The sequence below is a fragment of the Acuticoccus kalidii genome (assembly GCF_021556395.1).
GTDB classification, from domain to species: domain Bacteria; phylum Pseudomonadota; class Alphaproteobacteria; order Rhizobiales; family Amorphaceae; genus Acuticoccus; species Acuticoccus kalidii.
This window is the reverse complement of the sequence record NZ_JAKGCS010000017.1, coordinates 56,235-286,920: the sequence shown is the minus strand read 5'-3', so window position 1 is coordinate 286,920 and position 230,686 is coordinate 56,235. Positions and strand designations below refer to the sequence as shown.

Annotated in this window: 192 protein-coding genes, 1 tRNA gene and 1 pseudogene (2 of these 194 only partly in view); 120 read left to right on the top strand and 74 right to left on the bottom strand. The window is 66.6% G+C overall.

What is annotated here, in order from left to right; translation table 11 throughout:
- Positions 1-122: the 3' portion of a mechanosensitive ion channel domain-containing protein gene (locus L1787_RS26030; RefSeq protein ID WP_235708976.1), read on the top strand. 1,879 nt of this gene lie to the left of the window's left edge; 122 of the gene's 2,001 nt are visible here — the last part of the coding sequence; its start codon lies off the left edge, out of view; the stop codon is at positions 120-122.
- A gap of 34 nt (positions 123-156) precedes the next feature.
- Here L1787_RS26030 and L1787_RS11470 read toward each other — a convergent pair whose 3' ends face one another.
- A complete protein-coding gene (locus tag L1787_RS11470; protein WP_235708975.1) occupies positions 157-1,032 on the bottom strand; it encodes a LysR family transcriptional regulator in 876 nt (291 codons plus the stop codon).
- A gap of 169 nt (positions 1,033-1,201) precedes the next feature.
- Between L1787_RS11470 and L1787_RS11465 the strand changes: the two genes are divergently transcribed.
- The 3 genes from L1787_RS11465 (at position 1,202) to L1787_RS11455 (ending at position 3,368) form a co-directional block, all read left to right on the top strand.
- A complete protein-coding gene (locus L1787_RS11465; RefSeq protein ID WP_235708974.1) occupies positions 1,202-1,993 on the top strand; it encodes an alpha/beta fold hydrolase in 792 nt (263 codons plus the stop codon).
- A gap of 182 nt (positions 1,994-2,175) precedes the next feature.
- Complete coding sequence (locus L1787_RS11460; RefSeq protein WP_235708973.1) at positions 2,176-2,556, top strand: MarR family winged helix-turn-helix transcriptional regulator; 381 nt, start codon at positions 2,176-2,178, stop codon at positions 2,554-2,556.
- Positions 2,553-3,368 carry an NAD-dependent epimerase/dehydratase family protein gene (locus tag L1787_RS11455; RefSeq protein WP_235708972.1) on the top strand — a complete coding sequence of 272 codons (816 nt, stop codon included), beginning with the start codon at positions 2,553-2,555 and terminating at the stop codon, positions 3,366-3,368. The genes L1787_RS11460 and L1787_RS11455 overlap by 4 nt, the downstream gene beginning before the upstream one ends.
- A 90-nt stretch (positions 3,369-3,458) precedes the next feature.
- Here the strand turns inward: L1787_RS11455 and L1787_RS11450 are convergent, their stop codons facing one another.
- The 5 genes from L1787_RS11450 to L1787_RS11430 form a co-directional block, all read right to left on the bottom strand.
- On the bottom strand, positions 3,459-5,609 hold the full coding sequence (locus tag L1787_RS11450) for a xanthine dehydrogenase family protein molybdopterin-binding subunit (protein WP_235708971.1): 2,151 nt from the start codon (positions 5,607-5,609) through the stop codon (positions 3,459-3,461).
- Positions 5,606-6,610: an FAD binding domain-containing protein gene (locus L1787_RS11445; protein WP_235708970.1), complete on the bottom strand. Its 1,005-nt coding sequence runs from the start codon at positions 6,608-6,610 to the stop codon at positions 5,606-5,608. Before L1787_RS11445 ends, L1787_RS11450 begins: the two co-directional genes overlap by 4 nt.
- Positions 6,610-7,269, bottom strand: coding sequence for a (2Fe-2S)-binding protein (locus L1787_RS11440; RefSeq protein ID WP_439648278.1), 660 nt, complete (start codon positions 7,267-7,269; stop codon positions 6,610-6,612). The genes L1787_RS11445 and L1787_RS11440 overlap by 1 nt, the downstream gene beginning before the upstream one ends.
- A gap of 93 nt (positions 7,270-7,362) precedes the next feature.
- Entirely contained in the window at positions 7,363-8,328 is a 966-nt protein-coding gene (locus tag L1787_RS11435) for an AraC family transcriptional regulator (protein WP_235708969.1), read from the bottom strand.
- A 174-nt stretch (positions 8,329-8,502) separates the two neighbouring features.
- A complete protein-coding gene (locus L1787_RS11430; protein ID WP_235708968.1) occupies positions 8,503-9,504 on the bottom strand; it encodes an AraC family transcriptional regulator in 1,002 nt (333 codons plus the stop codon).
- An 824-nt stretch (positions 9,505-10,328) separates the two neighbouring features.
- Between L1787_RS11430 and L1787_RS11425 the strand changes: the two genes are divergently transcribed.
- From L1787_RS11425 to L1787_RS11415, 3 genes are all read left to right on the top strand, one after another.
- Complete coding sequence (locus L1787_RS11425; protein ID WP_235708967.1) at positions 10,329-11,255, top strand: SDR family oxidoreductase; 927 nt, start codon at positions 10,329-10,331, stop codon at positions 11,253-11,255.
- A 104-nt stretch (positions 11,256-11,359) separates the two neighbouring features.
- Positions 11,360-12,001, top strand: coding sequence for a DedA family protein (locus L1787_RS11420; protein WP_235708966.1), 642 nt, complete (start codon positions 11,360-11,362; stop codon positions 11,999-12,001).
- 26 nt (positions 12,002-12,027) lie between these two features.
- Positions 12,028-12,900: an NAD(P)H-binding protein gene (locus L1787_RS11415; RefSeq protein WP_235708965.1), complete on the top strand. Its 873-nt coding sequence runs from the start codon at positions 12,028-12,030 to the stop codon at positions 12,898-12,900.
- Positions 12,901-12,987: 87 nt separating this feature from the next.
- Here L1787_RS11415 and L1787_RS11410 read toward each other — a convergent pair whose 3' ends face one another.
- Positions 12,988-13,710 carry an SDR family oxidoreductase gene (locus L1787_RS11410; protein ID WP_235709107.1) on the bottom strand — a complete coding sequence of 241 codons (723 nt, stop codon included), beginning with the start codon at positions 13,708-13,710 and terminating at the stop codon, positions 12,988-12,990.
- A gap of 400 nt (positions 13,711-14,110) precedes the next feature.
- Here L1787_RS11410 and L1787_RS11405 point away from each other — a divergent pair, with 400 nt between their 5' ends.
- Positions 14,111-15,523 (top strand): adenylate/guanylate cyclase domain-containing protein, encoded by a 1,413-nt coding sequence (locus L1787_RS11405; protein WP_235708964.1) that lies wholly within the window; start codon positions 14,111-14,113, stop codon positions 15,521-15,523.
- A 46-nt stretch (positions 15,524-15,569) separates the two neighbouring features.
- Here L1787_RS11405 and L1787_RS11400 read toward each other — a convergent pair whose 3' ends face one another.
- The 5 genes from L1787_RS11400 to L1787_RS11380 form a co-directional block, all read right to left on the bottom strand.
- Positions 15,570-16,091, bottom strand: coding sequence for a DoxX family protein (locus tag L1787_RS11400; protein ID WP_235708963.1), 522 nt, complete (start codon positions 16,089-16,091; stop codon positions 15,570-15,572).
- Positions 16,092-16,118: 27 nt separating this feature from the next.
- On the bottom strand, positions 16,119-16,700 hold the full coding sequence (locus L1787_RS11395; protein ID WP_235708962.1) for a dioxygenase family protein: 582 nt from the start codon (positions 16,698-16,700) through the stop codon (positions 16,119-16,121).
- Positions 16,701-16,848: 148 nt separating this feature from the next.
- Positions 16,849-19,023 carry a xanthine dehydrogenase family protein molybdopterin-binding subunit gene (locus L1787_RS11390; protein WP_235708959.1) on the bottom strand — a complete coding sequence of 725 codons (2,175 nt, stop codon included), beginning with the start codon at positions 19,021-19,023 and terminating at the stop codon, positions 16,849-16,851.
- Positions 19,020-20,021, bottom strand: coding sequence for an FAD binding domain-containing protein (locus tag L1787_RS11385; RefSeq protein WP_235708957.1), 1,002 nt, complete (start codon positions 20,019-20,021; stop codon positions 19,020-19,022). Before L1787_RS11385 ends, L1787_RS11390 begins: the two co-directional genes overlap by 4 nt.
- Positions 20,021-20,638: a (2Fe-2S)-binding protein gene (locus L1787_RS11380; RefSeq protein ID WP_235708955.1), complete on the bottom strand. Its 618-nt coding sequence runs from the start codon at positions 20,636-20,638 to the stop codon at positions 20,021-20,023. The genes L1787_RS11385 and L1787_RS11380 overlap by 1 nt, the downstream gene beginning before the upstream one ends.
- Positions 20,639-20,804: 166 nt before the next feature.
- Between L1787_RS11380 and L1787_RS11375 the strand changes: the two genes are divergently transcribed.
- The 3 genes from L1787_RS11375 (at position 20,805) to L1787_RS11365 (ending at position 23,778) form a co-directional block, all read left to right on the top strand.
- Positions 20,805-21,737, top strand: a complete 933-nt coding sequence (locus tag L1787_RS11375; RefSeq protein WP_235708953.1) for a LysR family transcriptional regulator — start codon at positions 20,805-20,807, stop codon at positions 21,735-21,737.
- 193 nt (positions 21,738-21,930) lie between these two features.
- Positions 21,931-22,686, top strand: a complete 756-nt coding sequence (locus L1787_RS11370) for an SDR family NAD(P)-dependent oxidoreductase (RefSeq protein ID WP_235708952.1) — start codon at positions 21,931-21,933, stop codon at positions 22,684-22,686.
- Positions 22,687-22,830: 144 nt separating this feature from the next.
- The gene (locus L1787_RS11365; protein WP_235709106.1) at positions 22,831-23,778 is read left to right on the top strand and encodes an AraC family transcriptional regulator; all 948 of its coding nucleotides are present in this window, start codon (positions 22,831-22,833) and stop codon (positions 23,776-23,778) included.
- 100 nt (positions 23,779-23,878) lie between these two features.
- On the opposite strand, the gene L1787_RS11360 is transcribed toward L1787_RS11365, so the two are convergent.
- The 7 genes from L1787_RS11360 to L1787_RS11330 all read right to left on the bottom strand — a co-directional run bounded on the left by L1787_RS11360 (position 23,879) and on the right by L1787_RS11330 (position 31,033).
- Positions 23,879-24,799: a LysR substrate-binding domain-containing protein gene (locus L1787_RS11360; RefSeq protein WP_235708951.1), complete on the bottom strand. Its 921-nt coding sequence runs from the start codon at positions 24,797-24,799 to the stop codon at positions 23,879-23,881.
- A gap of 198 nt (positions 24,800-24,997) precedes the next feature.
- Positions 24,998-25,561 carry an FMN reductase gene (msuE, locus tag L1787_RS11355; protein WP_235708950.1) on the bottom strand — a complete coding sequence of 188 codons (564 nt, stop codon included), beginning with the start codon at positions 25,559-25,561 and terminating at the stop codon, positions 24,998-25,000.
- 5 nt (positions 25,562-25,566) lie between these two features.
- A complete protein-coding gene (locus tag L1787_RS11350) occupies positions 25,567-26,985 on the bottom strand; it encodes an FAD/NAD(P)-binding protein (protein ID WP_235708949.1) in 1,419 nt (472 codons plus the stop codon).
- Positions 26,982-27,806: an ABC transporter permease gene (locus tag L1787_RS11345; RefSeq protein ID WP_235708947.1), complete on the bottom strand. Its 825-nt coding sequence runs from the start codon at positions 27,804-27,806 to the stop codon at positions 26,982-26,984. The genes L1787_RS11350 and L1787_RS11345 overlap by 4 nt, the downstream gene beginning before the upstream one ends.
- A complete protein-coding gene (locus L1787_RS11340) occupies positions 27,803-28,606 on the bottom strand; it encodes an ABC transporter ATP-binding protein (RefSeq protein ID WP_235708945.1) in 804 nt (267 codons plus the stop codon). The genes L1787_RS11345 and L1787_RS11340 overlap by 4 nt, the downstream gene beginning before the upstream one ends.
- A gap of 3 nt (positions 28,607-28,609) precedes the next feature.
- Positions 28,610-29,623 carry an ABC transporter substrate-binding protein gene (locus L1787_RS11335; RefSeq protein WP_235708944.1) on the bottom strand — a complete coding sequence of 338 codons (1,014 nt, stop codon included), beginning with the start codon at positions 29,621-29,623 and terminating at the stop codon, positions 28,610-28,612.
- A 39-nt stretch (positions 29,624-29,662) separates the two neighbouring features.
- A complete protein-coding gene (locus L1787_RS11330; RefSeq protein ID WP_235708942.1) occupies positions 29,663-31,033 on the bottom strand; it encodes an LLM class flavin-dependent oxidoreductase in 1,371 nt (456 codons plus the stop codon).
- 566 nt (positions 31,034-31,599) lie between these two features.
- On the opposite strand from L1787_RS11330, the gene L1787_RS11325 reads away from it, so the two are divergent.
- Genes L1787_RS11325 through L1787_RS11300 form a run of 6 tightly spaced genes read left to right on the top strand, consistent with a single transcriptional unit; the run spans position 31,600 to position 38,515 of the window.
- Positions 31,600-33,846 (top strand): TonB-dependent receptor, encoded by a 2,247-nt coding sequence (locus tag L1787_RS11325; protein WP_235708940.1) that lies wholly within the window; start codon positions 31,600-31,602, stop codon positions 33,844-33,846.
- Between the two features lie 26 nt (positions 33,847-33,872).
- Positions 33,873-34,778 (top strand): ferric iron reductase, encoded by a 906-nt coding sequence (locus L1787_RS11320; protein WP_235708938.1) that lies wholly within the window; start codon positions 33,873-33,875, stop codon positions 34,776-34,778.
- A 24-nt stretch (positions 34,779-34,802) separates the two neighbouring features.
- A complete protein-coding gene (locus L1787_RS11315; RefSeq protein WP_439648277.1) occupies positions 34,803-35,744 on the top strand; it encodes an ABC transporter substrate-binding protein in 942 nt (313 codons plus the stop codon).
- The gene (locus tag L1787_RS11310; RefSeq protein WP_235708937.1) at positions 35,744-36,748 is read left to right on the top strand and encodes a FecCD family ABC transporter permease; all 1,005 of its coding nucleotides are present in this window, start codon (positions 35,744-35,746) and stop codon (positions 36,746-36,748) included. The genes L1787_RS11315 and L1787_RS11310 overlap by 1 nt, the downstream gene beginning before the upstream one ends.
- Positions 36,745-37,719, top strand: a complete 975-nt coding sequence (locus tag L1787_RS11305; RefSeq protein ID WP_235708936.1) for a FecCD family ABC transporter permease — start codon at positions 36,745-36,747, stop codon at positions 37,717-37,719. Before L1787_RS11310 ends, L1787_RS11305 begins: the two co-directional genes overlap by 4 nt.
- Complete coding sequence (locus L1787_RS11300) at positions 37,709-38,515, top strand: ABC transporter ATP-binding protein (RefSeq protein ID WP_235708935.1); 807 nt, start codon at positions 37,709-37,711, stop codon at positions 38,513-38,515. The genes L1787_RS11305 and L1787_RS11300 overlap by 11 nt, the downstream gene beginning before the upstream one ends.
- 57 nt (positions 38,516-38,572) lie before the next feature.
- On the opposite strand, the gene L1787_RS11295 is transcribed toward L1787_RS11300, so the two are convergent.
- Positions 38,573-39,553, bottom strand: coding sequence for a nucleoside recognition domain-containing protein (locus L1787_RS11295; protein WP_235708934.1), 981 nt, complete (start codon positions 39,551-39,553; stop codon positions 38,573-38,575).
- A 163-nt stretch (positions 39,554-39,716) separates the two neighbouring features.
- Here L1787_RS11295 and L1787_RS11290 point away from each other — a divergent pair, with 163 nt between their 5' ends.
- Positions 39,717-40,169: an Lrp/AsnC family transcriptional regulator gene (locus tag L1787_RS11290; protein WP_235708933.1), complete on the top strand. Its 453-nt coding sequence runs from the start codon at positions 39,717-39,719 to the stop codon at positions 40,167-40,169.
- Here L1787_RS11290 and L1787_RS11285 read toward each other — a convergent pair.
- Positions 40,166-42,502: an ATP-dependent helicase gene (locus L1787_RS11285; RefSeq protein WP_235708932.1), complete on the bottom strand. Its 2,337-nt coding sequence runs from the start codon at positions 42,500-42,502 to the stop codon at positions 40,166-40,168. The two genes, L1787_RS11290 and L1787_RS11285, sit on opposite strands and share 4 nt — an antisense overlap.
- Positions 42,503-42,554: 52 nt before the next feature.
- The gene (locus tag L1787_RS11280) at positions 42,555-43,451 is read right to left on the bottom strand and encodes a histone deacetylase family protein (RefSeq protein WP_235708930.1); all 897 of its coding nucleotides are present in this window, start codon (positions 43,449-43,451) and stop codon (positions 42,555-42,557) included.
- A gap of 185 nt (positions 43,452-43,636) precedes the next feature.
- On the opposite strand from L1787_RS11280, the gene L1787_RS11275 reads away from it, so the two are divergent.
- Positions 43,637-44,983 carry an MATE family efflux transporter gene (locus tag L1787_RS11275; protein ID WP_235708929.1) on the top strand — a complete coding sequence of 449 codons (1,347 nt, stop codon included), beginning with the start codon at positions 43,637-43,639 and terminating at the stop codon, positions 44,981-44,983.
- Positions 44,984-45,064: 81 nt separating this feature from the next.
- On the opposite strand, the gene L1787_RS11270 is transcribed toward L1787_RS11275, so the two are convergent.
- Positions 45,065-45,149, bottom strand: a tRNA-Leu gene (locus L1787_RS11270).
- 207 nt (positions 45,150-45,356) lie between these two features.
- Here L1787_RS11270 and L1787_RS11265 point away from each other — a divergent pair.
- Positions 45,357-46,139 (top strand): hypothetical protein, encoded by a 783-nt coding sequence (locus tag L1787_RS11265; RefSeq protein WP_235708927.1) that lies wholly within the window; start codon positions 45,357-45,359, stop codon positions 46,137-46,139.
- A gap of 25 nt (positions 46,140-46,164) precedes the next feature.
- On the opposite strand, the gene L1787_RS11260 is transcribed toward L1787_RS11265, so the two are convergent.
- A complete protein-coding gene (locus tag L1787_RS11260) occupies positions 46,165-46,851 on the bottom strand; it encodes a YggS family pyridoxal phosphate-dependent enzyme (protein WP_235708926.1) in 687 nt (228 codons plus the stop codon).
- Between the two features lie 65 nt (positions 46,852-46,916).
- Between L1787_RS11260 and leuS the strand changes: the two genes are divergently transcribed.
- From leuS to holA, 3 genes are read left to right on the top strand one after another with little or no spacing between them, the layout of a single operon-like run.
- A complete protein-coding gene (leuS, locus tag L1787_RS11255; RefSeq protein ID WP_235708925.1) occupies positions 46,917-49,490 on the top strand; it encodes a leucine--tRNA ligase in 2,574 nt (857 codons plus the stop codon).
- Complete coding sequence (locus L1787_RS11250) at positions 49,477-50,001, top strand: hypothetical protein (protein WP_235708924.1); 525 nt, start codon at positions 49,477-49,479, stop codon at positions 49,999-50,001. The genes leuS and L1787_RS11250 overlap by 14 nt, the downstream gene beginning before the upstream one ends.
- Positions 49,998-51,026, top strand: a complete 1,029-nt coding sequence (holA, locus tag L1787_RS11245; RefSeq protein WP_235708923.1) for a DNA polymerase III subunit delta — start codon at positions 49,998-50,000, stop codon at positions 51,024-51,026. The genes L1787_RS11250 and holA overlap by 4 nt, the downstream gene beginning before the upstream one ends.
- A 21-nt stretch (positions 51,027-51,047) precedes the next feature.
- On the opposite strand, the gene L1787_RS11240 is transcribed toward holA, so the two are convergent.
- From L1787_RS11240 to L1787_RS11230, 3 genes are read right to left on the bottom strand one after another with little or no spacing between them, the layout of a single operon-like run.
- Positions 51,048-52,946 carry a TRAP transporter permease gene (locus L1787_RS11240; RefSeq protein WP_235708922.1) on the bottom strand — a complete coding sequence of 633 codons (1,899 nt, stop codon included), beginning with the start codon at positions 52,944-52,946 and terminating at the stop codon, positions 51,048-51,050.
- A gap of 51 nt (positions 52,947-52,997) precedes the next feature.
- On the bottom strand, positions 52,998-53,960 hold the full coding sequence (locus L1787_RS11235; RefSeq protein WP_235708921.1) for a TAXI family TRAP transporter solute-binding subunit: 963 nt from the start codon (positions 53,958-53,960) through the stop codon (positions 52,998-53,000).
- Positions 53,960-54,418 (bottom strand): AtuA-related protein, encoded by a 459-nt coding sequence (locus L1787_RS11230; protein ID WP_369415088.1) that lies wholly within the window; start codon positions 54,416-54,418, stop codon positions 53,960-53,962. Before L1787_RS11230 ends, L1787_RS11235 begins: the two co-directional genes overlap by 1 nt.
- 89 nt (positions 54,419-54,507) lie before the next feature.
- Here L1787_RS11230 and L1787_RS11225 point away from each other — a divergent pair, with 89 nt between their 5' ends.
- Together L1787_RS11225 and L1787_RS11220 are read left to right on the top strand one after the other, a co-directional pair.
- Positions 54,508-55,239: a GntR family transcriptional regulator gene (locus L1787_RS11225; protein ID WP_235708920.1), complete on the top strand. Its 732-nt coding sequence runs from the start codon at positions 54,508-54,510 to the stop codon at positions 55,237-55,239.
- Positions 55,236-56,609, top strand: coding sequence for an acyclic terpene utilization AtuA family protein (locus L1787_RS11220; RefSeq protein ID WP_235708919.1), 1,374 nt, complete (start codon positions 55,236-55,238; stop codon positions 56,607-56,609). The genes L1787_RS11225 and L1787_RS11220 overlap by 4 nt, the downstream gene beginning before the upstream one ends.
- An 817-nt stretch (positions 56,610-57,426) precedes the next feature.
- Here the strand turns inward: L1787_RS11220 and L1787_RS11215 are convergent.
- From L1787_RS11215 to mnmE, 5 genes are read right to left on the bottom strand one after another with little or no spacing between them, the layout of a single operon-like run.
- A complete protein-coding gene (locus L1787_RS11215; protein ID WP_235708918.1) occupies positions 57,427-58,311 on the bottom strand; it encodes a ParB/RepB/Spo0J family partition protein in 885 nt (294 codons plus the stop codon).
- The gene (locus L1787_RS11210; protein ID WP_235708917.1) at positions 58,311-59,111 is read right to left on the bottom strand and encodes a ParA family protein; all 801 of its coding nucleotides are present in this window, start codon (positions 59,109-59,111) and stop codon (positions 58,311-58,313) included. Before L1787_RS11210 ends, L1787_RS11215 begins: the two co-directional genes overlap by 1 nt.
- 3 nt (positions 59,112-59,114) lie before the next feature.
- A complete protein-coding gene (gene rsmG / locus L1787_RS11205; RefSeq protein ID WP_235709103.1) occupies positions 59,115-59,705 on the bottom strand; it encodes a 16S rRNA (guanine(527)-N(7))-methyltransferase RsmG in 591 nt (196 codons plus the stop codon).
- Positions 59,706-59,739: 34 nt separating this feature from the next.
- A complete protein-coding gene (mnmG, locus tag L1787_RS11200) occupies positions 59,740-61,584 on the bottom strand; it encodes a tRNA uridine-5-carboxymethylaminomethyl(34) synthesis enzyme MnmG (protein WP_235708916.1) in 1,845 nt (614 codons plus the stop codon).
- A 9-nt stretch (positions 61,585-61,593) separates the two neighbouring features.
- Positions 61,594-62,886 (bottom strand): tRNA uridine-5-carboxymethylaminomethyl(34) synthesis GTPase MnmE, encoded by a 1,293-nt coding sequence (gene mnmE, locus L1787_RS11195; RefSeq protein WP_235708915.1) that lies wholly within the window; start codon positions 62,884-62,886, stop codon positions 61,594-61,596.
- Here mnmE and L1787_RS11190 point away from each other — a divergent pair.
- Complete coding sequence (locus L1787_RS11190) at positions 62,885-64,879, top strand: thioredoxin domain-containing protein (protein WP_369415087.1); 1,995 nt, start codon at positions 62,885-62,887, stop codon at positions 64,877-64,879. The two genes, mnmE and L1787_RS11190, sit on opposite strands and share 2 nt — an antisense overlap.
- An 86-nt stretch (positions 64,880-64,965) precedes the next feature.
- Here L1787_RS11190 and rho read toward each other — a convergent pair whose 3' ends face one another.
- The 3 genes from rho to hemE all read right to left on the bottom strand — a co-directional run bounded on the left by rho (position 64,966) and on the right by hemE (position 67,927).
- The gene (rho, locus tag L1787_RS11185) at positions 64,966-66,231 is read right to left on the bottom strand and encodes a transcription termination factor Rho (RefSeq protein WP_235708912.1); all 1,266 of its coding nucleotides are present in this window, start codon (positions 66,229-66,231) and stop codon (positions 64,966-64,968) included.
- A gap of 227 nt (positions 66,232-66,458) precedes the next feature.
- Positions 66,459-66,887, bottom strand: a complete 429-nt coding sequence (hemJ, locus tag L1787_RS11180) for a protoporphyrinogen oxidase HemJ (RefSeq protein ID WP_235708911.1) — start codon at positions 66,885-66,887, stop codon at positions 66,459-66,461.
- A complete protein-coding gene (hemE, locus tag L1787_RS11175; RefSeq protein ID WP_235709102.1) occupies positions 66,884-67,927 on the bottom strand; it encodes a uroporphyrinogen decarboxylase in 1,044 nt (347 codons plus the stop codon). The genes hemJ and hemE overlap by 4 nt, the downstream gene beginning before the upstream one ends.
- A gap of 394 nt (positions 67,928-68,321) precedes the next feature.
- Here hemE and L1787_RS11170 point away from each other — a divergent pair, with 394 nt between their 5' ends.
- The 4 genes from L1787_RS11170 to dnaQ all read left to right on the top strand — a co-directional run bounded on the left by L1787_RS11170 (position 68,322) and on the right by dnaQ (position 71,390).
- Positions 68,322-69,170: a pyruvate, water dikinase regulatory protein gene (locus L1787_RS11170; RefSeq protein WP_235709101.1), complete on the top strand. Its 849-nt coding sequence runs from the start codon at positions 68,322-68,324 to the stop codon at positions 69,168-69,170.
- On the top strand, positions 69,170-69,985 hold the full coding sequence (locus tag L1787_RS11165; protein ID WP_235708909.1) for a shikimate dehydrogenase: 816 nt from the start codon (positions 69,170-69,172) through the stop codon (positions 69,983-69,985). The genes L1787_RS11170 and L1787_RS11165 overlap by 1 nt, the downstream gene beginning before the upstream one ends.
- Before the next feature lie 4 nt (positions 69,986-69,989).
- Positions 69,990-70,577, top strand: a complete 588-nt coding sequence (gene coaE / locus L1787_RS11160; protein ID WP_235708907.1) for a dephospho-CoA kinase — start codon at positions 69,990-69,992, stop codon at positions 70,575-70,577.
- Between the two features lie 99 nt (positions 70,578-70,676).
- Entirely contained in the window at positions 70,677-71,390 is a 714-nt protein-coding gene (gene dnaQ, locus L1787_RS11155) for a DNA polymerase III subunit epsilon (protein WP_235708906.1), read from the top strand.
- A 9-nt stretch (positions 71,391-71,399) separates the two neighbouring features.
- Here the strand turns inward: dnaQ and L1787_RS11150 are convergent, their stop codons facing one another.
- The 7 genes from L1787_RS11150 to pyrF form a co-directional block, all read right to left on the bottom strand.
- The gene (locus tag L1787_RS11150) at positions 71,400-72,362 is read right to left on the bottom strand and encodes a DMT family transporter (protein WP_235708905.1); all 963 of its coding nucleotides are present in this window, start codon (positions 72,360-72,362) and stop codon (positions 71,400-71,402) included.
- A gap of 317 nt (positions 72,363-72,679) precedes the next feature.
- Positions 72,680-73,777, bottom strand: a complete 1,098-nt coding sequence (gene leuB / locus L1787_RS11145; protein WP_235708903.1) for a 3-isopropylmalate dehydrogenase — start codon at positions 73,775-73,777, stop codon at positions 72,680-72,682.
- 101 nt (positions 73,778-73,878) lie between these two features.
- Positions 73,879-74,823 carry a threonine/serine dehydratase gene (locus L1787_RS11140; protein WP_369415086.1) on the bottom strand — a complete coding sequence of 315 codons (945 nt, stop codon included), beginning with the start codon at positions 74,821-74,823 and terminating at the stop codon, positions 73,879-73,881.
- Positions 74,824-74,860: 37 nt separating this feature from the next.
- Entirely contained in the window at positions 74,861-75,616 is a 756-nt protein-coding gene (locus L1787_RS11135) for a sulfite exporter TauE/SafE family protein (protein ID WP_235708902.1), read from the bottom strand.
- On the bottom strand, positions 75,613-76,662 hold the full coding sequence (locus tag L1787_RS11130) for an aldo/keto reductase (protein WP_235708900.1): 1,050 nt from the start codon (positions 76,660-76,662) through the stop codon (positions 75,613-75,615). The genes L1787_RS11135 and L1787_RS11130 overlap by 4 nt, the downstream gene beginning before the upstream one ends.
- A 103-nt stretch (positions 76,663-76,765) precedes the next feature.
- The gene (locus tag L1787_RS11125) at positions 76,766-77,398 is read right to left on the bottom strand and encodes an arylesterase (protein ID WP_235708899.1); all 633 of its coding nucleotides are present in this window, start codon (positions 77,396-77,398) and stop codon (positions 76,766-76,768) included.
- 65 nt (positions 77,399-77,463) lie between these two features.
- On the bottom strand, positions 77,464-78,165 hold the full coding sequence (gene pyrF, locus L1787_RS11120; RefSeq protein ID WP_235708897.1) for an orotidine-5'-phosphate decarboxylase: 702 nt from the start codon (positions 78,163-78,165) through the stop codon (positions 77,464-77,466).
- An 83-nt stretch (positions 78,166-78,248) separates the two neighbouring features.
- On the opposite strand from pyrF, the gene hisB reads away from it, so the two are divergent.
- From hisB to coaA, 7 genes are read left to right on the top strand one after another with little or no spacing between them, the layout of a single operon-like run.
- On the top strand, positions 78,249-78,851 hold the full coding sequence (hisB, locus tag L1787_RS11115; protein WP_235708896.1) for an imidazoleglycerol-phosphate dehydratase HisB: 603 nt from the start codon (positions 78,249-78,251) through the stop codon (positions 78,849-78,851).
- Between the two features lie 50 nt (positions 78,852-78,901).
- Positions 78,902-79,402 (top strand): DUF2628 domain-containing protein, encoded by a 501-nt coding sequence (locus L1787_RS11110; RefSeq protein WP_235708895.1) that lies wholly within the window; start codon positions 78,902-78,904, stop codon positions 79,400-79,402.
- On the top strand, positions 79,399-80,049 hold the full coding sequence (gene hisH, locus L1787_RS11105; RefSeq protein ID WP_235708894.1) for an imidazole glycerol phosphate synthase subunit HisH: 651 nt from the start codon (positions 79,399-79,401) through the stop codon (positions 80,047-80,049). Before L1787_RS11110 ends, hisH begins: the two co-directional genes overlap by 4 nt.
- Positions 80,046-80,780, top strand: coding sequence for a 1-(5-phosphoribosyl)-5-[(5-phosphoribosylamino)methylideneamino]imidazole-4-carboxamide isomerase (gene hisA, locus L1787_RS11100; RefSeq protein ID WP_235708893.1), 735 nt, complete (start codon positions 80,046-80,048; stop codon positions 80,778-80,780). The genes hisH and hisA overlap by 4 nt, the downstream gene beginning before the upstream one ends.
- Positions 80,780-81,550, top strand: a complete 771-nt coding sequence (gene hisF / locus L1787_RS11095; protein WP_235708891.1) for an imidazole glycerol phosphate synthase subunit HisF — start codon at positions 80,780-80,782, stop codon at positions 81,548-81,550. The genes hisA and hisF overlap by 1 nt, the downstream gene beginning before the upstream one ends.
- A 5-nt stretch (positions 81,551-81,555) precedes the next feature.
- Positions 81,556-81,876 carry a phosphoribosyl-ATP diphosphatase gene (locus tag L1787_RS11090; RefSeq protein WP_235708889.1) on the top strand — a complete coding sequence of 107 codons (321 nt, stop codon included), beginning with the start codon at positions 81,556-81,558 and terminating at the stop codon, positions 81,874-81,876.
- Positions 81,877-81,905: 29 nt separating this feature from the next.
- Positions 81,906-82,880, top strand: a complete 975-nt coding sequence (coaA, locus tag L1787_RS11085; protein WP_235708888.1) for a type I pantothenate kinase — start codon at positions 81,906-81,908, stop codon at positions 82,878-82,880.
- A gap of 9 nt (positions 82,881-82,889) precedes the next feature.
- Here coaA and murJ read toward each other — a convergent pair whose 3' ends face one another.
- The 5 genes from murJ to rph form a co-directional block, all read right to left on the bottom strand.
- On the bottom strand, positions 82,890-84,455 hold the full coding sequence (gene murJ, locus L1787_RS11080) for a murein biosynthesis integral membrane protein MurJ (RefSeq protein ID WP_235708887.1): 1,566 nt from the start codon (positions 84,453-84,455) through the stop codon (positions 82,890-82,892).
- A gap of 13 nt (positions 84,456-84,468) precedes the next feature.
- Positions 84,469-87,222 (bottom strand): [protein-PII] uridylyltransferase, encoded by a 2,754-nt coding sequence (locus L1787_RS11075; protein WP_235708885.1) that lies wholly within the window; start codon positions 87,220-87,222, stop codon positions 84,469-84,471.
- Positions 87,219-88,403, bottom strand: a complete 1,185-nt coding sequence (hemW, locus tag L1787_RS11070; RefSeq protein ID WP_235708883.1) for a radical SAM family heme chaperone HemW — start codon at positions 88,401-88,403, stop codon at positions 87,219-87,221. The genes L1787_RS11075 and hemW overlap by 4 nt, the downstream gene beginning before the upstream one ends.
- Positions 88,404-88,480: 77 nt before the next feature.
- Positions 88,481-89,113, bottom strand: a complete 633-nt coding sequence (rdgB, locus tag L1787_RS11065) for an RdgB/HAM1 family non-canonical purine NTP pyrophosphatase (RefSeq protein ID WP_235708881.1) — start codon at positions 89,111-89,113, stop codon at positions 88,481-88,483.
- On the bottom strand, positions 89,110-89,823 hold the full coding sequence (rph, locus tag L1787_RS11060; protein ID WP_235708880.1) for a ribonuclease PH: 714 nt from the start codon (positions 89,821-89,823) through the stop codon (positions 89,110-89,112). Before rph ends, rdgB begins: the two co-directional genes overlap by 4 nt.
- Positions 89,824-89,921: 98 nt before the next feature.
- On the opposite strand from rph, the gene hrcA reads away from it, so the two are divergent.
- The 4 genes from hrcA to L1787_RS11040 all read left to right on the top strand — a co-directional run bounded on the left by hrcA (position 89,922) and on the right by L1787_RS11040 (position 93,480).
- The gene (hrcA, locus tag L1787_RS11055) at positions 89,922-90,989 is read left to right on the top strand and encodes a heat-inducible transcriptional repressor HrcA (RefSeq protein WP_235708879.1); all 1,068 of its coding nucleotides are present in this window, start codon (positions 89,922-89,924) and stop codon (positions 90,987-90,989) included.
- A 155-nt stretch (positions 90,990-91,144) separates the two neighbouring features.
- Positions 91,145-91,459, top strand: a complete 315-nt coding sequence (locus L1787_RS11050) for a hypothetical protein (protein WP_235708878.1) — start codon at positions 91,145-91,147, stop codon at positions 91,457-91,459.
- 277 nt (positions 91,460-91,736) lie between these two features.
- Complete coding sequence (locus L1787_RS11045) at positions 91,737-92,939, top strand: pyridoxal phosphate-dependent aminotransferase (RefSeq protein WP_235708877.1); 1,203 nt, start codon at positions 91,737-91,739, stop codon at positions 92,937-92,939.
- 34 nt (positions 92,940-92,973) lie between these two features.
- Positions 92,974-93,480 carry a DUF992 domain-containing protein gene (locus L1787_RS11040; protein WP_235708876.1) on the top strand — a complete coding sequence of 169 codons (507 nt, stop codon included), beginning with the start codon at positions 92,974-92,976 and terminating at the stop codon, positions 93,478-93,480.
- A 75-nt stretch (positions 93,481-93,555) separates the two neighbouring features.
- Here the strand turns inward: L1787_RS11040 and L1787_RS11035 are convergent, their stop codons facing one another.
- The 3 genes from L1787_RS11035 to L1787_RS11025 all read right to left on the bottom strand — a co-directional run bounded on the left by L1787_RS11035 (position 93,556) and on the right by L1787_RS11025 (position 96,379).
- Positions 93,556-94,374, bottom strand: a complete 819-nt coding sequence (locus tag L1787_RS11035; RefSeq protein WP_235708875.1) for a WecB/TagA/CpsF family glycosyltransferase — start codon at positions 94,372-94,374, stop codon at positions 93,556-93,558.
- Between the two features lie 123 nt (positions 94,375-94,497).
- Entirely contained in the window at positions 94,498-96,012 is a 1,515-nt protein-coding gene (locus L1787_RS11030) for an ammonium transporter (protein WP_235708874.1), read from the bottom strand.
- A gap of 28 nt (positions 96,013-96,040) precedes the next feature.
- Positions 96,041-96,379, bottom strand: a complete 339-nt coding sequence (locus L1787_RS11025) for a P-II family nitrogen regulator (RefSeq protein ID WP_235708873.1) — start codon at positions 96,377-96,379, stop codon at positions 96,041-96,043.
- A gap of 235 nt (positions 96,380-96,614) precedes the next feature.
- On the opposite strand from L1787_RS11025, the gene L1787_RS11020 reads away from it, so the two are divergent.
- Genes L1787_RS11020 through mepA form a run of 3 tightly spaced genes read left to right on the top strand, consistent with a single transcriptional unit; the run spans position 96,615 to position 98,608 of the window.
- On the top strand, positions 96,615-97,028 hold the full coding sequence (locus L1787_RS11020) for an EVE domain-containing protein (RefSeq protein WP_235708872.1): 414 nt from the start codon (positions 96,615-96,617) through the stop codon (positions 97,026-97,028).
- 6 nt (positions 97,029-97,034) lie between these two features.
- Positions 97,035-97,673: a class I SAM-dependent methyltransferase gene (locus L1787_RS11015; protein WP_235708871.1), complete on the top strand. Its 639-nt coding sequence runs from the start codon at positions 97,035-97,037 to the stop codon at positions 97,671-97,673.
- A complete protein-coding gene (gene mepA, locus L1787_RS11010; protein WP_235708870.1) occupies positions 97,670-98,608 on the top strand; it encodes a penicillin-insensitive murein endopeptidase in 939 nt (312 codons plus the stop codon). Before L1787_RS11015 ends, mepA begins: the two co-directional genes overlap by 4 nt.
- Positions 98,609-98,647: 39 nt before the next feature.
- On the opposite strand, the gene L1787_RS11005 is transcribed toward mepA, so the two are convergent.
- Positions 98,648-99,643, bottom strand: a complete 996-nt coding sequence (locus L1787_RS11005) for a glycosyltransferase (protein WP_235708869.1) — start codon at positions 99,641-99,643, stop codon at positions 98,648-98,650.
- Between the two features lie 66 nt (positions 99,644-99,709).
- A pseudogene (locus L1787_RS26025) lies at positions 99,710-99,922 on the bottom strand (glycosyltransferase); the annotation flags it as partial.
- Positions 99,923-100,369: 447 nt separating this feature from the next.
- Here L1787_RS26025 and L1787_RS10995 point away from each other — a divergent pair.
- From L1787_RS10995 to L1787_RS10930, 14 genes are all read left to right on the top strand, one after another.
- On the top strand, positions 100,370-102,364 hold the full coding sequence (locus L1787_RS10995) for a putative bifunctional diguanylate cyclase/phosphodiesterase (RefSeq protein WP_235708867.1): 1,995 nt from the start codon (positions 100,370-100,372) through the stop codon (positions 102,362-102,364).
- Between the two features lie 199 nt (positions 102,365-102,563).
- On the top strand, positions 102,564-103,853 hold the full coding sequence (gene murA, locus L1787_RS10990; protein WP_235708866.1) for a UDP-N-acetylglucosamine 1-carboxyvinyltransferase: 1,290 nt from the start codon (positions 102,564-102,566) through the stop codon (positions 103,851-103,853).
- A gap of 71 nt (positions 103,854-103,924) precedes the next feature.
- Positions 103,925-104,389, top strand: coding sequence for a DUF2948 family protein (locus L1787_RS10985; protein WP_255720436.1), 465 nt, complete (start codon positions 103,925-103,927; stop codon positions 104,387-104,389).
- Positions 104,389-105,678, top strand: coding sequence for a histidinol dehydrogenase (gene hisD, locus L1787_RS10980; RefSeq protein WP_235708865.1), 1,290 nt, complete (start codon positions 104,389-104,391; stop codon positions 105,676-105,678). The genes L1787_RS10985 and hisD overlap by 1 nt, the downstream gene beginning before the upstream one ends.
- 12 nt (positions 105,679-105,690) lie before the next feature.
- Positions 105,691-106,191, top strand: a complete 501-nt coding sequence (locus tag L1787_RS10975) for a UPF0262 family protein (RefSeq protein WP_235708864.1) — start codon at positions 105,691-105,693, stop codon at positions 106,189-106,191.
- A 2-nt stretch (positions 106,192-106,193) separates the two neighbouring features.
- Positions 106,194-106,616, top strand: a complete 423-nt coding sequence (locus L1787_RS10970) for an arsenate-mycothiol transferase ArsC (RefSeq protein ID WP_235708863.1) — start codon at positions 106,194-106,196, stop codon at positions 106,614-106,616.
- A 96-nt stretch (positions 106,617-106,712) separates the two neighbouring features.
- Entirely contained in the window at positions 106,713-106,931 is a 219-nt protein-coding gene (gene infA, locus L1787_RS10965; RefSeq protein WP_108662039.1) for a translation initiation factor IF-1, read from the top strand.
- A gap of 4 nt (positions 106,932-106,935) precedes the next feature.
- Complete coding sequence (locus L1787_RS10960) at positions 106,936-107,586, top strand: Maf family nucleotide pyrophosphatase (protein WP_235708862.1); 651 nt, start codon at positions 106,936-106,938, stop codon at positions 107,584-107,586.
- A complete protein-coding gene (gene yacG, locus L1787_RS10955; protein WP_235708861.1) occupies positions 107,583-107,792 on the top strand; it encodes a DNA gyrase inhibitor YacG in 210 nt (69 codons plus the stop codon). The genes L1787_RS10960 and yacG overlap by 4 nt, the downstream gene beginning before the upstream one ends.
- A 331-nt stretch (positions 107,793-108,123) precedes the next feature.
- Positions 108,124-108,933 carry a septum site-determining protein MinC gene (gene minC / locus L1787_RS10950; RefSeq protein ID WP_439648276.1) on the top strand — a complete coding sequence of 270 codons (810 nt, stop codon included), beginning with the start codon at positions 108,124-108,126 and terminating at the stop codon, positions 108,931-108,933.
- A 4-nt stretch (positions 108,934-108,937) separates the two neighbouring features.
- Positions 108,938-109,753, top strand: a complete 816-nt coding sequence (gene minD / locus L1787_RS10945; RefSeq protein ID WP_235708859.1) for a septum site-determining protein MinD — start codon at positions 108,938-108,940, stop codon at positions 109,751-109,753.
- Positions 109,750-110,034, top strand: a complete 285-nt coding sequence (minE, locus tag L1787_RS10940; RefSeq protein WP_235708858.1) for a cell division topological specificity factor MinE — start codon at positions 109,750-109,752, stop codon at positions 110,032-110,034. Before minD ends, minE begins: the two co-directional genes overlap by 4 nt.
- Positions 110,035-110,132: 98 nt before the next feature.
- Positions 110,133-110,258, top strand: a complete 126-nt coding sequence (ykgO, locus tag L1787_RS10935) for a type B 50S ribosomal protein L36 (protein WP_108662046.1) — start codon at positions 110,133-110,135, stop codon at positions 110,256-110,258.
- A 98-nt stretch (positions 110,259-110,356) separates the two neighbouring features.
- Positions 110,357-111,001, top strand: coding sequence for a tetratricopeptide repeat protein (locus L1787_RS10930; RefSeq protein ID WP_235708857.1), 645 nt, complete (start codon positions 110,357-110,359; stop codon positions 110,999-111,001).
- 128 nt (positions 111,002-111,129) lie between these two features.
- Here the strand turns inward: L1787_RS10930 and L1787_RS10925 are convergent, their stop codons facing one another.
- From L1787_RS10925 to L1787_RS10900, 6 genes are all read right to left on the bottom strand, one after another.
- On the bottom strand, positions 111,130-114,495 hold the full coding sequence (locus L1787_RS10925; RefSeq protein WP_235708856.1) for an efflux RND transporter permease subunit: 3,366 nt from the start codon (positions 114,493-114,495) through the stop codon (positions 111,130-111,132).
- The gene (locus L1787_RS10920) at positions 114,495-115,880 is read right to left on the bottom strand and encodes an efflux RND transporter periplasmic adaptor subunit (RefSeq protein WP_235708855.1); all 1,386 of its coding nucleotides are present in this window, start codon (positions 115,878-115,880) and stop codon (positions 114,495-114,497) included. Before L1787_RS10920 ends, L1787_RS10925 begins: the two co-directional genes overlap by 1 nt.
- Before the next feature lie 34 nt (positions 115,881-115,914).
- The gene (locus L1787_RS10915; RefSeq protein WP_235708854.1) at positions 115,915-116,889 is read right to left on the bottom strand and encodes an Hsp33 family molecular chaperone; all 975 of its coding nucleotides are present in this window, start codon (positions 116,887-116,889) and stop codon (positions 115,915-115,917) included.
- 173 nt (positions 116,890-117,062) lie between these two features.
- The gene (locus L1787_RS10910; RefSeq protein ID WP_235708853.1) at positions 117,063-117,587 is read right to left on the bottom strand and encodes an MgtC/SapB family protein; all 525 of its coding nucleotides are present in this window, start codon (positions 117,585-117,587) and stop codon (positions 117,063-117,065) included.
- Positions 117,588-117,663: 76 nt separating this feature from the next.
- On the bottom strand, positions 117,664-118,575 hold the full coding sequence (gene argF / locus L1787_RS10905) for an ornithine carbamoyltransferase (protein ID WP_235708852.1): 912 nt from the start codon (positions 118,573-118,575) through the stop codon (positions 117,664-117,666).
- Complete coding sequence (locus L1787_RS10900; RefSeq protein WP_235708851.1) at positions 118,572-119,768, bottom strand: aspartate aminotransferase family protein; 1,197 nt, start codon at positions 119,766-119,768, stop codon at positions 118,572-118,574. Before L1787_RS10900 ends, argF begins: the two co-directional genes overlap by 4 nt.
- Before the next feature lie 275 nt (positions 119,769-120,043).
- Between L1787_RS10900 and L1787_RS10895 the strand changes: the two genes are divergently transcribed.
- A complete protein-coding gene (locus L1787_RS10895; protein ID WP_235708850.1) occupies positions 120,044-120,601 on the top strand; it encodes a GcrA family cell cycle regulator in 558 nt (185 codons plus the stop codon).
- Positions 120,602-120,668: 67 nt separating this feature from the next.
- On the opposite strand, the gene phoB is transcribed toward L1787_RS10895, so the two are convergent.
- From phoB to L1787_RS10860, 7 genes are all read right to left on the bottom strand, one after another.
- The gene (gene phoB, locus L1787_RS10890) at positions 120,669-121,361 is read right to left on the bottom strand and encodes a phosphate regulon transcriptional regulator PhoB (protein WP_235708849.1); all 693 of its coding nucleotides are present in this window, start codon (positions 121,359-121,361) and stop codon (positions 120,669-120,671) included.
- A gap of 2 nt (positions 121,362-121,363) precedes the next feature.
- On the bottom strand, positions 121,364-122,092 hold the full coding sequence (gene phoU, locus L1787_RS10885) for a phosphate signaling complex protein PhoU (protein ID WP_235708848.1): 729 nt from the start codon (positions 122,090-122,092) through the stop codon (positions 121,364-121,366).
- Between the two features lie 45 nt (positions 122,093-122,137).
- Positions 122,138-122,971 carry a phosphate ABC transporter ATP-binding protein PstB gene (gene pstB, locus L1787_RS10880; protein ID WP_235708847.1) on the bottom strand — a complete coding sequence of 278 codons (834 nt, stop codon included), beginning with the start codon at positions 122,969-122,971 and terminating at the stop codon, positions 122,138-122,140.
- Positions 122,972-122,997: 26 nt separating this feature from the next.
- Entirely contained in the window at positions 122,998-124,368 is a 1,371-nt protein-coding gene (pstA, locus tag L1787_RS10875; RefSeq protein ID WP_235708846.1) for a phosphate ABC transporter permease PstA, read from the bottom strand.
- Between the two features lie 4 nt (positions 124,369-124,372).
- Positions 124,373-125,746: a phosphate ABC transporter permease subunit PstC gene (gene pstC / locus L1787_RS10870; RefSeq protein ID WP_235708845.1), complete on the bottom strand. Its 1,374-nt coding sequence runs from the start codon at positions 125,744-125,746 to the stop codon at positions 124,373-124,375.
- 146 nt (positions 125,747-125,892) lie between these two features.
- Positions 125,893-126,933 (bottom strand): PstS family phosphate ABC transporter substrate-binding protein, encoded by a 1,041-nt coding sequence (locus L1787_RS10865; protein WP_235708844.1) that lies wholly within the window; start codon positions 126,931-126,933, stop codon positions 125,893-125,895.
- Between the two features lie 145 nt (positions 126,934-127,078).
- On the bottom strand, positions 127,079-128,305 hold the full coding sequence (locus L1787_RS10860; protein WP_235708843.1) for an ATP-binding protein: 1,227 nt from the start codon (positions 128,303-128,305) through the stop codon (positions 127,079-127,081).
- Positions 128,306-128,443: 138 nt separating this feature from the next.
- On the opposite strand from L1787_RS10860, the gene msrP reads away from it, so the two are divergent.
- The 10 genes from msrP (at position 128,444) to L1787_RS10810 (ending at position 143,489) form a co-directional block, all read left to right on the top strand.
- Positions 128,444-129,445, top strand: coding sequence for a protein-methionine-sulfoxide reductase catalytic subunit MsrP (gene msrP / locus L1787_RS10855; protein ID WP_235708842.1), 1,002 nt, complete (start codon positions 128,444-128,446; stop codon positions 129,443-129,445).
- 120 nt (positions 129,446-129,565) lie between these two features.
- A complete protein-coding gene (locus L1787_RS10850) occupies positions 129,566-131,842 on the top strand; it encodes a sensor histidine kinase (protein WP_235708841.1) in 2,277 nt (758 codons plus the stop codon).
- Positions 131,839-133,272, top strand: coding sequence for a tRNA (adenosine(37)-N6)-threonylcarbamoyltransferase complex ATPase subunit type 1 TsaE (gene tsaE, locus L1787_RS10845; protein ID WP_235708840.1), 1,434 nt, complete (start codon positions 131,839-131,841; stop codon positions 133,270-133,272). Before L1787_RS10850 ends, tsaE begins: the two co-directional genes overlap by 4 nt.
- Positions 133,273-133,292: 20 nt before the next feature.
- Positions 133,293-133,991 carry a nucleotidyltransferase family protein gene (locus L1787_RS10840; RefSeq protein WP_235709098.1) on the top strand — a complete coding sequence of 233 codons (699 nt, stop codon included), beginning with the start codon at positions 133,293-133,295 and terminating at the stop codon, positions 133,989-133,991.
- A complete protein-coding gene (gene addB, locus L1787_RS10835; protein WP_235708839.1) occupies positions 133,988-136,903 on the top strand; it encodes a double-strand break repair protein AddB in 2,916 nt (971 codons plus the stop codon). The genes L1787_RS10840 and addB overlap by 4 nt, the downstream gene beginning before the upstream one ends.
- Positions 136,888-140,322: a double-strand break repair helicase AddA gene (gene addA, locus L1787_RS10830; protein WP_235708838.1), complete on the top strand. Its 3,435-nt coding sequence runs from the start codon at positions 136,888-136,890 to the stop codon at positions 140,320-140,322. Before addB ends, addA begins: the two co-directional genes overlap by 16 nt.
- Before the next feature lie 63 nt (positions 140,323-140,385).
- Positions 140,386-140,706, top strand: a complete 321-nt coding sequence (trxA, locus tag L1787_RS10825) for a thioredoxin (RefSeq protein ID WP_235708837.1) — start codon at positions 140,386-140,388, stop codon at positions 140,704-140,706.
- Positions 140,707-140,720: 14 nt separating this feature from the next.
- The gene (gene grpE, locus L1787_RS10820; protein ID WP_235708836.1) at positions 140,721-141,389 is read left to right on the top strand and encodes a nucleotide exchange factor GrpE; all 669 of its coding nucleotides are present in this window, start codon (positions 140,721-140,723) and stop codon (positions 141,387-141,389) included.
- Positions 141,390-141,586: 197 nt separating this feature from the next.
- A complete protein-coding gene (locus tag L1787_RS10815) occupies positions 141,587-142,654 on the top strand; it encodes a capsular biosynthesis protein (RefSeq protein WP_235708835.1) in 1,068 nt (355 codons plus the stop codon).
- Between the two features lie 61 nt (positions 142,655-142,715).
- Entirely contained in the window at positions 142,716-143,489 is a 774-nt protein-coding gene (locus L1787_RS10810; protein ID WP_235708834.1) for an SDR family oxidoreductase, read from the top strand.
- A 21-nt stretch (positions 143,490-143,510) separates the two neighbouring features.
- Here L1787_RS10810 and L1787_RS10805 read toward each other — a convergent pair whose 3' ends face one another.
- The gene (locus L1787_RS10805) at positions 143,511-145,538 is read right to left on the bottom strand and encodes a methyl-accepting chemotaxis protein (protein WP_235708833.1); all 2,028 of its coding nucleotides are present in this window, start codon (positions 145,536-145,538) and stop codon (positions 143,511-143,513) included.
- Positions 145,539-145,833: 295 nt separating this feature from the next.
- Between L1787_RS10805 and L1787_RS10800 the strand changes: the two genes are divergently transcribed.
- From L1787_RS10800 to L1787_RS10765, 8 genes are all read left to right on the top strand, one after another.
- Complete coding sequence (locus L1787_RS10800) at positions 145,834-146,772, top strand: sugar ABC transporter substrate-binding protein (protein ID WP_235708832.1); 939 nt, start codon at positions 145,834-145,836, stop codon at positions 146,770-146,772.
- A gap of 153 nt (positions 146,773-146,925) precedes the next feature.
- Complete coding sequence (locus tag L1787_RS10795) at positions 146,926-147,936, top strand: ABC transporter permease (protein WP_235708831.1); 1,011 nt, start codon at positions 146,926-146,928, stop codon at positions 147,934-147,936.
- A gap of 10 nt (positions 147,937-147,946) precedes the next feature.
- Positions 147,947-148,918, top strand: a complete 972-nt coding sequence (locus L1787_RS10790) for an ABC transporter permease (RefSeq protein WP_235708830.1) — start codon at positions 147,947-147,949, stop codon at positions 148,916-148,918.
- Positions 148,915-150,468, top strand: a complete 1,554-nt coding sequence (locus L1787_RS10785) for a sugar ABC transporter ATP-binding protein (protein ID WP_235708829.1) — start codon at positions 148,915-148,917, stop codon at positions 150,466-150,468. Before L1787_RS10790 ends, L1787_RS10785 begins: the two co-directional genes overlap by 4 nt.
- Positions 150,469-152,247 carry an ABC transporter substrate-binding protein gene (locus L1787_RS10780; RefSeq protein WP_235708828.1) on the top strand — a complete coding sequence of 593 codons (1,779 nt, stop codon included), beginning with the start codon at positions 150,469-150,471 and terminating at the stop codon, positions 152,245-152,247.
- 11 nt (positions 152,248-152,258) lie between these two features.
- Entirely contained in the window at positions 152,259-153,065 is an 807-nt protein-coding gene (locus tag L1787_RS10775) for an SDR family oxidoreductase (RefSeq protein ID WP_235708827.1), read from the top strand.
- A 244-nt stretch (positions 153,066-153,309) separates the two neighbouring features.
- Entirely contained in the window at positions 153,310-154,950 is a 1,641-nt protein-coding gene (locus tag L1787_RS10770) for a thiamine pyrophosphate-binding protein (RefSeq protein WP_235708826.1), read from the top strand.
- A 1,020-nt stretch (positions 154,951-155,970) separates the two neighbouring features.
- A complete protein-coding gene (locus tag L1787_RS10765; RefSeq protein WP_255720430.1) occupies positions 155,971-164,703 on the top strand; it encodes a type I polyketide synthase in 8,733 nt (2,910 codons plus the stop codon).
- Between the two features lie 100 nt (positions 164,704-164,803).
- Here L1787_RS10765 and L1787_RS10760 read toward each other — a convergent pair whose 3' ends face one another.
- Positions 164,804-165,874: a sulfotransferase family protein gene (locus L1787_RS10760; RefSeq protein WP_235708824.1), complete on the bottom strand. Its 1,071-nt coding sequence runs from the start codon at positions 165,872-165,874 to the stop codon at positions 164,804-164,806.
- Positions 165,875-166,369: 495 nt separating this feature from the next.
- Here L1787_RS10760 and L1787_RS10755 point away from each other — a divergent pair, with 495 nt between their 5' ends.
- The 4 genes from L1787_RS10755 (at position 166,370) to L1787_RS10740 (ending at position 175,442) form a co-directional block, all read left to right on the top strand.
- Complete coding sequence (locus tag L1787_RS10755; protein WP_255720458.1) at positions 166,370-168,925, top strand: calcium-binding protein; 2,556 nt, start codon at positions 166,370-166,372, stop codon at positions 168,923-168,925.
- 277 nt (positions 168,926-169,202) lie between these two features.
- A complete protein-coding gene (locus L1787_RS10750) occupies positions 169,203-170,597 on the top strand; it encodes a cytochrome P450 (RefSeq protein WP_235708822.1) in 1,395 nt (464 codons plus the stop codon).
- Between the two features lie 265 nt (positions 170,598-170,862).
- Positions 170,863-172,233, top strand: a complete 1,371-nt coding sequence (locus L1787_RS10745; RefSeq protein WP_235708821.1) for an efflux RND transporter periplasmic adaptor subunit — start codon at positions 170,863-170,865, stop codon at positions 172,231-172,233.
- 71 nt (positions 172,234-172,304) lie between these two features.
- Entirely contained in the window at positions 172,305-175,442 is a 3,138-nt protein-coding gene (locus L1787_RS10740) for an efflux RND transporter permease subunit (RefSeq protein ID WP_235708820.1), read from the top strand.
- Positions 175,443-175,552: 110 nt separating this feature from the next.
- Here L1787_RS10740 and L1787_RS10735 read toward each other — a convergent pair whose 3' ends face one another.
- From L1787_RS10735 to L1787_RS10715, 5 genes are all read right to left on the bottom strand, one after another.
- Entirely contained in the window at positions 175,553-176,089 is a 537-nt protein-coding gene (locus L1787_RS10735) for a hypothetical protein (protein WP_235708819.1), read from the bottom strand.
- Between the two features lie 1,568 nt (positions 176,090-177,657).
- Positions 177,658-178,311, bottom strand: coding sequence for a nickel pincer cofactor biosynthesis protein LarB (gene larB, locus L1787_RS10730; RefSeq protein WP_235708818.1), 654 nt, complete (start codon positions 178,309-178,311; stop codon positions 177,658-177,660).
- The gene (gene larE / locus L1787_RS10725) at positions 178,308-179,102 is read right to left on the bottom strand and encodes an ATP-dependent sacrificial sulfur transferase LarE (RefSeq protein WP_235708817.1); all 795 of its coding nucleotides are present in this window, start codon (positions 179,100-179,102) and stop codon (positions 178,308-178,310) included. Before larE ends, larB begins: the two co-directional genes overlap by 4 nt.
- A complete protein-coding gene (gene larC, locus L1787_RS10720; RefSeq protein ID WP_235708816.1) occupies positions 179,099-180,331 on the bottom strand; it encodes a nickel pincer cofactor biosynthesis protein LarC in 1,233 nt (410 codons plus the stop codon). Before larC ends, larE begins: the two co-directional genes overlap by 4 nt.
- Positions 180,332-180,359: 28 nt before the next feature.
- A complete protein-coding gene (locus L1787_RS10715; protein WP_235708815.1) occupies positions 180,360-181,649 on the bottom strand; it encodes a nickel pincer cofactor-dependent isomerase, group 22 in 1,290 nt (429 codons plus the stop codon).
- Positions 181,650-181,992: 343 nt separating this feature from the next.
- On the opposite strand from L1787_RS10715, the gene L1787_RS10710 reads away from it, so the two are divergent.
- From L1787_RS10710 to L1787_RS10690, 5 genes are all read left to right on the top strand, one after another.
- Positions 181,993-184,248 carry a putative bifunctional diguanylate cyclase/phosphodiesterase gene (locus L1787_RS10710; protein ID WP_235708814.1) on the top strand — a complete coding sequence of 752 codons (2,256 nt, stop codon included), beginning with the start codon at positions 181,993-181,995 and terminating at the stop codon, positions 184,246-184,248.
- Between the two features lie 221 nt (positions 184,249-184,469).
- Positions 184,470-185,591 carry a sugar ABC transporter substrate-binding protein gene (locus L1787_RS10705; protein WP_235708813.1) on the top strand — a complete coding sequence of 374 codons (1,122 nt, stop codon included), beginning with the start codon at positions 184,470-184,472 and terminating at the stop codon, positions 185,589-185,591.
- A gap of 76 nt (positions 185,592-185,667) precedes the next feature.
- Positions 185,668-187,230: a sugar ABC transporter ATP-binding protein gene (locus L1787_RS10700; protein ID WP_235708812.1), complete on the top strand. Its 1,563-nt coding sequence runs from the start codon at positions 185,668-185,670 to the stop codon at positions 187,228-187,230.
- Positions 187,227-188,273 (top strand): ABC transporter permease, encoded by a 1,047-nt coding sequence (locus L1787_RS10695; protein WP_235708811.1) that lies wholly within the window; start codon positions 187,227-187,229, stop codon positions 188,271-188,273. The genes L1787_RS10700 and L1787_RS10695 overlap by 4 nt, the downstream gene beginning before the upstream one ends.
- 9 nt (positions 188,274-188,282) lie before the next feature.
- On the top strand, positions 188,283-189,230 hold the full coding sequence (locus L1787_RS10690; RefSeq protein ID WP_235708810.1) for an ABC transporter permease: 948 nt from the start codon (positions 188,283-188,285) through the stop codon (positions 189,228-189,230).
- Here the strand turns inward: L1787_RS10690 and L1787_RS10685 are convergent, their stop codons facing one another.
- Positions 189,231-190,577, bottom strand: coding sequence for a nucleotide sugar dehydrogenase (locus tag L1787_RS10685; protein WP_235708809.1), 1,347 nt, complete (start codon positions 190,575-190,577; stop codon positions 189,231-189,233).
- A 394-nt stretch (positions 190,578-190,971) separates the two neighbouring features.
- Here L1787_RS10685 and L1787_RS10680 point away from each other — a divergent pair, with 394 nt between their 5' ends.
- The 17 genes from L1787_RS10680 (at position 190,972) to L1787_RS10600 (ending at position 209,284) form a co-directional block, all read left to right on the top strand.
- On the top strand, positions 190,972-192,282 hold the full coding sequence (locus L1787_RS10680; protein WP_235708808.1) for an ABC transporter substrate-binding protein: 1,311 nt from the start codon (positions 190,972-190,974) through the stop codon (positions 192,280-192,282).
- A 92-nt stretch (positions 192,283-192,374) separates the two neighbouring features.
- Entirely contained in the window at positions 192,375-193,247 is an 873-nt protein-coding gene (locus L1787_RS10675) for a carbohydrate ABC transporter permease (protein ID WP_235708807.1), read from the top strand.
- A 3-nt stretch (positions 193,248-193,250) separates the two neighbouring features.
- Positions 193,251-194,081, top strand: coding sequence for a carbohydrate ABC transporter permease (locus L1787_RS10670; RefSeq protein WP_235708806.1), 831 nt, complete (start codon positions 193,251-193,253; stop codon positions 194,079-194,081).
- Positions 194,082-194,087: 6 nt separating this feature from the next.
- Entirely contained in the window at positions 194,088-195,086 is a 999-nt protein-coding gene (locus L1787_RS10665; protein WP_235708805.1) for an ABC transporter ATP-binding protein, read from the top strand.
- Positions 195,087-195,860: an L-iditol 2-dehydrogenase gene (locus tag L1787_RS10660; protein WP_235708804.1), complete on the top strand. Its 774-nt coding sequence runs from the start codon at positions 195,087-195,089 to the stop codon at positions 195,858-195,860. It abuts the gene before it with no gap.
- Positions 195,857-197,332: a mannitol dehydrogenase family protein gene (locus tag L1787_RS10655; protein ID WP_235709097.1), complete on the top strand. Its 1,476-nt coding sequence runs from the start codon at positions 195,857-195,859 to the stop codon at positions 197,330-197,332. The genes L1787_RS10660 and L1787_RS10655 overlap by 4 nt, the downstream gene beginning before the upstream one ends.
- A gap of 108 nt (positions 197,333-197,440) precedes the next feature.
- Positions 197,441-198,361: a LysR family transcriptional regulator gene (locus L1787_RS10650; RefSeq protein ID WP_235708803.1), complete on the top strand. Its 921-nt coding sequence runs from the start codon at positions 197,441-197,443 to the stop codon at positions 198,359-198,361.
- Between the two features lie 72 nt (positions 198,362-198,433).
- Positions 198,434-199,645 carry an amino acid ABC transporter substrate-binding protein gene (locus L1787_RS10645; protein ID WP_235708802.1) on the top strand — a complete coding sequence of 404 codons (1,212 nt, stop codon included), beginning with the start codon at positions 198,434-198,436 and terminating at the stop codon, positions 199,643-199,645.
- 52 nt (positions 199,646-199,697) lie between these two features.
- Positions 199,698-200,564: a branched-chain amino acid ABC transporter permease gene (locus tag L1787_RS10640; RefSeq protein WP_235708801.1), complete on the top strand. Its 867-nt coding sequence runs from the start codon at positions 199,698-199,700 to the stop codon at positions 200,562-200,564.
- Positions 200,561-201,511: a branched-chain amino acid ABC transporter permease gene (locus tag L1787_RS10635; protein WP_235708800.1), complete on the top strand. Its 951-nt coding sequence runs from the start codon at positions 200,561-200,563 to the stop codon at positions 201,509-201,511. The genes L1787_RS10640 and L1787_RS10635 overlap by 4 nt, the downstream gene beginning before the upstream one ends.
- Positions 201,508-202,272, top strand: coding sequence for an ABC transporter ATP-binding protein (locus L1787_RS10630; RefSeq protein WP_235708799.1), 765 nt, complete (start codon positions 201,508-201,510; stop codon positions 202,270-202,272). The genes L1787_RS10635 and L1787_RS10630 overlap by 4 nt, the downstream gene beginning before the upstream one ends.
- On the top strand, positions 202,265-202,987 hold the full coding sequence (locus L1787_RS10625) for an ABC transporter ATP-binding protein (RefSeq protein WP_235708798.1): 723 nt from the start codon (positions 202,265-202,267) through the stop codon (positions 202,985-202,987). Before L1787_RS10630 ends, L1787_RS10625 begins: the two co-directional genes overlap by 8 nt.
- Before the next feature lie 38 nt (positions 202,988-203,025).
- Positions 203,026-203,778, top strand: a complete 753-nt coding sequence (gene cnbZ / locus L1787_RS10620; protein ID WP_235708797.1) for a 2-amino-5-chloromuconate deaminase CnbZ — start codon at positions 203,026-203,028, stop codon at positions 203,776-203,778.
- A 34-nt stretch (positions 203,779-203,812) separates the two neighbouring features.
- Positions 203,813-205,030 carry a hydantoinase/carbamoylase family amidase gene (locus tag L1787_RS10615; RefSeq protein WP_235708796.1) on the top strand — a complete coding sequence of 406 codons (1,218 nt, stop codon included), beginning with the start codon at positions 203,813-203,815 and terminating at the stop codon, positions 205,028-205,030.
- A 318-nt stretch (positions 205,031-205,348) separates the two neighbouring features.
- Entirely contained in the window at positions 205,349-207,823 is a 2,475-nt protein-coding gene (locus L1787_RS26020) for a calcium-binding protein (protein WP_235708795.1), read from the top strand.
- A 195-nt stretch (positions 207,824-208,018) separates the two neighbouring features.
- A complete protein-coding gene (locus tag L1787_RS10605) occupies positions 208,019-208,942 on the top strand; it encodes a glycosyltransferase family 2 protein (RefSeq protein WP_235708794.1) in 924 nt (307 codons plus the stop codon).
- 78 nt (positions 208,943-209,020) lie between these two features.
- On the top strand, positions 209,021-209,284 hold the full coding sequence (locus L1787_RS10600; protein WP_235708793.1) for a GlsB/YeaQ/YmgE family stress response membrane protein: 264 nt from the start codon (positions 209,021-209,023) through the stop codon (positions 209,282-209,284).
- Positions 209,285-209,311: 27 nt separating this feature from the next.
- Here the strand turns inward: L1787_RS10600 and L1787_RS10595 are convergent, their stop codons facing one another.
- Entirely contained in the window at positions 209,312-209,509 is a 198-nt protein-coding gene (locus L1787_RS10595; protein WP_235708792.1) for a DUF1289 domain-containing protein, read from the bottom strand.
- Positions 209,510-209,756: 247 nt separating this feature from the next.
- Here L1787_RS10595 and L1787_RS10590 point away from each other — a divergent pair, with 247 nt between their 5' ends.
- The 17 genes from L1787_RS10590 to L1787_RS10510 all read left to right on the top strand — a co-directional run.
- On the top strand, positions 209,757-212,318 hold the full coding sequence (locus L1787_RS10590) for an SH3 domain-containing protein (RefSeq protein ID WP_235708791.1): 2,562 nt from the start codon (positions 209,757-209,759) through the stop codon (positions 212,316-212,318).
- A gap of 219 nt (positions 212,319-212,537) precedes the next feature.
- On the top strand, positions 212,538-213,302 hold the full coding sequence (locus L1787_RS10585) for an IclR family transcriptional regulator (RefSeq protein WP_235708790.1): 765 nt from the start codon (positions 212,538-212,540) through the stop codon (positions 213,300-213,302).
- Positions 213,299-214,408 carry an ABC transporter substrate-binding protein gene (locus tag L1787_RS10580; RefSeq protein WP_235708789.1) on the top strand — a complete coding sequence of 370 codons (1,110 nt, stop codon included), beginning with the start codon at positions 213,299-213,301 and terminating at the stop codon, positions 214,406-214,408. Before L1787_RS10585 ends, L1787_RS10580 begins: the two co-directional genes overlap by 4 nt.
- A gap of 60 nt (positions 214,409-214,468) precedes the next feature.
- Positions 214,469-216,184, top strand: a complete 1,716-nt coding sequence (locus L1787_RS10575) for an ABC transporter permease (RefSeq protein ID WP_235708788.1) — start codon at positions 214,469-214,471, stop codon at positions 216,182-216,184.
- The gene (locus L1787_RS10570; protein ID WP_235708787.1) at positions 216,177-217,274 is read left to right on the top strand and encodes an ABC transporter ATP-binding protein; all 1,098 of its coding nucleotides are present in this window, start codon (positions 216,177-216,179) and stop codon (positions 217,272-217,274) included. Before L1787_RS10575 ends, L1787_RS10570 begins: the two co-directional genes overlap by 8 nt.
- The gene (locus L1787_RS10565; protein WP_235708786.1) at positions 217,271-218,509 is read left to right on the top strand and encodes a CaiB/BaiF CoA transferase family protein; all 1,239 of its coding nucleotides are present in this window, start codon (positions 217,271-217,273) and stop codon (positions 218,507-218,509) included. The genes L1787_RS10570 and L1787_RS10565 overlap by 4 nt, the downstream gene beginning before the upstream one ends.
- Entirely contained in the window at positions 218,506-219,387 is an 882-nt protein-coding gene (locus L1787_RS10560) for an HpcH/HpaI aldolase/citrate lyase family protein (protein ID WP_235708785.1), read from the top strand. Before L1787_RS10565 ends, L1787_RS10560 begins: the two co-directional genes overlap by 4 nt.
- Positions 219,388-219,854: 467 nt before the next feature.
- Positions 219,855-220,850 (top strand): TAXI family TRAP transporter solute-binding subunit, encoded by a 996-nt coding sequence (locus L1787_RS10555; protein WP_235708784.1) that lies wholly within the window; start codon positions 219,855-219,857, stop codon positions 220,848-220,850.
- The gene (locus tag L1787_RS10550) at positions 220,851-222,812 is read left to right on the top strand and encodes a TRAP transporter permease (RefSeq protein WP_235708783.1); all 1,962 of its coding nucleotides are present in this window, start codon (positions 220,851-220,853) and stop codon (positions 222,810-222,812) included.
- Positions 222,809-224,464: an FAD-binding protein gene (locus L1787_RS10545; protein WP_235708782.1), complete on the top strand. Its 1,656-nt coding sequence runs from the start codon at positions 222,809-222,811 to the stop codon at positions 224,462-224,464. The genes L1787_RS10550 and L1787_RS10545 overlap by 4 nt, the downstream gene beginning before the upstream one ends.
- A gap of 25 nt (positions 224,465-224,489) precedes the next feature.
- Positions 224,490-225,665, top strand: a complete 1,176-nt coding sequence (locus tag L1787_RS10540; protein ID WP_235708781.1) for a CaiB/BaiF CoA transferase family protein — start codon at positions 224,490-224,492, stop codon at positions 225,663-225,665.
- Positions 225,662-226,081 carry a MaoC family dehydratase gene (locus L1787_RS10535; RefSeq protein ID WP_235708780.1) on the top strand — a complete coding sequence of 140 codons (420 nt, stop codon included), beginning with the start codon at positions 225,662-225,664 and terminating at the stop codon, positions 226,079-226,081. Before L1787_RS10540 ends, L1787_RS10535 begins: the two co-directional genes overlap by 4 nt.
- Positions 226,081-226,869, top strand: coding sequence for an enoyl-CoA hydratase/isomerase family protein (locus tag L1787_RS10530; RefSeq protein ID WP_235708779.1), 789 nt, complete (start codon positions 226,081-226,083; stop codon positions 226,867-226,869). Before L1787_RS10535 ends, L1787_RS10530 begins: the two co-directional genes overlap by 1 nt.
- An 11-nt stretch (positions 226,870-226,880) precedes the next feature.
- Positions 226,881-228,026, top strand: coding sequence for an acyl-CoA dehydrogenase family protein (locus tag L1787_RS10525; RefSeq protein WP_235708778.1), 1,146 nt, complete (start codon positions 226,881-226,883; stop codon positions 228,024-228,026).
- Positions 228,027-228,127: 101 nt separating this feature from the next.
- Positions 228,128-228,865 (top strand): FadR/GntR family transcriptional regulator, encoded by a 738-nt coding sequence (locus L1787_RS10520; protein ID WP_235708777.1) that lies wholly within the window; start codon positions 228,128-228,130, stop codon positions 228,863-228,865.
- Between the two features lie 304 nt (positions 228,866-229,169).
- The gene (gene dctP / locus L1787_RS10515; protein ID WP_235708776.1) at positions 229,170-230,258 is read left to right on the top strand and encodes a TRAP transporter substrate-binding protein DctP; all 1,089 of its coding nucleotides are present in this window, start codon (positions 229,170-229,172) and stop codon (positions 230,256-230,258) included.
- A gap of 65 nt (positions 230,259-230,323) precedes the next feature.
- Positions 230,324-230,686 carry the 5' portion of a TRAP transporter small permease subunit gene (locus L1787_RS10510; protein ID WP_235708775.1) on the top strand. 147 nt of this gene lie beyond the right edge of the window, so 363 of the gene's 510 nt are visible here — the first part of the coding sequence; it begins with the start codon at positions 230,324-230,326; the stop codon falls past the right edge of the window.

The window sequence follows — 230,686 nt, the reverse complement described above, 5'->3', positions numbered from 1 at the left end:
CGTTTGACGCGAACGGCATCAAGTTCGCCTTCCCGACGGTCCAGGTGGCCGGTGGCGGCGAGGCCAACCCCGCGGTCGCGCAACAGGCGCTCGAACTCGTCAAGCCGGCCGTCGCGTCCTGACGGCAAACACGGCCGGTCCCGCCGCTCCTGAAGCCTATGCCGCCTCGGGCATACGGAGATGCGCGATGCCGCCCGCGATCTCCTTCACCAGAGAACGGACCGCCTCGGAGCGCGCTTGCGGGGCAGCGCGAACCACGGTCGCGATCGCCGGCGGCACCGGAAACAAATCCGTGACGACCTCGATCTCGGCGGTGAGATGAGACGCGGCCAAGAGGCCGACCCCGAGCCCCGACTCGATCGCCGACACCAATCCGGCCGTGTCGCCGCAGGTGAAGACGGTCTCGAACCCTGGAGGCTGTGCGTGGTTGGTCTCGATGGCCCAGCGCTGAAAGAAGCAGTCGTCGTGAAAGGCGACGAACGGCACGGGACGGCTGAGGTCGAGCCGGTGGTCCGGCGCTTTGACCCAGTGCAGCTCGTCGCGGAAAAGGACGATGTCGGACGGCCGGCAACGGCTCTCGAAGAGCTGCATGATGCCGATCTCCGCCTCCCCCAGATCGAGCGCGTTTTCGATCGATAGGCTCTGCGTCACGGTCGTCCGCACCGCGACATCCGGGTGCAATCGCGCGAACCGGCCCAGAATTCGCGAAATGTCGCGGCCCGTCATGTCGGCGGTCATCCCGAGCCGGATCTTCCCCGTCAAAGGCTGCCGTCCGAGGCTCATCGCAGCTTCGTCGTGCAGCGCCAGGATACGGCGCGCGTAGCCCAGAAGCCGTTCCCCCTCCGAGGTGAGGAGCGAGGCTCCGGGCCGCCGCCGGAGGAGCGTGCACCCGAGCGACTCTTCGAGCCGCCTCAATTTGTGCGAGACGGCCGATTGCGACAGGGCCAACCGCTCGGCCGCTCGGGTGACGCCGCCGAGGTCCGCGACGGCCGCGAGTGCCTCCAAAGCGCCGATGTCGAGACGGGACACCATCACGGCCTCCATGAATAATATCGATCAAATCTCGATAATCATTCATTCGCGTCATGGAAAGGGGGCTGCCACCTATCGGGAGACGAACGATTGGAGACCCAGCATGACCCCCCTCGTGACACAACACGCCCTCGTCGACGGAGCCCGCATCGCATACGGCGTCCACGGAGTGGGCGAACCCCTCGTCCTCGTCCACGGCACGCCGTCCTCGTCGCTGATCTGGCGCAACGTCCTGCCGCGACTGACGGCGGCCGGCTATATGGTCCACGTGTATGACCTGCTCGGCTACGGCCTCTCGGAACGCCCATGGGACCCGGACACCGACACCTCGATCAGTGGCCAGGTGCGGATCCTGGAGGGCATGCTGGCGCACTGGGGGCTCGAGACGACCCACCTCGTCGCGCATGATATTGGGGGCGCGATCGCCCAGCGTTTCGGCGTCTTTTCTCCCGACCGGCTGCGCTCGCTCACGCTGATCGACGCGGTGTGCTTCGACAGCTCGCCGTCGCCGCGAACCCGGGCGCAGATGGCGGCCGGTCTCGAAACCCTGATCAAGGCACGCGACGCGGACCACCGGGCGCATTTCCGCGATTGGCTGCTCTCGACATTCGCGGACCCCGCCCGCGCGTCGGAGGACATCATCGAGACCTATCTCGAATACATCGCCGGGCCTGTCGGTCAGGCGAGCTTCTTCCAGCACCAGGTCCGTCACTACGACCCGAGCCACACGATGGAGATCGCGGACCGATTGCCGGCGCTCGGCCGGCTGCCGGTGAAGATCATCTGGGGCGCCGCCGACGCGTGGCTCGCCGCCGAATGGGCGGAACGACTGCATCGCGCGATCCCGGGCTCCGACCTCAGCATCATCGACGACTGCGGCCACTTTGCGCCGGAAGAGCAACCGGACCAGGTTGCCGAACAGATCGTCACGTTTCTGACGACGGCCGGCGGAAGGCCCTGACGCGGGATCACCGATGGCGCGCGCGACGACGATCCGCATCAACGGCGGTCACCGAGTGTTCCTGGCCTCTTGACATTTAGTTAGGAGCCTAGCAATCTTGTTAGGTGCCTAGCAATATGAACTCCGAACATGCCTCCGTCGCAGCTTGGGCGAAGCGATGTTATTTCGCCGGCCGGGCCGCGATGGAGGTTGCCCTGCGGCCGTACGATCTCGGCGCCACGCAGTGGTACGTCCTGCATCAGCTGGCGACGGTCGGACCGACCATGCAACGCGACCTTCTGCGGATGCTCCAGGTCGAACGTGCGACGCTGAGCGGCACCCTCGGGACGCTGGTTCGCAAGGGGCTCGTCGAGCAGGTGCCCGATCGCTCCGATCAGCGGCAAAAACGCCTGCAATTGACCGACGCCGGATCGACGCTCTGGGATGCGCTCCCCGACCTTACCTTTATCCGAGAGACCGCATTTGGCGGGATCGACCCGGCCGACATCGCCGTTGCCGTCACCGTCCTGGAAACCGCGACGAGACGTCTCGAAGAGATGCTCAGCAAAGGAAGAGAATCGTGACCGTTCTCGTAACTGGCGCAACCGGACTCGTGGGATCGCGGCTTCTGCCGCGTTTGGTGGCGGCGGGCCTCGAATGCCGGGCGATCGTGCGCGGCGGAAAGGCTTCGATCCCCGGCGTCACCGTGGTGGACGCCGATCTTCTCCAACCGGACACGTTGGTGCAGGCGGTAACGGGCGCGTCGGCGATCGTCCACCTCGCCGCCGTTTTCCGCACTCCCGACCCCGATCTCATCTGGAGGGCGAACGTCGACGGAACGCGCAATCTGATCGAGACAGCATCACGATACGCGCCGACGCTGCGATTCATCATGGCGAGCACCTCGAACGTCTACGGTATGGACGGAGCCCATCCCGGCCGGGAGGACGATGCCGTCGATCCGATGCATCCCTATCCAGCGAGCAAGCTGGCCGCCGAGAGCCTCTTGCGCGCGAGCGGATTGACGTGGTCGATCCTGCGGTTCGGGTTCGTCTATGGCGACGGCGACGGCCATCTGGAGTCGCTGCCGGGCCATGTCAGACAGGGCGGGTGGCATCCTGCGAAGCGGATGAGCCTCCTTCACCATCGCGATATTGCGACGGCGGCGCGGCTCGCCCTCAGCGGCGCGACGGACGGGCGGATCGTCAACATCGCCGACGACGCACCAACCTCGATCTACGAGCTGGTCGGCCTCGTCGGGGAGAAGATGGACATGTGCGCCGAACCCCTGTCCCATCCCTGGCACCTTCTGGTGGACACCCGTTCCGCCCGCACGCTCGGTTTCGAGCCGAGCGTGCGAAGCGTCCATCAGGCGATGCATGAAGGGCTGATGTAAGCATCGCCCGAGGCCGCACGGGTCCCGCTTACCTGGGGCACAGGGCAGGCGGGTCGTGCAGGGGACACGAGGCCCACCGCACCGGCTGTCTCAGAGGAGGTGCTCGATGCGGATCGGCAGCTCGCGAATGCGGCGGCCGGTGGCATGGAACACTGCGTTGCCGACGGCGGCCGAAACGCCGACCATCGCGACCTCGCCGAGTCCCTTGGCGCCGAGCGCGTTGGCGAGCGGATCGGGCCGGTCGATGAAGCCGACCTCGATCTCGCCGATATCGGCATTCACCGCGACGACATAATCCGCGATGTCGCAGTTGAGATAGCCGCCATAGCGCGGGTCCGTCTCGGTCGCCTCGCGCAATGCGTGGCCGATACCCCAGATGACGCCGCCGCGCACCTGGCTCTGCGCCGTGCGGGGACTGAGGACGCGCCCACAATCGGCGATGCTCACCACCCGAGGAACCCGCACCCGCCGGGTCCGCGGCTCCACCCGCACCTCCACGAAGTGGGCGATGTAGCTCATCGCGGTGAAGCCGGGATAGGCCGGTCCCGTCACGGCGAAATTGTAGTTCTGCCATTGCTCGAGGGTCGCGGCGTCCTGGCCGGGGCCCAATTGGGTGACTTCGACCTCCAGGAACGGCCGTTTGATCGTCGCGAGCTGCTGATGGATCGTCCCGCCGATCTCCCGGCCGTCGAGCAGCTCTGCGAGGGCTGCGCGCATCCGCTCCGCCGCCGCGAGGGCCGCCGGCGCGGCGCTGAAGCTGCCCCACGAGCCGGCCGTCAGATGCTGGCGCGCGGCGGTGGTGTCACCGATCGGGATGTCCAGCCGGTCCTCGCGGATGTCGAGTTCGCGCAGGAGCACATTGGCGAGGACGGTACGGATGCCCTGGCCGAACTCGTGGCCGGCGACGGCGAAGCGCGTGCGACCGTCCGCAGTGATGCGCAGCGTCGCGATGGCAGGGTGGACGAGGGCGGGGTAGACGCCGGCCGAAACGCCCCAGCCGATCTGAGTCCCGTCCGCCGCGGTCATCGAGCCGGGGGCTGGGGTGCGCCGCTCCCAGCCGAAACGGGCCGCCCCCTCCGTGAAGCACTCGTTGAGGAAGCGGGACGAGTAAGGCTGCCCGGTGTACGGATCGACGGTGCCGTCATGCGCCATGCGGAACGCGACGGGATCGCGATCCAGCGCCACGGCGAGCTCGTCGATCGCGCTTTCCATGGCGAAGATGGCCGGGTGCTCGTAAGGCGCGCGCATGTGGGCCGGATTGGAGACGTCCGTGCGCACGTCCATGGCGGTCCCGTTATAATTGGGGATGTCGTAGAGCCGCATCGCGGCCTCGTGATAGTGCGGCGGGAAGGGCCCTTGGCGGGAGTTCTGCTGCGCCGCGTCATGGTCGATCGCCACCATGCGGCCGGACGCGTCGGCGCCGAGGCGGATCCGGTGGACGATGTGCGGCCGGTGCGTCGCCACATGGAACACCTGCGCCCGCGGCATGACGAGCTTCACCGGCCGGCCGATGAGCATCGCGGCATGGGCGACGATCGCCGTCTGCCGCTGCGCCCATCCCTTCTGGCCGAACGCGCCGCCCGCGGTCGGGCTCTTCGCGTCGACGATCGCCGGATCGAGCCCGAGCAGACTGGCGACGGCCGACCGCATCGCCGCCGAGTTCTGCGAGCCCTCGTAGATCGTCAACTGGCCGTCCGCCCAGACGGCGGTCGTCGACGTCAGCTCCATCGGATTGTGATGCTGCGTCGGCGAGACATATTCGGCCTCGATGACGGTCTCCGCCTCGGCGAAGGCCGCTTCGGTATCACCCACATGGCTCGCCTCCGCCGGCTCGCGAACCGCGCCCGGCGAGGAGAACAGCGCCGAGAACGGCTCTTCCTCGATAACGGGACGGACCGCTTCCGCCGCCTCGATGGCGATCTCCAGCGTTTCGGCGACGACGAGGGCGAGCGGCTGGCCGCGATAGGCGATCGCGGTTTCGAGCGTGGGCGGCGGAGCGCCCATGTGCGTGCCGTTCGGCACCGCATGGGCGAAATCCTCGGCGGTGAGGATGCGCACGACGCCGGGGATCGCCGCCGCGTCCTCGGTGTCGAGCGCGGTCAGCGTGCCCTTCGTGACCGGCGACGGCACGGTCATCGCGTAGAGGAGGCCGGGGAAGGGCGCGTCGGCGGCATATGTCGTGGCGCCGCGGACCTTGGCGTGGGCGTCGATGCGGTCGCGATCAGGGAAGGGCGTGTTCATGCGCGGCTCCGTTCGGCGGCAATGAGAAGCGCGTCGGCGACCGTGCGCGCGCCGAGCTCGATCTTGAAGGCGTTGTGGCGGCCAGGCGTTGCGCCCTCCAGCGCCGCGTGACCGGCGGCGAGCGCCGTCTCCGGCGTCAGGTCGGCGCCGGCGAGGGCCGCCTCGGCCCCGGTGGCGCGCCATGGCCGCGTCGCGACGCCGCCGAGCGCGATACGGGCGCGCGTCACCCGCTCACCGTCCATCTCGAGCGCCACCGCCGCCGAGGCGAGGGCGAAGGCGTAGGATTCGCGGTCGCGGATCTTGTGGTAGGTCGACGCCGCGCCGGCGGGCGTCTTCGGCACCATGACGGCGGTGACCATCTCGCCCGGCTCCAGCGCGAACTCGTCATGCGGCGTCGATCCCGGCAGACGGTAGAGATCGGCCACCGCGAGCGTGCGCGTTCCGCCGGGACCGAGCAGCTCGACCTCGGCGTCCATCGCCGTCAGCGCGACCGGCCAGTCACCCGGCGAGACGGCCGTGCAGGCATCGCTGACGCCGAGCACCGCCTGCCCCCGATCGAGCCCGTCGATCGCTGCGCAACCGCTGCCTGGCTCGCGTTTGTTGCAGGGGAAGTTCGCCGCGCCGGGGTCGCGGAAATAAAGGCAGCGCGTGCGCTGCAGGAGGTTGCCGCCGATCGTCGCCATGTTGCGCAGATTCTGCGACGCCGCCTTGAGAAGCGCCTCCGCCAGGACCGGATAGTCGCCCGCGACCACCGGATCGGCCGCGACGTCGCTCATCGCGGCGAGCGCGCCGAAGCGCAGGACATCGCCCGACGTGTCGATCGCGTCGAGACCGGCGATGGCGGTCACGTCGATAAGGTGGCGAGGGCGCTCGACCCTCAGCTTCATCAGATCGTAGAGCGTGGTGCCGCCGGCGATATAACGCGCGCCGTCCCCGGCATCGGCGAAGGCGCGGACCGCGTCGGCGGTGGTCTCCGGCCGCACATAGGTAAAGGGCTGCATCAGCCTTCTCCCATCTTGCCGGCGGCGTCCGTGATCGCCGCGACGATGTTCACATAGGCGCCGCAGCGGCACAGGTTGCCGCTCATGGATTCGCGGATCTGCTCGGGCGAGGTCGCATTGCCTTCGTTGACGCAGGCGACCGCCCCCATGATCTGGCCCGGCGTGCAGTAGCCGCACTGGAGGGCGTCGTGGTCGATGAAGGCCTGCTGCATCGGGTGCAGCGCGTCGCCGTCCGCCAGTCCCTCGATGGTGGTGACGGACCGGCCGTCCACCTTCGCCGCGAGGGTGAGGCAGGATGCGACGCGGCGGCCGTCGACATGCACGGTGCACGCGCCGCACTGGCCGTGATCGCAGCCCTTTTTGGTGCCCGCGAGGCCCAACGTCTCGCGCAGCATGTCGAGCAGCGAGGTGCGCGGGTCGACGGTGAGCGCGACCGCTTCGCCGTTGATCATGGCGTTTACCGAAAGCGCCCCCTCCGGCAGCGGCGCGGCCCTGCCGCTCTGCGCCATGGCGGGGTCGATGTGGAGGAAGGGAGCGGCCGCGGCGGCTGCGACGCCGCTCGCGACGGCCGTGCGCCGGGTGACGGAGAGCGGGCCTCCGGCGCCGGGCCCTTGCGTCGTCTCGGGCTCGTCGCGGTGGTCCATATCGGGGATGGTCATGCTCGAACTCCTTTGGAATAAGAAGTAGAGCAATGATGACTTCACCGCGCCGGGCCGGGCGTCCAAGTCATCGTTCCGATCGTCCAGCCGAAGTCAGTCCGCGGGGGCTCCGTGCGAGCAGTCGGCATGGTGCAGCCGGCGATAGGCCGCGGGCGAGCGTCCGCACCAGCGCTTGAACGCCTTGCTGAACGAGGCGTCCGAAGTGTAGCCCACCGCCGCGGCGATCGACTTCACCGGCACACGGGGGTCGGCGAGCTGGACCGTCGCCGTGTACATCCGCCACTCGGTCAGATAGTCGAGCGGCGACTGACCGACGACCGCCTTGAACCGCGCGGCGAACAGCGACCGCGACATCCCGACGGCCACCGCCAGCCTCGCCACGGACCAGGCCTCTTGCGGGGCGTTCTGCATGAGGACGAGGGCGGGAGCGATCTGCGAATCGGCGATACCCCGCAGCCATCCCGCCGGCAGGTCGGTGCTGCCGAGATGGTTTCGCAGCACCTGAAGGAAAATGAGGTCGGCGATCCGCGCGCTCACCTCCTCGGCGCCCGGGCTATCCGGCACGAGTTCGGTTTCCAGCAACGACACGAGAGACGCGGCGGACGCGGAGACCTCACCTTCGGACCGTAGGTGCATGACGGGGGGAAGCGCGGCGAGCAGCGGGTTGCGCCGCCGGTCCTCGAACGCGAAGACGCCCGAGATCAAGCGCGTCTGCGGCCCACCGGCGCCGAACATCAATTCGAGCGCCTTGAAGCGCGTGCCCGGCCGCCATGGGGCAAGACCCATCTCGTCCGCGATATGGCTCCAGGGGACCACCGCGGCGCCGGGCCGCACGAGCAGACGATGCGGCTCCCCGCTCGGCAGGACCACGACGTCGCCGGCCGCCAGCGCGATGCCGCGCTCGGCAATCTCGACCCACGCCTCACCCGACAGGATGATGTGGAACGGCGCGCCGTGGAGCCCCTCTTTCGCGAAGCCCCATTCGCCCGCGAGGGTCATGCGGCAGAACACGGTGCTTTCGAGCCGCAATTTGGCGAGAAGATCGTCGACGTGTTGCAAATCCTCACCCCTCACCCAAGCCGGGTGCCGGTCCCGGACTCACAAAACGCGTGCGGCGGCGCGGGCCATCCGCACAATATGTGACGGGCGGCATGCAACCGGAACGGTGCCTCACGGAGCGGCCGCCGTCACGCCATGCCGTGAGCGCCAAAGCGTCGCGTCGTTCCACGCGCCTCACCCCGGCCAGCCGGAGGGCCGATAGGATTGCGGCGTGCGGGTGCGCGCCTCTGTTGGCGGGGTGGCCTCGGGCGCATCGTCGAACGGCGCGATGGCCGGCGCCCAGCGCGGCAGGTCGAGCGCCCGCAGCGCCATCGCATCCCGCTTGGGCGGCGTCCCGAACTGGCGGCTATACTCGCGGCTGAACTGGGAGACGCTCTCATAGCCGACCTGCATCGCCGCACTCGTCACGCTGACGGATTCCGCCACCATCAGCCGGCGGGCCTCGAGCAGGCGGAGCTGTTTCTGGAACTGCAACGGCGTCAGCCGGGTGATGCCCTTGAAGTGATGGTGCAAGGACGACACCCCCATGCACGCCGCCTCCGCGACCTCCTCGACCCGGATCGTCCGCCGATAGTTTCGGCGCAGGAAATGGATGGCGTCGGCGATCCGCCGGGAATGAACGTCGGTGCGAACGATCTTGCTGACCTCACCGCCGTTCGGCCCGGTGAGTAGCCAGAAATAGATCTCCTTGAGAATCGCCGGGTGGAGGATGGGAACGGCGTCCGGCGTGGCCAGCAAGCGCACGAGCCGGACGACACAGTCCCCGAGCGGCTCCGACAGCGTCTCGACGAAGGCACCGAGTTGGGTCTCGGTCGCCCGCGGCGGTGCCGGAAGCTGCGCGATCACCTCGCGCAACAGGCCGACATCGAAGTCGATCGAAAGGCCGAGAAAGGGTTCCGCGGCGCTCGCCTTGGTGACGGCCCCGTCGCCGGGCACCTCGACGCTGACGGCGACCGCGCTTCCCGCCGCATAATCGAGCACCTGATCGCCGACACGAAGCTGCTTCGCGCCCTGGGCGACCACGCAGAATGACGGCCTGTAGAGCTTGCGGAACGGCAGAACGGGCCGGCTGCTCCGCATGATGAAAGTGTCCTGCATCGGCGTCGCGTAGAGGCCGTCGCCGCCGCCTGTTGTGGCGATGTAATTTTCGAGGGCCGTGGTCAGCGTCGACGCCATCGCTCATCCCTGCCGCAGTGTCTCATGCATTGGGTAGCTACGCAGCCGGCCGGCCGCCTTCCAGATCTGTTGGACGAATAGGCAAGTTTTTCGGGCGGATGGGCAAGTTGGCCCGCGTCCGCCCCACCATCTTGCCGTGAGCCGTCGGCCCGCATCGCTCCGATGCCGACCATCGGCGACCCCTCCGAGCACGCAACCCATGCCCGAAAGGTTGGCCATGATCAGAACAGCCGAACGCGAGATTGGACCGTTCCTCGACCAGCACGATGGTGATCGGAGCCACGGCGCGACCGATCGCGCCACCCGCGGAATGGCCGCGCTGTCGGCCGAACCCGGCCCGGCTCGGGAGGGCGTGACGCCGGTCCGGGCTCCAGCCGCGTACAGGCGCGCCACGACGGCGCGAGACCGCGCCCATCGCCGGAAATCGCCCTCTGCAATGGCCGCCCACCAGCCCGCGAACGCCTTCGGCTGAGAGCGATGTGTTTCGCTCGGGCCGCACCGATGGCGGACAGCCTCGACGTCGGACCGGCGCCCCACACCTGCGACCCTCCCCACCCAACCGCCGAACGTCCCACCGCCTTCGCCGCGCGGGACGGCGGCGCGGCGCGAAGCGCGCCCGGATCGCACTCCGGTCGCCCCATACCGGATGCGCCGCCCCCTCCCATGAAAGGTTCAACCATGTCGCACGCCGCAAGACGCCTCGCTCCGACGCCGAGCCGGCCGACACCGACATCGAGGCGCGACCCGAGCGCCTCCGACAGACGGCACGATCGACCGGCACGGGCCGCAGCGTCATGCGTCGCCACCGACCACGGGAGGGGATAATGGCGCAAAACCCGCAAGCGCATTGGACCGCCGCCGATATCCCATCCCAACAGGGGCGGACCGCCATCGTGACGGGGGCCGACGGGCTCGGCCACGAAGTCGCACTGGCGCTCGCGCGCGCCGGCGCTGCCGTGATCGTCGCCGGTCGGAACCCGGCGAAGGGTGAGGCGGCGGTCGCTCGTATCGGCGCGGCCGTCCCCGGCGCCGTCGCCGCCTTCGAGACGCTGGACCTTGCGAGCCTCGCCTCGGTCGCCGCCTTCGCCTCGCGTATGACAGACCGGGTCGGACGGATCGACCTTCTGGTCAACAATGCCGGGGTCATGACGCCGCCGCGACGGCTCGAGACCGAGGACGGCTTCGAGCTCCAGTTCGGCACCAACTTTCTCGGCCACTTCGCTCTGACGGGCCGTCTTCTGCCGCTCCTGCGGCAAGGGGCGGAGCCGCGCATCGTCACGGTGTCGAGCATCGCGGCGCGCGACGGCATGATCGACGACGACCTCGCCGCGAACCGCACCTACAAGCCGATGCCGGTCTACAGCCGATCGAAGCTCGCCTGTCTGATATTCGCGCGGGAGCTTCAGCGCCGCAGCGAAGCCGGCGCATGGGGGGTCGCATCGTTCGCCGCCCACCCGGGCGTCGCCCGGACCGACCTCCTCCACAACGCGCCGGGCCGGCGGAGCGTCGCCGGCCTCACCCGATCCGCGCTGTGGTTCCTGTTCCAGCCGGTGGCGCAGGGCGCGCTGCCGACGCTCTATGCCGCGACCGCCGCCGAGGCGATACCCGGCTTCTATTATGGCCCGGATCGCCTGATGGAGACCCGTGGCCACCCGGCGCCGGCCAAGGTGCCGCCTCGGGCGCAGGATCCGGCCAGCGCGGTCCGTCTGTGGGAGGACGCCGAGGCGATGACCGGCGCGCGCTTCCCTTGATCGACCGATCACCGGGCCGCCCGGCCGACACTCCCGTCAACCGCGAAAAGGTTCGCCCATGGATCTTGACCCGCTCGGCGCCGCCCTGTCGTTTGTCGGCGCCTATGGGCTGGCGGGCGTTCTCGGCCTTGCCCTCGCCGAGCGCCTCGTTCCCATCATCCCACTATGGGCTGCTGCTGGCGGTCGGCTTTCTCGCCGAGGACGGTGCGTTCGGCGTCCCCGCCGCCATCGCGGCGACGACGCTCGGCAGCGTCGCGGGATGCGCCGGGATCTTCCTGGCGGTCAGCAGGCTCGGGGAAACCCGCTCGAGGCGGCTCGTCGCGGCATGCGGGCGCTGGTGCGGCCTCTCCCCCGAGCGGATCGACAGCGGGATCGACGCGCTCCGAAGGCGGCAGACGATGCTGTCCTTCGCGCTTCAGCTCGTGCCGACGGTTCGCCTGTTCGCGCCTGCCTTCACCGCCTTGCTCGGCGCACGACCGCTGAACGTCCTTGCCGCGTCCGCCGTCGGCATCGCGATCTGGAACGCGCTCTTCATCGTGATCGGCTTCGCCACCGCGCGATGGATCGGCCCCACGAACATAACGAGCCTCACGCTCATGACGCTCGGGGCGCTCCTCACCGTCGAGGTCGCGCTCCTCTGGTGCCTCGGCAAGGTTCGCGCCGCGCGCAACCGCGCGCCCGACCCCGGATCACCACCTCGCCCGCGCAACAGGTTTCGCCGGGATGAACCGCCCCGCGCCATCTAGATGCGCCTCACAATGGAGAACCAACCATGATTGTGGTCACCACACCCGCGGGCAATATCGGCCGCCAAGTCCTCGCCGGCTTGCTCGATGCCGGCGAACCCGTCCGGGTCATCGCACGCGATCCGTCCCGTCTGCCGCAGGCGCTTCGCGCACGTGTCGAGATCGTCGAGGGCTCGCACAGCGAGTTTGACACCGTGGCGCGCGCATTCGAAGGCGCCGATGCCGTATTCTGGCTGACCCCCGGCGACCCGGCCGCTCCGACCGCGACGGCCGCCTATGTCGACTTCTCCCGCCCGGCTTGCGAGGCGTTGCGGGGGTCCGGCGTGCGGCATGTCGTTGCCGTCTCCGCCCTCGGCCGGGATTGGCCGCACCCGGCCGGCTACGTCACGGCGACGCTGGACGCCGACGACATGATGGCGGCGACGGGGGTCGCGTTCCGCGCGCTCGCCTGCGCGTCACTGATGGAAAATATCCTGCGCCAGCTTCCCGCCATCCGCGGCGGAGACTTCTACGCACCGACACCGCGGGACACCCGGCTCCCGCATGTGGCGACGCGCGATGTCGCCTCGGTCGCGGTGCGCCTTTTGCGGGACAGGTCGTGGACGGGCAACGGTTCGGTGCCGCTCACGGGCCCCGCCACGCTCTCGTTCGACGAGATGGCGGCCATCATGAGCGAGACGATCGCGCGCCCGGTGCGCTACACGCCGATCACGATGGAAGACATGCGGTCGATCATGATCGCGAACGGCGCGTCGGAGGGAATGGCCGAGGCGATGGTCGCCATGCTGACGGCGAAGAATGACGGAATGGATGCGATGGTGCCGCTGTCGCCCGCGTCCGATACTCCGACCGATTTCCGCCAGTGGTGCGCGGACATCCTGCGGCCCGCCATGGGCTGACGCCACGCCTGCCCGGCGACGACCGATCGCGGGTGAAGGCTGGCCGCCACCTCGCAGCGGCCAGCCTCCTGCGACACCGCCCCCGGCTCAGTACGCCGAAGACGTGAGGCGGATGGTGATCTCGTTGGTGTCGACGTCCGCCGGCGCTTCGATGACGTGGCGCACCGCCTTCGCGATGGCCTCCGGCTGCAACGCGATCGCGCGCCATGTCTTCATCAGCGCCGCCGCCGCATCGTCGGTGATCGTATCGGCGAGCTCAGACTCCACGACGCCCGGATTGACGCAGGTGACGCGGATCTTGTCGCTCTCCTGACGCAGGCCGTCGGAGATCGCGCGCACGGCGAATTTCGTCGCACAATAGACGGCCGCCGTCGGCGAGACGGCGAGGCCCCCGATCGAGGCGATATTCACGATCTGGCCGAAGCCCTGACGCTCCATCGCGGGCAGCACCGCCGCGATACCCCACAGGACGCCCTTCACGTTCACGTCGACCATCCGTTCCCACTCGTCGAGCTTCAGCGCGGCGAGCGGCGAGAGCGGCATGACGCCGGCATTGTTCACGAGGACGTCGATCCTGCCCCATTCGTCGATGGCGCGGTCGGCGAAAGCCTGCACCGCGTGCCGGTCCGTGACGTCGAGGGCGACGGCGCGCGCCGTGCCGCCATTGTCGTTGATGTGGCTCGCCAGTGCCTCGAGGCGGTCGGTGCGGCGTGCACCGAGCAGCACGTTCGCGCCGGCGGCGCCGAGCTCCGAGGCGATCGCCGCTCCGATCCCGCTGCTCGCACCGGTGACGAGGATGACTTTATCGATTTTTGCCATGTCGCAATTCTCCTTCCGCATTCGTCGCGGTCGAGACAGGACGTGGGCGCGTCGGCCGGAACCCGATAGAACTGCGATCTAGCAGGCTTGCACGATCGTCCGAACAAGACGCGCCGGGGCCGAGACGTGAGCCGCGCGCGTCGCGGCGCTGCAAAGCCCACTCACGGGCAATCCTGCTCGATCGTCCGAATAACTGTCCTCTGGGTCCAAAACCGCTCCGCCGGCGACGCCGCGTCATTGAAGCCGTCCGATGCGGCGGACAAATCCGGTCGGCCTGCATCATGGGCTGCCGTCATGTGGGCGGTTCGTTGCCACGGGCGGCGTGACGGGCGGCATGGCGGGCCGTGCCAACCGGCACGTGCCGGCGTCTGTAGGGTGAGGAGTACAGCCGATGTCGAACGCACATGCTTCGGATGGTGTCGCCCGACCTCCGACGCGGCTGTCCTCCCTTCTCGGCCGCCTCGGGTGGCGAACGGCCGGCGCAGCCCAGCCCTATCCGCTCTTGCGGCACTTTCTGCTCATCGTGCTGCCGGTCCTCGCACTCGGGTTCACCGGCCTTCTCATGGCATCCGCGTTGGCGCTCTCCACGGTGGCCGAACGCGTCTATGAGGCCGACGCCGCCGGACGCCATGTGTCGATGGCCGCCATCGTCGGCGCCGCGGCGCCCGAAGCGCTCGCGGCGATCGCCAGCGGCGACTTCCCGGAACCGGCGGACACCGCGCGGACCAAGGCGCTGCTCGCCGAAAAGGCGGAGATGTTCGGGCTGACCTGCGTCGCGCTCATCGCGACGCGGGGCACGTCCTATGTGAACGAGGGGCCGGCCTGCCCCTCGCTCGACACGGAGCGGCGCAAGGATATCGTCACCTATATCGCGCGGGAGCTGTCGACCCCCGAGGCGCGGCTGTTCAAGGCGATCGAGGACCCGGTCCCAGCATGGCTGGTCGCGAGCATCGCGCCGAGCGATCGCGGCGCCGTGGTGATCGCGACGGTCCAGGCCTCGGCGCCCCTCGACAATGTGATCGGCGCGAGCATCAACGCCTGGATCGGCGGCCTCGGACTCGCCCTCATCGTCGCCCTCGGTGTCGCGCTCGTCCTCGTGGCGCAGATGCAGAACGAGATCGACCGGCGCTCGGAAACGCTCAGCTTCGCACGCGACCGCATCGCCCGGTTCGTGTCGCGCCATGTCCGCACATCGGCGCTCGGCGCGGAGCGGGCGAGGCGGTCCGAGAGCACGGTCCTGTTCATGGACATCCGCGACTTCTCGAGCTTCGCCGAATCCGAATCCCCGGACGAGACGGCCGCGCTCGTCGCGACCATCGCCGGGATCGGGTTCGCCGCGGTGCAGGCCCACGGCGGCGACGTCGACAGGCTGATCGGAGACGGCCTCATCGCCCGGTTCGACGGGCCTGACCGCGTCGACCGCGCCTTCACCGCCGCGACCGAGATCCTGCGTCGGATCGCGGCGGCACGGACGGCGCGCGCGGTGGGGATCGGCTTGACGGACGGCGAGGTGGTCGAGGCGACGATCGCGGTGGGCGACCGCGCGGACGCGACGATCCTGGGTCGAACCGTGAACCTGTCCGCCCGCCTCTGCTCCACGGCGCAGGCCGGCGAGATCGTCGCGGCGGCGACGCTCACGCCGCCCCGGACGTGCGCACTCCTCGACGTGGGCACGGAGACCCTCACTCCGAAAGGGCATCGCCAGCCCGTGACCGCGCGCCGGCTGAGATTGACCTCGGCGAGTGCCGTCCTGCGCACCCCGACGGCGCGCGTCGCGGCCCGTTCCCGGAGCCAGCCGGCCTGACCCGCCGGCCGGTCCGTGCGGGCCGCCAGGCTCAGCGGTCGCGGGCCTAAAGCTCCACGCCGAGGCGCTGGTCGACGGAATAGCGACCGCCGCCACGGATGGCGATCATCAACGCCACGAAGCCCAGCATGAGCGGATACTCGATGCCCCGGTCGATCCACGGGTAGGTCGGCCCGATCGCCAGACAGATCACGGCCATCTGAACCGCGAGCATCGGCGCGAAGAGGCGCGTTGCGAGGCCGAGCGCGACCGCGAGGCCGCCGAACGTCTCGAGCAGCGCCACGAACATCGCGAGCTGAGGGGCGAATGGCAGGCCCAGCACGTTGCCGATCAGGTTGGTCGAGCCGGCCATCGGATCGGCCATCGAGCCGTGCGGGATCCCGAGCATCTTGGGAATGCCGTGGGTGGCGATCGTAAGACCGAAGGCGAGCCTCATGAGGCCGTAGGCGACCGGCTCCATCCGATCGTAGAACGCCCGGAGCGTCGGGATGAAGAGCTGCGGCTCGCTGGTCTCGGCCGGCCCGAAGCGTGGGGTCGAGCCGCTGGGCGCGTCTGCGTTGATCGTCATGGTGTCTCCTTTGGCGGCGGGAAGGCTCTAAGCGAGCACGAAATCGAAATGGCCGGCGCGCGTGGCGCCCGACCGGATCGGCGTGAGGAGGAGAAGCGGGTCGAACTGCGGATCGCGGTCCTGGCTGGGGTCGCCGGGAAAGAAGAGCTGCGTCGTGAGCACGGGCCCGCCCGGCCGCTGCACGCGGAAATGGATGTGCATGCTGCGGAATCTGTAGGGCGCGGGAACGATCGTCGCGAAGGCCCATCGGCCGTCATCGTCGGCGTATTGATGGCCCCGCAAATATGTGCCGCTCGTGTCGTAGCGGCCTGCGTCGTCGGCCTGCCAGAGATCGACGAGCGCTCCGGCGATGGGCCGGCAATTGCGGTCGAGCGTCCGGCCGCCGATCAAGAGCGGGGTGCCGCCGGGGCGCCCTTCGGTCACGTCCGCCCGCTCGGGGCTTCCGGGACGAAAATAGGGCCCCGTCGTCGCCGTCGGGGTCGGCGCCCCGGCGATGTCGCACGCCGGGGTCGGATCGAGAAGCGGGGCCTCGGCGAGCACGGCGGCCGGCATCGCGGTGAGGCCGACCCCCGCTGCGAACGCACGCATGATTTCGCGACGCGACTGCATGGGATGAACTCCTGTCTCGGTTGGCGATCACCGACGCCCGGACAAAGCGTGGCGTCGTTGATGACGGCGTCCCCGTTTCGGCCGACCTTTCGCCGGCCGCCGTCGGTGAGCCTCGATCGGCGCGGGGGACGATCCCCCGGCCATGGCGTCAGAGCAGGTCGTCGATGCGGATCGGCAGATGCCGGATGCGCTTGCCGGTCGCGTGATAGACGGCGTTCGCGACGGCCGCCGCCGCGCCGACCATCGCGACCTCGCCGACGCCCCGCACACCGGACGCGTTGAGCATCGGGTCGGCGATATCGAGGAGGTCGACGGTGATCGCGCCGATATCGGCGTTCACCGGCACGACATAGTCCGCGAGGTCGTTGTTGAGGACGAAGCCATAGCGCGGGTCGATTTCCGCCGCCTCACGCAAGGCCGCGCCGATCCCCCACACCACGCCGCCCGCGACCTGGCTCGTCGCCGTGCGCCGGTTCATCACGCGTCCACAATCGGCGACCGAGACGACGCGGGGCACGCGGATGCGGCGTGTCGTCGGCTCGACCCGCACCTCGACGAAGTGGGCGATCCAACTGAAGGACACGAAATCGGGATACTCCGGCCCGACCACCGCGACCCCGCCGCGCCGCATCCGCTCCAGCGCGTCCGGCCCCTGGCTGGTGCCGAGATGCTCGATCTCGACCTCCAGCACCGGCCGCTTCAACGCCATCAGCCGCGTGTGAACGCTCTCGCCGGGCCGCAGGGGGCCGCCGAGCTCCGTCAGCGCCGCCATGAACCGTCCGACCACGGCACGCACCGCCGGGACAGCGCCGCCGGTTCCCCAGGAGCCGGCGGTGTGGTGCTGATCGATAGCGGTGGTGTCGCCGAGCCGGATTTCCAGCCTGTCAGCGCGGATCGGCAGAAGCTCCATCAGCTCGGCGCCGACCGCGCTGCGAATCCCCTGCCCCATCTCGTGACCGGAGACCGACAGGCGCGTGAGGCCATCCGCCTGGACGCGCAGGCGCGCCACGCACGGGCACATGGTCCCCTTATAGGCGCCGCTCGCCACGCCCCAGCCGACGAGCGAACCGTCCTCGGCGACCATCGAGTGCGGCGCGGCCCGCCGTTCGCTCCATCCGAAGAGCGCAGCGCCCCGGTCGAGGCAGGCGGCGAGTGTGCGGCTCGTGAAGGGCTTGCCGCTGATCGCGTCACGTTCGGCATCGTTGGCGAGCCGGAGCGCCAGCGGATCCATGCCGAGCGCATAAGACAGCTCGTCCACCGCACTCTCGAACGCGTAGCTCCCAGGGTGCTCGTGCGGGGCGCGCATATGGCCGGGCGGGTTGGTGTCGACCCGCACCAGCCGCTCACGGCCGAGATAATTGGGAATGCCGTAGAGCCGGCTCACCGCCTCGTTGTGTGCGGAGCGGAGGAAATGGTCATAGCGGGCATTCTCCTGGTCGCTCTCATAGATCGCGGCCGAAATCCGTCCGGCGCGCGAGGCCCCGAGCCGGATGCGGTGGCGGCTCGCGGGCCGGTGCGAGGCGGTGTGGAAGAGCTGCGCCCGCGGCATCACGAGCTTGACCGGCCGCCCGAGCGCCATCGCCGCCCGCGAGACGAGGACCGACTGAAGCTGAAGGACGTTCTTTTGCCCGAACCCGCCGCCGATATAGGGGCTGACCGCGTCGACCCGCTGCGGATCGAGACCCAGCGCGCCTGCGGTGCCGAACTTCAGCGCATTGGTGTTCTGCGTGCCCTCGCGCACGATCAGGCGACCATCCTCGACGTGCGCCGTGGTCGAGATCATTTCGAGCGGGTTGTGATGGTTTTGCGGGTGCCGGTATTCGACATCGACCGTCACCTCGGCCGAGGCCATCGCCGCGGCCGCATCGCCGGCTTCCACGGCCGTCTCGTAAGGCTGCGGCTCGGCGCCGGGCTCATCCATCGTCGCGGTGAACGGCGCGGCCTCATAGGTCACTTCGACGAGCTCGGCGGCCTCCGTCGCCGCCTCCAGCGTCGCGGCGACGACGAGCGCGACCGGCTGGCCGCGGAAGACGATCTCGGTGCCGGTCAGCGGCTGGAAGCCGGGCTGATTGCCACCGAGCGTCGCCGGCGTGACGCGGAGGTCGGCGAAATCCTCATGCGTGAAGACGCGGACCACGCCCGGCACCGCCGCAGCGGCCATCGTGTCGATCGCGGTGATGCGGCCCTTGGCGATCCGCGCGGGGGTAGTCATCGCGTGGAGGAGCCCGCGGAGCGGGATGTCGGCCGCGAACAGGGGGCGGCCGAGAACCTTGTCGCGCGCATCGATGCGCATGCGGTCCTGTGTGGGTGTCAACGCGCTCATGAGGCTCTCCCGGCGGCGATCATGACGGCATCGGCGACGACTTCGGCGCCGAGCTGGATCTTGAAGGCGTTGTGCCGGCCCGGTCGGGCGTCGGCGAATGCGGCATGGCCGGTGGCGAGCGCCCGCTCGCGGGTGAGTGGCGCGCCGTTGATGAGGGCCTCGGCGGCGCGGGCGCGCCAGGGCACCGTCGCCACCCCGCCGAGCGCGATCCGCGCCTCGCGGACGGTCTCGCCGTCCATCTCCAGCGCCACAGCGGCGGAGGCCAGCGCGAAGGCGTAGCTCTCGCGATCGCGGACCTTGTGATAGGTCGAGCGCCGGCCGGCCGCCGTCGCCGGCACCATGACGGCGGTGATGATCTCGCCTGGCCGCAACGTGAATTCGAGGTGCGGCGTGTCGCCCGGCATCCGGTAGAGGTCGGCGACGGGCATCGTCCGCGTCCCGTCCGGGCCCTCGACCTCGACCGAGGCGTCGAGCGCGACGAGCGCCACCGGCCAGTCGCCCGGAGAGACGGCGGTGCAGGCGTCGGACTGGCCGAGGAGGGCCTGCCCGCGATCGAGCCCACCGATGGCGGCGCAACCCGAGCCGGGCTCGCGCTTGTTGCACGGATAGAGGCCGCTCGCGCCGTTGCGGAAATACAGGCAACGGGTCCGCTGGAGGAGATTGCCGCCGACGGTCGCCATATTGCGAAGCTGCTGCGAGGCGGCCTTTCCCAGCGCCTCGGCGAGCAGCGGATAGCGCTCCATCACCACCCGGTCACGGGCGACGTCGGCCATCGTGGCCATACCCCCGAAGCGCAAGACGTCGCCGCCTGTGTCGATCGATCCGAGCCCCTCGATGGCGCTGACATCGACGAGATGCGCCGGCGTCTCGATCCCGAGCTTCATCAGGTCGTAGAGCGTCGTACCGCCGGCGATATAGCGTGCGCCCTCGCCGGCTTGCGCGAACGCGGTGATCGCCGCCTGCGCGGTCGCGGGGCGGGTGTAGGTGATCGCCCGCATCAGCCCTGCCCCATCTTCGCCGCCGCATCCTCGATCGCCGCGACGATGCCGACATAGGCACCGCAGCGGCAGATATTGCCGCTCATGGCGTCGCGAATGCGCTCGCGGCTCGTCGCGTTGCCCTCCCGCACGCAGGCGACCGCGGCCATGATCTGGCCGGGCGTGCAGTAGCCGCATTGCAAGGCGTCATGATCGATGAAGGCCTGTTGCATCGGGTGGAGCGCAGCCTCCTCGCCGAGACCTTCGATCGTCGTCACCTCGCGCCCGTCCACTTTGGCGGCGAGCGTCAGGCACGCGGCGACGCGGCGGCCGTCGACATGCACGGTGCACGCGCCGCACTGGCCGTGATCGCAGCCTTTCTTCGCCCCGGTGAGGGCGAGCCGCTCCCGCAGGACGTCGAGGAGGGAGGCCCGCGTGTCCACGGCGATCGTGATCGGCTCGCCGTTGACGACCGTCGTGATGGTCGTCGTGGCGCCGGGCTCGAGCGGCATGCTCTGAGTGCTGGCCGCGGCGGACGACAGCGGCGGGAGCACCGATGCGGCGGCAACCGCCGACCCGGCGCGGAGCGTATCCCGGCGCGTCAGCGGAAAGGCCGGTGGGCGATCATCGTCGTGCATGCAGACCTCGCTGGTTTCAGGCGGCACCTGCTCGGCGAACCGGCAGAATGCGCCGCCTTTCGGCTCGACATGAGGTGAGGCACGACGGGTTATTCAAAAGGCCGATTTGTGAAAACTCATCATCCGCTTTACGAATAACGACGCCCCGGACGAGGAGAGACGCGACGTGCTGGAGCAGAATCTTCGGAAGATCGATCTCAACCTGCTGGTGGTTCTGCGCAGCCTTCTGGCGACGTCGAATGTCGGTCAGACGGCGAAGCTCCTCGGCATGAGCCAGCCCGCCACGAGCCGTGCGTTGGCATCGCTGCGCGAACTCTTCGACGATCGGCTCTTCGTCAAAAGCGGATCGAAGATGAAGCCTACCCCGCGCGCGCTCGAGCTGCGCGAACCGCTGGAGACCGTGCTGTCCGGTGTCCTGCGCGTCCTCGAACCGGCCGACACGTTCGAGCCGGCCGCGGCGCAGCGGCGGTTCCGCATCGCGACGACGGACTATGGCGCGACCGTCGTCGTGCCGCAGCTCGCGGCGCGGATCTCGGTCGCCGCACCGAACGTCTATCTCGACATCGCCCCGCTGACGCCGACCTCGTTCGACGAACTCGGAAGCAACGATCTCGACCTCGTCTTTTACAGCGACAATCCGGTCCCGAACGCGCTGATGGCGAAGGAACTCTATCGCGAGCGCTTCGCCTGCCTCGTCCGTCCGGGCCATCCCGCCGCGCGCTCGAACACGATCGCGCTCGACGACTATCTGGCCTTTTCCCACATTCTCGTCACCGTGACGGGCGGGCGGACCGGGCCCGTCGACCGGGAGCTCGGGCTTCTCGGCCGGGAGCGCAGAATCGCGCTGGTTCTGCCCTATTTCGCGGTCGCGGCCCTCGCGGCGGCCAACTCAGACCTCCTGCTCACGATGCCATATCGCGCGGCGAAGGTGTTCGCCGACACGATGCCGCTGGACCTTCTCGAACCACCCGTCGAGCTCGGACAATTCGGCTATCGCATGGTCTGGCACGAGCGCGTGCAGGACGATCCGGGCCACGCCTGGTTTCGCGGCGTAATCGGCGAATCGGTCCGGGCCGATCAACCCGCGCGGCCTGCCTGAAGCAACCAGCGCAGCGCACCCTGACCAGCCGCGGACCGCCCCCGCGGCGCGCGCTTTCATCGTCGTTCGGAATGGGCCGATCGCCCTTGGTTCGGAGAATCAGGCAAGACAGGCCGACGAACGGGCAACATGGCCGGCGGAGGATCCCGCATAGACGGGGGCGTCGATACGGACGCCCCGAAGGATCCCCATGATGACTAAGATTTCCCTCGTCACCGGCGGTAGCCGCGGCCTCGGCCGCAACACCGCCATCGGCATCGCGCGCCATGGCGGCGACGTGATCCTCACCTATCGAAACGACGAAGCGGCCGCGAAGGCCGTCATCGCCGAGATCGAAGGACTGGGGCGCAAGGCCGTCGCGCTGCAACTCGATGTCGGCGATGTCGCGACGTTCGGCGGATTCGCCGATGCCGTGCGCGCGGCGCTGGCGGCCCATTGGGGGCGCGACCGGATCGACCATCTGGTCAACAATGCCGGCCATGGTGAAATGACGAGCTTCGCCGACACCACCGAGGCGCAGTTCGACGCGCTATTCGACACGCACGTCAAGGGCGTCTTCTTCCTCACCCAGTCGCTCTTGCCGATCCTCGCCGACGGCGGCCGGATCGTGAATTTTTCGAGTGGCTTGACACGCATCTCCGTTCCCGGCTTCGCGGCCTATTCGGCCGCCAAGGGTGCCGTGGAGATTTTGACCCTCTATCTCGCAAAAGAGCTCGGCGGGCGCGGCATCGCGGTCAACACCGTCGCGCCCGGCGCGATCGAGACCGACTTTCTCGGCGGAGCGGTGCGCGACATGCCGGACCTCAACGCGCAGTTCGCAGACGTGACCGCGCTCGGCCGCGTCGGCGTGCCGGACGATATCGGTCCGATGGTGGCGAGCCTTCTCGGCCCCGACAATCGCTGGATTAACGCCCAGCGCATCGAGGTATCGGGCGGCCAGTCGATCTGATCGGCCGCTTCCGCCGGTCGCCGTACGGCGGCCGGCCGAGATATCGCCACCTTGGCGGCGGGCGTGCTGCCGGGCGCTTTGCCGTTTTTGCCCGATTCTCCGATGCGGCTTGAGCGGTCAACCGATCGGCGTAGATTTGGGCCTATGACGACATCTTTGCTCGACGAGGTCCGCCGCTATGCCGATCGCCACACCGACGATCTCGGTGTCGCTCGAACGCCGGTGGCGGGGCTCGACATGTTCCGCGCGACGCGCCCCAGCCCGCTGCAATATGCGATCTACAGGCCCCATGTGGCCGTCGTCGTGCAGGGCAGCAAGCGTGTGACGATGGGCCGTCAAACCTTTGAACTGAGCGCCGGCGACTCGCTGCTGATCGCGGCCGACGTGCCGACCGTGAGCCAGATCACGCGCGCGAATATGAACGCTCCCTATTACTCCCTGGTGCTCGAACTCGATCCGGCGGTGATCGCGTCGCTCGCCATGGAGATGCAGGCGGCTCGGGCCTCGGTCGGCGGCCCGGTGCGGATCGAGCCGACCGAGGTCGAGGTCGCCGAGGCGGCGTTGCGCCTCGTGCGCGTACTCGATCGCCCCGCCGCCCTGCCGGTGCTGCAGGCGCAACTCGTCCGTGAGTTTCATTTCTGGCTGCTCGCCGGCCGGCATGGCGACGCGATCCGCCGGCTGGGCGTCACCGACGGCCATGCGCAACGGATCGGCAAGGCGGTCGCGCTGATCCGCGAGAATTACGCAAAACCGCTCGGCCTCGAACGGCTCGCCGACGCCGCCGGCATGAGCCTGTCCACCTTTCACCACCATTTTCGCGCCATCACCACGCTCACGCCGCTGCAATTCCAGAAGCAGCTCCGGCTGATCGAAGGGCGCCGTCTGATGATGTCCGAGGGGCTGTCGGCCGGTAACGCGGCCTATTCCGTCGGCTATCAGAGCGTGCCGCATTTCACCCGCGAATATGGGCGGATGTTCGGGGCGCCGCCGGTGCGCGACATGAGGCAGGCGAAGCACCAAGCCTCAACGACCGATCCCGGAGCAACCGCCGCATCGAGCGAGGATATCGAAGCGAACGCGCGGCGGGCTTAGGTCTTCCATCGGACGGTCCCCGATCGGCAATCCCGCGGAGATGCGTCCCGCGGGCCTCGCCGGCGGAACGCGCGCGCGTCCGGCGCGGCGGCCCACGATGTCAAGAATTTGGCGGCGGGGCGAGCTTCGGCATCTCGACGATCAGATGGTCGACGAAGGCGCGGACCGACGGCAGCATTTGCGTGCGGGAGGGCAGCAGCGCGGTGAGGCTCCCGACCCCGGCGGACCAATCCGGCAGAACGCAGCGCAGCGTCCCGGCCTCGACCGCTTCGCGGCACACATAGCTCGGCAACGCGGTGATACCGAGCCCATTGATCGCCGCCTTCTGAAGCTCGACCATGTCGTTGCTCGTGAGCCTTGGGGTGAGCGCCGTCTCGACGACGTCGCGTTCATCGCCGACAGGGTGGAGCCGCCAGCTCGTCGCCTGCGCCGTGCGCGTCATCGCCAACGTCGGATGAGCATGGAGTTCGTCCGGCGTGAGCGGCTCACCGTGCCTCGCGATGTAGGACGTTCCCGCATAAAGATGCCAATTCATCGTCACCAGCGTCCGCTGTACGAGATTGGAATCGGGCAGCGGTGTGCTGTGGGCGCGAATGGCGAGGTCGAAATTCTCTCCGACGATGTCGACATCCCGGTTCGTTGCGTGGGATGCGACGCGAACCTTGGGAAACTTCGAAAGAAACTCGGGAATCATCTTGGATAGCGCGAACTGGGTCGTCGCGGGGGCAGCCGTGTATCGGACAAGGCCGCTCGGCTCCGCCATGCGTTGACGAACGACCGTCTCGGCCATCTCGGCTTCGCGCAGCATCCCTGCGGCGTGGGTGTAGAAATCGCGGCCGGCCTCGGTCAGCCTGACGTGACGCGACGAGCGATTGAGCAAGCGCACGCCGAGATCCTGCTCGAGCTTCATCAGCCGTTGGCTGAGTGTCGATTTCGGAATTTGGAGTGCACGGCTGGCGGCGGAGAAGCCGCCGCGATCGACGATATGAACGAAGAGAACGAAGTCGTTGAGGTTCGGCATCATCCGCTCGCGGTCGATGACGCAAAGACTTGATCCGCTTTGAGCGTCCGGTTGCTGGGTTGCAAACCCATCCTAGTCAACACGGACCGTCCTGTCCCCCGTCGCCGCTCCGCCCGCGGCGTCCGGTCCATCGGACCACGTCCGCGTGCGGAACGGCGCGCACCGTCGTTCCGTCTTCCCGACCCCCGAGGTCGGTCGTCAACCGGCCCGCGCGTGGGCGACCGGCACGGCCGCCGGCAGGAAGGGCGCGAAACCATCGACCGCGCGCGCGACGCGCTCACGCAGCGGGGTGGAGACGAGGCGGCCGTCGGCAAAATCCTGCTCGGACGCATAAACCGCGGTGGCGAGCGAATGGGCGCCGAAAAAGCCGAACAGCGGTCGAAGCTGATGCTCCACGACGAGCGCGTGCCGATCGCCGCCGCCGGTCGCGGCGAGAAGCACGGGCTTGTCGGCGAGATCGGACGGGTCGAGAAGATCGAACAGGTGCTTGAAGAGGCCCGTATAGCTTCCTTTATAGACCGGCGTTCCCACCACGAGCGCATCCGCGCCGAGAAGCCCGTCCACGACGGTCCGAGCCTCGCGATCGAGGTCGGACAGACGGCGCGCGCCGCCGAGTGAGGGGCCGATATCGATGAGGTCGGCGACCGACGTGCGAACGCCGAAGCGGTCCTCCGCCATCCCGACCGCCTCTTCGACGAGCAATCGCGTGCGCGAGGGGCGGTTGAGGCTGCCGGCGAGGCCGAACAGGGTGAAATGCATCATGGGGGTCAGCTCCTAACGGATCGCAGGACATCCGCCTGCGGCGAACGGATCGGTGCCCCTGCGAGCGAGACGAAGAGGGTGCTGGCGAGATGGGCCGCCTGCACACGGATGTCGGGCACGGCGGTGATCTCCCAGAAGCGGGCGCGCGTGACGGGACCGACCGCCCAGAGGCCGGGCGTCGCCTCTCCATCCGCGCCGATGACGGCGCAATGCTCATCGACGTCGAGGCCGAGCCGCGACGGGTCGACCCGCGCGTGGCCCTTCGTGAACAACGCCTTGAGAAGGGGCGAGGCGTCCCGCTCCGGGTCCCGCAACACGCCGCGTGCGTCGATGGCCTGACCCGCGGCGATCTCGCAGACCATGCGCGAGCCGGCCGGACGATAACGGACCTTGACCGTGTCCCAGTTCTGTTCGGCCCCCAGAAAGGCGCCGCGGACCATGGTCAACGCGCCGGACTGGCGTGCCGCTTCGATGATCTGTGCGGAGTGCGGCGGCATCCGATGCCGGTGGGACTCCCAGTGGACACGGGCATGACGCAGAAAGCAGCGTTTCGCGCTGTCGGGGGCGCTTTGCCAAAGCCTCTGGGCATGGGGGCGCAGCCCGTCGACGACCGGCCGCCAGTCCCCGTCCTCCAATCCGAGCGTGTCGATGGTCCGGCGCAACCACGCCATGGTGGCGGCGGCGCTCGCGCCCACCGGGATGTCTCTGCGGTCGAGAGGTTGAACGGCGTTGCGGCGATGCGGCTGCGGCAGCAAGGTCCGCCGCGACAGCGCGATGATGGGGGCTTGCTGCCCGCGGCCGAGGAGGGTGAGCGTACAGTCGACCATCGTGAGGCCGGTTCCGACGATCACCACCGGCCGCATCGGATCACCCGCCGGGATCGCCCAGGGTGAATCGAGCCCGTTGCGGTTGTGCGCCGGCTCGGCATAGCCCGTCGCCAGCACGACGGCGTCGGCGCGGATCGACCGGCCGTCCGCGAGCTCTCCGACCGCGCCTTTGTCCGACATGTGGAGATCGACGCATTCCCCGCGCAGGAGAGTGAGACGGCCGTCCCCGCTTCGTCTCTCATAGGGCCGCAACAGGTCGCGCAGATATGCGCCATAGACCGCGCGCGGCACGAACGCGCTCGGATCGCTTCCACCGTCGTCGTCCTTCCGGCCCGCAAGCCATCGGCAAAAGTGGTCCGGCTCCGCCTCGAAGGCGCTCATATTCCCCGAGCGCGTGTTCAGCGTGTGGGCCGTGTCGGGCGTCGTGTACGCAACACCGCCGATCTCGGTCCGCTTCTCGACGAGCGTCACGCGCATATTGTGATCGAGGCGCAGGAGATGCGCGGCGAGAATGGGGCCGCTCGCACCACCCCCGACGACGAGCACGTGAACCGACTTGCGTTCCGGCTCGCCCGGTGAATTGAACGTCGGTTTCATCGTGCCATCCCCCAACGCCGGACGGTGCGTTGCTCGATCGTCCGGAACACCAGAATTTCGACGAGGAGACCGATGGCGATCACGGTCGCGAGGCCCGCGAAGACCTTGTCGGTCAGGAGGTCGTTGCGATTGCGGAAGATGAACCAGCCGAGGCCGCCGGAGCCCGAGGTCACGCCGAACACGAGTTCGGCCGCGATCAGCGTGCGCCAGGCGAAGGCCCAGCCGATTTTGAGGCCCGACAGCAACGAGGGAAGCGCCGCCGGGATCAGGATGAGGGCGAGAAATTTGGGGCCCGAGAGGCCGTAATTGCGGCCGACAAGGCGTTGGGTCGGCGGCACCGTGTCGAAGCCGGTGAGCGCGGCGAGCGACAGGGGCCAGACCACGGCATGGCAGAGGACGAAGATGATGCTCGTCTCGCCGAGACCGAACCACAAGAGCGCGAGCGGCAACAGGGCGATCGCCGGCAGCGGGTTCAACATCGCCGTCAGCATTTGCAGCATGTCGCGCGCGAACCCGTTGACCGCTGCCGCCGCGACGAGGGCGAGCGTGACGGCGAGGGCGATCGCATATCCCTTCAAGAGCACGCTGAGCGAGACCCAGACGGCACCGACGATATTGTCCGAGCGGATCGCATCGATCGCGGCGAGCACGGTCGCGGAAAAGCGCGGCAACATGATCGGATTGTTCTGAAGGATCGCGGCCAGCTCCCATGCGAGGATGAGCACGAGGACCGCCGCAATGCGGCGGGCCGCGGGCGTGTTCGCGACACGCACCAGCGACGCGGATACGCGAGGGGCGAACGGTTGGGCAATCTCGCTCATGCCGCCACCTCCTCGCCGACGAGCAGACGCTCGACCTCGCGCACGGTCGACTTCCGTTCCGCGTCGGAGCGCCCCGTGACCTCGAATTCGGCGACGGTGCGACCTGGATGCGGCGACAGGAGATGAAGGTGCGTGCCGATCATCACGGCCTCCTGGATCGAATGGGTGACGAAGAGGAGCGTGGCCCCGACCCGCTCCACCACCGCGAGCAGGTCCGACTGCATCTTTCGCCGGGTCAGTGCATCGAGCGCGGCGAACGGCTCGTCCATCAGAAGGACGTCGGGCTCCATCGCGAGCGCCCGCGCGATCGCGACGCGTTGCTTCATGCCGCCCGAAAGCTCGTGCGGGTAGGAATTGCGGGCACGAAGGAGACCGACGAGTTCGAGCGCCTCGTCGGCCCGTTCCCGCGCGAGGCGTCGGGATTCGCCGCGTGCGTGGACCAGCGGAAACGCGACATTCTCCCGTGCGCTCTTCCACGGCAGAAGCTGATCGAACTCCTGAAACACCACGACGCGGTCGGGTCCCGGCCCGTCGATCGGCCGGCCCCGTGACAGGATGCGGCCGCGGGTCGGCGTGTGGAATCCGGCGACCGCTCGCAGGATCGAAGACTTGCCGCAGCCGGAGGGGCCGAGGAGGACGAGCCTGTCGCCCTCCGCGATCTTGAAGCTGACATCGTCGACCGCGGCGACCACGCCGCTGGCGCCGGCATAGCCGAGAGACAGATGCTCCGCGGCGAGGACCGGCGCCTTGGTCGCCGCTCGATATTGATCGAAGACGGCGACATCCCGGTTGATGCTCATGCGTCAGCTCCCCGGCCGGTCGTGGATGTCGTCGAAGAAATAATCCTGCCAGGTCTCCGGCGCGGTCCGGATCGCCCCGACCTCGTGCATGAAGCGGGCGAGCTTTTCCGTGTTCAGCGGAAGCGTGCCGAAATTCATGCCGGGATCGTTGAGGATCGCGATCACGAGGTCGCGGTCGAGGCCGGACCCGGACACCCGCAGGAACACGTCCGCCGCGCCTTCCGGGTTGGCCTCGATATAGTCGGACGCCTCGTCGAGAGCATCGAGGAAGGCGGCGTATGTCTTCGGATTGTCCTCCCGCCAGCGAGCCGCCGCGTAGACGACGGTCGAGGTCGCCTCGCCGCCGAAAACCGCCACGCTGTCGGTCACCACGTGCGTGCCGGGGGCGGCGAGCTCCTGATACTGGAAGGGCTCGTTCGAGAAGTGGGCCGTCACGGACCCGCTCGTCGAGAGGATGGCCTGGGTGGCGTCGGGATGCGGCAAGGCGACGGTGAGGCGGTCGAGCCTGTCCCACGCGTCCGTGCCCCAAAGCTGCATCGCGGCCATCTGGAGCGTGCGCGCCTGTTGCGACACCCCGACCGACGGGACGGCGATGCGGTCGGCCTCGGTGAAGTCGGCGATCGTCTTCACGTTCGGATTGTTGGTGACGAGTTTCGAGTTGTGCGCCCCGATGGCGGCGATGCCGCGCACATCGAGATTGCCCCGCGTGCGGTCCCAGATGGTGAGGAGCGGCGCGATGCCGGCGGCGACGACATCGACCGAGCCGGACAAGAGCGCGTCATTGGCCGCGGCGCCACCGCTCACCTGGCGCCATTCGACATCGATCTCGACATCGTGCGCGGCGGCGTGCTTGGCGATCAGTTCCTGATCGCGCATCACGTGGAGCGGCAGATAGGTGAGGCCGAATTGCTCGACGATCCGCAGCGATCCTTCGGCCTGCGCCGCGGGCTGGGCGGCGAAAAGGAACGTGCATCCGAGAAGCGCCGCGGCGCTTCGGTACACCGTGGATTGTATCATGATCATTCTCGTTCGCTAGGTCAGTGAGGAAATCGGCGTCTATTCCGCCGCGATCGGCCGCGCCGTACGGCGCGCGGTCCAGTGGCCGCGTTCGGGGCGAGCAATGCCGAGCTGATGCCGCAGCGTCGGCCCCTCATAGGCGGTGCGGAACAGGCCGCGCCGTTGCAGCTCCGGGATCACGAGATCGACGAAACGCGTGAGGTCGGCGGGCAGGATCGGCGCCATCACGTTGAACCCGTCGGCCGCGCCGCCCTCGAAGCGCTCCTGCAAGGCGTCGGCGATGTCCCTCGCGGTGCCGACGATCTGCCAATGGCCGCGGGCGCCGGCCATCGAGAGTGCAAGCTCCCGGATCGTGAGGTCGTCGCGCCTCGCGCGGGCGACGAGCACGTCGCGCCGGCTCTTCATGAACGTCGTCGGCGGCAGATCGGGCATCGGCCCGTCGATGTCATAGGCCGAGAGGTCGGCACCGACATGCTGGGAAAGATAATCGACGGCGACGGCCGGGTGGATCAGCGACTGGAGATCGGCAAACCGGTCCTCGGCCTCCGCCCGCGTCGGCGCGACGACCGGGAACACGCCGGGCATCACGAGGAGTTCGGACGGATCCCGACCATAATTCGGCATCCGGCGCTTGATGTCGGCATAATAGGCCCGCCCTTCCTCGACCGTCTGGGTCGCGGTGAAGACGGCGTCGGCGGTGCGCGCCGCGAGCGCGCGTCCGGGCTCCGATGAACCGGCTTGGACGATCAAGGGCCGGCCCTGCGGCGAGCGCGGGACATTGAGCGGTCCGCGGACCTTGAAGAACTCGCCCCGATGGCCGGTGACGTGATAGCCGCGCGGGTCGAAATAGATCCCGCTTTCCTTGTCGCGGTGAAACGCGTCGTCGTCCCACGAGTCCCACAACGCCGCCACGACGTCGACGGCCTCTTCGGCCCGAGCGTAGCGGATCGCGGGAGGAATCTGGCCGTCGAGCCCGAAATTCATCGCCTCGTGGTCGTCGGCGGAGGTGACGACGTTCCAACCGGCGCGCCCACCCGACAAATGATCGAGGGAGGCGAAGCGGCGCGCGATGTGAAACGGCGCGTCGTAGGTGGTCGACACGGTGGCGACGAGGCCGACCCGCGAGGTCACGGCCGACAGCGCGGACAAAAGCGTCAGCGGCTCGAACTGGCCCACATAACGCACGGCGGTGCGTGATAGCGCGGCAAGCTCCTCACCGCGGACGCCGACCCCGTCGGCCAGAAAGATCAAATCGAACAGGCCTCGTTCGGCCGTGGCCGCCAGCCGTTGATAGTGGCGGATATTGATGCCGGCATCCGCGTCCGATTCCGGGTGTCGCCATGCGGCGACGTGATGGCCGGTCGGATAGAGGAATGCCCCGAGCTTCATGTGGCGCGGCTGATGGGTCATATGCCCTCCTCAAATTGCGATCGTCACCACGATGAGTGGTTCCTCACGCATGAATCCCTATAATTCCGATTGAATCAATAGGGATTATAGGGATTCATGCGGATCGCAGCGCATTTTCGGCCGAATCGCTAGGCGTTCCGGGCAAATTTCAGATCACGATCGGCAGGAGATGCGTCGCGATGAATGCATGTCTCGCCGCGAAGCCAACCGCTTTGCGCGGCGGAGCGACCGAACGGGGCTCGCCGCCAGCCCGTCAGCCGATGGCACTGCCCGGCCGGCATTCCGGCGGCGGACAGCCCCCTCTCCGCGGCCACCGCAGTTTATTGCTAGAATTATTCAATTCACATTGTTGATCTTGAGCGAGACCAAAACAAATTCATCGGATTCCTAGAATTATTTTGCCTTGATGCAACAGAGACACAGTATATCTCTACACACCCGATGAAATGGCGTTGAATTATCCTCGCGCGTTGTGGGTCGAACGCGCTCATTGCAGGCATAGGGGGACGTTGACAGCGCCGTCGTCGAGACGTGCGAACGAGGTTGGAGCCGATATGGGGACGAATGTGACGCGTCGTGCAGGGACGAATGGAGCGTTAAAATCCGCCTCCATCGCGAGCGTCGGCCTCCTGATGCTCCTCACCGCGCCCACCTCTGCGCAAGACCCCGTGGTGGTCTCGTCGGACGACGGAACAATCGTTTCCGACGGCGTCATCGTGCTGCAGGAAATCGTCGTCACCGGCGAAAAGGTGGCCCGCGACCAGTCGGAGACCTATTCGAGCGTCGGCGTCGTCACCAGCGAGGAGATCGACGATCTGCCGATCGACGACCTCAACCAGGCTCTCAATCTGATCGCGAACGTGCGCGCCCTGCCGAGCGGTCAGGGGAACGCCAATATCTCGATCCGCGGCCTCAATGCCGAAGGTGTGACGCAGCCCAGCGCGCGTTCATCGCCCATCGTCCAGGTGTCCGTCGACGGGGCCATCCAAGGCGTCGAGGCGACACGCCGCGGCAGCCGCGGCATCTGGGACGTCGAGCAGATCGAGGTCTATCGCGGCCCGCAATCCACGTTGCAGGGGCCGAACGCTCTCGGCGGTGCGGTCATCATCAACACGAAAGACCCGGTCTATACGCCCGAGCTGATCCTGGAGGGCGAGGCCGGCAACAACGATTATCTTTCCGGCGCCGTCGTCGCCAACGTGCCGGTCATTGCCGACCAGGTCGCCGTGAGGGTCGCCGCCCAGTCTTTCAAGAAGACGAAAGACATCGACTTCGTCGACCCGCGCTTCGCCTCGCTCGGCGAGGAGGAGTTCCAGGAGATACGCGGCAAGCTGCTCGTCACGCCGGCGGCGCTGCCGGGCCTTCGCGCGGTCTTCTCGATCAGCCATACGCACGATAAGCCCGGTTGGGACGCCGTCACCGGACCGGACTTTTTCGCTCGGGTCTACGACGATCCGACGGGTACGGCCGCGGAGCTGCGCGACACCAACGTCAACCGCTATGTCGCCGATATCGAGTACACGTTTCTCGAGCACTTCACGCTGAGCTCCCTCAGCTCCTTCGTCGACACGCGTGTGTCGATCCGTTCGCCGGAGGGGTCCACTTTCGCCCGGGGGGATACGCGCGACATCCACACCTTCGCCCAGGACGTGAACATCGCCTACGAGAACCCGGACGTCCCCCTCTCGGGTCTCTTCGGCATCTACGGGAGCTACCAGCGCAACGATACGTCCTCGCACATCACGGCCGACACGGTGCCGGGCCTCGGCCTGCCGACATCGGCCGTCTTCGGTCTGCCGAACGTGACGGTGCAGGATCTCGAGGGCCGGTTCACCAACTCCACCATCGCGGCCTATGGCGAGGCGCGCTATACGCTCTTCGACCGCCTGACCCTGATCGGCGGCGGCCGTGTGCTCTATGAAGAGGTCGGCTCGAAGCTCACCGGCCAGGCGCTCGATTTCGATCAGACCGCCGTGAATATCGGGACATGCCAGGCGATCGGCTGCGTGCCCACGCCCGCTTATGGCTCGCTCGACGAAGACAATTCGGTCGGCAACCCGGTGGTGCTTCCGAAGATCGGCCTCGCCTTCGACGTCTTCGAGGGCCACACCATCGCCGCCACGGTCAGCCGCGGCTATCGCGCCGGCTTCTCCGAGGCCGTAGCCGGACGCGCCGACATCAACGAAGTCGATCCGGAATATCTGTGGGCCTACGAGCTTGCCTATCGCTCGCGCTGGCTGAACGACAGGCTCCAGTTCAACGCCAACGGCTTCTACTACGATTATCGCGATCAACAGGTGCCCACCTATAACCCGGCCTTTCCTGGCCAGACGATCGTGCGCAACGCTGCGGACAGCCACGCCTATGGCGCCGAGTTCGAGCTGCATTACCGGCCGCTCGAATATGTGGAGGTGTTCGGCTCTCTCGGTCTCCTCCACACCGAATATGACAAGGCCGTGGTCGTCGTGGACAACGCCGAAGTCGACATCTCGGGCAACGCCTTCCCCGGTGCGCCGGCCGTGACGTTTACCGTCGGCGGTATCGTGAAGCACCATAGCGGCCTTTACGCCGCGGCCGACGTCACCTTCACTGACGGCTTCTATTCCGACGACGATCTGACGAACGATCGTTATGTCGACTCGTACACGCTGGTGAACGCCCAGCTCGGCTACGAATATGGTCCGGCCCGCATTTCCGGCTACGTGCGCAACCTCTTCAACGAAGAGTATCTGACCAGCATCGGCGCCGGAAACACGTTCGCCACCATCGGCGAGGGACGGGAGTTCGGTCTGCGCGGCACGCTCCGCTTTTGAGGCGTGCGCGGTGACGGAGAGCCGCCATGACGGTTGCTGACTGCAACGATGCCAACAGCGCCGCGCACCCGCTGGCGGTCACCTTCGCGGCGATGGCGGCCCACTTCGAGCGGCCACGCCTCGAGGTGGGACCGGCCGCCGAGGGGTTTCGCACCGCGGCGGAGACCTTCGAGGACCGGCCGTTTCTTGAACGGGCGCTCGGCATCGTCGGCGGTCCGAAGCCGCCCGATCGCATGGGCCGCGCCGCCTACCTCATCCTGTCCTACGCCTCCCAGGTGTCGATCGCCTCGGTCGTCCCGGTGCTCGTCGCGGGCCGGCTCCCGGACCTTTGTCCGACGCGGACGAGGCTGCGGATCGGCCGGCGCGAGATCGAGCGCGGTGGACGGACCGTCGTCGTCGACGATCTGGCCTTTCGCTTCGATGGCGCCTACTGGACCGATCGCGAGGACGACCATCCCGACGCCCACAAGGTTGCCTCGCAAGCCGGCCTTCTCGACCGGATGCGGATCGAGATCGAAGACCATTTCGCCCCGCTGATCGCGTCATTGAACGACATGACACGCCTGTCGCCCTCCGCGATGTGGCGCCTCGTCGCCGATTCCGTCGCCGCGACCTTCCTCGAGGCCGGGCGCCGGCTCGGCGAGGAAGCCCGCGCATGTGACGCCGCGCTCGCGGTGCTCAAGACGCCGCAATCGCCGCTCGCCAACAAAGAGCTTCACTATCTCACCGTCTCGGTGTCGGACCCGTCCGACGCCGCGCGTGTCCTCGCGTCCCGCACGGTTCGCTCGCGCGGCGGATGCTGTCGCTTCTACACCGCCGAAGACGGCGAACTGTGCACGCTCTGCGTGTTGAAGAAACCGGACGAGCAGCGCCGCGCGATCGAAACGAAGCTGCGCCAGAGCCTCGGCCTCGACCCGCCGGCCCATCCATGAGCCCCTTCATCGTGAGACATAGACGTGCGCATTGATCCCGTCCTCGCCCCGCTCCTGCGTGTCCTCTGCATCCTTCCGGCGCTCGTCTTCGGTGGTGCTGCCGCCGCGTGCGACGGGCGGACCGTCGACGGTCCCGGCGTCATCGCCGCGCCCGTGTGCGTTCCGACGAGCCCCGAGCGCATCGTCGTCCTCGATCCGACATACAGTCTCGGCATGGCGCTCGAACTCGGCCTGCCGGTCGTCGGCGCGCCCCTTTTCGGCATGAGCGACGCCGCGCTGAAGGCGAAGGCGATCGAAGCGGGCGTCACGGATCTCGGCGCATTCACCGAGCCGAGCATCGAAACGATCGTCGCGCTGCAGCCCGATCTCATTCTCGGGTCGGGCATGCTGGGCGAGACGGCCTATCGGATCTTGTCACGCATCGCGCCGACCGTCCTCGTCACCCTGGAGGACTGGAAAGCTTACGAGACGAAGCTCGCCGAGGCGACCGGCCGCGAGGCGGCGGCGGCCGCGCTTCTCGCCGAATATGAAGCGCGCGCCGCCGGTATCGCCGAGCGGATGCCGAAGGATGTGACGGTCTCCTCGGTGCGGATCACGCCGTGGGATTTCCAGGTCTATCTCGACGCTCCCGCCGCCTATGCGCCGTTCGCGATCCTCGCCGATGTCGGGGTGGAGCGCCCGCCGTGGGAGACGTCCGAGGGCGGTGAGACCGTCAAGCGGCCCGATTGGGAGGAGCTCGGCCAGCTCACGGGAGACGTGCTTCTCTATATCGTGGGAGGGGCCAACGATTCGGCGACGTCCGGGCGTCACGAAGAGGTGCTCGCCAATCCGCTTTGGCAAATGCTCCCTGCGGTTCGGTCCGGCAATGTCCACCGCGTCGACGTGGGGACGTGGATGGAGTTCTCCGGTGTCGCGTCGGCGCATCGGGTGTTGAACGACATCGAACGCATCCTGATCGACGGCTAGTGTCGACGCTCGCTTCGCGCCGTCTGGTGCTCCTCGGCCTCGCTGTGGCGCTCTGCGTCAGCGCGGCATGGTCGCTGACCGTCGGCACCATCGCCCTCCCACTTCAGACGATCGTCGCGGCGATCATCGACTTTGACGGCTCGCGTGAGCATTTGATCGCCGCGACCGTCCGCTTTCCGCGATTGCTGGCCGGACTGATCGCGGGCAGTGCGTTCGCGGTCGCCGGCGCGATCATGCAGGCCGTGACCAACAATCCGCTCGCATCGCCCGGCATTCTCGGGATCAATGCGGGCGCGGCGCTGGCGATCGTCGTGGCGCTGAGCGTCGTCGATGGAGGCGCGGCGGGGGTCTATGTCTGGTGCGCGTTCGCAGGCGCCGCAGCCGCCGCGATCGTCGTCTATGCCGTCGGATCGGCGGGGCGGGGTGGGGCGACGCCGCTGAAGCTCGCGCTCGCCGGGGCGATCCTCTCGGCCTTTGTCGGCTCGCTCACCACCGCGATCCTGATCTTCGACACGGCGAGTCTCGATGTGGTGCGGGTCTGGTCGATTGGATCCGTCGAGGGGCGCTCACTCGCCACCATCATGGCGATCGCGCCCTATGGCCTTGTCGGGCTGGCCGGCGCGCTGCTCCTTCGCGGACAGATCGCGACGCTCAGCCTCGGCCCGGAGATCGCGGCGCAGCTCGGACAGAATCTCGCCGTCTGGCGTCTCGCGGCCGCGGCGATCGTCGTGTTGCTCGCGGGGGGTGCGGTCGCTCTCACGGGGCCGATCGGCTTTGTCGGCCTCTTCGTTCCCCATGCGGCCCGGCTGATCGTCGGAACAGATTATCGATGGATCATCCCGGCCTCGGCGCTCGGCGGTGCCTTCGTCGTGGTGTTCTGCGATGCCCTTCTGCGCGCCGTGTTGCCGGACCGGGACGTCCCCGTCGGCATCGCGATGGCGCTGATCGGCGCGCCCTTCTTCATTCATTTGGCGCGCTCTCGCACCGCGCGCCGCCCGCTATGATGGCGTTCGTCGTCCTCGCCGCATCGATCGCCGCCCTTTTCGGAGCCAGCGTCGCCATCGGTGACGAACCCATCGCCATCGCCGAGATCGCACGCGTCCTCCTGGGCGAGGGCGATCCCGTCGCTTCGTTCATCGTCGAAGAGGTGCGGTTGCCGCGCGCCATTCTCGCCGTTCTGGTGGGGGCCGCGCTCGGGACCGGCGGAGCGATCGCGCAGGCCGTCATGCGCAACCCGCTGGCCGAGCCCGGCATACTCGGCATCAATGGCGGCGCGGCGCTGGCCGCCCTGATCGTGATCGTCGAGATCGAAAGCCCGCCTGCCCGGCTCCTGCCGCTGGCCGCCTTCGCGGGCGCTCTGATCACCGCCGCCGCCATCTACGCGCTCGCCTGGAATGACGGCACGTCGTCTTTGAGGATCATCCTCGTCGGCCTCGGCCTCAATGCGCTTGCGGGCGCGGGGGTCGGCTTCATCTCCGCATTCGGCGACGTCACGACGGTCCAGCAGGCGCAAGTGTGGCTCGCCGGCAGCCTCTACCGCGCCGATTGGGAGACGGTGCGCGTCCTCGCCGTGTGGCTCGTGCTCCCGGTCGTCGGCGTCCTTCTCGCCGCGCGGGAACTCGACGTCCTCACGCTCGGAGCGGACGCGGCGCGAGCGCTCGGTCAGCGGGTCGAACCGACCAGCGCCGCGATGATCCTGGCGATGGCGTTGATCTCGGCGGCGGCGGTGGCCGCGGCGGGGCTCATCGGCTTCGTCGGCCTCATCGCGCCGCACCTTGCACGGCGCATCGGCGGCCGACGCAGCCGCCATGTCTTGCCGCTGGCCGCGCTCTCAGGCGCGGCGCTGGTCCTTGCCGCCGATCTCGTCGGGCGCCTTGCGCTCTCGCCGGCGAATCTCCCGGCGGGAATCGTGACGACGCTCATCGGCGCCCCATTCTTCGCCCTCTTGCTGTGGAGACGCCGCGATGCCGTCTGATCCGGCGCTCAGCGCACGCGGGGCCTCCATCGGCTACCGGGACCGGGCCGTGATCGACGGCCTCGACCTCAACGTGCCGCGTGGCGCGTTCACCGCTCTGATCGGTCCGAACGGTTCTGGAAAGTCCACCCTGTTGCGGGCCCTTGCCCGACTGCAATCCCTGTCCTCGGGCCAGATCCTGCTCGACGGCCGGGCGCTCGCGACGATCGGACCGCGGGAGGCGGCGCGGCGGGTCGGCATCCTCTTCCAGGGCGCCAGCGCGCCGGAGGGCATGACGGTGTCGGAGTTGGTCCAGGAGGGACGCTATCCGCACCGCAGCCTCTTCGGACGCTGGAACCGCGCAGACGAAGCCGCCTGCGCCCGTGCCCTGCGCCTGACGAAGCTCGAGGCGCTCGCCGATCGCCCACTCGACACGCTATCCGGCGGGCAGCGGCAGCGCGCGTTTGTGGCGATGGTGCTGGCGCAAGAGACCGGCATCCTCCTCCTCGACGAGCCGACAACCTACCTGGACCTTCCCCACCAGCTCGACATCCTGGAACTCGCCGGCGCTCTCGTGCGCGAGGAAGGGACCACGGTGGTCGCGGCGATCCACGACATCAACCAGGCGGCCCGCTATGCCGCGCATCTGATCGTCTTGAAGGATGGAGCCGTCGTCACCGCGGGTCCGCCCGACGCGATCGTGACGCCGGCGCTGATCGAAGAGGTCTTCGCGGTGAAGGCGATGGTCGTTCCGAGTCCGGTCGACGGCCGCCCGCTGATCCTCCCGCTCACCCGCGCCGAGCGGGAGGACTCCTGAACCGCCATCCGGCCCCGCGCCGAACCCGCCATCACGCGGCGGCGCGCGGGTCCAGCCTCACGAATTGGCCTCGCCGGCGCTGGGGCGGACGCGGAACAGGCGGCGGTAGAACGTCGCGTCAGAGGTGGCCGCGAGGGACAGGCCGATCAGCGCCGTCGCCACCCCGGCAAAGACGATACGCCCGAAGAGGACGCTGACGAGATCCGCCCCCGCGGCCACCACCACGATGGTGTCCTCGATGATCCCGTGCGCCAGCCCCATGAAGACGCAGGACAGGAAGATCTGACGCGGTGGGATATTGCCCCGCCGCGCCTCCCGGATCAGGAGGCCGCCGCCGAAGGCGACGCCCAGCAACATGCCGATGGTGGTGAAGCTCGCCGCCTCCCGGCCGATGCCGATCAGGCGGAACAGCGGGGAGAGCGCCCGGTCGACATAGGCCATCGCCCCGACATGCTTCAGCCCCTCGATGGCAAAGGTGAGGGCGAACAGGATCACGAACATCGACAACAGGGTCTGGCCGAGACCGACGACGAAGGCGAACCAGCCCGCAGGCTCCCCGTCCGGCAGCCATATCGGCTCGATCGGCGTGGCGAGCCAACCCGTCGCCACGAAGATCCGGTGGAGGATCAGGGCGAAGAGCATCCCGCCCACCAGACGGATGGCGGTGGTGGCGATGATGCCGGGGCCGGCCTTCTGGATGATGCGCTGTTCAACCGGCAGCGCGTGGGCGAAGAGGATGAGCGCGGCGAACACTGTCATATCCGCCTCGGTCAGCGCCCCCGGCGGCAACACGGTGAACACCACCGTGACGCCCGCCCAGATGCCCACCAGAAGGCCGGTGAGCCATGCGATGGCGAGCTCCGGCGGCAAGCCGAACGTGCCCATGAGCCCGGACAGATAGGGGGCAACCGCCTCGATCGCCCCCACTTCGGTGAGGGCGCGCGCCAGCACGGCGATCGGAATGATGATGCGCACCAGCTCCCAGTAGATGGCAAGCACGTCGCGGACGATGCGGAGGACGGGATGGGTGGCGCTCACGACCGGGCCTTTCTGGCGGGGTAGACGAAGGCGGCCGCGCCGGCGGTCGCGCATCGGGTTCGATGGTTCGCACCAGGGATAGCGCGGGCGGGTCCGCAATTGTGGTCAAAATCGCCACTTTCATGCAATAATATTGCATTCGCGGCGCCCGACTGGAGACCTGATGGACCGTATCGACCGGAAATTATTGAACCTTCTGCAGCGCGACGCGTCACGGACCAACGCGGCGCTCGCCGATCTCGTGGGTCTTTCACCGTCGACCTGTTTGCGACGTGTGCGGCGGCTTTTTGCGTCTGGCGTGATCGCGAAGGTGGTGGCGATCCTCGATCCGGCGAAGGTCGGCAAGGGCCTCAAGGCGATCGTCTCGGTCGAGCTGAAGTCTCATGGCGAGCAGGAGATGCGGCATTTTCTGGATCTCGCGAAGGCCGAGCCGGCCGTCGCCCAAGCCTATGCCGTCACCGGCGAGACGGACGTGGTGCTCATCCTGCGCCTCGCCGACATGGACGAGTTCGACGCGTTTTGCGAACGCGTGTTTCGCGACCGCACCAACGTCGCGCGGTTCTACACCATGCTGGTCATCCGCACCGCGAAGGACGAAACGGCGCTCGCGCTCTAGACCGGCGCGACGAAGGTATCGAGCACGCGCTTGCGGCCGGCCCTGTCGAAATCGACGGTGAGCTTGTTGCCCTCGACCCCCGAGACGTCGCCATTGCCGAACTTCTGATGGAAGACACGGTCGCCGACCTTGAAGCGGGCCGGCGCGTCCGTCACCGACTTCGCGACGAGCTCGCCTTCGATGGTGCGCACGCCGCCGGTCTGGCGACGCTTGGCGACGCCGGTATTCTCGCGGCGGCGTTGGGCGCGCTCCCAGCCCGGCGTGTGATAGGTGGAGGAGAACGCCTCGACCTTGTCGAAGCGGCTCGCCCCATAGCCGCCGATGCCACCATAGCCGACATCCTCGCGCACCATGACGTTCGCCTCCGGCAGCTCGTCGATGAAGCGCGACGGGGCGGAGGATTGCCACATGCCGTGAATGCGCCGGTTGAGCGCGAACCACACGAAGGCGCGGCGCCGCGCGCGGGTGAGGCCGACATAAGCGAGGCGGCGCTCCTCCTCGAGCCCGGCCTGGCCGTTTTCGTCCATCGCGCGGACCGACGGGAAGAGACCCTCCTCCCAGCCCGGCAGGAACACGACGTCGTATTCGAGGCCCTTCGCGGCGTGCAGGGTCATCAGCGTGACGGCCTCGGCCGTCGCCTCGCCCTGCGCATCGGTCACCAGCGAGACATGTTCCAGGAAGGCGGGAAGGCTATCGAAATCCTCCATGGAGCGGATCAGCTCCTTGAGGTTCTCGAGCCGGCCCGGCGCGTCGGCCGAGCGGTCCGCCTTCAGCATGTCGGTGTAGCCGGATTCCTCGAGGATGATCTCGGCGAGCTCGGTGTGACCCATGCGGTCGAGCTGATCGCGCCAGCGGTCGAACGCGCCGAGCAGGGTCTTGAGCGCGGTGCGCCCCTTTCCCTTGATCTCGTCGGTCGCGAGAAGCTCGCCCGCGGCGGCGATCATCGGGATCTCGCGCGCCCTCGCGGCCTCGCCGATCGTCCGCACCGCGACCTGGCCGAGACCGCGCGCCGGAACGTTGACGATCCGCTCGAAGGCGAGGTCGTAGCTCGACTGCACGACGCAGCGGAAATAAGCGAGCGCGTCGCGGATCTCCTTGCGCTCGTAAAAGCGCGGTCCGCCGACCACGCGATAGGACGTGCCGGTGGTGACGAAACGGTCCTCGAAGGCGCGCATCTGCGCCGTCGTCCGCACGAGAATGGCCTGCTCGTCGAGCGAGACGCCGGCGCGTTGGAGGCTTTCGACCTCCTCGTTGATCGCACGCGCCTCTTCCTCCGAATCCCAGGCCGAGGCGACCGTCACCCGGTGCTCGTCGGGATCGTCTGTCTCGGTGAAGAGGGTTTTGCCGAGGCGGCCTTCATTGTGGCCGATGAGATGGGAGGCGGCGGCGAGGATATGGCTCGTCGAGCGATAATTCCGCTCGAGGCGGACCACCGTCGCGCCCGGAAAGTCGGTCTCGAAGCGGAGGATATTGTCGACCTCGGCACCGCGCCAGCCATAGATCGACTGGTCGTCGTCACCCACCACGCACAGATTGCGGTTGCCCTGGGCGAGAAGCCGCAGCCACAGATATTGGGCGACGTTGGTGTCCTGATACTCGTCGACCAGCATGTAGCGGAAGCGGCGCTGGTAATTCTCCAGGATGTCGGGATTCTGGCGGAACAGGCGGATCGGCTCGAGGAGGAGGTCGCCGAAATCGGCCGCATTCAGCGATTTGAGGCGCTGGCGATAGTCGAAATAAAGCTCGATCCCGCGGCCGTTGGCGAAATAATGCCCCTCGCCCTTCGGCACCTCCTCGGGCGTCAGACCGCGGTTCTTCCAGGCGTCGATCATGCCGAGCATCTGCCGGGCCGGCCAACGCTTCTCATCGAGATTGGCGGCCTGAAGGATCTGCTTGGCGAGACGGATCTGGTCGTCCGTGTCGAGGATCGTGAAGTTGGGGTTGAGGTCCACGAGCTCGGCATGGCGGCGCAGAATGCGCGTGCCGATCGCGTGGAAGGTGCCGAGCCAGGGCATCCCTTCGGCCGAACCGCCGATCACCGCGGCGATGCGCTCTTTCATCTCGCGCGCGGCCTTGTTGGTGAAGGTGACCGCGAGGATTTCCGACGGGCGCGCCTTGCCGAGATGGAGGATGTGGGCGATCCGCGTGGTCAGCACCCGCGTTTTGCCCGTGCCGGCGCCGGCGAGCACCAAAACGGGCCCGTCCGTCGCCTCGACGGCGCGGCGCTGCTCTGGGTTCAAGCGGTCCAAATAGGCGGGGACGGGCCGTGAGGCCGCCGCTGCCCGCTGGGAAATCGACACGTTGGCAACCGTCTGGCGCGCGGCCTCTGCCATCAACTCATCCCGAATCACGATTGGCGTATACTAGAACAGATGTGCAACTCAGTCACGCGCCGCTCAAGCTGTCGCGCGCGATGAGGTGGAGAATCGCGTGCCGGCGCGCCAACTTGTCAACATCCGACATGTAGCCGCCCCCAAGAACCCCGGCGAGCGGCACGCCCTTGCGGCGCACAGCCTCGACGACGCGCTTGTCGCGCTCGGCAATGCCGAGATCGGACAAAGCGAGGCGGCCGAGACGGTCGTCCCGGTGCGGATCGACGCCGGCATTGTAGAAGACGATGTCGACGGGATCGGCCAGCGCGGCTTCGAGCGCCTCGTCGAGCCGGTCGAGATAGGGGGCGTCCTCGGTCCCGTCCGGCAGGGCGATGTCGATTGTCGAGGCGGCCTTGCGCACCGGATAATTCGACGCGGCATGGATCGACACCGTGGTGACCGACGGATCGCCCGCGAAGATCCAGGCCGTGCCGTCACCCTGATGCACGTCGCAATCGAAGACGAGGGCGCGCTCGATCATCCCTTCGGCCTGCAGGACGCGGATCGCGACGGCGACGTCGTTGAAGACGCAGAAGCCGGCACCCTGCTCGTGCCGTGCATGGTGGCTGCCGCCCGCCGTGTTGCAGGCGATGCCGTGCTCCAAGGCGAGGCGCGCGGTGAGCGTCGTCCCGGCACAGGCGGTGCGCGAGCGTAGCGCCACCCGGTCGGTCATCGGAAAGCCGATCTCGCGGGCGATCTTCGCCGGCACGTCGGCGGCGAAGACCTGGTCGACATAGGTGCGGTCGTGCGCGAGCGCGATCCAGTCGGCCGGCGCCGGCTCCGGGGTGTAAAACGGGCCGAAGCCGAGCGTGACGAGAAGCTCGGCGACCGCCGGAAACTTGCCCATCGGGAAGCGATGGTTCGGCGGCAGCGGCGCGTGATAATGCGGATTGTGGACGATCGGTAGCACCGTCACTCCATGACCGGCGCCAGACCAGCCCGGCGCCTCGTGAAGATAGGGTGCCCGCCCGGCCCTTCGCCACCCCTTCCATTGGACAGCCGCGGGATGGCGGCCCCGCCGCCCCGTCGGCTCCGGTGGTGGACCTTCTGGCGCGCCGCCTCTAACTGAAAGAGTTCCAGTCTTTCAGGTTCCCCATGTCCTCGCCGCATGTCAGGCCGTTCACGGTCACGCTCGCCATGGTGCTGCGCATCGCCATCCCGATGACGATCGCGCACATCTCGACCCCCTTGATCGGCATCGTCGACACGGCCGTGATCGGACAGCTCGGCAGCGCCGCCCTGATCGGCGGGGTGGCGATGGGCGCGCTCCTCATCGACTTTATCGGCACCTCGCTCAACTTCCTGCGCAGCGGCACCACCGGCCTCGTCGCCCAGGCGATGGGCGCGGAGGACCGCGAGGCCGAGGCGCTGGCGCTGTGGCGCGCCTTCGTGATGGCGGTCGGCGCGGGGGTCCTGATCATCCTCATCCAGACGCCGGCGACGATCCTCTTCACCATGCTCATGGGGCCGAGCGTCGCCGTCACCGAGGCTATCGAGGCCTATGTCGCGATCCGCGTGTGGGGGCTTCCCTTCATGCTGATGAACTATGCGATCCTCGGCTGGCTTCTCGGCCTCGCGCGGGCGCGCACCGGGCTGATGCTGCAGATCGTTCTCGGCGTCAGCAACATCGTCGGGTCGATGGTGCTGGTGCTCGGGCTCGGCTGGGGCGTCGAGGGTGTCGCCGCCGCCTCGGTGCTCGCCGAGCTGGTGACGCTCGCGGTCGGCGCGGTCGTCGTCGCGCGGAGCCTCGCGGACGCCCCGCGCCCCCCGCTCGCGGCGATCTTCGAGCGCATCGGCTTCTTGCGCATGGTCGCGGTGAACACCGACATTCTGATCCGCTCGGTGCTCCTCATCTCGACGATCAGCGCCTTCACCGCCGTCGGCGCGCGCTTCGGCGACGTGACGCTCGCGGCCAATGCCGTGCTCCTCAATATCCTCCTTCTCGGCGGTTACATGCTCGACGGCGTGGCGACGGCGGCCGAGCAGCTCGGCGGGCGGGCGATCGGCGCGCGCTATCGCCCGGCCTTCGCCGAGACGGTGCGCATCACGGTGACGGCGGCCTATGTCATCGCCTTGGGGCTCGCGGCGATCGCGCTCGTCGGCGGCAGCGCGTTCGTCCACATCTCGACGACCGCGCCCGAGGTCCGCGAGGCGGCGTTCACCTATCTCCCGTGGGCGGTGATCACGCCGCTCACCGGGGCGCTCGCTTATGCGATGGACGGCCTCTTCATCGGCGCCACATGGACACGGGCGATGCGCAACATGATGATTTGCGCGAGCGCGCTGTTCTTCCTCGCGAGCTATGTGCTGACGCCGATCCTCAGCAATCACGGGCTCTGGTTCGCGCTGAACCTCTTCCTCGCGGCCCGCGGGGTGACGCTCTGGCTGATGGTCCCATCGATGACTCGGCGGACCTTCGCGCTGATGTCGGCGTCACGTTAGGGGATCGTCCGAGGGGCGGGTAAAGTTCGAACCGGTGAACCCTGCGCTCAAGCAGCGCGAAGCGCGGATGCGCCACAAAGGTGGTGCGGGCGGTCGGACTCGAACCGACAAGCCTTGCGGCGGCGGATTTTGAGTCCGCTGCGTCTACCAATTCCGCCACGCCCGCGCGTTCCGGAAACCTCGAACGGAGCGCTCGAGGCAGCGACGGCTCCTATACGACACATGCAGCGGCAGCGCTACCCGGATCTGCGCCTCCACCCGCGGCGCCGAGGCGACAAAGATGCGGATGGTCAACACCTATCAATTCAATTATAGATTGATACGTTGACCTGAGGCGAAGGAGAACCCTTCGTTCCGGCTGGGGGGCTGCATCATGGTTCGCTTCGCATTCGCCGTCATCGCCATTGTCTGGCCATCCCTCGCATTATCAGGGGCTTGGACGCTGGAGCGCGGTGAAACGAAGACCTTCGTCGCAAGCTCCTTCACCTATGGCGAAAACGGGTTCGACGAGGATGGCAAGCTCGTCAGCGTGCCGGAGTACCGCAAGTTTGAGTTGACTGGCCGGTTCGAGTATGGCGTCCGGCCGTGGCTCACCGCGATCGCGATCGGCGAGCTGCGGCAGGAGAGCGTCGAGACCGAGCTTTCGCCGACGCTGATCGCCCCCGTGTCGACGTCGTTCGGCGGCGTTGCGGGCGGGGCACGTCTACGGCTTCACAAGGCGCCGAGCTGGGTCTTTTCCACCGAGGTCAAGATCGTCTCCGGCGGCTTCGACGCAGATGGGACGAGCGCCCCGGCGGACGGGCCGGCACTCGATGCGCGGGCGTTGGTCGGCGTCGGCGGCAAGGTGCTCGGCAAACACACCTTCGCCGACATCCAGGCCGGCTACCGCGTCGCCTTTCGGAGCGACGATGCGGACGAGGTGAATATCGACCTCACGGTCGGCCGGCTGCTGACACCGCGTTGGATGGTGCTGGCGCAGACCTTCTCAACCTTCGAGGTCGGCGGCAGCGACGTGCAGTTCCACAAGGTCTCGGGCAGCGTCGTCCGCCAGGTGACGGAGCGGCTTCAGGTCGAAGTGACCGGGCTTGCGACCGTCTATGGCCGCAATGCCTTGCAGGAGTTCGGCGGAAAGCTCGGCTTCTGGTACACTTTCTGAGGCCGGCGCACCGCACCGGCGGCCATCAGCCGGCGATCGGCGGGCGCGATCCGAAGATCGCCGAGCCGACACGGACGAAGTTCGCACCGTGGGCGATCGCCTCCTCGTAATCGCCCGACATTCCCATCGAGGTCTTCAGCCCGCAATCGGCGGCGAGGGCGGCGAGCGCGTCGAAGTGCGGCCCGGGCGGCTCGTCGACCGGCGGGATCGCCATCAGCGCCTCGACGGGAAGGCCGAGCGCCTTGCACCGTTCCACGAAGGCGAGCGTCTCCTCCGGTTCGATGCCGGCCTTTTGCGGCTCGCGGCCGATATTGACCTGGACCATGCAGCGCGGCATCCGCCCGGCATCGTCGGCCGCCTTGGCGATGGCGGTCGCGATCTTCTCGCGGTCGACGCTCTGGATGACGTCGAAGAGGGCGACGGCCTCCTTCGCCTTGTTCGACTGGAGCGGCCCCAGAAGGTGCAGCTCGATATCGTCGAACGCCTCGCGCAGCGCGGGCCATTTGGCCTTCGCCTCCTGCACCCGATTCTCGCCGACGACGCGCTGGCCGGCCACGAGGGCGGGGCGGATATGTTCCGCCTCGAATGTCTTCGTCACGGCGACGAGCGTCACGTGATCGGTGCGGCCCGCATCGGCGGTGGCCTTGTCGATCGAGCGGCGAACCGCGTCGAGACGCTCGGCGACCCCGTTTGCGACGTCGATGGCTGTCATGAGTGTTGACCCCCGGCGATCTCTTGCCCATGGTCCGGCGTCAATCTGCATCGCCGGTCCAATTCATGAGTACGTCAGAGCGTTACAACGCGCCCACCATCGAAGCCAAGTGGCGCGCGGCCTGGGACGAGGCGGATCTGTTCCGCACTCACAACGACGACCCCAGGCCGAAATATTATGTCCTCGAGATGTTCCCGTATCCCTCCGGGCGCATCCACATGGGGCATGTCCGAAATTACACGATGGGCGATGTCGTCGCGCGTTATCGTCGCGCCAAGGGTTACAACGTGCTGCACCCGATGGGGTGGGACGCCTTCGGCATGCCGGCCGAAAACGCCGCGATGCAGAACAACATCCATCCGCGCGAGTGGACCTACGCCAACATCGCGTCGATGAAGAAGCAACTCAAGTCGATGGGGCTCTCCCTCGACTGGTCGCGCGAATTCGCCACCTGCGATGTCGATTATTACCATCAGCAGCAGCGCCTTTTTCTGGCGTTCCTGAAAGAAGGTCTCGTCGCCCGCAAAACCAGCAAGGTGAACTGGGACCCCGTCGACCAGACCGTCCTCGCCAACGAGCAGGTGATCGACGGTCGCGGCTGGCGCTCCGGCGCGCAAGTCGAGCAGCGCGAGCTGTCTCAGTGGTTCTTCAAGATCACCGACTATGCCGATGATCTTCTCGATGCGATCGACGGCCTCGACCGCTGGCCCGACAAGGTGCGCCTGATGCAGCGCAACTGGATCGGCCGGTCCGAGGGCCTGCGAATGCGCTTCGAGATGAAGTCGACCGGGCCGGACGGCTCGAACGAGATCGAGGTCTTCACCACCCGACCCGACACGATCTTCGGGGCGAGCTTCGTCGCCGTCGCCGCCGGTCATCCGCTGGCGCAGGCCGTCGCCGCCGCGCGGCCCGACGTCGCCGCATTCATCGAAGAGACCCAGCGCATGGGCACGAGCGCGGTCGCGATCGAGAGCGCGGAGAAGAAGGGCATCGACACCGGCCTTCGCGTCGCCCACCCGTTCCTCGAGGGCGAGGTGATGCCGGTCTATGTCGCCAACTTCATCCTGATGGAATACGGCACGGGCGCCATCTTCGGCTGCCCGGCGCACGACCAGCGCGACCTCGACTTCGCGCTGAAATACGACCTGCCCGTCATCACCGTGGTCCGGCCGAACGACGCGGACGACACGTTCGATGTCGGTGTCGAGGCCTATACCGGCGACGGCGTTCTCATCAATTCGCACTTCCTCAACGGGATGACGATTCCCGATGCGAAGGACGCGATCGCGAGCCGGCTCGAGGCGCGGATGCTGGGCAACCAGCCGCAGGGCGAGCGCAAGGTGAACTATCGCCTGCGCGATTGGGGCATCTCCCGGCAGCGTTATTGGGGCTGTCCGATCCCCGTGATCCACTGCGAGGCGTGCGGCATCGTCCCGGTGCCGGAGGATCAGCTTCCCGTCACGCTGCCCGACGATGTGACCTTCGACGTGCCGGGCAACCCGCTCGACCGCCACCCGACCTTCACGAAGGTGACCTGTCCGACCTGTGACGGCCCCGCCCGGCGCGAGACCGACACGATGGACACCTTCGTCGACTCGTCCTGGTATTTCGCCCGCTTCACCGCGCCCGACGCGACGGACATGCCAATCGTGCCGGACGTGATGGAAAGCTGGCTGCCGGTCGACCAATATATCGGCGGCGTCGAGCACGCGATCCTGCACCTTCTCTATTCGCGTTTCTTCATGCGCGCGGTCGCCAAGGCGGGTTATGGCGACCGGCCCGAGCCGTTCGCCGGTCTCTTCACCCAAGGCATGGTCACGCACGAGACCTACAAAGACGCCGCCGGCAACTGGGTCTTCCCGGAGGAAGTCGTCCTCGATAACGGCGCCGCGGTTCACGCGAAGACCGGTGAGCCGATCACCGTCGGCGCGGTGGAATCGATGTCGAAGTCAAAGAAGAACGTCGTCGATCCCGATGAGATCATTTCGAGCTACGGCGCCGATACGGCCCGCTGGTTCATGCTCTCCGACACGCCGCCCGAACGCGATATCGAGTGGACCGACGGCGGCGTCGACTCCGCGCACCGCTTCGTGCAGCGCGTCTGGCGCCTCATCGGCGACGCGATCGGGCGGATGGAGGATCCGGGTACCGGCGACGGGCTCGCGCTGCGCAAGGCGACCCACGCCTCGATCCGTGCGATCGAAAGCGACATCGAGGGCCTCGGCTTCAACCGCGCCGTCGCGCGTCTTTACGAGTGGGCGAACGTCCTTCAGAAGGCGCTCGCCGATCCCGCGACGCCGGGCGCCGCGATCCGCGAAAGCGTCGACGCGATGATCCGGTGCTTCGCGCCGATGATGCCGCACCTCGCGGAGGAATGCTGGACGGCGATCGGCAACGAGGGCTTTGCGGCCGCGGCCTCTTGGCCCAAGGTGGACGAGAGCCTACTCGTGGAGGACGCGGTGACGCTTCCGGTCCAGGTGAACGGCAAGAAGCGGGCGGAGATCACCGTGCCGAAAGATGCGGCCAAGGAGGATATCGAGCGTGCGGTATTGGCGCTTGAGGACGTTCAGCGTTTCCTCGATGGCCCGCCTCGGCGGATCATCGTCGTGCCGCACCGGATCGTCAATGTGGTGGCGTAGCCTCCTCGCGGCGACGCTGCTGGGGCTCGTCGTCGCGGGCTGCCAGGTGCGTCCGCTCTATCTCGATGCGGCCTCGGGCGGCCCCTTGTCGCCCGTCCCGGATCTGCGGGCGATCGTGGTCGACCCGCCGCGGGATTATACCGAGCAGGTTCTGCGCAACGAGCTCCTCTTCCTGTTCCGCGGCGATGGCGGGCCGGCGGACGAGGAACGCTTCCGCCTGCGCATCATCGCCAATAACGCGACCGACCCGCTTGCGGTGCAGCTCGAAGAGGACTTGCCGGCGGCCGTCCTCTTCACCCTCGACACGACGTTCATCCTGTCCGAGATCGCCACCGAGAAGACGCTGCTGACCGGCTCCAGCACGGTCACGGCCTCTTACGACTTCTCCTCGCAGCGCTTCGCCAATGTCCGCGCCGAGCGCGACGCCTCGGCCCGCGCGGCGAAGACCGCGGCCGAACAGATCTCCGCCCGCATCGCCGCCTATTTCGCGGCCAAGCGCTCGGAATCGTGACGGCGCTCAAGGCGTCCGATGTCGCGCGGCGTCTCGACGAGGCCGCGAAATTGCCGCCGGTCATCCTGGTGTTCGGGCCCGATCGCGGGCTCGTCACCGAGGTGACGGAAACGATCACCGCGCTCTTCCAAAAGGATGGCGACGATCCCTTCGCGGTGGTTAAGCTCGATGCCGCGAACGTCACCGCCGACCCCGCCCGGCTGATGGACGAGGCGAACACCGTGTCCCTCTTCGGCGACCGCCGGCTGATCCTCGTCCGCGACGGGGCGAGCCGCAATCTCTCCCCGGCGGTCTCGCCGCTTCTCGCCCATCCGCCGACGGACTCCGTCGTCGTCGTCGAGGCCGGCGATCTCCGACGCGGCACCGGGCTGCGCAAGGAGGTCGAGGACCACAGGTCCGCCGTCGCTATTTATTGCCCGGTGGACGGCGAGCGCGACCTCGAGCGCATGGTCGACGAGGAGGCCCAGCGCCTCGGCATCACCGTCGATTTCGACGCGCGGGCGACGCTGATCGAACGGCTCGGCGCCGACCGCGCGGCCTCCCGCAACGAGGTTCTGAAGGCCTGTCTTCACGCGGTGGACGAGGGGCGTCTCACCGTCGCCGACGTCGATGCCGTGGTGGGCGACGTCGCGGTCAGCCAGATCGGCGATGCGGTGGACGCGGCATTTCTCGGCCAGCGGGAACGCCTCGACAGGCTCCTCACGCGCCTGTTGAAGCAGGATTCGGCCGCCGTGCAACTCCTGATGGCGGCACAGCGAATGAGCCACACGCTGGAGCTCGCCGCCGCTGCCGTCGCGAACGGTCAGTCACCGGGCCGGGCGGTGGAGAATGTGCGTCCACCCTTTTTCGGTGCGCGGAAGGACGCGGCGGCGCGGATCCTCGATCGCTGGTCACCGGAGCGACTGCGCGCCGCCTCGGCTGCGATCGCCGACGCCACCTTCTCGACGCGGACGATGCCGCATCTGTCGATCCCGGTGACGCAGGATCTCCTGTTTCGGATCGCGTCCCAGGCCAGCGCGCGCTAACGCCTTTCCCGCCATCGTCGCTCAGCCGGACCGTTCGAGTTCGCTCGCGGTCCAGCCAGGCGGCGTTTCCCTGTGGCGGAACGGGCGGCCGATCACGATCCCGGTGACGATGAGGGCGATGCTGGCGACGAGCGCGATTTCCGACGGGACGATGGCGAGGGCCGCGGCCGGCAGATAGAGAAGCGCCGGAACGAGCCGGCCTCCCGCGATCTGCGTGCCGGACAGGAACAGTGACGTCGCGAGCACCAGCGCCCCGCCCGAAATCACCGCCTCCACGATATCGAGCGACGAGCCCGACCACAGCATTCCCGGATACGACAAGAACATGAACGGCACGACGTAGGTGACGGCCGCGAGGCGCACCGCGTTGAGCGCGGTCGGCCACCAGTCCGTCCGGGCGATCGAGGCCGCGACGAAGACCGCGATGCACACCGGCGGCGTGATCACCGAAATCGTTGCGTAGTAGAAGACGAACATGTGGGCGACGAGCGGTTCCACGCCCACCGTGATCAGCGCCGGCGCCATCACCGCGGCAACCAGCACGTAGGCCGCCGTCGTGGGGATGCCCATGCCGAGAATGAGGCAGGCGACGGCGACGATCAGCCCGATCAGAACGAGGCTTTCCCCGCCGATGGCAACCGTGAGCGACGACAGCGTGACGCCGACGCCGGTGAGGTTGATGAGCGCGACGAGGATCTGCGCGCCCGCCAGCATCAACGCGATGATGACGATGCCGTTGCCGGCCTCCACGAGCCCGTCGAGAAGGGACTTCGCCGTCTTCAAAGGTTGGCGGTTGACGATGAGATCGCCGATGACGAAGGGCAACACGATCGCGGCGATGCCGAATGCGGCGGCGAAGACGACGGAGCGGCCGGACGCCATCATCCAGATGAGGCCGGTCAGACCGCAGATCACCGGCAAGAGCCGCACAGGATCGAGCGCGACCCGCACCGAGGGGATCTGCTCGGCCGGCACGACGCCGATATTCTTGCGCAGCGCGATGAGATGGATCGTGGTGAAGACGCCGACATAAAAGAGCATCGCCGGGATCAGCGCGGCGAGCGCGATCCTCAGATATTCGACGCCGATCATCTCGGACATGATGAAGGCCGCCGCGCCGAGGATCGGCGGCGTGATCTGCCCGCCCGTCGAGGCCACCGCCTCCACCGCGCCGGCGAAGGGCGCGGGATAGCCGATCCGCTTCATCAGCGGAATGGTCATCGTGCCGGTGGTGGCAACGTTGGCGACCGCGCTCCCGTTCACCGTGCCGAAGCAGGCCGAGGCGACCGTCGCCATTTTCGCCGCGCCGCCGGTGGAACGGCCGGAGACGAGAAGGGCGAGGTTCATGAACGTCTCGCCGCCGCCGGTGTGCAAGAGCATCGCACCGAACAGGACGAACGCTGCGATGATGGTCGCCGCGATTCCGGTCAGCGAGCCCCACAGGCCGATATCGGTGAGATAGAGCGTCTCGGTCACGAACAGAACGTCGTAACCCCGATGACCGAGCCGGCCCGGAATGAGGTGTCCCAGAAAGACATAGGCAATGCCGATCCCGACGAGAATCGGGAAGGCGAGGCCGACGGTCCGCCGGGCGAGTTCCAGAATGGCCACCACGAGGACGACGGTGAGCGCGATCTCCTCCGGCGCCGCCATCGGCAGCGTCGTCATGATCCGCTCGGCGTTGGCGGTGACGTAGAGCGCAGCGATCACGGCCCCCGTCCAGAGCACGAGGTCGATGGCGAGGCCGAGCCGTTGCAGCCGCCCGCCGAGGCGCAGCGGGTAAGCGAGGAACCCCAGCGTGATGACCAGCGCCACCATGACCGAGCGCTGCACGAGCGCGTCATACGGCCCTGCGGCCGCCGTATAGAGAATGAACAGTCCGGTGACGAGCGCGACCGCTCGCTGCAGCGTCTGGCGCATCCGTTAGCCTCCCGGGGAGCGGCCGGGCTGACCCGGCCGTCTGATGTCGGTTCAGTTCGCCGGAATGAGGCGCTCGGGGATCTCGACGCCGATTTCCTCGTAATAGCGCATGGCGCCGGGGTGCAGCGGCGTGGTGGCCAGCTCCATCGTCATCTCGGGAATGTCGGAGCCCTTGAGGCCGGAGAAGGCCGCCGCCTGGACCGACTCGTCCTCCATGACCGCCTTGGTGATCTGGTAAGCGAGCTCGTCGTCCATTTCCGGCCGGGCGAGCGCGGCGACGCCGAAGGCCCATGTCTTGTAGGCGGGATAGCCGTCTCCCGCCTCACCGTCGGCGACGGAGACGACCGAGAGGTTGGGGAACTTCTCTTCGATCGTCGCGACTTGCTCGTCGGTGAGGCCGATGAGCGAGATCGGCGTCAGCGTCGCAATGTCGATGCTGGAGGCGTCGAGCCGCTTGCCGGAGCCGCTTTTGACGTAGCCGGCCGTCCGGTTGTCCTTGATCTGATCGACGATATCGCCGGTCGACCCGCGAACCCATTCCGGCTCCACTCCGAGCGCGCCGAACACGGCTTCGGAGGTCGATTCGGTCGCCGAGCCGCTGATCCCCGGATTGATCCGCTTGCCGGCGAGATCGGCGAAGGACTCGATGCCCGCGTCCTCGCGGACGACCACATTCTGCGGCGATGAGGCGTACACCCACAGCGTCATCGGTTGGTAGGCATTGCCCTCGAAGTCGCCGCGACCGTTGAAGACGTCATAGGCGACGTTCGTCGTCACCAGGCCGAAATCGATCTGGTTGCGCTGCAGGCGACGCAGATTGTCGAGCGTCGCGCCGGTCTCGACCACATTGGCCGACACGCCGTCGACATTCTGGTTGATGAGCTGGGACACGGCGACGAAATAGCCGTAGTGGCTGGACGATGCCGAGGTGGAGCCGATCGCGATCCGCTCCTGGGCGAGCGAAGGCGCCGCGACAAGGCCGGCAACGGCGATCCCTAAGATCATGCTGCGCATTAGATTCCTCCCTGTTTTCGTTTGTTGGCCGACGGCTCGCGAGGGGCCGCCGGCAGCGCCGTCGCCGCGACGGACTTCGGCACGTCGATCTCCATCGAGAGCAGCCGGAAGGCACTCGTCTTGCCGTGCGCGTCGAGTGCGAGCGCGGCGTTCACGCCGCCTTCCAGCGCGTCGTCGATCACAAAATTGAGGGCCATGAGGTTCGGCAGCACATAGCGGGTACAGGCCGATGCGCTGCGATGGCGAAACAAGGCGAGCACGCGCGCTTCCGTGACCTCGGACAGAAGCGTCGGCCAATGCTCCGGCCGGTAGGCGATGACGCTGATATTCTGCCGATTGCCTTTGTCGCCCGCGCGGCCGTGGGCGAGCCGGTAGAGCGGCATGCGCACGCACACCTCCGCATTCGCGCCCTGCGCCTCCGGCGCAACGACATCTCCCTCGTGGCCGTTCTGGCTCATCGCGTCACTCCCCGAATTAGTCATCGGAATAATTATCGATGATGTCAACGATAATTGTCGGAGGCGCAAAACCCGCGTAGAGTGCGGCCATGCAGGAGACGGATTCTTCCTTTTCAAAAGGCGCGGCACGACAGTCGAACGGCTGGCAATCCGTCGCCGCGGATGTGCAAGCCGACATCCTGGTCGGCCGAATTCTGCCGCGCGAACGGCTGATCGAGGACGAGTTGATCGTCCGCTTCGGCGCGACGCGGCATGCGGTCCGCCGCGCGCTCGACGAGTTGGAGCGTCTGGGTCTGGTGGTGCGTCGTCCCAATCGCGGCGCCCAGGTCTGCGATTACACGCCGAAAGACATCGAAGACCTCTACGCGATCCGCTATGCGCTCGAAGGTCTCGCCGCGGCCTCACTCCCGGTCCCCGGCGACGCGGGACTTCTGACCGCGCTGCGGGAGGTCGCCACCGCCCATCAGGAAGCCTCGGCGGCGATGGCGTTCAGCGAAATCGCGCGGCTCAACAACCTGTTCCACGACACGCTCTTCGCGAGCGCCGGCAACGAGGAGCTCGCCTCGGCGATCCGGCTCTACGCCCTGCGCACGCAACCGATCCGCAGCCGCGGCTTCGCCGATTCCGAGCTGCGCCGCCGCGCGGTCGGCGAGCATTTCGCCATGTGCGACGCCCTCGAGCGCGGCGAACGCGAAACGCTGGCGGCGCTCTGCCGGGAGCACATCCGCTGGCCGATGGAATTCTACCTCGCGACGATCGCCCCCGTGGCGACACAGACGACGGGCGCCCCCTTGGCCTCCGCGACGGGAAGCGAACGATGACATACAGGATCGGCTCGGGTGCGGGCTTTTCTGGCGACCGGGTCGATGCCGCGGGACCGGTGGTCGCGGAGCTTGCCCGGCACGGCGGCGGCGCGATCATCTTCGAGACGATCGGCGAGCGCACCTTGGCGCTGGGCCAAGCCGCGCGCCTCGGCGACGCGAACCTCGGCTACGAGCCGCTTCTCGAAGCGTTTCTCGGCCCCATCATCGCCGACGCGGTGAAGGGCAATGTGCGGATCGTCGGCAATTTCGGCGTCGCCAATCCCGATGCGGCGGCGCGCCATGTCGCGGCAATCGCGCGGGCGGCCGGGGTCGCGGACGTGCGGATCGCCGTCGTCGAGGGGGACGATATCCGCACCGACTTCCAGGCCGACTCCGCCACGCTCTGGGATGGTGACGGCAGCCTTCCACCGCCGGCCGGAGACGTCATCTCCGCCAATGTCTATATCGGCGCCCGCGCCATCGCGGACGCGATCACCGCCGGCGCAGACATCGTCGTGACCGGCCGCGTCGCCGATCCGGCGCTCGCCCTCGGTCCCCTGGTCGCCCATTTCGGCTGGGATTGGGATGATCTCGACCGGATCGCCGCCGGCACCTTGATCGGCCATCTCCTGGAATGCGGCTCGCAGGTGAGCGGCGGCTACTTCGCCGATCCCGGCTTCAAGGACGTGCCCGATCCCGATGCGATCGGCTTTCCCATCGCCGAGGTCGAGGCCGACGGCAGCTTCGTCATCACCAAACCGGCGGAAACCGGCGGGCTCGTCGACCTGCGGACCGTCAAGGAACAGCTTCTCTACGAGATCCACGACCCGGCCGCCTATCTGACGCCCGACGTCACGCTCGACATCACCGGCGTCGACCTGCGGCAGGTCGGACGCGACCGTGTCGCCGTCACCGGCGCACGGGGTCACGCCCGGCCCGACACCTTGAAGGCGACCATCGGCTTCGAGGGCGAATGGTTCGGGGAGTCGGAAATCTCCTATGCCGGCCCCAACGCGCTGGCACGGGCCGAACTCGCGGCCGACACCATCAAGAAGCGGATCGCGCGGCGGGGTCTCGACGTCACCTTCCGGCTCGACCTCATCGGGGTGACCAGCGCGTTCGACGATGACGGTGGCTCGCTCCGTGCGAACCTGCAACCGGGGCCGGACGATGTGCGGGTTCGCCTCGCCGCGAAGTCGGTGTCGAAACCCGCGGTCTCCCACGCCTTGCAAGAGGTGCTCGCCCTCTATTGCTGCGGGCCCGCGGGCGGCGGAGGCCACCGCAGCAGCCTCAACCGCCGTATCGAAACGCGGTCCTATCTGGTGCCGCGCGATCTCGCGGTGGAGAGCTGGCGCTTCGTCGGCGAGGGAGTGTCGGCGCCGGCCTGACCGGCGAGCGCGCCTTATGGCCCGCGCCATGGCCGTGGGGGTGCACCCCGCGAGCGGGCATGACGGGTAGCCTGCCCGGCGACATTGTTTTGGCGATGCCGGGTTCGATCACGCCGCACTCATGATCCGGCATCGGCGTCCGCCGTCTCCGATCGTCCAGGCCTGCGGCGGCGGCTGTCAGCGGCCCCGCGTTTCCCATGAGGCGCCCCTTTACAGAAAACCGACCAGGCGATCGCCGAGTGTCCGAGCCACATGAGTGGGCCGAGCCGAAGCCCCCGCTCCGTGGCCGCGTTTCCGTCTGCCAAGTACCGGGGCCACACCAACGCGCCGTCCTCTCCGGGAGGCTCGACGATGGCGCCGGTGGGCCATCCGTCACACTCAATCGGATCGACAAACCGCGAGCCGGCCGTACCTTCGCCGCGTCGGCCGATCGGTCATAACGTCGCCAACCTACGATCTCTCCGGCGGTCTGACGCGGCTCAATCCACCGGCGGCGCCGCTGGGACGCTTACCCGGATCTCGTTTCAACGAACTCGGCCGGGAATGCAGGACACCACGGGCAGGCCGGATCACCTCCGCCCACATCGCGATAATGCCGAAGCGGTGGAGCGGAGGAGTCTGCCGCTGCGAGTCGGCTTGGCGGCATGGATCACATTCGAGCAGTCGCGGCTGATCAAAGACGCGCGAGACAGACCGGTCCGCGCGGCATCAGCGGCTCACGGGCCATCGCTCAAACGTCAAGCTACGCGCGATTTTGAACCGATTTAAAAGAACGAAGCGGCCTGATGGTGCATTGCAACATCGGCGTGTTTCGGCGTCATTCCTCGCCAAGCATCCGGCAAACTTGCTCGAGCTGGTCGAGCGAAGAGTATCGGATGGTGAGGACGCCGCTTTCGTCCGTGTTGTGGGCGAGATTCACATCGAGCCCCAGGCGGCTCGAGAGACGGCGGACGAGCGCGCGGGTGTTCGCGTCGTCGACGGTCGCCGATTTCGCCTTCTTCGCAGCCTTCGCCGCCTGCTCTTCCTCAGAGCGATTGAGGCGGCTCACCAGCGCCTCCGTCGCCCGGACGGAGAGGCCGTTGCGGATGACCTCTTCGGCAATCGCATCGGGGTTCTTGGTGCCGATGAGCGCCCGCGCATGTCCGGCGGACAGGCTCCCATCGGCGACACTCGCACGGATCGACGGCGGCAGGTTCAACAGTCGGAGCGTGTTCGCGACGTGGCTCCGGCTCTTGCCGATGAGCTTTGCGAGCGCATCCTGCTTGTGCTCGAACTCCTCGATCAGGCGCTGGTAGCCCATCGCCTCCTCGATCGCGTTGAGGTCCGTGCGCTGCACGTTCTCGATGATCGCGAGTTCCAGCGCTTCGCCCGACGACACGTCGCGAACGAGCACCGGCACCTCGTGGAGACCGGCCCGCTGCGCCGCGCGCCAACGCCGTTCGCCGGCGATGATCTCGAAATGATCCTCGACGCGCCGGACGAGCAGCGGCTGCATGATGCCGCGCTCGCGGATCGACTGGGTCAGCTCGTCGAGCGGTTCGTCATGGAAGGACCGACGCGGGTTCGCCGGGTTCGGCCGCAACGCGTCGATCGGCAGACGCCGCGGATCGCGATCGGCCGCCGGCGCCGCATGACCTTCTGCCGGAACGTCGCCGAGGAGGGCGGACAGACCGCGGCCCAGGCGCTTTTTCGTATCCTCCATCAGGCCACTCCCATCCGTTGTTCGCGATCGATGAGCTCGGAAACGAGCCTGAGATACGCCTGACTGCCCGCGCATTTGAGATCGTAGAGCAGCGCCGGCTTGCCATATGACGGCGCCTCGGACAGGCGCACATTGCGCGGGATCATCGTCTCGTACACGAGATCGCCCATCGTCGCCCGCACGTCCGCAACCACCTGGTTCGCGAGATTGTTGCGGGCATCGTACATCGTCATCACGATGCCGTGGATGGTGAGCTCGGAATTCACGCTCTCGCGGACTTCCTTGATCGTCCGAAGGAGCTGCGACAGGCCTTCCATCGCGAAGAACTCGCACTGGAGCGGCGCCAGCACCGCGTGGGAGGCGGCGAGGGCATTCACCGTCAACATGGTGAGGGACGGCGGGCAGTCGATCACGATATAGCGCGGCGCGCCCTTGTCCTGCGAGAGACCGGCCACCGCCTCGCGCAGCCGGAGCGCGCGGTCCGAGAAGGTCGACAGCTCGATATCGATCGACAGGAGATCCATCGTCGCCGGCGCGATCGACAAATGCGGCACCGCAGTCGGTCGGGCGGCCTCCTTCAGCGAGGCGGTCCGGGTCAGGATGTCGTAGGTCGTGATATCCCGCTGGTTCGGCTCGACCCCCAGCCCCGTCGAGGCGTTTCCCTGTGGGTCGAGATCAATGAGCAAGACCTTCTCACCCAGCGCCGCGAGCGCGGTCGAGGTGTTGATGGCAGTCGTCGTTTTACCGACACCGCCTTTCTGGTTGGCAACCGCGATGACCCTCGGGCGAGCGGGCAGCATGGTTCAGACCTTCGTCATTTGAGACACGGTGAGGATCGTGGCATCGGCCTCGGTCCGGCTCGGCGTTTCGGAAAGGGCGAAGTCGTAGCGTTTTCGGGCCTCGGCGACCTCGTTGGCCGCGTCTCGGCCCTTCGGAAAGAGGCCGATCGTCGACGGGCCGAAAAAGCCGGCGGAAAGGTCGAGCAGCTTATCGAGCGAGGCGAGCGCACGTGCGGACACCACATCCCGCGCGCCGGGCGTCACCGCCTCGATCCGCTTGGGTTCGACGCGCACGGACGCGCCGCTCGCCGCCGCGACCTGCAAGAGGAAGGCGGCCTTCTTCCGGTTGGACTCCACAAGCGTCATCCGAGTCCCCCTTCGCGCGATGGCGACGATCATTCCGGGGAAACCTCCACCGGAACCAAGGTCGATCCATTCGGGCCCCGCCGCGTCCGCGAGCGGCAAAAGCTGGAGGCTGTCGAGGACATGCCTCTGCCACAGACGGTCCTGGTCGGCCGCGCTGACGAGGTTCGACACACGGCCCCAGGCCCGACAAGAACCCACAAAGGTTTCAATTGCCTCAAAAGCATCGGGATCGACAGCGCCGCGCACCATCTCGCGCGCCTCTTCTTCCGTGTTGTTCACCGCTTTATGCGACCTGTCGTCTGGCATGGGCCGCGATGAGCGCGAGCCCGGCGGGGGTCATCCCAGAAATTCGCCGCGCTTCGCCGAGCGTTCGCGGCCGGCGGCGCTGAAGTTTTTGCTGCAGTTCGGTCGAGAGGCCGGGGATCGTCCGCTCCATCAGCCCGGCGGGAATGGCGAGGCTGTCGGATGCGGCTTCACTGGCCGCCTGGCGTGCCCGGCGCTCCCCATAGACCCGGTAGAGCGCATCGGCCTCCAGCGCGTCGCGAATGAGCGGCGGGATATCGGCGAGCCCTGGGTCGATCCGGTCGAGGAGCGACCAGCCGCCGTCATTGTGGGCGAGAAGATCGAAGCCATTCCGCCGACGGCCATCCTGATTAAGCGTGACGCCGTACCGGGCCGCTTCGTTCGGGGTGAGGGCGATCGCCACGAGCCGAGCCGCCGCTTCCGTCTTACGGGCGCTCTTGGCCGCCTGATGCCGCTGACGGACGCCGCCCACGAGCCCGAGGCGGACACCCCAGCCGGTCAGCCGGTCGGCCGCGTTGTCGGCCCGCATCATCAGCCGATTCTCGGCACGCGAGGTGAACATGCGATAGGGCTCGTCGACACCGTTGGTGACGAGATCGTCGATCATCACCCCGAGATAGGCGCTATCCCGATCGATGGTCACCCCATCGGAACCGGCGGCCCGGCGCGCGGCGTTGAGGCCGGCGAGAAGGCCCTGGGCCGCGGCTTCCTCATACCCCGTCGTCCCGTTGATCTGACCGGCCAGATAGAGGCCCGGAATGGCCCGCAACTCCAAAGTCGGATCGAGCGCGCGCGGATCGATCATATCGTATTCGATAGCGTAGCCGGGTTGCACGATCTCGGCAGACTCGCAGCCGGGCATCGAGCGGACGATCGCCCACTGAACATCCTCGGGCAGCGAGTTGGAAATGCCGTTCGGGTAGATGAGATCGCTCTCCAGTCCTTCCGGCTCCAGAAAGATCTGATGCGCATCGCGGTCGGCGAACCGGACGACCTTGTCCTCGATCGAGGGACAGTAGCGCGGCCCGACGCCGGTGATGTGACCGGCGAAAAGAGCAGAACGGTCGAGATTCTCGCGGATGATGGCGTGGGTGGCTTCGGTCGTCCGCGTGACATGGCAAGGGCGCTGCGGGAGCGCGGCGCGATCGGTAAAGGCGCTGAAAAAGACCGGTGCGTCGTCACCGGGCTGCTCGTCGAGCCGGGAAAAGTCGATCGTTTCGGCCTTGAGACGCGGCGGCGTGCCGGTCTTCAGTCGGGCCATGGGGAGGTCGGCGGCGCGCAGGCGAGCGGCGAGGGCGGTCGATGCGGCCTCACCCATGCGGCCCGCCGGCCAATGCTTGTCGCCGAGGTGGATCATGCCACCGAGGAACGTGCCGGTCGTCAGAACGACGGCGGCGGCTTCGATCTCACGCCCATCCGCGAGCCGCACACCCGCGATATGAGGCGATGCAATCAGATCGGCGACCTCGCCTTCCACGACCGCGATACCCTCGATCGCGGCGAGCTCCGCCTGCATCACGGCGCGATAGACCGCCCGATCGACCTGCGCACGGGGGCCGCGAACGGCGGGCCCACGGCTGCGATTGAGAAGGCGAAACTGAATGCCCGCCGCGTCGGCGACACGGCCCATGACGCCATCGAGGGCATCGATCTCGCGCACGAGATGGCCCTTGCCGATCCCACCGATCGCCGGATTGCAGGACAATCGGCCGATCGCATCGGCCGCGAGCGTGACCAGGGCGACGCGCGCACCCGCACGCGCCGCGGCCGCTGCCGCTTCGCATCCGGCGTGTCCACCGCCAACAACCACCACATCATGTTTCACGTGAAACACTCACTTGCCGAGACAGAACCGCCCGAACACGTCGTCGAGCACATCCTCGATACCGATCTCACCCGTCATACGTGCCATTGCCTGACACGCCAAGCGCAACCCTTCCGCTTTGACCTCGAGCGCGTGCGAATCAAGCGCGTCGTCGATGCCCTCGACGACGCCGAGGAGCGCCGAACGTTGCCGCGCGCGCGTGATCAACGCCGCTTCCGAGCGCGCCAATCCGGCCGCCGCCTGCGCGGCGATTTTCTCTTTCAATGTGGCGATCGACGCTGCGTCGGAACAGGTGGTCTCAATCTCCGTTCCATCGACGCGGCCGAGATCGCATTTATGGCCGACGACGATCCCGACACCCGCCACCCGCAACGGGTTCGTATCTGGGCTCCTGACCTCGACGACGAAATCGGCCCGATCGCGCGTCGCCTCCGTACGGGCGATCCCGAGCGCCTCGATACCGCTCGCGCCGTCTCGGATCCCGGCCGTGTCATGCAGGATCACGCGGTAGCCGCCAAGTTCGAGCGACACGGAAACGACGTCGCGCGTCGTGCCGGCCTCGTCACTCACGATCGCGACGTCGCGACCGGCGAGCGCGTTGAGGAGGCTCGACTTTCCCGCGTTCGGCGGGCCGACGAAGGCCACGTGAAATCCGTCCGACAGGCGATCGGCCTGATCGCTACCGAGGAGCGCCCCCTCGATCTCCTCACGAAGCCCGTTGAGGGCCGGGTCGATTTCCGGCGAGGCGTCACCGACATCGCCTTCGTCGGAAAAGTCGAGATAGGCTTCGCACAGTGCGAGCGTGCCGATGAGCCGCGCCCGCCAGTCCGCCACTTGGCGTGAGAGCGCGCCGTCGGCGAGGCGCGTGGCGCGACGCCGCTCCGATTCGGTTCGCGCCTCGATAAGATCGGCGAGTCCCTCGGCGTCGGCAAGTCCCATCCGGCCGTTCAGCACGGCGCGCAGCGTGAACTCGCCGGGTTCCGCCGCCCGGACCCCTGGCACGGTGAGGGCATCGGACAGCACCCGTTCCACCAGCGCTGGCCCGCCATGAAGATGAAGCTCCAGAACGTCTTCGCCCGTAGCACTTCCCGGCCCGGGAAAGAGCAGGCAGACTGCCTTGTCGAGCACGCTGTCGTCGAGCGGTGAGCGCACGTCCCGAACCGCGGCGCGCCGCGGCCGGAGGCCGTCGATCGCAAAGGCGCGCGCCACAGCGACCGCCTCCGGTCCCGAGGCGCGAACAATTGCGATCGCACTGGGTGGCACACCGGACGATAGTGCCACAATTGTCCCTACAGATTTCATGGGAGACCTTACCCTGATGGCCCACGCAAACCGACTCGCGCACGAAGCCAGCCCATACCTCCTCCAGCATGCCGAAAACCCGGTGGATTGGTGGCCATGGGGCCCGGACGCGCTCAGCGAAGCGGAGCGGTCGGGTCGGCCGATCCTCCTGTCGATCGGATACGCGGCTTGCCATTGGTGCCATGTGATGGCGCACGAGAGCTTCGAAGATGCCGAGACGGCCGCCGTCATGAACGAACGCTTCGTCAACATCAAGGTCGATCGCGAAGAGCGGCCGGATATCGACCAGATCTATATGGCCGCACTCCACGCCACTGGCGAGCAAGGCGGGTGGCCGCTCACAATGTTCCTCACGGGGACGGGTGAGCCGTTTTTCGGAGGGACCTATTTTCCGAAGGACTCGCGGTTCGGGCGCCCCCGTTTCGTCGACGTGCTGACCGCCGTGTCGGACTCCTATCGCGATCGGACCGACCTCATCGCCGACAATGTTGAGGCGATCCGGCAACGGTCGACGGCGATCCAAGATCCCGGCGAACTACCGGACGATGCGCCCGTCCGCGCCGCGCGCCAGTTGCTGAGCCTCACCGACCCAGACAATGGCGGAATGCGCGGCGCGCCGAAGTTCCCGAATGGCGGTTTCTTCGAGCTGCTCTGGCGGGGCGCAGCGCGGACCGGAGAGCCCGAGTTTCGCGACGCGGTGCTCACGGCGATGAACCGGATCTCGATGGGTGGGATCTACGATCATCTGGGCGGCGGCTTCGCGCGGTACTCCGTCGATCAGCGCTGGCACGTGCCGCATTTCGAGAAGATGCTTTACGACAACGCCCAGCTCATCACCCTCCTCACCGACTCGTGGTGCGTGACCGGCGATCCGCTCTTCCGTGCGCGCGTGGAAGAAACCATCGGCTGGCTCACCCGCGAGATGCGGATGGACGGTCTCTTCGCCGCGAGTCTCGACGCCGATACCGAAGGCGAAGAAGGACGCTTCTATGTCTGGAGCAAGGCCGCGATCGCCGACGTACTGGGCGCCGACGCGGACCTATTCAACGCGCATTATGACGTGTCGGAGGACGGCAATTGGGAGGGGACGAACGTCCTCAATCGCCTCGCGGAAACCGGGCTCGGCGACGAGGCGTTGGAAGCCGCCCTCGCCGTTTCACGTGAAACACTGTTCGAGGCCCGCGAGCGCCGACCCGCGCCCGGCCGTGACGACAAGCAGCTCGCCGACTGGAACGGCCTCGCCATCGCCGCACTCGCCCACGCCGGCGCGGCGTTCGAACGGCCCGATTGGTGCGATCTCGCCGACACGACCTATCGGACCGCCAAGGCCCGCTTCAGCGGCGGTGACCGCCTGATCCACGCCGTGCGCGGTGACAGCCGGCTCGATCAGGCGTTCGCGCTCGATTATGCGGCGATGATCCACGCCGCGATCGGTCTCTATGCCGCCGGCATCGGATCGCAAGATGATCTGATCGCCGATGCCGTCACATGGGTCGACGCGTTGGAGCGCCACCATCTCGCCGAGCACGGCGGCTATTATTGGTCTGCCGACGACGCGCCCGCGTTGATCAAGCGCCCGGATAGCCCACACGATGAAGCCGTGCCCAACGCCAATGGTCTCATGGTCAAGAACCTCGCCTCGTTATGGGCGATCACCGGCGACGATCGCTTCGAGCAGATTGCGAAACGAATCCTGCGGGCCCATGGCCGGCTCGCGGCGACGAATGTCTTCGCGTGCGCGAGCCTCTTCAATGGAATGGATCAGCTCCAGCGCCTCGCCACCGTGACCACGACCAACGCTTCGACCTTGGAGGCGGCGGTACGCCGCTCCGGGCATCCGGCTGCGCTCGTTCTCGGCTCAACGCCGCAGAGCAACCCGGCCGCATCGCAAAGCCTCGATGCCGGCCAAGCGATCGTCTGCCGCGCAGGTGTCTGCAGTTTGCCGATCGGCGATCCGGCCGAGCTGCGGACACGGCTTTGGACGCCGAATTGACGGCGGATTGACCTTAACAAATCACCAATAAAAAAGGCCGCATTTCCTGCGGCCTTTTTCGTTTCCATGCCCTGGATGGACCGGGCTCAGGTGTTCATCGAATCGAAGAACTCGGCGTTGTTCTTGGTCTGCCGCAACTTGTCGAGCAGGAACTCGATCGCGTCGACGCTGCCCATCGGGTTCAGGATGCGGCGCAGGACGAAGACCTTCTTGAGGTCCTCCTTGCGCACGAGCAGCTCTTCCTTACGCGTGCCGGAGCGCTGAATGTCGATCGACGGCCAGACGCGGCGATCGGAGATCTTGCGATCGAGGATGATCTCGGAGTTGCCGGTGCCCTTGAACTCCTCGAAGATCACCTCGTCCATGCGGCTGCCGGTGTCGATCAGCGCGGTGGCGATGATAGTCAGCGAGCCGCCTTCCTCGATATTACGCGCGGCACCGAAGAAGCGCTTCGGGCGCTGAAGGGCGTTCGCGTCGACACCGCCGGTCAGCACCTTGCCGGACGACGGCACGACCGTGTTGTAGGCGCGGCCGAGACGGGTGATCGAATCGAGCAGGATCACGACGTCGCGTCCGTGCTCCACGAGCCGCTTGGCCTTCTCGATCACCATTTCGGCGACCTGGACGTGCCGGACGGCCGGCTCGTCGAACGTCGAGGAGACGACTTCGCCGCGCACCGAGCGCTGCATGTCGGTCACTTCCTCGGGCCGCTCATCGATCAGGAGGACGATGAGATAGCAATTCGGATGGTTCGCGGTGACGGACTTCGCAATGTTCTGCAGAAGGACCGTCTTACCCGTGCGGGGCGGCGCGACAATGAGCGCGCGCTGGCCTTTGCCGAGCGGGGCGACGAGATCGATGACGCGGCCGGAAAAGTCCTTCGTGGGGGGCCCGTCGACTTCCATGTGGAGCCGCTCGTCTGGATAGAGCGGGGTCAGGTTGTCGAAGTGGATCTTGTGCCGGGCGGCCTCCGGCTCCTCGAAGTTGATCGTGTTGACCTTGAGGAGCGCGAAATACCGCTCACCCTCTTTCGGGCTGCGGATCTGACCTTCGACCGTGTCGCCCGTCCGCAGCGAGAAGCGCCGGATCTGCGACGGGGAGACATAGATATCGTCGGGTCCGGGGAGATAATTCGCGTCGGGCGAACGGAGAAAGCCGAACCCATCCTGCAACACTTCGACCACGCCTTCGCCGATAATGTCGACTTCGCGGGCGGCGAGTTGCTTCAAAATAGCAAACATCAGCTCCTGTTTGCGGAGCGTCGATGCGTTTTCAACTTCATGCTCTTCGGCGAACGCAATGAGATCGCCGGGGCTTTTCGCCTTGAGCTCGTGAAGTTTCATTTCGCGCATGGGGCTGTCCTGGTCACCGGCCATGTTGCCGGGAAGAAACGAGGCTGCGAGAGACGCAAATTTGCGTGGAGGGAGAGGTTCCTTCACCGCTCGTCCCCGGCGTGGCCGCCTGGTTCATCCACGATGCGAGCGTTGGAACGCGCCTAACCTATAGGCGGATCAGTTCTTTCGCAAGCCCATCTGTGAAACCTTGTCTCGCACGGCGGGTCCGGCCGGACCCGCGCCGGCTAGAAAGGCTTCACGAAGACGATGATGACGATCCCGATCATCAGCACTGTCGGGACTTCGTTCATGATCCGGTAGAAGCGCGCCGAATGGGTGTTGGAGTCGGTGCCGAACTTGCGCACCCACCGGGCCATCGCCATGTGCGCGATCGTGAGGAGGAGGACCAACGTCACCTTCGCGTGGAACCAGGGCATCGTCCATGCCTGGCTGACATAAGCGAGCCACAGGCCGAAAATCCACGCGGCGATCATCGCGGGGTTCGCGATCACCCGGAGGAGCCGGCGCTCCATCACCTTGAACGTCTCCGACTGCACCGAGCCGGGCTCGGAGCCGACATGGTAGACCATCAGCCGCGGCAGGTAGAGGAGGGCGGACATCCAGGCGATGATCGAAATGACGTGAAAGGCTTTCAGCCAAAAATACAGCATCATGGGGCGGTACGCTCTTTCACGATCTCGATGACGCGGGTGACGTTTTCAGGCGGCGTCTCGAGGGAGATACCGTGGCCAAGGTTGAAGACGAACGGCCCGTCACGCAAGGCCTCGCAGATGTGCGCCACCGCCGCATCGAGACCGGGACCGCCTGCGGCAAGGCGCGCCGGGTCGAGGTTGCCCTGCACGCAAACGCCTGATTTCTGGAGCTGTTTCGCCGCCTCCATCGTCACCGTCCAGTCGAGTGAGACGCCGTCGACGCCGGTGCCGTCCACGAAATCCCCGTAACCCGTCCCCGCTCCACGGGGAAAACCGATGATCGGAACGTCCGGCGCCGCCGCTCTGACGCCGGCGACGATGCGGGCGATCGGCTCGATCGACCAGCGGCGGAAACCCGTCTCGTCGAGCGCGCTCGCCCAGCTGTCGAAAATCTGCACCGCGTCGGCGCCAGCCTCGATCTGAGCGATGAGGTGGCGCGTCGCGGCATCGACGAGAATGTCGATGAGGGCGCCGAAGGTGTCCGGATCGCGCGCCGCGAAGGTGCGGGCCGGCCACTGATCGAGCCCACCGCGGCCGGCGATCATGTACGTTGCGAGGGTCCAGGGCGCGCCGCAGAAGCCGAGCACGGCCTTCTCGGCCGGCAGCGCCGCGCGAAGCCCGCGAAGCGCCTCATAGACCGGCGCGAGATGGGTCTCGAAATCGTCGAAACGAAGCGCCGACGGATCGGTGATCGGCTCGAGGCGAGGGCCTTCGCCCTGCACGAACCAGACCTCCTGGCCGAGCGCATCCGGCAGGACGAGGATGTCCGAGAAGATGATCGAAGCATCGAACGCATAGCGCCGCATCGGTTGAAGCGTCGCTTCGACAGCCAATTCCGGCGAATAGCAAAATTTTAGGAAACTTGAAGCGGTCTTCCGAAGTTCTCTGTACTCCGGGAGGTAGCGTCCGGCTTGGCGCATGAACCAGACCGGAGCAGGGCGAACGGTCTCTCCGCGCAAAGCGCGCACAAGGGAGGGCGTGGCAGAAGGCTCGGCGTCCATCATTTAAGAGAATCTAAATAGATAGGTTGTTTTTGATGTTGGTCCCTGAGTGACGGGGACAGACGCATCGCACACAGCCGTTCGCCTTTTTGTTCGCCGGGGTCCGACCTGGGGACCTCCGTGTTCACACGTTAGAACAATCGCCCGCAAGTCCCCTCGAAAGCCCCGACCTGCGCTCCATTCGCACGCCCCTCGCTGGCGTGGGCGGTCTGTGGACCATCTGGAACAACCGGCCAAGTGTTAACGAGGCTTAACTTTTATTCCGCGCTTGTCCACGTCGGCCCGCCGGTGGATGGACATGAGGACGATCACATCGGCCTTCCACAGGCTTGCGCCGGAACGCGGACGAGGCCAGGACTTGTCCCACAACAATCCCCACGCCGAGGCGCACTTCGTGAACCGGAAACGCACGTTCGTCCACGTCCACCTCGTCTCCGACTCGACGGGTGAGACGCTGATGACCTCCTCCCGCGCGGCGGTCGCCCGCTATGAAGACGTGGAGGCGATAGAGCACGTCTATCCGCTCGTTCGCTCCGACCGGCAGCTCGATCGCGTCCTCTCCGAAATCGAGGATGCGCCGGGCATCGTGATGTTCACTCTCGTCGATCCGGAGATCCTGGAGCGGCTGCAGATGACGTGCGCCAATCTGGGTCTGCCGTGCATCGACGTTCTCGACCCGCTGGTCGCGGTCTTCCAGTCTTATCTGAACGTCCAGAAGGCGGCCCGCGTCGGCGCCCAGCACGAGCTCGACGCCGGCTATTTCCGCCGCATCGAGGCGCTCAATTTCGCGATGCGCCACGATGACGGCGCGTTGCCGAGCGATATCGACGAGGCGGACGTCGTTCTCGTCGGCGTGTCGCGCACGTCGAAGACGCCGACCTCGATCTATCTCGCCAATCGCGGCGTGCGGACGACCAATCTGCCGATCGTGACCAACCTTCCGGTTCCGCCGTCCCTTTTCGACGCGAAGCGGGCGCTGATCGTGGGCCTCACCGCCTCGCCCGACCGGATCGTGGCCTTGCGCGAAAATCGGCTCCTCGCCATGCAGGCCGAGAATCGCGGGTCCTCCTATGTGAACCGCCAGGAGGTCGCGAAAGAGGTGGCCTTCGCCCGCAAACTGTGCGCCGAGCATGGATGGCCGCTGATCGACGTGACGCGTCGCTCGATCGAGGAGACCGCGGCGGCGATCGTGGCGCTCCTGACCGATCGCCGTTACGGCTCGGGCCTGACGGAGACCTATTGATGAGCGCACCGAAGCGGGTCGGCGTCGTCGGCTATCCGGTGAAGCATTCGCGTTCGCCGATGATTTTCGAGCATTGGTTCGGCCGATACGGGATCGATGCCCGTTATGATCGGATCGAGGTGAAGCCGGAGGACGGAGAGGCGTTTTTCGCCACGCTCGCCGATTCCGATCTCGCCGGGGTCAATGTCACGATGCCGCACAAGGCCGTCGCGGCGCGCCACGCCAAGCTCGATGATGCGGGGCGACGGTTGGGCGCGATCAACACGCTCTGGCGCGACGGTGCGGCGATGGCCGGGACGAGCAGCGACGGATCGGGCTTCTTGAAGAGCCTAGACGCCCAGGCCCCGGCCTGGCGCGGTCGCGGGGCTGCGCTCGTTCTGGGTGCGGGCGGCGCGGCGGTGTCCGTCGCCGACGCGTTGGCCGCCGAAGGCGTCGCCGTGCGGATCGCGAACCGGACGGAGGCGAAGGCAAAGGAGCTCGCCGATCTCGTCGACGGTGAGGTGGTGGCGTGGGATCGCCTCCCCGACGCTCTCGCCGAGACGGCGCTTCTCGTCAACGCGACATCGCTCGGCATGACCGGCTCCGGGCCGCTCGACATCGACCTCTCCCCCCTCCCCGCCCAAGCGACCGTTGCGGATCTCGTCTATTATCCGCTGGAGACACCGCTTTTGCGCGATGCGCGCGCGCGGGGTTTCGCGGCCGTCGATGGGCTCGGGATGCTTCTCTATCAGGCGACGGTGGGCTTCGAGCGCTGGTTCGGTATGGAGCCGGCGGTCGACGACGAGCTCCGCCGCGTCCTCCTGGCGACGTTCTAGGCCGATGATCATCGTCGGCCTCACCGGCTCGATCGGGATGGGCAAATCCACCACCGCCGGCCTGTTCGCCGCCGAAGGGGATGCCGTCTATAACGCCGACGCCGCGGTGCATCGTCTCTATCAGGGCCGCGCGGTGGATCCCGTCGGCGCCGCCTTTCCGGGGGTCGTGATCGACGGCGTCGTCGATCGCAAGGCGCTCGGCGCGGCGGTGCTCGGCGACGCCGAGGCGCTCGCCCGGCTCGAGGCGATCGTGCATCCCCTCGTCCACGAGGAGGAAGCGGCTTTCCTCGCCCGCGCGCGCGAGGACGGTCGCCGCATCGCGATCCTCGACATTCCGCTGCTCTTCGAGACCGGACGCGACCAAGAGGTCGACGCCGTCATCGTCGCGAGTGCGCCGGCGGACATTCAGCGCGCCCGCGTCCTCGAACGTCAGGGCATGACGGAGGAGAAATTCTCCGCAATCCTCGCCAAGCAGATGCCGGACGCCGAGAAACGCCGGCGCGCGCACTTCATCATCGACACCGGCGTCGACATTCCGCATGCGATGCGCGAAGTCGAAGCGGTGCGCCGCGCGCTCCTCTCGCTGGGCTGACGCGGCCCTCGGCGAGGAAATCGTGCGCAGGGCGGTGCAATCCGCGCCGTGTTGTGCGATTCTGAGGATCCAGACGGGACGGCCAGCAAGGGGCGGGCTTTGCGCGAGATCATTCTCGATACGGAAACCACCGGTCTTGACCCGAAGACCGGCGATCGCGTCGTGGAAATCGGCGCGGTGGAGGTGCTCAACACCATTCCGACCGGCAACGCCTACCATGTCTACATCAACCCCGAGCGGGACATGCCGGAGGAGGCGTTTCGCGTCCACGGTCTCTCCGCCGAGTTCCTGTCCGACAAGCCGCTTTTTGCCGACATCGTCGACGAGTTTGCCGCCTTCATCGGGACGGACAAGGTCGTCGCGCACAACGCGTCATTCGATATCGCCTTCATCAATCACGAGCTGGGGCTCTGCGGGAAACCGCTGATCGAGCCGCATCAGGTGGTGGATACGCTGGCGATCGCGCGCCGCAAGCATTCCGGCCCCAATTCGCTCGATGCGCTCTGCTCGCGTTATGGGATCGACGCGTCACGCCGCACCAAGCACGGCGCCCTTCTCGACGCGGAGCTGCTCGCGGAAGTCTATCTCGAGCTGTGCGGTGGCCGTCAGGCGGCCTTCGTGCTCGCCGAGGACCTTGGCGGCACCGTCACCGTGGCGGCGGGAACCCCGCGTCATCCCCCTCGCCCGGCGCCGCTTCCGCCGCGCGTTACGGCGGCGGAGCGCGCGGCGCATGCCGCCTTCATCGCAACGTTCGATGCGCCGCTCTGGCACACCGTGGACGCTGATCGCGAGACGATGGTCGCCGCCGAATAAAGGCGGAACTCACGCGTCTTCCTTTTCACCCTTCGATGGTGCCTCGAGGCTGGCCCCTTCCACCGGCGCGAACGGCCGGTTGGTGCTCGTAAGGGTGACGCGGCGGCCGAGCACGGTCTCGCGCCACAGCGTATAAAGACCGGCAGCGGCGACGATCAGCGCACCGACGATGGTCAACAGATCCGGGATGTCGCCGAAGATGAGGTAGCCGAAGATGAAGGCCCACATCAGGACGGTGTAACGAAAGGGCGAGACCGAGGCGATGTCGCCCGTCCGCATCGCCACCACCATGCAGACATAGCCGACCATGATCGCGAAGGCCGAGCCGCTATAAAGACCCATCGTCTCGAGCGAGACCGCGCGCCATCCCTCCATGAAAGAGACCATCAGCGCGATGAGGCCGACACAGGCCGAGGTCAACAGGCTCGCATAGAGCGAAGGCGTGTCGCGGCTGAGCTGGCGGGTCGCGATATCGCGCAGGACCACGAAGCACACCGAGATGATCGGATAGATCACTGCCGAGCCGATGCCGCCTTCCGCGCCCGGTCGGATCATGATGATGACGCCGATAAAGCCGACGCCGATCGCCGACCAGCGCCGCCAGCCGACAGGCTCGCCCAGAAACAGCGCGGCGGCCATGGTCACGGCGAGCGGCGTCACCTGGACGACGGCCGTCGCGTCCGCCAGCGAGATCTTCGACAGGCCGATCATGAAGAAGACGGTGGCGCCGATTTCGCCCATGGTGCGGACCGCCAGCGCGATCTTGTCCTTGCGGCCGGGGCGAAAGCGGAATGCGTGGGTGTAGAACGCCAGCGGGAGCATGAAGAGCGACGCGAACAGGCTCCGAAAGAACACGCCTTGCGAGATCGGCATCGTCTCGAAGGTGACCTTGAGGAGAGCGTCGTTGAGCGCAAAACCGACCGTCGCCACCGCCATGAAGGCGGCCCCGCGGGAATTCTCGGATAGTGGCATCGGACCTTGGGCTTTTTATTATTCGTGGGGTGGTCACGAGGACGGCGCGACACGGGGAACCGGCCGCCCACCCGACCGCCGGAACGAGAAATCGAATGCCGCGCAGACGCGGGCATGGTGAGGACGACCAATCGGTACGCCCCGGACGGGTCCGCTATTGGCCGAGGATCGTCGAACGTTGATGCAAATCAGATCCGATCATGAATGAGGTTTGTCGCGCCGTCGAGGGCTGATCGGATCAACGCAGGGGTGCGTTTTTCATATGGAACACTCCCGGCGCCTTCGCGTGCGCCGGGAGTGGATATGCAACGCTAGGCTCAGAGCGCCTTTTCGAGCTTGCCGAGGATCGCGTCGGTCATCTCGTTGGTCGACACCGGGGTGACGCCATGGGCGATGTCGGCCGTGCGGAGGCCGTCGGCGAGGGCGGCGGCGATCGCGCCGTCGAGCGCCTTCGCTTCGTTGACCATGCCGAACGAGTATTGCAGCGCCATTCCGAACGAGGCGATCATCGCGATCGGGTTCGCGATGCCCTTGCCCGCGATGTCCGGCGCCGAGCCGTGGACCGGCTCATAGAGCGCGCGGCGACGGCCGGACCGCTCGTCGACCGCACCGAGCGAGGCCGAGGGGAGCATTCCGAGCGACCCGGTGAGCTGGGCCGCGATGTCGGACAGCATGTCGCCGAAGAGGTTGTCGCAGACGATCACGTCGAACTGCTTCGGATCGCGCACGAGCTGCATCGCCCCGGCATCGGCGAGCATGTGGCTCAGCGTGATGTCGGTGTTGCCGTCCTTGTGCGCGTCCTCGACGACTTCGCGCCACAGGACACCCGACTTCATCACGTTACGCTTTTCCATCGACGTGACGTGCTGGCGGCGCGTGCGGGCGAGCTCGAAGGCGGCGCGCGCGATGCGGTCGATCTCGTAGGTGTCGTAGATCTGGGTGTCGATCGCCCGCTTCTGGCCGTTGCCGAGATCCTCGATCGTCTTCGGCTCGCCGAAATAGACGCCGCCGGTCAGCTCGCGCAGAATGATGATGTCGAGCCCTTCGACGACCTCGCGCTTGAGGCTCGACGCGTCGGCGAGCGCCGGATAGCAGATCGCCGGGCGGATATTGGCGAACAGCTCGAAATGCTTGCGAAGCCGCAGAAGACCGGCCTCCGGGCGCATCTCGTAGGAGAGTTCGTCATATTGCGGGCCACCGACCGCGCCGAACAAGATCGCGTCGACCGCTTCGCCGATCGCGAGCGTCTCCTCCGAGACGGGCGCGCCCTCTTTGTCGACCGCGCTGCCGCCGACGAGGCCGTGCTGGAGCTCGAAACCGGCTCCGCGGCGGTTGAAGAAGTCGATCACCCGCTCGGTGGCGGCCATCACTTCGGGGCCGATTCCGTCACCGGGAAGTAGGAGCAGAGAGGGCATGTGGCGTTTCTTTCTAGATCGAGGCGTTTGACCCGTGGCGCTTGCGGGCGCTCGCAGCGCGCCGGCCTCCTAGCGACGCGCCAACGGGACGGTTGGATGGTTCAGGCGAGGAGTGCGCCGAGCTTAGAGGGATCGGTGTTGGCTCCGCAAACGAGGACGCCGACCCGCTCGCCCGGCGCTGCACGATAGGCCCCGCTTGCGAGCGCGGCGAAGGCCGTTGCGCCGGCCGGCTCGACGAGAAGGCGCGCGGTGTCCCAAAGGCTCTTCTGCGCATCCAGGATCGCCTGATCGGGAACAAGGACGACATCGGCGACATAACGCTTCGCGATGGCGAGATTGAGTTCGCCGGTGCGTTTCGCGCCGAGCGCGTCGGCGGCGATGCTGTCGATCTCGACATCGACCGGATGGCCTGCGTCGAGTGCGGCATGGAGCGCGCACGAGCCTTCCGGCTCGACGCCGACGACCTTGACCCGGTCCTCGAACCAGGCCGCCATCCCGCTGATCAGCCCACCGCCGCCGACGGCGACGAGGACGGTGTCGAGACCCTTGGAATCCGCCTCCCATTCGAGCGCGACGGTGCCTTGGCCGGCGATGGTGGCGGGCGCGTCATAGGCGTGGATGCTGATCGCCCCGCTGTCGGCCTGATAGGCCTCGCAGGCGGCGAGCGCCTCGGCATAGCGATCGCCGCCGATCCGCACGTCGCCCTCGGCGGCGCGAATCAGATCGATCTTCGAAGCGCTCGCGATCGTCGGCACGAAGATTGCCGCCTTGTGGCCGAGCCGGTTCGCGGCATAGGCGACGGCGGCACCATGATTGCCGCCCGACGCGGCGGCGACGCCGGCCGCCGGAACGTCCATGCTGAGCAACGAGTTGAACGCCCCGCGCGCCTTGAAGGTGCCCGTCACCTGCATGTGCTCGAGCTTTAGCTCGCACTTTGCCGGACCGTCGAGCCGGAGCAACGGCGTTCGGCGCACATGCGGCGTGACGCGGGCTGCGGCGGCGGCGATCTCTTCCGGGCCGATCATCGGCATGGTCTGGCGTGACACGGGCTCACCTTTTTTCGACATGGTCTCGATGCGGGGTTCAGATGAAGTCGCTCACCGCGCGCAGAATCAATTGCGCGCCGATGAGGGTGAGCACAATCTTGAGTGATAATTTGAGCGACGCTTCCGGCAAGCTCTTGAGTAAGCGGGCGCCGATGAAGGTGCCGACGAAGCCGGCCGCAATCATCGCCGCGATCAGCGGCACCCACGCGCCGAACGCGAACCCGAGCGTCGCGAAGGCCGAAACCTTCAGCGCGTGCTGGATCGTCATCCCCATCGAGGTCGTCGCGACGAGGCCGGCGTGGGACAGACCCGACTGCCGCATCAGCATCATGACGAAGGGGCCCGTCGCGCCGACGAACATCGTGAGGATCGTCGCGAACAGCCCGCCGGCGGCGAGGATGCCGCGCTCGCCGCGACCGAGCGGCGGCAGCTTCAGCCACGTCGTCGCCGTCACGAAGACGCCGATGATGAGGAGGAGGAGGTTCTCCGGGAGATCCGTCACCAGGAGGCCGCCGATCACCGCTCCGAGCACGCACCCGATGGTGAACGGCACGATCAGCCGAAACGCGACATCCTTGGCGAGCAAGGTGACGCGGCCGAGATTGGAGCCGAGCTGCACGACGCCGTGGATCGGAACCAGCGCCTCGATCGGCACGACGAAGGTCATGGCCGCGAGGAGAAGGACGCCGCCGCCGATGCCGACCGATGCCGACAGCGCGCTCGTGAACACGCTGAGCAGGACGAGCGCCGCGGCGCCCGTCGGATCGATGCCGGCCGGCAGCAGTGCGCTCATGGGCAGACGTTCGCGTGGGCGCGGTGGATCGTGTCGATCGCGTCGAGAACGTCGTCCGAGAGGGTGAGGTCGGCCGCGTCGAGCACCGTCTTCAACTGATCCATCTTGCTCGCGCCGATGATGACGCTCGTCATGAAGGGGCGGCTCGCAGCGAACGCGATCGCCATCTGCGCCGGATCGAGGCCGGCCTCCTTGGCAAGCGCGACATAGAGGCCGAACGCCTCTTCCGCCCCCGGCCCTTCATAACGCTGCATCCGGTTATAGAGCGCCTTGCGCGAGCCGTCCGGCAGCGCGCCGCCCAGATATTTGCCGGAGAGGCAGCCCTGCGCCAAGGCCGAATAGGCGAGCAGGCCGACATCCTCGCGCATCGCGGCTTCGGCGAGGTTCGTCTCGAAGGTGCGGTTGACGAGGCTGTAGGCGTTCTGGATCGAGGCGACGCGGGGCAGCGGATCGGAGGCGCCGAGCCATTTCATCAGGCCCCAGGTCGATTCGTTCGACAGGCCGAGATGAAGCACCTTGCCGGCCTTCACGAGGCGGCCGAACGCTTCGAGGCTCTCCTCGATCGGCGTTTCGTCGGCCGGCCGGTCGGGCACGTTGAAGACGGTCGGGTTCGAGCCGAATTGCGGGACCGGGCGATCCGGCCAGTGCACCTGATAAAGGTCGATATGGTCGGTCTGGAGGCGGCGCAGGCTGCCTTCGACCGCCTCCTCGATATCGCGGGCGGTGAGGCGCGGCTCGCGACCATCCGCGCGCAGCCACGACATATGCGACCGGCCGACGACCTTCGTCGCGACGATGATCTTCTCGCGTGCGCCCGGCCGCGCCGCGAGCCAGTTGCCCATGATCGTCTCGCAGCGGTTCGCCGTCTCCGCCTTGGGCGGGGTCGGATACATCTCCGCGTTGTCGAAGAGGTTGACGCCGCGTTCGAGCGCATAATCCATCTGCGCGAAGGCTTCGTCTTCGGTGTTCTGATCGCCCCACGTCATGGTGCCGAGGGAAAGCGCGCTGACGGACAGGTCGGTCCGTCCGAGTTTACGGTAGTCCATTGGACGAGAGGTCCCAAATTACAGGAAGACGCCGGACGGAACCGCCGGGCGAAGGATCTCTCAAGTCTCTACAGCTTGTAACGATGTCGGGAAAGAGGCCGGATCAGCCGGCGTCTTGCACCCGCGCAATCAATTCGCGCACCTTCGGTAGAATCCGCTCGACGATGACGCCGACGCCTTCTTCCGTCGGATGCATCCCGTCGGCGAGGTTGAGCGCGGGATCGGCGGCGACCCCGTCGAGAAAGAACGGATAGAACACGACGTCCCGCGCGGCGAGCTCGTCATAGATGCCGGCGAAGGCGTTGCCGTAGTCCTCGCCCATGTTCGGCGGGGCGAGCATACCGGCCAGAAGCACCGGCAACCCGCGCGCGTCCAGCCGGTCGAGGATGGCGGTGAGATTGGCGCGCGTATCGCTCGGATCGATGCCGCGCAGCGCGTCGTTGGCGCCGAGCTCCACGATCACCGCGTCGGCCTCCTCGCCGACCGACCAGTCGAGCCGGGACAGGCCGCCGGAGGTGGTATCGCCCGAAACGCCGGCATCGAGAACACTGACGTCGAGCCCCTCGTCCGCGAGCGCTCGCTCGAGCTGCGCTGGAAAACCCGCGCCAGGCGGTAGCTGATAGCCCGCGGTGAGGCTGTCGCCGAGCGCGACGATGGTGATCGGCTCGGCCCGTGCCGCGCCGCTCGTCATGGTGAGGGCACAGACGAGAGCGAGAGGGCGGAGAATACGGAACATGGTCGCCTCATCGTTCGGACATGCTCCGAAAGTTAGGTGACGGCGCGCGCCGCGCCATCCTCCATTCAGTCGCGGGCCGCGAGCCCCTCGGCGATCGCCGCAGTGTAGCGGAGCGCGGCCTCGCGCGGATCGGCGGCGGCGTTGATCGGCCGGCCGACGACGATGGCGTCGGCACCGGCGCGGATCGCGTCCTGCGGCGTTGCGATCCGTTTCTGGTCGCCGGCAGCGTCGTCGGGAAGGCGAACGCCTGGCGTGATCACCACGAGGCCCGAGCGGTGTGCGGCGGCGGCCTCCGTGGGCGCGCAGACGATGCAGTCCGCGCCCAGCGACGCCGCCTGCGCGATGCGCTTCTCGACGAGTGCGGATGCGGTATCGGCGTACCCGGTCTCGCGAAGATCCTCGTCGTCCATCGAGGTGAGCACGGTCACCGCGACAATCGAGAGGCCCTGCGGCCGCGCGCTCACCGCCGCGCGGATCGCCTGCGGATAGGCGTGGACCGTCAGATAGCGCGCGCCGATGCCGCCGGCCGAACGGACCGCGCTCGCCACGGTGTTCGCGATGTCGAGGAGCTTCATGTCGAGGAAGACGGCGTGCCCGGCGTCGGCGAGCTCTTTGGCGAAATTTAGGCCGCCGGCCATGGCGAATTCGAGCCCGACCTTGTAGACGCCGACGGTGCCCTCGGTCGCCTCGACGAGCCGCTCCGCTGCGGCCCGATCCGCCGTGTCGAGCGCGACGATCAGCCGGCTCTGTGGTGTAGAGAACGTCATTTGTCTATCTCCGCCGGTAAACCGCGCAAGTTCTCCTCGATCAGGTGATTTCGCCTGACCACAAAGCACGCTAGAAGGCTCCGATGACACAGACGCCTCCCTCCCGCAAAGCCGACATTTCTCGGCGCACCCAGGAAACCGCCATTTCGGTGTCGGTCGACCTCGATGGGGGCGGTGCGCGCACGATCAAGACGGGGATCGGCTTCTTCGATCATATGCTCGATCAGCTCGCCCGCCATTCCGGCATTTCGATGACCATCGAGGCCGAGGGCGATCTCCATATCGACGATCACCACACCGTGGAGGATGTCGGCATCGCGCTCGGCGAGGCGATTCTCGCGGCCGTGGGCGACAAGCGTGGCATCACCCGCTATGCGGATTGCCTCTTGCCGATGGACGAGACGCTGACCCGCGTCGCGCTCGACCTGTCGGGCCGGCCGTTCATCGTGTTCCGGACGGCCTTCCATACCGACAAGATCGGCACCTTCGACACCCAGCTCGTGCGCGAATTCTTCACCGCTCTGGCGATGAATTCCCGCATGACGCTCCATATCGAGACTCTTTACGGCGACAACGATCACCATATTGCGGAAAGTTGCTTCAAGGGCGTCGCACGCGCGCTCGGTGAAGCGGTCCGCATCACGGCGCCGGGCGGCGCCATTCCGTCGACCAAGGGCACACTCTAGGCGTTGATTGCCATCGTCGGGCGCAGGGCGCCGAAACGCGGGGGTCTTCCATGGCCATCTGGACCGTCTTTGAACACGAGAAGTTCGATCCGGCCGAGCGCGCCGAAAAGGCGCTCTTCGTGCGCGACGGGTTCGCCTGGCTCGCGATGATCTTCCCGCTGTTGTGGCTCCTCGCCAACCGGATGTGGCTGCTCTTCGTGGTCATCGCGATTCTCGGCGGTGGAATCATCGGCCTCGTCTCGCAGACTTTGGGCGAGGATGTCGCGATTATCGTCTCGATCGGCCTTGCGGTCTGGTTCGGGTTCGAGGCGCGCGCCTTGAAGCGCTGGGCGCTGAAGCGGCGCGGCTGGGAGATGACCGGCGTCGTCGAAGGCCGCCGCTACCGCAATGCGGAACGGCGTTATTACACCGCGCGGCTCGATCCCTCCTTCGTGCCGCCGGGCGAGCGACACGTCACCACGGCTTCGCAACCGGAGCCGTGGTCGTCGTCCGCCCCATCGACATTGTCTTCGCCGGGTGTGCTCGGCGTCTTTCCCGAGGGTACACGGTGAGCGTTGTCATCATCGATTATGGGTCCGGCAACCTGCGGTCCGCCGAAAAGGCGTTCATGCGGGCCGCCGCCGAACATGGCTTGAAGGACGCGATCGTCGTCTCGTCGGATCCCCAGCGCGTGGCGCGGGCCGACCGGATCGTGCTGCCCGGCGTCGGCGCCTTCGCCGATTGCATGGCGGGTCTCTCCTCCACGGTCGGAATGGTCGAGGCGTTGAACGAAGCGGTGCTGAACCGCGGCGCGCCGCTTCTCGGCGTCTGTGTCGGCATGCAGCTCTTCGCGACGCGCGGGCTGGAATACAAGACCGCCGACGGGCTCGACCTCATCCACGGCGAGGTTCGCGCCCTCGAGCCGAACGATCCGTCGCTCAAGATCCCGCATATGGGCTGGAACGTCCTCGACGAGGTGCGCGCGCACCCGGTCTTGAAAGACATCCCGCTCGGCCCGGACGGGCTGCACGCCTATTTCGTCCATTCCTACGCCATCCGTCCGGAGCGACCGGAGGACGTTATCGCCACCGCCGATCACGGTGAGACGTTCGCGGCCATCGTCGGTCGCGACAACATCATCGGCACCCAGTTTCACCCCGAGAAGAGCCAGGCTCTCGGCCTCGCGCTCATCGGCAACTTCTTGCAGTGGACACCATGATTCTCTTTCCGGCCATCGACCTGAAAGACGGCACCTGCGTCCGTCTCGAACAGGGCGAGATGGATCGCGCGACGGTCTTTTCCACGGACCCCGGCGAGCTCGCGGCGCATTTCGCGCGGGTCGGCTTCACGCATCTCCATGTCGTCGACCTCAACGGTGCGTTCGCAGGAGAGAGCCGCAATGCCGAGGCGGTGGACGCGATTCTCGCCTCGACCGAATGCCCGGTGCAGCTCGGCGGCGGCATTCGCTCCATGGAGGCGATCGAGCTCTGGCTGGAGCGCGGCGTCTCCCGCGTCATTCTCGGCACGGCGGCGGCGCGTGATCCGGCGCTGGTGCGCGAGGCGTGCCGCGCCTTCCCGCACAAGATCGTCGTCGGGATCGACGCGCGCGACGGCAAGGTCGCCGTGTCCGGCTGGGCCGATTCGACGGAGCTGTCCGCCCACGATCTCGCCCTCGCCTACGAGGATGCCGGGGTCGCGGCGATCGTGCACACCGATATCGGCCGCGATGGGATGCTGACCGGCCTCAATCTCGAGGAAACGCTCGACATCGCCCGCGCGGTGACGACGCCGGTGATCGCGTCGGGCGGCTTCTCCGGCATGAACGACGTCGCCCGCCTCGCCGCCTCCGACGCCTCGATCCTTCAGGGCGCGATCATCGGCAGGGCGCTCTATGACGGCCGCGTCGATGCGGCGAAGGCGCTCGACACGCTGTCGGCCGGGGCGAACTGATGCTGAAGAAACGCATCATTCCTTGCCTCGACGTCGCCGAAGGCCGCGTCGTCAAAGGCGTGAAGTTCGAGAATCTCGTCGACGCGGGCGATCCCGTCGAGGCCGCGAAGGCCTATGACGCGGCCGGAGCCGACGAGCTGACCTTTCTCGACATCACCGCGAGCCACGAGGAGCGCTCGATCCTCTTCGATGTGGTGCGGCGGACGGCGGAGCAGTGCTTCATGCCGCTCACTGTGGGTGGCGGCATCCGCACCGTGTCCGATATCCGCTCGCTCCTCCTCGCCGGGGCGGACAAGGTGTCGATCAACACCGCCGCGGTCCGGGATCCGGATTTCGTGCGCCGGGCGGCGGAGAAATTCGGCGCGCAGTGCATCGTGGTCGCGATCGACGCCAAGAAGGTCGGCGACCATTGGGAGATCTTCACCCATGGCGGGCGCAAGGCCACCGGCGTCGATGCGGTGGATTTCGCCAAGCGCGTCACGGCACTCGGCGCGGGAGAAATTCTCCTCACCTCGATGGATTCGGACGGGACCAAAGCCGGTTTCGATATCGGCCTCACGCGCGCCGTTTCGGACGCGGTGACGATCCCGGTGATCGCTTCGGGCGGCGCCGGCACGCTCGACCATCTCGTCGATGCGGTCAGCGAAGGTCACGCCGAAGCGGTGCTCGCCGCATCGATCTTCCACTTCGGGACGTTCACCGTTCGGGAGGCGAAGGAGCACATGGCCGCGGCCGGCATCCCGATGCGTCTCGATTATGACAATGGCTGACCACGATGGCTGACTTTTCCGTCCATGCGCTCGAAGCGATCGTGCGGGACCGCCTCGCCGACCCCGACGCCGCGTCCTACACCCGTAAGCTCGCCGCGAAGGGTGTCGACAAGTGCGCCGAGAAATTCGGCGAGGAATCGGTCGAGGCGATCATCGCGGCCGTGCGCGGCAATCCCGACGAACTCACCGCCGAGGCAGCCGACGTCGTTTATCATCTCACGGTGCTCCTCGCCGTGTCCGGCGTCTCTTGGGACGACGTGATCGCGGAACTGGATCGGCGCACCGCGCGCTCTGGCCTAGAGGAAAAGGCCAGCCGCTTGTCGTGAGGAGTAACCCTCTGCAAGAACATGTGCCCATGCATGCGTTGACCGATACGCTAAACCGCCCCTCGCGTGACGAACTCGCGCCGTACCACGTCTTCGACGAGGCGGAGTGGTCGCGCCTGCGCGCCGATCAGCCGATGACCCTGGATCAGGACGAGATCTTCGCCCTCCAGGGCTTCAACGACTATATCGACCCCGGCCAGGTGGAGACGATCTACCTGCCGCTGTCGCGTCTCCTCTCGCTTTATGTCGAGGCGACGGGCGCGCTGCACAACGCGACCTACAAGTTCCTCGGCCGGGACGGGCCGCAGACGCCCTATATCATCGGGATCGCCGGTTCCGTCGCCGTCGGGAAGACGACGACCGCCCGCCTCCTCCAGGCGCTGATCGCCCGCTGGCCGACGCGGCCCAAGGTGGACCTCATCACCACGGACGGCTTTCTCTACCCGAACGCCAAACTCCTCGAAGAGGGGATGATGGAGCGCAAGGGTTTCCCGGAGAGCTACGACGTCGCCGCGCTGATCGCCTTCCTCGCCGACATCAAGGCCGGCGTGCGCCGTGTCGAGGCGCCGGTCTACTCGCACCTCACCTATGACCGGGTGCCGGGCAAGACGATCGTCGTCGATCAGCCGGACATCTTGATCGTCGAGGGCCTCAACGTCCTCCAGACACAGCGGCTTTCGGGCGAGCGGCCCCGCGTTCCGTTCGTCTCGGACTTCTTCGATTTCTCGATCTATATCGACGCCGACGAGGAATCGCTGGAGCACTGGTATCTGACGCGCTTCTTCCGCCTCAAGGAGAGCCGCTTCACCGACCCGCGCTCCTACTTCCACAAATACGCCCACATCTCCGACGAGGAGGCGCGGACGTTTGCGCGGGGCCTGTGGACGCGCATCAACCTCAAGAATCTGCGTGAGAATGTCGGCCCGACGAAGCTGCGGGCCGATCTGATCCTGCATAAGAGCGAGGATCATCGCATCTCCCAGGTGGCGCTGCGGCGGGTTTGAACCCCGTCGTCAGCGTCGCCTGAGGGCGCGCATCACGTCACGAACGCCGATTGCGCCCGACATCTCGCACACCAGCGCGAAGATCAGCGCCGAGCCGCCGACGAGGATCGCAAGTGCCGCCACCGCTTGGAGCAGCCCCGCGCTGAAGAACCACCCGTCGAGACCGCGCGCGATGAGGACCGCGCCGATCATCAGGGCGAGCGAGGCGGCGAGGAAGCCGAGCGCCCGCGACCACAATAACGGGTCCGGCTTGAAATCCCCGCGCCGCAGAAGGCCGACAAAGAGAAGGATCGCGTTGACCCAGCCCGCGATGCTGGTCGCCGCCGCGATTCCGACATGCGGCAGCCCTTGCGGCGCGAGAAGCCGCGCGAGCACGATGCTGCCGCCGACATTCACGAGCATCGAGATGCCGGCATAGAGCATCGGAGTCGCGGTATCCTCACGGGCGAAATAGGCCGGCGAGAAGACCTTGATGAGGACGAAGGCCGGGAGGCCGAACCCGTAGGCGGCGACGGCGGCGGCGGTCAGCGCGGCGTCCTCGCGGTCGAACGCGCCGCGCTCGAACAGGGTGACGACGATTTCGAGCGGCACGACGATCAACGCCGCGGCGGCCGGAAGGGTCAGCATCAGCGCGAACTCGAACGCCCGGTTCTGCGTCCACAACGCGCCGCCCACGTCACCATTGCGCAACCGGCGGGAAAGATCGGGCAGGAGCGCGACGCCGAGCGCGATGCCGACGATGCCGAGCGGGAGCTGATAGAGCCGGTCGGCATAATAAAGGTGGGAGACGGCGGCCGGCCAGAACGAGGCGATGATCGTCCCGACGACGATGTTGATCTGCGTGATACCGCCCGCGGCGACCCCCGGCAGGCCGAGGATCAGGAGCCGTTTCAGCCGCGGCGATGGGCGCGGCCGGGGCAGCCTCAGCCGCACCCCGATCCGGCGGACGGCGACGGCGAGGAGCACGACCTGCGCGAGGCCCGCCGCGAAGACGCCCCAGGCGAGCACATAGCCGGCGTTCTCTTGGTCCATCCCCGCAAACGCGGCGAAGCCGAGAGCGCTGATCATCACGATATTGAGGAGCACCGGCGCGAAGGCGGCGGCGGCGAACCTGTCGAGCGTGTTCAGGATGCCGGACAGGAAGGCGACCAGCGACATCGCCATGAGATAGGGAAAACAGATCCGCGTGAAGAGCACCGCGAGATCGACCTTCGAATCGGCCGCGAAGCCCGGTGCGAGGACGAAGATGAAAAACGGTGTGAAGAGCTCCGCGATCGTCGTCAGCACCAGGAGGACGATGAGGAGCCAGGACAGCACCGAGGAGGCGAAGGTCTCCGCGCCCGTCTCGCCCTCCTCCGCCCTCACCCGCGCGAACAGCGGCACGAAGGCGGAATTGAACGCCCCTTCGGCGAACAGGCGGCGGAACAGGTTGGGCAGCTTGAACGCGACGAAGAAGGCGTCCGCGACCGGCCCCGCGCCGAGCAGCGCCGCGACGAGGATGTCGCGCGCGAAGCCGAGGACGCGCGAGGCCGCCGTGAAGGCTCCGACCGTCGCGAAATTGCGAAGAAGCTGCATCGGCGTCCTTTATCTAGGCCGCGGTGCGCGAGGCGGAGCGCGCCTCGGCCGAGCGGTCGTAGGCGTCGACGAGCCGTTCGATGATCTTGGCCTCCAAGGCGGCGTCGAGGATCTGCGTTCCGTCCGGCCCGGTGACGTAGAAGACGTCGACCACGCGTTCGCCGAAGGTCGCGATCTGCGCCGAGCGCACATTGAGATCGAGCTGGAGGATCGCCTCCGCGAGATCCCGGAACAGGCCGGGCCGGTCGAGGCCGGAGACCTCGATCGCGGTATAGCCGTCCGACCAGTCGTTGGCGACGAGGACGTCGGTCGGATGGTGGAAGGCCTTTTGTTTGATGGCACGCGGGCGGGCGTCGACCGGTTTCGGCACCGGCGCGCGGTCGGCGAGGGCGTCCCGCACGGTCTGGGCGATGCGGTGGACGCGCTCCTCTTCGTCGCGGGGGTCGTCGGACAGCGGCGTCAGGGCGAAAATGTCGAGCGCGAGATCATCGGTGGTGGTGAACACGTCGGCTGACACGACGTTGGCTTGCGCCGAGGCGCAAGCGCCGGCGACCACGGCGAGGAGCCGCGGCGCGTCGGGCGCGATCAGCGTCATCTCGGTGACGGCGCGGTCGGCCAGCATTCGGAAGCCGACGATGATGTCCTGCGGGTCGCCGCTCGCCATGAGCTGGCCGTGATAGATGGTGTCCTCGACCGGGGTGCGGATCCAGTAGGCGCGCGAATGCTGTTCGATGATCGCCTCGCGCTGGGCGGGGGTGAGCATCGTCGCTTGCGCCATGAATGCCGATTTCGCCGCCTCGACCTGGGCCGAGCGCGGCCGGCGGGTGTGGCGGGAGGCGATGATCGCCTCGGTCTCGTCGAACAGGGTGGCGAGTAGCTGGCTTTTCCAGCCGTTCCAGACATTGGGGCCGACGGCGGCAATGTCCGCCTCGGTCAGGATCTCGAGGAGTTTGAGCCGCTCGAAGCTCTGCACCTTGTTGGCGAAGTCGTCGATCGTCTTCGGATCGGAAAGATCGCGCGACTGGGCGACGATCGACATCGTGAGGTGCTCCTCGACGAGCCAGGCGACGAGCTCCGTCTCGGCCGCGGTCAGCCCGAGGCGGGGGCACAGGCGCCGGGCGATGCGGGCGCCCTCGACCGAATGGTCCTTCGGCCGTCCCTTCGCGATGTCGTGGAGAAACACGGCGACGTAGAGCGCGCGCCGATTGTGGACCGTCTTGATGAGGTTGCTCGCGAGCGGATGGTCGGCCTCGGCCCGGCCGTGCTCGATGTCGGCGAGGATGCCGACGGTGCGGATCAGATGCTCGTCCACCGTGTAGGAGTGGTACATGTTGAACTGCATCATCGCGACGACCTTGCCGAAATCCGGCACGAACGCGCCGAGGACGCCGGTCTCGTTCATCATCCGCAGAAGCGTTTCCGGGTCGCGGCTCTCGGTCAGAATGTGCAGAAAGATCCGGTTCGCCTCGGGATCGGCGCGCACCGTCGGATCGATCGCCCGCAGGGAGCGGCGCAGCTCGTGGAGCGTGTCGGGATGCGGCCGGATATCGTACTGATCCGCGAGGTCGAAGACGCGCAGCATGTTCACCGGATCGTCGCGGAAGGCGGATTTCTTGGTGAGCGCGATGCGGTTGAGTTCGGAGTGGAAGTCGGGCGTCAGCGTCTTGCGGCTCTGTCCGGTGATCGACCGCATCATGCGCGACAGGCCCTCGGCCTGCATGACGTGCTGCGCCTCGAGCGCGGCGCACAAGATCAGCGTCAGATCCCCGACGTCCTTGGCGACGAGGAAATAGTGCTTCATGAAGCGCTCGACGTCAGAGAGGCCGGGCCGCTTGGCGTAGCCGAGCCGTTGCGCGATCTCGCGCTGTAGCTCGAAGGTGAGCCGCTCCTCCGCCCGCCCGGTGAGGAAATGCAGGTGGCAGCGGACCGACCAGAGGAACTCGTCGCATCGCTCGAACAGGCGGTATTCGTCGGCGGAGAAGACGCCCTTGTCGACAAGCTCCGCCTCGGTGCGGACGCGATAGAAATATTTCGCGATCCAGAACAGCGTGTTGAGGTCCCGAAGACCCCCCTTCCCTTCCTTGACGTTCGGCTCGACGAGATAGCGGGTTCGGCCCTGCCTGCGGTGGCGCTCGTCGCGTTCGGCGAGCTTGGCGGCGATGAACTTCTTGCCGGTCCCGCGCACCACCGCCTGATCGAAGCGTTGGGCGAGGCTTTCGGTCAGTTCCTCGTCACCGTCGATGTGACGGCATTCGAGGAGCGCGGTGCGGATCGTCATGTCCGTCCGCGCGAGCTTGATGCACTCGTCGATCGAGCGGGCCGCATGGCCGACCTTCAGGCCGAGATCCCACATCATGTAGAGGACCGTTTCGACCATCGATTCGGTCCACGGTGTCGGCCGGTAGGGGTAGAGGAAGAGGAGATCGATATCCGAGCCGGGCGCGAGGAGGCCGCGCCCATAGCCGCCGGTCGCCACCACGGCGAGACGTTCCGCGACGGACGGATTGGCGGTCGGGTAGAGGTGTTCGGCGGCAAAACGGAAGAGGGCGCGGATGATGGTGTCCTGACCATCGGCGAGCGCCTTGGCGGCGACGATGCCCGATTTCGTCTCGTCGAGCGAGTGGGAGCAGACGGCGAGCGCGTCGGTTCGTGCCCGCTTTAGCCGGCTAAGTACCTCCGGCCTGGCCTTGCCCCAGTTTGAGCTGTTGTCGGCGAAGATCTCCTCGAGCTCGCCAAGGAGGGTCGCGGTATCGATGGCGGCGCTCATGGGGTCAACTCTCGTACGATTGCGTTGGTGAGGAGACGTGCGCTCTCCGCGATGCGGATCCGCCGGCCGTTGCGCTGCACGAGACCGGCGCCGGCGAGATCGTCGATCGCGGTGGGGTCGAGAGGGTGGCCGCTGCGCTGCGCATAGGCGTCGAGGTCGAGGCCTTCGCTGAGGCGAAGCGCCATCAGGAGGTATTCGTCCGCGATCATCGCCTGGGCCAGAGGTTCGCGTTCGGCGGCGCCGTGCCCGTCGCGCTCGACGGCATCGAGCCAGTCCTCGGGGCGTTTCAGGGTGGCCGTCGCGGTGCGGATTCCATCGACGGCCACACGGCCATGCGCGCCGGGCCCGATGCCGAGATAACGGCCGCCGCGCCAATAGACGAGATTATGCTTAGCCGTCTCACCATCGCGTGCGTGATTGGAGACCTCATAGCGCTCGAATCCCGCCTGCCGGGTCAGCTCGCCGGTCAGCTCGTAGAGGTCGGCGGCCAGATCGTCGTTCGGGATGACGAGCTTGCCGGCGTTCGCGAGATCCCAATATCGCGTCTCCGGCTCGATCGTCAGCTGGTAGAGCGAGAGGTGATTGCCGCAAAGGGACAGCATCTCGCTCAACTCGGCGGCCCACGCCTCGGTGGTCTGCCCCGGTCGGGCGTAGATGAGATCGGCTGAGACGCGCGGAAAGATGCGCTGCGCAAGGGCGAGCGCGGCGCGCGCGGTCGCGACATCGTGGCGGCGGCCGAGGGTTACGAGCTCGGCATCGTTCAGCGACTGGACACCCAGCGAGACGCGATTGACGCCGGCCGCGCGGTAGCCCTCGAACCGGGCCTGCTCGACCGATGAAGGATTGGCCTCGAGGCTGATTTCGGCCTCGCTCGGCAGGCCGAGCGTGTCGTCGATCGCTTCGAGGATGGCGCCGACGGTGGACGGCTCCATCAGCGAGGGCGTTCCGCCGCCGAAAAAGACGCTCACCGGGCGGCGATCGGCGGTCCAGCTCGCCATGGTGGCGAGTTCGCGGCGCATCGCGGCGGCGTAGCGCGTCTGATCAATCGGGGTGTGGCGGACGTGGGAGTTGAAGTCGCAATAAGGGCATTTGGATTGACAGAAGGGCCAGTGCACGTAGACGCCGAAGCCGCCGTCGACGCCGGCCTCCACCTCCACCCTCTCGTCAATCGCCATAAGCATGGCCCCTCCTTACGCATGACCGGGCGGGAAACCGATCCTCACACGCGGATCTTGTGCGAACTTCCCTTTTGATGCCGCTATTTTCCGTCGAGCGCAGCCTTGAACAATGCGACGGCGCGCGCCCTGTGCGAAAGCGGCCGATCGCCACCGTGTTTATCCTCGGCGCTCATTTCGCCGAATGTGCGGCCATCCCCTTCACGAGGTATGAATATGGGGTCGTAACCGAAACCTTCAGTGCCGCGCGGCGCATCGGTGATGTGCCCCTCGCAGAGACCTTCGAAGAAAACGGTCTCGCGGTCCGGCCGGGCGAGCGCGAGAACGGCGACGAAAGCCGCGGCCCGCTCCGCATCGCTGGTCGCGCCCTTCTCGGCGAGGAGGTCGAGCACCTTCGTCATCGCGACGCCGAAATCGCGCGGCTCACCGGCCCACCGCGCCGAATAGACGCCCGGATCGCCGCCGAGCGCCTCGACGGTGACGCCCGAATCGTCGGCGAGGGCGACGAGGCCCGTCGCCTTCATCGCCGCCTCCGCCTTGAGCGCGGCATTGCCGGAGAAGGTAGTCTCGGTTTCCTCCGGCTCGGGCAGGCCGCAATCGGCGGCGCTGAGGACGGTGATCCCCAGCGGGCCGAGAAGCTCGCGAAATTCGCGGAGCTTGCCGGCATTGTGGGTCGCGAGGACGAGCCGGTCGCCGAGATCGAGCGCGTTCTTCATGCGACCGTCATCTTTTGTAGATCGACGAGGCGCGAAATCCCGGCCGAGGCGAGGTCGAGGAGGGCGGTGAGCTCGTCACGGGTGAACGGCACGCCCTCGGCGGTGCCCTGCACTTCGACGATCGTTCCGGCGCCGGTCATCACGAAGTTCGCGTCCGTGTGCGCGGCGGAATCCTCCTGATAGTCGAGGTCGAGCACCGGCTTGCCATCGACGATCCCGCACGAGATCGCGGCGACATGGTCAGTCAGCGGGTTGCTCATGATCATGCCGGCATTCTGCATGAAGGACACGCAGTCCGACAGGGCGACCCATGCGCCCGTGATCGCCGCAGTCCGTGTTCCGCCGTCGGCCTGGATGACGTCGCAGTCGACGCTGATCTGGCGCTCGCCGAGCGCCTCGCGATCGACGACGGCGCGCAAGGAGCGTCCGATCAGCCGCTGGATCTCTTGGGTCCGGCCCGACTGCTTGCCGGCCGAGGCCTCGCGTCGCATCCGCTCTTTCGTCGCGCGCGGAAGCATCCCATATTCGGCCGTGACCCACCCCGCGCCGCCGCCGCGAAGCCAAGGCGGCACCCGCTCTTCGAGCGAGGCGGTGCAAAGGACGTGGGTGTTGCCGAACTTCACGAGGCAGGAACCCTCGGCATATTTGGAAATGCCGCGCTCCAGGCTGACGGCCCGCATTTCGTCGCCCGATCGGCCGTCGTGTCGCATAATGGTTTCTCCTCCCGTTCGGGAAAGACCGTTGGCATATTAATGGCTAGGACGATAGGCCCACGGGGACCCACCTTTGAGGAGGTTAAGGGACGACTATGCAGCTGGTGGACGCCACGGTGGATGTCTTCGATCTCGACGAGCGGTCACAGGACATCTTCCGCCAGATCGTTGACGCCTATCTCGCGACGGGCGAGCCGATCGGTTCGCGCTCGATTTCCCGCGCGTTGCCGAACAAGTTGTCCCCGGCTTCGGTCCGCAACGTCATGGCCGATCTCGAACATCTCGGCCTCATCTATGCGCCCCACACCTCGGCCGGACGGCTGCCGACCGACCGGGGATTGCGATTCTTCGTGGACGCGCTCCTCAATGTCGGCGAGCTCACCGCGGACGAGCGGGTGGATATCGAGGCCCAGGTCGCCGGCGGCGGGACGGATGCGGTCGATGCGGCGCTCAACAAGGCGTCGATGATGCTGTCGGGCCTGTCGAGCGGGGCGGGCGTCGTCCTCACCAACACCGCCGATCTGCGGCTCAAGCACATCGAGTTCGTCTCGCTCGATCCGGGCAAGGCCCTGGTCGTGCTCGTCGGCGAGGACGGGTCCGTCGAGAATCGGCTCGTCGATCTGCCGCGGGGCTTGCCCCAATCGGCGCTGCAGGAAGCCTCGAATTATCTGAACGCCCACATTCGCGGCCGGACGGTGAGCGAGGCGCGCGCGATCATCGAGGATCTCGCCGCGGACGCGCGGGTCGCGCTCGACTTGCTGACCCAGAAGCTGATCACCGAGGGGATCGCGAGCTGGAGCGAGGCCACCACCAAAGGGCCGGGCACGCTGATCGTGCACGGGCGCGGCAACCTCCTCCAGAATCTGGCAGTGCGCGACGATGTCGAGCGAGTGCGCCAACTTCTCGACGATCTCGAGGCGAAGCGCGACCTGATGCAGCTTCTGTCGCTGACCGAGGAAGGGGAGGGCGTGCGGATCTTCATCGGATCCGAGAACAAGCTCTTCTCCCTGTCCGGCTCATCGCTGATCATCTCGCCCTATCGGGACAATCAGCAGCGCACGGTCGGTGTGCTCGGCATCATCGGTCCGACGCGGCTCAACTACGCGAAGATCATTCCGGCGGTGGATTATACGGCGAAGGTCGTGAGCAAGCTCATCAAGTGAAGCAACCCACGGGCAGGGTTGCGAGTTTATTCGCAAAACGGGTCGGATTGGGATAGGGTAATGCGTCCCTTTCCGGCCCTCGCTGTGCGGGACGTGTACGCAGTGCGGGCGAGGCGCTGCCGACTGAGGCGGATGGACCGCCGGGAGACGAGAGAATGAAGTACGCAATGGCGCTGGCCCTTTTCGTTGGATCGATCGGGACCGCCGCGGCCCAGGATATTCCGAGCATCACGGTGCGTCCGTATGCCGATGGCGGCGCCGGCCAGGGCTATGTCGGGCCCTATGGCCGCAACCTTCCGGGTGTTGCGATGCTGTCCGGCCGCGCGGCGAGCTTCACGAACCTCGCCGCGTTCGGTGGCGTGCCCGTCCCGAGCCGGCAGAAGATCGAGAACGAGGCGAGCTATAATCCGTCACGGCTGCCGATCCTCGACGGCTATCAAGGCACGCTGAGCGACGGCTTCCCCTTCTAGGTCGGATCGGGGGGCTGAATGGCCCGAAACCCGACGCCTCACCGGGCGAATGCGGATTTCCTGCACGGCGGACGAAGCGCCCATTCGTCCGCCGAACGATTTTGATCGCCGAGTGCCTTGCAGGGCGATCGAGATGCACCGATAAGGGCAGCGAACCCAGAAGCGAAAGCGCCGTTTCGGAGGTCCGACCCGGCGCGCTTCGTCGCGCTAGGGCATCCCCTGTCCCGGACATGGATCAGGTGCCCTAGTCTCGCTCTAGCCCCGAACGGACCAAGCCATGGCCTTCCTGTCCGACACGTTGTCGCGCGTTAAACCCTCTGCCACTATCGCCGTCACCACCAAAGCGGCGGAACTGAAGCGCGCCGGCCGCGACGTGATCGGCCTCGGCGCCGGTGAGCCCGACTTCGACACGCCCGAGCACGTCAAGGAAGCCGGCATCCGCGCCATCCGCGAAGGGAAGACGAAGTACACCCCGGTCGACGGTATTCCCGAGCTCAAGGAAGCGATCTGCACGAAGTTCAAGAACGAGAACAACCTCGTCTATACGCCGGCGGAAATCTCGGTCGGAACCGGCGGCAAGCAGGTCCTCTATAACGCGCTCATGGCGACGCTGAATCCCGGTGACGAGGTGGTGATCCCCGCCCCCTATTGGGTCAGCTATCCCGACATGGTGCTTCTCGCCGGCGGCACCCCCGTCCCGGTCGAGGCAAAGCTCGAGAACAACTTCAAGGTCACCGGCGAGGCGCTCGACGCCGTCATCACGCCGAAGACCAAGTGGGTGATCCTCAACTCGCCGTCCAACCCGTCCGGCGCGGCCTATACGCACGCCGAACTGAAGGCGCTCACCGACGTGATCGTGAAGCACCCCAATGTCTGGGTGATGACCGACGACATGTACGAGCACCTCGTCTACGACGAATTCACCTTCCACACGGTGGCCGAGGTCGAGCCGGCGTTGAAGGAGCGGACGCTTACCGTAAACGGTGTCTCCAAGGCCTACGCGATGACCGGCTGGCGCATCGGCTATGCGGGCGGGCCGACGCCTTTGATCAAGGCAATGGCGAAGATCCAGTCGCAATCGACGTCCAACCCGTCGTCGATCTCGCAATGGGCGGCGATCGAGGCGCTTCTCGGCCCGCAGGATCAGATCGCCTCGAACAACACGATCTTCCGCGAGCGGCGGGATCTCGTGGTTTCGATGCTCAATCAGTCGTACGGCATCAAGTGTCCGACGCCCGAAGGGGCCTTCTACGTCTATCCGAGCTGCCAGGGCGTGATCGGAAGAAAGGCACCGTCAGGCAAAGTGATCGAGACAGATGAAGACTTTGTGACGGAACTTTTGGAAACAGAAGGCGTTGCCGTTGTCCAAGGGTCGGCGTTCGGATTGGCACCTCATTTCCGGATTTCGTACGCAACGGCGACGTCTGCTTTGGACGAAGCGTGTCAGCGTATTCAACGATTCTGCGGAAATCTGTCGTGATGGTCACGACGGGAAGCTGAAGGGACGGATCTCGATGTTACGCTTGTTCTCGGCGGCGCTCGTCGCACTGAGCGCAATTTGGGTCGCGGCGCCGACGCCGGCGAAGGCCGATTTCGGCATTCGTGTCGGTCTCCTCACCTGCCACGTCGACGGCGGCTTCGGGCTGATCCTCGGCTCGCGAAAGACCCTGCAATGCCAGTATGACGGCGTTGGCGGTACGAAGGAAATCTACGAAGGGTCGATCACCAAGCTCGGCGTCGACCTTGGCGAGACGGGTGGTAGCGCGATCGCTTGGGCGGTCTTCGCGCCGACGACGCAGCTCTCTCCCGGCGCGCTCGAAGGGCATTATTATGGTGTGACCGCGGAAGTCACGCCGGGCGTGGGTGTCGGCGCGAACGTGCTGATCGGCGGTTTCGATCGCTCGATCAACCTGCAGCCGGTTTCCCTCCAGGGGCAGGTCGGCGCCAACATCGCCGCCGGTATCGCGGGTATGCGCCTGCGCAATGCGGTGCCCCAGCCGCCGATCGTCGTGAAGCCCTGATCCGGGCCATTCGACGGTCGAGCATCCGACGTCTGAAAGCCGCTGCCGGGCCTCCGGCGGCGGCTTTTTTCGTGGCTAACCTTTGCGGGCCGCATCCCAGGTCGCGCGGTCGCGCCGGTGCATCCGATAGAGCGAGGGGAGGGCGACGATGATGCGGAGATATCGTTTGCCGAGCCGCTTCGGCTCCGAAAGGGCGCGGTAGAGCCACTCGAGTCCGGTGCGCTGCATCCATGCCGGCGCCCGTCGCACATCGTCCGACAGGAAGTCCAGCGCCGCGCCGGTCCCGAGAAAGACGCCATGGTCGAGCACCTTGACCATGCGGCTCGCCCAGATCTCCTGCTTGGGTGCACCGAGCGCCACGACGATGATGTCCGGCCGCACCGCGCGGAACATCTCGACGAGCTCGGCATGGAGCGCCTCGTCCGTCTCGAAGCCGAAGGGCGGGGCGTAAAGGCCTGCGATCCGCAGGTCAGGATTGCGCGCCGTGAGATGGGTCTCCGCGCGCCGGAGCCGGTCCATGGTGGAACCGAAAAAGTAAACGGTCCGGCCCGCCTTGGCGGCCGCCTCCATCAGCGGCTCGATGAGGTCTGAGCCGGTGACACGCTCCTCGAGCGGATCGCCCTCGAGTTTGGCGAGCCAGACGAAGGGCATCCCGTCGGCGGTCACGAGGTCCGCCTCGCGATAGGCGGTCTGGAACGCCGGGTTGGTCCGCAACTTCATGACATGGTCGAGATTGGCGGTGATGACCGTCCGCGGCGGCGGCGAGCCGGCCCATGCGATGATGCGATCGACCACCTCGGTCAGGGTGAGTTTCATCACGCTGATGCCGAAAAGGCGGGTTTCATCCATCGGAGGCGTGGGCTGCGGGGCGGTGGTCGGTGGTGCTTGGGTCATCGGTCTCCGCGGCGCGGGCGCCTTTGAGGGTCGAGGCAAGCATGGCATGGCCCCCGATACGAAAAAAGGCCCGGGCGAACCCGGGCCTTTCCTGCGCATGAGGTTCGGAAGAGCGTGTCGCCGCTAGGCTCGGCTCGCTCCGAATTCGGGATAGGCGTGCACACCGACCTCCGTCGTATCGAGACCGATCGCCTCTTCTTCCGGCGTTGCGCGCAGACCCGTGACGGCGGCGAGGATCAGCCAGACGATGAGGCTCGCGAAGAACACGGCCGCACCGATCGAAACCACACCGATGAACTGGACGTAATAGGTCGCGTCCCCGTTCGAGAGCGGAACGATCATCGTGCCCCAGATCCCGCAGACCAGGTGAACCGGGATCGCGCCGACGACGTCGTCGATCCGGATCTTGTCGAGCAGCGGAACGAAGACCACGACGAACACGCCACCGATACCGCCGATCAGAGCCGCCTGGGCCATGGTCGGGGTGAGCGGCTCGGCCGTGATGGACACCAGACCGGCGAGCGCGCCGTTGAGCGCCATCGTGACGTCGACCTTGCGATAGAAGAGCTGGGTCAGGACCACGCAGACGATCACGCCAGCCGCCGCGGCGGTGTTGGTGTTGACGAAGATCTTCGCGACCGACGACGCATCGGCGATCGTGCCGAGGGCGAGCTGGGAGGCGCCGTTGAAGCCGAACCAGCCGAGCCAGAGGATGAACGTGCCGAGCGTCGCGAGCGGGATCGAGGAACCCGGCATCGGGTGGATCACGCCGTTTTCGCCGAACTTGCCGTGACGCGCACCGACGACGATCGCACCGGCGAGAGCCGCCCAGCCGCCGACCGAGTGGACGAGGGTCGAACCGGCGAAGTCGGAGAAGCCCATCTGGTCGAGCCAGCCGCCGCCCCATTCCCAGGAGCCGGTGATCGGGTAGATGATGCCGGTCAGAACGACCGTGAAGATGAGGAACGGCCACAGGCGCATGCGCTCGGCGATCGTACCGGAGACGATCGACGCGGTAGTGGCGCAGAACACCATCTGGAAGAACCAGTCGGACGCCGCGGCATAGTCACCCGAATCGGCCGAGGGCTCGGGGATCATCTTCATGGACCAGGTGCCCATGTAGCCCGACAGCTCGGCGATATTGTCGGCGACGTTCACATTCTCGTACATGAGATTGTAGCCGAGCAGCCAGAACATGATGCCCGCGATCGAATAGAGCGCGATGTTCTTCAAACATTGCATCGCCGCGTTCTTCGAGCGCACCAGGCCCGCCTCGAGCATGGCGAAACCGGCGGCCATGAACATCACGAGGAAGCCGCCGATCAGGAACAGCAGCGTGTTGAAAACGAATGAGGTGGACGCCGTCGCTTCGTCGAGCGCAGCCGCGGTTGCCGACGGGGCCGCCGGCTCTTCCGCTGCGGGCGCTTCCGCCGCGGGGGCTTCGGCCGCCGGTGCCTCGGTCGCCGGAGCTTCGGCTTCAGGGGCAGTCGTTTCGGCGGCCGGAGGCGACTCCGGGGCGGTGACGGCGGGGGATTCAGGCGCGGTCGTCGTCGTATCCGTCTGCGCCCAAACCGTTGTCGCCGTGAGCGCAAGCGCGAAGCCCGCTCCGGCGATCTTCCAAAGGATTTGTTTCTTCATGAGGCTGTCCGCGAGAGAGGAGGAAAAGTCAAAGGGCTTCGGCATCTACCTCGCCGGTGCGCACGCGCACGGCGGTGTCGAGCGTGTAAACGAAGATTTTTCCGTCACCGATCTGGCCGGTTTTCGCGCTTTGCTGGATCGCATCGATCACACGCGGAACCGATTCGGTGGTCACGGCCACTTCAATCTTCAGCTTTGGCAGGAAGCTCACCGCATATTCGGTGCCGCGGTAAACCTCGGTATGGCCCTTTTGGCGGCCATAGCCCTTGACTTCGGTCACCGTCAGTCCCGCAACGCCAATGGCCGAGAGTGCGTCACGCACTTCGTCCAGCTTGAAGGGCTTGATGATCGCCATCACAATTTTCATGCGCATTCCCTATGTCTCCCCGGCGGGCTCGGGGCGCCCGACGGCGGTCAACACACGCGCTTTACAAGACGTGTGCCAACCGTGAGCGCCGCGATTGCACGTCCCATGTACACGGCATCTGTCTAAAGAAAAAGCAGTTGCCTCGAATTGAGGCACGGTGATCCGCGTTTCATGCAATCCCTCTTCCGCCGGTCGCGCCGAACGGGTAGAGCGAGCAGCGAATGGCGAGGGCATGATGGCGTATTGGCTTTTCAAATCGGAACCCAACACCTGGAGCTGGGACGATCAGGTCGCGGCCGGCGCGGGCGGAACCGAATGGGATGGCGTGCGGAATTACATGGCGCGCAATCAGATGCGCGAGATGAAGCGCGGCGATCGCGGCTTCTTCTATCATTCGGTCAACGCCAAGGAGATCGTCGGGATCGTCAAGGTGATCGAGACCGTGCACCCCGACTCCACCGACGGCACGGGGACGTGGGAGTGCGTCGATATCGCGGCAATCGAGCCGCTGAAGCGCCCCGTCACGCTCGCCGAGGTCAAGGCCCATCCGGATCTCGCGGAAATGGCTCTCGTGAAGAATATGCGCCTGTCCGTCCAACCCGTCACTGAGGCGGAATGGAAGACAGTGCTCGCGCTTTCCAAAAGCTGAGCCCTTATGGACGCGGCCGAGTTTGTTCGCGCCAACACCGTCCTCGGCACACCATCGCATGTGCCCGAAATCCGACTTCATCTCGCCGACGACGCGATGCCGCTATGGCACAAGACCGAGGAAGAGCTCGCCGAGGTGGGGCTCCCGGCGCCATTTTGGGCGTTCGCCTGGGCCGGCGGGCAGGCGCTCGCCCGCTATGTGCTGGATCATGCGGCGATCGCGTCGGGCCGCCGCGTCCTCGATCTCGGTGCGGGCAGCGGCATCGCCGGGATCGCCGCCGCGATCGCCGGGGCGCGCCATGTCGTGCCGAGCGAACTCGATCGCTTCGCCATCGCCGCAATCGGGATGAACGCCGCCGCGAACAATGTCCGCCTCGACGCGACCGTCGGCGACATTCTCGGCGAGGCGGCGGAGGCCGATCTCGTCCTCGCGGGTGACATCTTCTATGAGCGGCCGCTCGCCGAGCGGGCCTTCGCTTTCCTGCGCCGCGCACAGGCGGACGGGGCCGAGGTGCTGATCGGCGATCCGCGGCGGACCTATCTGCCGTTCGAGGCGCTCGAGCCGGTCGTCACCTATTCGATCACCGTGCCGCTCGCGCTCGAAGACATGGACGTGAAGAAGACGACCGTGTGGCGGCTGAAATGAGCGCGCGGCCGCGGAGCGCCGTCCTGCCGCGGGCAAGGCGCTCGGCCATCGATCGGCTCGCGGGGCCGATCGGACGCGGCGCCGTTCGGACGGGGCTCGTCGTTCTGCTGCTGGCGATCCTTCAGGGGCCGGCGCGGGCCGATCCGCTCGCGAGCGCCGTCTTCGGCGAAATCGCGACGCCGGCGAGCACGCTGCCGCCCCGCGCCATCGGCTCCTATTCGCGCGGCTGTCTCGCCGGTGCCGTGCCGCTGGCCGCGGACGGCGCGAGCTGGCAGGCGATGCGCCTCTCCCGCAACCACAATTGGGGCCACCCGGATCTCGTCGCGTTCGTCGAGCGTTTGGGCGTCGCTGCCTGGGAGGTCGGCCTCAACGGCATTTTGGTCGGCGACCTCAGCCAGCCGCGCGGCGGGCCGATGCCGCACGGACATGCGAGCCACCAGACCGGCCTCGATGTCGATATCTGGCTTCGCGAGATGCCGGCGCCGCGCCTCACCGTCGCCGAGCGCGAGACCTTCCCCTTCCGCACCGTGCTCGACGCGAAGGCCGACGATGTGGATCCCGAACGGCTCACGCCGGCCTTCGCCGCCCTTCTCGGCCGCGCCGCGCGCGATGCGGCGGTGGAGCGCATCTTCGTTCATCCGCTCATCAAGCGGGCGCTGTGCGAGAGCGGGAACGGGGCGACCGGCGAGCGTCCCTGGCTCGGCAAGATCCGGCCTTGGTATGGTCATCACGAGCATTTTCACGTCCGGCTCGCCTGTCCGGCCGGCTCGCCCGACTGCACGCCGCAAAATCCGCCGCCGGACGGGGACGGATGCGGGGAGCAGCTCGCTTACTGGTTCACTCCCGCGCCCTACCAGCCGTCGCCGAACGCTGCGCCGAAGCCGCCGCTCACCTTGGCGCGGATGCCGAACGCGTGCCGCTCTCTCGTCGAGTAGCGGGGGCGCGATCCGCCGGTGCCGGGTGGCGGCGGTCGTTCAGCTCGGGGGATCGGTCTTCAGGAGGTCTCCCTCCACGAAGGTCACGACCGAGCCGAGACCATCTTCCGCGCTGACCTTCTCGCCGAGACGACGGGCGCGATCGGCGACGTCCTCGCCGAGGAGCGGGCGCAGGCGGGTGACGACGTCGTCTTTCGTCAATGACTTGAAGCGAAGCTGATCGCCGACGCCGAGCCGGCGCAGATGCGCGCCCCAGAAGGGCTGCTCGACCGCGAAGGAGGTGATCAGCGTCGGCACCCCCGCCGCGACGCTGGAGTGCAGCGTTCCGGCGCCGCCATGATGGATGGCGGCGGCGCAATAGGGCAGAAGGCGCGCATAGTCGACCGTGTGCGTGCAATAAAGTTCGTCGCTCTCCCCCTCCGGAAAATCCGACCACCCGCCGACGAGGACACCGCGTTGGCCGAGCTCGCGCAGCGCGTTCTTGAAGAGGTCGAGCGTCGCGGCCGTGTCCCCGACGGGCATCGATCCGAAGCCGATGAACACCGGGGCGGGACCTTTGGCGATCCACTCGAGAAGCGCATCGCCGGGGGCTGCGGTGCCGGTGAGATCGCGCAGCGGGCTCGGCGTCGCGATGGTGCCGGGCTGAAAGGCGCCGGCGCCATAATCGTCCGGCATCGGCACGATATGACGGCTCCAGGCGATCGCGACCGGCCGGTTCTCCTTGGTGAGGCGCAACGTGAACGGCTTGCGCGTGACCGGCAGGCCGTGGGCCGTGCGATAGCCGTCGATCATCGGCTTCACGCTGCGTGCGAGCTGGCCGAGGACGAGCGAATAGGTCGTGTGGTTGAGGGGGCCGAGCTGGCGGACCGAGACCACGGGGCTCGGGAAGGCGTGGGTCGGAAGATACGGAAAGAAGGTCGTCGGCAGGAACGGGATCCGCCGAACCGCGGCGACGGCGGCCGGGATGTTCATACCGAGCTGGCCCGACAGGATCACGTCCGCGTCGGCGCTCGCGTCATGGACCCGGCGGAGCATTTCGGCAAAGCCTTGCCGCAATTTCGGAAGGATGGCGCTGGTCTGACTGAAGATATTTCGGCCGCTCGAAATGGTTTTTTGCATATCGGCCGAGGCCATCACCGACTTTGCCTCGAACGGCATATCGATTGCCCGGATGCCGGCTTTTTCGATCCAATCACGCTGATCGGCCGGGGCGGCGAGCTGGACCGAGTGACCCCGATCTTGCAGCGCGGCAGCGATAGCGAGGAATGGCTCGACATCGCCGCGCGTGCCGACTGCGAACGCGAAGATATTCATCTAAACTCCCTGCCGATGGCGTGAGACATCAAGCCTGAGCGTCTGTCTGACCGCATGCGGCACATGAGGTTATCAATATGGCGAGAGGGACGACCACGAATGTCAATATAGTTTAAATCTTTGTGCTAGGCGGGGTGACGGTGAAGATGATTTATTTCACGGAATCTCAGAAGAAGGGCGGCCAAGCGGTGGACTCGACACGGTGTCGCCCGGCTGAGCGTTCTCCCTGACTTCCCGTTCACGAAATTGCCCAAAGGCAAACCTCAATGGTTCCACTCTATTCCGCAATTCGTGAAATCTTATGAAAGAATTACTGCATCAATATTGCTAATCTTCTGGTGTTTGGCCGCAAAAGAGCCGCAATATCCGGTGAGCATAGGTAGGATCTATCGCTCAAGCCTGGGGATAGACAGACGGCGTATTCTCGCTTTTGCGAGGTCATGTAGATTGGAATCCATTGTGCGCGAAGAGCGACCCACCTCGATCCGATATTCGATTGGATATGCTCTCGGGCTCAATCTCCTCTCCATCGTCCTCGTCCTCGCCTTCTATACCGCGATCGTGTTCGTATCGATATCCTCGGTCGATAACGAGCTGGAGGAAACGAGCTACGCGAATGCCCGGAACTGGGCGGAGCATCTCTTGTCGAACCAATCGTCGGCGGCGCGGTTGCTGAACGGCCTCCCGGTTTCCGACGATGAGCGTGCCTTGCTCGAGCGCGTCGTTATCGGTGGTGGGTTCTCCTATATCGAGATTCGGAATGCGGCTGGAGAGATGGTTCTCAATTTCGAGAACCATGAGGATCCCTTCGCGGAGCTTCCGGCCGAAACGCTCGAATATTTCACCGCTTTGCCCGCCCACGGGAGTCCGGCGCAGATCCTGAAGCTGGATGCGGGCGACGAGCCGCGGTTTATCGTTCGTTCAGAGGTGCCCTTCGTCGCCGCCAACGGGCGAACCACGGGGACTGCGGTGCTTTATCGGGACGAGACGCACATGCGGTCGATCTATCGCGACGAGATGGTCGGTTCGATCGTTTTGACTTCGGCGTTGGTCGCGCTGGCAATTCTATCCTCATGCATGGTCGCCTTCCTCCTATTTCGGCAGCGGCGGGCGGATGAGCAGATCAACTTCCTCGCGCATCATGATCCTTTGACCGGCATCGCCAATCGTTACGAATTCCAGCGCCGTCTCTCCGAATCGACCCGCCGCGCGCGCCTGTCGGGTGACACCTTCGCCGTCCACTTCATCGACCTCGACGGCTTCAAGTTCATCAACGATTCGCTCGGCCACGACGTTGGTGATGCGGTGCTCCGCTGCATCGCCGGGCGAACGCTCGCGCATTTGTCGGCAGATGAACCCTTCGCTCGGCTGGGTGGAGACGAGTTCGCCATCCTCCAGCCGATCGATTCGGCCGATCAGGCGATGGCTCTTGCCGAGAATATCGTCCGTGATATCCGGCAGATCGAAACCGTCGAAAATCATCCGGTCAGCATTAGCGCGAGCCTCGGCATCGCGATCCTCCCGGATCACGGAATCGAACCCGAAATGATCCAGAAGTGCGCCGACATTGCGCTTTATCGGGCGAAGGAGAGTGGACGGGACCATGCCGTTCTCTACGAGCCGGGCATGGACGAGATCCAGCGGGCGCGTGTCATGATGCGGCTTCAGCTTCGCCGTGCTGTCGAGGCGTCGAGTTTCCTTCTCAACTTCCAGCCCATTCATCGCGCCGACGACGAAGCCTTGTCCGGATTCGAGGCGCTTCTGCGGCTGCCCGACGAGAACGGTGGCTTCATTCCGCCGGACAAGTTCATTCCGGTCGCCGAAGAGATGGGTCTTACGCCGCGCATCGGCGCGTGGGTGCTGAAGCGAGCGTGCCGCGTGGCCGCCGAATGGGACCCTTCGCTTTCCGTTTCCGTGAACCTTTCGCCGCAACAGTTCGAAGGCAATGTCGTTGCGGTCGTCGCGGCGGCTTTGAAGGAGAGCGGGCTCGACGGGAGCCGGCTATCTCTCGAAGTGACGGAAAGCCTGCTCATCAAGGATTCGGCGAAAGTCGGCCATCAGCTTGGCGAGCTGAAGCAGCTCGGTGTCCGTCTCGTCATGGACGACTTCGGCACCGGCTATTCGAGCCTCAGCTATCTCTGGAAGTTCCCGTTCGACAAGGTGAAGGTCGATCGGTCCTATTTCATGTCGCTGGGCCAAGCCGATCGCGTCGGCGAAGTTCTGCGGACAATCAGCGCGATGAGCGTCGCCATGGATCTCGATGTGACGGCGGAAGGCATCGAAACGGAAACGCAGCGTCAGTTTGCGCGCGAGGCGGGTTACGACGAGCTGCAAGGCTACTTCTATAGCCGGCCGCTGCCGGAAGCAGATGTCGCATCCTATATCGGGGCACACGGCCGGCGGGAGTCGCCCGGTCCCTATATCGTCTCCGTCAGCGCCTGATCATCCCGTGCGGCATTGGCCCGGGCAGCTTCGTTGTGATCTAAATGTCGCAGGCTCCGGGATGTCGGCGGACTCTCCGGCGAGGAGTCGCGATGGTCGTTGATTGCGGCCTCAGCCTCTCGTAGCGACTCGATATTCTGGGGTCGGTCCCGTTTCGCTCTGACTGCCCCCTGCGTATTTCGAGTTGAGGGGGCGGGCTATGGATCGCATTCGCATCAAGGGCGGTGCTCCGCTTGAGGGGACCATCCCCATTTCGGGCGCGAAGAACGCGGCCCTGCCGCTGATGATCGCCTCTCTTCTGACCGACGAGACGCTGACGCTCGAAAACGTCCCGCGCCTCGCCGACGTTCAGCAGCTCTTCCACATCCTCGCCAATCACGGCGTCGACACCTCCTTCCAGGGCAAACGCTCCGGGCAGGACCAGCTCGCCGGGCAAACCGTCGACCTCCTCGCCCGTGCGATCGTCGACACCACAGCGCCCTATGACCTCGTGTCCAAGATGCGGGCGAGCTTCTGGGTCATCGGCCCGCTCCTCGCGCGGATGGGCGAGGCGCGCGTCTCGCTGCCCGGCGGCTGCGCGATCGGCACGCGTCCTGTGGATTTCTTCATCGACGGTCTGCGCGACCTCGGCGCCGAGATCGACATCGATCGCGGCTATGTCGTCGCCAAGGCGCGCGGCGGCCTCATCGGCAACCGCGTGCGCCTGCCCAAGGCCTCGGTCGGCGCGACGCACACGCTGCTGATGGCCTCGACGCTCGCCCGCGGCGAGACGGTGATCGAGAACGCCGCCTGCGAGCCGGAAATCGCCGACCTCGCCGAGTGCCTCATCGCCATGGGGGCGAAGATCGAGGGACACGGCAACTCGACCATTTATATCGAGGGTGTGCCCCGCCTGCGCGGCGCACGTCACACGGTGATGCCGGACCGGATCGAGACGGGCACCTACGCCCTTGCGGTCGCGATGGCCGGCGGCGATGTGACCCTCGAGGGCGCGAGCCCCACCCATCTCGAACGCCCGATCGAGCTGATGCGCGAGGCCGGGGCGGACATCACCGTCACCAATCGCGGGCTGCGCGTGAAGCGCAACGGCCACGGCATCTATGCGGTCGACGCCGAAACCGCGCCCTATCCGGGCTTCCCGACCGACCTTCAGGCGCAGTTCATGGCGCTGATGACGGCCGGCAAGGGCACCAGCCACGTCACCGAGACGATCTTCGAGAACCGCTTCATGCACGTTCAGGAGCTCGCGCGGCTCGGTGCGAATATCTCCCTCAACGGACAGACGGCGACCATCGAGGGCGTCAAGTCGCTGAAGGGCGCGCCGGTGATGGCGACGGACCTTCGCGCCTCGGTCTCGCTCGTGATCGCGGGGCTGGCCGCCGAAGGCGAGACGGAAGTCTCCCGCATCTATCATCTCGATCGCGGTTTCGAGCGCCTCGAGCAGAAATTGTCGCGATGCGGGGCGCAGATCGAACGCGTTTCGGGCTGACCCCTCGCGGCGCGCGCCGAACCCGGTTATAGGGCGAGGCTGAACCGACCCCTACGCCGGACGCCGCAACCATGTCGACGATTCGCCCGCTGAAGCTCTACGCACTCGATCTCGATGATCTGACGGTCATCTCCGCTCATGTGCAGGACGCCGTGGTGAAGGTGGCCGATATCCGCTGGTCGCCGACCTCGGCCCAGTTCTCGCTGCCGATGAACCGCTTCGCCTGGGAGCGCACGTCCGCGCGCAAGACCCGCCGCGAGGGCGACCAGCGCCGTCGTTCCGTGCTCCATTTCGACCGGGTTCGCAGCGTGCGCGCCACCGGGATCGGGCCGAACGAGAAGGATGCGGTGATTTCGATCCTCGCCATCGTGTTCGATCCGGGCGAAGCGCCGGGCGGGGCGATCACGCTCGTTTGCTCCGGCGACACGGCGATCCGTCTCGAGGTGGAGTGCATCGAGACGCAGCTCACCGATCTCGGCGCGGCGTGGAGCGCGTCGATGCGACCGAACCACCGCCTGGGGAAGGAGGCTCGCTGATGCGCCGTCTCGATACCCGCGACTCCCACTTCGCCGACAGCTTCGCCGCGCTCCTCGCCGATCAGCGCGAGCTCTCGCAGGACGTGACCGACATTGTCGCCGGCATCATCGCCGACGTGCGCGCCCGCGGCGACGCGGCGCTCGCCGAATACACCAAGCGGTTCGATCGGTTCGATTACGCCGCGCATCCGATGCGGGTGACGCGCGAGGAAATCGCCGCGGCGCGCGCCGCGGTGTCGAACGAGGCGATCGAGGCGCTGTCCTTCGCGCGCGATCGCATCGCCGCCTTCCACGAGCGCCAGCGCCCCGCCGATGCACGTTATGTCGACGAGGCGGGCGCGACGCTCGGCTGGCGCTGGACACCGCTATCCTCGGTCGGGCTCTACGTGCCGGGTGGCCTTGCGGCCTATCCGAGCTCGGTGCTGATGAACGCGGTGCCCGCCAAGGTCGCCGGTGTGGAGCGGATCGTCATCACCGTGCCCGCGCCGGATGCCGTTCTCGCGCCGATCGTGCTCGCGGCCGCCGATCTCGCGGGCGTTACCGAGATTTACCGCGTCGGCGGCGCGCAGGCGATCGCGGCCCTCGCCTACGGCACCGAGACGATCGCCCCCGTCGACAAGATCGTGGGGCCGGGCAACGCCTTCGTGGCCTCGGCCAAGCGCCAGGTCTTCGGCGCGGTCGGGATCGACCTCGTCGCCGGTCCGTCGGAGGTCGTCGTCGTCGCCGATCACACCGCGAATCCCGAGCACATCGCGGCCGACCTCCTCGCCCAGGCCGAGCACGACGAGGCGGCGCAGTCGATCCTCATCACCAACGATCCGATGCTCGCCGAGGACGTGGCGAATGCGGTCGAGCGGCAGCTCGTCGAGCTTCCGCGCCGCGACGTTGCCACCGCGAGCTGGCGCGAGCATGGCGCCATCATCCGGGTGGGTGAGCTTGACGAAGCCGTCGATCTCGTCGACCGGCTCGCCCCCGAACACCTCGAACTCGCCATCGCCGACCCGGACGCTCTCGCCGAACGGATCACCCATGCCGGCGCGATCTTCCTCGGCACGCAGACGCCCGAGGCGATCGGTGATTATGTCGCGGGCACCAACCACGTCCTGCCGACGAGCCGTTCGGCGCGCTTCTCCTCGGGCCTTTCACTGCTCGACTTCATGAAGCGCACCACGCTTCTCGGCGTCGGGACCGAGGGGCTCAAGGCGTTGGCCGACCACGCGATGCAGCTCGCGTCCACCGAAGGGCTCGACGCGCACCGCCTCTCGATCCTGCGGCGGCTCGAAGGCTGATCGGCGTGTCCGATGGTCGATGAGCCCGCGCCGACCGACACGCCGAAGCCCGACCGTCTCGTCGTCGTGACGCTCGACGAGACGTCGATCGAGCGCGGCAACCCGGATGTCGAGCACGAACGGGCGATCGCGGTCTACGACCTCCTCGAGGAAAACCACTTCCGCCCGCTCGACAGCCCGCCCGGCCCCTACCGGCTGCATCTGGCGATCCGGGAAAACCGCCTCGTCTTCAATCTCGCGACCGAAGACGGCACGGGCTTCATGACGCACATCCTGTCGCTGAAGCCGCTGCGAAAGGTGGTGAAGGATTATTTCTTGATCTGCGAAAGCTACTTTTCGGCGATCCGCTCGGCGGCGCCGGCGCAGATCGAAGCGATCGACATGGGCCGGCGGGGTGTCCACAACGAAGGCTCGCGGCTTCTGATCGAGCGGCTCGAAGGCAAGATCGAGGTCGATCACGATACGGCGCGCCGGCTGTTCACGCTGATCTGCGCGCTTCATTTCAAGGGGTGAACGTGACGACACCCCTCGGGTCGGTGCTCTTCGTGTGCCGGCACAACGCGATCCGCTCGCCGATGGCCGCCGCCTTTGCCCGCATCTACGCGCCGGCCGTCTATATCCGCTCCGCCGGGGTCGAGCATGGCCGGCCGGACCCGTTCGCCGCCGCCGTGATGGCCGAGCGCGAGCTCGACATCTCGAAACGCATGCCGCGCACGCTGGACGAGCTCGCCGACACCTCGTTCGATCTCGTCGTCACGTTGGCGCCGGAGGCGCACCATCACGTTCTCGATCTCGCCAGAACGCAGTCCTTCGATGTAGAGTACTGGCCAACGCTCGACCCGTCGGGTACGGATGGGTCTCGCGAGCAGATTATGGATAGCTACCGCTCCTGCCGTGACGCGCTGGATGCGATGGTGCGCGAGCGGTTTGCGCGTTAGTCGCGGCACTGGAACCTCTTGCCGCAGTTCTTACCTTATTGCATGGATAGCGGCATAGGCCGCACGTCCGGTGTGCAACCAACCCAAAAGGCGCCCATGGCGAAAGAAGAAGTATTGGAGTTTCCGGGGCAAGTGACCGAACTCCTGCCCAACGCGACATTCCGCGTGAAACTCGAGAACGACCACGAGATCATCGCCCACACGGCCGGTCGGATGCGCAAGAACCGCATTCGCGTGCTCGCTGGCGACAAGGTCTTGGTCGAGATGACCCCGTACGACCTCACCAAGGGTCGCATTACCTACCGTTACAAGTGAGCCGATGGCGCGAGCGCGCGGCAATTCCGTTCTCGTTCTGGCGTCCGGTTCGCCACGGCGGCTCCAGCTTCTAGAGCAGATCGGATACGTACCGGATCATCTGTCTCCTGCCGACATCGACGAGACGCCCCTCACCAAGGAGCGTCCGAAGACCTATGCCTTGCGCCTCGCGCGTCGGAAGGCCGAGGTCGCGTGGGACCGGGTGCGTGAGGTGCTCGATCCGACCAACACTTATGTGCTCGCGGCCGACACCGTCGTTTGTCTCGGCCGGCGCATCCTGCCGAAAGCGGATTCCTTCGAGGTCGCCGAGGCGTGCCTCAAAAATCTGTCCGGCAACAATCACCGGGTGATGACCGCCGTCGTCGTGAAGGGGCCGCGCGGGAAGATGCGCGAGCGGCTCGTCGAGACGCGGGTCAAGATGAAGCGCCTCTCCGACCGTGAGATCGCCGACTATCTGGCGAGCGCCGAATGGGACGGGAAGGCCGGGGGTTACGCGATCCAGGGGCGCGCGGGCGGGTTCGTCACCGGGCTCGTCGGGTCGTATTTCAACGTCGTCGGACTGCCGCTCTACGAGACCGAGAGCCTTCTGGGCGGCTCCGGCTTCAAGCGTGATCCGTCGTCGCTCCCCGCGGACGGTGTGGCCGACCTCTCATGAGCGGAGCGCAGAACGACAATATTCCCGGCTCCACGGGCAAGCCGTGCCCGATCTGCGGCAAGCCGGCGATGATCACGACGCGCCCGTTCTGCTCGAAGCGGTGCAAGGACGTCGATCTACACCGATGGCTCGGCGGCCATTACGCGATCCCGGTGGTCGAGGAGGACACGAGCGCCGTCCCCGACACCGAGGAAGACGAGCGATAGACGGCGTTCGCCGATGATGACGCGAAGTGAAGACGCCGTCTTCGGGGGGCAAACCGGCGTCGCCGGCGCCACATTTCTGACGCGATCCGAAGTGATGGGACCGCGTTTCTTTTGATCCTTACCCTGATCGCGCCGAAACGATCGCGGTAATAACAAAATATTAAGCAAAAAGCTAAATTTCGTCCGATCGGTTGGTTGACGGTTCGATCCGCGGTTATGTCCGGAATCTGTGGATGGCCGTCCTCAGAGGGTGCAACGAATCAGTCGTTAACCAATCCTTCACCGCGTTCGTATTGAGATTGGTCATTACGCGGAACCGGACTGAACGCTCGTGCAACAGACAACACCTTCACAGCGCGCCATCCGGTTCACGGGCCGCTCCTTCATGGCGTTCGTGCTATCGCCTCAGCCGCCCGTGGCCGAGTGGCTCGAAGACTTCGACACGTTCGCGCGGCGCAGTCCGGGCTTTTTCGCCGGACGGCCCGTGGTGGTGGACATCTCCCATATGCCGCCGACGCGGCCGGAGCTCGTCCACCTGATCACCGAGTTGAAGCGGCGGCACATCACCATCATGGGGCTCGATGGCCGCGCCCCCGGCGAACTCGGTGCCGATGCGCGCGGTTTGCCGCCGATCCTGTCCGGCGGCAAGGAAATCGCCGGGCTCGCCCAGCTCGCGGAGACCGCAGGATCAGCCGCCGACAAGGCGGATTCGGCGGAAAGCAGTGTCCCGAAGCCCGATCTCGACGCCGTCGCGGAAGCCGCGATCGCCGCAGTCGAGAAGGCGATCGAGGAGCCCAGCGAGCCCGATACGCTGATCATCGACGCGCCGATCCGATCGGGTCAGTCGGTGGTCAATCTCAAAGGCGACGTCACCGTCATCGGTTCCGTCGCATCCGGCTCGGAAGTGATCGCAGCCGGCTCGATTCACGTTTATGGCGCGCTCCGCGGACGCGCCATCGCCGGCTCGAACGGCAACCGCAAGGCGCGCATCTTCGCGCAGGCGCTGCATGCCGAGCTCGTCGCGATCGACGGTCTCTACAAGACCGCGGAAGATTTGGAGCGCGGCTTCGTGGGCCGCGCCGTCCAAGCATGGCTCGACGGCGACGCCCTCAAGATGGCCGCCTTCAATGGAAAGGGATGAACGGATGGCGAAAGTCCTGGTTGTCACGTCCGGCAAGGGGGGCGTCGGCAAGACCACATCAACCGCCGCGCTTGGCGCCGCGCTCGCAAAGACGGGCGCCAATGTCGCCATCGTCGATTTCGACGTGGGTCTGCGCAATCTCGACCTCGTCATGGGGGCCGAGCGTCGCGTGGTGTTCGACCTCATCAACGTCATCAACGGCGATGCGAAGCTCAATCAGGCGCTGATCCGCGACAAGCGGATCGACACCCTGTCGCTGCTTCCCGCCTCTCAGACGCGCGACAAAGACGCCCTCACCGAAGACGGCGTCGATCGCGTGATCGGCGAAATGCGCGAGAAGTTCGACTATATTCTCTGCGACAGCCCCGCCGGTATCGAACGCGGCGCGACGCTCGCCATGCGCCATGCCGACGTCGCGATCGTCACCACCAACCCCGAAGTCTCGTCCGTGCGTGACTCCGACCGCATCATCGGTCTTCTCGACTCGAAGACCATGAAGGCCGAAAACGACGAGCGAATCGACAAGTTCCTCCTGCTGACCCGTTACGACCCGGCGCGCGCCGAGCGTGGCGAGATGCTGAAGGTCGATGACGTTCTGGAGATCCTGTCGATCCCGCTCCTCGCGGTCGTGCCGGAAAGCCAAGACGTGTTGAAAGCGTCTAACCTTGGCATGCCGGTCACGCTGGGCTCGCCCGCATCGATCGCCTCCAAGGCCTATACGGATGCCGCGCGCCGACTGATGGGCGAAGACGTCCAGATCCAGATCCCGACCGATCGTCGGGGCCTGTTTGGAAAGATTTTCGCAAGGAAGGCAGCATGAACCTACTCGAGCTCTTCCGAAAGAAGTCCTCCGCGCCGGTGGCGCGCGAGCGGCTTCAGATCATCCTCGCGCACGAACGTGCCGCGCTCGGAAACTCCGACCTCGTCGCCCAGCTCCGCGAGGAGATCCTCGCCGTGATCGCGAAGCATATGCCGATCGACCACGACAAGGTGAAGGTGGCGATGGATCGGGGTAACGAAGTCTCCCTCCTCGAAGTCGAGGTGGAGCTGCCGTTGCACGATCAGCAAGGCGAACCGGTCCGTCTCGCCGCGACGGGTTGACACTCGACCGCCGACTTCCCTAATAGACGGTGCTTACGGCGCGGACCCTCCGCGCCGTTCTTTCGTTTGCCGACGTTTGTATTCGTCCAGGACCAGTCATGAAGATCAAGAACTCGCTCAAGGCGCTGATGGCGCGTGACCGCAACAACAAGCTGGTCCGTCGCAAGGGTCGCGTCTACATCATCAATAAGAAGGCCCCCCGCTATAAGGCGCGTCAGGGCTGAGCTTTGGCTTGCGCGGGGCTGACTCCGCGCGCCGATCACGCACTTGCGACAGCATCACCCCTTTGACGGCCCCCGCTGGGCGGCCGCATAATGGGGCTATGATCAAGGTTGCAAGCTCACTCGTGTTGCTCGTCGCGCTTGCCGTCCCCGTAAGCGCCCAACAATCCGGTTCCGTGCCCACGGTGCCGGGCATCACCTCCGACGCGGCGAACGCGAAGGGGGATCGACGCGACTCGGCCTCGAACACGGCCGAAGAGCGCCGCGAAGCGCGGCTCGATCTGATGTACGGCCGCCTCGCCAACGCCAAGACCAAGCGTCGGGCGGACCGGATCGCGTCCTATATCGTACGCCGTCTGTCCCAATCGGGCAGTCCGACCGTCGATCTGCTGATGGAGCGCTCGGCCACCGCCATCAAGGAGCGCCGCTTCGCCGACGCGCTCGATCTGCTGGACGGCGTCGTCCGCCTTCAGCCGGATTTCGCGGAAGGCTGGAACCGCCGCGCGACCGTCCATTTCATGATGGAGCATTACGGCCAGGCCGTCGCCGATATCGAGCAGGTGCTGCAGCGGGAGCCGCGCCATTGGGGCGCCCTCGTCGGCTTCGCGATGATTCTCGTCACGCTGGAGCGCAAGGCCGAAGCCGTCGAGGTGATGGACCGTGCGCTGGCCGTCCACCCCTTCCTCGAAGACACCCGCACCCGCCGGGATCGCTATGCCGCGGAAATCGCCGGTCTCGACATCTGAGGCGACCGCAAAGGTGGCGCGCGACGTGGGATTACGTGGCGCGCTTTTCTGCATTGGCCGGGCCGGCCCGCGCGCCGGCCACCTCGCACATCACGCACCGCCACACGCCTGATGCGCCGCGCGCCGGGCTAACGCGCCGCCGCCCCCCGGTCCGCCCGTTCCCCGATCAGAACGCGGAAGACGCGCCCGATATCGAACCCGATGCCGATCAGCGTCGGCACGAGGATGAGGACGAGCACCGTCGCCGCCGCGAGCCCGAAGACGATCGTCACCGCCATCGGCAACAAGAACTGCGCCGACATCGACGTTTCGAACAGCAACGGGAACAGCCCGCCAATCGTCGTCAACGACGTGAGGAGCACCGCGCGCAGCCTGTCCGCGCTGGCGCCGACCGCGGCCGCCGCGTGGTCTTCGCCGTCCTCGATCCGCTCGTCGAACCGTTTGACGAGGATGATCGAGTCGTTGACGAGGATCCCCGCGAGGCCGAGGAGCCCGACGAAGCTGACGATCGTCAGGCTCATCCCGAGCGCGACATGGCCGATGATCGCGCCGACGGCCCCGAACGGAATGATCATCATGATCACGATCGGTCGCCAATAAGAGCCGAACACCAGCGCGAGCGTGAGATAGATCACGATCATCGCAAGATAGGCCCCCTGACGCAGATCCTCGAACGAGCGCCGCCTTTCCCTGTCGCGTCCGGCGAACTCGCCGCGCACATCGTATTGGGCGGTGACGCCCGGCAGGATCTCCTCGGCGATCCGGCGCGTGACGTCCTGAGGCGAGGCGACCGCCGGGTCGACATCGGCGGTGACGGCGATGGTGACGACGCCGTCGCGCCGCAGGATGAGCGAGAAGGTGTTGCGCTCGGTCAGCGCGGCGACCTCGGTGAGCGGCACGAAGGTGCCGTTCGGGGCGCGCAGGAAGATGTCCTCCAAGGGCACGGGCGCGCCGCCGACGCGCTGGCGCACCCGCACGGGCACCTCCTCCTCCCCCTGGGCGAGGCGGCGGGCGATCTCGCCCTCGAACGCGCCGCGGATCTGCCGGCCGATGGTCTCGACCGAGAAGCCGAGCGCTGCGCCGCGGGGGGTGAGCGCGATGGTGATCTCCGGCTTGCCATAGGGCAGATCGTCGGTGATGGCCGAGACGCCCGGAAAGTCCTCCATCGCCGCCATCACGTCGGCTGCGGCGGCCTTCAGCGAGGCCGCGTCGCCGCCGGTGAGCTTGAGGTCGATATCGCGCCCCGGCGGGCCGCCGCGCCGCTCGGCGATCGACGCGCGTTTGAGGCCGGAAAGCTGCGGCATCGCCTCGGTCCAGGCCCGCACCAGATGCGGCGTTCGCACCGATCGCGTCTCCGATGGGGTGAGCTGGACCGCGATGGTGGCGAGATTGTCGCCCCGATCGCGGCCGGAGCGGCCGATCAGGGCATAGACGTCCTCGACGAGCGCTTCTCCCGGCGGCGCGAGCTCGGCCTCGACCCGTTCGAGCGCGGCCTCGATCGCCTGCACGCCCGCGATCGCCTCCTCGCGCGGCGTGCCGGGCTGAAACTCGACCCGAGCCATCACGAATTCGGCCTCGGGGGAGGGGAAGAAGATGAAGCGCACGTGGCCGCCGCCGAGATAGAGCCCGTAGACCACGATCATCACCGCCGCGATCGCGAGGGCGAGCGTGGTGTAGCGGAAGGCGTAGCTCGCGGCGACGATGCGGGTGAACAGCCCGTCCCGGAAGCCGTTGAAGCGCCGATCAAACGCCGTCCTGAAGCGCTGGAGCGGCGACGGGCGCGCCATGCGTCCGCTCCGCCGCGCGAGACGCCGCTCGACGAGGCCGGCCAAAGCGAGCCCGACAAGGATCGCGACGACCGCGAGAAGGCTCGCCGGAAGCTCGAGGACGGGCCGCAACAGCGCGAGAGGGCCGGTGCCGCCAGGGGCCGCGAAATGCGCACCAGCGTTGATGAGAGCCCCGATAAAGGCCGCTCCGATACCGGCCATGACCGTGAGGCGCAGGAAGCGGCCGATCGCCAGCCCCGATGGCGGGCGCCCGGAATGGGCGAGGTGGCCGGGAAGGACGAAGAAGCACTCGATCAGCGAGGCGACGATGATCGCGATCCCGACGAGCGGGAGCACCGCCATCATCTGCCCGATAATGTCGCGCATCAAAAAGATCGGGGCGAGGGCCGCGATCGTCGTCAGCGAGGAGGCGAGGACGGGCACCAGCATTTCGGTCGCGCCGCGCGTCGCCGCCTCCTCCGGCGGCACCCCGCGAGAGGCGAGCGTGTCGGCGTGCTCACCGACCACGATCGCGTCGTCGACGATGACGCCGAGCATCATGATCAGCGCGAACAATGAGATCATGTTGATCGACTGCCCGGTCGCGAGCATCACGGCGAGCGTGCCGGCGAAGGCGACGGGAACGCCGAGCGCCACCCAAAAGGCGATCCGCGCGTCGAGAAACAGGAAGAGCACGACGAGAACGAAGGCGAGCCCCTGCCAGCCATTGGTGATCAGCATCGAGATGCGATCCCAGAGCTGCACGGTGCTGACATCGTAGAGCTTGATCGTGAGGCTCGCGGGAAGGATACGCGACACCTCGTCGACATAGTCGCGCACGATGCGGTCCGTCGCCAGCGCATCCGCGGTCTGCGCCCGCTCGACGGTGAGCTCGATCGCCGGATTGCCGTTCCGCAGCCCGGTGATCGAGCCGCGCGCGAAACCGGCCGAGACGTCCGCGACGTCCCCGATCCGGATCCGTTCCCCGTTGCCGAGCGCCTTCACCGTGATCGCCGCGATCGCGGTCGGCGTCTCCTCGTCCGACACGACGCGCACCTGGCGATCGACCGCCCCGTCGAGGACGCCGGACGGGCGGTCGACGGTGTTGGTTCGGATCGCCGTCGCGATATCCTCGGTGGTGAGACCGAGGCGCAGAAGGTCGTGCTCGCGCGCGTCGACGATGATCTCCCGCTCGCGAAGGCCGCCGAAGGAGATCTTGTCGAGCCCGCGCGCGAGGAGGTCGTCGCGAATGCGGCGCGCGAAGACCTGCAGCGCCTCCTCGGAGAACGGGCCGGACAGGCTGATCTTGCCGACCGGATCGCGCATCGTGTCGTACCGGATGACGGGCGTTTCGGCCTCTTCCGGCAGGGTGGTGATCGCGGCGACCGCCTGCTCGACATCGTTGAGCGCCTTCTGCATCGCCGTGCCCGGCTCGAAGGCGATGGAGGTGAAGGCGGAGCCGTCGCGCGCGATCGACCGTGTGTTGTCGACCCCGTCGAGAAAGCGCACCGCCGGCTCGACGGCGGACAGGATATTCTTGCTGACGTCCTCCGCGCTCGCGCCCGGCCAGGGGATCGAGACTTCGATCTCGTTGAGCTCGGTCGGCGGCCAGAAGCGCGTCGTGAGGTTGGTGACGGCGAAGAAGCCGAGCACCAGCATCAGGATCATCAGGAGATTGGCGGCGTTCGGATGCTTCGCGAACTGCGCGATCAGCGAAGCGGGCGTCACTAAGAGCGCTCCCGCGTGGTCTCTTGCCGGCGGGGGCGGCGCTGCGGCGCCTCCTCGACGGGCGCCGCGGGGGATAGCGAAGTCGGTGGCGGCGGGGTCAGATCGGCAAGGCTCGGCGAGGGCGGCGGACCGACACGGCGCACCTTGATCCCTTCGCCCACCTCGGCGAGCCGGGTGGTGACCACGGCATCGCCGGTCTCGACCGCGCCGGAGAGGATCACCTCGCCATCATCGAGCGCGAGCAGGCGGACCGGCACCGCCTTCAACCGCGCCGCCTCGGTGATGACATAGACGACGTCGCCATAGAGCGCCGTCGCCGGCAGGCGCACGGAGCCCGGATGGACCGGGCCCGGCACCGTCACCTCGACGAAGGCGCCGGGGCGCGGCACCGGCCGCCCCTCGGGCGTCACCAGCCGGGCGAACACGTCGACGCCGCCGGTGTCGCTCGCGATGTCGGCGCCGACGCGGGTGATGTGCGCCTCGTAATCGAGCGGGATGTCGCCGATCCGCCACGTGACGCTCACCGGCGCGCCGATCAACGAGCCGCCGGCGAGAAGGCGGCCATAGCGCTGGTCGGAGAGCACGAAGCGCACGTCGACCGCGTCGGCCCCGATGAGCGAGACGGCGACGTCGTTCGCGCCGAGAAGCTGGCCGATCGCGGCGCTCTCATCGCGGATAATGGCGGTAAATGGGGCGGTGAGGACGGTGTCGCGCAGCGCCCGCTCGGCGCTCTCGACGGCCGATTCGAGCCGCTCCACCGCCGCGATCTGCTGATCGAGCCGGGCTTCCTCCGCCTTCAGCGTGTAGCGCCGCTGGTCGAGTGTCTGGTTCGCCTGGCTGACGAGAAGGCGGCGATCGTCGACCCCCTTCTCGGTAATGTTGCCGGAGGAGACGAGCTGCCGCGCGCGGGAAAGGTCGCGTGTCGCGAGTTCGAGCTGTTCCTCGGCGCGTTCGAGCGCGCTCGTCTCCATCGCGATGCGGGCGGCGGCTTCCTCGCGGCCGGCGACGGCCTCGGCGAGCTGGGCGCGCGCCTCGCGCAGCGCGCCTTCATAGGCGAAGGGGTCGATCGTGACGAGCGCGGCGCCCTTCTCGACGGTCTCGCCGACCTTCAGCCGGTCGTGGACGTCGACCACCTCACCGGGAGAGGCGACGCGCAGCTCTGCGCTTTCGGCCGCGACGATGGTGCCGAACGCGCGAAGCGTCGCGCGGTTGGTGTCGACCGCGGCGTCGCTCGCCGTGACGGGGTAAACGGTTTCCTCGCCCTGTGGCGGCAGGCCGCCTTGATAGGGCGAGGTGCTTACGAGGCGTTCGGTGGCGAGGAACGCCCCGAAGAGGACGAGCGCGGGCAACACCGCCTGCGCGCCGATTCGGAGGGCGCGCGTCATCGGAAGCGACCTTCGCCGCTTCCGATGACGGGCCTCAATGCGGCTCGCCGATCGGTTCGAGCTTCTCCGGATCGAACGTGTAGTGCGTGTTGCAAAACTCGCATGTCACCTTGATTACTCCGTCCTCCACCATGGAGGAACGGTCGCCATCGTCGAACTGCTCGAGCATCGTCTTGATGCGATGAGTTGAGCAGTTGCAGTCTGCACTCAAGGTGAACGGATCGAAGACCCGAACGTCGCGCTGGTGAAAAAGTCGCAGCAGCAGGCGCTCGGCGCTGATGCCGGGATCGACCAGCTCGTGGTCCATCGCGCTCTGCGTGCGAGCGGCGGCCTCCACCCAGGCGTCGTCGTCCTCCCGGTCGTCGGCGTCGATGCCGTCCGGCGCGTCGCCGGGGTCGAGATCGCGCACGACGATCCGGTCCGCCGCTTCCGGCAGAAACTGCACGGTGACGCCGCCGCCCCGCCAGGTGCGGCGCGGCTCCTCACCCGGCTGGCGCTCGATCGTCTCCGCGACGGCGAGGCGGACCATCGTCGGAATCTGCTCCGACTGGGTGAAATAGGCGAGCGCCACCTCTTCGAGGCTTTCGCCCGACAGCGCGACGACACCCTGATAGCGCCGCATATTGGCGCGCGGGTCGACGGTGAGGGCGAGCGAGCCCTCGCCGACGAGATCCTGCAAGGTGTGCGAGTCGGGCAGCGCGGCGATGGCCGCCTCATCGAACTTCGCATAGCCGCGCAGGCCCTCCGGGCTCGTGAAGTCGGTCACGAGGAGGGACACGGGGCCGTTCGACTGAATCTGGAGGATCACGCGACCCTCCATCTTCAGCGCGGTGGCGAAGAGGACGTTGAGGATCACGGCCTCGCCGAGCAGGCGCGAGACGGCGGGCGGATAATCGTGTCGCCGCAAAATGGAATCGAGGGCCGGACCGAGCCGCGCAACGCGGCCGCGCACGTCGAGCGCGTCGACCGAGAAGGGCAGGACGAGGTCGTCGTTGGTTGCATCAGTCACGAGCGCGCTCCGTCGGCGTGTTTGAAACTGTACACGCACATCTCCGTCACCAAGAAGGCGGCCGGCGGGCGGCCGCGTGGTCAATGTCGCTGATCAGGTTGAAGGTCGACATATAGGGGCTCCCGCCGGCGCTCGCCATCGTCGGCGGCGCTGCGTCGCCGCCGCCGCCAAAATCAGGCCTCCGGCCGATCGCGCGGGGCGCCCCGTTTGGCGAAATGGCGCCGCTTCATGCCGTTTTCGACGCGGCGCACCACCGACAGGATCGTCAGCCCGCAAAGGCAGGCGACCACCGCGACGAGCCACTGACCGACGCCGACGGCGAGGCCGGTCGCAGCCGAGAGCCAGATGCTCGCGCCGGTGGTGAGGCCACGCACCTCGCCGCGCGAAAACACGATGAGCCCCGCGGCCAGGAAGGCGACACCCGATGTCACCGATGAGATGAGCCGCATCGGATCCATGCGGATCGATTCGCCCTGGAATTGCGGGACGATACCGTCGGCGATGATCGCGAAGGTCGCGGCGGCGAGGCCGATCAGCATGTTGGTGCGCAGCCCGGCGGCGTGCTCCCGCGTTTCGCGCTCCCAGCCGATCAGGCCGCTCAGGATAGCGGCGCCGACGAGGCGCAGGATCATGATGAGCGCGTCCGGGCCCGGCGCGCGCGTGAACTCGTGGGCGAGGGTCGAAAGAAGATCGTCCATGCCCGCACAACGCAGGCATGGACCGTCAGGTTTCGTCGTTTGGGGCCGAACGTTGGGATTGCGCGGCCCCGGTCATTCAATCAATCGCCCGGAAGCACCAGGCGAGGACGGCTTTTTGCGCGTGGACGCGATTTTCCGCCTCGTCGAACACCGCCGATTGCGGGCCGTCCATGACCGAATCCGTCACCTCGTCGCCGCGATGGGCGGGGAGGCAATGGAGGAAGATCGCGCCCGGAGCCGCCGCAGCCATCAAGGCATCGTCGACCCGGAAGGGCGTGAGGATCGAGCGCCGGCGGTCTTCGTCGACGTCGCCCATGGAGGTCCACGTGTCGGTGACGACGACATCGGCGTCCTTCACCGCCCAATAGGGATCGCGGCCGACCTCGAGCTTGGAGCCGTCCGCCTTTGCGGCGGTGACGACATCCTCGGCGAGGTCGTATTCCACCGGCGTCGCGATCTTGAAGCGGAAGCCCAGGCGGCGCGCGGCCTCCACGAAGGTCGCGGCGACGTTGTTGCCGTCGCCGACCCAGGCCACCGTGCGCGCCTCGATCGGGCCGAGCCGTTCCTCGATCGTCATGATGTCGGCGAGGATCTGACAGGGGTGGGAACGGCGCGTGAGGCCGTTGATCACCGGAACGGACGCCTCTTCGGCGAACGCCACCAGCCCCTCATGATCGAGCATACGGATCATGATCGCGTCGACATAGCGCGACAGCACGGCCGCCGTGTCGCCCAGCGTTTCGCCGCGCCCGAGCTGCATTTCGCCGCCGGACGCGATGATGGTGTCGCCGCCGAGCTCGCGCATCGCGAGGTCGAACGAGAAGCGGGTGCGGGTCGAGACCTGCTCGAACAGCATCGCGAGGGTGCGGCCGGGCAACAGATCGAGCCGGCCGCGGCCGTTGGCCTTCAGCCGGTGCGCCTCGTCGAGAATCGCCCGTAGCGTCGCAGGCGAGTGCGACGCGATATCCAGGAAATGCCGTATCGTCATGCCTTCGCGGACGCCTCCGCGGACTCGACGGCGCTCGCCGCCTTGTCGAGGCGGGTGGCCGCCTCGCGAATCTCCTCGTCCGAGACGACGAGAGCGGGGAGGAGGCGCGCCGTGGATTCGCCGGCGGGAATGAGGAGAAGACCCTCGTTCCGCGCGGCCGTCACGACATCGCCGATCGGCGCCACGCATTTGACGCCGAGCATCAACCCTTCGCCACGCACCTCGGCAAAGACCGACGGATGCGAATCGACGATCCCGGCGAGGAGCTGCTTGGCGAGGAGGCCCTTCTGCTTCACCGCGTCGAGGAAGCCGTCCGAGAGGACGACGTCGAGGACGGCGTTGCCGATCGTCGCGGCGAGGGCGTTGCCGCCGAACGTGGTGCCGTGCGTGCCGGGAACGAGGCCGGTCGAGGCCTCCTCGGTCGCGAGGCACGCGCCGATCGGAAAGCCGCCGCCGAGCCCTTTGGCCGACGTCAGGATATCCGGCGTCACGCCGAGGCTCTGATAGGCGAAGAGCGTGCCCATGCGGCCGATCCCGGTCTGCACCTCGTCGAAAATGAGGAGGATGCCGTTGTCGTCGCAAAGCTGGCGCAGACCCCTCAGGACCTGCGGATCCATGACGCGGATGCCGCCTTCGCCCTGGATCGGTTCGACCAGAATGGCCGCCGTATCCGGGCCGACGGCCTTCTTGGCGGCGGCGAGATCGTTGAACGGCACCTGGTCGAAGCCGGTGAGGGGCTCGCCGAAGCCTTCGAGATATTTGGGCGAGCCGCCGGCCGCGATCGTGCCGAGCGTGCGGCCGTGGAAGGCGCCCTCGACGGTGACGATGCGGGTCCGGTTCGGGGCACCCTTGGCATAATGATAGCGCCGCGCGGCTTTGATCGCCGCCTCGTTGGCTTCCGCGCCAGAATTGCAGAAGAACACCTTGTCGGCGAACGTCGCGTCGCACAGCCGGTCGGCCAGCCGCTCCTGCTCGGAGATCCGGTAGAGGTTCGACGTGTGCCACGGCTTCGTCGCGGCCGTCTGGAGCGCCTCGACGAGATGCGGATGGGCGTGACCGAGCGAGGTCACGGCGATCCCGGCGCCCATGTCGAGATATCGTCGTCCATCCGAGCCCTCGAGCCACACGCCCTCGCCCTTCTCGAACGAGAGGTCGACGCGGTTGTAGGTCTTGAACAGGCTATTGAGGGTCATTTCGGCGCCTTTCGCGCTTCTCCACATCAAACTTGATATGTCTGCGGATGGATCGGGCTTTCTTCCCGATGGTTGGGGAAAAAGCAAGGTTCGAGTCGTTCGAGAGTCCGCGACCATAGACGGTGATTCGTCAAATCTCTTAGGATTCACGTCAGCAAGGCACGATTTCGCGTGCCCCACAAACTCCTCACGGTTTGCCGCGTTTGTTCGCGCCGCTCGCCGGCGTGCGGCTGTGGAGTCTCTGTGGATCGGCCGTGGACAAAGGGGGTTGCCCGATGAGCTGGACCGACGAGCGAATCGAAGTGTTGCGCAAATTGTGGGCCGAGGGGCACTCCGCCTCGCAGATCGCGACCACGCTGGGCGGCGTCAGCCGGAACGCGGTGATCGGCAAGATCCACCGGCTCGGCCTCTCCGGTCGGGTGAAGGCGACGAAGCCGCGCGGCAGCACCCGCCAGCGCACGAACCCCGCTCCGGCCGCTACGCCAGCCTCCACACCGTCGGCGGCGGTCATCGCCCGCGCCAAGCCGCAGGCTGCGCAGCCGCGCGCCATGGCGGTCGGATCGACGGTGGTGAAGGTGGTCGAGCGCGAGGCGCCGGCGGCGCTGATGGCCCAGCTCCCTCGGGAGGAGCCGGCCGACATCGTGCCGCTTCACGGCAAGATGACGCTTCTCGATCTCGGCGCCTCGTGCTGCCGTTGGCCGATCGGTGATCCGTCCGATTCCGGGTTCCGCTTCTGCGGTGCGCGCACCGAGGCCGGGGCGGTCTATTGCAGCGCCCATGCCGACATCGCCTTCCCGCAGCGCCTGAAAAAGGGCAAGGACAGGCCGCACTGAGACGGCTCGTCCCGACCCCGAGGCCCGCGGGGGGCGATGGGCCCACCCGCCGAGCCGGCGCCCGGATCTACCGGGCGAATTGATCGTTGAAGGCGTAGCCGGCGCCTCGGACCGTCCGAATCGGATCGCGCGCCTTGCCGCGATTGATCGCCTTCCGCAATCGTCCGACATGAACGTCGACCGTCCGCTCGTCGACATAGACGTCCCGGCCCCACACACCGTCGAGAAGCTGCTCGCGCGAGAAGACGCGGCCGGGGGACTGCATCAGGAATTCGAGCAGACGGAACTCGGTCGGGCCGAGATGCACCTCGCGCGTGGCGCGGCGAACCCGGTGCGTCGTGCGGTCGAGCTCGATGTCGCCGGCGCGCAGGAGCGTCGACACCACCTCCGGCTTGGAGCGGCGCAGGATGGCGCGGATGCGGGCCATGAGCTCGGGCGTCGAGAAGGGCTTCACGACATAATCGTCCGCCCCGGTCGCGAGACCGCGGATGCGTTCGGTCTCCTCGCCGCGCGCGGTGAGCATCACGATAGGAAGATGCTCCGATTGGGGGCGCGAGCGGATGCGGCGGCACAGCTCGATGCCGGAGACGCCCGGAAGCATCCAGTCGAGGATCAGGAGGTCCGGCAGCTCCTCGAGCAGACGGAGCTCGGCGTCATCGCCGCGGCTGCAGCTTTCGACGGTGTATCCGTCGGCCTCCAGATTGTAGCGCAGAAGGAGAACGAGGGGCTCCTCGTCCTCCACGATCATGACCCGTGGCAAGTTCAGGGGCTCCCTGAAGGCGGCTTCGAGAAGTCGGCGGGCAGATAGGCCGAGGTGTCTGCCTTCACTCGGGCCTCGGCGGGCTGCTCGCCGGTGACGAGGTAATGAATATTCTCGGCGATGTTGGTCGCATGATCGCCGATGCGCTCGATATTCTTCGCGCAGAACAGAAGATGTGTGCAGAAGGTGATGCTGCGCGGATCCTCCATCATGTAGGTGAGGAGCTCGCGGAAAATCGAGGTGTAGATCGCGTCCACCTCGTCGTCGCGATTGCGGACGTCGAGGGCGGCGGACAAATTCTGGCTGGTGAAGGCGTCGAGGACGGTCTTCAACTGCTCGAGTGCGATCTCCGACATATGCTCGACGCCGAGGGCGACGCGATGCTGATGCATCCGCCCTTCGATCGCGAGAACGCGCTTGGCGTTGTTCTTGGCGAGATCGCCGACCCGCTCAAGGTCGGACGAAATGCGCAGCGCGGCGACGAGCTCGCGCAGCGGCTTGCCGGTGGGACGGTGGGCGGAAATCATCTCGACGGCGTGGTTCTCGACCTTGCGCTGCATGGTGTCGAGGCGCTGGTCGCCGGCGATGACGGTGCGGGCGAGTTGGCTGTCGATCCGCGTGAGGGCAGTCACGCTGTCCATGACGAGGCTCTCCGCGAGCCCCCCCATTTCGGCGATCTCGCCGGCCAGAATCTGCAACTCGCGTTCGCGGTCACGCACGGATTGCTGCACGGACGTAATCCTCCAATACGCACATCGGGGCGCCCTTCCGATGCTTCAGCCGAAGACGCCCGTGATGTAATCCTTGGTCCGCTTTTCCTGCGGATCGTTGAAAATGCTCTCCGTCGGCCCCTCTTCGACGAGATAGCCGAGATGGAAATAAGCGGTTCGGTCGGAGACGCGCTGAGCCTGGCTCATCGAATGCGTCACGATGATGATCGTATAGTTTTCGCGCAATTCGCGGATCAACTCTTCGACGCGGGCCGTCGCGATCGGATCGAGGGCGGAGCACGGCTCGTCCATGAGGATCACCTCCGGGCTCACCGCGATCGCGCGCGCAATGCAAAGGCGCTGTTGCTGTCCGCCGGACAGGCCGGTGCCCGGCTCCTGCAGACGGTCCTTGACCTCCTGCCAGAGGCCGGCGCGCGTCAGGCTGTGCTCGACGATCGCGTCGAGGTCCGATTTGGAGCGGGCGACGCCGTGGATGCGGGGGCCGTAGGCGATATTGTCGTAGATCGATTTCGGGAACGGGTTGGGCTTCTGGAACACCATGCCGACCCGTGCGCGCAGGAGCACGACATCCTGGCGGTGATCGTTGAGATCCTCGCCGTCCATGTCGAGCCTGCCGACGACGCGGCAGCCATCGATCGTGTCGTTCATGCGGTTGAAGCAGCGCAGGAAGGTCGACTTGCCGCAACCCGACGGGCCGATGAAGGCCGTGACCGACTTCGCCGGGATGTCGATCGACACGTGGTGCAGTGCTTCCTTCGCCCCGTAATAGACGTGAACGTCCTGCGCGGAGATCTTGGTCTCGCGCGGGGAGGGATCCGCGATGCGGATGGTTTCGTAGCGCGTCTCGTGCGGCGCTTCGGCGAGGGCTGTTGCGCTCATGGATAAATCCTTTGGATGCGAACCGATCACCAGCGGCGCTCGAAGCGGTGCCGCAAGACGATGGCGAGGGCGTTCAACGAGATCATCACGGCGAGGAGCACGATGATCGCGGCCGAGGTCCGGGCCTCGAAGAAGTTGCGCAGCTCGTTGCCCTGCCAGAGATAGATCTGGACCGGCAGAGCCGATGATTGATCGAGCGGGGTCGACGGGACCGACGCCACGAAGGCGTTCATGCCGATGAGGAGCAGCGGCGCGGTCTCGCCGAGGGCCTGCGCCACGCCGATGATGGCGCCCGTCAACATGCCGGGCACGGCGAGCGGCAGGGTGTGGTGGAACATCGCCTGCGTGGGCGAGGCGCCGACCCCGAGCGCCGCCTGACGGATCGACGGCGGCACCGCCCGCAACGAGGCGCGCGAGGCGATGATCACGGTGGGCAGCGTCATCAGGGACAGCACGAGGCCGCCGACCAGCGGGGCCGACAGAGGCAGCCCCAGGAAGTTGATGAACACCGCCGCGCCGAGCAGACCGAACACGATCGAGGGGACCGCGGCGAGGTTGTTGATGTTCACCTCGATAAAGTCGGTGAGCCGGTTCTTCGGGGCGAACTCCTCGAGATAGATCGCCGCCATCACGCCGATCGGCACGGCGACGACCATCACGATCGCCATCATCATGACCGAGCCGACGATCGCGCCGAGGAGGCCCGCGGTCGCGGGTGAGGAGCGGGAGTCGACATTGGTGAAGAGGACGGTCGAGAAGTCCATCGAGATGACGCCCTCCTCATAGAGCGCGTCGGACCATTGTTGCTGAAGGGCGCTGAGCTGCTGATAGCGCTGCTCCAGCGTGCGATCGATGTTGCCCTTCAGCCAGACATCGACATTCGCCGACGCGATCAGCGACACGGGCTGCGTCGTTCCCATGATGGCGGGATTGTCCTCGACCATCTCCCAGAGCTTCACGCGCTCGTTGGAGGCGACGAGGCCGATCGCGTCCCGCGCGTTGTCGGCGGCGGCGGGGATCTTGGCGGCGATCGCCTCCTGGATCAGACGGTTCCAGTTCGCCGTGCGCAGGCGCCGTTGCCAGGACAGAAGCTCCTGGTTGAACTCGGCGACGCTCTGGTCCGCCGCCTTTTGCGGTCGCTCCGGGATGCGCAGCACCTCCGGGTCGAAGGCGACGTCGAGGTGGAACGTCGCCTGGGTGAAAGCCGGGATGCCCTTCGACAGGATCGAGCCGAACAGGATCCCGACGAGCGAGATGCCGAGAAGGATCGCGCCGAGGCCGACCGCGCGGAACATCCGCTCCGAGCGGTGCCGGGCCGCGAGGCGGCGGGCGATGAGATCGCGGTTCGAGGTGCCGAAGCCGCCGCTGATGGCGCTGTCGGGGGACGTGATTGCCATCGGTCTACTCGTATTGTTCGCGGTATTTCTTGACGATGTAGATGGCCACCACGTTGAGGCAGAGCGTGATGACGAAGAGCGTGAGGCCGAGCGCGAAGGCGACCAGCGATTGCGGGCTCGCGAAGTCGGTGTCGCCGGTGAGCTGATTGACGATCGTGACCGTCACGGTCGACACCGCCTCGAACGGGTTGGCGGTCAGCACCGGGCTGTTGCCGGCCGCGAGCACCACGATCATCGTCTCGCCGACGGCGCGGCTGACGGCGAGGAGGAAGGCGCCGACGATGCCGGGAAGCGCGGCCGGGAGGATCACCTTGCGGATCGTCTCGGATTGCGTGGCACCGAGCCCGAACGAGCCGTTGCGCATCGCCTGCGGCACCTGGCTGATGATGTCGTCGGAAAGGGACGACACGAAGGGGATGATCATGATCCCCATGACGATGCCCGCGGTGAGCGCGCTCGTCGCGTTGATGTCGAGCCCGACCACGTCGCCGAGCCGGGACAGGAACGGCCCGACCGTCACGAGGGCGAAGAAGCCGTAGACGATGGTCGGTATGCCGGCGAGGACCTCGAGCAGCGGTTTCGCGACGAACCGGAATTTCGGCCCGGCATATTCGGACAGATAGATTGCCGCCATCAGCCCGATGGGCACGGCCACCACCATCGCGATGATGGTGATCATCATCGTGCCCCAGAGGAGCGGCAGAAGCCCGTACTCGCCTTGGCCGCCGGTGCCGGTGGAGGAAAAGCGCGGGTTCCAGGTGGTGCCAAAGAAGAAGTCGAACGGGTGGACGAAGGTGAAGAAGCGGATCGCCTCCGACAGCACCGACAGGACGATGCCGACCGTCGTCAGGATCGCGATGGCCGAGCAGGTGAGAAGGAGCACCTTGATCGCGAGCTCGACGCGGTTGCGGGCGCGGAAGCTCGGGTGGATCTGACGCTGCGCGAAGACGAGGCCGCCGATGGCCGCCGCCGCCGCGAGGGCGATGAGGGCGAGGCGGGCGGTGAGCGTGAACGCGCTGAGCGCGTCCGCGGCGTCCTGCTGGTAGGGCTCGACATCGCCGATGATGCCGTAGCCGCTGGCGATCGCCTCGATATTGCGCATCGCGGTCCGGGTCGCGCCGGGATCGGCGGCGACGTCGGCGGGGAGGTAGCCGCCAATCACCGCGTCGACGATCATCGGCTGGAAGACGAGATAAAGGACGAGGACGAGCGCGGCCGGCACCGCGCACCACAGCATCACATAGACGCCGTAATAAATCGGCCGGGAGTGCATTTTCGCGCCGGTCCGGTTCGCCACGGAGCGGCTTGCGCGGGCCCCCCAATTGTAGGCGAAACCGAGCGCGATCAGAATGATGGCGACGACGATGAACGTGTTCACGTAAGTGTCCCGAAGGCTCGGAGAAATCGACCGCGCGGGGCGCGGCGGCGAACGGTCAGTCCGTCAGTATGGTTTGGGCCAACAAGGACCCGCCGACGCGGCCGGCGGGTCCAGGTGAAGGAGCAAGTGCGTCGGAACGCGGTCGATCAGTTGAGCTCGACCGTGGTCTTGTTCTCGATCTTGTCGATCTGCGCCTGGCGCTCGTCGTCGGAGAGCGGGATCAGGCCGATATTCTCGAGCATCGAGCCGGCACCCGACACGCCGTCGGAGAGGAAATAGAGCGCATAGTCCTGGATGCCGGGGATGACGCCGACATGCTCGCCCTTGATGTAGAAGAAGAGCGGACGCGACACCGGATATTCACCCGACGCGATCGTCTCGAGCGAGGGCTCCACGCCGTCGACCGTGGCGACCTGGAGACGGTCACGGTTCTGGTCGTAGAAGGAGAGGCCGAAGACGCCGATGGCGTTCGGCTGGGCGTCGAGACGGCCGAGCGTCTCGGTGTAGTCGCCGGCGACCTCGATCACGCGGCCATCCTGGCGGAAGGAAAGGCAGGCGGCCTCTTTGGCGTCATCGTCGAGCGCTTCGACGACTTCAAAGGACTCGCAGCCCGGCGCGATCACCTTTTCCTCGAACACTTCGCGGGTGCCGTGGTTGGTGCCCGGAATGACGAGGGTGATGTCCTGGTCCGGCAGGCTCGAGTCGATCTCGCTCCAGTTGGTGTACGGGTTGTCGACGAGCTCGCCGTCCTGCGGCACCTTCGCGGCGATCGCCTGGAAAATCTGCGCCGGGGTCAGCTCGAAATGGCCGGTCGACACGTCGGAGGCGAAGACGATGCCGTCATAACCGATGCGGACTTCGACGATGTTCTCGACGCCGGCTTCGCCGCAGGCTTCGATCTCGCCCGAGCGGATGCGGCGCGAGGCATTCGCGATGTCGATCGTGTTTTCGCCGACGCCCTGGCAGAACTGGCGAAGGCCGCCCGACGAACCGCCGGAGCCGACGACCGGCGTGTTGAACTCGGGATAGGTGTTGCCGAACTCTTCGGCGACGACCGAGGCGAACGGCAGAACCGTCGACGACCCGGCGATCTGGATGGTGTCGCGCGACTGAGCAGAGGCGGCGGTGGCGACGAGCGCACCGGCAGCGGCGATCGCGGCGGCGCTCGCGAGCTGATTGAACTTCACTGGAATGCTCCCTCGGGTTGGGGTCTCGGCGTGGCGGGCGAATGTCCGTCCGCGCTGGCCCTTGGTTAGGAGGCCTTCCAGAACGTCTTATGTCAGTTGGATGAAACTTATACGACAGGCTAATCGCTTGTAATTGAACGGGAAATCAGGATTCGAGGTTCGCCATCGGCAACCGGACCGCGAAAGTCGACCCCGCGCCCAGCTCCGAACGGACCGTGAGGCGCCCGCGATGGCGCGCCACGATGTGCTTCACGATGGCGAGGCCGAGCCCCGTGCCCTGCCGGGCGCGCGATTCTTCGACGTCGACCCGATAGAAGCGCTCCGTCAGCCGCGGGACGTGCTCGGGCGCGATCCCGCGGCCGAAATCCTGCACCGAGATGACCGCCGTCGCGCCGGAGGGCGTCGTCTCCACCGCGGCGGAGATGAGGACGCGCCCGCCATCGCCGCCATATTTGATCGCGTTCTCGATCAGATTGTCGACGACCTGGACGAGCTCGTCGGAATCGGCGCGCACCTTGATCGGCTCCTCGGTGAGGGCGAGCTCGAGCTGCACATTATATTCGCTCGCCATCGACCGGGTCATTTCGACGGCATAGCGGACCATCTCGGCGCAATCGACGATATCCGTCGGGCGCACATGGGCGCGCATCTCGATGCGGGAGAGCGACAGGAGCGCGTCGGTGAGGCGCTTCATCCGGTCGGCCTGCTCGCGCATGATGCCGAGAAATTGCTCGCGCGCTTTCGCATCGTCTCGCGCGGGGCCTTGTAGGGTCTCGATGAAGCCGGTCAGCGCGGCGAGGGGGGTGCGCAGCTCGTGGCTCGCATTGGCGACGAAGTCTTCGCGCATCCGGTCGAGGCGCTGCTGCTCGGTGAGGTCGCGGATGAAGACGGCGATCGCCTTCCGGCCCTCCGGCGCGCCGCCGGCGAGCTTGAAGGTCGACACGAACGCCTCATACCAGCGGCTCGTCGGTACCTTTTCGGACCAACGCGCCCGCTCCGACAGGCCCGTTCGGCCCACCTTCTCAACGGCGCGGATGAGATCCGGCACACGCAACGCGAAGGAAAAAGGGCTGCCGAAGGTCGAAATGCCGAGCTGTTCGCGGGCGGCGAGGTTGGCCCACAGGACTGTTCCGTCGTCGGCGAGGATGACGCAGGCGTCGGGCGAGGCATCCAATACGGCTTGCGCATCGGCGCCGAGCGGGCTCATGATCTCTGCACCGTCGGCCTCGGCACGGGCCGGCCGCGGCACCGCGAGCGCCACGAGGCCGGCGGCGATGGCCGCGAGGACCGGCGCGTCGACGAGGATGGCGAGGCAAACCCCTGCGCCGCCGGCGAGAAACAGGGTCGGAAGAGCACGCCACGGGGCACGCATGTTCGCTCCATTACGCATCGCGCGCCTGAACAGATCGCCATTCCAACGCACGGAGACTTGACGCAAGCTTGACTTGAGGGCCGATCCCTCCCGTCTAAATTGACGTGTGATTGCGAAGATCGTGTGAAAGGGCAACGAATGCAAATCCATAAGAAGCCCCGTTGGGCGTTGTCCGAGAACGACGTGACGCCCGAGACCGTGTTCCGTGGACGCCGGGCGCTGTTGAAGGCGGCCGGTTATGGTGTTCTCGGAGCCGGATTGGCCGGCCCGGCCCACGCCGGCTTCTTCGACAATCTGCTCGGCAATTCGGGCCCCACCTCCGACGGCGAGGTCGATCCGACCGCTGATCTCTACCCTGTGGGCCGCAACGACGACTATCAGGTGATGCGACCGATCACCGACGAGAAGCTCGCCACCACCTACAATAATTTCTACGAGTTCGGATCGAACAAGAGCATATACCAGGCGGCGCAAAAACTCCCCATCCGCCCATGGACGGTGACGTTCGACGGGATGGTCGAGGCGGAGAAGACCGTCGATATCGACACGCTCATCCGCGAGATGCCGCTCGAGGAGCGGGTCTATCGCCATCGGTGCGTCGAAACCTGGTCGATGGTCGTGCCCTGGACGGGCTTTCAGATGTCCGAGCTCGTCAAGCTCGCGAAGCCGACGTCCGATGCGCGCTATGTGCGCATGGAGACGTTCATGGAGCCCGATATCGCGCCAGGCCAGCGCCAGAGCTGGTATCCGTGGCCCTATGTGGAGGGCGTCACGGTCGAGGAGGCGATGAACCCGCTCGCCTTCATGGTGACGGGGATCTACGGCAAGCCGATCGAGGAGCAGAACGGCGCCCCGCTGCGCATCGCGCTGCCGTGGAAATACGGCTTCAAGTCGATCAAATCGATCGTCCGGTTCACCTTCACCGACGAGCGGCCGGTCTCGTTCTGGGAACAGCTTATTCCGAACGAGTACGGCTTCTGGGCGAACGTCAATCCCGAGGTGGCCCATCCGCGCTGGAGCCAGGCGATGGAGGAGCCGCTCGGCGGCAACGCCCGCATCCCGACGCTGCTTTATAACGGCTACGAGGAAGAGGTCGCGAGCCTCTATCAGAACAAAGAGGGCGAGAAGCTCTATTATTGAGGCCGTCCGCCGCGCCTCGCCCGGCACCGTTTCGCGACGCCTTGCAAACGGTTATCCTGCCGGCTGATTCGTCGGATGGGGTGAAGGCATGAACCGGGACGCGCGACAGCGCGCAGCACGGTGATCGCGGCATGGGCGGTGACGGCGGCGGCCAGCGCGCTCGCCGCCGCGTTCATCGTAAGAGCACGGCTCGCGATCGGGGTGGCGAAGCGCTCCGAGGCGCAGTGCGCCGGCGTCGCCGCGCGCGCGGCCCTCGCCTCGCGGGCGATGGAGCGTGGCGCGAGCGGTGCGGTGCGGATCAGTCCGGCGGGCGAGCGGATCGTCTGCGGTGCGGTCCCGGCCGCGGTCCTCGCCGCCGTCGACCGGAAGGATGCGCCGGCGAGCGACATCGAGAAGGCCGTGGTCGGGCTGTTCTCCGCCGGCGAGATGTTCCGCCACCGGCTGAACGGGCCGGACGGTCCGATCTTCGTGTTCGGCACGCTCGATGGCGGTTATCCGACCCTTTTCATCGAACCCCCGATCCGGGCCATGCCGACGAGCGCGCCCGAGGGGATCTATAGCCGGATCGAAGCCCTTCTCAGCCGTCTCCCGCATCCCGCCTGGGTGGCGAGCGAGGCGGGGGACATGATGTGGTCCAATCCCGCCTACGCCAACGCCATCGAGCCCGGCGCGGCGAGCGATGCGGCCCGCGGCATCCTCCCCCTTCTCGATGCCAACGCAGCGGGTCAGCTCGTCGCCGCGAGCCGCGACGGGGTCGCGCACGAGCGGGTGCAGACCGTCGTCGCCGGAGAGCGCCGCATCCTCGACGTGACGGCCGACCAGCGGGACGGCAGCGTCGCCGCCCTCGCGATCGACGTGACCGACGTCACCCATTCCCTGACGAGCCAGGCCCGCGCCCTCGAAAGCCACGCCGCGACGTTCGACCGGCTGGCGACGGCGATCGCGATCTATGGCCCCGATCGCCGCCTGACCTTCCACAATGCGGCGTTTCAGACGCTGTGGAACCTGCCGCCGGCCTTCCTCGAACAGTCCCCGCCGGAGGAACGCGTCCTCGACCGTCTCCGCGCCGAGCGGCGGCTTCCCGAAACGGCAGACTTCAAGGCGTGGAAGCGCGACCAGCTCAAGGGCTACGAGACGCGCGAGGGCTTTGAGCGGTGGTGGCATCTGCCGGACGGTCAGACGCTGCGCGTGATCGCCAATCCGGGGTCGGACGGCGGCGTCACCTACATCTACGAGAACGTCACCGAGCAGCTCGCTTTGGAGCGCAATTATAACGCCCTCTCGCGCGTCCAGGCCGAGACGATCGACAGTCTCGGCGAAGGCATCGCGACGTTCGGGCCGGACGGGCTCCTGCGTCTCGCCAACCCGGCCTTCTGGGTCGTCACCTCCACCCCGCCGGGTGAGGTCGGCGATCATGTGCGCACCGTGGCCGCGAGCGCCCCGGACGACGAGCAGGAGGCCTGGGCCGCCCTCGTCGAGCGCGTCACAGGGCTCACCGATCACCGGACCAATGTGAGCGGCCGGCTCGAGCGGTTGGCCGGGCAAGTGCTCGACTATGCCTTCTCGCCGCTGCCGGACGGATCGACCCTCGCGACCTTCGCCGACGTGACCGACAGCGTAAACGTCGCGCGTGCGCTGGTGGAACGGAACAATGCGCTCGTCGAGGCGGACCGGCTGAAGAACGCCTTCATCGAGCACGTCTCCTACGAGCTGCGCTCGCCGCTCAACACCATCATCGGCTTCACCCAGCTTCTCGCGCGGCCGGAGACGGGCGACCTCACCGATCGCCAGCGCGAATACGCGAATTACATTTCCTCGTCCTCCGAGGCGCTTCTCGTCATCATCGACGGCATTCTCGACCTCGCCACGATCGACGCCGGCATCATGGAGCTCAATATCGAGCCGGTGGATGTCGTCGGCACGGTGCGCCAGGTGCTCGACGGGCTGAAGGATCGCGTTGCCGAGGGGGCGATCGACATCAAGATCGACGTTGCGGACGATGCGCGCGTGTTCGACGCCGACGCGCTCAGGGTGCGGCAGGTGCTGTTCAATCTCGTCTCGAACGCGATCTCGCACTCGCCGCCGGGGGGCTCGGTGGTCGTCGCCGCGCGGCGGGACGGCACGTTCGTGGCGGTCTCCGTGCGCGATCACGGGCCGGGCATCGCCGAGGACAAGGCCGAGGCGGTGTTCGAGCGCTTCCACACCGCGGCCTCGCAGGGACGCCGCGGGGGCGTCGGGCTCGGCCTCTCCCTCGTCAAGAGCTTTGTCGAGCTGCATGGCGGTACGGTGTCGGTCGCGCCGGTCGAGGGGGACGGGGCCGAGCTCGTCGTCCGTTTCCCGCTCCAGGCCGAGGTCGAGACCGTGTCCGACCGGGCGACGGTGCAGCGCGCGGCGTGACGATCATCCGGCGCGACATCGAGGACGAAGCCGCGATGACGGCGCTCGGCGGGGATATCGCCCGTGTGCTGAAGGCGGGCGACCGGATCGCGCTCGTCGGCGATCTCGGTGCCGGAAAGACGACGCTCGCCCGCGCGATCCTGCGCGCGCTCGCCGAAGATCCGGCGATGGAGGTCCCGAGCCCGACCTTCACCATCGTTCAGGAATACGAACTGAGGCTTGCGGTTCGCCACGTCGACCTCTACCGGATCGACGATGACGAGGCGATGCTGGAGCTCGGCCTCGGCGAGGGCGACGCCGTCGAACTCGTCGAGTGGCCGCGCGAGGCGATGCCCATCACCATCGATATCGGTTTCTCCAGCATGGACGAGGCGCGTACCGTGACGATCGAGGCACCCGAGCCGTTCTGCGATGCGCTCGAGCGGCAGCGCGTCCTCGCCGCCTTTCTCGACACCGCCGGATGGGGCGAGGCGGTGCGCTCGGTGCTCAAGGCCGACGCGTCGACCCGCCGGTATGAGCGTCTCGCGCGGGACGGCGACCGCGCGATCCTGATGGACGCGCCGTCCTTCGTGCCGGGCCCCAACTCCTACGCCGTCCGCGCCCGGCTCGCCGACGGCAATATGGGTGCTTTCCTCGCCGTCGGGGCGCTTCTCGCCGAGCGTGGCCTCACCGTCCCGAAGACCTTTGCGGTGGATATCGAGGCCGGCTGCCTCCTCCAGGAGGATCTCGGCGACGAGAAGATCGCCGTGGACGGGGTGATGGTGCCCGAGCGCTACCGCCTGTCGGTCGACGCGATCGCCGCCTTCCATCAGGCGCCGGCGCCCGAGATCTTGACGGGGCCGCCCTCTTACGCCCCGCCACGCTTCGATTCCGGCCTCACCGACATCGAGGTTGCGCTCTTTCCCGAATGGTATATGCGCACGCCGATCGACCCGGAGTTCGCCGGTCTGTGGCGCGAGACGATCGACACCATGTGGCGCGGCGACGACCATCTCGCGCTGCGTGATGTGCATTCGCCGAATCTTCTCTGGTTGCCAGAGCGCGAAGGGATCGCGAAGATCGGTTGGATCGATTATCAGGATGCCATGGTCGCCCCGAGCGCGTACGATGTCGTCTCGTTGACGCAGGATGCCCGGGTCGATGTTCCCGACGAGATGGAGGCGGAACTGCTCGCCCGTTATCTTGCCGCGCGCCCCGGTCTCGACGTCGAGGCTTGGATGCGCACCTATCATATTGTCGGCGCCGAGCGGGCGACGCGGGTGCTTGGCGTCTTCCGTCGCCTCAACGACCGGGACGGCAAGCCGCAATATCTCGCCCATCTGCCGCGCCTCCGGCGGCAATTGGCGAAGAATCTCCGGGCCGAGCCCGCCCTTCGACCGCTGAAGGACTGGTTCGCCCGCAACACCACCATTTTGAGCGAGGCTATGTGAGCCCTTCCGGACCGACGGCGATGGTGCTCGCCGCGGGGCGCGGCACGCGAATGCGCCCCCTCACCGCGATGACCCCGAAACCCTTGATCGAGGTCGCCGGTAAAGCCCTGATCGACTACGTGTTCGATCAACTGGACGCGGTCGGCGTCAGCCGGATCGTCGTGAACGTCCATTATCTCGCCGACCTCATCGAGGTGCATGTGCGCCGCCGCGCCGGCGACAAGGTGATGATCTCGGACGAGCGGGGCGGCGCGCTCGACACCGGGGGCGGCCTCGTCAAGGCGCTGCCGCTTCTCGGCGATCAGCCCTTCATCGTCGCCAACTCAGACACGTTCTGGATCAACGGCGCGTCGTCCAACATGGCGCGCCTTCTCGACGCCTTCGACCCGAAGGAGATGGGCGCGCTTCTCCTCCTCGCCCCGACCGTCGGCGCCGTCGGCTATGATGGTCCCGGCGATTTCGAGCTGTCGACCGACGGGCGGCTGCGCTGGCGCCGCGAGCGGACGATCGCGCCCTTCGTCTATGCCGGCTGCGCGGTCTTCTCGCCCGATGCGCTCGCCGGCGCGGACGCCACCAAGTTTCCGCTGACGCATGTCTTCGACCGCCTGATCGGCGAAGGCCGCCTTTACGGGATGCGGCTCGATGGGCTGTGGCTGCATGTCGGCACGCCCGGCGCCATTCGGGAGGCGGAGCGCGCCTTCTTCGCCAGCGCGGCATGAGGGTCTACTCGGTCGATCCGAGTGACCCCTTTCTGGCGACGCTCGCCGAGCGCATTCGCGAAGGGACGCTGTGGCCGGACGGCGTTCTGCCGGACGACCCGTTCGCCCTCGCCGACGTCACGATCTATCTGCCCACGCGCCGTGCCGCCCGCACGCTCGCCGCCGCCTTCCTCGAAGGAGCCGGGAACGGGGCGACGCTGCTGCCGCGCATCGAGGCTTTGGGCGAGGCCGAGGACGAAGCGGAGGCCAAGGGCGAGGTCATGGACGTGCTCGAAGCGCGCGTCGTCCTCGCCCAGTTGATCCGCGCCTGGGCCGGCGTGCTCGAAAGCGCCGAGGAGGCCGAGCCGGGCGCGCGCGTCCTCGTCCCGTCCGCCGGGCCCGACGCGGTCCGCCTCGCCGACGACCTCATCGCTCTGATGGATCAGGTCGAGACGCAAGAAGCGGACTGGGCGAACCTGCCGGGCCTCGTCGAGCGGGCCGACCTCGCCGAGCATTGGCAAATCACCACCCGATTCCTCGAAATCGCCACCCGCGCCTGGCCCGATCATGTCACCTCCGTCGGACGGATGACCGCGGCGACCGCGCGCCGGCTGGAGGCGCACGCGGCGGTCGAGCGTGTCGGACGGGCGAAGGGGCCGATCATCGTCGCCGGCTCGACGGGGTCCCTTCCCGCGACGCGCCGGATGATCCGGGCGATCGGCGAAAGCCCGTGGGGCGCGGTGGTTCTACCGGGCTTCGACCGCGCCGCCGATGACGCGGCTTGGTCGGCGCTCGCCGGGGCGACCGACGCGCCGGGCCATCCGCAATACGGAATGCGCCTCCTCGTCGAGACGCTGGGGATCGCGCCGGGCGACGTGCGCCGGCTCGCGCCCATCACCCCCTCGCCGGTCGCTCCCGAACGCACCGCGATGCTGTCGGCGGCGCTGCGGCCCGCGCCCGACACCGGCCGCTGGCTCGCCGACCGTGCCGCGATCGATCTCGATGTGGCGCTCGACGGCGTCGCGATGATCGAAGCGGCGGACGAGCGGGAGGAGGCGCAGGCGATCGCCGTCGCGATGCGTCGCTCCGTCGCCAACGGGGAGACGGTCGCCCTCATCACACCGCATCGGCCGCTCGCCCGCCGCGTCATCCATGCGCTGCGGCGCTGGGAGATCGAGGTCGACGATTCGGCCGGCGACCCAATTTCGACGACGCCGGCGGGGATTCTCGCCCGCCTCGTCGCCTCGATCGCCTTTACCGGCGGCGCTGCGGACTGGCTGGCGCTCCTCAAACACCCCTGGACGACCTTCGGCGTCGAGCCCGACGCCTACCGCGCCGGCGTCCACTCGATCGAGCGCATGTTCCGCGGTCCGCGCCTCGCGCCGGGCCGGATCATCGCCGCGATGCGGGCCCCGGTGAAGGGGCGGGATGCCGCCGCCGCAATCGCCGGGGAGATCGAAGCCGCGCTCGCGCCGCTGCGGGCGTTGAAGGGCGAGACCGTCACCATCGCCGCGCTCGCCGCCGCGCACCTCGACGCCTTCGCCCGCGTCGCGCCCGATGCGCCGGAAGGGGCGGATCTTGCCGCCGTCAAGGCTGCGCTCGGGAGCCTATCGGCCCGCGACGAGCTCGCGATCGCGCCCGTCGAGTGGCCGGCGACATTCGACGCGCTGGTCTCCGGCATCGTCGTCCGGGGTGCGGCGCACGATCATGCCGTGCGCATTCTCGGCCCGCTCGAAGCGCGCCTCCAGGCCTTCGACCACACGATCCTCGGCGGCCTCAATGAGGGAACGTGGCCGCAATTGCCGGACGCGGGGCCGTGGATGTCGCGCGGGATGATGAGCGCCTTCGGGATCGAGCAGCCGGAACGCCGGATCGGCCTGTCGGCGCACGATTTCGTCATGGCCGCGCATCAGAAGCGGGTGACGCTGACACGGGCGGCCAAAGCGGCCGGGGAGCCGACGGTCGCCTCGCGCTGGTGGCTGCGGATCGCTGCCTTCGCGGGCGAGGCGATCGAGCCGGCGAAGAAGCGCGGTGCGGCGCTCGTCGCCCTCGCCGCCCATCTCGATGCCCGCCCGCCGGTCGATCCTCCGGCGCGCCCGATGCCGGCGCCGCCGCTCGAGTCCCGCCCGCGCCTCTTCCGCGTCACCGAGATCGCGCGCCTCGTGCGCGATCCTTATGCGATCTATGCCCGGCGCGTCTTGGGTCTCGAGCCGCTCGATCCGCTCGAGGCCGATCCGAGCGCCGGCGATCGCGGTGAGCTCTTCCACGCGGTTCTCGCTCGCTTCATCGAGGACGAGCATCACCGTGCGCCGGACGCGGTGGACCAATTCCACCGGCTCGTGGCAGAGGCGCTCAAGGCGCTCGACCATGCGCCGGACGCACAGGCGCTGTGGGGCGCGCGGCTCAAATTCATCGCGGCGCGGATTTGCGAGGAGGAGGCGCGGCGGGCGCCGCGCGTCGTCCGCTCCCTCGTCGAGGTGCCGGGCGAGATGGCGCTCTCCTCGGGCGTCAGCCTGCGCGGCCGGATCGACCGGATCGACGTGTTCGGCGACGGCTCGATCGAGCTGATCGACTATAAAAGCGGCCGCCCTCCGTCGGTGAACGAGGTGAAGACCTTCTTCGAGCCGCAATTGCCGCTGGAGGCGGCGCTCGTGAAGGCCGGCGCGATCACCGCGCTGTCGCCGGACGCGCCGATCGACGAGCTCACCTATGTGGCGCTCGCGAGGGGGCGGGTGCCGGTGGACTGGGTGCCGGTCGCGAAGGGGGAGGCGATGGCCTACGCCGAGGAGGCGATGGAGCGTCTTACGGCGCTCCTCGCCCTCTATGAGGATGCCGAGCAAGGCTATGTCTCGCGTGCGCGCCCCCAGAATGCCGAATCGTTCGACGGCGACTATGATCATCTCGCAAGGGCGGCGGAATGGCAGAACGGCTGACGGTCCCGCCCGAACTAGACGCCGCGCAGCGCCGCTCGTCGAACCCCGAGGCGTCGGTCTGGGTCTCGGCGAATGCCGGGGCGGGGAAGACCTATGTCCTCGCCCAACGGGTCGTCCGGCTTCTCCTCGCCGGTGTCGCGCCGCGCTCGATTTTGTGCCTCACCTACACCAATGCGGCGGCGGCGGAGATGGCGAGCCGCGTCTTCTCCGAACTCGCTCGCCTCGCGACGCTGCCGGCCGATGCGCTCGCCGAACGGATCGCCGTCCTCGCGCCGGGCGCCGACCCGGCGGCGGCCGCGGCGCGGGCCCGCACGCTGTTCGCCGAGGCCCTCGAGACGCCGGGCGGGCTCAAGGTGCAGACGCTTCACGCCTTCGCCTCCGCCCTCCTTCGCCGGTTTCCGCTGGAAGCCAACATATCCGGCGCGTTCCAGGTGCTCGACGACGCGACGCGCGAGGAGATGACCGACCGCGCGATCGCCACCGTCCTCGGCAAGGCGACCAAGGAGCCGGACGGACGGATCGCCGCCGCCGTCGAGGCGCTGTTGCCACACGTCTCCGATCAGGGCCTCGGCGGGGCGATCCGCACGGCGCTTTCCGAACGGCGCCGGCTGAGGGCCTGGCTCCTCGATGGCGCGGGAACGGCGAAGCTGACGGCCGATCTCGAAGCCGCGCTCGGCCTCGACGACCTGCCGGACGAGCCGCCTTTTTTCGACGATGAGGACTGCCGCCGCCTGATCGACCGCATTCGCGCCGCAAAACAGTCGGCGGGCGTCGCCGACAGTCTCACCGAGATGCTGGAGACGCAGGACCCGGACGACCGGGCGGCGAAATGGGCGAGCATTTTCCTCACCGGCAAGGGAGAGGCGCGCAAGACGGTGGTCGCAAAGGCGATCCTCGCGGACGAAGACGGGCTCGACGAGCGGATCCGCTCCGAGCAGGCCCGCCTCATGGCGTGCGCGGAGCGGGACCGGGCGCGCAAGGCCGTCGCGGCGACCGTTCCACTCGTGCAGCTCGCCTGGGAGGTTCTCGGCGTCATCGAACGGGACAAGCGCCGGCGCGGGCTGATCGACTATGACGACCAGATCGAGCGGGCGATGAACCTCGTTCGCTCCGGTTCGGCCGCCGCCTGGGTGCGCTTCAAACTCGACGAGGGGATCGATCATGTGCTCGTCGACGAGGCACAGGACACGTCGCCCCCGCAATGGCAGATGGTCGACGCGCTGACGGAGGAGTTCTTCGCCGGCCACGGTGCGCGCCCGGTCCAGCGCACGCTCTTCGTGGTGGGCGACGAGAAGCAGTCGATCTACTCCTTCCAGGGCGCCGCGCCGCACCTCTTCGCCGAGAAGCGCCGCGCCTATCATCGTATCGCGACGGATGCGGGACTCGCCTTCGAGGCGGTGGACCTTGCCCATTCGATGCGCTCCGCCCCGGAAGTGCTGTCGGCGGTCGACCGGGTGTTCGGCGTCGACGCGCTCGCCGCCGCGGTGGGGGCGGAGGCGGGCGCGGTGCGGCATCTGCCGGTGAGGCCGGGGCCGGGCGGTGTCGACGTCTGGCCGCTCTTTGCCGACAGCGTCTCGGAGAAGCCGGACGCCTGGGAGCTGCCGTTCGACCATACGGCCGACGATTCCGGCATGATGAAGCTCGTCCGCGCGATCGCCGACCAGATCGAGGCGTGGTGTGTAAAGGGGCCCGGCGGCGGGCCGCCGATCGAGCCCGGCGACGTGATGATCCTCGCCCGCAAGCGCGAGCCGTTCGCGACGCTGATGAACCGCGAGCTGAAGCGCCGACGCATTCCCGCCGCGGGCTCCGACCGGCTCGACGTCACCGCGCACATTGCCGTGAAGGACATGCTCGCGCTGGGGCGGGCGCTGATCTCCACCGACGACCTCTCGCTTGCGGCGGTTCTGAAGAGCCCGCTCTTCGGCTTCGACGAGGACGCGCTCTTTGCCGTCGCCCACGGCCGCGAGCGCTCGCTTCTCGCCGCGCTCGCGAACGGGGACCAGGCGGCGCGGGAGGCGCACGCCCGGCTTCTCGCCTGGGGGCGTGCGGCGCGCACCGAGCGGCCGTTCGACCTCTTCGCCCGCATCCTCATCGGCGAGGGGCGGCGGGCCGACTTCGCCGCCCGTATGGGCAGCGAGGCGGAGGACGTTCTCGACGCCTTTCTCGACCTCGCGCTCGATTATGAGGGGCGCGGCATTCCGACCCTCGAGACGTTCCTCATCAATGTCGGAAAATCCAAGCAGCAGCTCAGCCGCACGGCGGACGGCCGGGCCAACGTGGTGCGGGTGATGACGGCGCACGGCTCCAAGGGCCTCGAAGCGCCGGTGGTGTTCCTCGCCGACAACGGCAATGCGACGACCGGCGGAGGGTTCGGTGCGCCGATGATCCCGCTGCCGCAGCCGAACGCCATGTCGAGCGCGCAACTCAGCCTCGCGCTCGGCGCGGAGGACGAGGCGGAGGGGCGCGACGTTCTCGTCTACGCGCCGACCAAGGAGCATCATCCGCAAAAGATCGCCGAGCTGCACGCCGCTCGCACGGAGGCCGAGCGCCAGGAGCATTACCGCCTTCTTTATGTCGGCATGACGCGGGCGGAGCGGCAGCTCGTGGTCTGCGGATCCTACAAGACCCGCGCGCCCAGCGAGGACATGTGGCACCGGATCGTGAGCGACGCGCTCGCCAGCGAGGCGGAGGCGATCGATACGCCGGAAGGCCAGATGCTGCGCTGGCGGCGTCCCGGTGGCGCGCCGCTGCCGGCGGCTTCGGCTGAGCCGGCGCCGCCGGCGGCGGAACCCGCATCGCCGCCCGACTGGCTCTCGATGCCGGCCGGTCACGTGCCGGGCGCGCCCGAGCCGATCGCCCCGTCGGCCGGCGAACACGTCATCGCCGCCGGGCCCGCCGATGTGGAGCGCCGACCGCTGGGCGCCGCCGATTTCGGCTCTGTGCTCCACGCCCTCCTCGAACGGGAGGAGGCGGACGAGGCGATGGGCGCGTTCGTCGCAGCGTCCTATCCGGCCCTCGCGGGCGATGCGGTCGCGGGGATCGTCGCCGAGGCGCGTGCCGTGCTCGATCTCGACGTGTTGCGCGAAGGGGTGGTGAAGCGCGAGATCGACGTGACGGGCGATGTCCGGCTCGCGGATGGGACGGTCCGTCGCGCGACAGGGCGTATCGACCGGCTGCAATTGAGCCCCGGCCGCGTCCTCATCATCGATTACAAGACCGACCGTGTCGTTCCGGCAACGCCGGAGTCGGCGCCGGACGCCTACCGAACGCAGCTCGGCATCTACCGCGCGCTCGTCGCGGCGATGATGCCGGGATACGAAGTTTCCACCGCGATCATTTGGACCGCACGGCCCCTTTTCATGCCGATGGACGGGGCGCTCGTCGCCGCCGAGGTCGTGCGCGGTGGCCTCGCAGCTTGACGCTTTGGCAGGCCGTCCATACGTACCATCAACATTTCCGACACAGCCAGCCAAAGGTGAGGCATGTCTCCCTCCACCGTTACCGACGCGTCGTTCACGGACGACGTCATCAACTCCTCCGAGCCTGTCGTGGTCGACTTTTGGGCCGAATGGTGCGGCCCCTGTAAGATGATCGCCCCGGCTCTCGAGGAAATCGCGAGCGAGATGGACGGCAAGGTGAAGATCGCCAAGCTGAACGTCGACGAGAATCAATCGATCGCCATGAAGTACGGCGTCCGCTCGATTCCGACGCTCATCATGTTCAAAAATGGCGAGCCGACCTCGACCCAAGTCGGAGCGGCGCCTAAGGGCAAGCTCGTCGACTGGATCAATTCGTCGATCTAACCGCAGGGGCGGGCATGGCAGACGAGAACAAGACGGGTGCACCGAAAGGCGCACGCGCCGAAGACACTCTGGTTCCCGAGGCGGAGGAAATCATGGGCCAAGCGGCCAACGGTCCCTCCGCCGAGGGCGAGGCGTCGGATCATTTCACCGAGGCGATGGACGAGCTCCGCCGTGAGAGCGAGGAGATGCGGCAGCACATGCTGCGGGCCCTCGCCGAGGCGGAGAACGTGCGTCGTCGCGCTCAGCGGGACCTCTCGGACGCACGCCAGTACGCCGTGACGAGCTTCGCACGCGACCTTCTGAGCGTGTCCGACAACTTCCAGCGCGCACTTCAAAGCGTCGATAACCTCAACGCTGACGATTTGCCGCCGGAAGTGAAGGGCCTTCTCGACGGCGTTCGGATGACCGAGCGCGAGCTTGCGAGCGTGTTCGAGAAGCACGGCATTTCCGTCATCGAGCCGAACGGTGAGAAGTTCGATCCGAACAAGCATCAGGCGATGTACGAGATCGAGAATCCGGACGTTCCGTCCGGCACCGTTCTGCAAGTCGCGCAGACCGGCGCGATGATCGGCGATCGCGTGCTGCGTCCGGCGATGGTCGGCGTGTCGAAGGGCGGTCCCAAGCCCAACGAGGCGCCGAAGGCGGCGAACGATGCGAACGCCACGGACGGAGGCGAGGCCTGAAAAAGCCTGAAGCGGTCCTTCTCCTGGAAGGACCGCTGTCGCCGCTCTATCGCCGCATCGCGGGTCACCTCGAAGCGGCGGGCGTCACCGTCCATCGAATCAATCTGTGCCCAGGCGACCGTGTCGCCTGGGGCTTTCGTCGTGGCGTCTCCTATCGGGGGCGCAAGGCCGACTGGCCGGCCTTTGTCGGTGCGTTCATGGATCGGCACGGCATCGAGGCGGTGCTGATGCATTCCGAGCGCCGCCCCTATCATCTCGAGGCGGCGCAGGAGGCGCGGGCGAGGGGGATCGACGTCCTCGTCACCGAACTCGGCTATCTGCGTCCCGATTGGATGACGCTGGAGCGGAACGGCAATTCCGTCGATAGTCTCTTCCCGACCGATCCCGATGCGATCCGCCGGATCGCCGCCGAGGCGCCCGAGGTCGACACTGCCGTGCGCTATCCGCGTCAGGCGGGCCTCGAAACGGTCGACGATCTCCAGAACAATCTGTCCAACGTCTTCCTCTGGTTCCTCTATCCGCATTATCGCGCGCACGGGCTTTATCATCCGTTCGTCGCCTACGCGCGCTTCCTGTGGCGCGAGGGCCATCGCGGTGCGCGCGACGCGGCGGCGCTGGCGGTGCGCGAGGCGCTGAAACCGCCTTTCTTCCTTTTCGCGATGCAGACGGATACCGATTTCCAGATCCGGTCCAACTCGCAGCTTTCCGACATGACCGAGGCGCTCGGCGAGGTCTTCGCCTCTTTCGCCGCGCATGGTCCGGCGGGGGCGCGGCTCGTCGTCAAGAAGCATCCCGGCGATCTCGGGCCGGTCGATTGGGCGCGGCGTGTGCCGGATCTTGCCGCCGCCGCTGGGATCGCCGATCGCGTCGCGTTCGTCGACGGGCTCGGGATGGACCGCTGGTGCGCCGACGCGGCCGGGCTCGTCACGGTGAATTCCAGCGCGGCGCTCGATGCGCTCGCCGCCGGGCTGCCGACCTTCGCGATGTCGCCCGCCGTCTACGACATTCCGGGCCTCACCTTCCAGGGATCGCTCGACGCCTTCTGGCGAGAGGCGACACCGCCGGATGCGGACCTTTTCCGTGATTTCCGCAAGGCGCTCGCCGCGAGCATCCAGGTCCGCGGAACGATCTATTCGGTCGAGGGGACCGCGCGGGCGGCCGAAGCGATGGCGGCGCGCATCGTCGGCGGCACCGTCGGGATGCCCGGCGCGGCCGACGGACCGCCGCCACGTTACGAACGGGCCCGCGCGCTCGGCATTCGTTGAAGCGTTTGCGCCACGCGCCTTGCCCCGATACTCATCGAGAAATGACGAGGGAGGAGGCAGCATGGCCGCCGGAACGGAACTTTTCACGCTTTCAGGCAAGACCGCTTTGATCACGGGTTCGAGCCAAGGCATCGGCTATGCGCTCGCCGAGGGGATGGCGGCCGCGGGCGCGGCGATCGTGTTGAACGGGCGCGACGAGGCGCGCGTCTCGGAGGCCGCGGATCGCCTGCGGCAGAGCGGGGCGACGGTCTCGGCCATCGCGTTCGACGTAACGGACCATGGCGCGGTGCGTGCCGCGATCGACGCCTACGAGGCGGGGACGGGGCCGATCGACATTCTCGTCAACAATGCCGGAATGCAGCATCGCGGTCCGCTCGAAGAGTTCGAGGCGGACGCGTTCGAGCGGCTGATGCGCACCAACGTGTCGAGCGTCTTCAATGTCGGCCAAGCGGCGGCCCGGCACATGATTTCGCGCGGGGCGGGCAAGATCATCAACATCGCCTCGGTCCAGTCGGCGCTCGCGCGGCCGGGGATTGCGCCCTACACGGCCTCGAAGGGCGCCGTCTCGAACCTCACCAAGGGGATGGCGACGGATTGGGCCAAGCATGGGCTCAATGTGAACGCGATCGCGCCCGGTTATTTCGATACGCCGCTCAACGCCGCGCTGGTCGCCGACACCGACTTCAACGCCTGGCTCTGCAAGCGCACGCCGCAAGGGCGCTGGGGACAGCTCCCGGAGCTCGTCGGCGCGTGCGTCTTCCTGGCGTCGGCGGCGTCGAGCTTCGTCAACGGGCACACGCTGTTCGTCGACGGCGGGATCTCCGTGAGCCTCTGAGCGTTTTGCGCGCCGCTGCTCTCAGGCGGCGCGCACGTCCTGCAGAAAGTTCGTGACGACGCTGCGGAGCTGGAGTGACACGGCGTTCATCCGACTGGATGCGGTGCCGACCTCATGGGCGTCGCTCGACGTGCGCTCCGCGGCGACGACGAGCTTCACCACCCGATCGTTGGCTGATTGCGAGCCGTCCGACGCGGCCCGCACGCCGGCGCCGATACTCCGAGTCGCCTCGCTCTGCTGCGCCATCACCGATGCGATGCCGAGCGCGGACGCCTTCAAGGCGTCGAACCGGGCGAGGATATCGTCGATGCCGCTGACCGCCGCTTTCGTCTCGCGCTGAATGTCGCTGATTTGCTTGGCGATCTCGCTGGTCGCCGAGGCGGTCTGGTTGGCGAGCTCCTTCACCTCGTGAGCGACCACCGCGAAGCCGCGCCCGGCGGCGCCCGCGCGTTCGGCTTCGATCGTCGCATTGAGGGCGAGAAGGTTCGTTTGCGCGGCGATCTTGGCGATCATCGTCGCCACCGTGCCGATCGACTGGGCCGAGCTCGACAGGCCGGTGATGCGCGAGGAGGCGGACGATGCGGCGCTGGCTGCCTCGTCCGTCGCGCGTTGCGAGGCGTCGACACGGCTCGAGATTTCCGCGATTGAACTGCGGAGCTGATCGACGGCCGCGACGACATCCTGCACCGATCGCGTCGCTTGGGTGGCCGATACCTGCGCCTCGCTCGATCCGCGCGAGGTGACATCGACGGCATCGGCGAGGGAGGTCGCGACGCTCGACAGGCCGGCGGCCATCTGGTCGACTTCGACGAGCGTGTTCTCGGCATGGGAGCGGAAGATGTCGATCGCCTTCTCGAGGCGCTGCGCCCGCGCGACCTCTTGGGCGTGCGTCTCCTGGGCGACCTCGATGAGGTGCAGCCGCTCCTCCTCGTTCCGCCGGAAGATCTCGAGGGCGCGGGCGATGTCGCCGATCTCGTCCGTCCGCTCTGCTTCGGTGATCTGAAGTGAAATCTCCCCCTCGGTGACGCGGCGGAGCTTTTCGAGGATCGAACGGATCGGCCGCTTCAGATTGCGCACCAGACGGCCGCAGATGAGGATGTTGAGAAGGATGACGATCGCGGCGATGCTCGCGGTGATCAGGAAATGGCGGGAGATCGCCTCCTGCGACGCGCGTGCGCTGGCGAGAAACCGGGCGATCGCATGGTCCTCGATGCTCTTGAGCCGGTCGATCCGCTCGGTCGAGGCGCGGAACCATTCCGGCCCCTCGACGCTCGCGATCGACCCGCCGAACGGGTTATCGCGGGCAAGGGCGCGCATCTCCTCGACCTGGGCGACGACGACGCCGGAGAGCGCTTGGTCGATAACGGCGCGTTCCTCCGCCGTCGCGAGATTGCGGGCGGCTTCGAGATAGGCGTCCTGCTTGGCGCCGAGGCCGACAAAGCGGGTGTAGATCGCCTCGTCGAAGGTGCCGGCGCCGAAACCGGCCGCGCCCATCGCCCGTTCGAGGCCGGCCGCCTCTTTGGCTCGCAGGATGAAATCGAGGAGGACGGACTGTCGGACGGTCGCCCCGTCGGCGACGCCATCCATCTGCCCGTGCACTTGGGCGAGAAGCTGTCCGATGAGGCCGGTATAGTAGGCAGCGGCGTCGCCGACCGTAATGGCGCCGTCGGAGACCGTTCGCCGCATCGCGGGAAGTCGGTCGAGCGTCGCCGAGATCGCGCCGATTTCGCCGGGCGATGCGTGCATGGCTTCGATATGGGGGAATGCGGCGCGAAGCCTCTCGATCGCGGCGTCGCTGTCGCGGCGCTTCATCGCGAGGAGATCGGCGAACCTCTTCGATCCCGCGCCGAGAAAACCCGCCGATAGGCCGCGCTCCTGCTGCAGCTCGTGCACGAGATCGGCGAAGGTTGGGGCATGTTCGACGCGCTCCTGCGCCTCGGATGCTTCCCGCCACATGGTGTAATCGGTGACGAGGGCGTTGGACGCCACGGCGATGACGCCGACCACCGAAATGATCGCAACCAACGTAATTTGAGCGCTGAGACGCATCGGCCATCCGCCTTTCGTCGATGGAGGCGGAATCTGTAATTGCGGAAGATGGCGCGAGGCTCGCACCGCGACCCCGCAGGATGCGGACAATCCGTCATGACGGCGCTCTCCGCGCTCAGCCGCGCATCGCGCGGCCGATGCCAACGGATCGTGATATCCATTTTGGACAAAATGCGTGCTGCAATGGATCGCGGACTTCGCGATGGTCCTCGGGCCAAAAAAACAGGCGTGTCCTCGCAGTCGAATGGCTGATGAAGGCGTCGCGCTTCAAGCAATATATATGGAGAGGAACCCCATGAAGATGACCGCGACCTTTGCCGCCGTCAGCGCGATCGCGCTCATGAGCGCGCCGGCGCTCGCCGAAACCATGACCATCGGCATCACACAGAACAATGTCGGCGTCGACAGCTATCAGACGACCTATGAGCGCGCCTTCGTCGAGGCTGCGAACGCCGATCCGAATATCGACGTCGTCGTGCTGGACGCCGGCGGCGACGTCGCTCGCCAGATTGGACAAATTCAGGATCTCATCCAGCAGAAGGTGGACGCGATCATCATCTGGCCGACCAATGGTCAGGCCGTCGTCCCGGCCGTTCGGCAGGCCGATCGCGCCGGGATTCCCGTGGTGATCACCAACAGCCAGATCGCCGAAGCGGGCTTCGACTTCATCAAGTCCTTCTCGGGGCCGAACAACATTATCCAGGGTGAATATTCCGCGCAGATGATGTGCGACGCCCTCGGCGGCGAAGGCCAGATCGTCCAGATCTCCGGCCAGCCGGGCTACACCACCGCGATCGAGCGCCAGAAGGGCTTCGAGGACGAGCTTGCCGCGAACTGCCCCGGCGTCGAGATCGTGGAGACCCAGCCCGGCGACTGGAATCGCGAGAAGTCGCAGCGGGTGATGGAGAATTTCCTCACCAAATACGACAAGATCGACGGCGTCTATTCGGGCGACGACAATATGGGCGTCGGCGCGCTGAACGCCGCGAAAGCCGCGGGCCGGGCCGACGAGACGGTGTTCATCGGCGCCACCAACTTCGCCGTCGGCTACGAGGCGATGGGGCGCGGCGAATATTGGGGCTCGGTCTACCAGTCGCCCGTCGAGGACGCGAAGAACGCCCTCGAGACGGCCAAGGCCGTGGCGTCCGGCGAAGAGGTGCCCTTCCTCAACTATTTCGACACGCCGAAGATCACGCAGGACAACATGAGCGAGTTCGAGAAGCCCGTCTTCTGACGGGACCGCTCGCCGAACGGCGCGCCGCCATGGTGCGCCGAGCCGCCCGCGCACCCACGGCCGAGGATAACGGCCCGCGCGGCGCGGGGTGTCCGACGAGGCGAATCACACGGTGAGATCCGGCGACAGACCGGACCGCAAGGGGAGGACGACATGACCACCGACACCGGCGAGGTGGGCGAACGGCGGCTCAGTCTGCCCGCATGGCGCGATATCGGCCATGGCGCGCAGCGGCAGGGGATCCTGCTCGCCTTCATCGTCTTCCTCATCCTGTTCTCGTTGTTTTCCGACCGGTTCGCGAGTTGGGACAACGCCTCGACCGTCTTCCGGCAGGTCTCCATCATCGGCACCATCGCGCTCGGCGTCACGATCGTGGTGATCGGCGGCAATCTCGACCTTTCCGTCGGCTCGATGCTCTCGTTCTCAACGGTCATGGTGGTCGACCTCCACGACAAGATCGGCCCCGCTCCGGCGATGGCGATCACCCTCGTCGCCACGCTGGCGATCGGGTGCGTGAACGGCATCCTGGTCGGCTTCCTGAAGCTCAACTCGCTGATCGTGACGCTCGGCATGTTGTCGGCGATCCAGGGCCTGACGCTGATCTATTCCGGCGGACAGAATGTCGACATCACCGATCAAGAGGCGACCTGGTTTGCCTTTTTCGGCCGTGACTTCGTCCTCGGCATCGCGGTGCCGACATGGATCTTTCTCGGCCTCGCGGTGGTGTTCCACATCGTCCTCACCCGCACGGCCTATGGCCGGCGCGTCTTCGCCGTCGGCGGCAACAAGACGGCGGCGGCCTTTTCCGGCATCCGCCGGGCGCGCGTGGTCTTCTCGACCTACGTGATCTCGTCCTTCACCGTCTTCTGCGCGGCGCTCATTCTGGGCAGCCGGGTGATGGGCAGCCAGAACAATGTCGGCCAGGGCTACGAGCTCCTGGTGCTCGCCGGCGTCATCCTCGGCGGAACCTCGCTGCTCGGCGGTTCGGGCTCGGTCATCAAGACCGTCATCGGCGTGCTCATTCTGGGCTTCATCCAGAACGGGCTCCTCCTGATGGGCTATCAATATTACGCGCAGTGGCTCGTCACCTGGGTGGTCATCATCCTCGCCGTGTGGCTCGACGTTGCCTCGCAGCGCGGCCGCCTCTTCACCACGACGGCTTGAGGAGGACCGCATGACAAAGACGCTCGCAACGCTTCAGAATCTGCGCCGCTTCACGGTGATCCCGCCGATTTGGCTCTTCACCCTCGCCTGCGCGATCTTCTTCTCGCTGATGACGGACAATTTCGCCGAAATCGGCAATCTGAAGAACATCCTGCAACAGACCTCCACCATCGGCCTCATCGCCCTCGGCATGACGGTGGTGATGATCAACGGCAATATCGACCTCTCGGTCGGCGCCGTCGTGGCGCTCGCCGCTTCCCTCGCCGTCGGTCTCCAGAGCGAAATCGGGACGCTTCCGGCGGTGTTCGTCGGCCTCGGCGCCGGGATCGGGCTCGGCTTCGTCAACGGGATGATCGTCTGGAAGACCGGCGTCGACGCGTTCATCGTCACCCTCGGCGCGATGATCGGCGTCCGCGGCCTCGTCTTCCTCTACACGCAGGAACAGTCCTTCTTCGCGATGGACTTCGCCTATTCGGACTTCGGCATGTCCCAGTTCGCGGGGTTGCCGACGCTCGCCTGGGTGTTCCTCGGCTTCACCGTGCTGATGCATTGGCTGATGACCTCCACCGTCCACGGGCGGAACGCCTATGCGGTCGGCGGCAATCGGGACGCGGCGCTGAACGCCGGCATTCGCGTCGGCCGGCACATGGTCGTCAACTTCATGATCGTCGGCTTCTTCGCCGCGCTCGCCGGGATCACGTTGTCGACCCAGATGGGCGCCTCCACGCCCAATCTCGGTCGGGAGTACGAGCTTTGGACGATCACGGCCGTCGTCCTCGGCGGCACCAAACTGGCCGGCGGGGCGGGGTCGATCGTCGGCACGCTCGGCGGCGTTCTCGCCATCGGCATCCTGCGCAACGGGATGAACCTCATGCAGGTGCCGGCCTTCTACGTCCTCGTCATCCTGGGGGCGATCCTGATCATCGTGCTCTTCATCGACCGCCAGGTGAACCGCGCCGGCGTCGAGGAGGTGAAGATATGACCGCCGAAACCGCCACCCCCCACGCGGCCCCGAATGCGTCGGACCGCGATGCGGTGACAGCGCGGGAGCCGCTCCTCCGTCTCGACGGGATCACGAAGACGTTTCCGGGCGTCGTCGCGCTCGACGATGTGAGCCTCGAGGTGAGGGCCGGAGAGGTCCACGCTTTGCTCGGCGAGAATGGAGCGGGCAAGTCCACACTGATGAAGATCCTCGCGGGCAATCACACCGCCAATCGCGGGGCGATCCACCTTGAGGGTGAGCCCGTCCATTTCGACAATCCGATGCAGGCCAAGCGCGCCGGGATCGTTCTCATCCACCAGGAGCTCTCGCTGGTGCCGGAGATGACGGTGGCCGAGAATATCTTTCTCGGCTCGCTGCCCAAGGGCATCCTCGGCACGGTGAAATGGCGCGTTCTCTTCGCCGTCGCCGATGAGATCCTGAAGACGCTCGGTTGCCGCTTTTCCGCGAAGGACAAGGTGGAGAAGCTGTCGATCGCCAACCGGCAGATGGTGGAGATCGCCCGCGCGCTGGTGTTTACCCCGAAGGTCGTCGTGTTCGACGAGCCGACCGCCTCGCTGACGGATGCCGAAAAGGTCGTCCTGTTCGAGATCATTCGCGGGTTGATGCGCAAGGGCGTCGGCATCGTCTACATCTCGCACCGGATGGACGAGATCTTCACGCTCTCCCATCGCCTCACCGTCCTGCGCGACGGGAAGGTCCGCGGCACGCGCGTCACCGCCGAGACCACCGAGGACGACGTGACCCGGCTGATGATCGGCCGTTCGCTCGAGGGCCGCGAGAAGCGCGCCGCCGGCGAGCCCGGCCCGGTCGCGCTCGAGGTGAGGGGCCTGTCGTGCGGTTCGCTCTATCGCGATATCTCATTCGAGATCCGCAAGGGCGAGGTCGTCGGCATGTATGGCCTCATCGGCGCCGGCCGGACCGAGATCGCCGAGACTTTGTTCGGCCTCAGATCGCCCGACACGGGCGAGATTCGGATCGACGACGAGACCGTCGAGATCGATGCGCCGCCGGATGCGATCGCGCGTGGCCTCGCCCTCGTGCCGGAGAGCCGCAAGGAGCAGGGCCTCGTCCTCGGCATGAGCTGCCGGGACAATATGTCGATGGCCCAGCTCGGCACCGTGTCGAACGGGATGGGCTTCCTGAAGCCGAAGGCCGAGCAGGCGATCTACGACACCTACGCCACCATGCTCGACCTGCGCTCCCCCGGCCCGCAGGCGCTGGTGGTGAACCTTTCGGGCGGCAATCAGCAGAAGGTGGTGATCGGCAAGTGGCTCTCCACCGCGCCGGAGATCCTGATCCTCGACGAGCCGACGCGGGGCATCGATGTCGGTTCGAAATCGGAGATCCACGACCTCATCCGCCGGCTCGCCGGAACCGGGCTCGCGATCCTCGTCATCTCCTCCGAGATGCCGGAGATCATGGGCGTCTCCGACCGGGTGATCGCGCTCTATCACGGGCAGATGGCCGGCGTTTTCGATGCGGCGACGCTGACGGAAGACCGTCTCGTCCAAGCGATCTCGGGCCTTTAGATGCGCACGGCCGACGCCCCGCTCGCCCCCGAAGCGCTCCGTTCCAGCGCCCGGCAGCCCGCTCCCGCGGCGGGCCGGACGCTGACGCGGCACGAGATGCTGCGTTTCCTCGGCTTCATCGAGGAGATGCAGAGCGAGGGGGCGCACGTCCTGCCGCTCTCGACGCCGGATTCCTATCTCCACATCACCATCCACCTGATGCGCAACCACATCGAGGGGAAGCTCACCACCATCTCCACCCTCGCGATGGCGGCGCGGGTGCCTTACGCGACCGCGGTGCGGCGCATCCGTGAGATGCAGGACGAGGGGCTGATCCACCAGCGCCCGCGCACGAAATCGGGCAAGAGCTTCTCGCTCCATCCCTCTCCCGGCCTGATCGATGCGTGGCACAGCTACGCGCACCGCATCAAGCTGGTGGTCGGGCGCACGATCGGCCTGTCCGAGCAGGGCGAGGGGGCCGACTATTATTTCGGCGGCTCCTATCTGAAGGCGCGCATCATTCCGCTTCCGGCGGTGCACACCGAGCGGCTGAAGCTCGTCGGGCCGCTGCGCCTGCTGGTCCACGCCGACCCGACCTTCATGGCGATGGACACGCTGAAGCGGCAGCTCGAAAACGTGCTCGGGGCATCGGTCCGCGCCCGCGCGCTATCGATCGACCGGCTCCGGCTCGAAATGCTGGAGAACGCGGCGGCGCCGGTCTCCGCCTACGACATCATGGCGGTGGATTTGCCCTGGGTCGGCGAGTTCGCCGAGCAGGGAGTACTCGGCCCGCTCGACGAGGTCGTGGCGAGCGAGGGGATCAACCGGTCCGATTTCCATCCGGCCGGGTGGAACGGGGCCGTCTATAAAGGGCAGCTCTACGGGGTTCCGATCCAGACGACGCCGGAGCTTCTCGCCTACCGCACGGATCTCTTCGAGGCCGAAGGGATCGACCCGCCGACGACGACCGACGCGCTGTTGGCGGCCGCACGAACCCTGCATCGGCCGGACCGCGGCGTGCGCGGGATCGCGTGGAACGCCGCGCGCGGCACGCCGCTCGGCCACACCGTCCTGATGCTGATGGGCGCGTTCGGCCGCCCGGCGCTCAATCTTCCCCGCCTCGAAGACGGGTTCGACGCGACGGACCTCACCGGCGAGCGCCTCCGCCCGATGTTCGACACACCGGAAGCGGCCGAGATGGCGGACTTCCTGATGCGACTCATGGAAGTCTCGCCGCGCAACATCCTGTCGATGTCCTGGTACGAGCGCGTCGTTGCCTATGGCGATGGGGATGTCGCCATGGCCTATACCTATACGCTCCTCGCCCCATACTTCGAGAACGACCCGTCGCGGCCGGCCCATGCAAGGACGGGTTTCGTCCCGCATCCGGCGGGGCCGCATGGTCATCCGATCGCTCCGGTCGGGGGCTATGTGCTGTCGATGGCGGCCAATCTCGCCCCGGAGCGGCGGGATGCGGTGGGCAAGGCGCTGGCGCTGCTCACCTCCGCCGAGGTGAGCAAGCTCTACATCACGTCCGGCAGCCGGGCCTGCCCGCGCTTTTCCGTGACCGCCGATCCCGAAGTGCGGGCGCTCTCCCCGGCGCTCGCCTCGATGGACACGATGGCCCGCCAGGGGCTGCTCCAATATTGGCCGCGTCCACCCGCTCCGCAGCTCGCGGGTGTCATCGAGATCTGCGGCCACCTCTTCCACGACATGCTGCGCGGCCTCGTCAGCCCGCGCGATGCGCTCGCCGCGGTCCAGTCCCGGACCGAGGCGCTGATGCTTTCAAGGACGGACTAGAGGAACATCCGATGGACCCGAATCGCCTCAAGGGCAAAAACATCATGGTCACGGGCGCCGCTCAGGGCATGGGCGCTGCGATTGCGGAGCACTATGCCGCCCAAGGCGCCAATGTCTGTATCGGCGACGTCAACGAAGCGGGCGTGAAGGATGTCGCCGCCCGCATCAACGGGGCCGGCAACGGCAAGGCGATCGCCGTGAAGCTCGACGTGACCAAGCGCGCCGACAACGCCGCCGCCGTCGCCGCCACGGTGGACGCCTTCGGCTCGATCAACGTCGCGCTGATGAATGCCGGCCTCAACAAGCCGCGCTTCTTCATGGATATCGACGAGGAGAATTGGGACCTCATCATGAACGTCAACGCGAAGGGCGTGCTCTTCGGGATGCAGGAGGCGGCGCGGCAGATGATCAAGCAGGGCGCGGAGAACGGCCCCTACAAGATCATCAATGTCGGCTCGATCGCCTCGCGCACGACGTTCGACGACGTGGTTCCCTATTGCTGCTCCAAGCACGCGGTCCTCGCGATGATCACCGGCGGCGCGCGGGCGCTTGTGGATCACAACATCACCGTCAACGGCTACGGGCCGGGCGTCGTGCGGACCGAGCTCTGGGAGCAGCTCGACAAGGATCTCGTCGAGATCGGCAAATTCCAGAAGCCGGGCGAATCGATGGATTCGCTCGCCGCCAACATGATCCTGATGAAGCGCTACTCCTATCCGAACGACGTGATCGGCACCGCCGCGTTCCTCGCGAGCCCGGAGTCAGACTACATGACTGGCCAGCTCATCATGATCGACGGCGGAATGGTGATGCAGTGAGTTTGGGACAAATACGTCACTTTTGGGCGTGAAATTGCGCGGAGGGATGTGACGAAACGGGCTGTCGTTCAAGGCGAGCCTGGCATAGATGTGCGGATTAAGTTGATAATGACCGTCAAAGCACGCGCCCAATCGTGCTGAGGAACGTTCAGGAACGCGGAGTCCGCAACCATGATCCATTCGAAGGCGCGGGAATGCCCGCATCGCTCGACCGACCTGTCCCATGGCGTCGGGAGGGCAGCCCATGGCTGACGCCGTGACGCCGCGCCATGGCGGGCAGCTTCTGGTCGACCAGCTCGTCACCGAGGGGGTCGATCGCGCCTTCTGTATTCCGGGCGAGAGCTATCTCGCCGCGCTCGACGGGATGGTCGGGGCCGGGATCGACCTCGTGGTCTGCCGCCAGGAGGGCGGCGCGGCGATGATGGCCGAAGCTCACGGAAAGTTGACCGGCCGTCCGGGCGTCGCCTTCGTGACGCGCGGGCCGGGCGCCACCAACGCCTCGGCCGGCGTCCATGTGGCGTTTCAGGATTCGACGCCTATGGTCCTCTTTGTCGGCCAGGTCGCCCGCGATCAGCGCGATCGCGAGGCCTTCCAGGAGGTCGACTATCGGCAGATGTTCGGGCCGCTCGCCAAATGGGTCGCCGAGATCGAGCTGACGGATCGGATTCCCGAATATGTGAGCCACGCCTTCCATGTCGCCGGGTCCGGGCGGCCGGGACCGGTCGTGCTCGCGCTGCCGGAGGACATGCTCTCGGCCGTCTCGAACGCGGCGACCGCTCCGGCTTCGGTGGACGTGCGAAGCGAGGTTAGCGAGGCTTCGGTCGACGCTCTCGTCGAAGCGTTGTCGGCGGCGGAACGGCCGATCGCCATCGTCGGCGGCGGTGGTTGGTCCGCTGAGACCACCGAGGCGCTGAGCCGCTTCGCGGCGGCGTGGGATCTGCCGATCGCGGCGTCCTTCCGCTGTCAGGACTATATGGACAACCGCCTGCCGCATTATGTCGGCGATGCGGGCGTCGGCGTGAATCCGAAGCTCGCCGAGCGGATCCGCGAGGCCGACACGATCCTCGCGATCGGCGCGCGCCTCGGCGAGATGACGACGAGCGGTTACACGCTCCTGACGGTGCCGGAGCCCAAGCAGCGGCTCCTTCACGTCTATCCGGACAGCGCCGAGCTCGGTCGCGTCTATCGTCCGACGCTCGCGATCGCGGCCTCGTCGTCCTCGGTGATCGAGGCGCTCGCGGCCCGGCCGGCGCCCAGCGTCCCGTGGGGCGCCTGGCGTGAGGATGCGCGGGCGGCCTATGAGGCGTGGCAGACGCCGCAGGCGACGCCGGGCGCGCTCCAGATGGAGCACGTCATCGCCCACCTCAACGAGGTGCTGCCGGACGATGCCATCCTGACGAACGGCGCGGGCAACTACTCGGCCTGGCTCCACCGCTATTATCGCTATCGCAGCTACCGCACCCAGCTCGCCCCGACATCGGGCTCCATGGGCTACGGTCTGCCGGCGGCGGTTGCGGCCAAGCTCGCCGCGCCGGAGCGGGACGTCGTGTGCCTCGCCGGCGACGGGTGTTTTCAGATGACGTGCCAGGAGTTCGGCACGGCGTGTGAGTTCGGGGCGAACATCATCGTGCTCATCTCCAATAACGGGATGTACGGCACGATCCGGATGCACCAGGAGAGGGAGTATCCCGGCCGCGTCTCGGGGACGAAGATGCGCAATCCGGACTTCGCCGCGTGGGCACGGTCTTACGGCGCATTCGGCGAGACGGTGACGGACAATGCGAGCTTTGCCGATGCGCTCGCGCGGGCGCGGGCGAGCAACACGCCGGCGATTCTCGACCTCAAGGTCGATCCGAAAGCCTTGTCGCCACGTCTCACCCTCTGACCGGTCGAGGCCGGCCCGCAGGGGGCCGGTCTCTCCTCACGAAAAAAGCCGCCGCGTTCGCATGAGCGCGGCGGCTTTTTTTTGTGCCGAAGCATTTCGGCCTTGCGCCCCTGGCGTGGCGCGCGGGCACGGATCGATTCGAGCCGATCAAGTGGCGATCGCCTGGACACTGGTACAAAATGTGATAGGGACAGAATCCTGAGGGCGTCTTTTCTGTGGGAAGCCCATCGAATACCGAATTCGCGCCGAATCAGTGAATAGTCGGCTGTGTAACGACTCCTGCGACCCGCTCTTGACACCGAACTGCCATCAATTGGAGGTATCGACATACGGTGCCGCGTGTTGATGTCCGAAAATGAGGTCGAAGGGGCGCATCATCGCGTATTTCCTGGCGATCGGTGCTGAACAGGCGGCTCGATCCGCTATCTTGGGTCGATTGGATGCGGAGGGCGAGCCCGAAATGGTTGCGTGACGCTCCGAATTGAGGCAGATGGCCCGGAGGCGATTCACAGGGCGGATGCGATTGCGCCATCTGCTTGCTCATTTTTCGACCCGATTGGGTATTTATTGCTCGTTGTTTGGCTAGCGATGCGGCGGAGCGACTAACGAAGCTGTCTTTTTTGTGTCAGCTTCACGTTTCGGTAAGGCGCGTATGAGTTTGTAATATCTATGCAATTTTGCATGAGGTGTCCGGTGCCATGAAAACTGGATAGTCAGTTTCTCAAGAAGGATCTTATGCCTTTTTCGACTCCTGCGCGCGTTGACACGCCGTAGGGTAAACGTTACTAGATTGAGAAGTTCCATAAATTGCAGGGTAAATGACGAACTGAGAGGATTTCGGGGCCCTCGCAGCGATGCGAGGTGGGATCTCTCTAGATTCGTTGTTTGGCTCCATTTGACCCGAGCTTGTTTTGACTCAATGCGGCCAAGAAACTGGAAAGTAACGAAGCAAGGGTTTGCGATTGCTTCAGTGTGCGGGCCCACCTGAAGTAGTGGTGAATGTGTGAAGGTGGCTAGCCTATGAATATTGTGTCTGCACATCAGCGGTCAGCCGCTGATTCTGCGCAGTCGTCCGCCGTTGGTGATGTGGCTATCATCGGGTGTGGGCTGCGACTTCCGGGTGGGGTCAACGACCTCGAGGCCTTGTGGACTTTCCTGAAGGGGCGCGGCGATGCGATCCGCGACCTGCCGGAAGGGCGCTGGCTTCACGATCTTTACGATCCGAAGCCCCGTTATGGCCGCACCTACGTCAAGCGCGCCGGCTTCATCGATGACCTCGACCTCATCGACACCAGCTTTCTCAGCATTTCCCCGCGTGAGGCGGCGCAGATCGATCCCCAGCAGCGGATCCTGATCGAGACCTCGTTCGAGGCGCTCGAGAATGCCGGCATCCCGCTCGACAAGATCGCGAAGACGCGCACGGGCGTCTTCATCGGCATCTCGTCGAACGATTACATCCAGTATCAGAACGAAGAGCCGCGGCGCGGCAACGCCTACACCAACACGGGTGGCGCGTTCTCGATCGCGGCCAACCGCATTTCCTACGTGTTCGACCTGCGCGGGCCGTCGATGGCGATCGACACGGCCTGCTCGTCGGGTCTGACCGCGTTCGACTATGCGGTCCGCTCGATCCGCCAGGGCGCATGCGAGATGGCGATCGTCGGCGCGGCCAACGCGCTGTTCAAGGCCGAACCTTTCGCCGGGTTCTGCGGCGCGAAGATGCTTTCCCCTGCCGCCCAGTGCCGGGCGTTCGACGCCGACGGCGAAGGCTTCGTGCGGGCGGAAGGTGCGGGCGCCTTCATCCTGAAGCCGCTCGACCAGGCGCGGAAGGACAACGACCCGATCCTCGCCGTCGTCCGCGGCACGGACGCGAACAATGACGGCCGCACCGGCGGTCTGTCGCTGCCGAACGGCGATGCCCAGCAGGAGCTCATCGAGCGCGTCTTCCACAATCACGGCATCCGCCAGGACGACGTCGTTTATGTCGAGGCGCATGGCACGGGCACGGCGGCCGGCGATCCGATCGAGGCCGGCGCTATCGGCCGCGCGATCGCGCAGGCGCGGGGCGGCGAGGGGATCCTGCCGATCGGCTCGATCAAGTCGAATATCGGCCACCTCGAGCCCGCGTCCGGCATGGCCGGTCTCGCGAAAGCGATCCTGTGCCTCAACAAGCGCGAGATCCCGCCTTCCATCCACTTCGATACGCCCAACCCGGCAATCGATTTCGACAATCTGCGTCTCAAGGTCGTGACCGAGATGACGCCGTTGCCGGAGACCTCTGGCCCGGCGCTGATCGGCATCAACTCGTTCGGTTTCGGCGGTGCGAACGCGCACGTCGTGATCGCCGAGCCGCCGGTCCCCGCGCCGCAGAAGGAGCGCGAGATCGAGCGGCCGTGGTTCCTCGTGTCCGGTCGTTCACCGGAGGCGATGCGCGCCGCGGCGGGCAATCTGTCGAAATATCTCGACGAGCGGGCCTCCTCGCCGTCGCTCTATGAGCTGGCGGGCAACCTTCTCACCCGCCGGACCTGGCATTCGCACCGCACGGCGATCTGGGCCGATTCGATCGAAGAGCTGCGCGTCAATCTCGACGCCGTGGCCGCCGATCAGGATGTGCCCAACGGGCTCTCGGGCACCGCGCTCGCGACGCAGCGGCCGGTCTTCGTCTTCACCGGCAACGGCCCCCAATGGTGGGGCATGGGCCGGGACCTCTACAAGGCGTCGAAGACCTTCCGCGACACGGTCGACGAGATCGGCGCGGCCTTCCGCGAAGTTTCCGATCTGAAGCTCGTCGACGAGATGATGAACTGCGACGAGGCCGACAGCCGCATGGCGATGACCGAGATCGCCCAGCCCGGCCTGTTCGCCGTGCAGGTTGGCCTCGCGCGCTGCCTCGCCGAGGACGGCATTCAGCCCGGCGCCACCGTCGGCCATTCGGCCGGCGAGCTCGCCGCGGCCTATTGCGCGGGCCTCTTCGACCTCAAGACCATCGTCAAGATCGTCTCCGCCCGTAGCCTTCAGCAGGGCAAGACCGCCGGCACCGGCGCGATGGCGGCGATCGGTCTCGGCATGGAGAAGACCAACGAGGCGATCGCGCACGATCCGAACCTCGTCATCACCGGCGACAACGGCCCGGACGCGACCACGATCGCCGGCCCCGTCGCCGCGATCGACGCGATCGTCAAGAAGCTCGACGAGCAGGGCATCTTCGCGCGCAAGCTGCGCCTCAACTACGCCTTCCACTCGCCGATGATGGACCCCATCGAGGCCGGATTCCGCGCCGACGTGAAGGGCGTGCGCGGCCACGAGGGCGACGTCCCGTTCTACTCCACCGTCACGGGCATGACGCTCGACGGAGAGGAGATGGACGAAGACTATTGGTGGAAGAACCTGCGCGATCCCGTGCTCTTCCGCCCGGCGATCGACGAACTCTGCGCCGACGGTTACGGCCTCTTCGTCGAGGTCGGACCGCATCCGAACCTGATCGGCTATGTGAAGGCCGTCGGCAAGGCGGCCGGCAAGTCCGTGCGCACGGTTGAGACGCTTCGCCGGGGCGAGGACGAGGTCGTCGCCCGGCGCAAGGCCGTCGCCGCGAGCGCCGTCGCCGGGGCTGCGTTCGACTTCTCGTCGATCGTCCCGGAGCCGGTCCGCGTCCTCGATCTGCCGACCTATCCCTGGCAGCACGAGCGCTTCTTCAACCGCCCCGCGCCGCGCGCCCCGATCGCAGGCACGGCGACCAACCACGCCTTCCTCGGCTTCCAGGTCGGCCTCGGCAAGGACGTGTGGACGCAGGATCTCGCTCTGTCGCGCTCGCCCTTTGTGGGCGACCACGTGATCCGTGACACGGTGCTCTTCCCGGCCGCCGGCTTCTTCGAGACGGCGCTCGCCGCGGGCCTCACCGAGGCCGCGCCCGAGACCACGGTGGAGCTGCGCGCCGGCCTCATTGAAAAGGCGCTCCCGCTCGACGAAGAGCGCGAGGTCATGTTGCAGACCTTCCTCGACCGGGTGGATCACAGCCTGTCGATCCGCTCGCGCGCCCTCAGCACCGACCCGGACGCCGAGCCCGATCCCTTCGTCGAGCATCTGCGCGCCAATCTCGAACTGCGCCCGAAGACCGCGTCGACGATCGATCTCGAGGCTCTCAAGGGACGGATGCGCAACGGCTTCCGCGAGGCGGCCGAGCATTATCACCTCACCGCCTCGCGCGGCCTCCATTACGGCCCCGCCTTCCAGACGGTGACGCATATCGAACTCGGCGACCGCGAAGTCCTCGCGACGCTCGAGCGTAAGGATGCGGCGGGCAGCACCTTCCATCTCGACCCGACCCAGGTCGACGGCGCGTTGCAGGCGATGATCGGTCTCATCGATTCGGGCGCCGATCGCCGGCTCTTCGTGCCGGTTCAGGTGGACCGTCTGATCTATCATGCCTCCACGAAGGCCTTCCCGACGGTCTATGCCCACGTCGTCGCGCGCGGCGCGAACCGCTTCTATCTGAGCGCCGACGTGACGATCGCCTCGCCCGAGGGTGAGGTTCTCGTGGAACTGATCGGCGTTCAGGTCCGCTCCGTCGGCACCGGACATGGTCACGAGGCGGTGACGGTCGAGCAGGTCCAGAAGCCACTGATCGCATTCGACGACGCGCTCGCCTCGGTCGACACGACGACGCTTCTTGCGAACGTCCCCATCACCGAGACCGTCGCCCGCCGCGACGCGATCATCGACGAGTATAACCGCACGACGGCGCTCGTCTGCGGGGCGTTCACCGCGCACACCTTCAACGCGCTGACCGGCGGCGCGCCGTTCACGATCGACACGCTCGTCGACGCGGGCAAGATCGCCGACCGGCACCGCCAATACGCCGCGACGATCGTCGCCGACTCCGTCAAGGAGGGCTATATCGTCGAGGAAGGCGGGGCGTTCCGTGTCGTCAAATCGCCCGATCCGATGGTGTTGTGGCGTCAGTATCAGCCGCTCTACCCGCATTTTGCGGCCGAGTGGTTCCTGACCTCGCGCATCTTCTTGCAGCACCAGGCGCTTCTGTCCGGCGAGGTCGAGGTTCTCGAGATCCTGTTCCCGCGCTCGGGCAGCCCGGTGATGGAACAGATCTACGAGCAGGGCTTCTCCTCGATCGGCGCGAACACCGCGCTCGCCCATGCGGTGCGCGAGTTCGTGCTGCAGATGCCGACGACGCGGCCCGTCCGGATCCTCGAGGTCGGCGGCGGCACCGGCGGCACCACGGCGCACATCCTGAAGGCGTTGCCGAAGGGCCGGTTCGAGTACGTCTTCACCGACGTTTCGCCCGACTTCCTGATGCGGGTGGAGCGCCGCTTCCACGACGTTCCGGGGTTCGAGACCGCGACGTTCGACGTGTCGAGGCAGAAAGACCCCAACGAGCTCGGCGGACCGTTCGACATCGTGATCGGTGCGAACGTGATCCACGCCACGGCGAGCGTGCGCGACAGCCTGAAAAACGCGCGGGGTCTCCTGCGCAAGAACGGTCTACTCGGCCTCATCGAGATCGAGCGGGTCGGCTATTTCGACTTCTTCTTCGGCCTCCTGCCGGGCGTCTGGGCGTTCACCGATCACGAGGATCGGCCGCACCATTCGCTGATGGCGGGCGCCAAGTGGCAGTCGCTGATCGGCGAGATCGGTTTCGCCGACGTCGCGCTCAAGACCGACGCGACCGAGACGACACCGTCCAACGTGTCCGTTCTGCTCGCCCGCAAGACGCTGGCGGACGGCGAGGCCGAGACGTTCAGCGCGCCGGCCGAAGCCGATGCGGACGCCGAGGCCCCGGCCGCGCGCCGGTGGATCGTCATGGCGCCGGCAGGCGAAGGCGCGGTCGCGGCGAAGCTCGTGGAGCGGGCCCGCGCGGCTGGCGACACGGTCTTCAGTGTTACCGTCACCGACGGCGCGCTGGCCGCCGATGCGCCGAAGTCCGGCGAGACGCGGGCCATCGTGGGCTCCGATGAAGCGGCGTGGACGGCGTTCGCGTCCGAGTTCGTCGGCAAGCCGGCGGACGAGATCGTGGTGTTCGCGCCGAACAGCACGATCGAGACCGAGCCGCAATCGACGACCGGCTGGCCGCTGGTGGCCTTCATCAAGGCGACGAGTGCGGCCGGCTGGGACTGCGCGCCCCGCTTCACCCTCGTGACCGAGGGTGTCGAGGGCGACCCGGCGGTCAACCTGTCAGGCGCCGCCTATTGGGCGATCGGGCGCACCATCGTGAACGAGCAGCCGCAGTGGAAGTCGCGCCGCATCGACACCGAGCGGAGCGACGCGGCGCGCGGCCATCTCGTCGATTGGCTGATGGATCGCGGCACGGGCGACAAGAAAGTCGCCGAGAATGTGGACGAGCTGCGCATCACGTCCGACGGCGTTCTCGCGACCTATATCGAGATCGTCGAGAATGGGGCGAACGAGGCCGAGGGCACGAAGCCGTTCGCGGTGACGCTGTCGGCCCAGGGCTCGATCGACAATCTCATCCTCAAGGAAGTCCCGGCGCTGGACACCATCGAGCCCGGCAAGGTCGAGATCGCGATCAAGGCCGCCGGCCTCAACTTCAAGGACATCATCCTGGCGCTCGGGATGCTCCCGCCGGAGCTCCTGAAGGATAGCCCGGTCGGGCCGCTGATGGGTCTCGAAGGCGCCGGCGAGGTCGTCCGTGTCGGCGAGGGTGTGACGAACGTCGCCCCCGGCGACCACGTGATGGTGATGTCGGAAGGCTGCTTCTCGTCCCATCTCACGGTGGCGGCGGAAGCGGTGCAGAAGCTCCCGTCCGGGTGGACATACCCGGAGGCGGCGACGCTGCCGGTGGTCGGCCTCACGGTGGTCTATGCGCTGTCGACGGTGGCGCGTCTGCGGGCCGGCGAAACCTTCCTCGTCCATGGCGGCGCGGGCGGTATCGGCCTCCTCGCGATCCAGTACGCGAAGTCGCTCGGGGCGAAGGTGATCGCGACGGCGGGCTCCGCCGAGAAGCGGGATCTCCTGAAGGCGCTCGGCGTCGACTGCATCTCCGACTCGCGGACGCTGAAGTTCGACGAGGACGTGCGGGCCTTCACCAACGGCGAAGGCGTCGACGTGGTGCTCAACTCGCTCGCCGGCGACGCGATGCTCACCTCGATCGACCTCCTGAAGCCGTTCGGCCGCTTCGTCGAGATCGGCAAGCGGGACTTCGAGGCGAACAACCGTCTGAACCTCAAGGCGCTCGAGAAGAACATCTCGTACTTCGCGGTCGACCTCACCTACCTGCCGCGCTACCGCCCGGACCTCTTCGTCGAGACCTGGGAGAAGCTGCTGGAGGCCTGCGAGACCGGCGCGATCCGGCCGCTGCCCTTCCGCACCTACACGGTGGCGGGGATCAAGGAAGCGTTCCGCCTGATGCAGGCCGGCCGCCATTTCGGCAAGCTGGTGATCGACCTCGAGCATCTCGACGCCACGCCCGAGCCGCTGCCCGCGCCGTCGGTGACGTTCGCCTCTGAAGGCGTGCACGTCATCACCGGCGGTCTCGGCGGCATCGGCCTCAAGCTGGCGCTCTGGATGACCGAGCGCGGCGCCCGCACGATCGCCCTCGTCGGCCGTCGCGGCGTCACGAGTGACGAGCAGGCCGAGGCGATCAAGGCGATCGAGGCGGCCGGCGCCAAGGTGGTGGTCGTCCAGGCCGACGTGGCCGATGGGGCCAAGGTGGAAGAGTTCGTCGGCGAACTCGTCCGCGATCACGGTCCGATCCGCGGTGTGTTCCATGCGGTGCTCGTCCTCGAGGACGGCCTCATGAGCAACATGACCGAAGAGGGCTTCGTCAAAGCCGTGCGGCCGAAGGTCGAGGGCGCCTATCATCTCGATCGCGCGACCCGCGGTCAGCCGCTCGACTATTTCGTCTCCTTCTCCTCGCTCGCGAACCTTCTCGGCAATCCGGGTCAGGCGAACTACGTGGCGGCGAATGCCTATCTCGAAAAGCTGTCCGAGGCGCGGCGCGCCGAAGGGCTGCCGGCCCTGGCGCTCGCGCTCGGTGCCGTCGAGGATGCGGGCGTGCTGCAGCGCGACGAGGCGAACCTCAACAAGTCGCTCGGCTCGACGATCACCGTGGCGGACATCCTCGCCTCGCTCGATCATCTGCTCGTCGCCGGTGAGCCGACGGTCGCGACCGTCCTCAACCCGCATGGCAAGCTGATGAAGGCGCCGATCCTGAAGACGGCGCGCGTCTCGGGCGTTCTCGGCGGCGGCGACGATCACAGTCTCGGCGATGCGGACAAGGTGGACTTCACGGCGGTTCCGCCGGAAGAGCGCGCCGCGCTGATGGAGCAGGTGCTCATCGAGACGATCGCCAAGATCATGGGCGCGAAGGAAAGCCGGATCGACCCGGAGAAGTCGCTGACGGCGACCGGCCTCGACTCGCTGATGGCGGTCGAGTTCGGCATGGCCATCGAGCAGCGTCTCGGCGTGTCGATCCCGCGGTCCGAGCTGACCCAGGATCGTTCGATCCGCGACCTCGCCTTCGCGATGCTCGGCCGCCTCAATGTCGAGGTGGCGGCGCCGAAGGCGGTGGCGGGCGCGGCGACGGCGGCGACCAACAACGAGCTGATGTTGATCGACGCCGCCCTCGACGACGACTTCGTCTATGACGGCGGGGTGGTCGAGGTGCCGCTCGCCGAGCGCAAGGCGGTCTTCATGACCGGCGGCACGGGCTTCCTCGGCAGCTTCATGATCGAGGAGCTCCTGCAAAAGGGCGTCAAGCGGATCATCGCGCTGAGCCGTGGCCGCAGCCAGAAGCACGCCGAGGATCGTCTCGTCGCGGTTCTGCGCAAGGCCGGTCTCGACCGGGCGGCCTCCGAGGTCGGCAACACGATCGAGGTCTGGCAAGGCGACTTCTCCTCGCCCGATCTCGGCATCACGCCGGCCCAGTGGAAGACCCTCGAGGACGAGGTCGACGTCATCCTGCACAACGGTGCCGACGTCTCCTTCGTGAAGGGCTATCAGGAGATGCGCGAGGGCAACGTCCTCAGCGTGCGCCGCCTGCTCGATCTCGCCGCGAAGAAGGGGGACAAAGCGTTCCACTTCGTGTCGACCCTGCGTGTCTATGCGCGCCTCGACCAGATCGAGACGACGCGGATCAACGAAGGCGTCGATCCTCTGCTTCCGCCGGAAGACGAGGGCGGTTACGTCCAGACGAAGTGGGCCTCCGACATGTATGCGACGGCGGCCCGCGAGAAGGGCGTGCCGGTCGGCATCTATCGCCCGTCCTTCGTGATCGGCCGGACGAGCGACGGCTTCTCGAGCGTCACCGATCTCGGTTCGGCGCTGGCGAAGTTCGCCCTCGACACGCGCTTCCTGCCGGACGTCGAGGTCGCCTTGCCGGTGATCCCGGTCGACATCGCGGCGCAGCGGATCGTGGCCTTCATGGACACGCCGGGCGAGCAGTTCGGCACCCGCCACATCACCGACTGGCCGTCTCTGTCGATCCGCGACATCCAGACGATCAGCGGCGAGAACGGTTACCAGGTGGACCTCCTGCCGCTCGACGAGTTCGTCACCAAGGCGATCGAGTTCTTCGAGGCGAATCCGGGTCACCCGGCTCTCTGGCTCCCCGCCTTCTTCATGAGCGGGGCGGCGAACAACATGCTCGGCACGCAGCTCGATGAGCCGGTCCTGCCGAGGACGGAGCCGGTCCAGCAGAATTATGGCCGCGACAGCCTCGCGGCGATGGTCCGCTGGTTCCAGACCGAGATGGACGAGGAAAAGCCCGCGCTCGTGAGCTGACGGGCGGACCTCGGCCGCAACGAAAAAGCCCGCCTCGGTCTCCGAGGCGGGCTCTTTGTTTCGGGGCGCGGCTTCTTTGGCGGGTGGCCCGGCGCTGGCGTCAGCGATAGCCGAGAAGGGCGTTCACTGGCGCGATCGTCGCTTCGGCCGGGGCTGCGATCGCGGGATCGAGCTCCGGCCAGCGGCTCGGCCGGGCGCGCGGTGTGCCTTCGACCGCGTCGATCCAGGCGCGATGATCGCCGTCCGGCTGCAGGAAGGTGATGATTTCGGTCAGCGTCTCGCGCGGTTCGGCGACGAGATCTTCGTATCGCACCGTGAGGATCTGGGCGGACGGGATCGCTTCGATCGCGCGCAGGCCGAGCCGGGTCGAATGCGCCCAGAACTCGGCATAGGTCTTCAGCCGCTCGGCGAAATCCATCCGGTCCGGCAGGCTATAAGGCCGCTCGCGCAGATGTTGGCCGGTGAGCGCGCGCTCGAGGTTGGTGAAGGCGAGCAGACTCCGCCGCGAGGCGGCCCGCATCTTGAAATACATGAAGGTCTGGAGCGGCCCGCTGGCATGGACGGACAGCAACAGCCAGCCGAATCGCACGATCGGATCGAAGAGGCGCATGGCCATCATCGAGAGGACGACGTCGCGTCCGTCACGCGTCAGGTGGATATATTTGGAATCGGGAAAACCGCCCAGGATATCCGGCACATACCAATAAGAGAGGCCCGACCGCTCGACCCAGAACGGGCGCTCGAAGCGCGTGGCGAGATGGTCGAACAGATGGCGCGAATGGGTCGTCACCGGCGCGCGCGACCATGTGGGGACGATGTCCCTCAGCTCGTCATAGAGCGCGTCCGGCGCGTCGGTCAGCGCCGGCAGGGTCATCGTGAGGATCGGCGGGCAACGGGCGAGGTCGTAGCGGCCGTTCGCTTCGTCATAGACGAACTCGACCGGCAGCGCGTCGGCCTCCTTGGCCCGTTCGACGAGGGTCGCGAACCAGGCCGGCGGCGTCGAGAGGAGATCCCAATATCGGCCGCCGCTCCATCGCGGATCGCCGACGGATTGCATCCAGAGGGAGGTCCAGTATTCCGACACGGAGAGAATTGTGGGGTGCTCGGACAGCATTCGCGACAGAAGGGTCGAGCCTGATCGACCCATCGATAGAACGAACGCACCAGCCATTCGGCATCTCCCACGCAAAACCGCCACGGACGCGAGGCGCCGAGCCCCGTCGCGGGTAACACATCACTATCGCGTTGAAAATGTGGCGAATATCGCGTAGCCAAGATATCCGGCCGCAACGACGAACGTCGTCAGCGATATCACACCTCGTGTGTAGGTATTGTGTGCGGTCGCGGGGTGTCGAAGTGGGGGACGGGGGCGGTGTTGGGGGTCGCCTCCGCCGAGAGAGCGTGTCGCTGGTCCGGCCGATGTCGGTGCGTTTATCGCGACCACCGCGATAAGTCTTATTTAGAAATTCCGTGCTCCGGTGTCGTTTATTTGCGTGTCGCGCATTGATCCGCTGCGGCATGAAGCAGCTATTCCTAGAAATGCCACGCCGCCATAAAAATAAACGATAAATTAGGGAATTTCTACTTAATCCGACTGTTCATTTCGACGCATTGCTGGTACCACCTCACCGTTCTCATCGCGATTGTGGCAATCGGAGGAAGCGTGATGTTGGAGTTGGGCGATCTTGGGACGCAGGTCTATCTGTACGTTCCCGGGACCGGGGAATTCGTCGAGCTGACGGACGAAGCCGGATTTGGCGATGCCAAGAATAAATATACCTGGTCGGCCACCCTGTTCGACAAGGACGGCCCGGACCAGCCCGGTCTTCCCGAACTCTATGTCGGGACGCTGAATTCGCAGCTCGGCTATGTCGGCGGGATCGGCGCGAGCGTTACGTTGAACGCGGCCGCGCAGACCGGCGGACAGACCCTGTTCGACCTCATTCGCAACACGTCGGAAGTCTCGCCCGATCTGCGCGAGTTCCTGGGCAGCGATTTCCCGAACGTTCTCCAGTCCGACGGTCCGGAGATCTGGAAATACAATTTCGAGAGCGAAACCTGGACCCGGTCCTACGACGTCACGCCCGATTCGCTCGTGAACGACGAGGATCTCGGCTTCCGCGACGCGGTCAGCTATGACGGCGCTGTTTATTTCAGTAGCTCCACCTCACTGATTTTCTCCCTTCTCGAGGCCGGCAACAATCCGGCGAAGATCGTCTATTCGAGGGATGGGGAAGACTGGCAGGCCGTGTCCGGTGGCCCGCTCGACGTGGACGGGACCGCTTCGATCCGCGCGCTCACCGTGGTCGATGCGCCGGATGGCGCGCCGAAGGAGACCGCACTCCTCGTCGGCACCGAGAACGTCACCGAGGGCGCGCAACTCTGGCTCTATTATGGGGACGACGTCTGGAGCCCCGCGCCGATCGCCGAGTTCGATGGTGAAGACGGCCGGCCCTACGCCGCCGCCGTGGCGGAAACGCTGGAGACCGAAAACGGCGATATCTATATCGGCACCTGGTATCCCTACGGTCTCTTCAAGCTGACCGATGCGGGTGTCGAGGACGTGACGCCGGACTTCGAGAGTCTCGGCGATGGCGTCATGCAGATGATCGAATATGACGGCTACTTCTATATTGGTAGCGTCAACTACTTCAACGGTGGCGCGACGCTCCTGCGGACGACCACGCCGGAGGATCCCGAGTCGTGGATGCCGATCACGCTCGACGGTTTCCAGACCGAACTGCCCGAGGACTATGACGGTCGCGGCGTGTCCGATGCGACGTACATCTGGCAGACGGCCATCATCGAGGAGGACGGCCAGGAGGTCCTCTATATCGGCGACTTCTCTGGCCCCGGTAAGCTCCTGCGCCTCGCGCATGATCAGAGCGACACCGATCTCAGCGACGGCAAGGCCTATTCGCTCGAGGTCGTGACCGATGCGCTCGGCGACAATCTGAGCTTCGGCGAGGACGCTTACGGCATCCGCAAGCTCGTTCCGGTGCATGTCGAGAACGTCGACGGCAAGTGGATCCCCACGAACGACCAGTCGCTGCCGGCGAACGCGATGATCATCGGTTCGGCCGATCCCTTCAACACCGAGACCGAGGACTTCCTCAGCCGCATCATCGACCGGGACGGCGATACGGTCTTCGGTGGCGCCTTCGCGCCGGACACGATCGAAGGCGGCAGCCTCGAAGATCTTCTTCTCGGCGGCATGGCCGGCGATCTGATCTCCGGGCATGACGAAGACGACTTCATCGTCGGCGACTTCTGGGGGCTCGGTGTCCTCGGCGGCAACGATACGATCGACGGCGGTGACGGGGCCGACATCATCTTCGGCAATTCCGGCAACGATCTGATCGACGGCGGTGAGGGCGAAGACTTCCTCATTGGCGGGGCCGGGCGCGATGTGATGTTCGGCGGCGACGGCATCGACATCATGCTCGGCGACTTCGTCACCGACGGCGAGGTCGGCAAGTTGATCGCGCCGCTGCTCGAGAACCTGGTTGGCGGCCTTCTCGAAGGGCAGGAGCCGGGCACCGGGCCGAGCCTCGACGACATGATCGCCGAGATCAGCGGGACCGTGACCGGCGTGCTCGATTTCTTCGGTCAGCTCAACGACACGATGTTCGGTCAGGACGGCAACGACATCATGATCGGCGGCCTCGGCCGTGATCGGATGTTCGGCGGCGCCGGGGACGACATCATCTATGGCAGCGAGGGCGGCGATCGCCTGTTCGGCAACGCCGGTAACGACCTGTTGTTCGGCGAGGACGGCGACGACTTCATGTCTGGCGGTCTCGGCAACGACGTCTTCGTCAGCGGCGTCGGCAACGACACGATGGTCGGCGGCCTCGGTGCGGACCGCTACCTCATCAAGGGCGGCGAGAGCGACGATCTCATCGAGTCCGGCGACGACATCATCGTCGGCTTCCAAAAGGGTCAGGACGTCATCGACCTGTCTCTCTTCTTCGATACCGAGGAAACCGGCGAACTCGCGTTCGACTATGCGAGCCATCTCGCCAGTGCGTTCGGGTCGACGGACGAAGGCTGGCTGATCATCGATCTCGCCGAGCTCAACGGCAACGCCGATGGCGATCTCGGCGATACGGACGGCAGCGGCACCCTCGTGGTGATCGGGCTGCGCGCCGAGGACGTCACGATCGACGATTTCGTATTCGACTCGTCCATCAGCGATCAGGGCGGCGGCTTCTTCGGCTGACCGCACTCCACGGACGGGCGGGGCTTGCGAGCCCCGCATCGATCGAGGCAGAAAGGCAACGGTGCCTGCGACCAATCGCGGGCACCGTTGTGGCATTTGCAGGGTAGACGTGATCGCCCATGCTATTGATCGGGAAGGGGATCAGATTATCCTGCCCCGATCTCATTGCGTAAACTCAGCGGAGAGTATTGTGACATCTCATTTTATGGATGTGCCTACGTTTGCGCCGCCATATTGGCCCCGGCCCGAACGGCGTGTTTCTGCGCCCCGCGCCATCATGTTGTTTACGCAAGACATCCTTCGGCCATTCGAGGCGCAGGCCTTCAAGCGCCCGATGACCTATCGGCGCATCCTGACGCGCGACGTCTTCGTGGCGAATTCGCCCGAGCATGTGCGCGATGCGTTCGTGACTCAGCACGAGGCGTTTCAGCGCAAAACCCCGCAGATGCGCTCGGCCTTGGCGCCGTTGGTGGGCGACGGCCTCTTCGTTTCGGATGGCGATCTGTGGAAGAAGCGCCGCCTCGCGATCGCGCCGATCGTCCACACCCGCCACATGCGCTCCTTCTATCCGATCATGCTCGAAGCCGCGCTCGAATGGCGTGAGCATTGGGCCAAGGAAGTCGACAGCGGACCGGTCGACATCCTCAACGAGATGGGACTGCTGACGGCCGAGATCATCGCGCGGTCGGTGTTCGGTCAGCGCGTCGGCCGCAAATATACGAACGACATCGTCACCAATTTCGCCCGCTATCAGAAATATGTCGGTCAGACCGCGATCGCCGACATGGTCCACCTGCCGAACTGGGTGCCGCGCTTTCAGCGGCCGGAGGTCGGCAAGTCGGCCGGCCGCATCCATACGATCATCGACCAGATCATGGACGAGATCATCCGCGATCGGGAGGCCGACGCGGCCAGCGGCATCACCTCCGAGGAGCAGCAGCGCTGCCCGCGCCATGCGATGATCTCGCAACTCTTCGACGCCCAGGAAGACGGCAAGCCCGCGTTCGACCGCGAGGCGATCCGGAACGAGGCGATGATTCTGTTCATGGCCGGGCATGAGACGACGGCGAACACGCTCGCCTGGGTCTTCTATCTCCTCTCGCAGGCCGAATGGGCGCGCGACAAGCTCGACGAAGAGCATCGCCAGGTCCTCGGCGGGCGAGCGCCGACCTACGAAGATCTCGGAAAGCTCGTTTATACGCGCGCGGTCATCGAGGAGACGCTGCGGCTTTATCCGCCGGTGCCGCTCCTCGGCCGCGAGGCGGTTTGCCCCGGCAAGCTCGGCGACCGGGAGGTCTCCGAAGGCTCGATCGTTCTCGTCGCGCCTTGGCTCCTCCACCGCAATCCCAATCTGTGGGACCGGCCGGACGACTTCATCCCGGAGCGGTTTCTCGGCGAGAAGCGGCCCGGCAAATACCAGTATGTGCCGTTCTCGATCGGCCCGCGGGTTTGCCCCGGAATGCAGTTCGCGCTGAACGAGGCGATCACCTGTCTCGCGGTTCTGCGTCAGGCGTTCGACCTGCGCCTCGTTCCGGGAACGCGCGTGCATCCCTCGACCCGGCTCACGCTGCGGCCCGGCGAGACGTTGCCGATGACGGTTCACGTCAACGCGAATGCCATGGCGCCGACCCCGGCCGGCGAGGCGCCGGTCGCGGAAGCCGCCCACACCTGAGCGGCTCGGGGGCGCGCCGCCGGCCGACCGGCGGCCACCCCGATAGACACGGCCTCCCAGGCGCGCGACCGACGGGGCGGGCCGGGTCCGACGGGACGCGGCGCGCTCGCGCCCATCGCGAAACGCGTGGATCGGGACGGAAAGAACCCCGTCCCTAATCGGCGGCGAGTCCCCATTCGGGCATTTCTATGTTTTTGATGTGTCGACGGAAATTCCGTAGTATTGCGCGGATGATGATCCTGGGGGCCGTCTCAACGTGACACGCGTGGCGCTTATCGAGCCGCCCGAGGGCGGGAACGAGACGCCGCTCGTCGAAGCGCGCTCGCGCGGGCGCGCGGCCGAATCGTCGCCGAAGAAAGCCGGGCGATTGCGGGGCCTCCTCGGCCGCGGGCTCCGGCTGCTCTTCAAGGTCGCGGTGCCGCTGTTCATTCTCTATCTCGCCGTCCTCGCCTTCGCGGGTCTGAAGGCGAGCCGCCCGGACGTTCCGCGTCGCGGCGACGTGGAAACGGTGATTCCCGTCACCACGCAGCCCGCTCTGGCCGGCACCTTCCAGCCCGAGATGCGCCTTTATGGCGAGGTCGCTGCCGGCCAGAAGCTCGAAATCCGCGCGCTCGTCGGCGGCAAGATCGCGGCGACGTCCGATAACCTGCGCAATGGCGGCTTCATCAGCGGCGGCGAGCTCCTCTTCGAGGTCGACCGGTTCCGCTATCAGGTGGCTCTCGCCGAGACGCGCCAATCCCTCGCCGAGGCGGAAGCGCGGCTCGCGGAGCTGAAGCTCACCGGGGCCGGCGAGACGGAGCGCCTCGCACTCGCCGAGCGTCAATATCAGATCGCCGCCCGCGATCTCGAGCGCGCCCGCAGCCTCATCAGCAGCCAGTCCGTCGCCGAGCGAACCGCCGACGATCGCGAGATTCGCGCGGTCGAGCAGCAGCTCGCGGTCGTCGCGAGCCGAAACAAGGTCGAGCTGAACGAAACGCATGTCGCCCAGCAGGAGGCCGTCATCGAACGGCTCCGCCAGGCCGTGGCCCTCGCCGAACGCGACCTCGACGACACGCGTGTGATCGCGCCCTATGACGGCTATGTCGGCAACGTCACCGCCGAGGTGGGCCGCTTCGTCACCGCCAACGAGCAGGTCGCGGAATTTTATGATGCCGATTGGCTCGAAGCGCGCTTCGTGATGAGCAACAGCCAATTTTCCCGGATCGTCGCCGCCGACGGCACTTTGATCGGCCGGCCGGTGAAGGTGCGTTGGAATGTCGGCAACAATCCGCTGGTCTACGACGCGACGATCGAGCGGATCGGTGCGCAGATCAAGGCGGAGAGCGGCGGCATCGAGGTGTTCGCGCGGATCGAAGCGGTGGACGACCAAACGCTCCTGCGCAGCGGCGCCTTCGTCGAGGTCGTCGTACCCGATCGGCCGTATCGCGACGTCGTGCGCCTTCCCGAGGCGGCGGTCTACGATTCCGACCATGTCTTCGTCATCGGCGAGGATAGCCGCCTCGTCGAGCGGCCGGTCACCGTGGTCGGGCGGGATATCGACCAGGTCTTCATCGAGGGCGACTTCGCCGGGTCGGAAGCGATCTTGACGATGCGCCTTCCGGGCGTCGGCGAGGGGCTGAAGGTCAGCGTGCCGTGAGCCGGCGGCGCCCTGTCGCCGTCGATGGGTTCAAAGGCGGCCCGCGCGCCGCCGCAATCGAGACGATGTGAATGAGCGAGCCGACCCACCACGCCCCGCGGATCGGGTTCATCAGCCTCTTCGTCCGCCATCCGACGGCGGCGAACCTCCTCATGATCGCGATGGTGGCGATGGGCCTCATCGGCGCCATCCGGCTCAACGTTCAATTCTTCCCGACGATCCAGGTGCCGGTGATCTTCGTCGAGGTCGCCTGGCCGGGCGCCAGCGCGGCGGACGTCGAAAGCCGCATCCTCGATGCACTCGAGCCGGAATTGCGCTTTCTCGACGGGGTGACCGCGACGTCCGGCATGGCGCGCGAGGGCTCGGCGCTGATCACGCTCGAATTCGACGCCGAGACCGATATGCAAAAGGCGCTCGCGGACGCCGAGCAAGCGGTGTCGGGCGTCACCATTCTGCCGATCGACGCGGAGCCGCCGCAGGTGCGCCGCGTCACCTTCTATGAACCCGTCTCGAAGATCGCCATCACCGGGCCGTTCAGCGAAAAGGTGCTGAAGCACTATGCGCGGCAGATCCGCGACGGGCTGCTCGATGCCGGGATCGACCAGGTCGAGCTTGTCGGGATGCGGGAGGAGGAGATTTCGATCCTCGTGCCGGACGAGGTCCAGCGCGAACTCAATCTGTCGGTCGGCGATATCGCGGACACGGTGAGCCAGGGCGTTCAGAACATTCCGGCCGGCACCGTCGAAGGGGCGCGCGAGATCCAGCTCCGTTCGATGGCGAGCCGTCAGACCCCCGAAGAAATCGGCCAGATCGAGGTGCGCGCCCTCGCCAACGGCGAGCGCATCTCGGTCGACGACATCGCGACGATCGAGACGCGCTTCGACCGTGAGGCGCCGATCGGGCAGATCAGCGGGCAGCCGGCGGTCGAGCTGCGGGTGAAGCGGGCCGTCACCGCCGACACGTTGGAGACGACCGCGATCGTCGACGACTATATTCACCAAATCCGCGCGGAGCTGCCGCCGACGCTCGAAGTCTACCAGTACGACACGACGGGCCGGTTCGTTCTCCAGCGGCTTTCGATCCTCGTCGAGAATGGCGTCACCGGGCTTCTCCTGGTGCTGGTCGCGCTCGCGATCTTCCTCGACCTGCGGATCGCATTCTGGGTCGCGGCGGGCATCCCGGTCTCGATTTTCGGCACGCTCGGACTGATGTGGCTGACCGGCCAGTCTCTCAACATGGTGTCGATCTTCTCGCTGATCATGATGATCGGCATCATCGTCGACGACGCGATCGTCGTCGGGGAGCACACGGCGACCTTGGAGGAAGCGGGCCACCCGCCGATCGCGGCGGCCATCGGTGGTGCGTCCTCGATGCTGAAGCCGGTGATGGCGGCGACGCTCACCACCATGGCGGCGTTCGTGCCGATCTTCGCGGTGACGGGGCCGATCGGTCAGGTGATGCACGTGATCCCGATGGTGGTGCTCGCGGTGCTCCTTGCCTCCACCTTCGAGTGCTTCATGGTGCTGCCCGCGCATCTCAACAAATCGAAGAGCCGCAAGGCGCGTCGACCCAACGTCCTGCGGCGCGGGTTCGACCGGGTCTTCGTCGCGTTCCGGGACGGGGCGTTCCGGCGCATTCTCGAAGCGGTGGTCGATTGGCGTTACACCTTCCTCGCCGTGCTCCTTGGGATGCTGATCGTGCTCGCGGGGCTGCTCGCGGGCGACCGGATTCGCTTCCACTTCTTCCTCGCGCCCGAAGCCGAGGTCGTGCGGGCGAGCGTGGTGTTCGCGCCGGGCGTACCCGTTCCCGAGCAACGCGTCGCGCTCGAAACCATCGAGGGCGCGCTGCGCGAGGTCGAGCGCGACCTGCTCGCCGGCAGTGACGAGGACAAGCTCGTCAACGCCACCTTCACGACGATCGGCGCCTACGAGATCTTCGAGCGGATCCGCCTACAGAACGTCGCGCAGATCGAAGTCGAGGTGACGGCGAGCGAAACGCGCAGCGTGCCCACATCGACCATCGTGGAGCGGTGGGGCGAGGCGATCCCGCCGATCGCGGGCGTGCTCGAGGTGGCGGTGTCGCCGGTGGAGCAGGGGCTGCCGAACCGGGCGATCGAAGTCGAGTTGAAGGGCGCGCCGATCGAGGTCTTGAAGGCGGCCGCGGAGGATCTCGCCGACACGCTGGCGACCTATGGCGGCGTCAACGGTATTCTCGACAATCTGCCCTACGGCAAGCAGGAGCTCGTGATGGAGCTCACCGACACCGGCCGCGCGCTCGGCTTCACGATGGAGATCGTCGGCCGGCAAGTGCGCAATCTCGTCGAAGGCGCGGTCGCCGACCGTTTCGCGCGGGACGACGAGGAGGTCACGATCAAGGTGATGCGGGACAACCGCGCCGGCCGTCCCGACCTCGACAATCTGATGGTCCAGAGCCCGCGGGGGGAGTGGGTGCCGCTCGGCGAGGTTCTGCGCTTCAACGAGGTCGACAGCTTCGCGATCATTCTGCACGCCGAAGGGCAGCGGACGGTGCTCGTCAGCGCCGATGTCGACACGCGCGTCACGTCCTCGTCCAACGTCCTCGAGGATCTGAAGCGTGAGGCCCTGCCGGCGCTCGCCGCCGACTATGGGGTGAGCTATCAGATTTCGGGGCAGGAGAGCGAGCGCGAGCAGTCGTTTGAGGATTTCCTCTTTGGTCTGATCCTCGCCGCCGTCTTCATCTACGTCATCCTGGCGCTGATTTTCGAGAGCTATATCCGGCCGTTCTTCGTGATGGTGATGATCCCGTTCGGGGCCATGGGTGCGCTTTTCGGCCACCTGCTTCTCGGGATGGATCTCACGGTGGTGAGCCTCGTCGGCTTTCTGGGGCTGACGGGCGTCCTCGTGAACGACTCGATCATCCTGATCGACCGCGTCGCGCAGCGGCTGGCGATGGGGGAGAGCGTGCGCGTTGCGGCGGTCGCCGCGAGCCAGGACCGCCTGCGCGCGATCCTCCTCACCTCGATCACCACGATCCTCGGCCTGCTGCCGCTGCTCTTCGAGACGAGCCGCCAGGCGCAGTTCCTGATCCCGCTCGCGGTGACGTTCATTTTCGGTCTGCTGATGGCGACGGTGATCGTGCCGCTGTTGATCCCGGTGTTGTTCCAGATCGGCGCGGACCTGCGTGGGGCGGCGCGGCGGGTGACGCGGCGGCCGGCGGCGCAGTCGTCCTAATCGTCGCGCTGTGTGCGTCCGGGCGGTTTATCCGGATTGCGGCGATCACTTCCAAAAAAAAACGGGGGCCGAAGCCCCCGTTTCGTTGAGTCCTCGAAGAGGCTCGTTCCTTAGATGAGCTCGAAGCCCGGGAACGTCGCGTAGGACCAGGTGTTGCCACCGTTCGGATCCCAGATGTCCTCGAACGCCGTGAACTCGATGCTGTTGCCGTACGGCGTCGTCATGTCGACATTGCCGAAGCCGTCGGGCCCGATGCCGTAGAGCAGCGGAGCATTGTCGAGGTCGGCCTTCTGAAGACCGTCGAAAAGCCGGTAGCCGTAGCCGCCGAACAACAGGGTCGTGGCGACCTGGTCGGCGAAGAACGTGATGGTGTCACCGGCCAGCGGGTTGTAGTCGACGATGGCGTCGTTGCCCTCGAACGGGTTGAGGACGTTGAAGCGGAACTCGTCCGCGCCGCCGCCGCCCGTCAGAAGGTCATCGCCAGCGTTGCCGACGAGGAGGTCGTCGCCCGCGCCACCGAAGAGCTGGTCGCCGAGGAAGCCACCCTTCAGGGTGTCATTGCCCTGAAGACCGAAGATCGTCCCGCCGAAGGTGTTCGACAGGTTGTCATTGCCATCGGTGCCGACAGTAATCGGGAAAATTGGCATGGATTATCTCCCACAGAGTTGAAGCTGACCGTTGAGGCCCAGCCGGATTGATGCACGAGAGAAGACACGTGCAATTGCAGTTGTTTGGCAGCGCCGCTGTTCTTCTTCTGAACGCGGTCTACGACGCCGGCCGGTTGTCTCGGATCGTCGGCACGTTCCCCTAATTCGGTTGGCCGAGGGCGCAACGACGTCGGAGGCGCAGTTGAAACCGAGATCGCGTAAGCGACGGGGTCCCTTACGCGAAGCTTGAGGCAATCGAAATCGATTGTGGGCAAGAGTAAGTGGCTGCGAATGCAGCCCCATCGCGAACTGTGTCGTCCATGCCATTATTAGGCCGATTCGGCGGCATAATTGTAGCAATATCCGAGTCATGACGGCCGCAATCACCCCGAAACCGCCTTCGCTGCCGCCTTCCGTCCACGAATCATGCGAGCGCGACGTATGAAGCGCCAAGGGTGCCTTCGTCCTCGATTGAGAGAAGGTCGGTGCTTGTGCCATTTCAAACAATAACCACCACATCGAAAAGAGGTGTAATTGAAGTATCTTAGCGGTCAGGTCGTCGAGGCATAAAGGAAATACCAGAGAAATCGAGTTTGATGAATTCAACAGCGCGGAGTTCGATTTGAAACTCAGGCGAGCGACGTTCGAAACCAATACAAAGATCCATCACCGTCTCCTAGACTGCCAACACGACTCAACCCAAAAGTGTTAAGCGGCTGCTTTTGCAGCACGCCTGTTCTGATGACAGCACTCGGGGCAAGCCGTTGTGCTCTCGTCAGTGAAGGACAGCGATTTTAACTGACACACCCGAATATGAAGGATCCATTCCGAGTCACCGCGGTGAATCGGATTATCTCTCTACCGACTTGATACGACACGGAAACACGACTGCCACACACATAGACATAATGCCAATATCATGACTTCCAAATCGGAAAAAGCATAAAATCTCCAAAATCATGGAATGACGCCGGGAATGCCGATCAGAGCGATCAGATATTCTATGGATTTCTGATCAAATCGAGGATCTTGATCCTAATGCTCTTTGGACGTTTTTTCGCCATATATGCCGCTCAATCGCCACGTATCGCGGGCTGTTCACGCTATCGGTACATATTCGTACTGAACTCCTGAAAACGCAGAGAATCAGGAATAATTTGCCATGAGCGCAGCGCGTGTTTGTCGGAATATAATCATTCCTCAAGTGATGCTGCCTCGGTGAATCATCCTTTCGATCCGGTGTCAGATCTCTGCCAAACTCTAGGCAAAAAACATGAGTCAGGTCTGAATCTGATTCGTGGCCATCTGTCTACTGAGGGAATTAAGCTTATGCCTTATGTTGACGCGCAACGGAAAGGAAATCGTTTGCTTCGCCATGATTCCATAACGAAGAAAAATATGGCTTAGAATTCGGCCAGAGAGCGAGCCGCTGAGAGCGTGCATAATCGCGCGGAGCCCTGAAGCCGACACAATGCGGTTTCACGAAACCTTGCGATGTCTCGCCGGTCGGATCGTCTTGCGAACACTATGGGGATGGGTGGAGGGGCGGCGCTGGCTGCCGCCGGGGATCAGTGCGGGGCGTCCATTGCCCGCAGGAGGCGGATGGCAGCGGTGGCCGCTCCGAATCCATTGTCGATGTTGACGGTGACGAGACCCGCCGCGCACGAGGCGAGGGCGCTCGAGAGCGCTGCCCGTCCCCCCGTCGCCACGCCATAGCCGACCGAGGTCGGTACGGCGATCACCGGGGCCGCGACGAGCCCCGACAGCACGCTGAAGAGTGCGCCCTCCATGCCCGCCACCGCGATCACCACGCGGTGGGTGCGGATCTCGGGCAGCCGTGCCATCAACCGCCAGAGGCCGGCGACACCGACATCGGCGATCACCGGCGCCGCATAGCCCGCGAACACGAGCGCGCGCGATGCCTCCCGCGCGACCGGAAGGTCGGACGTGCCGGCGCACACCACGACGGGTCCGTCGACGAGCGTGCCGGCCGGCCCGCCATGGACGGCGGTGCGGGAGAGGGGGTCGTATTCGAGCCCGGTGCGGACGGCGTCCGGCAGCGCGGCGTGCGCCTCTTCGGAAAGGCGGGTGAGGAACATGCGGCGCGGGCCGGTCGCCTCCAGGATCGCGGCGATCTGCGCGACGGTTTTGCCGTCGCACAAGACGGCTTCGGCGACGCCGGTGCGGGCCTCCCGGTCCCAGTCGATCTCGAAATCGCTCATTGTTCGATCAGGAAAGCCGAACCTTTGCGGTACGGTCTGAGGCCCGCGAACACCCGGCCGGCATCGGCGCAGAGGCTTTCGGCGAAGCGCTTGGCTTCGTCGACCGCGCCGGCGTCCGGCATCGGGCTCACCTCGGCGACGATCCCCGCCGCCGTGACGCGGCAGCGGAGTGCGCTCGTGCCGGGCAGGAGGTCGCGCAAGGCGATCTCGGTCCGTTCGATGAAGCGCAGCGTGCGCGCGTCGACCGCGATGCCGGTTTCGATCCGGCTCGCGAGGCAAGGCTGGGCGGGCAAGGCTTCGAGGTCGTCGAGCCCCAGATCGGCCGCGAGCGCATAGATCGCCGCCTTGTCGATGTCGGCCTCGACGAAGGGGTGCACGACGCCATGATCGCGCGCGGCGTTGAGGCCGGGGCGATAGTCGCCGAGATCGTCCGCGTTCGTGCCGGAGGCGATGGGCAGCGCCGTCGCGGCGCGGATGCGGGAGTAAAGATTGGTCTTGCAGAAGAAGCAGCGGTCGACGGGATTGGCGACATAGTTCGGATCGTCGAGCTCGCCGGCGTCGAGAAGGCGGAGTGTCCAGCCATGCGCGCGGGCGTGGCGTTGGACGCGGCGCGTCGCCTCCTCGGGCACCGCGGGCGAGACGGCATGGACGGCGAGCACCTCGCCGAGCCCCGCCTGATGCGCGAGATGGGTGAGGAGCATCGAATCGACGCCGCCGCTGACGGCGATCGCCAGCGCGTCGTGACGGGAGAGCGCGTCGCCGATGCGCGTCTTGGCGGCTGAAAGGCTCATGATCCCACCACCGGCTCGTCGACGGAACGGGCGGCGCGCCGCGCCGCGAGGCCGGAAAGGCCGGCCACGTCGTCACTCTCGATCTTCACCGTCTCGCGTCCGTCCGGGCGGATGACGCGCTTTGCCCGCATGTCCATGCCGCCGGAGGTGTGGGTCTCGGCGACGCGAGGCAAGTGGTAGCGCTGTTCGATCCGCCAGCGCAGACCGATGGTGGACGTCTCGTCGAGGCAGAGGCGCGCGATGGCGCTCACCCGGTCCGGGCGGGTGAGGAGGCGTACTTCCTCCATCGGGCGTCCCTTCTTGCCGATCCGCGCCGCGAGCGAGACGTCGAGGACGCCGTCGGCCGCGCGCAGATGATCGACGGCGACGGCGATCTCCTCGCCGGTCATGTCGTCGATATCGAAGGTGATGACGCCGACCTCGTCGGCCTGAAGGTCGCGCGGCGTCTCCGCCGTCTCGTAGACGAGGGCGCGCAGGACGTTGGCCATGCCCGGAAGCTCGCGGGTGCCTGCACCGAACCCCGACGCGCCGACGATGCCGCCGGCGGGTCGGACGCCCGGCCGGCAGAGATGGGCGAGGATCGCCGCCCCCGTCGGCGTGACGCGCTCGCCGCCGATCCCGTCATCGACCGTCGGAAAGCCGCGCAGAAGCTCGGCCGTCGCCGGGGCCGGGACGGGGAGGCGACCGTGCGCGGTTGCGATGAAGCCGTGGCCGAGCGGAAGCGGCGACACGCTCCAGTCATAAGCGGAGAGGGCGGCGGCGATGCTGCCGGCCGCCACGACGTCCATGAGCGAGTCCCAGTCGGCGAGCTCGTGGAAATGGACGCGCTCGATCGGGATCGCGTGCACCTTGGCCTCCGCCTCGGCGATGCGGTGGAGGATCGCGCAGGCCTCGGCCGCCGTCCCCTCGGCGAGTGGGGCCGCCTCGATCCGCGCTCTCAGCGCCGCATAAGACGTTGCGTGCGCGTGGTGGCCGTGATGGTCATCGTGGTCATCATGATGAGCGTGCACGTGATGGCCCGCCTCTCCCGCGAGGCGGAAACGGCGCACGGAGAGGCCGCCGCTCGTCCCCTCTTCGAGGTGGGCGGCGAGGCCCTCGGGCAGCACGGCGGCGCAATCGGCGAAGACGCGGGGGCACAGCTCCGGCCGTGCGTCGAGGAGCGCGGCCACGAACATGTCGCCGGCGGCCCCGCCGACAGCGTCGAGATGGATGTGACCGCCAGCGGTCATGGTGTCGTCTCGTGTCGGGTGGGTCGCCTCAAGCGGCGGCGGCCATGGTGTCGGCGATGTTCCCATCGGCGTCGAAGTCGATCGCGCGGGCCTCGCCGAGAATCTCGACCGCCGGATTCGCCTCGGCATCGGCAAGCAGCGCCTCGGAGATCCAGATGGTTTCGAGATGCAACGTGTTCTCGAGGCGGACCATCTTGATGTTGCCCGGATCGAGGCTGTTGCAGGTCTTGATCGCGCACTTCAAAGCGAGCTCGTCATTGTCCATGATCATCGGGATCTTGGCGCCGAGCATCACCGTGGACGTGATGTGGTTCGCGTAGGTCGCGTTGAAGTCGATCTTGTCGAAGAGGCGGCGGGTGATGATGTCGGCGAGGCCCATGCCCGTCGCGTTGCCGCCGCTCTTCATCGACAAGTCGCGGATGACGAAGCGCGTCGCCTCCTGTTGCAGCTTGATATAAGGCGTCGGCGCGCGGCCGGTGATGTTGGGATCCGTGCCGGTGCCGGAATATTCCTTGCCCATCTTGTCGACGACGAGAACGTCGATCGGGTTGAACAGGATGCGCGGCATGCTCGCCTTCGAGATCTTCAGGAGGTCGAGCTCGCGCTCCAGGATGTTTTCGGCGAGCACCACCTCGGCGATGGCGATCTTGTCATAGGCGTTCTCGACCGAGGCGACGCCGAACAGGATGGGCGCCTTGGCGAGTTTGATCTTCGCCATCTCGACGACATGCTCAGCCATCTTGCCGAAGCCGTGCGCGTGGCAGGAATCGGCGCCCTTCTGCTTGCCGAGGCCGATGGTGATCATTTTCGCCATGCCGCTTTCGATGGGCGCGGTGAAGCTCGTGTGCGCCTTCACACGGTTGATGACGCAGATCCCGTCCGCCTCCATGGCATAGCGGTCGATGAGGACGGGAAGGCCGTTCGGCAGCCGGTCGAGCTCGACGGTCTCCATCGAGGAGCGGATCGGGGCGCCGACGCTCTCCTCGGTGACGCCGAGGCCGGCGAGAAGCCGCTCCTGGCCGAGCGCGGTCGCCCCGCCATGGCTGCCCATGGCCGGCACGATGAACGGCTCCGCGCCGAGTTTCTTCAATTCGTCGACCGTGACGCGGACGAGAAGCGGGAGATCGGCTAGACCACGGCTGCCGACGCCGACGGCGATCCGCGCACCCGGCTTGATCCGCTCGGCGACGCCGGATGTGCGGAAGCTTTCGCGCAGCGCGGCATCGACATCGGGAAGCGAGGTGTCCTCGAAGATCTGACGCACCGGCGCCATGCGCGGCAGGTTGATGTGTTCGATGAGACCCTGGATCACAGTCATGATTCGCTCCCGCCCGTTTGCTCCGTCCGCCGGTCTGGGCTCCGTCGCCTCCTGCAATGAGGCAATCGACTCTCTGCGGTTGCAACCCTCTTAACACGAATTCGGATCCCGGTTGCGAGCCCCAAACGTCGCGAGGCGGATGCAAGCGATGGAAAAGACCGGCAAAGGATATTTGTGGTAGTGTTTCATAGGCGTACCACTCGAGGCTGCTTCGCGCATTCTGAGCTGTTTCGCGGGTCGCGGGGGTCGCCGTCACGAGAGAGGGCCGCGTCCGGCGCGACGGCGTGGCGACCAAAGAAAAGCCGCGACCGGGCGAACAGAACGGCGCGCAAAGCGGGGACACATGCGCCTTTGGACTCACGTGCGCGGGCTGATCTTCAAGCCGAACACATTGGCGATCACCGCGCTGCTGGCGTTGACGAGCGCGCTCGTTCCGCTCGCGGCCTTCCTGTGGAGCGGGGGCGTGCCCGGCTGGGCGTTGCTCGTGCCCGTCATCGGGGCCGGGGTGGCCGCGCTCGCCGTCGCCTTCATGTTCGACCGCTTTTCCGTCGTGCAGGAAGCGCTCGACGTCACGCGTTCGGCGATCGTGGTCTACGATAAAGAGGATCGGCTCGTCCTCGCGAACCGTCGCTATCGCGAGGTGCTGGGCGTTCCGAAGGAGACGTTCGTTCCGGGCGCGCCCTATCGCGAGCTGCTCCACCGGTCGCTCGAACGGACGATGCCCGAGGCGGACATTCCGCGGGAGATGGAGCGCCGCCTCCGCGTCCAGACCGTCGCCGACGGTCAGCCGTCGGACCGTGTCTATCCCGGCAATGTCTGGCTGCGCGTCACGAAGACCCGCACGCCGAGCGGCGCGAATATCGGCGTCGCGATCGACGTGACGGAGCTCTACGAGCTGCGCGGCAAGCTCGAGGCGGAGATGCGCCGCTTCATGGCGCTCGCCGAGAGCGCGCCGGTCGGCATCTGCCAAATCGATTCCGATGCGGAGATCCACTTCGCCAACAGCTCACTCCTCGAGATGCTGAATGCGAGCGACCCAAGCGAGCTGGCCGGCGACACGCACAGCTTCCGCGTCGACGGTGTCGTCATCGCCGGCTTTCGCGGGCTGACGCGGCACCTCTTCTCGAGCCCGATGCGCGGCGAGGCGCACGTGCACTTCATCGAGGAGGGGCGCGATGTCCTCGTGAAGAAGGCGTTCGTCCGGGGGCGGGAGCGGCTTCATGATCTGTTGCCGCCCTCCCGCGCCGCCGGGGAGAACATCCTCATCTTCATCGACGTGACCGAGCGGGCTCGCGCCGAGGCGAAGATCCGCTTTCTCGCGACGCACGATGCGCTGACGGGCGCGCTCAACCGGGTCGCCTTCGTCGAGGATCTCGCGACGGCGGCCGCCGAGGCGACGACGACGCGCCTCACGACCCTGATCTCGATCGATCTCGACCGCTTCAAGCCGGTCAACGACGCCTATGGCCACGCGATCGGCGACGAACTGCTCCGCGTCTTGGTCGTTCGGGGAGAGGCGTTCCTGCGGCCGAACATGCGCCTTTACCGGATCGGCGGCGACGAGTTCGCGATCCTGTGCCGGGGCGCCGCAGAGGACGAGCTGGTCGCCTTCGCGAACGATCTCGTCGATCAGTTCCGCACGCCCGTCCTCATCGACGGGCACAGCATCGTCGTCGGCGCGAGCGTCGGGGTGAGCGCGCTCCCCCGCGATGCCGACAGTCCCGAGGCGCTCGTGCATTATGCGGACCTCGCGCTCTATCACGTCAAGAATGCTGGCGGCGGCGGGGTGATGGTCTTCGACAAGGCCGTGCTCAACTCGACCGACAGCCGGTTGTTGATGGAGTTCGATCTCGCGGCCGCGCTCGAGCATCACGATTTCAGGCTCGTCTTCCAGCCGGTCTTCGGGCTCGACGGCGACCGTGCGATCGGCATGGAGGCGCTGGTGCGCTGGCGCAACCGGCGCACCGGCGAGCCCGTCCCGCCGGCGACGTTCATTCCGATCGCCGAAAGCACGAACCTGATCTCGCGGATCGATTTCGAGGTCTTCACCCTCGCGATCGAGCAATTCGCCGCTTGGCTCGAGGCGGGGAGCGGGCTCGACATGCTCCTGCTCAATATGTCGGTGCGCACGCTCGAAGCGCCCGGCGTCGTCGACCATGTGGCCGACACGCTGATCCGATGCCGCGTTCCCGGCCGCTCGGTGACGATCGAGCTGACCGAAAGTTTCGCCGTGCAGAGCGTGTCGAGCCTCACCCAGACGATCCGCGCCATCAACAATTGCGGCGTACGCTTCGCGATCGACGATTTCGGGACAGGCTACACCTCGCTCCGCCTCCTCGCGGATCTCCCCATCAGCTTCGTGAAGATCGACCAGTCCTTCGTCCGCGACATCGCCGCCGCCGACCATCGCGGCGCGCAGAGCGTCGTCCGGGCGATCCTCGACATGGCGCATCACATGGACATCGGGGTGATCGCCGAAGGGGTCGAGACCGAGGAGGAGCTCGAAACGCTGAAGCGGCTCGGCTGCATCCGCTTCCAGGGCCACCTCCTCGGCGCGCCCGCCCCGGCCGAGGCATATGCGGACGCCACCGTTCTGTGAGCGCGAAGTCGCCTCGGCGCGCGGGCGGCGGCTTTCCCATTGTTTGGATGCGAACGACTATACGATTTCAAATATTCGCAAAATCTCGTCTTGGACTTCCCGCTTAGATTGCTCTATCCTCTATGCGCCGACTCGCCGTTTGTTCGGCCGAGACCTGGCGAAACAAATGAGCACGAGACGGGGTGTCCCCGTGGCAACCCCGTCCATCATGGGAGGACTTCATGAAGCACGCCATGACGGCGGCCATGCTGGCGACCGCGATGACCTTCGCCGCCGGTGCCGCACTCGCCGGCCCGAAAACCGTCGACGGACCAGGCTACGAGCCGAAGTGCTTCGTGCCATGGAACGACGAAACGGCCTATTTCCAGTGGGAGCCGCGCGAGGGGCCGTTCAAGGTCGCCGTGGTGAACGGGTTCGTGGGCAACATCTGGCGCATCCAGATGATCAAGACCGCGAAAGCCTATGTCGAGAAAGAGGACGTCGCGCCGCTGATCTCCGACTTCAAGGTCGTCTCCACCGGAACGGACGCCGCCGCTCAGCTCGGCGCGATCGAAGATTTCATCAACCAGGGCTATGACGCGATCATCACCATCGCCGTCAGCCCCACCGGCTTCGACCGGGTGATCCGCCTCGCCAACCGCAACAACGTCGTCCTCGTCCCATTCGACAATGTGCTCGACACCGACGAGGTGATGCAGGTCAACGAGGACCAGTACGAGATGGGCGTGATGTCGGGCGAATGGCTCGTCGATCATGTCGGCCACGCGGGCAAGATCCTCGAAGTGCGCGGCCTTCCCGGCAACTCCGTCGATCGTGACCGGCACGAGGGCTTCCGCTCCGTGATGGAGGGCGACGGCAACGATTTCGAGATCGTCGAGGTGGTCGGCAACTGGGCGCCGGGCGATTCGCAGAAGGTGACGGCCGACGCGCTCGCCGTGCACGGCAAATTCGACGGCATCTTCAGCCAGGGCGGGACGAACGGGACCGTGCAGGCGCTGATCGACGCGGGCCATCCCTTCGTGCCCATGGCCGGTGAAGCGGAGAACGGCTTCCGCAAGCAGATTGCCGAGCATTCCAAAGAGGGCCTTCTCGGCCTCTCTTACGGTCAGTCCCCGGGTCTCGTCGCGATCTCGATCAAGGCGGCCCTCTCGGCGCTGCAGGGCGAGACGATGCCGCAGCTCATCTCCGTTCCGATCCCGGTGGTGAACTTCGAGACGGTCGAGGACGGGGTGAACTACTGGTCCAATTTGCCGGACGATTTCTTCACGCCGAACGACTTTCCTCCCTGCGGTGTGACCATCACCGCGCCGGAGATCATGGCGGAAAGCGAAGCGAACAACTGACGACATCATCCGGCCGGTGCCGTCGAGCATCGGCCGGGCCGCTCGCGCTCTTCTCCCCTAGACCCGGAGTTCGTCCATGCTCGATGGTGGACCGGCAGCGCCCGTCGGCGGTGCCGATCTCGTGATGCGCGGCATCTCGAAATCCTATGGCGGCGTCCATGCCCTCTCCGATGTCGATTTCGCCTCTCGCGCCGGCTCGATCCACGCCGTCCTTGGCGAGAACGGGGCCGGCAAGTCGACGCTGATCAAGATCATCTCCGGTGTCGTTCAGCCCGACAGAGGGACGATGTCCCTGGGCGGCAATCCGGTTCGCTTCGCCTCCCCGCTGGAGGCGAACGCGGCGGGGATCGTGTGCATCTTCCAGGAACTGTCGCTGATGCCGGACCTCTCGGTCGCGGACAATATCGCGATCACCGATCCGCCGCGCACGCGTCTCGGCCTGATCGACGGACGGGCACAGCGGCGGCAGGCCGAGGCGCTGCTCGCCCGTGTCGGCTGCGAGGATATCGACCCGCGTGAGCGGGTGCGCGACCTGCCCCTCTCGCGCCGGCAGATGGTGGAGATCGCCAAGGCGCTCGGCCGCCATCCGCGCATCCTCATCCTCGACGAGGCGACCTCCGCGCTGACGGGCTCAGACGTCGAGAAGGTGTACGCGATCCTCCACCAGCTTCGCGACGAGGGTCTGTCGCTTCTCTACATCTCCCACCGGATGCACGAGATCGAGGAACTCGCCGACACCTGCTCCGTGTTCCGCAACGGCCGCCATATCGAGACCTTCAAGAAAGGCGACCATAGCGACGACGAGATCGTCCAGCTCATGATCGGCCGCGACTGGTCCAACGTCTTCCCACCCAAGCCGGCCCGGACGAGCCCGCCCGAGCCCGTCCTGACGGCCCGCGGCCTCACCTGGCCCCCGGCGCTGCGGGACATCTCGCTGTCGGTCGGGCGCGGTGAGATCGTCGGCGTCGGCGGGCTCGACGGCCAGGGCCAGCGCGAACTGCTCCTCGCCCTGTTCGGTGTCCTGCGCGGGGTGGCGGGGACCGTGTCGATCGGCGGCAAGCCGGTGAAGATCCACAGCCCGGCGAGTGCGAAATCGCCCGAGATCGGGATGGCGCTGATCCCGGAGGACCGCAAGACCGAGGGTTTGATGCTGCCGATGGGCGTCGCCGACAACATCACCATGGCGGCGCTGCCCTGGCTCACCAAGCACCTCGTCGTCGACCGCTCGGCGGAGGCCGAGAAGATCAAGGAGATGGTCGCGCGGATGCAGATCAAGGTCTCCGACCTCGATGCCCCGGTGGCGACGCTCTCGGGCGGCAATCAGCAGAAGGTGGTGATCGCCAAGTGGCTGCTCACCGGGGCGCGGATCATCCTCCTCAACGATCCGACGCGCGGGATCGATGTCGGCACCAAACAGGAAATCTATCAGCTCCTGCGCAGCCTTGCCGCGGAAGGGGCCGCGATCCTCTTCTACACCACCGATTACGACGAGCTGATCGGCTGCTGCGACCGCGTCCTCATCTTCTATGACGGACGCGTCGTGCGCGAGCTCTCGGGCGAGTCGCTCACCGAGACGAACATCATCGCGAGCTCCCTCAACCTTCAACCGGGCGAGATCCCGACGGGAGCCGTCCAATGAAGACGCTGCGTTTCGCGATCGCCCACAATCTCGGCCTCGTGCTCGCGATCGGCCTCTTCGTCGTCCTTTACGCGATCTACGTCTCGATGCATCCCAATTACGGGATGAACGTCGTCCTGCAGAACGGCAACGAGGCGCTCGCGCTGATCCTCGTCGGCATGGCGCAGACGATGGTCGTGCTGATCGGCGGTCTCGACCTGTCGGTCGGGCCATTGATGACGCTCGTCAACTGTTTCGGCTCGATCGTGATGGCGGGGACGGGCGGCAGCATCGTGCTCGGCGTGATCGCGTGCATGGCGCTCGGCGCGGCCTGCGGCTTCATGAACGGCTGTATCGTCGTCTACGGCCGGATCCAGCCGATCATCGCGACTCTGGCGACCGGGGCGATCTATCTCGGCCTTGCCCTCTTCCTGCGGCCGACGCCGGGCGGGCGGATCGACGGCGATTTCGCCTGGGCCTTCACCAACGACATCAACGAGCTCGGCTACACCTATGGCTGGTGGGAGGATCTCGGCTGGTTCGGCCTCATCCCGCTCCAGCCGATCTACCTCATCCTGATCGTCGTCCTCGTCTGGCTTCCATTCCGCCGGACCGCGACGGGGCGGGGCTGCTACGCGGTCGGCTCTTCGGAGGCGGCGGCCTTCATGTCGGGCGTGAAGATCAACCGGTGCAAGCTGACGGCGTTCACGCTCGCCGGTTTCTTCGCGGGCTGCGCCGGGATCTATCTGACCATGCAGATCGGCTCCGGCAACGCCGACGCGCCGCAAGCGGCCGAGTACACGCTGCGCTCGATCGCGACCGTGGTGATCGGCGGAACGTCGCTCTATGGCGGTAGCGGTGGGGTGATCGGGACGATCTTCGGGGCGCTGGTGCTGCGCTCGATCTCCTTCATCTTCCGCGTCGTGCCGGAATCCTCCGCGCTCGGCTTCGTCGCGAGCCCGCTGCTTCAGCCCTTCTTCGAGGGGGTGATCCTCCTCATCGCCGTTTCGCTCGGTGCCGCTCGGACCTTCCGCGTGCGCAACCGTCTGTCGCTGTTCACCTGAGGAAAGCCGATGTCGCTCGTGTCGAAAATCGACAAGCCGATCCTCATCGGGCTCGGATTCATCGTCCTCATTCTCGCGGTCGGGACGGTCTACACGCTCTCGACGCAGGGCACGGCGGTGTTCCTGTCACCGAATTATCTGATGCAGCAGCTCCATGTCGGCGCCTTTCTCGGCATCACCGCGGCGGGGATGATGATGGTCATCCTCCTCGGCCATATCGATCTGTCGGTCCCCTGGACGCTCGCCGCGGGCGCCATGCTGGCGACGGCGATCGGCGGACCGCTCGGGGCGCTCACCTGTATCGGGGTCGGCCTCACAGTCGGCCTCGTCAACGGGCTCGGCGTCGCGTTCCTGCGCGTGCCGTCGATGATCTTCACTCTCGGCGTCAACACCGTGCTTCTCGGTCTGATGGTGATGCTGACCGGCGGCCACGCCCCGCAGAGCGCGGCAACGGATCTGATGCTCTTTCTCGGCCGCGATCGGACGCTCGGGATTCCGCATTCGGTGATCGTCTGGGCGCTCGTGTCGCTGACGCTGGTCTTCGTCCTCACCCGCACCCCGCTCGGCCGCTATATGTACGCGATCGGCAATCAGGAGGCGGCGGCCTATCTGTCGGGCGTCAGGACGCGCCTCGTCATCGTCGCCGCTTTCGTGATGTGCAGCCTCTGCGCGGTGATCGCGGGGCTCGCGCTCGGCGGCTACTCGGCGCGCGCCTATCAGGCGATGGGCGATGCCTATCTTCTCCCGTCGATCGCCGCGGTGGTGCTCGGCGGGACGAACATTCTGGGTGGCCAAGGGCGCTATGCGGGCACGGTGGTCGGCGCGTTGATCATCGTGCTCCTCCAGAGCGTCCTGTCGGTGATGCAGATGGAGGAGGCGTTTCGCCAGGTGATCTACGGCGCGGTGATCATCGGGATGCTGCTGATCTATAGCCGCGGGCGGATCGTCAACGCCTGATCAGGCGAGGACGAGCCGGCCCGTCGGCGTGAGGCCGCGCTTGCGGATCGCGTTGCGCGTGTCGACGATCAGCGGTGCGTGCGCGGCGAGGAGGGCATAATCCACGTCGTCGTGGTCGGTCGCGATCAGCACCGCGTCGTATCCGGCGACCGTTTCGGCCGTCAGCGGGGTCGAGGCGCGGCCCTTCAGCGGCCCGTGCTTGCGCGTCGGCGGGATCGAGGCGACGTGCGGATCGTGATAGGCGACCGCCACGCGGCGCGCCTCCAGCATCTCGAGGAGCCGCAGCGACGGGCTTTCGCGCACGTCCGAGACGTTCTTCTTATAAGCGAGGCCGATCACCAGAACCTTCGACGCGCCAAGCGACAGGGTCGACGTCTCGTCGAGCGCTTCGGCGAGGCGCGTCACGACATAATCGGGCATCGCGACATTGACCTCGCCCGCGAGCTCCACGAAGCGCGTCGCGTGCCCGTATTCGCGGGCTTTCCAGGTGAGATAGAACGGATCGATCGGGATGCAGTGACCGCCGAGGCCGGGGCCCGGATAGAACGGCATATAGCCGAACGGCTTGGTCGCCGCCGCGTCGATCACCTCCCACACGTCGATGCCCATGTCGGCGTAGACGACCTTCAGTTCGTTCACGAGGGCGATGTTGACGGCGCGGAAGATGTTCTCGGTGAGCTTCACCGCCTCCGCCGTCCGGGTCGTGGCGACCGGAACGATCTTCTCCACCACCGCGCCATAGAAGGCGGCGACGAGATGGGAGGCGTCCGGACCGTCGCCGGCGACGACCTTCGGGATGGTCGCCGTCTTGTGCGCGGTGTTGCCGGGATCTTCGCGCTCGGGGGAGAAGGCGAGGAAGACGTCGCGGCCCGACAGGAGGCCGGTCGCCTCCAAAATGGGGCGGACGATCTCGTCCGTGGTGCCGGGGAAGGTGGTCGATTCCAGGACGACGAGCTGGCCCGCGCGCAGCGCCCGCGCGATCGTCTCCGCCGTCGCGACGACGAAGGACAGATCCGGGTCGCGATTCTTCGTCAGCGGGGTCGGCACGCAGATCGCGATCACGTCGCACGTGGCGAGGCGGGAGAAGTCGGTCGTCGCGTCGAACCGGCCGGCCGCGACATGGTCCGCGATCTCCTCGGACGAAACGGCGTCGATATAGGAGACGCCGGCCTTGAGGCGTTCCGGCTTTTGCGGATCGACATCGAAGCCGATCGTCGCAAACCCGGCGCGGGCCGTGCTCGCGGCGAGGGGAAGGCCGACATAGCCGAGCCCGATCACGCCGACGACGGCCGCGCGCGAGGTGAGTCGGTCGGCAAGGAGGGTGGCGGTGTCGGAGAGTTGTCCCACGATGACCTTTCGACGAGCGCCGGCGGAAGCGCGATGCGGCGCGTTCGCTGGCCTCTTAGCGCGCTTTTCCGTCGGACGAAATCGCCGGATCGGTCGCCATGGTCCCACCCGCGCGCCAGCCGGCCGCCGCGGGGCGGGCATGTGATCACAGTTCCATAAATCTTCGCGAGGAAAATGGTACCGCTCTCAAGAATGTATTGAACGATCGCGCAATTAACGATGTAGTTCCCTTAGTTTAGATGGAAACAAAATTGCCTGATTCCTTGTCGGATGTGGTTGACCGGCGGGATGAGATCAGTTTCGATCCCCGTCCTTTCATGCGTTGACAATTTGATCGCTGCATCGGCAGAGTCTGCGCATTGATAAACGCCAATATGAGATGGGGAGGACTGTTATGCGGTTGTTGCCGACCTTGATCGGCGCGACGTCGGCCGTTGCGCTCTGTGTCGCCGCCCAAGCCGAAACGATTACCATCGCCACCGTGAACAATGGCGACATGATCCGCATGCAGAGCCTTGCGGATGATTTTACCTCCAAGCACCCCGACATCCAGATCGAATGGGTGACCTTGGAAGAGAATGTTCTGCGTCAGCGCGTCACCACCGATATCGCCACCAAAGGCGGTCAATACGACGTGATGACCATCGGCACCTACGAAGTGCCGATCTGGGCGCGCCAAGGCTGGCTCGTCCCGCTCGACGATCTCGGCGACGATTATGACGTCGACGATCTCCTCCCCGCCATTCGGAACGGCCTCTCCGTCGACGGCAAGCTCTACGCCGCGCCCTTCTATGGCGAGAGCTCGATGGTGATGTATCGCAAGGACCTGTTCGAGAAAGCGGGCCTCGAAATGCCCGAGGAGCCGACCTGGGAGTTCATCGGCGAGGCGGCGCGAAAGCTCACCGACAAGAGCAACGAGATCTACGGCATCTGCCTGCGCGGTAAAGCGGGCTGGGGCGAGAACATGGCGCTCCTCACCGCCATGGCGAACTCCTTCGGCGCGCGCTGGTTCGACATGGACTGGAACCCGCAATTCGACAGCCAGCAGTGGAAGGACACGCTCAACTTCTATCTCGACCTCATGAAGGACGCCGGCCCTCCGGGGGCGTCCTCCAACGGCTTCAACGAGAACCTCGCCCTCTTCCAGTCCGGCAAATGCGGCATGTGGATCGACGCGACCGTCGCCGCCTCCTTCGTGACCAACCCGAACGATAGCCAGGTCGCCGACCAGGTGGGCTTCGCGCTGGCGCCGGACAACGGCCTCGGCAAGCGCGGCAACTGGCTCTGGGCCTGGGCGCTCGGCATTCCTGCGGGCTCCGAAAAGGTCGATTCGGCGAAGGCGTTCATCGCCTGGGCGACCTCGAAGGACTATCTGCAGCTCGTGGCCGACAAGGAAGGCTGGGCGAACGTCCCGCCGGGCACCCGCACCTCCCTTTATGAGAACCCGGACTATCAGAAGGCGGCTCCGTTCGCCGCGATGACGCTCCGCTCCATCGAGGCGGCGGATCCCGACAATCCGACGGTCGACGAGGTGCCCTATACCGGCGTGCAGTTCGTGGCGATCCCGGAGTTCCAGGGCATCGGCACCGCGGTGGGTCAACAATTCTCCGCCGCGCTCGCGGGCACGGTGACGGCCGATCAGGCGCTCGCCACCGCCCAGCAGGTCACGAGCCGGGAAATGCGCCGCGCCGGCTACCCCAAATAGGCCACGGCGCCGCATGACGGGCGCCGACCGGGCGCCCGTCCCCCCTGGCGGGCGCTTCGGCGCCTCGCATTCGTCTGTCGAGGAGCACGCTCGTGGCCACGCAACATTCCAGAGCCGCCGCACGGCTCATGATGACACCGGCCGTCATCCTGCTTTTGCTTTGGATGATCGTGCCCCTCTCGATGACGCTCTACTTCTCCTTCCTCCGGTACAACCTGTTGATGCCGGGGATGGAGGAGTGGATCGGGTTCATGAACTACGAGTTCTTCCTCACCGATCCCGCATTCTTCGCTGCTTTGACCAACACGTTGCTTCTCGTCGGTGGTGTTCTTCTGATCACCATCGTCGGCGGCGTGCTGCTCGCGCTCCTTCTCGACCAGCCGATCTTCGGCCAGGGCATCGTCCGCATTCTGGTGATCGCGCCCTTCTTCGTCATGCCGACGGTGTCGGCGCTGGTCTGGAAGAACATGTTCATGAACCCGGTGAGTGGGCTCTTCGCGTGGATCGCGAAGGGGTTCGGCCTCCAGCCGGTGGACTTTTTCGCCGAGATTCCGCTGCTGTCCATCATTCTGATCGTCGCCTGGCAATGGCTGCCGTTCGCGACCCTCATCCTGCTGACGGCGCTGCAATCGCTCGATTCGGAGCAGCTCGAGGCGGCTGAAATGGACGGCGCGCCGCCGCTGTCGCGCTTCAGGTCCATCATTCTGCCGCACCTCGCCCGCGCGATCACCGTGGTGATCCTCATCCAGACGATCTTCCTCCTCTCGGTCTTCGCCGAGATCCTCGTCACCACGAATGGCGGGCCGGGCTACGCGACGACGAACATCACCTTCCTCGTCTACGCCCAGTCGCTCCTGCAATTCGACGTGGGTGGCGGCTCTGCGGGCGGCATCGTCGCCGTGATCCTCGCCAATATCGTCGCGATCTTCCTGATGCGGATGATCGGCAAGAATCTGGACATCTGAGCCATGGCCCGTGCGATCCCCACCCGCCAAAAGATCGTCATGTCCGTCATCGCCTGGGCGATCGCGTTCCTGATCTTCTTCCCGATCCTCTGGACGATCCTGACGAGCTTCAAGACGGAGGCCGAAGCGGTCGCGACGCCGCCGTCATTCCTCTTCTTCGACTGGACGCTCGAAAATTACGTCACCGTGCAGGAGCGGTCGAATTATTTCCGCCACTTCATGAACTCGGTGATCATCTCACTCGGCTCGACCGTTGCCGGGCTCGTCATCGCGATCCCCGCGGCGTGGTCGATGGCCTTCGTGCCGGCCAAGCGCACCAAGGACATCCTGATGTGGATGCTCTCCACGAAGATGCTGCCCGCGGTCGGTGTCCTCATCCCGATCTATCTGATCTTCCGCGACACCGGCCTTCTCGACACGCGGCTCGGCCTCGTGATCGTGCTGACGATGATCAACCTACCGATCATCGTGTGGATGTTGTTCACCTATTTCCGCGAGATTCCGGGCGACATCCTCGAGGCGGCGCGGATGGACGGGGCGACGCTGCGCTCCGAGATCCTCTATGTTCTCGTGCCGATGGCGGTGCCGGGCATCGCCTCGACGCTGCTGCTCAACATCATCCTCGCATGGAACGAGGCGTTCTGGACGCTGAACCTCACGGCGGCCCGGTCGGCGCCGCTGACGGCGTTCATCGCGAGCTATTCGAGTCCGGAAGGTCTCTTCTATGCAAAGCTCTCCGCCGCATCGACGATGGCGATCGCCCCCATCCTCATCCTCGGCTGGTTCTCCCAGAAGCAGCTCGTGCGCGGCCTCACCTTCGGCGCGGTGAAGTAGGACATCATGGGCCAGATCATCCTTCAGGACGTCACCAAGCAATTCGGCACCGTCGAGGTCATCAAGCCTCTCGATCTCGATATCCAGGACGGCGAGTTCGTGGTCTTTGTCGGCCCCTCGGGCTGCGGAAAGTCGACGCTCCTGCGCCTCATCGCCGGGCTCGAGGACGTCACGTCCGGCACGATCCTCATCGACGGGCAGGACGCGACCCTGACCCCGCCGGCCAAACGCCGTCTGGCGATGGTGTTCCAGTCCTACGCGCTCTATCCGCATATGTCGGTCGCAAAGAACATCGCCTTTCCGCTGAGGATGGCCGGCCTCCCGCGCGCCGAGATCGACAAGAAGGTCAAGGCCGCCGCCGCCACCTTGAACCTCACCGACTATCTCGACAGGCGGCCCGGCCAGCTCTCCGGCGGCCAGCGCCAGCGCGTCGCGATCGGCCGCGCGATCGTGCGTGAGCCGGCGGCCTTTCTGTTCGACGAGCCGCTGTCGAATCTCGACGCGGCATTGCGCGTCAACATGCGCCTCGAAATCTCGGAGCTGCACAATCAGCTCCAGACGACGATGATCTACGTGACGCACGATCAGGTCGAGGCGATGACGATGGCCGACAAGATCGTCGTCCTCAGCGCCGGCCGGATCGAGCAGGTGGGGAGCCCGCTGGAGCTCTATCGCGCGCCGAAGAACACCTTCGTCGCCGGCTTCATCGGCTCCCCCAAAATGAACTTCATCGACGGTCGCGACGCGCAAGAGGCGGGCGCGGCGCAAATCGGCATTCGCCCGGAGCATCTGCGCCTGTCGATGGAGGAGGGCAAATGGTCCGGCCTCGTGACCGTGTCCGAGCATCTCGGCTCCGACACCTTCCTCCACGTCAATGTTGACGGGGTGGGCACGCTGACCGCCCGCTCGGACGGCGAGTTCGGCGTCCGCCACGGCGACCGCGTCCATCTCACTCCGATCGAGGAGCGGATCCACCGCTTCGACGCCGACGGAAAGGCGATCTGAATGGGCCGGCTCGACGGAAAGGCGGCCCTGATCACGGGCGCCGCCCGCGGCATCGGCCGCGCCTTCGCCGAGGCTTATGTCCGTGAAGGCGCCCGCGTCGCGATCGGCGATATCGACCTCGACAGCGCCCGCGCCACGGCCGACTCTCTCGGCGAAAGCGCGCTCGCCCTCCATCTCGACGTGACCGATCAGCGCTCGATCGACGCCGCGGTCGCGACCGCTTCCGCCGCGCTCGGGCGGATCGACATCCTGATCAACAACGCCGCCGTCTTCGACCTCGCCCCGATCGCCGAGATCACCCGCGAGAGCTACGACACACTCTTCGCGATCAACGTGTCCGGCGTCCTCTTCATGATGCAGGCGGTGGCGAAGCGGATGATCGCGGACGGGAAGGGCGGCAAGATCATCAACATGGCGAGCCAGGCCGGGCGGCGGGGCGAGCCGCTCGTCGCCGTCTATTGCGCCAGCAAGGCGGCGGTGATCAGCCTCACCCAGTCCGCCGGGCTCGACCTCGTGAAGCACGGCATCAACGTCAACGCGATCGCGCCGGGCGTCGTCGACGGCGCGCATTGGGACGGGGTCGACGCGCTCTTCGCCAAGCACGAGAAGCTGATGCCCGGCGAGAAGAAGCGCCAGGTCGGCGCCGCCGTTCCCTATGGGCGGATGGGCACGCCCGAAGACCTCACCGGCATGGCGATCTTCCTCGCGACGCCGGAGGCCGATTACATCGTCGCCCAGACCTACAATGTCGACGGCGGCAACTGGATGAGCTGATGACCCGTCTTTCCCTCGCGAATCTCCCCGAAATCGCCGGCAAAGCGGGCGTACCCACCTATGAGCGGCGTGATCTGTCGCCCGGCATTCTCCATTTCGGCGTCGGCAATTTCCACCGCGCCCACCAGGCGACCTATCTCGACCGGCTGTTCTCGGCCGGGCGCGATCATGATTTCGCGATCGTCGGCGCGGGGGTGATGCCGGGCGACGCGGCGATGCGCGAGGCGCTCGAAGGGCAGGACTGGCTGACGACGGTGGTCGAACAGTCGGCGGACGTGAGCCGCGCCCACGTCACCGGCGCGATGATCGACTTCGCGCCCGTCGCCGACGCACCGGCGATCCTGCGACGGCTCGCCGATCCGGCGATCCGCATCGTCTCGCTGACGGTGACGGAGGGCGGCTATTTCATCGATTCGTCCGGAGTGTTCGACTCCGCCCATCCGGCGATCGTCGCGGACGGCGCCAATCCCGCCGCGCCGAAGACGGTGTTCGGCCTCATCGCCGCCGGCCTCGCAGCGCGCCGTGCCGCGGGAATGGCGCCCTTCACGGTGATGTCGTGCGACAACATCCCCCACAACGGCAAGGTCGCGCGGAACGCGGTGGTCGGCACGGCCGCGCTGTCCGACCCGGCGCTTGCCGACTGGATCAAGGGTGAGGTCGTGTTCCCGAACGGCATGGTCGACCGCATCACCCCCGCGACCGGCGAGCGGGAACGCGGGCTCGCGAAGAGCGCCTTCGGGATCGACGACGCGTGGCCGGTCTTCTGCGAGGATTTCACCCAGTGGGTTCTCGAAGACACCTTCCCGACCGGGCGGCCGGCGCTCGAAGAGGTCGGCGTCGAGTTCGTCGACGACGTCTCGCCCTATGAGGCGATGAAGATCCGCATCCTCAATGGCGGCCATGCGGTGATCGCCTATCCCGCGGGCCTCATCGGCATCACCTATGTGCACGAGGCGATGGCCGAGCCGCTGATCGCCGCCTTCCTGCGCAAGATCCACGCGGACGAGATCATCCCCGTCGTCCCGCCGGTGCCGAACACCGATCTCGCCACCTACGCCAAGGAGATCGAGCGGCGCTTCGCCAACCCGAAGATCGGCGACACCGTCCGCCGCCTCTGCCTCGACGGCTCGAACCGGCAGCCGAAATTCATCGTCCCGTCGATCGCCGACCGGTTGAAGACCGGCGCCTCGATCACCGGGCTCGCGCTCGAATCGGCGCTGTGGTGCCGCTATTGCGCCGGCATCAGCGAGGAGGGGAAGATCATCGAGCCGAACGACCCCAACTGGGACCGCTTGAAGCCCCTCGCCGAAGAGGCCCGAGAGAATCCCGATGCATGGCTCGGCATGGGCGATATCTACGGCGATGTCGGCACCGCGCCGCAGATGCGCGCGGCCTTCGCCAAATCGCTCGCGATGGTCTGGAAGGACGGTACGGAAACGACGCTCCGCCGCTATCTCGACGGGACGCTCTGAGCCGCCGCCCGCGCGCCCGCAACAAGCGACATTCTCGCCCGGCCGATACCGATCGGGCGAGAGCTGCTCTAGGGTCGCGCGTCGATGTCCGCGCAAAGGTCCCCCATCGTGGAGAGCCACTATCGCTCGTTCGCCGAGGTCGTGAAGCACGGTTCGATCCGGCAGGCGGCGGACGTCTTGCACATGTCCGCCTCCTCGATCAGCCGGCAGATCCGCCAGCTCGAGCACGCCTTCGGAGCGCAGCTCCTCGTCCGCAACGCGCAAGGGGTGCGGCTCACCCCGGCGGGTGAGATCCTCGCCCGTTTCGTGCGCACCCGCAGCCGCGAGGTCCAGCGCCTCCAAAGCGCGATCGACGCGCTGAAGGGGCTGCGCGTCGGCCATCTGTCGATCCACACCGTTGAGGGGACGATCGGCGGCCTTCTTCAGAACGCGCTCGCCCGCTTCTCCACCGCCTATCCCGAGATCACGTACGACGTCGTCGTGTCCGGCACCGACGACGTCGCCCGCGCGGTGGAGGAGGACCGCTGCGAGATCGGGATCCTGTTTTATCCGCACCCACGGCCGGGCATCGCGCCGCTCCTCAGGATGCCGGCGCCGCTGTTTGCGGTGGTCGCACCGGATCACCCCTTCGCGGATCGCAAGACGCTGACGCTTGCCGAAATCGCCACGGAGCCCGTCGGTCTTCCCAACGCGACGTTCGGGATCCGCCATCTCGTCGACCACATCGTGAAGGCCGGCAATATCGAACTGAAGATCCGGCTCGAGACCAACTCGATCGACATGGCCCGCCAGTTCGGGATCTGCGGCATGGGGGTGACGTTGCTGCCGGAATTCGGCATCGAGCGCGAGCTCGAAGCGGGCAAGGTCGTCGCGATTCCGCTCGCGGAAGGCGCGGTCGCATCCTCGTCGATGCAGGTGGTCAAGCGGACCGGGATGGAGCTCAGCCCCGTCGCGGCGCGTTTCGTCAGCACGCTCGCCGACATTGCCGGGGTCTCGGGTGTTGCAAAATCTGCAACACCGCGTGCTTGAATCTCTTGTTTTAAGCACCGCTAACGAACGCTACGCTCCTCCGAATGACCCCGGCAGACTTGGAGGCGCCGAATGCTGAAAACATCTCTTCTGTCGATCCCGACCCTGGCGGTCACGCTGGCCGCAGGCCTCGCCTTCGCGGCTCCCGCCGCCGCGCAAGACACCATCCGCGTCGGCGCGCCTTTGCCGCTGACCGGCCCGCTCTCTCCCGAGGGCCTCAAGCAACAGCGCGGCTATGACCTCTGGGCCGAAACGGTCAACGAGGCGGGCGGTATCGATGTCGGCGGCACGAAGATGCCGGTCGAGATCGTGTACGTCGATTACGAATCGAACACGCCCCGCGCGGTCCAGTCGGCCGAGCGCCTCATCACCGAGGATCGGGTGAGCTTCCTCTTCTCGCCGTTCGGTTCGGGCGCCGCGAAGGCCGCGAGCAGCGTCTCCGAGCGCTACGGCATCCCGACGATCGCCGCGACTGCGTCGTCCGAGTCGGTCTACGATCAGGGCTATCAGTTCCTGTTCGGCACCTTCACCCCGAACTCGACGTTGACGACCCCGCTCACCGAGATCGTCGTCGGCGCCGACGAGGAGATCAAGACCGTCGCCATCTACGCCCGCAACGATCTGTTCCCGCTCGCCATCGCGAAGGAAATGGAAGCGTCCGCGGCGGCAAACGATCTCGAGGTCATCTCGTTCGACGAATACGCGATCGGCACGCTCGATCACGCCTCGGCGCTCACTCTGATGCGCCAGCGCCAGCCCGACTGGGTGTTCGCGACCGGCTACATCAACGATCTCATCCTGATGCGTCGCCAGATGAGCGAGCTCGGCATCCATCCGAAGGTGCTGACGATGATCGCCGGCCCCGCCTACAAGGAGTTCATCGAGGCCGGTGGCCCGCTCGCCGAGCACATTTCGAGCGCCGCCTGGTGGCACCCTTCCGTCACCTATGATGGTGAGGACATTTTCGGCTCCACCGCCGACTATGTCGCCGCTTTCGAGGCGGCCTATGACGCGATCCCGGACTATGCCGAAGCCTCGGCGAGTGCGGCGGGCGCGATCCTCCAGCTCGCCATCGAGAAGGCCGGCACGATCGACCCGCAGGCCGTGCGCGACACCCTCGCCGACCTCGACGTCACCACCTTCTACGGTCCGGTGAAGTTCGGCGAGACCGGCCAGATCGTGTCGCTCGAGCCGCCGGTCTTCCAGATCCAGGACGGCGAGGCGAAGGCGATCTTCCCCGAGGCGATCAAGCAGGCCGATCTCGTGTTCGGCGGCATCGAATAAGAACAGGGAGAAGCCGTACCGGCCCCCCGTGGGCCGGTATGGTGCCCAGCCAGTGCTTTACGCCCAGATCCTCCTCAACGGCCTCGTCCTCGGCGGGCTCTACGCGACTATCGCGGTGGGCTTTTCGCTGGTGTGGGGCGTGCTCAACGTCATCAACATCCTGCACGGGTCCTTCGTGGTCCTGGGCTCTTACATCGCGTATTTCAGTTACGTGCATTTCGGCATCCATCCCTATCTGTCGATCGTGACGGCCGGGGCGGTGCTCTTCGTGCTCGGCTATTGTCTCCAGGCCGGGCTCATCAATCGCGTGGTCGGCGCGCCGGTGTTGACGACCCTCGTCCTCACCTTCGGCCTCGACCTGATCGCCAACAACAGCATGATCCTCGCCTTCTCGGCGGATTATCGCTCGGTCACGCTCGCGAACCCGCTCGGCAGCGCGATCATCGGCGGTCTCGTGGTTCCGCTCGACCGGCTCGTCGCGACGCTTCTGGCGATCCTCCTCACCGGCATCCTCTATTTCGTCCTCGTCCATTCCCGCATCGGGCGTGCGATCATTGCCGTGCGGATGGATGCGGAGGCGGCGGCGCTGATGGGCGTGAAGGTGAAGCGGATCTACGCGATCACCTTCGGCATCGGCGCGCTGATGGCGGGGGCGGCGGGGAGTCTGCTGTCGCTGGTCTTCCCGATCTCGCCGCTCAACGGGCCGGAATTCCTCGGCATCGCGTTCGTGGTCTGCGTTTTGGGCGGGCTCGGCTCGGTGGCGGGCGCGGTCGTCGGCGGTCTTGCGCTCGGCGCGATCCAGAGCTTCGGGGCGCTGCTGTTCGGCCCGCAACACGGGCTCACGATCGCCTTCGCGCTCCTCATCCTCCTCCTGATCTTCAAGCCGTCCGGCATCATGGGACGGAGAGGCTACGAATGATCCGCATCATCCTCGTCGCGATCGTCGTCGCCCTCCTCGCGGCGCTGCCGCTGCTCGGCGACAACTATCTCCTCCGGCTCGGCACGATGTTCGGCATGTATGCCGTCCTCGCCCAGTCGTGGAACATCATCGGCGGCTATGCCGGCTATCCCTCCTTCGCCACGGCCGCCTTCTTCGGCCTCGGCGCGTATGCGGGGGCGATCCTCCAATCGGTCGGCATTCCGATGCCGCTCGCATGGATTGCGGCCTGTCTCGTCGCGGCCGTCTTCGCCGCGCTGCTCGGGGCCGCGATCCTTCACCTCAAGGGCCACTATTTCGCGATCGCGAGCCTCGTGGTGGCGGACGTCCTTCTCGAGATCACCACCTCCTGGACGTCGCTGACCGGCGGCGGCATGGGCCTCAACCTGCCCATCATCCGCATCTCGATCGACGCGCAGGCGCGGCTGTTCTTCTACGCCATGCTGTCGCTCGCCGTGCTCGCCCTCGTGATGAACTGGCTCGTCGCCAAGAGTCGCCTCGGCTTCGCGCTCAACTGCATCCGCCAGAACGAGGACGCCTCGGCGATGGTCGGCATCAACACGACGCGGGAGAAGGTCGTCGCCTTCACCCTGTCGGCCGTTCTCGTCGGCGGGGCTGGGGCGATCTACGCCTCCTGGGTCTTCTATATCGAGCCGCCCGACGTCTTCTCGGTGCTGCTCTCGGTGAAGCCCATCGTGATGACGATGCTCGGCGGTGCCGGCACCATCCTCGGCCCGGCGGTCGGCGCGGCGCTCTTCCTCGTGATGGAAGAGACCGTGTGGCGCAGCTTCCTCTCGATGCACGCGATCGTGCTCGGTCTGATCATCGTGGCGTTGATCTTCTTCCTGCCGCACGGGATCTTCGGGTTGTTCGGCCGTAAGGGCCCGGCGCGACGGCTGATCGCGCGCGGGAAGGGAGGCAAGTCATGAGCCTTCTCAGCCTGCAAGGCGTGTCCCGCCGCTTCGGCGGCCTCAACGCCCTGTCGGACGTCACGCTCGATGTCGAGCCGGGCGAAATCGTCGGCCTCATCGGCCCGAACGGGGCCGGCAAGACGACGCTCGTCAACGTCGTCTCCGGCGTCTACCGGCCGACGGCGGGGACCGTCACCTTCGACGGTCAACGCATCGACGGGATGAAGCCCTATCAGATCAGCCGGCTGGGCCTCGCGCGGACCTATCAGGTCGTGCAGCCCTTCCCGGAAATGACGGTGCTCCAGAACGTCACTGCTCCGGCCGCCTTCGCGGCCAACACGCACAGCCTCGTCGAGGCGGAGGAGAAGGCGCGCGAGGCGATCGAGTTTCTCGGCCTCGGGGCGCAGATCGATACGCCGGCGGCCGAGTTGACGCTCGCCGGCCGCAAGCGCCTCGAACTCGCGAAGAGCCTTGCGATGGACCCGAAGGTCCTCCTTCTCGACGAGGTGAATGCCGGGCTGAACCACACCGAGATCGATACGGCGCTGCACCTCATCCGCACGATCGCCGAGCGGGGTGTCACGATCATCATCATCGAGCATCTGATGAAGGTGGTGATGAATCTGTGCACCCGGATCGTCGTGCTCCATCACGGCGCGAAGATCGCGGACGGAACGCCCGAGGCGGTGAGTCACGACGAGGACGTCATCAAGGCCTATCTCGGCCGGCGTTATGCCGAACTCGCGGCGCTCCGGCGGAAGGAAGAGACGAATGGCTGATCCGCTCCTCTCCGTCGCCGGCCTTCAATCGGGCTATGGCGAGATCCGTGTCCTGTGGGGGATCGACATCACCGTCGCGTCCGGCGAGATCGTCTGCCTCGTCGGCTCGAACGGGGCCGGCAAGACGACGCTCCTGCGCACCATCTCCGGCCTCGTGAAGGCCGACGCTGGTGCGATCCGCATCGCGGGCGAGGATATCGCCGGCCGCGGCCCGGAAACGGCGCTCGCCTCGGGCATCGCGCACGTGCCGGAAGGGCGGCGTCTCTTCCGCACGATGAGCGTGAAGGACAATCTCCTGATGGGCGCCTATCTGCGCACCGGCGAGGACAAGGCGGTCGCCGAGGATCTCGACAAGGTGTTCGCGATGTTCCCGCGGCTCGCCGAGCGGCGCAATCAGGACGCGGCGACCCTCTCGGGTGGCGAGCAGCAGATGTGCGCGATCGGTCGGGGCATCATGAGCCGGCCGAAGCTCCTCATGATCGACGAGCTGTCGCTCGGCCTCGCGCCGACGGCCGTCGACATGCTGAGCGACAGCCTCAAGGCGATCAATGCCGGCGGCATCTCGATCCTTCTCGTCGAGCAGGACGTGATGAGCGCCCTCGACCTTGCCTCGCGCGGCTATGTCCTCGATCGCGGCCGGATCACCATGTCCGGCACGTCCGCGGAACTCGCCGCCGCGCCGGAGGTGCGCGAGGCCTATATGGGCGTCGCCTGACGCCCGTTCACCTTTCTCAATCAGTCGGAAGCAACGCCATGAGTGGCCTCAAGACCAAATCCACCTACTCCTATATTCCGGGGGTGATGCAATATTCGGCCGGCGTCGCGGCGCTCGACGGTTTCGCGATCGAGCGCGTGCGCTTCGAGGAGCCGGTGAAGCTCGAAGAGGGCTTTCAGCGGATCGGCGCCTATCTCGAGAAGATCGGCCGGCCGCTCGATTCCTTCTGTGCCTGCGAGTTGCGCTCGCCCGCCCCGTTCACCGAGGACGGCTTCCGCACCTTCAACGAAGCCTATAGCAGCGTGCTGATCGACTGGGGCATCATGGAGGGCGAGGACAATCCCGTTGCCCGCTCCAATGTCTGCCCCGAAATCAATCCGCCGTCCGAGCCGTCTTTTCACGCCTTCTGCTACACCGTGCCGACGAGCGAAGCGGGGCCGACCTTCATCGTCGCCGGCTCCGGCGAGGCGCGCGAGGGGCAGGGCACCTATCGCGACAACACCGTCCGCTATGGCGAGACGAGCCCGGACGCGATCGCCGAGAAGGCGGACTATGTGCTCGGCGAGATGGAGCGCCGCATGTCCTTTTTCGGCGCGACCTGGGCCGACACCACGGCCGTGCAGCTCTACACCGTGTTCCCGATCCACGCCTTCCTCGAAGACGCGATCGTCAAGCGCGGCGCTGCCCGGCACGGCCTCACATGGCACTATAACCGGCCCCCGGTCCGCGACCTCGAATATGAGATGGATTGCCGTCGTGTCTTGACGGAGCGGGTTCTCGTCGGTCGATAATTCGGACGGCGGGACGAACAGGAGGAACCGGCCCATGATCAAGATCGACGCGGGCCGGTTGCTCGGCGACCTACGCCGCCTCGCCGAGTTCGGCAAATACGAGACCGGCGTCGACCGGATCGCCTTCTCCGACGACGATATCGCGGCAAGGCGCTGGCTCGCCGGCCGGATGGAGGAGGTGGGCCTTTCTCCCGAGTTCGACCGTTATGGCACCGTCCTCGGCCGGAGCCGTAAGCCCGGCAAGGCGATCCTCATCGGCTCCCACACCGACACGGTGCCGCGCGGCGGCTGGCTCGACGGCGCGATGGGCGTCATCTACGGCCTCGAAGTCGCCCGCGCGCTCGATGAGGCCGGGGCGGACGCGGCGGTCGACGTGATCTCCTTTCAGGACGAGGAAGGCTCGTTCGTTCCCTGCCTCGGCAGCAAGGCCTTTTGCGGCCTTCTCGATGCGGAAGAGCTCGCCCGAGGCGCACGCGCCGATGGCCTCGCTCTGTCCGACGTCCTCCCCGTCGACGGCATGCCCGAGCGCGATATCCGCGTCGATCCCGAGCGACATGCGGCCTTCCTGGAGGCGCATATCGAGCAAGGTCCGCGTCTCGAGACGGCGGGGCTCGATCTCGGCATCGTCAGCGGAATCGTCGGCATTCGCCGCTTCCGCATCACGGCGATGGGGGAGGCCAACCACGCCGGCACCACGCCGATGGACATGCGCAAGGACGCCGGCGCCTCGCTTCTGCGCCTCGCGGCTCATCTTCTCGATTCGCTGCCGCAATGGGGCAGCCGCGAGTCGGTCTGGAATATCGGGGCGATCGAGTTCAGCCCCGGCGCGCCGAACGTCGTGCCCGCCGAGGCCTCGCTGGTGTTCGAGTTCCGCGACCTCTCCAACATGGTGATCGCCGATGTCGAGGAGGCGCTCGCCGAGGCCGTGGCGGCGCGCGAGGCGGCCGATCCGGTGCGCTATCGGATGGTCTCCATGGGCAAGGTCGATCCGCTGGAGATGGACGAGGGTCTGAGGGCCGTCTTCACCGCGACGGCGGAGCGGCTCGGTTACTCCAGCATGGTGCTGCCGAGCGGAGCCGGGCACGACGCGATGATCCTCGGCCGCCGCATTCCGGCGATGATGATGTTCGTTCCGAGCATCGGCGGACGCAGCCACGACATCACCGAGAACACCGCTGACGCCGATCTCGTGCGCGGGTGCGAATATCTCGCGAATGTGACCGCGGAGATCGCAAAGACGCTCGCCCGCTGAGGCGGGCGCCGGCCATCACATCGACATCGGAGAAGGCCGATCCGCTCGGACAGGGGGCGTTCGGCCGTCGCCGCCCGCCTGGGCGGTAAATGGGGCGCCGTCTGCCGCATTTGCGGCGATGAGGCGCCGATTGTGTCGAGATAGGAGCATGTTCCCGTCTCGCCGAGTCTTCACGAGCGATCCATACGTAACAATGCGTTTGGAATGAGACGATTTCTGGGGCAATCCCCCCAATTTAAGGGTTGAGAAAATCAGACTTTCTGATAATTCAGCGATATAGATTTTGCGGGGGCGGGCCCCTTTGGTCCGTACAGTGGTGTGGCTGAAGATCTTGGAACGCAAGTATTCATTTATAATTCTCAGGACGGCCTGACCGAGCTCACCAAAGAGCCTGGATTTGGTAATCCACTCAATAAATACACATGGTCCGCGACGCTTTATGGCGGTCCTGATGGCGACGAAATTCCCGACCTTTATGTCGGCACCCTCAACGGGAAAACGGACCTCCTGGGGCAGATCGGTCTCGGTCTTCGCATCGGTGGTCTGACGAGCACCGGCGCCGTCAACTTTATCGACCTGTTCGCCGATCGCGATAAGCTGCAAGATTTCTTGACCCAAGATTTGCCGAATACCATCCGCAGTGATGGTCCGGAAATCTGGAAATATGATTTCGAGTCCGACACGTGGACGATGGTGCTCGACGCCAAATCGTCAAACGGCATCCTCGATGACGAGGATCTCGGCCTGCGTGACGCGGTCAGCTTCGATGGAAAGCTGTTCTTCAGCTCGTCGACGTCGCTGATCTACAACATCGTCAACGCCGGCGATAACGAAGCCAAGATCGTCTATTCCGAGAATGGCGAGGACTGGGACCTTCTGACGGGCGGCCCGCTCGACAGCGAAGGCACGCGCTCGATCCGCTCGCTCAGCGTCGTCGATTATGGCGACGAGGGAGAGCAGGCGCTTCTCGTCGGCACGGAAAATGCCGAGAAGGGTGCCGAGCTCTGGTACTATCGCGAAGATGGCGAGTGGGAGTTCGTGGCGCGCCTCGAAGGCGACAATTACGCCTCGGCCGTGTCGGAAGCGGTGCAGGTCGGCGACAGCATCTATGTCGGCACCTGGTTCCCCTATTCGCTCTACAAGATCGACGGCGAAACGATCACCAACGTGACGCCCAACATGCCCGAGGGCGACTTCATCGACGACCAGGGCGTGATGCAGCTCATCGAGTATGAGGGCTGGTTCTACGTCGGTAGCGTCAATTACGGCCTGTTCAATGGCGGCGTTCCGGGCGCGAGCCTCTACCGCACCAAGACCCCGGACGACACGGACAGCTGGGAGGTCGTGACGACCGACGGGTTCGCGACCGAACTGCCGGACACGTATCCCGATTTCGGCGCGACCTACACCTGGCAGGCGGCGGTCGTCGACGGCGTGCTCTATATCGGCGATCTCGAACAGCAGGCCCACCTCCTTTCGATCACGCACGATGCGAACGGCGAGCCGGTGATCAAGGAAGTCGATTCGCCCGGCGGCCCGTATTCGTTCGGCTCCGAGGCCTACGGCATCCGCAAGCTCGTCCCCATCGCCATGGACGGCGAGACCGGCCTCCCGGTGCCGCTCGACCAGGGCGCCGCCCCGACCGATCTCATCATCGGCTCGGCCGATCCCTACAACACCGACCCGGAAGGCCCGCTCGGCGCGATTCTCGGCGTCGACGGCGCCAAGCAGTTCGGCTCGCCCTTCAGCACGACCGTGCTGACCGGAACGCCGCGTGAGGACCTTCTGATCGGCGGCGCGGCCGGGGATCTCATCATCGGCAACGAGGAAGACGACGTCGTCTTCGCCGATCTTCTCGGCTTCGGCATCTTCGGCGGCAACGACCGGATCTTCGGCGGCGACGGGGAAGACCTGCTGTTCGGCATGGCCGGCAACGACGTCATGCACGGCAACAAGGGCGAAGACTTCATGGTCGGCGGTGTCGGCCGCGACAAGATGTATGGCGGCGACGGCATCGACATCATGGTCGGTGACTTCATCACCGACGGGCCGCTCGGCGACTTCCTGCTCCCGATGGTCGAGCAGCTCCTCAACTCCGAGGATCTGGCGGGCACGCTCGATCCCGGCAGCATCGAGGCCCTGATGGGCGCGCTCACCGGCGCGATCGGGATCGTCGACTATTTCGGCGGCCTCGCCGACCTGATGGACGGCGGCAGCGGCGACGACATCATGATCGGCGGCGCCGGCAACGACACGATGCGTGGCGGCAACGGCAACGACCTGATCTATGGCGGCTCCGGCAGCGATCAGGTGATCGGCGGCAATGGCGACGACATCCTGTTCGGCGACACCGGCAACGACACGCTGAGCGGTGGTCGCGGCGATGACATCCTCGTCGCCGGCCTCGGTGACGACGTCCTGCGCGGCGGGCCCGGTGCGGACACGTTCCTCCTCCAGGGGGGCAACGGCCCGCGGGTCAAGATCGGCAACGACATCATCGAGGGCTTCCAGCAGGCGCACGACAAGATCGACGTGTCGGCCTTCTTCGGCTTCATGGCGCCGTTCGACTATGAGGCCAACCTCAAGCCGGCGCTCAGCGCGCAGGCTGGAACGGGTTGGCTGGTCATCGACCTGTCGGAGATCGAAGGCACTGCGCCGACGCTTCCGGCGGCCGGCGTGGACGGCAAGGGCACGGTCGTCGTGAAGGGGCTGCTCTATGCCGACGTGACGGAGGATCACTTCCTCCACGACAGCCTTCTCAGCGGGCTCGACGGCCTCAGCCTCGGGATCTAACGAGGACACGGGCGGGCCGCCGCCCGTCACCCGAACAACGGAGCCCCTTGCCGGCAACTGCCCGGCGAGGGGCTCTTTTCGTTCCGGTTGCGACCAAATGCGGTCGTGGCGTCGCCGGCAGATCGATTGCGGCCGGGCGGGAGTTTGGCGAAACTCGCATCCTCGGCGCAGTTTGATGCAAGGAACCGCACGCGTATGGCCGGAGCGCCGCATCCCACGATCACGCTTGTCGCGATCGTGAAGAACGAAGCGCATTATCTCGACGAATGGATCGGGCTGCACCGCCTTCTCGGCGTCAACCGCTTCCTCGTCTACGACAATGGCAGCACCGACGGGACTCGCGCGCTCCTCGATCGCTGGGCCGAAAAGCCATGGCTCCATGTGGTCGACTGGCCGGATCGGCCGAACGGCTCGCCGCAGCGCTCGGCCTATCGAAACGCCGCGCGGCGCGCAAAGACCGACTGGATCGCCTTCTTCGACGCCGACGAGTTCCTCGTCCTCCATCGCCACGAATCCGTCGGCGCCTGGCTCGCGACGATCCCGGAGGAGGCGGAGGCGATCGGCGTGAACTGGCGCTGTTTCGGCTCCGCCGGCCTCGCGGAACGGGACGAGCGGCCCGTGACAGAGCGCTTCGTCATGGCGTCCACCGCCGATTTCGGGCCGAATCGCCATGTGAAGACGATCGCGCGCGCCAGGGATCTCGTGCGGATGGAGGTGCACACCGGCGTCTTTCGCTCGCACGAGGCGGCGCTGGCGGACGGCGCGGAGGCGCCCGCAATCGGCCGCTATGTCAGCCCTTCGGGCGCGGCGCAGACCTTCCCGTCGACCGGACTGTCGGACCGGGTGGACTGGAGCGTTGCGCAGCTCAACCACTATTACGTGAAATCGCGGGCCGAATTTCTCGTCAAGCAGACGCGCGGCTCGGCCAATGCCGGAGCGGACGATCCGAAGAAATTCGACCATCCGAAGCAGCGGCCCGAGGCCTTCGCGACCCACGATCGCAACGACGAGGAGGATCGCGCCCTTCTCGATCGGCTCGCGCTGATCCGCGAGAAGCGCGTCGCCGCGCGCCGGGCCCGCGCCCGTGGCGACGGACCGGGTGAAGATGATTCACGCTGAATCGCACTGAGGATCTTGTCGATTTCGGGTACCGCCCAATTTGCGAACGGGACGGCAGATCCCGAAAGGAGAAGATCTATGGACGTGAATGGTGTCGGCTGGATCACTGCGATCATCGTCGGCGGCTTGGCCGGCTGGATCGCGGAAAAGGCCATGAAGAGCGATATGGGGCTCCTCATGAATATTATTCTCGGCATCGTCGGCGCGGTCGTGCTCAACGCGATTCTCGCGGCGCTCGGCGTGTCTCTCGGGGTCGGCTGGGTGGCCTATCTCATCACGGGCGTTCTGGGGGCGTGTCTTCTCATCTTCCTCGCCCGCGTATTGCGAGGCTCCCGCGCCTGACGGCGCTTCGAGCGGGGGCTTAGGCCCTCAGCGCAAGGCGGCGAGGCGATCGGGCAGGCGCGCGAGGATAGCGCGCCGCTCCGCCTCGCTCGCGCCCGACCACAACGCGATTTCCTCTCCCGTGCGCCCGCAGCCGATGCAGGTCCGGTGCACCGGATGGATCTGACACACACGCGTGCACGGGCTTTCCACCGGATTTTCGGTCGTCGAAGGCGCCCCGGCCATCTCGATTCCTTCATCCCCCACGATCGGCGCGCGACCGTGACGGCGGCGCCGAGCGGCGTCAAGCGCGCCGCCCCGCATTCATTTGATCGCCGGCGGTCGAGGGATGCGTGGCGAGCGTCTGTCAATCTGCATTAGAGTGGTGCCGGCCAACCCGCTTTGAAGCAGGGTGGCCGGCCACGAGACGCGGGTAACGACGCGTCGACACTGCTGATCGACAAGGCGTCGCGACGTCGGCGGGGAGGACCATGTGAACAGAGTCATTGCGGCGGCATTCGCCGTCATCATGGCCGGAACGCCCGTGATGGCGTCGCCGGCAACGACCACCGCCAATGTCCATTTGCGCAGTGGCCCAAGCACCGACACCGCGGTGGAGACGACGATTCCGGGTGGCAGCTCGGTCGATCTCGGGAGCTGCGATGCGTCGGGCAGTTGGTGTTCGGTGACGTTCAGCGGCCAAACGGGCTTCGTCGCCGGGCAATATCTGCAGGCCGAGGCGGACAAGAACGCCTGGCCGCGCGCCTTCACCACGTCGAGCGGCGGGCGCATTGTCGTCTACCAGCCGCAGTTCACCGAGTGGGACGACTTCAAGACCATCAAGGGTCTGGTTGCCGTCGAATATGCCAAGGCCGCGGGCGATAACCCGGTCTTTGGCGTGATCGGCATTCAGGGCGACACCACCGCCGACGATTCGACCAACGAAGTGGTCATCTCGAACGTGACGGTGACGGAGCTCAACTTCTCCGCGCTCGACCGGCAGGATCTTTCGACGCTGTCCGTCGATGTCGGCAAGCTGCTGCCCACCGGCCCGATCACCGTTTCCGAATCGCGCGTGACGGCGAGCCTCGCGGAAGCCAAGCGCGTCGCCAACGTCGATGGCCTGCAAGCGGACGCGCCGCCGATCTTCCATACCGACGTGCCGGCGATCCTCGTCCAGACCGACGGGAAGGCGACCCTCGCGCCGGTCGAGAATGTCGACGGGGTGCAATTCGTCGTCAACACCAACTGGGACATTCTGCAGACGACCTCGGACGAGGTCTATTATCTGCGCGATGACTCCTCGTGGATGAGCGCCAAGGCACTCGACGGCGACTGGACCGTCGTCACCACGCTGCCCGATGCCTTCTCGAACCTCGATGGCGACAATTGGAAGGACGCGCGCGCCGCGATGCCGCCCAAGCCGTTCGACGGAGCGACGCCGAAGGTGTTCTATTCCGACACGCCGGCCGAGTTGATCGTCTTCGATGGCGAGCCCAAGAAGGAAGCCGTCCCGGATACGAGCCTCGAATGGGTCTCGAACACCGAGAGCGACGTCTTTTTCGATACGGCGAACAGCACCTGGTACGTGCTCCTGTCCGGCCGCTGGTTCAGCGCCGCCTCGCTCGACGGGCCGTGGACCTTCGCGACGCCGAACCTGCCCGACGACTTCCGGAAGATCCCCGCCGACACGCCTTATTACAGCGTTCGCTATGCGGTGCCCGGCACATCGGAGAGCGCCGAGGCGCGGCTGAAGGCCAGCATCCCGCACACCGCACGCGTCGAGACCGGGGCCGTCGCCGCGAAGGTCACCTATGGCGGCGATCCGCAGTTCCAGCCGATCGAAGGGACGTCGATGTCCTATGCGGTCAACACCAACGATCAGGTGATCGATGTCGACGGCCGCTATTATGTCCTGCAGCAGGGCGTGTGGTTCGTCGGCGACGCGCCGACCGGGCCGTTCACGGTCGTCACCGAGGTGCCGGAGGTGATCTACACGATCCCGCCGAGCTCGCCCGTCTATAACGTGACCTATGTGCGCGTCTACGAGACCGAGCCGGATGCGGTCTGGTTCGGTTATACGATGGGCTATCTCGGCGGCTATCTCGCCTGGGACACCTATGTTTACGGGACCGGCTGGCGCTATCCGCCTTATTGGGGTCCGCTCTATGGCGGCTATCGGTGGCCCGGCTACTATCCCCGCCCGGTGACGTTCGGGATGGGCGCCTATTACAACCCGGTTCGCGGCGTCTATGGGCGCTATGGCTACGCCTACGGCCCCTATCGCGGGATCGAGGCGGGCGCGGGCTACGACCCGGCGACCGGCCGCTATGTGCGCGGCGCGACCGCTTATGGACCGGCCGGCGAGCGCGGCTTCGTCTCCGCTTATAATCCCCGCACCAACACCGGCGCGTTCGCGCGCGGCGGCCACGACGTCTACGGCTCGTGGGGCACGGCGGGCGTGCGTCGCGGCTCGGATTGGGCGCGCGTCAGCGGCGGCGCCAACGACGCTGGCGGCGCCGGCGTGCGTTGGGCCCGCGGCAGCGGCGATCGCGGCTTCGCCGGCGAAGGCGCCGGCGGCAACGTCTATGCCGGCCGCGACGGGAAGGTCTACCGTAACACCGGCGACGGGTGGCAGAGCTTCGGGCGCAATGGCTGGTCCAATGTCGACCGGCCCGCGCAAGGCGATCTGAGGCCCCTCGGCGACAACAACCGGCCCGCCAACGCCAATCGGCCCGCCAATGCCGATCGGCCCGCCATCGCCAACCGGCCGGCCAACGCCCCGCAGCGCCGGCCCAACGCCGCCGCCGGCGCGGACCATCCGGCCGCCCGCGTGCCGTCGCAGATCCAGCGGGACGCACGCACGCGCGATCTCGGCAATCAGCGCATGATGCAACAGCACGCCTTCGATCGCGGTGGCTTCGAGGGTGGCGGCTTCGACCGCGGTGGTCTCGGCGGCGGCGGCATGGAGCGCGGCGGTGGCTTCGAGCGCGGTGGCGGCTTCGGCGGTGGTGGCCGCTTTGGCGGCGGCGGGGGCCACTTCGGCCGCCGCTGACCACCACCCACCGACGCCGCCACAGCGCGGCGCTCCGATCCCGAACGGGCCCGTCGTCTCCAAGGAGGCGGCGGGCTTTTTCGTGGCGCGCCCTCACGGCGAGGCGGTCGCGGACGCGTCGCCGAAACCATCATTTGACAGTCCGGCGAAGCGCGATCTAACCTCATCCAAAATAAAGAACCTGTTCAAAATATTGAACAACAGGGCGTGGAGGGAACGTTGAGCGGACGCGGCGCCGAGCGCATCCTTGATCTCGTCGAATGGCTGGCGGAGCAGACGGCTCCGGTCGGGCTGAACGAGGCCGCGTCCCGGCTCGACATTCCGAAGAGCAGCACGCTCCTTCTCCTGCGTATTCTGGTCGATCGCGCCTATGTCGCCCGCGAGGATGGCCGCTATCGCCTCGTCCGAACGCCGGGGGATACGGCAAATCACGGCGTCGCCTGGGCGACGATCCTGCGCATCGCAGAGCCGTTGCTCGCAGACGCGGTCTCGGTCGCACAGGAGAGCGGCTTCGTCGCCGTGCTGACGCCCGAGCAGCGCGTGCACTATCTCGTCAAGCTCTTGCCCCAGCGTGAAATCCGCTACGATCGAGACATCTCGGGCGACCGGATCCCGCATCAAGTCGCGAGCGGGATGATCCTCCTCGCCGGCCTCTCCGACGCTGCGCTCGAGGTCTATCTCGCGAGCGTTCCGGCCTTTGGCGATGATCCCGATACGGTCCGCGCGAAAATCCACCAGGCGCGGGCGGACGGCTATGCCGTCAATCTCGTCGGCCGCGTCGAGGGGGCGGCGGGCTGCGCCGCGCCGATCCGCGGCCATGACGGCGCCATCGTCGCCGCCATCAACATTTCCGGTCCGCGCGATCGGTTCACCGCGCATCTCGACCGCAGCGTCAAGGCTGCCGTCGATGCGGCGCGGCGTGCGAGCGAAACCCTCGCCCGTCGCCAAGCCAACCACAAACAACCATTGGGAGGACGACAATGAAATTCGGTCATCTGATCGCCGCGACCGCGATCGCGTCGCTGACGTTCGCGGCCGGCGCCGCTTCGGCCCAGACCCCCGACGTGCCGGATTATTATCCCGACAATTATGGCGACCTCATCGAAGGCTCGCGCCAGGAAAACGGCCTCGTCATCTATTCCAACATGGCGGAAAACAACTGGGGCCCGGTCGTTGACGGCTTCGAGGCGAAATATCCCTGGATCGGTGTCGAGACGCTCGATCTCGGTTCGGGCACCGTCCATTCGCGCTGGGAAGCGGAAGAGGGTTCGGGCTCGCGTTCGGCTGACCTTCTCGTCTCCGGCGCGAACGATCGCTGGGCGAGCTACGGCATCGACGGCCGGATGCTCGACTATCAAAGCCCCGAATTCGACAACCTGCCGGACTTCGCCAAGCCCTATCCGGGCGTGACAGTGCTTTCCACCGATCCGCTGGTCATCGTCTACAACGCCGCGCTGCTGTCGGACGATCAGCGGCCGACGGGCTTCACCTCGCTGGTCGATCTCGCTTTGGCCGATCCCGGTACCTTCAATGGCCGCCTCACGACCTATGACGCGGCGCGCAACTCCTTCGGCCTCGCGGCCTGGTATTACGTCCTCAAGGCGAAGGGCGATGAGGGCTGGAAGCAGCTCACCTCGATCGGTCCGATGATCCGGGGCGAGACCTCGGGCGGGGCGATGAACGAGAAGATCACCACCGGCGAATATGTTGCCGGCTACAACATCTCCGGCATCACGATCTTCCCGCGCCTCGAGCAGGCCGGCGGTGAAATTCTCGGCTTCGCCTTCCCCGACGACGGCACGCCGCTGATGCTGCGCGGCATGGGCATCCCGCAGAATGTCGCGAACCCGAACTCGGCCAAGCTCTTCTTCGATTTCGTGCTGAGCCAGGAGGGTCAGACGCTCCTCGGTGAAGGCGGCGTCGTGCCCTATCGCGACGATGTCGACCCGGAGGCGGTGCGCTACACCTACCAGGAGATCGTCGACGAGGTGGGCGACGAGAACGTCATCCGCGTCGGTTTCGACAAGGCGCTGATCGAAGACGCCGCGCCGTTCGCGCAGAAGTTCACGAACGCCCTCGCCGGCAAGTGATCCATCGCGGGGCGGGTCGCGTGCCCGCCCTTCGTGGCGCAATCACCACAAGGCCAACGCATGTCCGTTCCTCTCGACGCTCCGTCGGCGCCGCTCGTCGATCGCTCTCGTCTCATCATGTGGGGCGTGGCGATCCTGACGACGGTGCTCGTCATCGGCCCGATCGCCCCCATCGTGGCGCAGGCCTTCATCGACCGGCCGCTTTACGAGACCGGCTCGACGCTCACGCTGCAAAACTTCGTCCGTCTGCTGACGGAGGAGGGGATCGGCCGCATTGCGTTCAACACCATCGTCTTCGCTGTCATCACGACGGTGGTGGCGCAGGTGTTCGGCGCCGTCGCCGCCATCGTCATCGGGCGCACCAACGTGCCGGGGCGCAAGTGGATGGGCGAACTGCTGATCTGGCCGCTCTTCGTCAGCCACCTCGTGATCGCCTTCGGCTGGTTCACGATGTACGGCCCATCCGGCTACTACACGCTCCTGATGCGCACCCACACGGGGTTCGTCCCGTGGGATCTTTATTCGCTGGTCGGGATGAGCATCGTCGCCGGGCTCTCCCAGGCGCCGCTCGCCTACCTCATGTGTCTCGGCGCGGTCACCAAGGCGGACGCCCAGCTCGAGGATGCGGCGCGCGTCTCGGGCGCCGGTCCGTTCCGGGCGCTGTGGAGCGTCACGGTGCCGATGATGCGGCCCGCGATCATTTATTCGGCGGTCCTCAATTTCGTCGTCGGCATCGAAATGCTGTCGATTCCGCTGCTGTTCGGCGCCCCGAACGGGATCAACACCATCACGAGCTTCCTTTATGAAAAGGGCATCCAGGCCGCGGTGAAGCCGGACTATGGCATCGTCGGCGCGGCGGCGCTCATCCTCCTCATCCTCGTCGCCGGGCTCGTTTGGCTCCAGGGGTATCTGATGAAGGGCTCCGGCCGCTTCGTCACGGTGCGCGGCAAGGCGAGCCGGCCGTCGACCATCGATCTCGGCGGGTGGCGGTGGATCGCGTTCCTCGTCCTCTTCGCCTACGTGTTCCTCACCATCATTTCGGTCTTTTTCGGCATCTTCCTGCGCGCGAGCGTGACGTTCCTGACGCCGCTTCTCCCGATCTGGAAGGTGCTGACGCTGCAGCACTTCGAGATGATCCTGTCGAACACGACCTATGTGCGATCGATCGTCAACTCGGTGGTGGTCGCCCTCGTGGGCGGCGTGGTCGGCACGGCGCTCGTCGCCATCATCACGTTGATCGCGCGGCGGTCGGAGTTTTTCTTCGGCCGCGCCCTCGAATATGTCGCGCTCTTCCCGCGTTCGCTGCCCGGCATCATCGCCGGTCTCGGCTTCTTCTATGCGGTGATCTGGGTGCCGGGGATGGACGCGATCCGCGGGACGGTGGTCGTGCTGATCCTCGCGTTCGTCGTGCGCTATATCCCGGTCGGATTCGGTGCGATCGCGCCGGCGCTCGCCCAGATCGGCGACGAGCTCGACCGTGGCGCCCGCGTCTCCGGCGCGGACTGGTGGTCGACGGTGACGCGGATCATCCTGCCTTTGCTGAAGCCGGCGCTGTTCTCGAGCTTCGCGCTGCTCTTCATCCACTTCTTCAAGGAATACGTGACCGCCGTGTTCCTCTATCAGCCGGGCTCGGAAATCATCGGCACCACGATGCTGCAATTGTGGGCCCAGGGCGACAACGGCCCCGTCTCCGCGCTCGCCACCATCCAGGTCGTCATCACGGCCGTGTTCGTTTTCCTCGCGCGCCGCGCACTGGGAGCCAAGATCTATGGCTGACCTCGTTCTCCAGAACCTCTCTATCGTCTATGGCGACGTGACCGCGGTGGACGACGTTTCGCTCACCATCCCGAAGGGGGAGTTCCTGACGCTGCTCGGCCCGTCGGGTTGCGGCAAGTCGACGACCTTGTTCGCCATCGCCGGTCTCAATCAGCCGACGTCCGGCCACATCGCGCTCGGCGATCGGGTTTTCTTCGACGGCAGCGCCAAGACGACCGTGCCGACCGAGCGGCGCAATATCGGCCTCGTCTTCCAGAGCTACGCGCTGTGGCCGCACAAGACGGTGGCGGAGAATCTCGCCTTTCCGCTCCAGCTTCGCCGGGTGAACCGGGCGGATCGGGACAAGGCGATCGGCGAGGCGCTCGATCTCGTCGAAATGACGCCATACGCCGAGCGCTACCCGTTCGAGCTGTCGGGCGGGCAGCAACAGCGCGTCGCGCTTGCTCGCGCGCTCGTCTACCGGCCGAGCCTCCTCCTTCTCGACGAGCCGCTGTCGAACCTCGATGCGAAGCTGCGCGAGCGGGCGCGGGTGTGGCTGCGCGAGCTTCAGGAGCGGCTCAACGTCACCACCATCTACGTGACGCACGATCAGTCCGAGGCGCTCGCCGTCTCCGACCGCATCGTCGTGATGAGCATGGGCAAGATGCGCCAGGTCGGCGCCCCGCGCGAGATCTACGAGCACCCGAAGGACGCCTTCGTCGCCGACTTTATCGGCTCCTCGAACTTCCTCGAAGGCACCGTCACCGAGCGGACCGAGGACGGGGCGACCGTCCGCCTCGCGAACGGCGCGATGATTCGCACCACCATGGCGCCGACGACCAGCGCGGACGTCGTCGTCGCGGTGCGGCCGGAGCGGATCGCGCTCGTCGACGAATCGGGGGAGAACACGATCCCCGTCACGATCGGTCATTCGTCCTATCTCGGCGCGGCCTATCAGTACGAGGTGACGTCCGGCGATCTCGCGCTGCGGATCCAGACCGACCGGCCGATCGATGCGAAGGAGGCGCGGGTGCGCATTCCCCCCGAGGCGACGACCCTCTTCTCCCGCGAGGCGGTGAAGGACGTCGCCGACAGCGACCTCGCCGCATGAGCGAAGCGATGGATTGGCAACAGCGCGATTTCGACCCCGCCGCGGCGGGGCCGCTCGCTGGGATCCGCGTGGTGGACCTCTCGCGTCTCGTCGCGGGCAACATGACCTCGCTGCAGCTCGCCGACCATGGCGCCGATGTCGTCAAGGTCGAGCCGTTGCCGGACGGTGATCCGCTGCGCGCCTGGCGCCGGGCGAACGTTACGACCTTCTGGAAGACCTATTGCCGCAACAAGCGCTCTCTGGCGCTCGACTTTCGCGGCGAGGGCGCGGTCGCGATCCTGCGCAAGCTGATCCTGTCGGCCGACGTCCTGATCGAGAATTTCCGCCCCGGCACGATGGAGGAGATGGGGCTCGACCCCAAGGCGTTGCAGGCGGCGGCGCCCGGTCTCGTGGTTCTGCGCGTGTCGGGCTTCGGGCAGACCGGGCCCTATGGCCAGCGTCCGGGGTTCGGCACGCTGGTGGAGGCGATGTCCGGCTTCGCGGCGCGCAACGGGGAGGAGGGCGGCGACCCGCTCCTCCCGCCGCTCGCGCTCGCCGACATGATCGCGGGCCTTTACGGCGCCTTCGGCATCATGACCGCGCTGCATGCCCGCGCGTCGACCGGGACGGGGCAGATCATCGACCTGTCGCTCCTCGAGCCGATCGTCTCGGTGCTCGGCCCCGAGGCGGCGGACTTCAAGCTGACGAACACCGTCAAACCCCGCGTCGGCAACGGCTCGCACACCTCCTCGCCGCGCAATGTCTATCGCACGCTGGACAATGAGTTCGTCGCCCTCTCTGCCTCGATGCAACGTATGGCCGAGCGGGTGTTCAAGGCGATCGGCCGCGAGGACATGCTCGCCGATCCGCGGTTCGCGACAAATGCGGCGCGCGTCCAGCATCGCGGCGAGGTCGACCGTGTCGTCGGCGGTTGGATCCTCCAGCATGACCGGGCGGAGGTTCTCGAAATTTTCGGCAAAGCGTCGATCACGGTTGCCCCGATACTTGACGCGAAGGACATTGCGGCCGATCCGCATTTCCACGAGCGCGGCATCATCGTGGAGGTGCCGGACGAGGAGATGGGCCGCATTCCGGTCCACGCTCCGATTCCGCGCCTATCGGAGACGCCCGCGCCGTTGCGCTTCGCCGCGCCCAAGCTCGGCGAGCACACCCGCGACATCCTCGCCGAGGCGGGGATGAATGACGACGAAATCGCCGGCGCCGTCGCGTCCGGCCTGGTGGCGGAGGCCTCATGACCCACCGAACGCTCCCCTTCTGGCGCTCGCTTCTCTATGTACCCGCGAACAACGAACGCTTCACCGGCAAGGCCGGTCAGCGCGGCGCGGACGCGGTGATCCTCGATCTCGAGGACAGCGTGCCCCCGGCGCAGAAGGAGGAGGCGCGCGGCGCGATGATCGCCGCGGTCGAGCATTTGAAGGACGCGCCGTGCGATCTTCTGGTGCGGATCAACGCGCCGCTCCGGCTCGCCGTGCGCGATCTCGAGGCGGCGATCCGGCCGGGCGTGTCGGGGATCCTCGTGCCGAAGACCGAGACGGCGGGGGCGCTCCAGGCGCTCGACGCGATGGTGTCGGAGCTCGAAGACGAGGCGGGGATGACGCCCGGCTCCACGATGTTCCTGCCGCTTCTCGAAACGCCCGATTCGCTCTTCGAGGCCCGCGCCATCGCCAAGGCGACGCCGCGCAATGTCGCCCTCCTCCTCGGCAGCGAAGACATCGCCACCGAATGCGGCTTCACGCCCTCCGGCGAGACGCTGATGCATCCGAAATTGCAGGTCGCATTCGCGGCGAAGGCGGCCGGCATCCTGGCGCTTGGCCTCCTCGATTCGATCGCGGCGATCGCCGACGAGGCGGCGTCGGTCGAGGTCGCGCGTCGCTCGGTCCGCTTCGGCTTCGACGGGGCGACCTGCGTGCATCCCGGCATGGTTCCGATCCTCAACGCCGCCTTCGCGCCGGACGAGGCGGAGGTCGATCTCGCACGCCGCACCATCGCCGCGATGGAAGCGGCCTGGGCGGAAGGAAAGGGCGCCGCGCGCCTCGACGGCCGGATGATCGACAAGCCGATGATCGCCCGCGCCCAGGCGACGCTCGCCAAGGCCGAGCGGCTCGCCTCCTGATACGGTGACGCGCCGCCGCCACACATATCGGCGGAGGCGCGGATCGGCGGTTCGGACCGCCATAAAAATCGAGGCGATCGACGACAACGTCTGATCGCCTCGATGGAAGTTGTACAACTTTTTACAAATAATAGCTGACTTGAACGGCAATCGGTGCGACGATCCCGGTGATCGGCGTCCTTATCCGCGCCGGCTCTGGCGGAAACGCGTGTCGGCCGAGGGTGGAAACCACCGCCCGCGCCGTGGATCGCGGCAATCATAGGCGGTGCGGCGGCCCTTCGCGGCACGCGACGCGACGCCTGGCGGGCGACCGAGCCCCGTCCAAACTGTCTCAATTGGTAAAATTTATTGGCAACATCGTTTGACCAAAGCCAAACGCTGATCTAGCCTCCCTATCGAAGCGTGGCAGAAACCATGCTCGAATTGCGCTCGAAGACGCTAAATCATGGGAGGAAAGCGTAGTGAAAATGCTGACAAATTTTGTCCGCGTTGCGGGGTGCGTCGCGCTCGGTGCCGCGATGTTCGTCGCCTCCGGCGACCGCGCGAACGCGCAAATGGCGGACCCCGAGCAACAGTTCATGTCGCTCGGCACGTCGAGTGTCGGCGGCACCTGGTATCCGCTTGGCGGCGCGATGGCCGCCATCATCTCGCGGGCCTATCCGGCGCTGCAGATCACCGCGGAAGTGACCGGCGGCACGAACGACAATCTCAACCTGATGAAAAATGGTCAGGTCGAGCTCGCGTACGCGACCAACGCCGAGGCCTTCAAGGCCTATAATGGCGAAGATCCGTTCGACGAGAAGATCCAGAATTTCTCCGGCCTTCTGTCTGGTCACGGCATCTACTGGCAGCTCTACGCCCTGAAGAACTCCGGCATCGAATCGATCGCCGACCTCAAGGGCAAGCGGATCTCGCTCGGTGCGGCCGGGTCGATCGGCAACGATATCGGTCAGACCATCATCGAGGCGCACGGCCTCAAGATGGGCGAGGACTGGACCCCGGAATATATCGGCCACGGCGACGGGCCGGGTGCGCTGCGTGACGGCAATATCGACGCCGCGCTCATCATCTCCTCCTTCCCGACGGCGGCGGTGACGGACATCACCTCGACCGAGGGCGAAAATGTCGTCTTCATCAACCCCGATCCCGAGGTTCTCGACGAGCTGATCGCCGAACGTCCCTATTGGGCGCGCGTCGCCATTCCCGGCGGTCTCTATAAGGGGCACGCTGAGGATCAGCCCGGCTCCTTCGGTGTCATCACGATCATGGTCGCGAACAACGACCTCAGCGACGAGGCCGCGTACGCGATCACGAAGGCGCTGCTCGAGAACCACGAGGATCTCGCCGACACCCATGCGCTGGGTGCCGATTGGAACAAGGAAAACGCCGCGCGCGGCATCGAGGGCGTCATTCCGTTCCATCCGGGCGCGGAAGCCTATCTCAAGGAGCAGGGGCTTCTCTAAATGGCAACCGCTCACGAGGCCCTGACGCTTCGCGATCGGCTGCGTGGAATGAGCGGTGTGGCGGTGGGCGTAACGCTCATCGCCATGGCCTTCTCGCTCTTCCACTTGACAACCAGCTTCCGCGGAACGCTTTCGACCCTCCAACAGGTCTACGTCCATCTCGGCTTTGCGATGGCGTTGATCTTCCTGACGCGCCCTATCGTCTCTGAGGAATCGCGTTTCCGGCGTCTTCGCTGGTTTATCGATGCGCCCCTCGTGGTCGCGTCGGTCGTCGTCTCCGTCTATCCGGTGGTCAACTTCCTCGACATCGCGCGCCGCGGTGCGGGTGATCCCACCGAAGTCGCGGTCGTCCTCGGCGTGATCGCGACGTTCCTCGTGCTGGAATCGGCGCGCCGCATGGTCGGCTGGGCGTTGCCGCTCCTGTCGTCCATCTTCATCGTCTACGCCTTTGTCGGCCCGCATCTGCCGATGATCATCGCCCATCGCGGGTTCAATCTCGAACGCGTGTCGGCGACCCTTTATCTGACGACCAACGGCATCGCCGGCACGCCTTTGCAGGTGTCGGCCACCTATGTCGCCATCTTCATCGTCTTCGCTGCGTTCCTGAACGTCTCGGGCGCCGGTAAATTCTTCATCGACTGGAGCTATGCCGCGCTCGCCTGGTTCCGGGGCGGGCCGGCCAAGGTCGCGATCCTCGGCAGCGCGTTGATGGGCACCATCAACGGCAGCGCCGTCGCCAACACGGTCGCGACCGGGACGTTCACCATTCCCATCATGAAGCGCGCGGGTCTGCGCCCGGCCTTCGCGGGCGCCGTCGAGGCGACGGCGTCCTCGGGCGGGCAGCTGATGCCGCCGGTGATGGGCGCCGCCGCCTTCATCATGGTGGAGGTCATGGGGCGGCCCTATTCGGAGATCCTCACCGCCGCCGCGCTCCCGGCCGTCCTCTATTTCGTCGCCCTCTTCGCGATGGTGGACTTCCAGGTCGCGCGTCAGTCGATCAAGGGGATTCCGCGTAAGCAGCTTCCGAGCGCCTGGAAGATCTTCAAGAAGGGCTGGCACCTCATCGCGCCGCTCGTCCTTCTGATCTATCTCCTCGTCATCGTCCGCTATACCCCGATCAAGGCCGCCTTCTTCGCGACCATCGCGGTGATCCTCGCGAGCTGGCTGCGTGCCAACACGCGGATGGGCGTCAACCGCATCGTCGGCGCGCTCAAGGAAGGCGGGCTCTCGATGCTCGAGGTTGCCGCGGCGTGTGCGGCCGCCGGCATCACCATCGGCATCTTGATGCTGACGGGCCTCGCGCTGCGCCTCTCCGGCCTCCTGATCGACTTCTCGGGCGGCAATCTCATGGTGCTCCTCTTCCTCACCATGGGCGTGTCGATCATCCTCGGGATGGGGCTGCCGACGTCCGCGGTCTATGTCGTGCTCGCCAGTCTCGTCGTTCCGGCGATGGTCAAGCTCGGCGTCGAGCCGATGGCCGCGCACCTCTTCGTCCTCTATTTCGGCGTGATGGCGAACGTGACGCCGCCGGTGGCGATCGCCGCCTATGCGGGGGCGGGATTAGCCGGGGCGGATCCAACACGAACAGGGGTGATCGCCTTCCGATTGGCCCTCGCCGGGTTCATCCTGCCCTTCCTGTGGGTCTACAACCCGGCGCTCATCATGCAGGGGCCGCTGCCGCAGATCATCCTCGCCGGCCTCTCGGCGCTGATCGGCATCCTGTCGCTGGCTGCGACAGTGCAGGGTTACCTGTTCTCCTCGATCGCCCGCATCCATGAGCGGGTGCTCCTCGGCATCGGCGCGTTCATGCTGATCAAGGCGGGGCTCATGACCGATCTCATCGGCCTCGGTGCGATCGGGCTCGCGATCGGCAGCCGCTTCATGCTGGGGGCGGTGCCGCTGCCGCCCTCGCCGGTCCTCGCGCCTTTCGATGAGGCAGAGACCGAAGGAGCGACGACGTGACGGCAGCGACCTGGAACGGCGCCGCGCCGGAGCGCATGGCGACCGACGTGCTCGTCCTCGGTGGCGGCATCGCCGGTTGCCGGGCGGCGGTCGCGGCGCGGGAGGCGGGGGCGCGGGTCGTCCACGCCTATCTCGCCCGCGGGGCCTCGCCCTATGTGATCGGCGCCAACGTCCCGCTGGGCGCGGTCGATCCGAAGGACAGCCCCGCGATCTACGCCGAGGACATGATCGAGGGCGGCTATCACATCAACGATCGCCGCCTCGTCGAGGCGCTCGCTTACGGCGCGGTCGCCTCGTTCGAGGATCTCGTGCGGCTCGGCGTCCCGTTCACCAAGAACGGCGATCGGTTCGCCCAGCGCCATCTGTCCGGCAACACCTATCCGCGCTCGGTCTACGTCCCCGAAGGCGTCGGCCGCGCGGTGATCGACACGCTCGCGCGCCGCGCGCCGGAGATCGGGATCGACACGATCACCGGGCATCGCGTCCTGTCCCTCCTCAAAGAGGGGGAGGCGGTGGTCGGCGCGCTCCTCGTCGACGCGAAGCGGGGCGCGTTTCTCGTCATCGAAGCGAAAACGGTTGTGCTCGCGATGGGCGGCATCGGCCGCCTCTATGACGACAGCACCTATCCGGTGGACGTCGCGGCCGACGCCTATGCGCTTGCGCTCGAAGCCGGCGCGTCGCTGATCGACATGGAGTTCGTGCAGTTCGAGCCGCTCGTCACCGTCCATCCGGACGGGGCGCGCGGGATGGAGATGCCGACGGCGATGCTCGGCGACGGCGCGCCGCTTCTCAACGCCGAGGGCGAGCGCTTTATGTTCCGCTACAACCCGGAACATGGCGAGAAGCGGATCGAGAAGGCCCGCATGTCGCTGTGCATCCAGCAGGAGATCGACGAGGGGCGCGGCTTTCCCGACGGCACGGTGAAGCTCGACACGACGGTTCTCCCGTCGGCGACGCTCGAATCCTACGTCAACCATTGCAAACGCTTGCGCGCTTCGGGCCTCGATCCGGCGACCGACTGCCCCCGCGTGCGCCCCGCGGCGCACAGCGAGATGGGCGGCGTCTTCATCACCGAGACGGGCGCGACGGGCGTTCCCGGCCTCTTCGCCTGCGGCGAGGCCTCCGGCGGCATCCACGGCGCGAGCCGTCTCGCCGGCAATGGCGGTGGGGAGACGATGGCGATGGGGTGGCTCGTCGGCCGAGCCGCCGCGGCGGCGAGCGGGGCAAACGATGCGCCGCCGCTGTCGGCCGCATCGGTGACGACCGCGCTCGACGCGCTCCATGGCGACGGACGCGGCACGGACGGCGAGGCGATCAAGGCCGATCTTCGCCGCACGATGAGCGAGGTCGCGGGCCTTTATCGCGAGGGGCCGGCGCTCGAAGCCGCCCTGCCGAGGCTCGACGCGCTGCGCAAGGCGAGCGCCGACCTCGCCACACACGATCTCGACGCCGCGCTCGTCGCCCGCTCGGCCCGGAACATGACGCTGATCGGCGACCTCATCGTCCGCGCCGCGCTGCTCCGCGAGGAGAGCCGCGGGGCGCACCAACGTCGCGACCATCCGAAGACGGACGACGCCGAATGGCGCCGGCACATCCGCTTCGGCCTGGCATCCGACGGGACGGTCGAGGTCGGCCGAGAGGCCATTCAATAAGCATACGTTTCAAGGAGGATCGCCGGTGTCGAACAAGCCACTCGAGGGGATCAAGGTCGTCGACTTCACCCGGCTTTTCGCCGGACCATTCTGCACCATGCTCCTCGCCGATCTCGGTGCGGATGTCGTGAAGATCGAGGCGCCGGACGGCGACCCGATCCGCACCCAGGGGCCGCCATTCTACGATGGCAAGAGCATGGGCTTCATCGCGGTGAACCGGAACAAGCGGTCCATCGTGCTGAACACCAAGCTCGACGAGGACCGTGCGATCGCGCGCGATCTCGCCCTCAAGGCGGACGTTCTGGTCGAGAATTTCCGTCCCGGCGTGATGGACCGCATGGGGCTCGGCTATGCGGAGCTGTCGGCGGAGAATCCGCGTCTCGTCTATGCGGCGATGTCGGGCCTCGGCGCGACCGGGCCGATGAAGAACAAAGGCGCCTTCGACCTCACGATCCAGGCCGAGGGCGGTTATATGAGCCTCACCGGCGAGCGGGACGGCAGCCCGATCAAGCTCGGCACGTCGGCGTTCGACCTCGTGTGCGGGCAATATGCCCTGTCGGCGATCCTCACCTCGCTCTACGAGCGCGAGCGCACCGGGCGCGGCCAGCGGGTCGAGACGAGCCTTTACGAGGGTCTCGTCTCCTATCTGGTCGATGCCGGGGCGGAATGGCTCCTCGCCGGTCAGCTCCGGCGCAAATGGGGGTCGGAGCACGTCAGCAACGTCCCCTATAAGGCGTTCGAGGGGAAAGACGGTTATATCGTCATCGCCGCCGCCGTGCCGCGCCTCTTCACCGCCTTTTGCGAGGTGATCGGCCGGCCGGACATCGCCACCGACGCGCGCTTCCACACGATGCAGGACCGCGTCGTGAACCGTGACGAGCTCTACGCGCTCCTCGACGAGGAAGTCGCGAAGTGGGCGATCGACGAGCTGGCCGACAAGCTCGACGCCGCCAACGTCCCCTGCGCGCCGGTCAACACGCTCGACCGTGTCTTCGAGCATCCGCAGACCAAGGCGCGCGACATGCTGGTGAGCGCGACGAAGGCCGACGGCAGTACGATGCCGATGATCGGCTCGGCGATGAAGTTCGAGCGCTTCGACATCGCCGAGGGGTGGCGCGAGCCGCCGGCGCTCGGTCAGGACACCGAGGCCGTGCTCGCCGAGTGGCTGGGGCGGTCGAAACCGGCGGCCAAAGCGTCATGAGCCGGGACGAAAATCCCGAACTGCCGCCGATCGGCGCGTCGGTCAGCCTGACGAGGACCGTCTCGGAGAGCGACGTCTATCTCTATGCCGGGATCACCGGCGATTTCTCTCCGAACCATGTCGACGAGGTCTACATGGCCGGCGGCCGCTATGGGCACCGGATCGCGCACGGAACGCTGCTCGCGGGCTTCATGTCGGCGGCGTCCGCGAAGATGTATCTCGGCCGGACCGTTTCGCTCGGCTACGACAAGATGCGCTTCGTCGCGCCGGTTTTCCTCGGCGACACCATCACGACGACTTACACATTGGCGCGCGTCGACCCCGAGAAGCGACGCGTCTACGCCGACGTTTCTTGCAAAAATCAGGACGGCACGACCGTCGCCGCGGCGACGAACGTGCGGGCATGGGTAGGATAATGGCGAACGACGACATTCTATTGCGCGAGGACCGCGACGGCGCGGTTCTCCTGACGCTCAACCGCCCGAAAAGCCGCAACGCCGTCTCCAAAGCCCTCGCCGACCGCCTGAAGGCCGAGCTCGATTCGGTCGCGAACCGCAAGGACGTGCGGGCCGTCATCATCACCGGCGCCGGATCCGACGCCTTCTCCGCCGGCACCGATCTCAAGGAGCGCCGCGATCTCGATGCGGACGGCAAATGGGACCAGAGCTCGTCGCTACGCCGCGCGTGCGAGACGATCTGGAACCTGCCGCAGCCGGTGATCGCCGCGATCTCGGGCCATTGTCTCGGCGGCGGCTTCGAGCTCGCCTGCAATTGCGATCTTCGCATCGCGGCGGAAAACGCCTCCTTCTCCTGGCCGGAAACGCGTCTCGGCGCATATCCGGGCGGCTCGGCCGGCGTCGTCTTTCCGCGGCTCATCGGTCGCGCGCGGGCCAAGGAGCTGTTCTTCACCGCGCGCACGGTCCATGCGGCCGAAGCGCTGGAGCTCGGCATCGTCGAACGCGTCGTGCCGAACGGGGCGCATATCGAAACGGCGATGGCGCTCGCCGAGGAGATTGCGGTCAATTCGTCGCCGCTCGGCGCGGCGGCCGTCAAGCGGATGGTCAATGCCGGCGCGGACATGAGCATCGGCGATGCCGCCGCCCTCAATGATGCGCTGCGCCGCCCCCTCGAAGGCACGCACGATTATCAGGAGGGCATCCAGGCCTTCTTCGAAAAGCGTCGCCCGGTGTGGCGCGGCGAGTGAGGGGCTGAACGATGGATTTCGACTTCACCGAGGAACAAACGCTCGCGCTCGAAAGCTGGAACCGCCTTCTGGAGCGCGACGTCGCGCCGAAGGTGGCGCCCTTCCGCGACACGTTCATCGACAAGGCGGCCGCGCGTGAACTCCTCGCCATTACCGGCGAATATGGCGTCGGCACCGGCTGGGTGCCGGAGGAAGATGGTGGCATCGGCCTCGATTTCGTAACGAGCGGGCTCCTTTATGAGGCCCTCGCGCGCGTCAGCCCCGATCTCGCCGGCCTTGCGTTCGTCAACGAGGGCGCGGCGCTGAAGATCCAGCGGCTCGGCACGCCCGAGCAGAAGGAAAAGTACCTGCCGGGGCTTCTCGCGGGCGAGCTCATCGGCTGCTCCGCGATCAGCGAGCCGGGCGCCGGCTCGGACGTGCCGAGCATGAGCGCGCGGGCTGAAAAAGACGGCGACGTCTACCGCCTCTATGGCGAGAAACAGTGGATCTCGAACGCCTCGCTCGCCGACCTCGTGGTGACGGTGGTCCGCACCGGCGAGAAGGAATTTTCGATGTTCCTTCTCGACCGGGAGAAGCACGCCTTTTCGGTGCGCGAAGTCGACAAGCTCGGCCTCAATGGCTGGTCGCTCGGTCAGATATTCCTCGACGGCGTCACCGTCACCGATGCCGATCGGCTCGGCCCTGCGGGGGAGGGGCTGCGCGAATCGATGAAAGGCTTCGAGCGCTCGCGCTGCTTCATCTCGCTGGTGGCGCTCGGCATCTCGCGGGCGGCGATCGACGATGCGATCGCCTATGCCGCGGAGCGCAAGGCGTTCGGCAAGCCGATCGCCGGCCACCAGCTCGTGCAGGACATGGTCGCCGAGATGGCGACGCTGCACGATGCCTCGCAGCTTCTCGTCTATCGGGCGCTGTCGCTGCTCGACAAAGGCGGCAAGCACAATTGCGAGGCGGCGATCGCGAAGTCGTTCACGACCGAGTCGGTGCAACGGATCACGAGCCTTGCGATCCAGGTCTATGGCGCGGCCGGTATCGCCCGCGAGAACGGCGTGGAGCGGCACTTCCGCAATGCGCGGATGCTGACGATCCCGGACGGAACGACGCAGATCAACCGGCTGGTCATCGGGCGTGAGCTTCTCGGGGTGAACGCGTTCCGCTGACGAGGAAGCGTGCGGCCGAAGGCGGCCGCATTCGTTTTTTGGTGCAAGAATATTGAATTGATTGGGTACGCACGGGGCGGCGTTCCTGGCCTGGAGGGGTCGTGAGCGATGGTGAGCTAGGCGATTTTCTCGACGACGAGGATGATGCGCTTCCGCAGGCGAAGCTGAGCGACCTGGTTTATGAGCGGATCTTCGAGCAGATCGTTCTGGGGGCCTATCCGATCAACGCGCGCCTGCCGTCCGAGATCGAGCTGGCGGACCGGTTTAAGGTCTCTCGGCCGGTGGTTCGGGAGGCGCTGGCCCGGCTGCGGGACGATCAGATCATCGTCTCGCGGCAAGGCTCCGGCAGCTTCGTGATGCGCCGGCCGGCCTCGTCGACGATCGGCTTCGGACCGATCGGCAGCATCGCCGACATCCAGCGTTGTTTCGAGTTTCGCGAGGCGATCGAAGGCTATGCCGCCGCGCTCGCCGCGGAACGCCGCTCGCGCGCCGACGCGGAGGCGCTGAGCGTGCGGCTCGAAGAGCTGAAGACGGCCGTGCATGCCGGGCATCTGGGCGCGAAGGCCGATTTCAGCTTCCATCTCGCCGTGTCGGAGGTCGCGCGCAACCGCTTCCTGCTGACGTCTTTGCGGTCGGTCGAGACGCATGTCGTCTTCGGCATCCGCCTCGCGCGGAGCCTCTCGCTCGAGCGTCCGCGTGAACGGATCACCGAGGTGCAGGTGGAGCACGAGGTGATCTATAACGCGATCGCCAAGGGCGACGGCGACGCCGCCGGTAAGGCGATGGTGGAGCATCTGCGCAAGGCGCGGTTGCGGGTCTTCGAGGGAGCGCAAAGCTGATCAGCTTTTGCGCACCTTCGCCCTATGGGTGCGCAACACTCCGCCATCCACAACTTCCTTGAGCGCGACAATCCGTCTCCGGCCGCAGGTTTCTTGACCGACGGGAAGGGTCCGTCGGCCCCGCGAATCGGCGTCTATTGACCTCTCATGCCCGCGGATGCTCGACCAAGTTGTGGGCGGTTGGTTCGAGGCTTGCTTCTCTGTCATTCCGTCCGCGCATCGGCGCGGCCGATGACGACGCGGCCGCGTCCTCGAATGAGCTGGCGGACTGACCGCTGCCATACGCCCAAAGGAGCCATCGCCGATGAACCCCATGACCCGCATCGCCCGCCGCCTGGAGACCGTCCTGTCCGGGCGACGCAGCCCGTCCGTGCGCATGGTCGCGATGGCAGCCGCCGTCTCGTTGGCCTCTGCCGCGCCCGCCGCGGCGCAGAGCTTCACCTTCGCGACCAACACCGCGCCGAACAATCTGCGCGGTGCCGCGGAGACGATGTTCATCGAGGAATTGAGCAAGGCCACCAACGGCGAGATCGAGATCATCCCCTATTGGGGTGCCGCACTGATGAGCGGCAACGAGATCCTCGGCGGTGTGCGGGACGGCGTTGCCGATCTCGGCTTCGTGAACATCAATTATTATCCGAACGAGCTGCTCATCAACTCGTCCTTCAACCTCTTCCCGAAGGGGCCGACGAAGTACGAAGACATCTACGCGGCCTTCAAGAGCGTCTACGATTCGATCCCGGAACTCGAAGAGGAGATGGCCCGGCAGGGACAGCGGATCGTCTACATTTACGGGGTCACGCCCTATGCCGGCACCTTCACCGAGCCGGTGACGAGCCTCTCCGACTTTGAAGGCCGCCGCGTGCGCGCCTCCTCGCGCTGGTATCTCAACCTCCTCGGCGGCGCCGGGGCGACGCCCGTGTCCGTGCCGTGGGGCGATCTCTACCAGGCGCTGCAGACGGGCTCGATCGACGGTGTGTTCACCAACATCGACGGCATCAACCGCGCGAGCCTCGACGAGGCGGCGCCGAACGTCCTGATTTTCGACGGTCTGTGGCTCGCCACGCCGTTCCTCATCACCATGAACGAGGACAAGTATCAGTCGCTGACCGACGAGCAGAAGGCGGCGTTCGAGACCGCGGCCACCGAGTCCTCCAAAAAGTATGCCGAGGCCTTCGACGCCGAGATCGCCCGCATCATCGAGGCGGAAAAGGCGGCTGGCTACACCGTCAATCACGCGAGCGAAGAGGACATGAACACCTTCGCGAACCTGCCGCAGGTCGAGGAAAACCGTCAGGTCTGGGCCAAAGAGGCCGCGGCCGCGGGGGTCGAGAACCCGGAATCGATCCTCGAGCGCGTCGGCGCGGTGGTGGACGAGTACGCCTCCAAGTGACCGCGAATCGGGCGGCGTTCCCGCCCGACCGCATCTGCGTCCGATAACTGGGAGGCCTCCACGCGATGCTCCTCAAGGCATTGAATTTCCTCACCGGCTTCATGGCCGAGATCTGCGGCTGGCTCTTGCTCGTGGTGATGGCGCTGCTGGTCGTCGATCTCGTCGGGCGCGGCGCCGGGACGCCGGTCTATGGCGTTCAGGAAAGCGCCATGTTCGCGATGATCGCGATCGTCTATCTCGGCCTACCCTATGCCGAGCGGGTGCGCGGCCATGTCCGTGTCGAGTTCATCGTCGAGGCGCTGCCGATGCGCCTTCGCCGCTTTTTCGAGTTTCTCGGCTATCTCGTCGCCTTTCTGACGATCGCCGTGGTGCTCTACGCGCAGAGCCAGAACATGCTGAAAGCGATGGAGACGCGGCAGGCGGTCGCC

Excerpts from the sequence above, each read along its gene's own strand:
- L1787_RS11470 (WP_235708975.1), bottom strand. The coding sequence starts at position 1,032 with ATGGTGTCCCGTCTCGACATCGGCGCTTTGGAGGCACTCGCGGCCGTC.
- L1787_RS11460 (WP_235708973.1), top strand. The coding sequence starts at position 2,176 with ATGGAGGTTGCCCTGCGGCCGTACGATCTCGGCGCCACGCAGTGGTAC.
- L1787_RS11450 (WP_235708971.1), bottom strand. The coding sequence starts at position 5,609 with ATGAACACGCCCTTCCCTGATCGCGACCGCATCGACGCCCACGCCAAG.
- L1787_RS11445 (WP_235708970.1), bottom strand. The coding sequence starts at position 6,610 with ATGCAGCCCTTTACCTATGTGCGGCCGGAGACCACCGCCGACGCGGTC.
- L1787_RS11440 (WP_439648278.1), bottom strand. The coding sequence starts at position 7,269 with ATGACCATCCCCGATATGGACCACCGCGACGAGCCCGAGACGACGCAA.
- L1787_RS11430 (WP_235708968.1), bottom strand. The coding sequence starts at position 9,504 with ATGGCGTCGACGCTGACCACGGCCCTCGAAAATTACATCGCCACAACA.
- L1787_RS11425 (WP_235708967.1), top strand. The coding sequence starts at position 10,329 with ATGGCGCAAAACCCGCAAGCGCATTGGACCGCCGCCGATATCCCATCC.
- L1787_RS11420 (WP_235708966.1), top strand. The coding sequence starts at position 11,360 with ATGGGCTGGCGGGCGTTCTCGGCCTTGCCCTCGCCGAGCGCCTCGTTC.
- L1787_RS11415 (WP_235708965.1), top strand. The coding sequence starts at position 12,028 with ATGATTGTGGTCACCACACCCGCGGGCAATATCGGCCGCCAAGTCCTC.
- L1787_RS11405 (WP_235708964.1), top strand. The coding sequence starts at position 14,111 with ATGTCGAACGCACATGCTTCGGATGGTGTCGCCCGACCTCCGACGCGG.
- L1787_RS11400 (WP_235708963.1), bottom strand. The coding sequence starts at position 16,091 with ATGACGATCAACGCAGACGCGCCCAGCGGCTCGACCCCACGCTTCGGG.
- L1787_RS11395 (WP_235708962.1), bottom strand. The coding sequence starts at position 16,700 with ATGCAGTCGCGTCGCGAAATCATGCGTGCGTTCGCAGCGGGGGTCGGC.
- L1787_RS11390 (WP_235708959.1), bottom strand. The coding sequence starts at position 19,023 with ATGAGCGCGTTGACACCCACACAGGACCGCATGCGCATCGATGCGCGC.
- L1787_RS11385 (WP_235708957.1), bottom strand. The coding sequence starts at position 20,021 with ATGCGGGCGATCACCTACACCCGCCCCGCGACCGCGCAGGCGGCGATC.
- L1787_RS11380 (WP_235708955.1), bottom strand. The coding sequence starts at position 20,638 with ATGCACGACGATGATCGCCCACCGGCCTTTCCGCTGACGCGCCGGGAT.
- L1787_RS11370 (WP_235708952.1), top strand. The coding sequence starts at position 21,931 with ATGACTAAGATTTCCCTCGTCACCGGCGGTAGCCGCGGCCTCGGCCGC.
- L1787_RS11365 (WP_235709106.1), top strand. The coding sequence starts at position 22,831 with ATGACGACATCTTTGCTCGACGAGGTCCGCCGCTATGCCGATCGCCAC.
- L1787_RS11360 (WP_235708951.1), bottom strand. The coding sequence starts at position 24,799 with ATGCCGAACCTCAACGACTTCGTTCTCTTCGTTCATATCGTCGATCGC.
- msuE (WP_235708950.1), bottom strand. The coding sequence starts at position 25,561 with ATGATGCATTTCACCCTGTTCGGCCTCGCCGGCAGCCTCAACCGCCCC.
- L1787_RS11350 (WP_235708949.1), bottom strand. The coding sequence starts at position 26,985 with ATGAAACCGACGTTCAATTCACCGGGCGAGCCGGAACGCAAGTCGGTT.
- L1787_RS11345 (WP_235708947.1), bottom strand. The coding sequence starts at position 27,806 with ATGAGCGAGATTGCCCAACCGTTCGCCCCTCGCGTATCCGCGTCGCTG.
- L1787_RS11340 (WP_235708945.1), bottom strand. The coding sequence starts at position 28,606 with ATGAGCATCAACCGGGATGTCGCCGTCTTCGATCAATATCGAGCGGCG.
- L1787_RS11335 (WP_235708944.1), bottom strand. The coding sequence starts at position 29,623 with ATGATACAATCCACGGTGTACCGAAGCGCCGCGGCGCTTCTCGGATGC.
- L1787_RS11330 (WP_235708942.1), bottom strand. The coding sequence starts at position 31,033 with ATGACCCATCAGCCGCGCCACATGAAGCTCGGGGCATTCCTCTATCCG.
- L1787_RS11320 (WP_235708938.1), top strand. The coding sequence starts at position 33,873 with ATGACGGTTGCTGACTGCAACGATGCCAACAGCGCCGCGCACCCGCTG.
- L1787_RS11305 (WP_235708936.1), top strand. The coding sequence starts at position 36,745 with ATGATGGCGTTCGTCGTCCTCGCCGCATCGATCGCCGCCCTTTTCGGA.
- L1787_RS11300 (WP_235708935.1), top strand. The coding sequence starts at position 37,709 with ATGCCGTCTGATCCGGCGCTCAGCGCACGCGGGGCCTCCATCGGCTAC.
- L1787_RS11290 (WP_235708933.1), top strand. The coding sequence starts at position 39,717 with ATGGACCGTATCGACCGGAAATTATTGAACCTTCTGCAGCGCGACGCG.
- L1787_RS11285 (WP_235708932.1), bottom strand. The coding sequence starts at position 42,502 with ATGGCAGAGGCCGCGCGCCAGACGGTTGCCAACGTGTCGATTTCCCAG.
- L1787_RS11275 (WP_235708929.1), top strand. The coding sequence starts at position 43,637 with ATGTCCTCGCCGCATGTCAGGCCGTTCACGGTCACGCTCGCCATGGTG.
- L1787_RS11265 (WP_235708927.1), top strand. The coding sequence starts at position 45,357 with ATGGTTCGCTTCGCATTCGCCGTCATCGCCATTGTCTGGCCATCCCTC.
- L1787_RS11260 (WP_235708926.1), bottom strand. The coding sequence starts at position 46,851 with ATGACAGCCATCGACGTCGCAAACGGGGTCGCCGAGCGTCTCGACGCG.
- leuS (WP_235708925.1), top strand. The coding sequence starts at position 46,917 with ATGAGTACGTCAGAGCGTTACAACGCGCCCACCATCGAAGCCAAGTGG.
- L1787_RS11250 (WP_235708924.1), top strand. The coding sequence starts at position 49,477 with ATGTGGTGGCGTAGCCTCCTCGCGGCGACGCTGCTGGGGCTCGTCGTC.
- L1787_RS11240 (WP_235708922.1), bottom strand. The coding sequence starts at position 52,946 with ATGCGCCAGACGCTGCAGCGAGCGGTCGCGCTCGTCACCGGACTGTTC.
- L1787_RS11235 (WP_235708921.1), bottom strand. The coding sequence starts at position 53,960 with ATGCGCAGCATGATCTTAGGGATCGCCGTTGCCGGCCTTGTCGCGGCG.
- L1787_RS11230 (WP_369415088.1), bottom strand. The coding sequence starts at position 54,418 with ATGAGCCAGAACGGCCACGAGGGAGATGTCGTTGCGCCGGAGGCGCAG.
- L1787_RS11225 (WP_235708920.1), top strand. The coding sequence starts at position 54,508 with ATGCAGGAGACGGATTCTTCCTTTTCAAAAGGCGCGGCACGACAGTCG.
- L1787_RS11220 (WP_235708919.1), top strand. The coding sequence starts at position 55,236 with ATGACATACAGGATCGGCTCGGGTGCGGGCTTTTCTGGCGACCGGGTC.
- L1787_RS11215 (WP_235708918.1), bottom strand. The coding sequence starts at position 58,311 with ATGGAGGATACGAAAAAGCGCCTGGGCCGCGGTCTGTCCGCCCTCCTC.
- L1787_RS11210 (WP_235708917.1), bottom strand. The coding sequence starts at position 59,111 with ATGCTGCCCGCTCGCCCGAGGGTCATCGCGGTTGCCAACCAGAAAGGC.
- rsmG (WP_235709103.1), bottom strand. The coding sequence starts at position 59,705 with ATGGTGCGCGGCGCTGTCGATCCCGATGCTTTTGAGGCAATTGAAACC.
- L1787_RS11190 (WP_369415087.1), top strand. The coding sequence starts at position 62,885 with ATGGGAGACCTTACCCTGATGGCCCACGCAAACCGACTCGCGCACGAA.
- mnmE (WP_235708915.1), bottom strand. The coding sequence starts at position 62,886 with ATGAAATCTGTAGGGACAATTGTGGCACTATCGTCCGGTGTGCCACCC.
- rho (WP_235708912.1), bottom strand. The coding sequence starts at position 66,231 with ATGCGCGAAATGAAACTTCACGAGCTCAAGGCGAAAAGCCCCGGCGAT.
- hemJ (WP_235708911.1), bottom strand. The coding sequence starts at position 66,887 with ATGATGCTGTATTTTTGGCTGAAAGCCTTTCACGTCATTTCGATCATC.
- hemE (WP_235709102.1), bottom strand. The coding sequence starts at position 67,927 with ATGGACGCCGAGCCTTCTGCCACGCCCTCCCTTGTGCGCGCTTTGCGC.
- L1787_RS11165 (WP_235708909.1), top strand. The coding sequence starts at position 69,170 with ATGAGCGCACCGAAGCGGGTCGGCGTCGTCGGCTATCCGGTGAAGCAT.
- coaE (WP_235708907.1), top strand. The coding sequence starts at position 69,990 with ATGATCATCGTCGGCCTCACCGGCTCGATCGGGATGGGCAAATCCACC.
- L1787_RS11150 (WP_235708905.1), bottom strand. The coding sequence starts at position 72,362 with ATGCCACTATCCGAGAATTCCCGCGGGGCCGCCTTCATGGCGGTGGCG.
- leuB (WP_235708903.1), bottom strand. The coding sequence starts at position 73,777 with ATGCCCTCTCTGCTCCTACTTCCCGGTGACGGAATCGGCCCCGAAGTG.
- L1787_RS11135 (WP_235708902.1), bottom strand. The coding sequence starts at position 75,616 with ATGAGCGCACTGCTGCCGGCCGGCATCGATCCGACGGGCGCCGCGGCG.
- L1787_RS11130 (WP_235708900.1), bottom strand. The coding sequence starts at position 76,662 with ATGGACTACCGTAAACTCGGACGGACCGACCTGTCCGTCAGCGCGCTT.
- L1787_RS11125 (WP_235708899.1), bottom strand. The coding sequence starts at position 77,398 with ATGTTCCGTATTCTCCGCCCTCTCGCTCTCGTCTGTGCCCTCACCATG.
- pyrF (WP_235708897.1), bottom strand. The coding sequence starts at position 78,165 with ATGACGTTCTCTACACCACAGAGCCGGCTGATCGTCGCGCTCGACACG.
- hisB (WP_235708896.1), top strand. The coding sequence starts at position 78,249 with ATGACACAGACGCCTCCCTCCCGCAAAGCCGACATTTCTCGGCGCACC.
- L1787_RS11110 (WP_235708895.1), top strand. The coding sequence starts at position 78,902 with ATGGCCATCTGGACCGTCTTTGAACACGAGAAGTTCGATCCGGCCGAG.
- hisA (WP_235708893.1), top strand. The coding sequence starts at position 80,046 with ATGATTCTCTTTCCGGCCATCGACCTGAAAGACGGCACCTGCGTCCGT.
- hisF (WP_235708891.1), top strand. The coding sequence starts at position 80,780 with ATGCTGAAGAAACGCATCATTCCTTGCCTCGACGTCGCCGAAGGCCGC.
- L1787_RS11090 (WP_235708889.1), top strand. The coding sequence starts at position 81,556 with ATGGCTGACTTTTCCGTCCATGCGCTCGAAGCGATCGTGCGGGACCGC.
- coaA (WP_235708888.1), top strand. The coding sequence starts at position 81,906 with ATGCATGCGTTGACCGATACGCTAAACCGCCCCTCGCGTGACGAACTC.
- murJ (WP_235708887.1), bottom strand. The coding sequence starts at position 84,455 with ATGCAGCTTCTTCGCAATTTCGCGACGGTCGGAGCCTTCACGGCGGCC.
- L1787_RS11075 (WP_235708885.1), bottom strand. The coding sequence starts at position 87,222 with ATGAGCGCCGCCATCGATACCGCGACCCTCCTTGGCGAGCTCGAGGAG.
- hemW (WP_235708883.1), bottom strand. The coding sequence starts at position 88,403 with ATGCTTATGGCGATTGACGAGAGGGTGGAGGTGGAGGCCGGCGTCGAC.
- rdgB (WP_235708881.1), bottom strand. The coding sequence starts at position 89,113 with ATGAAGAACGCGCTCGATCTCGGCGACCGGCTCGTCCTCGCGACCCAC.
- rph (WP_235708880.1), bottom strand. The coding sequence starts at position 89,823 with ATGCGACACGACGGCCGATCGGGCGACGAAATGCGGGCCGTCAGCCTG.
- hrcA (WP_235708879.1), top strand. The coding sequence starts at position 89,922 with ATGCAGCTGGTGGACGCCACGGTGGATGTCTTCGATCTCGACGAGCGG.
- L1787_RS11050 (WP_235708878.1), top strand. The coding sequence starts at position 91,145 with ATGAAGTACGCAATGGCGCTGGCCCTTTTCGTTGGATCGATCGGGACC.
- L1787_RS11045 (WP_235708877.1), top strand. The coding sequence starts at position 91,737 with ATGGCCTTCCTGTCCGACACGTTGTCGCGCGTTAAACCCTCTGCCACT.
- L1787_RS11040 (WP_235708876.1), top strand. The coding sequence starts at position 92,974 with ATGTTACGCTTGTTCTCGGCGGCGCTCGTCGCACTGAGCGCAATTTGG.
- L1787_RS11035 (WP_235708875.1), bottom strand. The coding sequence starts at position 94,374 with ATGACCCAAGCACCACCGACCACCGCCCCGCAGCCCACGCCTCCGATG.
- L1787_RS11030 (WP_235708874.1), bottom strand. The coding sequence starts at position 96,012 with ATGAAGAAACAAATCCTTTGGAAGATCGCCGGAGCGGGCTTCGCGCTT.
- L1787_RS11025 (WP_235708873.1), bottom strand. The coding sequence starts at position 96,379 with ATGAAAATTGTGATGGCGATCATCAAGCCCTTCAAGCTGGACGAAGTG.
- L1787_RS11020 (WP_235708872.1), top strand. The coding sequence starts at position 96,615 with ATGGCGTATTGGCTTTTCAAATCGGAACCCAACACCTGGAGCTGGGAC.
- L1787_RS11015 (WP_235708871.1), top strand. The coding sequence starts at position 97,035 with ATGGACGCGGCCGAGTTTGTTCGCGCCAACACCGTCCTCGGCACACCA.
- mepA (WP_235708870.1), top strand. The coding sequence starts at position 97,670 with ATGAGCGCGCGGCCGCGGAGCGCCGTCCTGCCGCGGGCAAGGCGCTCG.
- L1787_RS11005 (WP_235708869.1), bottom strand. The coding sequence starts at position 99,643 with ATGCTCCGCCGGGTCCATGACGCGAGCGCCGACGCGGACGTGATCCTG.
- murA (WP_235708866.1), top strand. The coding sequence starts at position 102,564 with ATGGATCGCATTCGCATCAAGGGCGGTGCTCCGCTTGAGGGGACCATC.
- L1787_RS10985 (WP_255720436.1), top strand. The coding sequence starts at position 103,925 with ATGTCGACGATTCGCCCGCTGAAGCTCTACGCACTCGATCTCGATGAT.
- hisD (WP_235708865.1), top strand. The coding sequence starts at position 104,389 with ATGCGCCGTCTCGATACCCGCGACTCCCACTTCGCCGACAGCTTCGCC.
- L1787_RS10975 (WP_235708864.1), top strand. The coding sequence starts at position 105,691 with ATGGTCGATGAGCCCGCGCCGACCGACACGCCGAAGCCCGACCGTCTC.
- infA (WP_108662039.1), top strand. The coding sequence starts at position 106,713 with ATGGCGAAAGAAGAAGTATTGGAGTTTCCGGGGCAAGTGACCGAACTC.
- L1787_RS10960 (WP_235708862.1), top strand. The coding sequence starts at position 106,936 with ATGGCGCGAGCGCGCGGCAATTCCGTTCTCGTTCTGGCGTCCGGTTCG.
- yacG (WP_235708861.1), top strand. The coding sequence starts at position 107,583 with ATGAGCGGAGCGCAGAACGACAATATTCCCGGCTCCACGGGCAAGCCG.
- minD (WP_235708859.1), top strand. The coding sequence starts at position 108,938 with ATGGCGAAAGTCCTGGTTGTCACGTCCGGCAAGGGGGGCGTCGGCAAG.
- minE (WP_235708858.1), top strand. The coding sequence starts at position 109,750 with ATGAACCTACTCGAGCTCTTCCGAAAGAAGTCCTCCGCGCCGGTGGCG.
- ykgO (WP_108662046.1), top strand. The coding sequence starts at position 110,133 with ATGAAGATCAAGAACTCGCTCAAGGCGCTGATGGCGCGTGACCGCAAC.
- L1787_RS10930 (WP_235708857.1), top strand. The coding sequence starts at position 110,357 with ATGATCAAGGTTGCAAGCTCACTCGTGTTGCTCGTCGCGCTTGCCGTC.
- L1787_RS10920 (WP_235708855.1), bottom strand. The coding sequence starts at position 115,880 with ATGACGCGCGCCCTCCGAATCGGCGCGCAGGCGGTGTTGCCCGCGCTC.
- L1787_RS10910 (WP_235708853.1), bottom strand. The coding sequence starts at position 117,587 with ATGGACGATCTTCTTTCGACCCTCGCCCACGAGTTCACGCGCGCGCCG.
- argF (WP_235708852.1), bottom strand. The coding sequence starts at position 118,575 with ATGACGATACGGCATTTCCTGGATATCGCGTCGCACTCGCCTGCGACG.
- L1787_RS10900 (WP_235708851.1), bottom strand. The coding sequence starts at position 119,768 with ATGACCCTCAATAGCCTGTTCAAGACCTACAACCGCGTCGACCTCTCG.
- L1787_RS10895 (WP_235708850.1), top strand. The coding sequence starts at position 120,044 with ATGAGCTGGACCGACGAGCGAATCGAAGTGTTGCGCAAATTGTGGGCC.
- pstB (WP_235708847.1), bottom strand. The coding sequence starts at position 122,971 with ATGAGCGCAACAGCCCTCGCCGAAGCGCCGCACGAGACGCGCTACGAA.
- pstA (WP_235708846.1), bottom strand. The coding sequence starts at position 124,368 with ATGGCAATCACGTCCCCCGACAGCGCCATCAGCGGCGGCTTCGGCACC.
- L1787_RS10860 (WP_235708843.1), bottom strand. The coding sequence starts at position 128,305 with ATGCGTGCCCCGTGGCGTGCTCTTCCGACCCTGTTTCTCGCCGGCGGC.
- msrP (WP_235708842.1), top strand. The coding sequence starts at position 128,444 with ATGCAAATCCATAAGAAGCCCCGTTGGGCGTTGTCCGAGAACGACGTG.
- L1787_RS10840 (WP_235709098.1), top strand. The coding sequence starts at position 133,293 with ATGGTGCTCGCCGCGGGGCGCGGCACGCGAATGCGCCCCCTCACCGCG.
- addB (WP_235708839.1), top strand. The coding sequence starts at position 133,988 with ATGAGGGTCTACTCGGTCGATCCGAGTGACCCCTTTCTGGCGACGCTC.
- addA (WP_235708838.1), top strand. The coding sequence starts at position 136,888 with ATGGCAGAACGGCTGACGGTCCCGCCCGAACTAGACGCCGCGCAGCGC.
- trxA (WP_235708837.1), top strand. The coding sequence starts at position 140,386 with ATGTCTCCCTCCACCGTTACCGACGCGTCGTTCACGGACGACGTCATC.
- grpE (WP_235708836.1), top strand. The coding sequence starts at position 140,721 with ATGGCAGACGAGAACAAGACGGGTGCACCGAAAGGCGCACGCGCCGAA.
- L1787_RS10815 (WP_235708835.1), top strand. The coding sequence starts at position 141,587 with ATGGATCGGCACGGCATCGAGGCGGTGCTGATGCATTCCGAGCGCCGC.
- L1787_RS10810 (WP_235708834.1), top strand. The coding sequence starts at position 142,716 with ATGGCCGCCGGAACGGAACTTTTCACGCTTTCAGGCAAGACCGCTTTG.
- L1787_RS10805 (WP_235708833.1), bottom strand. The coding sequence starts at position 145,538 with ATGCGTCTCAGCGCTCAAATTACGTTGGTTGCGATCATTTCGGTGGTC.
- L1787_RS10800 (WP_235708832.1), top strand. The coding sequence starts at position 145,834 with ATGAAGATGACCGCGACCTTTGCCGCCGTCAGCGCGATCGCGCTCATG.
- L1787_RS10795 (WP_235708831.1), top strand. The coding sequence starts at position 146,926 with ATGACCACCGACACCGGCGAGGTGGGCGAACGGCGGCTCAGTCTGCCC.
- L1787_RS10790 (WP_235708830.1), top strand. The coding sequence starts at position 147,947 with ATGACAAAGACGCTCGCAACGCTTCAGAATCTGCGCCGCTTCACGGTG.
- L1787_RS10785 (WP_235708829.1), top strand. The coding sequence starts at position 148,915 with ATGACCGCCGAAACCGCCACCCCCCACGCGGCCCCGAATGCGTCGGAC.
- L1787_RS10780 (WP_235708828.1), top strand. The coding sequence starts at position 150,469 with ATGCGCACGGCCGACGCCCCGCTCGCCCCCGAAGCGCTCCGTTCCAGC.
- L1787_RS10775 (WP_235708827.1), top strand. The coding sequence starts at position 152,259 with ATGGACCCGAATCGCCTCAAGGGCAAAAACATCATGGTCACGGGCGCC.
- L1787_RS10770 (WP_235708826.1), top strand. The coding sequence starts at position 153,310 with ATGGCTGACGCCGTGACGCCGCGCCATGGCGGGCAGCTTCTGGTCGAC.
- L1787_RS10765 (WP_255720430.1), top strand. The coding sequence starts at position 155,971 with ATGAATATTGTGTCTGCACATCAGCGGTCAGCCGCTGATTCTGCGCAG.
- L1787_RS10760 (WP_235708824.1), bottom strand. The coding sequence starts at position 165,874 with ATGGCTGGTGCGTTCGTTCTATCGATGGGTCGATCAGGCTCGACCCTT.
- L1787_RS10755 (WP_255720458.1), top strand. The coding sequence starts at position 166,370 with ATGTTGGAGTTGGGCGATCTTGGGACGCAGGTCTATCTGTACGTTCCC.
- L1787_RS10750 (WP_235708822.1), top strand. The coding sequence starts at position 169,203 with ATGTTGTTTACGCAAGACATCCTTCGGCCATTCGAGGCGCAGGCCTTC.
- L1787_RS10740 (WP_235708820.1), top strand. The coding sequence starts at position 172,305 with ATGAGCGAGCCGACCCACCACGCCCCGCGGATCGGGTTCATCAGCCTC.
- L1787_RS10735 (WP_235708819.1), bottom strand. The coding sequence starts at position 176,089 with ATGCCAATTTTCCCGATTACTGTCGGCACCGATGGCAATGACAACCTG.
- larB (WP_235708818.1), bottom strand. The coding sequence starts at position 178,311 with ATGAGCGATTTCGAGATCGACTGGGACCGGGAGGCCCGCACCGGCGTC.
- larE (WP_235708817.1), bottom strand. The coding sequence starts at position 179,102 with ATGAGCCTTTCAGCCGCCAAGACGCGCATCGGCGACGCGCTCTCCCGT.
- larC (WP_235708816.1), bottom strand. The coding sequence starts at position 180,331 with ATGACCGCTGGCGGTCACATCCATCTCGACGCTGTCGGCGGGGCCGCC.
- L1787_RS10715 (WP_235708815.1), bottom strand. The coding sequence starts at position 181,649 with ATGACTGTGATCCAGGGTCTCATCGAACACATCAACCTGCCGCGCATG.
- L1787_RS10710 (WP_235708814.1), top strand. The coding sequence starts at position 181,993 with ATGCGCCTTTGGACTCACGTGCGCGGGCTGATCTTCAAGCCGAACACA.
- L1787_RS10705 (WP_235708813.1), top strand. The coding sequence starts at position 184,470 with ATGAAGCACGCCATGACGGCGGCCATGCTGGCGACCGCGATGACCTTC.
- L1787_RS10700 (WP_235708812.1), top strand. The coding sequence starts at position 185,668 with ATGCTCGATGGTGGACCGGCAGCGCCCGTCGGCGGTGCCGATCTCGTG.
- L1787_RS10695 (WP_235708811.1), top strand. The coding sequence starts at position 187,227 with ATGAAGACGCTGCGTTTCGCGATCGCCCACAATCTCGGCCTCGTGCTC.
- L1787_RS10690 (WP_235708810.1), top strand. The coding sequence starts at position 188,283 with ATGTCGCTCGTGTCGAAAATCGACAAGCCGATCCTCATCGGGCTCGGA.
- L1787_RS10680 (WP_235708808.1), top strand. The coding sequence starts at position 190,972 with ATGCGGTTGTTGCCGACCTTGATCGGCGCGACGTCGGCCGTTGCGCTC.
- L1787_RS10670 (WP_235708806.1), top strand. The coding sequence starts at position 193,251 with ATGGCCCGTGCGATCCCCACCCGCCAAAAGATCGTCATGTCCGTCATC.
- L1787_RS10665 (WP_235708805.1), top strand. The coding sequence starts at position 194,088 with ATGGGCCAGATCATCCTTCAGGACGTCACCAAGCAATTCGGCACCGTC.
- L1787_RS10660 (WP_235708804.1), top strand. The coding sequence starts at position 195,087 with ATGGGCCGGCTCGACGGAAAGGCGGCCCTGATCACGGGCGCCGCCCGC.
- L1787_RS10645 (WP_235708802.1), top strand. The coding sequence starts at position 198,434 with ATGCTGAAAACATCTCTTCTGTCGATCCCGACCCTGGCGGTCACGCTG.
- L1787_RS10635 (WP_235708800.1), top strand. The coding sequence starts at position 200,561 with ATGATCCGCATCATCCTCGTCGCGATCGTCGTCGCCCTCCTCGCGGCG.
- L1787_RS10630 (WP_235708799.1), top strand. The coding sequence starts at position 201,508 with ATGAGCCTTCTCAGCCTGCAAGGCGTGTCCCGCCGCTTCGGCGGCCTC.
- L1787_RS10625 (WP_235708798.1), top strand. The coding sequence starts at position 202,265 with ATGGCTGATCCGCTCCTCTCCGTCGCCGGCCTTCAATCGGGCTATGGC.
- cnbZ (WP_235708797.1), top strand. The coding sequence starts at position 203,026 with ATGAGTGGCCTCAAGACCAAATCCACCTACTCCTATATTCCGGGGGTG.
- L1787_RS10615 (WP_235708796.1), top strand. The coding sequence starts at position 203,813 with ATGATCAAGATCGACGCGGGCCGGTTGCTCGGCGACCTACGCCGCCTC.
- L1787_RS10605 (WP_235708794.1), top strand. The coding sequence starts at position 208,019 with ATGGCCGGAGCGCCGCATCCCACGATCACGCTTGTCGCGATCGTGAAG.
- L1787_RS10600 (WP_235708793.1), top strand. The coding sequence starts at position 209,021 with ATGGACGTGAATGGTGTCGGCTGGATCACTGCGATCATCGTCGGCGGC.
- L1787_RS10595 (WP_235708792.1), bottom strand. The coding sequence starts at position 209,509 with ATGGCCGGGGCGCCTTCGACGACCGAAAATCCGGTGGAAAGCCCGTGC.
- L1787_RS10580 (WP_235708789.1), top strand. The coding sequence starts at position 213,299 with ATGAAATTCGGTCATCTGATCGCCGCGACCGCGATCGCGTCGCTGACG.
- L1787_RS10575 (WP_235708788.1), top strand. The coding sequence starts at position 214,469 with ATGTCCGTTCCTCTCGACGCTCCGTCGGCGCCGCTCGTCGATCGCTCT.
- L1787_RS10570 (WP_235708787.1), top strand. The coding sequence starts at position 216,177 with ATGGCTGACCTCGTTCTCCAGAACCTCTCTATCGTCTATGGCGACGTG.
- L1787_RS10565 (WP_235708786.1), top strand. The coding sequence starts at position 217,271 with ATGAGCGAAGCGATGGATTGGCAACAGCGCGATTTCGACCCCGCCGCG.
- L1787_RS10560 (WP_235708785.1), top strand. The coding sequence starts at position 218,506 with ATGACCCACCGAACGCTCCCCTTCTGGCGCTCGCTTCTCTATGTACCC.
- L1787_RS10555 (WP_235708784.1), top strand. The coding sequence starts at position 219,855 with ATGCTGACAAATTTTGTCCGCGTTGCGGGGTGCGTCGCGCTCGGTGCC.
- L1787_RS10550 (WP_235708783.1), top strand. The coding sequence starts at position 220,851 with ATGGCAACCGCTCACGAGGCCCTGACGCTTCGCGATCGGCTGCGTGGA.
- L1787_RS10535 (WP_235708780.1), top strand. The coding sequence starts at position 225,662 with ATGAGCCGGGACGAAAATCCCGAACTGCCGCCGATCGGCGCGTCGGTC.
- L1787_RS10530 (WP_235708779.1), top strand. The coding sequence starts at position 226,081 with ATGGCGAACGACGACATTCTATTGCGCGAGGACCGCGACGGCGCGGTT.
- L1787_RS10525 (WP_235708778.1), top strand. The coding sequence starts at position 226,881 with ATGGATTTCGACTTCACCGAGGAACAAACGCTCGCGCTCGAAAGCTGG.
- dctP (WP_235708776.1), top strand. The coding sequence starts at position 229,170 with ATGAACCCCATGACCCGCATCGCCCGCCGCCTGGAGACCGTCCTGTCC.